Raw genomic sequence first — 179,993 nt, forward strand, 5'->3', positions numbered from 1 at the left:
GCGAGAACTTCCGCCGCGGCGGCTACCTGGCCAAGGACGACCGCTACCTACGCGCCAAGGAGTTCCTCCAGGTCGCGGGCGAGCTCTGGGACTCGTGGCGCGACGACGACATCGTCGCCGACAAGGACACCGGTCAGTTCCTCACGCGGCCCGACGCGGGCGAATTCGCCCACAGCGGCATCCAATTCGACATCGCCGGCCAGTTCTCGACCCCACGGGGGCCACAGGGACGCCCGGTGATCTTCCAGGCCGGCGACTCCGAGGAGGGTCGGGAGTTCGCGGCGGCGCAGGCCGACGCGATCTTCTCCCGGCACTCCACGCTCACCGCCGGCCAGGAGTTCTACGCCGACGTCAAGGGCCGCCTCGCCGCCCACGGCCGACACCGCGACGACCTGCTCATCCTGCCCGCGGCGACCTTCGTCATCGGCGACACCGATGCCGACGCAGCCGAACTGGCGCACGAGGTCCGACTGGCGCAGGTCAGCGGTCAGACCGCGATCAAGTTCCTCGAGCAGATGTGGAACCGCGATCTCTCCGACCACGACCCGGACGGACCGCTGCCGAGCATCGACCCGATCCCGGGCGAGAACACCGTCGCCAAAGGGCGTGCGAGCGTCCGGATCCATCGTGATCCTCGCGACGTGGCGGCCGAGTGGCGCGCTCTCGCGGAGGCCAAGGGGCTCTCGAGCCGAGAGCTGATCATCGAGGTCACCGGCCGGCAGTCGTTCGTCGGCTCACCACAGACGGTCGCCACCACGATCAACGAGTTCGTGCAGTCCGACGCGTCGGACGGGTTCATCCTGGTACCGCACATCACGCCGGGTGGTCTCGATCGTCTCGCCGACGAGGTCGTCCCGCTACTGCAGGAGGCGGGGGTGTACCGCGACGAGTACGAGGGCACCACGCTGCGTGACAATCTCGGGCTGAGCCGCGTCGCCCAGCTGCACTGAGTAGGCGACGCCGCCGTCATATCATCGGCATGGTTGTTGACGAGGTTTACAACCACGGTGAGCGAAAAGCGCTGTCACCCATGGTGACTGCCTACTGGTTAATATCTACCGGTGACAACGACCCGACGCGCCTACCTGGTGCTCGCGACACAACGCAGCGGCAGCACCCTGCTCGTGGAGTCCCTACGCGCAACGGGCATCGCCGGTGAGCCGCAGGAGTTCTTCCAATACCTGCCGCACAGCGGTCTGGCCCCGCAGCCGAGGGAGTGGTTCGCCGATGTGACCGACGAATCCATCCTTTCCCTGCTCGACCCACTCGATCCGGGTACGCCCCGGTCCGAGACAGGTGACGAGTGGGCCGAGCGCATCCGGCGCGAGGGATCCACCGCGAACGGCGTGTGGGGCGGCAAGCTGATGTGGAACCAGACACCGCTGCTGCTGGCCAACGCGTCCGGGCTGCGCAACCGGTCTGGCGACGACCTGCGCAGCGCCATCGACGACCTCCTGGGCCCCGACGTCGTCTTCGTGCACGTCTACCGCACCGATATCGCCGCGCAGGCCGTCTCGATGTGGCGGGCGGTGCAGACGCGGGTGTGGCGCGGCGCCGCGCCCGCCGAGATCGACGAGCGCGCGCAGTATCACGCGGGTGGCATCGCCCATCTGCACGCGATCCTGTCCGAGCAGGAGCGCAGCTGGCGCGCCTGGTTCGACACCGCCGGCGTCGAGCCCATCGAGATCGACTATCGGCACCTCGCCGAGGACACCACAGGTGAGGTCGGGCGCGTTCTGAGTGCTCTGGGACTCGACCCCGCGCTGGCCCCGCCACCGGCGCTGACCCGACAGGGCAACGCACGCTCGGTCGACTGGATCGAGCGATACCGCCGCGACGCGGCACGAGAAGGAGTGACGGTATGACGATCGACAGCGTGGTGGGCGACACCACCCACGTCGACGAACTCCGGGTGTTGGAGGCCGAATCGGTCCACATCATCCGCGAGGTCGTCGCCGAACTGGAGCGGCCGGTCCTGCTGTTCTCCGCAGGCAAGGACTCCATCGTCCTGCTCCGTCTGGCCGAGAAAGCCTTTCGGCCCTCCCCACTCCCCTTCCCCGTGCTCCACGTGGACACCGGCCACAACTTCCCGGAAGTCATCGAGTTCCGGGATCGTCGCCTCGCCGACGCCGGTCACACCCTCCTCGTGGCGTCGGTACAGGAGTCCATCGACTCCGGACGGGCACAGGAGATCGGTGGCCCCAACGCATCCCGCAACCGACTGCAGACGCGGACGCTGCTCGACGCCCTCGAGGCCGGTCGGTACGACGCCGCGTTCGGCGGCGCCCGGCGTGACGAGGAACGCGCCCGCGCCAAAGAACGCGTCCTGAGTTTTCGCGACGAGTTCGGCCAGTGGGACCCACGCGCTCAGCGCCCCGAGCCGTGGTCGCTGTACAACGGCCGCATCCGACGGGGCGAGCAGGTCCGGGTGTTCCCGCTGAGCAACTGGACCGAACTCGACATCTGGCGCTACATCGAACAGGAGGGTCTCGAACTCCCGCCGATCTACTTCGCGCACGAGCGCGAGGTGTTCGAACGCGACGGGATCCTGCTCGCCACATCGGAGTTCACCAGCCCCGCCGACTCCGAGAGCGCGGCCACCGAGTGGGTGCGGTACCGGACCGTGGGCGATCTGACGATCACCGGCGCCGTGCGATCCCACGCCACCGACATCGCCGGGGTGATCGGGGAGATCTCCGCCGCGACGGTGTCCGAACGAGGCGAGACGCGTGCCGATGACCGGACCTCGGTGGCCGCGATGGAAGACCGCAAGCGCGAGGGATACTTCTGATGAGCACTTCGGCCACGGGCACCGCGACCGCCACCACGACCCCGACGCGACAGCTTCTGCGACTCGCCACCGCCGGCTCGGTGGACGACGGCAAGTCGACGCTGATCGGGCGGCTGATGTACGACACCGACAGCCTGCCGCTCGACCACCTCGAGGCGGTGATCAAGGACGGCGTCCCCGACCTCGCGGCGCTGTCCGACGGTCTGCGCGCAGAGCAGGAGCAGGGCATCACCATCGATGTCGCCTACCGGTTCTTCTCCACCGAGCACCGCAACTACATCCTCGCCGACACCCCCGGACACGAGCGCTACACCCGCAACATGTTCACCGGCGCCTCCACCGCGCACGTCGCGATCCTGCTGGTCGACGCGAGCGCCGGCGTTCTTCGGCAGACCCGTCGGCACGCCCGCATCGCGACCCTGCTCAACGTCAAACACCTCGTCGCCGCGGTCAACAAGATCGATCTGATCGACTTCGACGAGGCTCGGTTCCTCGAACTCGAGGTCGAGCTGCGCGCGCTGGCGGACCGCCTCGGTGCCGACGAACTGACGGTGATCCCGTTGGCGGCCAAAGCCGGTGACAACGTGGTCCACCGATCGTCGAACACCCCCTGGTACAGCGGTCCCACCCTGCTCGAGCACCTCGAGTCGATCGAGCTGGTTGCCCCGAACCCGGTGGCGACCGAGTTGCGGTTGCCGGTGCAGTGGGTGTCGCGGCCGGTGGCCGGCGAACGTCGCCGTTACACCGGGCGTGTCTCGGCGGGTGCGTTGCGCGTCGGCGATCAGGTGATCGCCCTGCCGTCGGGTTCACGCAGCACAGTGACCGCACTCGACACACTCGACGACGTGCGCGACGTCGCGGTGGCCCCACTGTCGGTGGCGGTCTCGCTGGCCGACGACATCGACGTGGGCCGTGGCGACGTGATCGTCAGCGGCGCCGACGACGCTCACGCGCCGGTCCTGGCCCGCGAACTCGAGGCCACCGTCTGCTGGTTCGGCGACACCCCGCTGCGTGCAGGCGACCGTCTCGCCCTCAAGCACACCGCGACCACCGTGCGCGCGACGGTGCAGGCACTGTCGTCACGGTTGGATCCGGAGACGCTCGACGAGCAGGACGCACCGGTCGAGTTGTCGCTTAACGACATCGGTGTGGTGACCCTGCGCACGAGCTCGGTGGTCGTCGCCGACCCGTACGCCGGGAACCGGGACGCAGGGGCGTTCATCCTCATCGACGAGGCGTCCAACGACACCGTCGGCGCCGGAACGATCACCACCGCACGCGAGGTCAAGCCGGGCGCCCAGACACGCAACGACGTGAAATGGCATCCGTCGGCGCTGAACCGGGCGCATCGTTGGTCCAAGATCGGGCAGTCCGGTGCCACCGTCTGGCTCACCGGGCTCCCGGCATCGGGCAAGTCCACGGTCGCGGTCGCCCTGGAGCGAGCCTTGGTCGAATCAGGCCGTACCGCATATCTTCTCGACGGCGACAACGTGCGCCACGGGTTGTCCGACGACCTGGGCTTCACCCCGGGCGATCGGGCGGAGAACATCCGTCGCGTCGGCCATCTCACCCGTCTGCTCGCCGACGCCGGGGTGGTCGCGATCGCCTCGTTGGTGTCGCCGCTGGAATCCGATCGAGAGATCGCACGGGCGCTGAACGACGCCGCAGGGTTGCCGTTCATCGAGGTCGCGGTGACCACGCCGTTGGCTGAGTGTGAACGACGCGACCCCAAGGGTCTCTACGCCCGCGCCCGCGCCGGCGAACTGAAGGGGCTCACCGGGATCGACGCCCCCTACGAGACGCCCCGCAACCCGGATCTGTCCATCGACACGACCGACGCCGACATCGACGATCTGGTCCGTCAGGTGCTCGCGGTGCTCGACGCGCACGGGTCCGAGGCCGGTCGCTGAGTCCGCTCAGCGTCCGGTGAACTCGGCGTCGCGACGTTCGACGAACGACTGCACCCCCTCGGCGCCGTCGGCGGTGGCGAACAGACGGGCGACGTCGGGCTGCAGCTGCGCGATCGCCGCGTCGTCGCCCTCCCGCCGTGCGCGATGGGCGCCGGCCAACACCGCGCCGACGCCGAGCGGCGCAGCCTTGTCGGCGATGGTGTGGGCGATCTCGCGGGCCCGGTCGATCGGGGTGTCGGCGAGTTCCTGGACCAGACCGATCCGATGGGCTTCGGTGCCGTCGAACTCGTCTCCGGTGAGCATCCACCGCATCGCGTTGCCCCAGCCGGTCTCGCGCGGGAACCGCAGGGTGGCGCCGCCGAACGGGTAGATCCCGCGCCGGACCTCGAGCTGACTGAAGCGTGCGTCCGGTGTCACCACGCGAATGTCCGCGGCGAGCAGGAGTTCGATCCCCAGGGTGAGCACCCGCCCCTGGGCCGCGGCGACGAGGGGCGTCATCCAGTCGCCGTCCAGACGCCACGGGTCCCGTCCGTCCGACGGGTAGGTGGCCGTACCGGAGGCGATCGCGGGTCCGACGTCGACGAGGTCGAGGCCCGCGGTGAAGTGGTCGCCGTGTGCGAACAGCACGCCGCAGCGCAGATCGGGGTCGGACTCGAGGAGAGCGTAGGCGCGGGAGAGGTCGGCAAGCATCGCCAGGTCGAACGCGTTGCGCTTCTCCGGCCGGTTCAGTCCGATCAGCAAGACGTGCCCGTCGCGTTCGGTCGTGATCGTGTCGCCGGAGGTGGTCTCGGTCATGGCGGTCCTGTCGTCGCGGTATTAGTTATGGCATCATGCATACAACCACAGCATCCACCACGACGGACGGCCGACGATGCCCGCAGAAACGACCACCGACAGCCTCGCGACCGCCGCGGCCACGCTCAACGACCCACTGACGCTGCGATGCGGACAGGTCCTGCCCAATCGGGTGATGAAGGCTGCGCTCAGTGAAGGGTTGGCCACGCCGGAACACGGCCCGGACACCCGACTCGAGCGGCTGTACTCCCAGTGGGGCGCGGGCGGCTACGGGCTGGTGATCACCGGCAACGTGATGGTGGATCGGCTGCACCTGGGCGAGCCCGGCAACATCGTCATCGAGGATGACCGTCACCTCGACGGTCTCACCCGGTGGGCCAAGACCACCCAGGACGGCGGGTCACCGATCTGGATGCAGCTCAATCACCCCGGCCGACAGGCGAACCCGTTGGCGACGCGGTCCCGACCGGTCGCCCCCTCGGCGATCGCGGTGAACATCCCGGGGATCCCCGCGCCGCGAGCGCTCACCGATTCCGAGATCCTCGACATCATCGACCGGTTCGCCGAAGCCGCATCGGTCGCCGAGGCGGCCGGCTTCAACGGGGTGCAGATCCACGGCGCCCACGGTTACCTGGTCTCGCAGTTCCTCTCGCCGCTGGCCAACCGCCGCACCGACCGGTGGGGCGGGAGCCCGGACGCGCGCATGCATTTCGTCCTCGAGGTGGTCCGCGCCATCCGCGGGACGGTGTCCCCCGGGTTCGCGGTGGGGATCAAGCTCAACTCCGCCGATTTCCAGAAGGGTGGGTTCGACGAGGTCGAATCACGCTCGGTCATCGAACATCTGGTCGGCGAGAAGATCGACCTCATCGAGATCAGCGGCGGTAGCTACGAGTCACCGGCCATGATGGGGCGCAGCGACTCGGCCGCCTCGGAGAGCACCCGTCGCCGCGAAGCGTATTTCCTCTCCTACGCCCAGACCGTCCGCGGTGCCGCGGCCGATGTCCCCCTCGCGGTGACCGGCGGTTTCCGCACCGCCACGGCGATGAGCGCGGCCGTGGGCTCGGGTGACTGCGACGTCGTCGGCCTGGGCCGACCGGCCGCGATCTCCCCGACGGCGGCGCGGTCGGTGATCGATGGTCATTCCGAGCGTCTCGACGCACCCGCGATCTCGCTGGGGTTGCCGCCGAAGCTCGCGGCGACCGGCGCGGTGCGGTCGTTGGACGGGGCGTTGGATCTGCAGTGGCACACCGATCAACTCCACCTGATCGGGTCCGGCGGGACGCCCGACCCGGATCGGTCCGCCTGGCGGACCGCGGCGACGATTGTGCGGCGCAACGGATTCGACGCGTTCCGTAGCCGCCGCGGTGGTGCATCGACGGTCCTCGACGAGGCGGCGCTCGCGCGGAAGTTCCGGCGAGAGCGGGCCGTCGGACGCTATGTCGCGAACCCGGCGATGCGCGGGCTGACCGCAGCGGGGATCCGGACGTCGCTCATGACCGACATCGAGACGACCGGCCGCAAGACCGGACTGCAGCGGCAGGTGCCCGTGTCGGCGGCGTTCGACGAGACCGGCGCCTGGATCATCTCGCAGCACGGCACGCGGTCCGGTTGGGGCGCCAACATCGCCGACAACCCGTCGGTGCGGGTCCGTCAGGGCACGCGGTGGCGTACGGCCACCGCGGCGTTCGTCCCCGATGACGATGTCATCGACCGCGCGCGGAGCTTCTCCGACAACCCCCTAATCGGACGGCTGATCGGCTCGACCTTCCGGGCGCTGCAGACCACCCCGGTCTCGGTGCGCATCACCTTCACCGACTGAGGAGCCCTCAGCGCAGTTGGTCGACCGACTGCCTGGCCTGCGCGGCGTGGAGATGAGTGGCGGCGCTGATCTCGAGGTGGGTGAGGTCGTTGGCGATGCACGCGAAGGTGTAGCCCCGGCTCATGCGGTGCGCGGCGGTGAGACCGTCGGGGGCGTGGATGCCGGCCGCAACGCCTGCGGCACGGGCGGCGTCGGCCACCGACCGCAGTGCATGCTCGTACTCGTCGTCGACCGACGGGTCGTAGGGGAACGCCCCGCCCAACGCGATGGACAGATCCGACGGTCCGACGTACACGCCGTCGAGACCGTCGACCGCACAAATGGATTCGATGTTCCGCACCGCCTCCAATGTCTCGATCATCGCGATGACGAGGGTGGAGTCGTTGGCATCGGCCGGACGTGGCCCGATGCGGAGCGCGGAACGGGCGGGTCCGTAGGACCGAACCCCCTGGGGCGCATAGCGGGTGGCGGCGACGGCGTGGGTGGCCTGCTCCGGGGTGTTGATCATCGGGACGATGACGCCGACGGCCCCCGCGTCGAGGGCGCGTTCGATCAGTCGCTCGGAGTTCTCACCCACGCGCACCATGCCGACGGCGGAGCGGCCCGCGTCGATCGCGAGGATGCCGTTGAGGATTCCCGAATAGCCCATCATCCCGTGCTGCTCGTCGAGGCAGACGAAGTCGTAGCCGAGTCGTGCGATCCGTTCGGTCGCGGGCGGCGCGTCGAGCGTCACCCAGTAGCCGATGGAGTCCTCGCGATTGCGAATGCGTCGAGCGAATGTGATGGCGTCCACGGTTGAGACCTCTCTGTTGCCTGGGTCTCACTGTGGCGCCATCAGGGTGCCGCCGTCAACGCGTCGTGACTGAACATAATGAACTCAACGACGACGAGCGCGACGGCGGCACGCTAGGTTTGGGTTGGGCGCGGTGCGCTCACGATCAGCGTTGTCTCACAACGAATGCCAGAACGACATCAGCGCAGTGGCGCCGCGTTCCGGATCTTCCACCATCCACCAGTGCCCGAGTCCGTCGAGCACCTCGGTCCGGGCACCGGCACGGGCCGCTGCGCGCCGCCGGATCTCGTCGGTACCGACGTAGGGGTCGTCGGTGGCGAGCAGACACAGTCCGGGACGAGCGGCCGCGCGCTCGAGATGTCGGCCCGCCTCGGCCAGACCGGGGTGCCGGGCCGACCGGTAGAGCAACAGCAGAGCCCGCCCCATCTCCGGCCCCTGACCGACCGCGACCTTCGCCGCGACGGGCGGCGTCATGCCCAACGCGATCATGTTCTCGGTGCGGTCGGTGACCGTGCCGCCCATCATCGCGTCGACGAGACTTTCGCCGTCTCCGGGCGTCTGCCACACGCGGGCGACGTCGTGCCAGACGTACTCCGGGTCGAAGACTCCGATGATGTCGGTGGCCCAGCTGCGCACGAGTTCGGGCCGACGCATCATCAGGTTCACTACGTGGTTGCCGCCCCAGTCGTGTCCGACGAGATCGACCGGACCGTCGATGATCGCCAGTTCTGCTTCTAGCCAATCCCGGTGGTCTTCGAAGCCGCCCGGCCAACCATCGGGCAGGGGCGCGCCGAACCCCGGCGGCGACAGACGGATCACGTCATCGCGGTCGAGCGCCTCCACCAGCGGATCCCAGACCGCGTCGGTCTCCGGGTTGCCGTGCACGAGAACGACGGTCATCACCGCATCGTGGCACAGACGGATCGCCGGCGGGCGTCACTCCGACGATCCCCCTGTGCACCGGAGAACCGCAGAGGTCAGGAGTCCTCGAGCTTGAACCCGACCTTCAGCGTCACCTGGAAATGGGCGACCTGACCGTTCTCGATGTGTCCCCGCGTCTCGACGACCTCGAACCACTCGAGGTTGCGGACCGTGCTGCTCGCCCGAGTGACGGCACCCTTGATGGCGTCATCGATGCTCGTCGTCGACGATCCGACGATCTCGGTGATGCGGTAAACGCTGTCGCTCATGATGATTCTCCCTGTGTGGCGGGTCGTTACGGTGGCACGAGGTCTCGCGCCGCGCCGGGTTCTGGACGTCGGCAACCGGTCGTACCTGGCGCCCTTTCACCCTAGGTCGGCCCGACGAACAGCCGCAGCATTCTGGTCGGGCTGATCCGATCGCCGCGTGGATCAGCCCGGCTGGTCGCCGGTGGCGGCCGGACGAGTGGAATCGGCCGACCACTGCGACCACGACCCTGGATACAGCGTCGCGTCGATGCCGGCGATGGCGAGCGCGGCGATCTGATGGGCAGCCGTCACCCCGGACCCGCAGTACACGGTGGTCGGGGTGCCCGGCTCGACCCCCAGCGCGGAGAAACGCGCACGCAACTCATCCGGTGATCGAAACCGGCCGTCGCCGTTCAGGTTGTCCGCCGTGGGTGCGCTGAGGGCGCCCGGGATGTGGCCGGCCCGAGGATCGACCGGTTCGCTCTCACCGCGGTAGCGTTCGCCGGCGCGGGCATCGAGCAGGATCCCATCGGCGGTCGCGACCCCGTCCACGTCGACGGTCGGAGCGTGACCGCCCGTGAGTTCCACGGTGCCGTGTGACGACGCCGTCTCCTCACCGGACAGAAGGTCGAGGTCCGCGTCCCGCCACGAGCGCAGCCCACCGTCGAGCAGCATCACGTCGGTCAGCCCCGCCCACCGCAGCAGCCACCAGGCACGTGCCGCCGCCTGATTGCCGTTGTCGTCGTAGGCGACGACGGTGGAGTCGGGGTCGATGCCCCAGCGACGCGCCGCGTCCTGCAGCGCAGCGATGTCCGGCAGCGGGTGCCGGCCGTCGCGCGGCCCGGCCGGTGAGGCGAGGTCGGTGTTCAGGTCGACGTAGATCGCGCCGGGGATGTGGCCGTTGCGATAGTGCTCATGGCCGCGATCGTCGCCGAGTTGCCACCGCACGTCGAGCAGAACCGGCGGGTCGACACCCTCGAGTCGGGCACGGAGTTCGTCGGCGGTGATCGTCACTTCGGTCATCGCGGTGATCCTGCCAGTGCGCCGACGAACCGGCCAGCGGTCACATCGCCCGGCGTCCGCGCGGAAGTTTCCGGCGGCGTTCGACGTTGAACGGCGCTGAGCAGTTTCACGCCCACGAGAGGACGACCGTGACGATCACCCGGGACACCGACACCTTCACCACCGACTGGCAGCGTTGGCACGCCCAACGGGTCGGTGCGGCGAAGGCGGCCTACGGCCTGGCCGCGGTGACCGGAACGCACTGGATCGGTGCGGAGCCCTCCGACTACCCCGGCGTCCCGGGACGGTGGTCGGTGCGCGACGGACGCGTCGTCGGGACCGATGTGGTCGGCGCGCCCCTCGACCTCGAGGTCGGCACGGCGTGGCGTCTGGGCGATACGGACCTCGAGGTGCGGGTGCTCTCGCGGGGCGACGACGTGGCCATCCGTGTCGTCGACCCTGCGGCAGAGACGCGGTCGGAGCTCCTCGACATCGACGCGTTCGAGCCCGATCCGGCCTGGGTGGTTCAGGGTCGGTTCACCGCGGCCGAATCCGACGCGACCATCACCGTCGACCACGCCGATGGCGCGGTCCTCGACGACCCGCTCGCCGGCCACATCGCGGTCGTCCTCGACGGGGAGACGCACTCGCTCGCTGCGTTCCCGGTGGCGGGCGGCGGTCTGCAGGTCTCGTTCAGCGATGCGACCAGCGGTTCGGAGACAGCCCGGTTCCGGTTCGTCACCACCGCCGCGCCCGACGACGAGGGCGGGGTGTCGATCGACTTCAACCGCTCCTACCTACCGCCGAGCACATTCACCGCCTATTATCTGTGCCCGATGCCGCCTGAGCAGAACCGACTGTCGGTCGACATCCGGGCCGGTGAGAAGCTGCCTCGGACCACCGCCGACCACGCGTAGCATCACGCGATGACCGACAAGCGTTCCGAGCACCCGGCCGATCCCGACGACGTCGAGAAGAACCCGCCCGGCCCGGCCGACCACGGGGGCCACGGTGGCATGGCCACTCGTGAGAACAGCGCCTCCGACGACGAGGACTGAGTCGGGACCCGACTTACGACCTGGCACGTTTTAACCCTGTTGCCTGCGCCTGATCTCGGATGGAATCGAGCTCCATCCACGAGAGGGCCGAGGGCTTGGACGTCACAATCGTTTCCGGCGCGTGCATCGGTAGCGGGCAGTGCACGCTGCTGGCGCCGCGCGTGTTCACGCGTCGCGACGACGGGACCGCGGACGTGACCATGGCGAGCCCCCCGAAGAGGCAGGAACGGCGGGCGGCCAAGGCTGCCGAGCACTGCCCGGAACGCGCGATCACCATCATCTGACCGACACGGTGCACACCTGGATCCACCGTGATCGGAATGCGGTCGGGCCGGAATCACCGGTTGCCGCCTGCGGTTGGTCCCCACATGAACCTGGGTGTGGCTCTCAATCCGTCCGGGACCGTGAATGCGGTCGATTCCACCGTGGAACTCGCGCGTGTGGCGGCCGACGCCGGCTTCGGCTCGGCGTGGTTCGGTCAACGTTTCGACTACGACGCCATCACCCTCGCCGGGGTGGTCGGTCGCGAGGTGCCGTCGCTGACCGTCGGTACGTCGGCCGTGCCCATCTTCGGCAGGCACCCTCTGTTGGTCGTCTCGCAGGCGCAGACGGTGCAGGCCGCGACGGGCGGTCGGTTCCAGCTCGGGTTGGCGCTCGGGGCACCGAATCTGGTCGAGGCGGCCTTCGGCATCCCGTACGAGCGGCCGGTTGATCGGGTGCGCGAGTTCCTGACCGTCGCTCGTTCGCTCGTCGAGACCGGGACAGCCGACCATCACGGTGACTTGATCACCGCCGCCCCACCGCTGTCGACGACGGTCGGCGGCGCGGGAACGCACCTGCCGTTGTTGGTCGCGGCCATGGGCCCCAGAGCATTACGCGCCAGCGGTGAACTCGCGGACGGCATCCTGCCGTTCCTGGCCGGTCCGCGCACTCTCGACGAGCAGATCATCCCCACGGTCGATCAGGCCGCCAAGGACGTCGGCCGGCCGTCGGTTCGCGTGATCGCGTTCGTTGCCGCGGTCGTCACCGACGATGTCGAGGCCGGGCGGGCCGCGGCGGCCGCATCGATGTCGTTCTACGACGCCATCCCGTCCTACCGACGAGTCGTGGCCGCCGAGGGTCTCGAGAGCGCCGCCGACCTCGTTCTGGTCGGGTCGGCCGAGCACGTCCGAGCCGGCATCCGGCGCTACTTCGACGCCGGCGCAACCGAAGTGGTCATCACCCAGACCAATTTGTTGGGCTCGGACACACAGCGAGAGACCATCGCCGCGCTGGGTTAGCCTGATGCGTTGCGGGCACCGCGGGTCATGCGTCCTTCACCGTGGGTAGGTGCCACGGTAGGTCTCCCGGTACACCCCATCAGGACCCGCGATGTCCACATAGTCGCCGAAGTCGACATTGGCGATCGACAGGTTCGCCTCGACCGTGGCCATGGCGGACGGAATGAGTCGAAAGGTGTCGCCACGGCGGTAGTTCGTTTCGTTGTCGACCGTGGGCCCGGTGTCCACGGCGAGAATCGGATGCTCGGGATCGGTCATCGTCGCGCGATCAGCGATGTAGACGTAGTAGGGCGGCGGCTCACCGACGAGGGAGAACAGCTGGCCGGGCGTCAGTCCGTCGTAGCGGCGGTCGTCCACGAACTCCACGTCGGCCGTGTACTCGCTCCCCTGGTTGCTCACGACCAGCGGCACGGTGACCTGTTCCTTGATCGCACGCCAGGCGTCGTCGTCGGTGAAATCGGTTCGTATCAGTGGAGAGGTGTTCGCACTGTCCAGGAATACAGGCCGAGCACTGGATCCAGGTGACGCCGGCTCTTGGTTCGTATCGGCAGAACACGCTGTCGACACGAGCACCACCCATGCCGCGGTGGCGGCCGACAGCACCCGCTGATACGACGATCGCGGGCCACGGCTTCTGTTCGTCACGCCTGCACATCGACCGCCGAGCGGTGACTGTTACACGTGAGAATCACTGGCATAGGCCGGCCTCCTGCGGACGGTACGACATTTGTGCACAACTCGCATCGAAGTGCCATCCTTGTCAGTGGGTGCCTGTATTGTGCTTCCGCCGATCTGCGGATTGACTGAAATACATTGCTGTTCAGTAGTATTCGCTAAATTCAACCCTTGCGCTTTGTTCGAACACATGTACTATTGACGTCATGAGTGGGGGAACACTTGCCGACATCGCCAACGCCTTGGCGGACGATTTCGGTTGCAGAGAAACGATTGTCGAAGATGTCGACGACGACATTGTCGGCGCGATACGAGGGGCGGTTGCATTACGTGCCGTCGCCGACGATGTGCTCGCGCGACTGACGGCACAGGCCGAGCGTGTCGGTGTGGCGAAACGGATCGGCATGTCTTTGCGAGAGCTGCTGTGTGTCAACGGCGTCGCACCAGCCGTGGCCTCGCGTCTGATTCGCCTGGGACGTGCGGCGCAGGTTCTGTCCCGCCTGGCGCGGCACGGCCGCGATGGGAGCCTGTCCGCGGAGCATCTCGATGCCGTCGCACGGGGAGTCGAGCACGTGGCCCACCGAACCGGAGAGCCCGTCGACTCCCCGGCGATCGATCAGCTCGAGGGCAGTCTGATCGGACGGGCTGTCGCCGGCATGGCACCCGCGGAGATCGTCGAGCACGCACGTGCGGTTGCCATCGAAAGAACTGCGCAGCAGGACGATCCGGGAAACGACGAGGCCCCCGACCGACTGCCGTCCGCCGAGGACTCGACGATGAACGAGCTGGGGTGGAATCAGACCGGTGACGGCCGTTTGCGCGGCATGTTCGATCTGGACGCACTGACCGGGGAGCGCTTGATAACCGCGCTCGACACTGCATCTCGCCCGCGCCCCGAGCCCGACGGGTCCGACGACCTTCGTCCGATCGGTCGTCGTCGCGCGGACGCCTTCGCCCAGCTGCTCGAGTGCGGGGTCCGAGGTCTGGCGCCGGATGCGTTGTCCGCCCCACCACGCACCGAGGTGATCGTGACCGTTCCGCTGGGCGCGGAGGGTGCCGGCGGTGACGCCGCCCGCCTGCAGTGGATGGGGCCGATCACCGACCGCACCGCGCGATTGGCCGCCTGCGACGCGGGCGTGACGTCAGTCGGCCTCGACATCAACGGGGTGCCACTGGACATGTCGGTCACGAAGCGGTTGTTCACCGGTGCGGTTCGTAAGGCCGTCCACGTCCGCGACCAATGCTGCGTGAAATGCGGCGGGCCCGCGTCGTGGACCGATGTGCACCACATCAAGCGCCACGCCGACGGTGGAGCCACAACACTCGACAACGGCTGCCTGCTCTGCCGGACATGCCATACCGCGGTTCACCACGCGGGATGGGACATCGTCATGGGCTCCGACCGCCATCCCTGGCTCATCCCGCCGGCGAACGTCGACCCGAGACGCCGAGCATTACCCGCTTACAACCGACGAACGATGCGACTCGACGATTCCGTCGCCGCCTGACCCAGACCAACCGAATACATGCGCCCGCCCAGGCGGGACCGCATCAGCACCTTGACAACTCCACAGAGTGAACCGGCCGAACGGTTGCGGAGCCGGGGGTGATCGACCACTGTGTTCCCATGACCTGGGAGACGCATCCGGTCACCCCCGACCGCTTCGATGACTTCGCGGACGTGATCAACCCGAACCGTCGCGCGACCCATTGCTGGTGCCTGTCGCATCGGATCCAGCCGGCGGAGATCGAGGAATTGGGCGACGGGAGTCGGGAACAGGCGATGCGTCGTCTCACCGAACGTGAGCATCCACCCGGGGTCGTCACCTATCGCGACGGTGTCCCGGTCGGCTGGTGCAACATCGGCCCACGCTCGGAGATCCCGCGACTGGTCAAGAGTCGGCTCATCCGCGCCGTCGACGACGTGCCGGTCTGGAGCATCATCTGCGTGGTCGTTCGCAGCGGCCACCGGAGGCAGGGCGTGACCGGCCGACTCATCGAGGGCGCGGTCGAGTTCGCGGCATCGCACGGCGCGCCTGCCGTCGAGACGTATCCGGTCGATCCGCCGGGTCGGATGGACCTCACCATGGCATTCGTGGGCACGCGGTCGATGTTCGAGAACGTCGGCTTCGAGGTCGTCGGTCAGACCGACGCCGTCGCCTCGAAGATGCCGCGACTGATCATGCGACGACAGCTCGTCTGACCGTTGACACCTCAGCCGACAGTCGACGAGCCGCGTCAGTTGCTGTATACGCGCCCCACCCGCACGAGAACGATCGCGCGCCGCTGTTCCGCCATCACCCGGTCGTAGGCATCCCAGTCGTCGTGAGTGCCGCCCGCTGCGGCGAACACCTCGCGCCGCAGGATGCGCAGTCGTTCGTCGTCGAGCCACGGCTGCGGATCGTCGGGGCCCGCGATCTCAGCGAAGCCCTCGACGGTCGCCCACTTCCACCCCTGACGGAACGTCGTGGTGATCTGCGGGCGGGCGCGGAGGTTGGTCAATTTCACGGTCCCGTACGTGACGAACCCGAGCACCGGCTCGGACGTCTCGGGGTGGTCGAGCAGACCGACGTTGACCACCGAGGACTGGATCGTGCCGTCGGCACGCAGAGTCGCGACCACCGCCAGGCCGCTGTCGTCTGAGGCGAGCGCGACCGCGTCGTCGAGGGATGGCGAGTTCGTCATGCCGTGATCCTCGCATCTCCCTGCCTGCGCGGAGGACTCATCGCGGGCGCCACTATCGCAGCCAGCACGGCCACGGCGGCCAGGGCCCACCACGCGTGTTGGAACGCCGGATGCGCCTGCCCGTACCCGACCGGGGTCCCGAGAACGGCGACCAGCAGCGCGACACCGAGCGCGGTACCGATCTGCCTGCTCATGTTGACCACCGCGCTACCGGTCGCGGTCTGCGCAGGCGGCAGGTCGGAGGTGGCCGACGACAGGATGGTCGGCAGCGCGAGACCGATTCCGGCGCCGCCGATGAGCAGGCTGGGCAACAGGTCGGACACGTAGTCGGGCTGAGCGCCGACCTGCAGAGAGACCAACACCGCGCTGCATGCCATGAGAGAGCACCCCGCGGCGACGATCACGCCGACCGGGACCCGTTGCGCAAGTTTGTGTCCCACGATCGTGAACAGCGGGACCATCAACGGTCCCGGCACCACCGCGAACCCCGTCTTGATCGCCGAGTAGTCCCAGACCTGTTGCATCCACAGGATGTTCGTGAGCAGCGACGCCGCGAAGGGTACCGAGAACAGCACCGCGGTGATGTTGGCGAACGAGAACGCCCGCACCCGCATCAGCGCCGGGTCGATGACCGGCGAGGGGTGCCGTCCGGATCGGAGGACGAACCCGATCAGCGCGGCCGCCGTGATGACCCACGACGTGGTGATCCTCGGGTCGGTCCACCCCCACGTGGTGCCCTCGACCAACGCCAGGGTCAACGCCGCAATGGCGATCGCCAGCAGCACCGCGCCCAGCACGTCCGGGATGCGCGTGACCTTCTCGTCGCGGGAACGGGGAACCACCAGGGCGGCCGCGACCAGTGCGGCGATACCGATCGGCACGTTCACCAGGAACACCCAGCGCCACGACGCCTCGACGAGGACCCCGCCCACCGCAGGTCCCATGGCCGCGGCGAGCGCGCCGGTGGCCGCCCAGATCCGTACCGACCTCGCCCGCAGCGCCGGCGGGGCCGCGGCCACGACCAGCCCGAGGCTCGCGGGGGTGAGGATGGCCGCGCCGATCGCCTGCACCGCACGGAAGGCGACCAGCCACCAGATCCCGCCACTGGCCGCACACGCGGCACTCGCGACCACGAACAGCGCCAGACCGAACAGAAAACTCCCCTTGCGCCCGTATCGATCGGCCAGTCGGCCCGCCGGGACCAGCAGTGCGGCGTAGATGATGGTGTAGGCGTTGAGGATCCACGACAGCTCGGACAGTTCGACGCCGTCGAAGTCGCGCCCGATGTCGTCGAACGCGACGTTGACGATGAAGACATCGAGGCTCGCCATGAACGCAGCCAGCGAGAGGACACCCAGGATCACGCCGGGCCGCCGTGTCCGCACGGGGTCCGCCACCACGGTCACCGGTCGCGCATCGATTCGCTCATGCGTGGACGCTATCCACACCACTCCTGTTTTGCAACTGGTTGCGCCACGAGTACGGAATACGTAGTGTGGCGTCGCCATCGCACCGGACCGGTTGGGAGATGAGGTATGGCCACCACCGCGCGCTCCGCGTGCCCGTTGAACATGTCACTCGAACTGGTCGGGGACCGCTGGACGCTGCTGATACTGCGCGACATGATCTTTCGCGACCGTCGACAGTTCCGCGAGCTGCTCGCGAACTCCGCCGAGGGCATCGCGTCCAACGTCCTCGCGACCCGACTCGAGTCCCTCGTCGACGCCGACGTCCTCACCAAGGCACCGCACCTCGGACACAAGCAGAAGATCGTCTACAGCCTCACCGACCGTGGGGTGGACCTGCTGCCAGTGATGATCCAACTCGGGGCGTGGGGCGCGACGCACACCTCGTCACCCGCACCCATCGCACAGTGGTTCCGAATTGCCGCGGCCGCAGGCCCCGAGGTCTGGCAACAACTGACGGACGAACTGCGTGCCCGGCATCGCGATCAGCATCCGGCCGACCCGAGCGTGGAACCGACGTTCACCCGCCTGGCGGCCGAGTTCCGCGCGGCGGCAGCGGCCAAGCGTCCCTCCGCTACTTGACCAACTTCTCGCTCTTCAGCCAGTCCCAGGCGACCGTGGCCGGGTCCTCACCGTCGATGTCGACCCGACCATTGAGGTCCTGCATCAACGAGTCGTTCAGCCGCGTGGAGATCTTGGCGATCAGTGGCGCGATCTCCGGGTACTTCTCGTTGATCGAGGCCCGCAGGACGGCGGTCCCGCTGTAGGGCAGGAAATACTTCTTGTCGTCGTCGAGCACCGTGAGGCTGAGGTTCTTGACCCGGCCGTCGGTGGTGTACACCTCGCCGAAGTTGCAGGGCGCACTCCTGGCCACCGAGGTGTAGATGACGCCTGCGTCCATCCGGGTCACGTTGCCGGCAGGCACCCCGTTGGGGGAGTTGTACGGGATCCCGTACTTCTCGAGCATCGGCAGGAATCCGTCCGAGCGACTGAAGAACTCGTCGTCGACGCAGAACGTGCGGTCGCTGATCGGCAGCTTCGCGACGTCCGACAACGACTTGACGTTGAGCCTCTTGGCTGTCGGCCCCGACGCCGCGAAGGCGTAGGTGTCGTTGAAGTTCGCCGGCGGCAACCAGTCGAGGTCGTGGGTCTTCTTCTCGATGTCACGGACCTTCTGCCACAGCTCCGTCGGATCCGCGATCGTCTCCGTCTGGCCCTGATAGGTGACCCAGCCGGTACCCGTGTACTCCCAGAGGATGTCGGCGTCTCCGTTGAGCTGCGCCTGACGTGAGGAGGCCGAACCGGGTGCACCGGTCAGGTCGGTGACCTCCGCGCCTGCCGAGGCGAGGTAGGAGGCGGTGATCTTGCCCAGCAGGACGCCCTCGGTGAAGCTCTTCGACGTCACCACGATCTTCGCGCCGTCCAGAGGCTTCTGGCCGTCGGCCAACGAGCCCTTGGTGAACGTGCCCGAGGAGCTGACGAGTCCACATCCGGCGACGAGCATCACCGACGCGGCGAGCACCGCGATCGCTGCGGTGGTCCATGAACGACGCGAGGTCATGCCACTCCTCGTGGGGTTGCGACGAGCTCGAAGAGTCGTCCGAGCCAGTCGATCGTCATCGCCAGCAGGCCCACCAGGATGGCGCCGGAGATGAGCAGTTTCGGAAGGAACAACGTCACACCGGTCGTGATCAGGGTGCCGAGGCTCGTCGCGCCGATGAAAGTGCTCAGCGTGGCGGTACCGACGAGGATCACCAGCGCGGTGCGGACGCCGTTGAGGATGACCGGGACGGCCAACGGCAGTTCGACCTGGATCAGGGTGCGAAACGACGAGTAGCCGATACCGCGGGACGCCTCGATGGTGCGTTGGTCGACCTGACGCAGCCCGATGATCGTGTTCTGCAGGATCGGCAGGATCGCGTAGACCACCAGACCCAGTACAGCGGTGCGGAATCCGGTGCCCAGCCAGAACGTGAACAGCACGATGAGGCCGACGGCGGGAGCCGCCTGACCGATGTTGGCGATGTTGACCACGATCGGACTGAGCCACTTGGCCGCCTCCCGCGTGAGCAGGATTCCGAGCGGGATGGCGATCACGACCACGATGACCGTCGAGACCAGGGTCAGCTTGATGTGGTCGAGGATGGTCGACTCCAGGGTTGACCAGGCCAGCGAAGCGTTCTCGGTTGTGGTGAACGTCGTCGAGTTGTACCAGATCGCGTATCCGACACCGATGACGATGATGATCAGCGGTTCGAACCAGACGTCGACCGGAGTGCGGCGCAACCGGTTCATGACGCCGAGATCGGATCGGCCGGATCGCCGGATCCGTCCTGGTAGTTCGCGTACGTGGTCTGCGCCTCGTCGGGGCGGGCGTCGGCGAGCTGACCGCGGATCACGTCCATCACGACGGCGATGGTGAGCGCTCCCTTGACCACTCCACGACCGTCGGTCACCAGCACACCGCCCTGACTGGCGGCCAGCATCGAGTCCAACGCGTCGTTCAGCGTGGCGGACTGGGCCACCGTCGGCAGGCGACTGTCGACGTAGTCGGAGACGACGTCCTTGGTCTGCAGCTCGTCGAGCGACGGCCACGCACGCGGGGTCCCGTCCTCGTTCACGACGACGACCCAGGTGTGGCCCTCGGCGCGGGCCTGGTTGATCACCTCGGTCGAGGACTGGCCCACGCGGGCGGTCAGCACCGGGTTGTGGTTCACGTCCTTCACGCGCGACAGCGTGAGGTGCGCCAGCGTCGCGCCGGAGCCGACAAACTCCTCGACGAACGGCGTCGCCGGGTTGGCCAGGATCTCCTCGGGGGTCGCGAACTGCTCGACGTGGCCACCCTCGGAGAAGATGCACACCTTGTCGCCGAGCTTGGTGGCCTCCTCGAAATCGTGGGTCACGATGGCGATGGTCTTGCCCAGCTCGTGCTGAATCGCGATCAGGCTGTCCTGCAGCCGAACCCGTGTGATCGGGTCGACCGCGCCGAACGGCTCGTCCATCAGCAACACGGGCGGATCTGCGGCGAGGGCCCGCGCCACGCCCACACGCTGCTGCTGTCCGCCGGACATGTCCTTCGGGAGGCGATCGGCGAAGGTCGCGGCGTCGAGACCGACCAGGTCGAGCAGGTACTCGGTCCGGTCGGCGATCTTCTTCTTGTCCCAGCCCAGGACACGGGGAAGCGCGCCTATGTTCTTCGACACCGACCAGTGCGGGAACAGACCACCCGACTGGATGACGTAGCCGATCGACTGCCGCAGCTTGTCGGGGTTCTCCCCCGTCACGTCCCGGTCACCGATGTAGATGCGGCCCTGCGTGGGCTCGATGAGGCGGTTGATCATCTTCAGGGTCGTGGTCTTACCGCAGCCCGACGGTCCGACGAAGGCGACGATGTCACCGGCGTCGATCTGCAGGTCGAGCTTCTTCACGGCTGGTACGTCGGTTCCCTTGTACTGCTTGACCACTCCGTCGAGACGGATCGTCGCGCCGGTGACCGTGCGCTCTGTGGTGCCGGAGCCTCCAGGGGCGTTCGGCGAGGTGCTCGCTGCGGTCATGACAGTCCCTTTGCAATCGTGAGGCGCCCGAGTAGCACCAGCAGTGCGTCGAACACCAAGGCGATGATGACGATGAGAATGGTTCCGGTCAGGGCCATCGCGAGGGCGTTGGCGCCGCCGAGTCGTGAGAGTCCGTTGAAGATGAGTGATCCGAGACCGGGGCCGAGAACGTAGGCGACGATCGCGGCCACACCGACGATCATCTGCGTCGACACCCGGATGCCGGTCAGGATGATTGGCCAGGCGATGGGTAACTCGACGGTGAGCAGGATCCGCCAGCGCGACAACCCGATCCCCTGGGCCGACTCCACCACGGTCGGGGGTACCGACCGCAGGCCGACGATCGCGTTGCCGATCACCGGGAGCGCGGCGAAGAACGCCAACATGATGAACGACGGGACGACGCCCAGACCGAACGGCACGATCAGCAGCGCGAGCAGCGCCAGCGACGGGATCGTCAGTGCGACGCGGCTCGTCGTCAGCGTCAGCGCGGAGGCCAGCGGCAGCCGGTAGACGGCCGCGGCGATGACGACGGCGAGCACCGAGCCGACCACGAGGGTCTGCAATGCAAGCGACGCGTGCTGGTAGGTCAGGAAGGCGAGGAACCCCACCCGCCCGTGTATGTAGCCCCAGAGATCCACTGGTTTCCCGTCATTGGTGCATCATCGAGCGCCGCGGCGGTTTGGACGGCTGACTCGGGACGTGGCAGTTCGAGTTGCGTAAAGATATCCACCAGTCGCATGATCGGTCACTACTTACCGAGGGTCACCATCGCCTCAACCAGCAAGCCCCCCAGCAGGTCCCGCGGCTACCTGCATTGATGTACGGTGCTGCGGACGGTCAATGTTTTCGATCACGCTGATCGCAATGAGGCCTGTAGCGCACATGGATTCGCGTCCGACGGTTCAGGGACCGCGTTCTCGCCGCGCTCAGTCTTCGATGGCCACGAAGTCGGCAACGGCGGCGGCCAGTTCATCCGGCCGCTCCAACGGGATGATGTGACCGCACCCGGGTATCGACGCCCTCGACAGGTTGTCGGCCACTGACACCAACTGGTCGCCGATCGCGTCACCGACGACACCGCCGGCGAGGGCAAGGGTGGGCACGGTGAGTCGCCGCGTCTGCAACGCACACGAGATCTGCTTGGCGTTGCGCTCTGTCGCACGGTAGGCCTCGAATCCAGCCCGCAACGCCGACTTTCCGGAATGGGCGTGAATGAACGCGGACCGTGCCTGGGCACCGATGTCGTGGCGAACGCTCGGTCCCTGCAGAAACCAGCCGAGGTATTCGGCCTCGTGCCCCTCCAGCACGGTCTCGGCAAGTCCCGGCACCGCATGGAATCCGAACCACCACGGCGGGCCCGCGGACAGAAACGCCTCTGCACCCGGCAGTCCAGGCAGAAGTCCCTCCATCACCACGAGCCGCCGGACCCGGTCGGGTGCGGTCAGACCGACGTGGAACGCCGGCGCGACACCGGCATCGATCCCGACCACGCTCGCGGTGGTCACGTCGAGGGCGTCGATGAGACCGGTGACGTCAGCGGCGAGTGTCGCCATGTCGTATCCGGAGCGGGGACGGTCGCCACCACCGATACCGCGTCGGTTCGGCGCGATCACCCGGAATCCGTTCCGGGCGAGGACGCGACCCACCGGTCGCCACACTTCCCAGGTGTGTGGCCATCCGTGCAGCAGCACAAGGGGTGCGCCGTCGAGCGGTCCCGCGAGGGCCACCTCCACCTCGACACCGTTCGTGCCGATCATCCGCGTGGCGAACTCGTCGTGCGATGAGAACATGGCGGTAACTCCTCTTTAGCAGGTATCTATTGGTTACCTGATCGTTCGCGACCGGCCCGGTCGGGACAAGAGGGCACTTCGGAGAAAGGTGGTGAGTCCGTGGTGACCACCTCGCACGGCAGGGGTGATCTGTTCGATCCCGCCTGTCCGACCCGCCGACTCCTCGATCGCATCGGGGACAAGTGGACGTCGATGATCGTCAAGCAACTGGCCGACCGTCACCCTGATGGCGCACGGTTCGCCGAGCTTCGTCGAGCAACCCCCGGCGTCAGCCAGAAGATGCTGTCGCAGACCCTGCAGCGCCTCGTGGCCGACGGCCTGGTCGACCGCGAGGTCACCCCGTCGACGCCGCCTGCCGTCCGGTATCGCCTGACGCCGCTCGGCCTGTCCCTCGACGGTCCACTGTCGGTCGTTCGAGCGTGGGCCGAAGAACACATGCGCGAGGTCGACGACCACCGACAGTCGACGATGGGCTGAGTCGCCGTCAGTCGGTGGTGGCCGTCCCGGTCTTCGCGTCCCCGGTCGACGCCGCGTCCCCGGAGGAAGCCGCGTCAGCGGTCGGGGTGGCATCCTGCGTTGCGTCCGCGCTCGGCGTGGGCGTGGTGATCGTCGGGGCGGTGGTCGCGGGCGGCGTTGTCGTGGGTGTCGCAGTCGTGGGGCCGACGGCACCCGTTGTGGGCGTTGCCACCTCACTTGACGGGGCGCTCGCCGCCCCCGGTGTGGCGACAGTCTCGGTCGGCGTCTGCGTCGCCGGCACCGCGGTGGTCTCGGGAGTCGCGCTCGTCGACGGTGTCGGGTCGCCAGTCGAGGTGGCCGTCCGATCCGCGTCGCCGGTGGCGGTCTCGGCCTGCGTCGCGGCCGTGGTCGGTGCGGCGGTGCTGTTCGCCGCCGTCGTTGCTTGCGGGGTGGCTGGGGCCGACTCTGTTGTCGCCGGATCTGTGGCCGCAGCATCGGTGGCCGTCGCCTGAGTGGCCGTCGCCTGAGTGGTCGGCGCCTGTGCCTGTGCGGCGGCATCAGCCTGATCGGAAGCTTCGGCGGCCGCGGCCGCGATGGCGTCTGAGATCGCCTGCACGTAGTTCTGCATGGCCGTGCCGACGGTCTCGGCGACCGTCTGTGCCGCGGTGTCCATCGCGAGCGCGGGACTCGCTGTCGTGGGGAGCGCCGACTGGTCGGCGACCGCCGTGGCGGCGGCGAGTTTCATCGCCGACGGGGTTCCGTGTTGTGCGATGAAGTCGCTGATCACCTGCGCAGCGAGCTTGGGGGTCCACGTGTCGGTGTACACGCCGAACGTGGCCTCCGGATCGGTGGTGTCGGCGGAGTTGGTGTCCTGCAACGTGTACAGGAAAGCGGGGCCCGCGTACGACAGCGTGTTCCAGTTGTTGAGGAAGTCGCTGATGTAGTCGGCCTGCTGCTGGTCACCCACTATCCCGGTCGGGAGTCCGTACTCCGACGACCAGATCTGCTTGGCACCGTCACCGTTGGCCACCATCAACCGGTGGATGTCGGTGACCTGATTGAGCGGCGAGTTCGCCAGGTTCGCACCCTGCGAGAACTCGGTGGTGTTCTGGTACGGGTGGAACGAGAGCGCGTCGAAGTATCCGGCCGCGCCATCGGCGTACATCTGCTGCACGAAGTCGACCGGGTTGAGCACGTAGTTGCCCCAGGTGATGGTGGACCCGAGCACGCCGCCGATCACGGTCGCCGACGAGTTCGCCGCCTTGACGGCTGGATACGCCGCCTTGAGAAGTGCGGTGTAGCCGGCCGGATCAGGTGCGGGTGAGTATCCGATGTAGGCGTTGGGCTCGTTCCACACCTCGAAGTCCGACATCTTCCCGGCGTACCGAGAGGCGAGGGCACCCATGAAGTCGCCGTAGTCGGCAACGTTCGTCGGCGGCGTGTAGTAGCCGGTGCCCGCGCCTCGCGCCCAGTCCGGCGTGGTGTTGACGACGCCGAGGATCCCCATTCCGCGGGCGTCGGCGGCGTTGACCATGTTGTCGATGGCCGTCCAGTTGTACTGCCCGTTCGCGTACTCGGTGGTGGCCCACGCGATCGGGATCCGGATGTCCTGGACACCGAGCGCCTGCATCTCGTCGAGATGCTTCGCGATGACGGCGGGGTCGGTCGAGGAGAACAGCAGGTTGTTGTCCGAGATGCCCACGGTGTCAGAGCTCGGGTCGACCGCGGCCGCGTTGACGATGGCGTAGTGCGGACTCGACGGCGCGATCAGAGTCGCGGTACCGAACGTTGCAAACATGGACAGAGCCGTCAGCGCGACGACGGAACGTCCGGCGCGACCGCGCATGAAAGTGGTTGATGAGGGGGGCACATTGGTCTCCGTTTCACCCCCCGAGGGTTTCCCGACCGCTATTCCACGGTAAACACAGCCGGGGGTATATCCACAAGAGACGCACACTTAACAAAACAAATTTACGAGAAAACTCGAACTTTCAAACTGTTGCGGCACTATAGATTACGGATCCGAATTTGCTCATGTTAAATGGAAAGAAATTTATCAATTTTGGCGCTTCGTCGGAATTCAACACCGGAATACGTCGTCAAAACAGCAGATGCAGAGTTTCTTTCACAATGCGAATGACAATGCGGTGATTCCCGAGGAAATTCAGCCGAAGATGACGAGGGCCGCATCGACACCGGCCACGACGATCGCGCCGTAGAACGGCGTCCGCCCACGACCGCGCACGGTGGCCGCGATGACGGCGATCACGGCCGCCAGGGCCACCCAGTGCAACCAGGACGGACTCGTCGCGGCGACGCAGACCGCGGTGGCCGCGAGGAGCAGCACGGCGGCCACACCGGGGATACGTCGACGACCCAACCGGTGCGGCAGACCGCGCACCCCGGTGGCCTCGTCGTCATCGAGATCAGGGAAGACGTTGAGAAGGTGGGCCCCGACACCGAGCACTCCCGCGACGACCACCATCCACACGTGCGGGAGTCGGCTGGGGTCAGCGGCCAGCATGACCACGACCGGCAACGACCCGAACGCGACCAGATAGGGCACCGCCGAGAACACCGTCGATTTCACACCGGCGTTGTAGAGCAATCCCGCGCCTACGCCGAGCACCAGATGCACCGAGCCCGCGGCGACCCCGCACGCCAGCGACGCCGCGACGCAGATGACGCCGAACAGCGCGGCGGTCGCGGCGACGGTGCGCGGCGTCAGTTCTCCGCCGGCCAATGGCTTGTCGGTCCGGCCCACCTGGACGTCGCGACCGCGGTCGAACAGATCGTTGGTCCAGCCGACCACGAGTTGCCCGGCCAGCACCGCCACCGCCAGGGCGATCGAGACTCGCGTCGACACACCGTTGGTCAGCGCCAGGGCCACGGTCAGAAGGGTCACGGCGCTACCGGGGACCGGGTGCGATGCGCGCACCAGAGCCATGGTCGTGCGGATCGCGCGCTGGGGGTGGCCTCCCCCGACCGGCATCATCCGACGACCGTATCCGCATTCGCCGACCGACCCCCGTCGCGCGGGGCCCCACCGCCGGTGCCACCGACCGCGGGTTCGACCACACTGGTCTGCAACGGCAGGAGAAATGCGTACATGAGTCATGTGATCGTCATCGGCGCCGGTGTCGGCGGCCTCTCCGCAGCGACCCGTCTGGCCGCGGCGGGCCACCGCGTCACCCTTCTCGAGCAGGCCGCGCAGGTGGGCGGCAAGCTCGGTCGGGACGACATCGACGGATTCCTGTTCGACACCGGGCCGTCCCTGCTGACCCTCCCGCAGGTCCTCGAGGATCTGTTCCGTGCGACCGGCGCGCCTCTGTCCGAGACGTCCATCGACCTCCATCGCCTCGACGTCGCGTGTCGCTACCGGTTCCCCGACGGCGTCACCGTCGACCTGCCCGGCGATGTGGATGCGATCCCCGGCGCGCTCGATGCCGCTCTGGGCGCGGGCCGCGGCGCGCAATGGTCGGCGTTCCTCGCACGGGCCGCCCGCATCTGGGACGTCACCGAGAAGCCCTTCCTGCGCTCCCCCATCGACGTCGGGACGATGGTCCGACTCGCGCGCAGCCTCGCCGACGTGTTCACCGTCGCGCCGTGGCTGTCGCTGCGCGGCCTGGGCGCACGGCACCTGTCCGACCCGCGCCTGCGCATGCTCCTCGACCGCTACGCCACCTACACCGGATCGGACCCGCGTCGTGCGCCGGCGGCACTGGCCACCGTCCCCTACGCCGAACAGGCCTTCGGGTCCTGGTACATCCCCGGCGGGCTCTACGTGATCGCCGAGGAACTCCTGGCCCGGGCGGAGTCGCTCGGGGTCGACGTACGACTCGGGACCGAGGTTGCCGAGGTGCTCACCACGTCCACCGGGGTGCAGGGCGTGCGACTGGCCGACGACACCGTCCTCGCCGCTGATGTCGTCGTCGCCAACGCCGACGCGCAGGTGGTGTACGAGCGACTGCTTCCCGCGCCCGACGCGTCGACCCGGCGCGTGGCCCGTCGCGTGCGGCGTTCGACGCGGTCGTTCTCGGGATTCGTGCTGCTGCTCGCCCTCGACGACGCCCCGACCGATCAGCCTCATCACACCGTGCTGTTCGCCGACGACTACGACGCCGAGTTCGACGCGGTCTTCGGCCGGGGCGGCCCGCCGCGACCCGTGCACCGGCCGACCGTCTACATCAGCGCACCCACCGATCCGGCCGTGGCACCGGACCCCGGCACCGGCGCATGGTTCGTGCTGGTCAACGCCCCACCTCACGACCCGGACGGTGGCACCGACTGGGACGCGCCCGGTCGGCGCGAGAGCTACGCCGATCACATCCTCGAGGTGATGGCCGACCGCGGGGTCGATGTCGCCGGGCGAATCCGACACCGACGCATCATTTCCCCGGCCGATCTCGAGCGCCGGACCCACACGCCGGGCGGGTCGATCTACGGCACTGCCTCCAACGGCGCTTCGGCGGCATTTCTCCGACCGGCGAACCGTTCGCCGGTGCCCGGGCTGTACCTGGTGGGCGGTTCTTCACACCCCGGTGGCGGACTACCTCTGGTGATGATGTCGGCGGAGATCGTGACGACCATGATCGGCCCGGCCACCCCGCCGAACGTGCCGTAATCCCCCGCCGAGCGGGCTCTGACAACCCGTCGAGCGTGCCCTAACTACCCGCCGAGTGGGCCCCAAGTACCCGCCGAGTGGGCCGCAATGACCCGTCGAGCGTGCCGAAAAGCCAAAAGATGCCCGGACGGGACGAGTCACGACGGGGTGCGCTCGCATGCCGGCTGGTTGTTCGCATCGTCTCGAGTCATTCGCACGGTTGTGTGCTGTTCGCATCGCGCCGGGAGCATGCGAACGGCGCATGACGATGCGAACAGCACGACCGGGTGCGAACGATCACCCGGCACGCAAACTCACGTCGCACCAGACTTCGTCCTCAGCATCTTGCCGCCGTCAGGCGTCAGGAGCGGCACGGATGGAGGATGATTTTCGACGGCACGGTCGGCGGGCGGTTTCGGCCCGCTCGGCGGGCAGTTTCGGCACGTTCGACGGGTTGTTTCGGCACGTTCGGCGGGTTGTTTCGGCACGGTCGGTGGATGCCGCGGACGGAGCGGCGTATGGTCGAGTCATGACTACTTCGAACAACAGTTCGACCCCCGAAGACAGCGGCGAGGTTCTCGGAGCCGACGCCGGAAACACCACCGAGAAGGACCCGTCGGACTGGGTGACCGGCGACGAACCGATGACCGGTGCGCAGCGCAGCTACCTCGACACCCTCGCCCGCGACGCCGGCGAGACCATCTCGGCCGACCTGAACAAGGCGGAGGCATCCGAGGAGATCGACCGACTGCAGGGCAAGACCGACCGCGGCTGAATCAGCGTTTGAAGCGACCGGCCAGGCCGCGTAGCGGCAGGTCGGCGCTGGTCAGTATCCCGGGCGGAGCTTCGACGACCGCACGGATCGAGTTGAGGGCCGGCAGGCCGGTGACGGTCATGCCGATGGACGCGAAGTCCTCGGGGTTGTCGAGACGCACGCCGGGTTTCGGGAAGATCATGTGCTTGTTGTAGATGCACGGGTCGCCCTGGATCTGAGTGATGTAGCAGCCCTTGATGTCCCAGCTCGGCTCGGTGTGTGGCGTCATCTGCCATTCGAGGTGCGTCTCGATGCGCGGAACCCCGTCGACCATCCCCTGGTACTTGATGTAGTTCCCGCCCAGTGACCCCTTGGGCATCTGATACCACCCCAGGTCGATGTCCTCGGTGCACGCGCCGAGTTCATAACTGAACGTGACCTCGTCGAGTTCGAGGCCGAAGCAGTCGGCCATCAGCAGCACACTGTCGGCGAACACCCTCGTGTACTTTTCCAGCTTTCCCGGGATGGATGGATCGTCGACCGGCAACCCGTAGCCGACCTCGATCCAGGTGTCGCGCGAGTGGTGACAGGACACGTCGACCGATTCCAGCGTGATGATGTTTTCGATGTCGGCAACGTCGGCCGAACACACCACTCCCAGAATCTGATTGACCCCGGGATTCATGCCGGTCCCGTAGAACGTCGAGCCGCCGCGCTCACACGCGGCCTGCAGCACCTCGGTGACCTTGCGACCCGACGGGTGCGGGTGGTTCTCGTCGCGGTGGTGCCCGGTGATGAAGTCGGCCGTGGTGACGATGTCGATGCCGGCCTCGAGCACCTTCTCGTAGAGGTCCTCGTCGGGGAACACCCCGTGGAACGTCAGCACGTCCGGCTCGGCGGCGATGATCTCGTCGACCGTCCCCGTCGCGACGACCCCGACGGGCTCGATCCCGACGATCTCGCCGGCGTCCCGGCCGATCTTGTCGGCCGAATAGCAGTGCAGGCCCATCAGTTCCAGATCGCGGTGGGCCCCGATCCGTTTGATCATCTCCGATCCGACGTTCCCGGTGGCGACCTGGAAGACACGGATGGGCGTGGTGGACGTGGTCATGGGAAAGCCTCTCAGCGCGCGGCCGCGACGGCCGCGGTCTGATCGAAGTCGGCGGGATAGAACTGCGTGGCCCACGCGCGGATCGCGGTGAACCCCGCGAACTCCGACGGCGACAGCGCCGGTGGATCGGAGTAGCGCTGGTGTTTCCAGATGTGGATGTCGTTGCCGAACTGCTCGATGACCCCGGCGGCGTTCCTGAGGGCGCGGCTGGTGGGGTGGTCGCTGTCGTCCCCGGGCTTGCGTCCGATCCACACCGTGAACCGAACGTCGGAAGTCGTGTCGTCGATCGGCGTCACACAGGTCTGCGTCCGGTTGTCGATCATCCCCCAGCTCTTGGTGCTCGCGACCCCGATCCCACTGTTGATGGCCTGGACCCCGCTGTTGATCTCGTCGGCGGGGACATCGTCGAAAGCGATGGTGAAGTCCACGTAGGACACCGGCTGATCGAAGTCGTGACGAGTGAACTCGGGCACCAGCGGGGTGTTGTGGACGTACTTGAAGTGCGCGAAATCTACGCCGTTCTCCATGACGTACTGCGGGTGGATCTCGACGGACTGTTCGAACAGGGTGCTGTGTCCGAAGGCCGGGTAGTAGTCGGCGGCGCTACGCCCGTCATCGAAACCCGAGAGCGCCTCGGCCACCGGGAAATACGGTTCACGACGGTCGGCGTCGTACCAGATGAAGATCGACTCGCTGTGCTCGGTGACGGGATAGGCCCGGATTCGCCGGCCACGGTTGGGGTTCTTCTCGTACGGGATACACACGTTGCGCCCCTGCCGATTCCACTCCCACCCGTGGAACGGGCATCGCAGGATCTCGCCGTCGACGGTACCGCCGAACCCGAGATGCGCGCCGAGATGTTCGCAGTAGGCGTCCATGACGGTGACCTGCCCAGAAGCCGAGCGCCACGCGATCATCTCGGTCCCGAAGTACGTCATCCGATGGACGTCGTTCACGCCGACCTCGGCGGACCAGGCCACCTGGAACCAGCCGGTGGGTCTCATCGGTAGCGGCGTCCTCGCCATCTCGGCCCTTCCTCGCAACACCGCCCAGACGGCGGTGAAGAGAACGGTAACCGCGTCCCGAACAGAATGAAAGAGGGTTCTACGAATTGATCCGGCTCGGCTAGCATCGGCCCATGACCGACGCGGGCGTCACGGGCCGACGGACCAACCGACGCGGTACCGCCACGCGCGAGAGCATGCTCGACGCCGCCGTGACCTCGCTCGCGTCGGGTGACCCGGGATCGGTGTCGGGCAACCGGATCGCCAAGGACATCGGCGCCACCTGGGGGACGATCAAGTACCAGTTCGGCGACATCGACGGATTCTGGGCCGCGGTGCTCCGGCACACCGCGCTACGCCGGGGCGAGCTGCCCGCGAGCGCCCCGGCCGACGCCGACCTCCACACCCGCGTGTCGACCATCATCGACAACCTCTACGCGGGACTGTCGGGCACCGACTCCCGCGCCATCGAGACGCTGCGGGCCGCGATGCCCCGCGACCGCACCGAGTTCGAGCATCGATTCCCCGCCACCGCAAACGAATTCGCGTCGTGGCGACAGGCCTGGCTCGACACCTGCATGCGCGCGTTCGCCGGACTCGACGTCGATCCCGACCGCGTCGCGGAAGTCGCCGCCTTCATCCCCGGGGCCATGCGCGGCATCACCTCGGAGAGGCAGCTCGGCACCTACACCGATCTCGACCTCGCCCGGCGAGGCATCACCAACGCGATCGTCGCCTACCTCAAACCGACTCCGTGACGCGCTGACACACGCCGACACCCGACGCCGCGTGGTGTGGTCGTCGGGTGTCGGTGTGGGACGCGCGCAGCCTCAGAGCAGTCCGAGCACCTCGAGGTTGGTGGCGTACTTGACGATGATCTGCGGCGTGATGTGCGGGATGTCCTTGTCGGGACCGATCTTCGCGTCCTGCACCGCCGCACGGAACCGATCGGTCGGTGCCATCGCCCCGTTCAGCGGCGGTACCGGCTGCTGATAGTTGTGCAGCAACGGCAGCAGCGACGCGGATCGCTGCTTGGCCGGCAGCGCACGGACCGCGGTCTCGAACCGCTGGAGCCACTCGTCGTACCCGTCGACCCGCTGGATCGAGTAGCCCGCGTCGACCAGCCAGTCGACGAACTCGTCCTGACCGATCCCGTCGTCGTACGGGTTCATCACGTGGTACGTCTCGAACCCGTCGAGCAGCTGGACCGACAGGGTCGAGATCGCCTCGGAGATGAAGTCGACCGGCAGCCCGTCGTAGTGTGCGCGTTGACGATTGCCGTCGGCGTCGAGTTCGTAGAACGACTTCGGCGCGACGCCGGTGGCCACCAGGCTCAGCATCAACCGGGTGAACATGTCCGGCACGTTGAGCTGACCGACGAACTGGGTGTCGGCCAGGATCATGTCGCACCGGAACACCGCCACCGGCAGACCGCACAGGTCGTGGGCCTCCCGCAGCAACACCTCGCCGGCCCACTTGCTCGTGCCGTATCCGTTGGCGTAGCTCTCGTCGACCGCGCGGGTCGCGCTGATCTCGCGGATGTCGGCGGCCTCGACGAACGCCGACGTCGGCTCGATCCCGGCCCCGACACCGATGGTCGAGACGTAGGCGAACTGCTTGAGCTTGCTGGTCAGTGCGATACGGATCAGCTCGGCCGTGCCCAGGGCGTTGGGGCCGAACAGCTGCGCGTACGGCAGGACGTGGTTGACCAACGCGGCCGGGTCGACGATCAGGTCGACGGTGTCGGCGATGCGCTGCCACGTCTGCGCGTCGAGGCCGAGGTCGGCCTCGCTCTTGTCACCGGCGACGACCTGGAGGTAGTCGGCGGCCAGCTTCTCGTAGCGCGCCAACAACTGCGGGTCGCCGCTGTCGAAGGTCGCGTCGAGCCGAGCACGTGCCGCCGCATCGTCCTTGGCGCGCACGATGCAGATCAGTGTGCCGTCGACGAGGTCCATCCGCTCGAGCCATTCCAAGGCGAGGAACCGCCCGAGGAAGCCCGTCGCGCCGGTGAGCAGGACGGTACGGACCTGCTCGCTGGGGCGTGGCAACGTCGGTGCCGCCGCGAGGGTCTCGGCGTCGACGAACTTGTCGAGCGTCAGGTCCTTCGCGTGGACCTCGGTGGCGTCGGCACCGTGCACCGTCGCGAACGTGGGGCGGGTCGCGCCCGAGGTCCGCTCGTTCTCGATGTAGTCCGCGATGGCCGCGAGATCGGCGGCCGGGTTGACGATGACGCCGACCGGGACCTCGATGTCGAAGATCTCACGCAGGAGGTTGGCGAAGGTGACCGCCGACAGCGAGTCACCACCGAGGTCGGTGAAGTGCGCGTCGGCCTGCACGTCCGACGCCGAGGCGCTGAGCAGCGCTGCGGCCGCGCGGCTCACGGACTCGATGACCGGCGCGGTGTTGCCCTCCCGGCGCAGAGCCTGCAGCTCGTTGGTCTGGCCGTCGGCGAGATCGGCGTAGCGCCGTTCGAGCGCCTCGCCGTACTGCTCCTTCAACCGCGGCCGGGCCAACTTGCGGATCCCGGTCAGCAGTCCGTTCTCCAGAGTGAAAGGTGTTGTCTCGACGATGAAGTCGCGGGGGATCTCGTAGGACTGGAGCCCCGCGGCCTTGGCCGAACGCTGCAGCGACTCACCGAGGATCGGCTTGACCGCGTCGACATCGCCGTCGACCTGGGCCAGGGCGTCGTCCGTCGGCACGACGACAGCCAGCAGGAACGCACGCGCGGAGTTGCCGTAGATGTAGATCTGGCCGATGACCGGGCTGTCGGCGAAGACCGCCTCCACCTTCGACACCGTGACGAACTCGCCCTGGGACAGCTTGAGGACGTTGTTGCGGCGATCGAGGTAGACCAACTGATCGGGCCCGGTCTCTGCGACCACGTCACCGGTTCGGTAGTAGCCGTCCTCGTCGAAGACGTCGGCCGTTGCGTCGGGACGGTTGAAGTAGCCGGGGAACATGGTGTCGGACTTGACGAGCAGCTCGCCACGCGGATTGGGACGGTCGGTGTGGAAGTACCCGAGGTCGGGGACGTCGACGAGCTTGTAGTCGATGACCGGCGGACGGCGGACGGCGCCGTCGATGAAAACCATGCCGGCTTCGGTGGATCCGTACCCTTCGACCAGGTGCAGCCCGAGCAGCGACTCGACGAACGCAGTCATCTCGGCGGAGATCGGCGCCGAACCCGTCAGCGCGGCAACGTATCGCCCACCGAGAAGGTTGCCGCGCAGGTCCGCCGAGACCGCCTCGCTCGCTGTGGCCTCGTCCTCCCCCGCGTTCACGCGACGGCTCAGGGCGCTCTGGTGCTCGGTGAAGATCATCTCCCAGATCCGGGGCACGAAGCTGAGCAGCGTCGGCCGCACCAGCGCGAGGTCCTCGAGGAAGGTCGACAGGTCGCTGGTGGCCGCGAAGTAGCTCGTCCCGCCCGACGCGAGCGTCTCGAACAGGATGTGGCGCCCCATCACATGGCTCATCGGCATGAAGCTCAAGGTGATCGACGGACCGGTGGTGCCCTGCGCGCCGACCATGTTGGTCGTCCGACGCCATGCGTTGGTGACCAGGCTCTCCGGGTACATCGCACCCTTCGGCCGTCCGGTGCTGCCGGAGGTATAGATCAGCAGCGACAGCGGATCGCCCTCGCCCACAACCGGAACCGGACCGGACACCGTCGACTCGCCGCGTGCGATGACATCGGTGAGGGTCTCCACGGTCACCGCGTGGTCTCCGTCGGAGAGACGACGCCGCGCATCGGCGACCGCGTCACGATGATCGTCGACCTCGGACAGCAGATCGAACACGACCAGCCGACCGACCGCAGCACCGTTCGCGGTGAGCTCGACCGCGTCATCGAGACGGTCGACGCTCGCGGCGATCAGGGTGGGTTCGGTCTCGTCGACGATGGGCTGCAGCTGGGTCAGTGGCGCACTGGTCTGCAGCGGCACGCACACCGCGCCCAACAGCACGGTCGCCATGTCGATGACCGCGTAGTCGACGCTGGTGAACCCCAGCACCCCGACACGGTCGCCGGGCGACACCGCACCGTCGGCCAGTGACGCGGCGACCGAACACACACGAGCCCACAGCTCGCGGTAGGTGATGGTCTCGAAACGCGGCAGCAGCGTGGTGGTGGTCCGCCCCGAGGTCGGGTCGGTGACGAGGTCCACGGCGCGCGCACCGAGGGCGGGCCGGTCGGCGTAGCCGTCGGCGAGGATGTCCATGATCTGGGCGAGTCGCAGCGACGGCTCGTTGACCGCCTCGGTCACGGCGTCGTCGGGACGGGCCGCGGCGAACTGCGCATCGTCACGGACCAGGTCGGCAATGCGTCGGGCGAGTTGGTCGTCCTGGGTGTCGATCGACATGAGTCGTACTCCTTCGAACTATGGCCGGACGGTGGTGACGAGGAAGACCTCAGAACACCCGTACAGGCGCTTGCATAGCCTAACGATGTAAACGTTAGCAGCGCTTCACACCCACCTGCCACCGTCATGTGGCGAACCAGACAGGTGGCGGCCCGCGGGCCGACCGCTTCGTCGCATTCGCGCGGTCCGAGAACGGCATCAGGGCACTCGCAAGGCTTTTCAGCCCATCCGAAACGAGGGATGAAATCTGATTCTCGACGGGCTTTCGTCACTTCTGTTAGGAGAAGTCATCGAACTCAACATGTGTTGCGACGGCCAGTTGTGGGCGATCACAGTGGATGGGACAACTCCTTCGGTGATGTCCGCCACTCCCCTACGGTTCTGCTCGGACATCAACCGAAAGAGGCGGGGAATTGAGCGTGGGCAAGCTGTCATCCGAAGAGTCACTGCGGCCCTTGTGGCCCCACGCCGACGCGATCATGTCGTCGGAGTGTCGCGGACTGAGGTTCAACGGCAAGTACGCCGACGTCGTCGCGCTCAGCACCGGTGACCCGACCGCGCTTCGCCCGACCATCGATCCGGACACCCGTCGCCGCGTCGCGCTGATGCCCGAGGCACGTCGCGACACCGCTCTGGTCCTCGGAGCCAACGGCTTTCTCGGCGCCCACCTCATCGGACAACTGACCCGGGACCCGTCGATCACCCGCGTGTACGCGATGATCCGACCCACCGCGGATCGCACCGCCGCGCAACGTCTGCAGGACACGCTGGACGGCTACGAGATCTCGGTCAACGCCTCGAAGATCACGTTCGTCGAGGGCAATCCGACCGACCGCCATTTCGGACTGGCCAAGGACGTCTTCTTCGACCTCGCCGAGAACGTCGGACTGATCTTCAACTGCGCCAGCTCGACCGACTACACCTCGACCTACCTTGATCTGCGCAGCGACTGGTTCCTGAGCCTGCTGCGCGCGCTCGAGTTCTCGATCACCACGACCCGCAAGCACCTGACCTACGTCGGCAGCATCGGTGCGCATCTGTACCAGCGGCCAGAGGACTTCCGGCGCCACGACGGCTGGTGGTATTCGGGCTACGCACAGATGAAGTGGGTCAACGCAGCACTTCTGGGCTGGCTGGCCGATTCCGACACCTACTCGATCACGCTCTGCGAGGCCCCGTACATCCTCGGCAGCACCCAGCGCGGACTCGATCCGGGTCGCGCATACAGCTTCTGGCGCATCGTCGAGGTCGCCAAGGCGGTCGGCGCGATCTGGGACGGCCCCGGCATGAACTACGTCCCGGTGGACGTGATCTGCGAGGTGATGGCGCACAACGCGACATCGACCGATCCACTGTCCCGACTGCTCCCCAGCAACCCCGAGGACTACGACCACAGCCTCTACGCCGAGCTACTCGACCTGGACCTCGTGTCCTGGGACGAGTTCTACGTCCGGGTCTCCGACATGGCCGGGGAGAAGTTCGCGCAGACCGTGCTCGGCGACAACATCGACATCCTCATGCGCAAGGTGCACAAGCCCGAGGCCATCCTGCCCGCCGGGCACGACGCCTCGTGGTGCGATCACCGTCGCCTGTTCGAGCTCTACTTCAGCAACGTGGCGCTGAAGGACCTGGCTCCCGCCGTCGCGTCGGCATGACCGCCGGTTCTCGAGTCGAGCCGGCGACCGCCTCGCGGCACGACGTCCGGTTCCTACCGGAGTTCGTCGACTTCGTCTACGCGCTGGGTTTCTATCTGGTGTGCGCGTTCCTGGGGTTGCTGCCGAGCACGATCGGGCGGCCGCTGCTCCTGCGGTACGTGACGTGGGCGGCGGCCATGGACGAGGAACGGGCGCGGTGATCGGTTCCGTGGGCCGGCTGATCGCGGCCGTCGCGGCGGTCGCCGTCGCACTGTTCGCCACCTTCGCCTACTGGCGGTTGCGATTCTTCTTCCGCGACCCCGAACGCACTCCCCCGTCCGACCCGCGCGTGGTCGTCGCACCGGCTGACGGGTTCATCACGTACGTCAAACGGGTGGATCACGGCGAGATCCCGTTCGCGGTGAAGAAGTCCAGGACCATCCCGCTCGAGGAGTTCGGGGTGGCCGCCTCGGCAGCCGGCGACGGTGCGAGCGGCTTCCTGATCGGCGTCTACATGTCCGAGTACTCGGTGCACCGCAACCGGATCCCGGTGGCGGGGACCATCTGCTTCCGCGAACACCGCTCGGCCGCACCGTTCAACAGGTCGATGGCGCGGATGGGCGCGAATCTGCTCGCTCGCCAGACCCCCTACGACGAGGGGTGCGACTACCTGCTCAGCAACGAGCGCCTCACCATCGGCATCGAACACGAATGCGGTGCCATCACCACGGTCACCCAGATCGCCGATCTGTGGGTCAACCGCATCGTGGCGCACGTGGGGATCGGCGACGAGGTCGGTCGCGGCGACCAGTACGGCATGATCCGTTTCGGTTCCCAGTGCGATGTGTTCGTCCCCGACGAGTTGGTGTCGGCGATCACCGTCACGCCCGGCCAGTACGTCTTCGCGGGCAAGACCCCGATCTGCGTGTCGCCGGTGTCGGTGGAACGCGAGCCCGGCGCCGAGACGATGGCGGTCACGGCCGGGACGGGAGCACCGTGATCACGGTCGTGCCGGTCCGGTCATCGCAGGACTGGGACGACTTCGAGTCGGTGTACTCGCACGTCTACGCGGACGACCCCAACGGGCTGCCCGACGAGATCATCGACGTCGGCACGACGTTGCGGTCGCCGCCCGCAACTCTGGCAGCGACGCGTCGGGTGCAGGCATTCGTCGCATTCGACGGTCACCGCCCGGTGGGTCGCGTGGCCGCCATCCATGATCTCGCGTTCACGGAGTACACCGGGGAGTCGTTGGGGTTCTTCGGTTTCTACGAGTCCGTGGACGACCACCCGGTCGCCGAGGCGCTGCTCGACGCGGCGTCGACCTGGCTGACCGGGCAGGGGCTCGCGCGGATGGCGGGGCCGTTCAGTCCGTCGATGTTCTACAGCGCGGGCATCGTCGTCGACCCGGAGCCCACCCTCCCGTTGATCGGCATGCCGCACAACCCCGCTCACTACGCGGAACAGTTCGAGAAGTGGGGCCTCGCCGGGATCAAGGACTTCTACAGCTACCGCTTCGACGAGCCGTACCAGATGTTCTGCAGCGAGAAGTTCGCGCGTCACAAACAGCTCTACGAACGGGTCAGTGCCCGCTCGGAGGTCACCTTCCGGACGATGAAGTACCGCACTCTGCGCAGGGACTCCGAGATCGTGCGCGAGCTGTACAACACCACGTTCAAGGACTTCTGGGGCTTCTCACCGTTGTCCTCCGAGGAGATGTTGTCCCTGCAGAAGATGATGCTGCCGGTCCTCGATCGGCGGCTGACCATCCTCGCCGAGTATCAGGGCAGACCGGTCGGCTTCTTCATGGGTTTCCCCGACGCCAATCAGGCCATCGCGCACGCGGCGCGCTTCCGCCGTCGATGGATCCGTGACGTGGCCACGCTCTGGTACGTCAAGGGCCCCCGTCGCAAGCAGCTGATCGACGGGGTGCGCGTGGACATGATGCTTGTCGACTCGTCCTGCCCGGATCGGTCGGTGGCGTCGCAGATGATCGTCGAGATGTGGCGCCGCATCGAAGAACGTGGCTACTCCCGCATGGAGGGCGCTCCCATCCTCGACGACAGCGAGTGGATGAAGGGATCGGTGCTCGCCCGCGTCGAGATGAGTCCGCACCGGACCTACCGCATCTACAGCTGCGAGTTGACGATTCGGTGATCGGAGTGCGCTGGGGCGAATTCGTCGCCCGACACCGGTACGCCGTCATCGCGATCGGGATCCTGCTGTGCATGGGTGCCGCGATCCTCTACCCCACCCTGCAGTCGAAGCTCGTGGGCGTCGACTTCTCGGTGTCGCAGACGGATTCGAGCCGTTCCGACGAACTCGTCGCCCGGCACTTCACCGACTTCGGATCCGAACAACTCGCGGTGACCTTCTCCTCGGACACCGCGCGTACCGATCAGCCGGGTTTCCGCGCCCGGGTGACCGACGTCGTCGCGGAGTTGCGCGCCTCCCCTGACGTCGTCACGGTCATCGACCCCTATGAGGCACAGGGGTTCTCGCCGCAGATCTCCGCGGACAAGACCGCCGCGCTCGCCCTGGTCGGTGTCCGCGGCGACGCCAGCGAACGCATCGGGGTCGCCGAACGCCTGCAGGACATGCTCTCCGACGCATCACGTGCGGGTGTCACGGTGTCGATGACCGGGTACTCCCCGATGACGGTGGACCTCACCGCAGTCGAATCCCGCGACGCGACCCGTGCGGAGAGCGTCGGCATCCCCATCGCGCTCCTGGTCCTGGTGCTCGCGCTCGGCGGGATCGTCGCAGGCGTGATCCCGCTGATCTCCACCGGTATCGGACTTCTCATCGCGTTCGGCGTCATCACCCTGCTGACCCACGTCATGACCTTCGACATCCTCGTCACCACCGTGGCGTCGATGATCGGACTCGGCCTGGGCATCGACTACTCGTTGTTCATCGTCAGCCGCTTCCGTGAGGAACTCGCCCGGGGATCGGTGCGCAGCCGCGCCGACCGGCGAGCCATCGAACGGGCGACCGGCGTGGCGATGGGCACCGCGGGCCACACCATCGCGATATCCGGCCTGGTGGTGATGATCGCGTTGGCCGCGTTGACGATCGTCGACGTCCCTGCGGTCCGCACCATCTCGTTGGTCGTCGCCCTGACCGTCATCTGCGTTCTGCTGGTGGCGTGGACCATGCTGCCTGCGGCGCTCGCAGTCCTCGGCCCCGACATCGATCGCTGGGGACTGCCCGCCCGATTCCGCCCTCGGGACACCCGCATGGATGCGACCGGGCGCAGCCGGTGGCACCGGTGGGCGCACCACGTGATGCGACGGCCGTGGGTCTACGCCGTCGCCGGCACACTGCTGCTGGCGATCTGCGTCATCCCCATCGGGTCCATCCGCTACGGCGTCGACATCGGCACCGCCGCACTGCGCGATCAGCCGAGCGGCACCGCCAACACCGTGCTCACCGAGAAGTTCGCGGCGGGCACCATCTCTCCGATCACCACGGTGCTGACCGGGTCGGGCGGGGGCGAGATGTCCGACGCGCAGGCCGAACGCGCGGTCGAGTTCGAGTACGGCCTGCGCACCGACGCCCGCGTCGCGTTCACCTCGTCGCAGACCAATGACGGCCGGTCCATGCTCGTGGTCATCCCGGCGGTACCCATCGACTCCACCGACGCCATCGACCTGGTCGAGTCGATCCGAGACAAGGCGTCGGCGATGACCGCCGACGGTGGGCCCCGGGCCTACGTCGGCGGCACCACCGCACTGGTCGTCGACGCATCCGACGAGATCTCGTCGAAGATGCCGTGGGTGGTCGGGCTGATCCTGGGCTTTTCGTTCCTCTACCTCGCGGCGGTGTTCCGCAGCATCGTCATCCCGATCAAGGCCGTCATCATGAACCTGCTGGTGACCGGGGCATCGCTCGGACTCACCGTCGCGGTCTTCCAATGGGGTTGGGGCGCAGGACTGCTCGGGTTCACCAGCGCCGGCTACATCCAGTCGTATCTGCCGGTGACGGTGTTCGCGGTGGTCTTCGGGTTGTCGATGGACTACGAGGTGTTCCTCATCGGCCGGATGCGGGAGGTGTTCGCGAAGACCGGCGACAACGTCTGCGCGGTGGCCGACGGGATCGAGCACACCGCGCGTCCCATCACCGCCGCGGCCGCCATCATGGTGGCGGTGTTCGCGAGCTTCATGTCGGCAGACGTGTTGGAGCTCAAGCAGTTCGGGTTCGCGTTGGCGGTGGCGGTGATCTTCGATGCCATCCTCGTCCGGATGATGCTGGTACCCGCGATGATGAAGCTCTTCGGTGGTCGCAACTGGTGGCCGGGCGGGCGCACCCACGTCGCGGAGAGCGTCGAGGACCGGCTCGAACCGGCACGGTCCTGAGTAGATCGGTCTCACCGTCGGCGGCGGCCGATGGTCCACACAGAAATCGACCGGTCTCACCCCAGGGGAGACCGGTCGATTCATGCGTTCGATCTAGCTCGAACCGAACAATCCTCCGGCCAGCCCCAACAGCAGGTTGTCGACACCGAGACCGCCCAGCAGACCACCGAGCAGAGTTCCCACAGCTCCGAGCAACATGAGATTCCTTTCGCAACACGCGCGTCGCGCGGCCCCGACGACCGCCCGTAGAAATGTCAGATACAGAATTGGAACATTGGGATATTAACGTGGGTGAGCGCATCAGCTCGCGAATTTCCCGAAATCCGCTCTCCTGCCCTGCTGGTGGGGTCGCGGTGGACACCGGCGTCCGCGTCGAGCGAGGTCCGGTGGCGGTGGCCGGCACCGCCGTCCAGCACAATGTGCGCATGCGCGTCGGCACCCACCTCTCCAGGTCGCCACGATGAGACGACCTTTTCTGGCCGCCCTCGCGACGACGGTGGTGATCGTGGTGATCGCATTGATCGCGACGCTCGTACCGTGGTCTGATCTCAGCGAGACCACCTCCGAGAAACCCGCCGCACCAAGCACTCCGACACAACGCGGAACCCCGGCAATCGGGGCACCGAGGTACGTCGCCCTCGGCAGTTCCTACGCATCCGGGCCCGATTCCGACGGCGTGATCGACACCCGCTGCCTGCGGACCGGCGACGACTACCCCCACCAGGTGGCTGCATCGCTACGCCTCGCGCTGACCGACGTCTCGTGCTCGGGGTCGACGATCCCCGACATCCTGCACCGCGCCCAGCCGCACCGCGCCGATGCGCCTCAGATCGATGCGGTCACCGCCGACACCGATCTCGTCACCGTCACCACCGGCGGCAACGACGTCGGGTACATCGGTCGCCTGACCGCGATCAGCTGCGCGAACCAACTCGCGCGCGCCGCGACCAAAGGCGTCGGCGGACACTGCCGCAACGAGCCACCGCGCGCGCCACCGACCGTCGCAGATTTTGCGAACCTCGAACGCGAGATGATCGGCATCGTCGACGCCGTGCACCTGCGCGCCCCGAAAGCGATGGTGGTGATCGTCAACTACCCCCCGATTCTCGATTCTCGGGCAACCACCTGTGCGTCGGTGCCGCTGACGCCGGCCGAGGCAGCGACCACCGTGGCGACCTTCGACGGGCTGCGCCGCGCCACCGACGCCGCGGCTCGGGCCACCGCATCAGTCCTCGTCGACGCCGCCACGTCAGGTGCCGACCACACCGCGTGCTCGGCGTCACCGTGGGTGTACGGATACCGACTCCCCGCGCCGTACCACCCCACCGCAGACGGTCGACAGGCGATGGCACAACTCACGACCGCAGCGATCGAGGCCTCCGGTTTCACCGCGCCCACGATTCCGCGCTGACGTCACAGCCCACTGACGACATCGGGGCTCGCGGCGTAGCGTGGAACGATGAACCCCGAAATTGACAGCGGCCGGTCACATTTCGACGTGATCGTCGTGGGTGGGGGCAACGCGGGTATCGGTGCGGCAGCACATCTACGCCGTCAGGGCATCACCGACGTCGCCGTCATCGAGCCACAGCTCGTGCACACCTACCGTCCGATGCTGTCCTATGTCGGCTCCGGTCAGGCGCCCCTGGCCCACGCGGAACGCACCCAGCGCTCGGTCACGCCGAAGGGCTGCTCCTGGCTTCGCGACACGGTGGTGGCCGTCGACCCCGACGCGAAGAAGGTGCACTGCGCCTCCGGTCGTGTCCACGGCTACAACGACCTGATCCTGGCGACCGGCCTCGTACCCGACCACGACGACCTGCCCGGCATCGACGATGCGCTCGCCTCGGCGAACGTCGCGAGCAACTACCTCGACGCCGCGGAGAAGACCTGGCAACTGGTGCAGCAGACCCCACGCGGCGGGCACGCGGTGTTCACCGTCCCGCGACCGCCGGTGAGCTGCACCGGGACGACCATCAAACCGCTGTTCCTCGCGGCGGGCCAATGGCAACGGGAGCGCCGTCTCTCGGGCATCTCGATGACCCTCGTCGTCGACCGCACCGACCTCACCGGGATCCCGAAGCTCGACGCCGCGCTGCGCACGCAACTCGACGATCTGGGTGTGCGAGTACTCCACCGGACCGCGGTCACCGGCATCGACACCGCGAAGCAGGCGATCGACGTCTCCGGTCCGGGCGGAGCACGAGAGTCCATCGCCTACGACATGCTCCATCTGGTGCCCCCGTTCCGCGGCCCGGAGTGGCTGACCACGTCCGGGCTCGCGGGCGCGTCACCGCACGGTCTGGCCGACATCGACCCCACGACGTTCCGGCACCGCACGCGACAGGCCGTGTGGGCCATCGGGGACGGCGCCGCCGTCGACACCGACCCGTCGGGCGGCGCACTGCGGATACAGGCGAGAACTGTCGCGAAGAACCTGGTCGCGCAACGGTCGGGCGGTTCGATGACGACCTACGACGGTTACACCGTGTCCCCGATCGCGACCGACGCGCATCAACTCATCGCGGCGGAGTTCGACCGCTCGAAGAAGGTCTCGTCGTCGTTGCCGACGTTCTTCGATCCGGTTCGTCCGCGCCGCCGGGCGTGGGTCTTCGACCGCTACGGTCTGCCGGTCCTCTACTGGAACCTGATCCTCAAGGGACTCATCTGACGCTCGGCGCCGACGCGGGTTCGAGGCCGGTGCGAGCAGCGGGAGGAAGGCTCGACTCGGGCGCCGCCGACCACGCGAGCGGGTTCGGCCCGAGCCGGTCGAGTTGCTCGATCTGGTCGCGACACCACGGCGAGATCGGTCGCTCGCCGGCGAGCACCTCGCGGGCGAAATCGTTCCAGGCGACCCATTCGAAGTCGGCGACCTCGCCGGGATCGGGAGTGGGCGCCGGACCGTCGTAGCGAACCGCGTAGACCGGGCAGATCTCGTTCTCGACCAGCCCGTTGTCCATCACCGCGCGGTAGCGGAAAGCTGGCAGGAGCAGTTGCACCGTTCCGCCCGCGATCCCCAACTCGGTGGCGAGCCGACGCAGGATGGCCTCGTCCATCGGCTCGTCGGGTCCGGGGTGCCCACAACAGCTGTTGGTCCAGGTGCCCGGCCAGGTGACCTTCTCGTACGCGCGCTGCGTGACCAGCACGCGCGCGTCGGAATCGAACACGTAACTCGAGAACGCCAGGTGCAGAGGCGTCTCGCGGGTGTGGACCTCGTATTTCGGGTGGACGCCGATCCGGTTACCGGCGTCATCGAGGAGCACTACGTTTTCCATGAGCATCCCACCAACGATCGACTGCAATGTGCGGGCGCCTTCTGCACCGTGTCCGACGCTAGTCGTTCCAGGCGGATCAGGGTGCTCCTCGTGCTTGACTGACCGCGTGATCAACCGGCGCAGTGCTGCTCGCGACCGGGTGGCGGGTCTGGTGCTGATCGCTCTCGCCACGATGCTGCTGAGCGGAACGGTCGCCGTGCTCACCGCGGGACCCGCCAGTGCCTGTTCGTGCGCGACCATCGGAACACCGACCGAAGCCGTCTCGCGGGCCTCGGGAGTGTTCGTCGCGCGCGCCACCGACAAGCTCTCCGACGGGACGAGCGACATCTACGAGTTCTCGGTGTCGACCGTCTACAAGGGTGATGTCGGGACGAGGACGACGGTGCGCACATCCGCAGACGGGGCCAGTTGCGGGGCGGAATACCGGGTCGGTGACGAGTACCTGCTGTTCGTCGGCCGCACACGCGGGATCCACTCCACGTGGGAGGCGTCTCTGTGCAGCCCGGGAGCCGGCGGCGCGTTCGACGTGCGTGCGGTCACCGAACAGGTCTACGGCCCCGGCCATCCCCCGGATGAGTCCGCCCCACGGCGCGAGATCACGCGGTGGACCAGGATGACCGCGGGGATCCCCGACTTCGTCCTGCTGTTCGGCGGGGTCGTCGTCCTGGGTGCCGTGTGGGCCGGGGTCGTCCACCTCCGACGCCGTCGCAGCTGACCCGTCGCCGGCGGACCGGTAGTCCGATCGGTGGACAGCGCCGGAGCCGTTAGCTGTGGTCACATGTCTCGTCGATGCACCCGCCCGGGGCCTCGAGACGACATGAGGGGGACCGCGACGTGCCGTATCTGGGTCTGATCATCCTGGTTCTGATGATCGCCGCGCTGGTGGACATCATCAGCAGCGACGAGGTCTCGGTCCGTGGCCTACCGCGGTGGGGCTGGCTGCTGCTGGTCGTGATCCTGCCGCTCGCGGGATCGGTCGTGTGGTTCGTCGCCGGACGCCCCCTGGACGGTCGGTCGGGGCACCGACCGCGACAGGCAGCCGCACTCGGCTACCCGGAGTACGACCAACCGGGACGGTTCGTACCGCAGGATCCCGAGGCCGACGCCGCGTTCCTGAAGCAGGTCCGCGAGCGCGCCGAACAACAGCGGCGCATGGGCGAGGTAGAGCGTCGTCGGCGCGAGCAGGAGCAGTGAACCGCCGCGCAACGCGCGTCATCTGACGGACCCACCCGAGTCCGTCACGCCACGCACCAACCGTTCATCCCGCCTGGTCGACAACCGTGCGACCATCGCTCCGAGCGACCTGTTGTCCGACGTGATTAAGGTTGGACCTGACGCAGGCAGACGACGACGTCGACAAAACGGAAACTACAGGCGAAGGCGAGACATGAACGCGAAGCAGCCGACCATCATCTACACCCTGACCGACGAGGCGCCGATGCTGGCGACCCACGCGTTCTTGCCCGTTGTTCGCGCTTTCGCCGACGCGGCCGACATCACGGTCGAGTCCAGCGACATCTCGGTCGCCAACCGCATCCTCGCGGAGTTCCCCGACTACCTGCCCGAGGACAAGCGCGTCCCGGACAACCTCGCCGAGTTGGGCAAGCTGACGCAGCTGCCCGAGACCAACATCATCAAGCTCCCGAACATCAGCGCATCGGTTCCCCAGCTCCTTGCGGCCGTCAAGGAGCTGCAGGAGAAGGGCTATGAAATCCCTGACTTCCCGGGGAACCCGAAGACCGACGAGGAGAAGGAGATCCGCGACCGGTACACGAAGTGCCTCGGCAGCGCGGTCAATCCCGTTCTCCGCGAAGGCAACTCCGATCGCCGCGCACCGAAGGCCGTCAAGGAGTTCGCCCGCAAGCATCCACACAGCATGGGCAAGTGGTCGATGGCCTCGCGCACGCACGTCGCGCACATGACCACCGGCGACTTCTACCACGGCGAGAAGTCGATGACCGTGGACGGCGACCGCGAGGTTCGCATGGAGCTGGTCACCGCCGACGGCGAGACCCACGTCCTCAAGGAGAAGGTGTCGCTGGGCGACGGCGACGTCATCGACAGCATGTTCATGTCGAAGAAGGCGCTCATCGAGTTCTACGAGGAGCAGATGCAGGACGCCTACGAGACCGGCGTGATGTTCTCGCTCCACGTGAAGGCGACGATGATGCGGGTCTCGCACCCCATCGTGTTCGGCCACGCGGTGCGCGTGTTCTACAAGGAGGCGTTCGCCAAGCACGGCGAGCTGTTCGACGAGCTCGGCGTCAACGTCAACAACGGCCTCTCCGATCTCTACAGCAAGATCGACTCGCTGCCCGCGACCAAGCGCGAGGAGATCATCGACGATCTTCACAAGTGCCACGAGCACCGTCCCGAGCTGGCCATGGTCGACTCGGCGCGCGGCATCACCAACTTCCACTCCCCCAGCGACGTCATCGTCGATGCGTCGATGCCGGCGATGATCCGCTCCGGCGGCAAGATGTACGGCGCCGACGGCCGCCAGAAGGACACCAAGGCGGTCAACCCGGAGTCGACGTTCTCCCGCATCTACCAGGAGATGGTGAACTTCTGTAAGACCAACGGCCAGTTCGATCCGACCACGATGGGCACCGTCCCCAACGTCGGTCTGATGGCGCAGAAGGCCGAGGAGTACGGCTCGCACGACAAGACCTTCGAGGTACCGCAGGCCGGCGTGGCCAACATCGTCGACAACGCGACCGATGAGGTCCTGCTGACCCAGGACGTCGAAGAGGGCGACATCTGGCGCCTGTGCATCGTCAAGGACGCCCCCATCCGCGACTGGGTGGCACTCGCCGTCCGCCGTACGCGCGAGTCGGGCATGCCGGTGGTCTTCTGGCTCGATCCGTACCGCCCGCACGAGAACGAGCTGATCGCCAAGGTGCGCAAGTACCTCGCCGATCACGACACCGACGGCCTCGACATCCAGATCATGTCGCAGGTCAGGGCCATCCGGTACACGATGGAACGCCTGATCCGAGGACTCGACACCATCTCCGCGACGGGCAACATCCTGCGCGACTACCTCACCGACCTGTTCCCGATCCTGGAGCTGGGCACCAGCGCGAAGATGCTGTCGATCGTGCCGCTGATGGCCGGCGGAGGTCTCTACGAGACCGGCGCGGGCGGTTCGGCCCCCAAGCACGTCAAGCAGTTGCTCGAGGAGAACCACCTGCGCTGGGATTCGCTCGGCGAGTACCTGGCCCTCGCGGTCAGCCTGGAGGACCTCGGCACCAAGACCGGCGACGCGAAGGCGACCATCCTCGCCAAGGCATTGGACTCGGCGACCGGCAAGCTGCTCGAGAACAGCAAGGGTCCGTCACGTTCGACCGGCGAACTCGACAACCGTGGCAGCCAGTACTACCTGGCGCTGTACTGGGCACAGGAGCTCGCCGAGCAGACCGAGGACAAGGGCCTGGCCGAGCACTTCGCCGCGCTGGCGAAGGAGTTGGGCGAGAACGAGGACGTCATCGTCAAGGAGTTCAACGACGCCCAGGGCCAGGCCGTCGACATCGGCGGGTACTACTACCCCGATCAGGAGAAGGCCACCTCGGTCATGCGACCCAGTCAGACGTTCAACGAGACCCTGTTGTCCGCTCGGAAATAGGGTCCGTCGGGCGGAGCACGACGACGGTGGCGAAGGCGGTATCGCTCGCACCGTGCAGGCGCGCTCCGCCGTCGACCACCTGCTGCAGATAGCTCACGGCGTCTGCGGTGATCTCCTCGCCGGGCAGCAGCGTCGGGACCCCGGGTGGGTACGCCGCGATGGCCTCGCAGGAGATGCGGCCGACGGCGTCGGAGATGCTCACGCGCTCCGATGCCCCCAGGAACGCGTCGCGCGGCGACACCGACACCCCGTGTCCGAAGATCCCTGTCCCGGCGGACAGCGGCTCGGTGGTGACGCCCGGGCGGGTCAGGCGGGTGACCGCCTCCTCGATGTCCCCGGCCAGTCGACGCAGTGCGGGTGCCGACTCACCCAGGCCGACGACCAGCACGATGGTCGCCCGCATCGGCAGCTCGACGTGGACGTCGTAGGAGCGTCGGAGCTCGTCGGCGATCTCGTAACCGGTACAACCGGTTCCGCGGACGTCGAGCACGATGCGCAGCGGATCGTATCCGTGCACCCCCATGCGTCCGACGAGTCGCTGGTCCACGAGGTCCACCCCGGGGATGGTCCGCAGCTTCACGTGGGCGAGTTCGATGGCCTCGAGCGTCTCGTGCAGCAGCTGTTCGCCATGCATCGACAGTTGTCGGCGGGCGCTGTCGAGGGAGGCGATCAACAACGACGAGGGGCTGGTGCTGCGGAGGAGCCTGAGCACCCGCGCCAGGGCGTCGGCATCGACGCGACCGGTGCTCCCGACGTGCAGCATCGCGCTCTGGGTGAGCGAACCGGCGATCTTGTGGGTGCTGGTGAGGATGGCGTCGGCGCCCGAGGCGAGCGCGGTGGGCGGCAGAGCCGGATGGAAGCCGAAATGCGGACCCCACGACTGATCGACCACCAGCGGGATGTCGCGGGCGTGGGCGATCTCGGCCAACGCGGCGATGTCGGCGGTCATCCCGAAGTAGGTCGGCGACACCACGAACACCGCGCGCGCCTCCGGGTCCGCGACCAGCGCCGCCTCCAGCGACTCCGGGGTCACGCAGTGCGCGATACCGAGATCCTCGTCGTACTCGGGCGCGACGAACGTCGGGACCCCACCGGAGAGCACCAGGCCGTCGACGATCGATCCGTGCGAATTACGTTGCGCGACAATGTGCACATCGGGTCCGGCGAGAGCGAGACACAGTGCGTGATTTCCCTGGGTCGCCCCGTTGGTAAGGAAGAACGACCGGTCCGCGCCGAACGCGTCGGCGGCGAGCGTCTCCGCCCGTTCATACGCCGACGGCGACTGCCCGATGTCGATGCCGTGGATGTCCTGCGGGACATCCGCGGCCAGAGCGTCGATCCCGATCGCCTTGCGCAGCGCCGGGTCTGCTCCGGGCCCGCCCTTGTGTCCGGGGACGTGGTAGCGCGCCGGCCCACGAAAGGCGTAGGCGACCACCGCGTCGAGGTAGGGAGAGCTGTGCTGCGGTTCGGGAACCATGGCGGGATGGTATCGGTGCGGCCGGAGACGCCGCGCGAGAGCACATGAGACACGCGTTCGCAACCCGATGACCTGCGCGGACCCGTTGTCGCCACCAGTTTGTCGCAGGCGCGGAGATCGATCTACCGTTGCGAGCGAAGCGGTCTGCTTCGAGTGATCCGACACCACGATGGAGGAACGCGTGAGTGACGCGACCGAGGCACACGAACACACATCCGACGAGGCGACGAGCCCGTCGAACTACGCGCGCCGATGGCTGGTGCTGTCGATCATCGCCATCACGCAGCTGATGATCGTGCTGGACGCGACCATCGTGAACATCGCGCTGCCGCAGGCGCAGGCCGACCTGCAGATCAGCGACGGCGCCCGCACCTGGGTGGTCACCGCCTACGCTCTGGCGTTCGGTGCGTTGCTGCTCCTGGGTGGCCGCATCTCCGACTACTGGGGCCGCAAGCGTTCCTTCGTCGTCGGCATGGCCGGATTCGCGATCGCCTCCGCCATCGGCGGTCTCGCGCAGGCGCCGTGGCAGCTGTTCCTCGCCCGCGGTGGCCAGGGCGTCTTCGCCGCACTGCTCGCGCCCGCCGCCCTGGCGATCCTCACCGTCACGTTCACCGACCCGAAGGAGCGTTCCACCGCATTCGGCGTCTTCGGTGCGATCGCCGGTGGTGGCGCCGCGGTCGGTCTGCTGCTCGGTGGCGTGCTGACCGAATACGCCAACTGGCGCTGGTGCCTGCTGGTCAACGTCCCGGTGGTCGCGGTGGCGATCATCGCGGCCCTCGCGTTCGTCAAGGAGAGCAAGGCGCACGGAGACACCCGGTACGACCTACCCGGGGCGATTCTCGTGGCGCTCGGACTGGGTTCGCTCGTCTACGGATTCACCAAGGCCGAGGACGGATGGGGACAGGCGTCGACGGTGTCGTTCATCGTCGCCGGCGTCGTGCTGCTGATCGTGTTCGGATTCGTCGAGTCACGTTCCGCCAATCCCCTGCTGCCACTGCGGATCCTGTTCCATCGCGATCGCGGCCCGGCCTTCTTCGGTTCCGCCGTGGCCGGCACGGTTCTCGTCGGTGCGACGCTGTTCCTGACCTTCTACTTCCAGATCGTGTTGGAGATGAGCCCGGTCATCTCCGGTGTCGCGTCGTTGCCGATCACCGGCGGCATCCTCATCACCGCCGGTGTCGCCTCGGCGCTGGCACCCCGGATCGGACCCAAGCCACTGATGACGACAGGACCGATCGTCTCGGTCATCGGCCTCGTGCTGCTCACCCAGATCGGTGTCGACACGTCCTACTGGTCGCACGTCCTGCCCGGACTGATCCTGCTCGGCCTCGGACTCGGCCTTTTGATCATCCCGCAGCAGAACGTGGCGTTGATCGGCGTCCCCGACCACGACGCCGGAGCGGCCAGCGCTCTGATCAACGCATCACTCCAGATCGGTGGGGCACTCGGCGCGGCCGTGTTCACCACGGTCTACGCGTCGGGGAAGTCGTCGTACCTGGAGGACAACCCGGCGCGGTCGATGTTCAACGCCTTCTCGGCCGAGGTCTCCGGCTACACCAACGTCTTCGCTCTCGCCGCGGTCTTCGTCGCCCTGGTCACGCCTGTGGTGTTCTTCCTCCTGCGGGCCAAGAAGGACGACCTGCCCACCGACGCCGCGGTGCCGGTGGGGTGATCATCGAAATTCGAGTCACCCGAAACTTGTAGTCATTACATAAATCGCTTACGCTGGGCCCATGGACGGGACCATCGGGCTTCGCGAGCGCAAGAAGCTCAAGACCCGGCAACACATCGCCGACGCAGCTGCGCACCTGTTCGGTGAGCACGGCTTCGAACAGGTGGCGGTGGCCGATGTGGCCAGGGCGGCCGAGGTCTCCGAGCAGACCGTCTACAACTACTTCTCCTCCAAGCACGACCTCGTGCTCGACCGCGCCGACGAGATCCGCGAGCAGTTGGTCCGCCTCGTGGCCGAGCGACCGGACGGGCAGAGCCCCGCGGATTCGCTGCGCGACAACGCGCATCGCTACGCGAAGCATCATCGGACGGCATCGACCGCTGAGCTGCGTGGTCAATTGCCGGTGATCTGCGCCGGGAGCCCTGTCATCCGTCGTCTCGTGCTCGAGTCACGTGATCGGACGGCCGACGAGATGGCCGGCGCGATCGTCGACACCACCGCGGGCGTGCATCCCGCCGTGGCGCGGGCCCACGCCGCCGCACTCGTCTCGGTTTTCCAGATGGTGGTCGACCACATCGGTCACCGAACACTCGCCGGGGTGTCCCCAGAGCTGGTCGCCGATGAACTGGGTCCGGCGATAGATGCGGTGATGGACGACCTGGCACGACACTTCGAGACGATGAGAGAGCAGTCATGACCGCTCGCAGTGTCTTGATCTCCGGCGCGAGTATCGCGGGCCCCGCCCTGGCGTACTGGCTGAACGAGTACGGCTTCACGGTCACGGTGGTCGAGAAGGCGCCAGGGATACGGCCGGGTGGCCAACCGGTCGACTTCAAGGGCGAGACGCACCGCACCGTCCTGAGTCGGATGGGCATCCTCGACGACGTGCGTGCGGCCCAGGTGGGATCGACCGATGGGACCATCGTCGACGCCGACGGACGCACGATCGGGCGGGTGCCCGGCGAGTTCAGCGGTGGCGAAATCAACGTCTCGCGTGGTGATCTGGCCGCGATGCTCCATCTCCGCACGGTGCAATCATGCGAGTACATCTTCGGCGACTCGATCACCGCGTTGACCGAGACCGACGACGGCGTCGACGTGGCTTTCGAGAAATCAGCACCCCGCCGGTTCGACCTAGTCGTCGGGGCGGACGGCATCCACTCGAATGTTCGGGGACTGGCCTTCGGCCCGGAGTCCGACTACGTCAGTCACCTGGGGTACCACTACGCCCAGTTCAATGTGGCCGACGACGGTGACGAGATGTACAACGAGCCAGGACGCATGGCCGCCACCAGCAACGGCGAGGACCCGGCGTTCTTCGTCTTCCGGTCCGACCCGATCGCCTACGACCGCGACGACGTCGAACAGCAGAAGCAGATCGTCGTCGACGCGTATCGCGGTGGCAGGTGGAAGGTCCCGGAACTGCTCGACCAGCTAGCCGACACCAGCTTCTTCTGGATGGACTCGATCAGCCGCGTCACCACCGATCGGTACTCCAGCGGACGCGTTGTCCTCGTGGGTGATTCGGCTTACGGCAACGCCCTGGGCGGATTCGGTACCGGGCTGTCCATCGTCGGCGCGTACGTCCTGGCGGGGGAACTGCACTGGGCCGACGGCGATCACGTCGCCGCGTTCGCCGAGTACGAACGCAGGTTCCGCAAGTACGCAGCGGTGTCGGAGAAGGTCAACGCCGGCCGCCTGCTCGCCCCGTCGACCCGGCTCGGGATCCGCGGCCGCAACGCGTTGTTCTCGGTCGCATGGCTTTTCGCACCATTGATGTCGCTGATGGACCGGTTCGCCACGGACATCGACCTCCCGGACTACAGCCGACCGGCCCTCTCGGCCTGACGATCCATCTCCGCCGGCACGTCTCGGCGCCGGTCAGAAGCGGAAGCGGCTCACCTTGTCCGGATGGATCACGAGACGCAGCTGCTTCTCGGACAGGATCGCCGCCAAGTCGTCGGCGCGGGTCGGGTCGTCGAGGTCCCAATACCGCTCGGCCAGGCGCTGAGCGAGTTCGTGGGCTCCGTCGGTCTCGATGGTGACGTGTCCACTGATCGACACCCAGTGCTCGCGCTCGCCCACCGGCGCGGCGACGACCAGGGATGCCCGTGGAGCGCGGCGCAGACGTCGAACCTTGACCGCGTCCGGTTCGGTGAACAACTCGACGGTGCCGCCGTCGGTGGCCTCGAACCACACCGGCCGGGGCTGCGCGGGGCTCGGACCGGCGGCCACCGACAGGAACCCGTGCAGGGGGCGGCGGACGAGCTCGAGGTCCTCGGGGGTCATGGACGTGGCGTTGTCATTGCTCATGCCCCAAGTGAACCCGGTCGTATCGGGCGAATCCACCCCTGGTCGGTCAGTTACCCGAACACACCGCGATGAACGTGAGCCCGTCGTCGCCGGCGCGTAGAAAGCGCTCGGACTCGATCGACACCGAGACGAACTGCCCGGGAGCAACGGGAGCGGACTCCCCGTCGACGACGACCCAGCCGCCGCCCGTGAGGATCGCGTACATGTCCTCGCTGCGATCGTCGAGGTGGTTGTGGCGCACCGTCTCCGCGCCGGGCGGGAGTTCGATCTGGTACACCTCGAACGTGGTCAGCCCGAGGGATTCGCTGATGCGCTTGTCGTAGGGACTCGCCGCGGGATGCGGACCGTTGCCGACCGGGACCGCGGCGGCGTCGACGATGACGTGGGACATGGCCCGAGGCTACGGGTCTCGGTGCTCTCAGGTGTCGGCGTGCAACTCGTCCGATGCGGAGGAGTCGCCCTGTGGGTCGGTTGCCGGCTCGATGACGGTGTGGCGTTGAAGCTCGGCGAGGTCTATCGACAACCCGCTCTGGGGGTCGAAGACGAGTCGGCTCGAGCTGCGTCGTTGCTCACTCACCTCTGCATCATCACGCAATCATCGACAGGTCGTCTAGCACCTCGAAACATCCCAAATCGATACATCGCCACATGTCGGCGCGCGGTGCATTACCTTTGCTAAGAACCTTCCGGCGCTTCGGATGACCCACGCTTTCGAGGGCGGCACGGTTCAGGCGGTAGCGCGGCGGCATCGGTTCGTTCCCTCTGTCGCCGCGCTACCCGCGCTCCAGTGGTAAACCCACGCGACCTCGCTGGTCCGACGCGCTTGTGTGCACATCGTGGCACTATCACAGAGTGGGCGAAGGACTGCGGGGGTGGCGGTGACAATCGAACGGCGCCCCGAACAGACCGAGGTTCTCCGTCGGGTCATAGACACCGTTCCCGCCCTCATCGGTTACTGGGACACCGACCTCCGCAACGTGGCCTCGAACCTGGCCTATGTGGACTACTTCGGCCTGACCCCTGATCAGGTTCGAGGCATGCACATCCGAGATGTACTCGGCCCGTCGGTCTACGAATTGAACAAGCCGTTCATCGACGGCGCGTTGCGTGGCGAACATCAGCAGTTCGACCGCACTCTCATCGACGCCGGCGGGAAGATCCGCTTCACGCAGGCCACCTACATCCCCGACGTCGTCGACGGTGTCGTTCGCGGTTTCGTCGTTCACGTCAGCGATGTCTCCGAACGCGTGCAGGCAGAGAAAGCACGAGACGACGCCGTGACCCTCTTCGAGACCGCGATGAGCAACGCGCCAATCGGACAGGCTGTCGTCGACACCTCGGGCCGGTGGCTGCAGGTGAATCAGGCGATGTGCGACCTGACCGGGTACAGCGCGGACGAACTGCGCGACCTGTCGTTCCGGGACATCACCCACCCCGACGACGTCCCCGCTGCCGACCTGCATCTCGCACAGCTTCTCGAAGGCAGCCGAACCCACATCGAGTCCGAGAAACGGTACATCCGCAAAGACGGGTCGATCGTGTGGGTGCAGCGAAATGCGGTGATCGTCCATGGCGTCGGCGCCGGCGCAGCCGACATCGTCATCGCACAGATCCAGGACATCACCCAGCGTAAGAATGCCGAGGCCGAATTGGCACGTCAGGCGGTGACCGACGCTCTCACCGGGCTCGGCAACCGACATTCTTTGATGGCGCAGATCGACGCACTGCGACATCTGCGGGCGGACGGCGTCGGCTTGCTGTTCCTCGATCTCGACGGGTTCAAGTCCGTGAACGACACCTACGGCCACAGCGCGGGCGACGAACTGCTCGCCGACGTGGCGAGCAGGATCAGGCGGACAATCGACGACGGCGACCTCGCCTGCCGGATCGGTGGCGACGAATTCGTAGTGATCATCTACTCCGCCACGTCGCCAGAGGACATAGAGCGCCACCGCGTGGCGTTGAAACGGGCTGTCGCCGGCGATTATCTTCTCCCATCCCTGACCGAGCCGATCACGATCGGCGCGTCGGTGGGGTCGAGCTGGTCGAACACCGGCGACCACCGCGACCACCGCGACCTGCTCACCGTCGCCGATCAGGACATGTATCGGGACAAAATCGCCACCCGTCACGCAATCGTTGCGACACAACCGATCACACCTCCGGACGATCATTAGCGGATGACGAACTGGCCTTGATGTCGCTTTTGCGCCCTACCCAGCGTTTGCCGGGATAGGGTCGGGATCACAGTCCAGCAGCGGCTCGACCATCCGTAATCTCTCGGAGGTACTCGTGATCATTCTCGGCGTCATCCTGCTCATCATCGGCCTCATCGCCAAGATCTCCATCCTCACCACGATCGGCGCCATCCTCGCCGTCGTCGGAATCGTCCTCGTCGTCCTGGGACGCACCGGCCGCAAGGTCGGCGGCCGCGCACACTACTTCTGATCGGGGATCGATGCGCAAGCTCGACGGAGTCGGAATCTGGAGTTCCCAACTGCGATACGGGGATTCAGGCGAATCAGCTGAATCCGCGGCCGAGCTCGAAGCCCTCGGTTACAGCGCGCTGTGGATCCCCGACGTCGGCGGGCCGGTGTTCGACTCCGTCGGCAACCTCATGGGTGCGACAGAACAGGTCGTCATCGCCACCGGCATCCTGAACCTGTGGATGCACGAACCCGCCGACGTCGCCACCGCGTACCACGCGCTGACCCGCGAGCACGGAGATCGTTTCCTGATGGGTATCGGCGTCAGCCATGCACCGCTGGTGGACGCCGGCGACCCGGGTCGATATCGCAAGCCACTCGCGTCGACGAAGGCGTTCCTCGATGCCATCGACGCGACCGAGCATCCGGTACCCACCGAGTCCCGCGTGTTGGCTGCGTTGGGACCAAAGATGTTGGCGCTGTCGGCCTCCCGTGCCAACGGTTCCCATCCCTATCTGGTGACGCCGGAGTTCACTGCGTCCGCCCGCGAGACTCTTGGCCCCGAACCGCAGCTGCTGCCTGAGCAGACCGCGATCCTGACCACGGACGCCGACGAGGCACGCCGCATCGGCACCGACTGGCTGCGCGCGTACCTGCAGTTGCCGAACTACGCCAACAACCTGTTGCGGTCCGGTTTCACCGAAGAGGATCTGACCTCGGTGAGCGACAGGCTTTTCGACGCGATCATCGCCTGGGGTGACGAGGATGCCATCGTGCGGCGGGTGCACGAGCATCGTGACGCGGGCGCGAATCACGTGTGCGTGCAGGTTCTCGACGCCGATCCGCAGGCCTACCCGCGCGAACAGTGGCGTCGTCTGGCGTCGGCTCTGACCTGAGCTCACGCCGGTTCGAATCAGTGGGCCGCCGGCGAATCGAGCACGTCGCGAACGGTTCTGGGTTCACGGCCCAGGAGGTTGCTCAGCAGCGGGTCGACGTCGGCGAAGTATCCGCCCGCCGCCGCCTGATACATCCCGAGCATGAAACGGGCGACGAACTCCGGTTGCCCTGCGGCGACTTGGACATCAATCCAGTCGTCGGCATCCATCACAACTCGTCGAACGGTTCGGCCGGCCACTTCGGACGCGGTCCTCGCGACGTCCTCGAACGTCGGTGCCGCACCGGCGGTCAGGGTGATCGGTCCGTCGTAGGCGCCGTTGGTCGCGATGATCGCCGCGGCGGCTTCGGCCGCATCCTCTCGCGACGTCCACGACACCGGACCATCAGCCGGGACCGTGATCACACCGGTCTCGCGCCACGGCCCGGCCATCATGACCAGGCTGTGGGCATAGAAGCCGTTGCGCAGGGAGGTCCACGGCACACCCGACTCGTCGAGCAACTGCTCCGTCGCCGCATGGCTCCGGCCGGGTCCGAACGGGGTGTCGCTCGCTGCGCCCTGATGGCTCGTGTACAGAATGCGGCCCACACCTGCGGTCACGGCCGCCTCGACAGCGTTGCGGTGCAGCGCGACCGTGTCCGCCTGCCGATCGTTGGACGACACGAGCAGCAGCTGGTCGGCACCCTCGAAGGCGCCCGGTAGCGAGGCAGGGTCGGCGTAGTCGCCCCGTCGCACGGCGATCCCGAGGTCGGCGAAGCGCTGGGCTCTCGAGACATCTCTGGCCACCACCGATATCTCTGTCGCGGGTACACGTTCGAGCAGATGGTCGACGGTGGCGCCGTTGAGTGCGCCGGTCGCTCCGGTGATGACGATCATGGTCAGGCCTTGTTATCGTTGAAACTGTTTCGGTGTTATCGCTGGAAACACGACGGTATCAGAAAACCGTTATCGTTGGAACGTGACCGATTCGACCAGCACACGAGACGACATCCGGACGCGGATCGTCGGGGTTGCCGCCGCACTGATGCGCGATCACGGCGCCTCTGCGGTAACCACCCGCAGGGTCGCCCAGGATGCCGATGTACAACCGCCGACGATCTACCGCCTGTTCGGCGACAAGGACGGGCTTCTCGAGGCCGTCGCCGAACACGTGCTGGCCGAGCACGTCTCGACGAAGAGAAGGATCACCGCAGCCGCCGAGTCAGATGGTGTCGATCCCCTGGTCGACCTGAGCGAGGGATGGAGAACGCAGGTCGAGTTCGGCGTCGCCAACCCGGAACTGTTCCGTTTGATGTCCGACCCGCAGCGGATGACGCGATCGCGGGCCGCCGAGGCGGGCATGGAGGTCTTTCGAACCCGGATACGCCGGGTCGCCGAGACAGGTCGCCTGCGGGTGAGCGAGACCCGCGCACTCGCACTGGTCCAGGCGGCGGGCGTGGGCGCCATCCAGGTCCTCCTCGCGACCCCACCCCCAGACCGCGACGCCGACCTGTCCGAAGCCATGCTCGACGCCGTCCTCCGGCAGATCCTCACCGACGTCCCGGTACGCGACGAGGACGACCGGACGGCGGCCGCGGTGGCTTTCCGTGCGATCACCCCTTCCCTCGACATGCTCAGCGCCTCGGAACGCGGGCTGCTGGCCGAGTGGCTCGACCGGGTCGTCGCCGGTATCTGAGGGCCACAACTCGGCGCCCACGCGATCGTGTTGTTCCTGCATTGCGTTCCGGAGTGGCCGTCGCCGACACGACCTGGGCGTTTCCACAGTTGGTCGGATCTACTCTCGTGGGATGGGCGATCCCGCAACCGTGAGCAACCGTCTCACCTGGTTACGCAGACGACTGGCCGGGGTTCGGATCCGGCTGACAGTCATCGCCACCCTGCTGCTGGCGGTGGCGCTGGCACTGGCCGCTGCGATCATGCTGTTCGTCCTGCACGAGTCACTGCTCAACGCCGCCGACGGGGCCACATCCGCGCGGGCGGGCCAGATCGCCGAGGCGTTGCAGAGCGATTCCCCGAGCACCATCGACGCCGGCTTGCTGACCCCGTCCAACGACGTCGACGCCATCCAGATCGTGAGCCGGGACGGACGGGTTCTGGCCGGAACACCCAACGCCCGCCAGAACCCGTTGTCGGACAGTCTCGCCCCGGGTGCGCGACGCACTGTCGACGACGCGCGGATGGGTTCGGGCGATGACGAGTACCGCGGGAGCGTTCTCGGCGTGACGACCCCGCGGGGACCGTTCACCGTGATCGTCGGTGCTGCCGAGGGACCGATCAATGATGTGGTGCTGACCGTTGCGGTGCTCTTCTGCGTGGTGTTCCCGATCATCCTTCTCATGCTGGGCGCCGCCGTCCACTACGTCGTCGGGCGCACCCTCCGACCGGTGGAGCAGATCCGCTACCAGGTCGCGTCGATGTCGAGTTCGGACCTGAGCCGTCGCGTGTCGGAACCGGACACCGGCGACGAGATCGCAACGCTCGCATCGACGATGAACCAGATGCTGGACCGCCTGCAGTCCGCTCGCGAACGTCAGCTGCATTTCGTCGGCGACGCCTCCCACGAACTGCGTAGCCCCCTGATGACGATCGTCGGGATGCTCGATCTGGCGCGCACCAGCGGTCGCCCCCTCGACATCGACACGATCGACACGGTGGTCCTGCCGGAGGCGCATCGCCTGCAGACCATGGTCGACGATCTGCTCCTGTTGGCGAGGGCGGACGAGCACGGCGTCCCACTGACCGTGGAGGAGGTCGACCTCGACGACATCGTCGACGCCGAGGCGCGGCGTCTCGAACGGCTCGGACGGGTGCGGGTGCACGCGCACGTCGAGGCGATACGGGTACGAGGCGATCGCGACAAGCTCACCCGCGCCATACGAAACCTCGCCGACAACGCCGAGCGTCATGCCCTCGGTTGTGTCGACATCTCCATGTCCAGGGATTCCGACGCCGGCACCGCATCGGTGATCATCAGCGACGACGGGCCCGGCATTCCCGAACCGGATCGACAGCGGGTGTTCCACCGGTTCGTCCGACTCGACACCGATCGTCAACGGTCAAGCGGCGGTTCGGGCCTGGGGCTCGCGATCGTCGCCGAGATCGTGCACGCGCACGACGGCGACGTACGCGTGGCGGACGCGGTCGGCGGCGGAGCCGCCGTGACGGTGGTCCTCCCGATCCAGGGTGCCGATCACACCGACGAGCCACCATCGGCGGCGAGTCGATAACCCACACCTCGAACGGTCTGAAGCGCAGCTCGTCCGAACGGGGCGTCGATACGGCGCCTGAGATACCCCGCGTACACCTCGACGACGTTCTCGTCGCCGTGATAGTTGCTGTCCCACACCGAACGCAGGATCTCGGCCTTGCTGATCACCGTCCCCTTGTTCCGCATCATGAATTCGAGCATCGCGAATTCCCTGGGGGTCAGATCGATCTCGGTGTCGCCGCGCCAGACCCGGTGAGCGCCTGGATCCAGCGACAGGTCACCGGCACCGAGGGTCACCGGTCGCTGGGGTGCGCCACGACGCACCAGCGCACGCAGACGGGCGACGAGGACCGCGACCGAGAACGGCTTGATGAGGTAGTCGTCGGCGCCGAACTCGAAGGCGTCGACCTGGTCGTAGTCGCCGTCCTTCGCGGTCAGCATCAGCACGGGCGTCCACACCTGCTTCTTCCTCAGCTCCCGGACCACCTCGTACCCGTTCAATCGGGGCATCATGATGTCGACGATCAACACGTCGTAGGTGTCGGTGCTCGCCGCGAAGAGACCGTCCTCGCCGTTGTCCTCGACATCGACGACCCAGCCCTCTGCGACCAGCGTTCGTCGCACCGTCTCCGCGCCGTTGCGGTCGTCCTCGATCACCAGTACCCGCACCGTGTCAGTATCCCCGCTGTAGCCGGATCGCGACTCTCAGCGCCCTCTCAACAACCAGCGCCTACCGTCACGATTCATGGACAGTTTCAACGGCTTGCCCCTGCATCCACTCGTCGTGCACTTCGTGGTGGTGCTGATCCCGTTGGCTGCCCTGTTTGCCGTCCTCGGGGTGGTGTGGCCGGCCGCGCGCCGAAAGCTCGGCGTCATCACACCCATCGTCGCGGCAGTGGCACTGGCGTTCACACCGATCGCCACGAGCGCAGGCGAGTCGCTGGAGAAGAAGACGCCACCGAGCGCGGTGCTGGATCGCCACACCGAGTTGGGTGATCAGATGATCTACTTCGCCGCTCCCCTGTTCGTGTTCGCCTTCCTGTGGTGGGTCTTCTCCAGCGAGTGGTTCCGCGAGAGCACGTGGCTCAACGACCGGGTCCCGGCGTTGACCCACGGCCGGACTCAGGTCGCCATAGCCGGCGTCCTCGGGGTCGTGCTGGTGATCGTGGCGGTGGGCGCGGTGATCTGGGTCTATCGCATCGGTGACGCCGGCGCGCAATCGGTCTGGTCCGGTTAGACCAGCCTGCCCTGCCTTCGTCCACTTTCCCACGCGCACTTGTGATCCGCACTACAGGACGCGAACCCAATTCGCCCGGTTGAGGTTTGGCTGCACTGCCTGGACGCCGAGGGCGTGATGGGCTTACATGGACCGCATGTCATCGACCCCACCCACTCAGCACTCGGCTGAGCCCCATGCCTCGGCGCCCGGCAACAAACTCAACTGGCTGCGCGCCGGTGTTCTGGGAGCGAACGACGGCATCGTGTCCACGGCGGGAATCGTCATCGGTGTCGCGGCCGCATCCGCGGACCGCGGTCACATCTTCACCGCAGGGCTGGCCGGGCTGACCGCGGGAGCCGTGTCCATGGCGCTCGGCGAGTACGTCTCGGTCAGCACCCAACGCGACACCGAGAAAGCACTTCTCGCCAAGGAGAGTGCCGAACTCCGTGAACAACCCGAGGAGGAGCTCGAGGAGCTCGCAGCAATCTACGAGGCGAAAGGGTTGACCGCGGAGACGGCCTGGCAGGTCGCCACCGAACTGACCGAGAACGACGCGTTCGCAGCGCATGTGGACGCCGAACTCGGCATCGACCCCGACGAACTGACCAATCCGTTTCAGGCCGCGATCTCGTCGGCCATCTCCTTCACCGCGGGCGCACTACTCCCGTTTCTCGCGATCATGCTTCTCCCCGCTCATCTTCGGATCCCGATCACCTTCGTCGTCGTCGCCGTCGCGTTGGCGCTGACCGGATTCCTCAGCGCCACCATCGGTGACGCGGGCCGCGGCCGTGCGGTACTGCGGGTGACCGTCGGTGGCGTCATCGCGATGGCCGTGACCTACCTGATCGGCGCCCTCGTGGGGACAGCCGTGGGCTGAGGTCCCAACGGCTCAGCGTCGCCACAGGATCGGACCGTCACAGTGGTCTGATGAAATCTCATCTCACCCGAATCGAGGTCACGCTCGCACTCGTCGCGGTAGTGGTTCTCCTGGGGGTGGCGATCGCGTTCGGCCACAACCCGCTCCGGTCGATCGACGCGGGCGTCCTGAACTGGATGGTCGATCACCGGTCGTCCGGCGTCACATCCGCGGCGACCATGATGACCGACCTGTTCGCCCCGCTGTGGACGGCCATCTGGACGTTCTCCGCGGCTGCAGTCCTCGTCGCGGTGGATCGCACCCTGATCCGCGCGATCGGTCTCCTCGGAACAGTCGCGTTCGCGGGCGCCATGTGCGAGGTCATCAAACTCGCCGTCGACCGGCTTCGCCCACCGGAGTTCGACCAGGTTGCCTCCCCGGAGCTCGCCATGTCGTTCCCCTCTGGCCACGTCACCGGCGCGGCTGCACTGCTGATCGGGCTCGCGGTCATCGCGACGACCACAGCACGGTCGCGTACGCGGCGGTGGGTCGTCAGCGCCGCTGTGATCGTGGCGACATGTGTCGCGCTCACCCGGCTGTATCTCGGGGCGCACTGGTTCTCCGACGTCGCAGCGGCCACAACCCTGGCCGTCGCCGCCGTCGTGGCGGTACCCCCGGCGGTCGCCTTCGGTCTCGGCCGGGCGTCACGGCACGTCCCCATCGGCTGGCATCGACTTCTCGCTCCGCGTCCCGATGCAGAAGACGCCCGCCGCGCCGGGACTGTGCCCTGCCGTCAGGACGGTTGACCAGCCTTTCTCAGCGTCGTCTCAGGACCGGTGGTCCACTGTGAACCGATGTGGAACCCGACGGTCGACGCCACCGTGATCGTGTACCCCGGCAGCGACCTCGAGACATCGGGACGGATCGTCGACGACTTCGGCGAGTTCGATGCCCACGGCGTCGAGGTCAACTCGACACACATCTCCGATCCTGCACGACGGTGGGCGGTTCTGACCGACGACGGTGCACTGGTCTTCGTCGACACGCACCAGCTCGCTGCCGCTCCGGGCCAGTCCGAGTAGCACTCGACCACCGATCCGGATGCCGGCGCACATCTCGCACCGTCATCCCGGATTACAGTCCATGACGTGGAGATCTCCCAGCGAGCGCTCGAGCAGTTCGTTGCGGTCGCCGACGAGGAACACATCGGCCGCGCGGCGGCACGGTTGATGATGACGCAGCCACCGCTCACGCAGGCCATCCAACGACTCGAGCGCGCGGTGGGTGTCGAGTTGCTGGAGCGGTCGAGGCGCGGGGTCCGCCTCACCGCGGCCGGCCGCTCCTTCGCCGATGACGCCCGCCAACTGCTGGTCGCTCAGCGTGCGGCCGTCGAACGCGCTCGACGGATCGCCGACGGCGCCGAGGGGGACCTGCGGGTCGGGCACGTCGCCGGCCTCGCCCACGAGACGGTGCCGCGACTGCTCGGGCTGGTACATCGCGAGATGTCCGGGGTCCGCGTCCACCTGACCCAGCGTTCCTCGGCCGAGCTGGTGGTCGCCGTGCGCGCCGGGAGTCTCGACATCGCGCTGGCACGTTCACCCCTCTCCGACCACAGCGGCGTCGACCTGCGTGCGCTTCCCGACGAACGCCTCGGCGTCGCGGTCCCGGTCGGACATCGCCTGGCCGCAGCGACGTCGGTGACGCTGGCCGAGCTCCGTGACGAACGCTTCGCCCTGCTTCCCAGCACCTGGTCGGAACTCGGTGAGCAGGTGCAATCGGCCTGTCGCCGAGCCGGGTTCGTCCCCACTGCCGCCGCGCGGGCCGACGGACTGCCCGGGCTGCTCGGACATGTGGCGGCCGGAGGGTGCGTGGCGCTCGTGCCGACGTCGGTGGCACCGACGACCGCTCCCGGGGTGGCCGTGATCGCGTTGGCCGACGTCGACGACGACCTGACGTTGCGAACCTGCCTGGTGACCCGCTCCGGCGCCACCGACCCGATGGTCGATCGTGTTGTCGCACTGCTCGGTTCGGAGCGCGTCACCTAATCGGAGCGCATGGGCGGTGTCACCGCCCGACGAAGTGCGGTTCCCGTCGCTCGGTGAACGCGCTCATCGCCTCGGCCGAGTCGGCCGTCGACTGCACAACCGCCTGGTGCGAGGCGATGAGATCCAGGGAGGTGCGGAGATCGCCGTGAGCACCCGCACGGACCGCACGTTTGATCAGTTGGATCGCGACCGGCGGTTGCGCAGCCAGCCGGTGGACCATCGTCTCCAGAGCGGTACGCATCTCGTCGAACGGGTGGACCTCGTCGACCAGGCCCCAGTCCATGGCGGTGGATGCGGATACGAACTCCCCTGTCCACAGCATGCGCAGTGCCCGCGACCGTCCGACGATGGGCGGCAGGTAGTGACATCCGCCGTCGCCGGGGACCAGTCCGACGCGGATGTATCCCTCCGAGAAACGTGCTGTGTCGGCCGCGATGCGATAGTCGCCGGCGAGCGCCATGTCGAGTCCGGCTCCCACCGCCACACCGTTGAGCCCGAACACCAGTGGCTTGGCGAGATTCTCGGCCGCCAGCGCCACCGGTTGGACGTACTCGGTCATCAACTGTCGACTGGCCAGCGGCGAGGTGGCCTTCGCCTGCAGGGCGCCGAGATCGGCACCCGCGCAGAACGCGTCCCCTGACGCCGTCACCGCGATCACGCGCACCTCGAGATCGGTGTCGAAGCGCCGGTAGGCGTCGGCCCACTCGCGCAACATGTCCGGGGTGAAGGCATTCTTCTTCTCCGGCCGGTCCAGTTCGATCCAGCCGACATGGTCACGGACGGTGATGTGGATTCCCTCGGTGCTCACAGTGTCTCCTCGGTGGTTGCGGTGATCATGGTCCAGAGTCCCTCTGCGCCTGCGGCGATCGCGGTCGATCCGAGCTGCGTGGTCCAGTCTGCGGAGTCGATGGCCTCCCGCCACGCCCACAGACGTGTCGTGAACCTGTGCAGCTCACTGAGTTCGGTGAAACCGATCGCGCCGTGCAGCTGATGGGACAACCGCGCGATCTCGCCCGCCGAAGCGCTCGCCTGTACGACTGCGGCCGTCACGGCGCTGCGTGCGGCCGCGCCGAGCGGTGACTCGTCGGCGGCCACGAGGTGCCGGCCCGCGAGGGACGATCCCGCGCGAACCAGGGCGACCTCCTCGAGTAGCAGCGCCAGGTTCTGCTTCACCGCCTGGAAGTGGTCGAGTGTGCGCCCGAACTGTCTGCGTGTGGCGGTGTGTGTCACGGTCATCTCGGCACATCGCTCGGCCGCACCGGAGATGAGCAGCGCGTGGACCGCCGCCATCTGCAGTCGGACATCCTCGGCCGTCCCGCGCCGCACGGGCACGGGATCGGCGACCGACACACCGTCGAAGACGAGCGTGGCCAGCGGGTTGCCCGCGAGGTCGGACTCGGCGTCGATGATCGTGACGTCCGAGGTCGCCTCGAACACCACCGGACCGCCGGGGGTGTCGGTGAGGACCAGAACCGTGCCGGCCGTCGACGCCCACGGCACCCGGGCGATCGATCCGGACACCACCAGGGCCGTGTCGGTGCCCGCGGCACCCGCGGGTCCCACTACGGATTCGCGGTCGACGTCGCGGTATCGAACCACGAGCGACCCTGCCTCGGCGACGGCGACCGCCACCGTGCCATCGGGCACCGGCCGGCCGGCCGCGCGCAGGAGCGGACCGGCGACGAGCAGGGTCGCGCCGATCGGAGTCTCGGCGGCCCAGTACCCGTCGTGACGCACGTCGTCGATGCCGCCGGCGAGTGCGCCGGAAGTGCTGATCGTGGTGTTCATCGTGCGGTGACCTCCTTGGTGATGACGCCGCGCAGGATCTCGTTGGTCCCGCCGCGCAGGGTGTATCCGGGTGTGTGGAGCAGGGCGAAGGCCAGCAGCTCGGCGTGGCCGCCGATCGTGGCCGACCGGTTGGGTGCGATCGGCGAGACGACTCGGACCTGCTCGATCAGATCTCCTTCGAACCGTGTCCCGAGGTCCTTGACGATCGCGGCCTGCACGTCGGGAGAGGCACCCGCCTGGAGCGCCGACGCGACCCCCAACGACATCGCACGCAGGGAGATCAGGCGTGCGACGAGACGTCCCACCACCGATTGCTGATGCTGCGACGTCGACACCGACGCCAATAGACGAACCAGCGACGTCAACACCGGCAGCGTCGACAGGAAACGTTCGGGCCCGCTTCGCTCGAAGGCGAGTTCACCGGTGACCTGCCGCCATCCGTCCCCCTCGATACCGAGGACGCGGTTGTCGGGGACCAGGACGTCGGTGAGGTGGACCGCGTTGAATCGATGCTCGCCGGTCAGCAGGCGGATCGGCTCGACCCGCACCCCCGGGGCACGTAGGTCGACGATGAACTGGGTGAGTCCCTCGTGGCGGTCGTCGTGGTCCGACGACCGGGCGAGCACGATGGCGAAATCGTTGACATGCGCGCCGCCCGTCCACATCTTGGTTCCGTTCAGGCGCCAACCGCTGTCGGTTCGCTCGGCACGGGTCTGCACCGACGCGAGATCTGATCCGCTCTCGCGTTCGCTCATCCCGATCGAGAAGAAGCACCGCCCGGCCGCGATCGCGGGGAGGAAGGCGCGCTTCTGTTCCTCGGTGCCGTGCGACAGGATCGAGACGCCGGCCTGACGATCGGACACCCAGTGCGCGGACACCGGAGCGCCGGCGGCCAGGAGTTCTTCGATGACGACGTACCGCGCGATCGGACCGGCTCCACTGCCGCCGAACTCGGTGGGCAGCGCCATGCCGACCCATCCTCTGGCCGCGAGACGTTCGCTGAATCCGCGGTCCCATCCCGAGAGCCACGAGTCCGGTCGTCCCATGACCGTTCCGTTCGCGCGTTCCTCGGCGATGAAGTCGCGAACCTCGCTGCGCAGTTCTTCTGCGCCGTCGGGCAGTTGCGGGTCCGGAAAGCGGACGAGTTGGCCTACGGCACAGTCTCGAGCATCGGCGGTCATCGGTGGGCTCCGTTCATGTCGGTGGCGGATTCGGACGGTGCGAGCATTGCTGCGCAACCGATCTCGGTGAGCACCTCGGCGGTGTGCTCTCCGATCGACGGACAGTGGCGCATGGTCGGATTGGGGTCGACCGAGTAGTGGACCGGGTTGGCGACGAGGCGGTAGGTCCCTTCCGTCGGATGTTCGGCATCGACCACGAGTCCGCCCGCGTGCGCGTAATCGGTCTCGGTGGCGGCTTTGAGATCGAGTACCGGGCCGGCCGGGATGCTGACCCGGTCGCAAAACTCCTGCCACTGGGCCGAGGTCCGCGACGGCGTCAGTTCGGCGACCAGGCGATACAGGTCGTCGGCGTTGTCGGCACGAGTGGACATCGAACGGAACCGGGGGTCGTCGATGAGTTCGGTGCGGTCGACGAACGTGAAGAAGTCGCGCCAGTTCCGGTCGTTGTAGGGCAGGATGCACATCCAGCCGTCGGCGGTCCGTTGCGCCTTGCGGGTGGTGCTCAGCGCACGTCGATATCCAAACGGCGCCTCCGGATCCAGGGTCGCGGCCGCGAGGTGCTCGACCAGGTTGAACGCAAGCATGGTGTCGACCATCGGCACCTCGATGCTCTGTCCCTCACCGGTGCGGTCGCGGTAGACCAGCGCCGCGAGGACCGACTGCGCGATCTGCATCCCGCAGATCTTGTCGGCCAGGACGGTGGGAACGAAGTACGGTTCGCCGGAGACCTGATGGTTGAGCGACACCAGGCCGGACGCCGCCTGGATGATGTCGTCGTAGGCGGCGCGGTCGCGCAGCGGGCTGTCGCTCCGGAAGCCTTGTCCGCGTGCGTAGATCAACCGGGGGTTGATCTCCCGGAGAACGTCGGCGGTCAGGCCGAGTCGTTCCATCGCGTCGGGACGGACGTTGGTGACGAACACATCGGCGGTGGCGGCCAGGGCCTCGATCGCCTCCCGGCCGTGCGGCGCCTTGGCGTCGATCACCACGCTGCGCTTGTTGCGATTGAGATTCAGCGTTGCGCCGCCCATCCCGGGGTGCCGGTGCGCGCCCATGCCGCGAGTCATGTCACCGCCCGGGGGCTCGATCTTGATGACGTCCGCCCCCAGATCACCGAGTTGCTGGGTTGCGTACGGCGCCATGATCACGCTCGCGAACTCGATGACCCGTATACCTGCGAGCAGCCCGCCGGCACGCGAATCGGATTGAGATACCTGGTCTTTCGTCTCCGTTGTCATGCTTTCATCACACGACAGAACTGGCTGCGCGTCCAATATCAATAATCCGGTTGCTGATATTGCTCACAATATGTGAAACCGCCAGCCCCCGCCTGCGAGAAACCGCCTCGCCGTTGACGATTTATACCCCCGGGGGTATGTTCCAATTCATGAACACAACCGTTGATTGCTACGTGGACCCGGCCTGCCCGTTCGCATGGGCGACGTCGCGGTGGCTCACCGACGTCACCGAACAGCGCGACGACGTGACGTTGACACTCCGCCAGATGAGCCTGGCGACGCTCAATGCCGAGGCGATCGCCGGCGGTGAGATGGACCCGTCGATGGCGCATCACATGGACACGTCGCGGACAGGTGGGCGCCTGCTGGCCTCGGTCGACCCATCGCACTTCGCCGAGATGTATGCCGCGTTGGGTCGTCGCGTCCACCTCGAGCACCTGGACATCACTGCCGATGCCGCACGGGATGCGCTCACCGAATGTGGTCTCGACCCCGGCCAGGCTGCTGCCACTGACGACCCGACGCTCGACGAGCGCGTCGAGGCTGCCCACGCCCACGCTGTGCGCATCTACGGCGAGTCCTCGGGGACGCCGATCGTCGCGATCGATGGCCGTGCGTTCTTCGGCCCGGTGATCACCGAGATCCCCACCGACAGTGCCGCCGCTGACCTGTTCGACGCGGTCGTCGTCCTCGCCCACTCGTCGTCGTTCGCGCAGATGCAGCGACCTCGGTCGGGGCCTCCGACCCTGACGAAAGGCTGAGCCGGATGTGTCACGCAGCGACCTGCCGCATCTGCGGCAAGACCACCTGGGCCGGGTGCGGCCGCCACGTAACCGACGTCAAACGTCGAGTGCCGGAGACGAACTGGTGTCCCGGGCACGCCGACCATCCCGCCCGCTCGATCTTCTCTCGCCTGACAGGACGCAACCGATGACCAGTACCGACACAGCCCGCGACGCGTCCGACTCGACGTCCGAACGGGACTCCCCTCCGGGCCTGCTGGGCCGCATCGGCGGATGGGGCACCGACCATCGCCGGATCCTGTTCGGGACGTGGCTCGCCGCGATCATCGTCCTCGGAGCGTTCGCGCCCTCGGTGTTCTCGTCGCTGGCCGGCGCGGGATGGCAGGCCAACGGGTCGGAATCAGTCCAGGTCCGCGACCTCGCCCAACAGCACTTCGGCGGCAACGCCTCCTCGGCGGTGCAGGTCGTCGTCCACTCCCACACGGCGACCGTCACCGACCCGTCGATGCGGGCGGTGTTCGACCAGATCGGCCGCGATCTGTCCGCCGACGCTCGATTCGGTGAGATCGTCGCACCGCAGCCGGGCATGACGATCAGCCGCGACGGACACACCGGCATCCTCATCGCCGGCGCGAACGCATCAACCGACGAGATGGTCGCCGCAGTCGACGACCACAAATCGGAGTTGACGGCCCTGTCGCGCGACGGCATCGAGGTCTATCCCACCGGGGCGTCAGCGTTGTGGGCCGACTTCAACAAGGCCAACCACGACGCGATGATCAAAGCCGAACTGTTCTCCTGGCCGGTCACCCTTGCGATCATGGTTCTCGCCTTCGGATCACTGGTCGCCGCCGGCTTACCGCTTCTGCTGACCGTTGCCGGTTTGGTGGCATCGGCAGGCGGCCTGGTCCTGCTGAACCAGATCACCCCGATCTCGGTGTGGGCCATGAACTTCGCCATGATGTTCGCCCTCGCACTCGGTATCGACTACGCCCTGTTCATCGTCTCCCGATTCCGAGATGCGTTGAGCAAGCGCGGCGACCGCCGCCGTGCGGTCATCGAGACGATGGACACCGCGGGAAAAGCTGTGTTCCTCTCCGGACTGACGGTTCTGGTGAGCCTGTCGGCAGTCCTGTTGGTCCCGGCTCCGGCGGTGCGCACCATGGCGGTCGGGATCATGCTGGCCGTCGTCTTCGTCCTGGCGGCGACTCTCACACTGTTGCCCACCGTCCTCGGCGCGCTCGGCCCCAAGGTCAACGCCGTCGCACTGCCCTACGCGAAACGGCAGGAGCATCGCTCACCGGTGTTCCACCGGTGGGGCACGCTGCTGCACAAGCACCCATGGCCGTTCGCCGTCGTGTCACTCGGCATCCTGGTGCTGCTCGCGCTACCGGTGTTCGGACTCAAGGTCGCGATGCCATCGATCTCGGTGGTGCCGCAGGACTCGGCTGTTCGGCAGGGCTACGCCCTCGTCCAGGAGCAGTTCGGTCTCGGCGCTCCCGGAGCGCTGCAGGTCGTCGTTCCTCAGGCCGACGCTGCCGCGACCGCATCCGCCGCTGCATCGAGTCCAGGCATCGCGATGGTGACCCCACCGCAGCTGGCCCGTGACGGATCCGACTACGCACTGCTACAGGCAATTCCGTCGGTCGACCCGTCTGATCCGCAGATGGGGTCGATCCTCGACACCCTGCGTGATCGGGTTCCCGCCGACGCACTGGTCGGCGGTGCGCCGGCGGAGAACCTCGACCTGCAGGCCGCACTGAACGACTACCTTCCGATCATCGTCGGCATCATCCTGGTCATGGGATTCCTGCTGCTGCTCGTCGCTTTGCAGGCGCCGCTCATCGCCCTGCTGGGCACGATCGTCAGCCTGCTCTCCACCGGGGCCGCGTTCGGAGTGGCGAAGCTGATCTTCCAAGACGGCCACGGCGCATCGCTGCTCGGCTTCACCCCGCAGGGATTCCTCGACGGGTGGGGGCCGGTGTTCTTCTTCGCCATGATCTTCGCGATCGCGATGGACTACACCGTGTTCCTACTGGCAACCGCGAAGGAGCACTACGAGAAGACCGGCGACCCCCACACCGCGCAGATCGACGGTATGGCCCATTCCGGACGGGTCATCTTCGCCGCTGCGGCGGTGATGGTCGCGGTGTTCTTCAGCTTCGCACTCGCCGATCCACTCCCCCCGAAGGAAATGGGGATCATCCTGGGAGTCGCAGTCCTGCTCGACGCAGTGCTCATCCGACTGATCCTGCTGCCGGTGTTGCTGCGAATCACCGGACACGCCGGATGGTGGTCGCCCACCTGGTTGCGGCGAGCGCTTCCGGCGATCACTTTCTCCCACAACTGAATCACCGCACACCTCTCAGCACCACCAACAAAGGAGACCCGATGAATCTGGGACTGACCACCACACTGACCGACACCGACTTCGCCGACGCCAAACAGCGGGTGACCGACGCACTCGCCGATCAGGGGTTCGGCATCCTCACCGAGATCGATGTCCAGGCGACGCTGAAGAAGAAACTCGACGAGGACATGGAGCCCTACACCATCCTCGGTGCGTGCAACCCGACCCTCGCCCACCAAGCCCTCGGCGTGCAGCCACAGATCGGAATGCTGCTGCCCTGCAACGTCGTGGTCCGCGCTGACACCTCCGACACCACCGGCCGGTCCCTGATCGTCGAGGCGATGAATCCTGACCTGATGGTGTCGGTCACCGGCGAGGCCGGCCTCGAACCAGTCGCGGCCCAGGCGTCGGAACTCCTCGGCAACGCCATCGCCGCACTCGCCGGCAACTGAACCACCGCCGGAACTACTCCCGGGTCCACGTATGCCCCCGGGGGTAGACTCGGCGGACACGAAACGGGAGAAAATCATGACCGGAGACGACGAAACCATCGCGGTGGTACTCAACCGACTACGCCGCGCACACGGACAACTCGGCGGGGTGATCTCGATGATCGAAAACGGCCGCAACTGCAAAGATGTCGTCACCCAACTCGCCGCCGTCTCCCGAGCCCTCGACAAAGCCGGCTTCAAGATCGTCGCCACCGGTCTGCGCGAATGCATCACCGGAGACCCCGACGCCAAAGAGCCCATGACCGAGGAAGAACTCGAGAAGCTCTTTCTGGCGCTGGCGTAGCGCGCCGCTCGGCCGGGCCGTGACGGTCGGCGGGGCAGCCGGATTCTCGCTCTTGTTTTGAGAGCAGGGGTGAGGTTGACTCTGGGTTGAGTTCGCAGCCATCCCCACGTGAAGGACTTCCATGAGCAACCAGCCCGCGTTCGTTCCCACCGCCGTCGGCGTGACCCTGGCCGCGACGGGTGTCGCGCACTTCGTGGCGCCGCAGGCGTTCCAGGCGATCACCGTGCAGGCGTTCCCGAAGGACACCGACGTGTGGATCAAGCGCAACGGCTTCACCGAGACGGTGGTCGGCGCGGCGATCGCGATCCCGGCGACTCGCAAGGCGGGATGGGTCGCACTCGGCGCCTACGTGGCCTTCCTCGGATCGCAGATCGTCCTCGCGAACAGGTGATCTAGGAATTCGGAGGTACGTCGAATTTCGCGGCCCACTCGTTGACCCACCCGACCAGTGGTTCACCGGCCGCGAGAAGTTCGACACCGTCGACGGTGAGCGAATAACCCGCGTCCGTCCGCGTCACGAGATCCACGCCGCGAAGCTCGGCCAGGCGAGTGTTCAGCGTGCTCGCGGCCAGCCCACCGGCACGTTCCTGCAGCGCCCGGAACGACGCGGGTCCGTCGGCGAGAGCCCACAGCACCCCCAGCGCCGCCCGGCGTCCCAACAGGTCGAGCAGAACCATGATCGGGCGCCCGGTGGCCGAACCGCGCACCGGCCGTCCCGGTCGCGGCGTTGCCTTCGCCCTGTCCATGTCGACGATGCTATCGACGACGCCGCGGCCGCGCTCTTGTTTGCAGAGCGCCGCGCGTGCCGGTGCTACCGACTACCCCGCGAGGGATGTGGTGCGCTCGGGCACGATCCCGGTGTGGACGGTGAACATCTCGCGGCTCCACGGGGCGACAACCGGCGACCCGTATTCCATTGCGCGCAGGCGCTTTGCGAGAGCAGGCAGTTCTCGTACGTGCAGCAGTGCGGCCATCTCCGTGTACCACCGGAGTACCTCGATGACCGACATGTCCAACGCGACAGCGACTTCTGCGAGTGTGTGATCCTCGGCAACGAGGTCGGCGATCGATTTGTGGGTACCCACGCGACGGGTGGAACCGGTGTTGTATTCGCTCACGATTCGACACTAGGTCCGGCGGCCGACATCGTGGGCGATCGCGCGGCGATCGGTACGGGAACGTGCCCAGGTCACGAGAAGGTCTCGACGAGGTCGCGCCCGCCGCCGTGGCTGTGCGGTTCTTGCAGAGATCGTCCGACATAGGGGGCGTCGAGGGCAATGTGCCCTGCATGAGCCCTGTATAGGACGATTTCTGCCTCAGCCCTCCGACTCCGCAGGCCCTTCAGCGACGGTGCAGGATCCACCAGGTGAGCACCAGATCATCGGTGCGGTCGAGGTCGAGTCCGGTGAGGGCACCGAAGCGACTGACGCGATTGCGAACGGTGTTGCGGTGAAGGAACAGTGCCGCAGCGGTGTCGTCGACACGCCGGTCATGACGCAGAAACGCAGCAACCGTGTCGATGATCTCTGCACCGACTTCACCACGATCGCGTAGCGGCGCGAGGTGCACGTCGGCGAGATCTCGCGCGGTGTCGTCGTCGAACGCCAGCAACGGCAGCGCGCCGAGCCCAGCGAGATCGACCAGACCCGCGCGGTCGAATCGCGCCGCGATGTCGAGGGTGTGTCGGGCACGACGGTACGACGCCCCGGCGTCGGACGGCAGCGCGGCGGGACCCACCGCCACCAGCGCCCCGAGCTCGAGATCGACGGGCAGCGACGGCAGCAGCGCCACGTAGTAGGAGTCGACGACGGCGTCGACCACCGGGAGATCCCGCGTGCCGCAACGCAGTCGGATGGTCGCTCGAACCTCGGAATCGAAGCGCGGATCGTCGTGGTCGGCACAGACGACCCGGTAGTGATGCTCCGGCTGCACGCCGTGCTCGATCAGACGGGCAGGTAGCGAAGTCGGTGTGAACTCGCCGTCGACCAGCCGACGCACGAAGGTGCTTCGGCGCGCGGCGAGCGATACCGCGTTCTCCTGCAGCACCGCGTTGATGACTGCCGAGTACGACGTGGCCCAGTGCCACATCATGTCCTGCAGGTCGTCGATGACCTCCGGGCTCATGCCTTGTTCCGTCGCGCGGGCCCGGACGATCTTCGCGATCAGGCGAGCGCCCACCTGGATACTGTGTGCGACCAACTCGAGTGGGATCTGTTGGGTTGACCATCGGCGCGCGAGCTCGGTGAGTTCGGTGGTGTTGATCTGCGGGGTGTCGCTGCGTACCTGTCGCAGAACGATCTGAAGGACAGCGCGGGTGTTGCGCTCGATCTCGTCGCGGGCGATCAGATCGTAGACCGGGATGCGCTCACGGTAAAGAGCGGTCAATTCCGCTGCCATGGAATCGATCTCATCCTCGGCGTCGTCGATGAGCGAGGCGATGCGGCCGGCGACCTCGCGCTCTCGCCGCCCTGACGTGTCGTCGTCCATTCGCGTCACCCTCGACCGTTCCGTCATGCGTCCGCGCTGAGCCGCCTGATCTCCGGGGCCACCTCCCGGCTGCGTCGGGTGAACACCGAGGTCTGTAAGGCGGCACGGACGAAGAGCAGGGCCCATCCGACACGAGGGTAGATCATTCGCGACGCCCGCCGCTCGATCGCCGAGACCAGATGCGGGGTGATGGCGTCGACGGTGCTGACGGATCCGAACGGGCCGGGCAGCGCCCGCAGCAGCGCGGCGAATGCGGGTTGGGTCTCGAGCTTCCCGGTCACCATGGCCGTGTCGATCCACCCCGGGTGAAAGGACCCGACATCGACACCGGTCCCCGCCAGCTCCAATCGCAACGAGTCGGCGAACGCCTCGAGGCCGGCCTTCGCCGCGGCGTACGCGCTGTGTCCGGGTTGATGTGCGAACGATGCCCACGAACACGTCATGGCGATGTAGCCCCTGGATGCGAGAACGGCGGGCAGAGCCGCACGCACGATGTTGTGTGCGCCGATGAGATTGACGTCTATGACCCGCTGCCACTCACCTCCGGCGAGGGAGTCGACCGGGCCGAACACCGACACCCCGGCATTGGCCCACACCACGTCGATCCGCCCGTGTGCGGCCACGATCTCACCGACGACCCGGGTGCACGCCGCCGGGTCGGTGACGTCGAGGACGTAGGTGTCGACGTCGGCGGGGATGGTCGACGCGGCGCGGGCCAGTGCGTCCGCATCGCGGTCGAGCAAGACCACCCGAGCTCCGCGCCCGGCGGCCACCCCGGCTGCGGCGGCACCCAATCCCCCGGCGCCCCCGGTGATCACGAGAACCTGTCCCGCCAATGGTGCTGTACTCATCGGGTCTCCTCCGTTCCGGCCGGCAGGTCGATGACCGCAAGCGCCGACTCCGTGACACTGCCCAGGATCAGCTGCGATCCGCGTCGGATCACCGACGTGACCATCGAGTAGTCGACGGTCGACGACTGCAGATCGTGCACCACGTGGCCGTCGCGGTCGACCGCCATCACCCACGTGGTGTCCACCCCGGCGCGCAGCGATTCGGGCAGCGCGTAGACGAGTTGCCGGAGGAAGCCGGGAAGCGTCGCGAGCGTGTCGAATCGCCGGTCACGTGGGTTGGCGAGGGAGATCCAGATGAGATCACCATCGGCCGAGATGTTGTCCGGGAAACCTGGCAGGTTGTCGATGAGGATGTCGCCGCCGCCTCGCTCGCCGTGCAGCCCCAGTCGGAAGCTGCCGGATTCGGCCACCGCGATCTGGCGTTCGTCGTCGTCGACCACGAGGCCGTTGGCGAAGTCGAGTCCATCGACAAGAGTGCGGACGGTCCCGTCGGTGTCGCGCACCAACAGGCGTCCGGTACCGGAGTGTTCGAGCAGATCGGCGAGATAGTCCTCGAACGAGAACCGCCGGGTGGAGGTGGTGAAGTAGATCCTCCCCGACCGGGCACGCACCACGTTCGACGCGAAGGTGACCGGTTCGCCGTCGACCTCGCCGACCAAGATTGTGACCTCGCCGCTGTCGATGTCGACCTGCAGCAGTCCGCGTTCGCTGTCACAGACGAGCAGGGTGCGGTCGTCGACCACCGTAAGGCCAAGCGGTCGTCCGCCGGTGTCGGCGATGGTCTCGACCGTCGCGGGGGCGTCGTCGTGCAGGGTGACTCGCAGGATGCGTCCGTCCTCGACACCGGTGAGGATCCGCCCCGCCGCGTCGATACGCACGTCCTCCGGACCGCGCCCCGGCAGCTCCACACGTCGGAACCCGGTCAGTGGCACCGTGCTCTCGAGCCCGCCGGCCCGCGCGGGTGTCGGTGGTGGCGTCCAGCGTCGGGGCCGCAGCGTCGGGGCCGATCGATGCGGTGCGGTGATCGGTGCACCCGGCATCGCCTCGTCTCGGATGACCGCCGCGACCGCTCCCGCCGACGACCACGGCGCGCCGTGACCCTCATGGGCCAACGGATACGCGCGGCGGCCCGGCCCCGTCGCGGACAGCGCCATGGCAGCAGGGGCGACGCGACGGTCGTCGAGACCGTAGACCACGTCGACGGGACACGACACCGCCGACAGACGGTCGCCGAGCGGTGCGATGTCGACGTAGTGATTGATGGCGCTACTCTCGGCGACGAACTCGCCCAACGAACGCGCCGCGAGATCGTCCACCGCGAACTGCGGGACCCGGTGACTCGGCGCGAAGGCGGTGCCCAGGCCGCGGCGCAGTCGAGCGGGTGGCAGCACAGACCAGATGGCGGTCCCGAGCAGCGGTATCCGCAGTATGCGTTCGGAGCCACTGCTCGCGGTGAGGCGGCTGGCCACGGTCGGCGGGGTGGCGATGACGATCAATCGCTCGACGAGCGCGGGGAACTGTTCGACCAGTGCCGTGGCGACGAGTCCACCCCGGGAGTGCCCGACCACGGTCGCAGGCACTGCACCGTTCGCGCGCATGAGCCGCGCGACGATCAGCGCATCGTCGGCGATGGATGCACCACCCACGAGATGTGGTGTCAGAGTGCTCACCGAGTCCCCCAGCAGCTCCTCGACCCGCGCCCAGGTCGCGGGCGAGCCACCGAGTCCGTGCAGCAGAACGATGTTCGGGCGCGTCATGCCGGTTCGGTCGCCCGCAGTGCCGACACCTCGCGCTCGAGGGCAGGGACCGTCGAGGACGCACGCAGGCCGACCGCAATGTCCCAAAGGCGCCCGGTGAAGACACCGCGGACCTTGTCCACCGCGGCCAACGCGGCGGGAACGTAGATCTTGCGGCTCCGGTTCTCGATGCCCGCCACGAACGCGGCGGCACAGTCGTCGACGTCGGTGACCACGTTGAACGGCCAGGGAAGACGCTGGATGCCCTCGCGGACGGCGTCGATCTTGTCCTGCGCCTCGTACATCGGGGTACGGATCCATGCGGGGTGGGCGACGCCCACCGACACGCCCTTGTGGGCCACCTCCAGTCGTAGTGACCCGCCGAACCATTCGACGCCTGCCTTCGACGCGGCGTAGGCCGATCCGCCGGGGACGTTCTTCAACGCCGCGGCCGAGGACACCAGTAGGAAGTGTCCGCGCTGGTCGATCACGTGCGGCAGCGTCGCGTGGACCGTGCGCATGACGCCGATGAGGTTGACCTCCACGGTCCTCGCCAGTGCGTCGATCGGGGTGACCGCCACGGTTCCCGCCTCCGCGACACCGGCATTGGCGACCACAACGTCGAGGCACCCGTACTCGTCGATCACTGCGGCGACCGCGGCCTCCAGTGACATGCTGTCGGTGACATCGGCGCGCAGGCCGAGGTGTCGATTGCCGTTCGCCTGCGGGAGGGCGTCCGCGGCCTGCGTGCTGTCGGCGCGGTCGAGGATCACCACGTGGGCGCCCTTCGCGGCCAACGCCGCCGCGGTCGCGGCACCGATCCCCGATGCGCCGCCGGTCACGACGGCGACCTTCCCTGCGACCGAGATCCTGCGGGTCATGGGTGTCCTCCTGCTGTTCGTGTCAGATGGTCGTGCACACGGAATGTCGTTGCTCGCCTGCGATATCGGACGATTCCCGACGGCCACAGGTTGCTGTTGCGGCCGGTGGGGTCGAGGTACCAGCTCGTGCAGCCGCCGCTGGTCCACACGGTGCCGTCGGTGAGTTCGTCCACCTCACGGGCGAATTCGGTCTGCGCGGCGTCGGTGGGTTCGACCGTGGCCGCGTCGCGTTCGGCGGTCAGGCGCATCGCGGAGTCGATGTAGCGCAGCTGCGACTCGAACATCATGATCACCGAGGTGTGTCCCAGCCCGATGTTGGGGCCGTGCATCAGGTAGAGGTTCGGGAACCCCGCCACCGACGTCCCCATGTAGGCGCGCGGGCTCTCGCCCCACTGCTCGGACAGCGTGTAGCCCTCGGGGCCGGTGACCGCGTCGGTGAGCGGCAAACGGCTGGTGTGGAATCCGGTTCCGAAGATGATGGCGTCGACCTCGTGCGCGACCCCGTCGGTGTCGACCAGTCCGTGCGCTGTCGCGCGGGCGATACCGATCGTCTGTACGTCGACGTTCGATTGCGCGAGCGCCGGGTAGTAGTTGTCGGAGATGAGAATTCGCTTGCACCCCATGCGGTAGTCGGGGGTGAGCTTCGCGCGCAGGACAGGATCGGACACCGCATGCGCGAGATGCTCGCGTCCCTCCTTCTCCCCGATGGCCATCAGTCGCGGGTGCCGGAACGCCGCCAACTTCACCTCGCGTTGTGCATAGACCTTGGCGCGCCGGAGTTTCTGCACGCCGGGGATCAGACGGGTGGCGGTACGGATGCGCCGCGAGATCGGCGTGTCGTTGCGGGGCATCACCCACGGTGGGGTGCGCTGGAACAGCGTCAACGACGACACCAGCGGCTGGATCTGCGGCACGAACTGGATCGCCGAGGCGCCGGTGCCCACCACGGCGACCCGACGGTTGGTCAGATCGACCGAGTGATCCCACTGCGCGGAGTGGAACACCGGTCCTTCGAACTCGTCGAGGTCGGCGATGTCGGGGATGGCCGGGTCGGCCAGCGCGCCGGTGGCGAGGACCACGTGATCGGCTGTCGAGGTACCGCGTTCGGTCTCCAGGACCCAGCGCGACCGTGCGGTGTCCCAGGTGATCGAGTCCACCGCACATCGTGTGCGCAGCCGCGGCAACAGACCGTGGTCGCGGGCGACGCGTTCGAGGTAGGCGCGGATCTCCGATTGACGCGCAAAGGTGTTGCGCCACCGAGCGCTCGGTGCGAAGGAGAACGAGTACAGGACGCTCTGAACATCGCACGCGGCGCCCGGATAGGTGTTGTCACGCCAGACCCCGCCGAGCGAGTCGGCGCGCTCGAAGATCACCACGCTCCCCTGATGGTGGTGGGCCAGCCGGATCGCGGCGCCGACCCCGGCGAATCCCGAACCCACGATCGCAAGGGTGTAGTGATCGTGGCCGAGGTTCTCGGTGCGTGTCATGCGGGTGTTCCTCTCGACGAGGTCATGGTGCGTGGGTTGGTCGCGGTGTGGGTTCGGATCGCCTCCGACCACTCGCCGACCCAGGCGGGCAGCGACTCTGGGAGCGCCACTTCGACGTCGAGACCCAGGAGTCGATCGGGCAGGACGGATTCACCAGTTCGATCCAGGTAGCGAATGGCGACGACGGCGGTCGCGTGCGTCAGCTCGCCCACGTGAAACTCCTGTTCGTAGTAGGCGTTACGCGCGTCGACGCCGATCAGTGCCGTGCGGACCTGATAGCGCGTACCCAGTGTCAGTGGACGCCGATAGCTGATGGTCTGCGCGACGACCACCGGATGCCACCCTCGGGCGCGCAGGCCACGCCACAGTCCGGTCTCGGACATGTAAGCGATCCGGGCGGCGTCGAGTATCGACAGGTAGCGACCGTTGGTCATGTGCATGAGCAGGTCGAGGTCGGACGGCAGCACGCGGAACGTGGTGTCCAATCGATCCCCCACCCGCACAGCACCACCCGCCGGCCGCGGCCTCATCGCGATCAGCCATCGAACGGCCATCAACACGCCATCACCTCACGCAGCTCGGTTCTCGGACACAAACCAATCGTCGAGGACGGGCGGTGACGTCGACAGGGACGGACCGACACGATCGAACGGTCGATGGTGTGCACATGCACACTGGCGCGCACCGGGATGGGATCCGGCTCCGTGCGCGGGGCGTTCCTACAGACCACCAGCCGCCGGCCGCAGTGGCCTAGACCGAATCGCCGATGATCGTGTCGTCGCCCTGCGTAGCGGTGACCGCGTCTCCCCCGCTGCGTTTCGTCGCGTACAGGACGCCGTCCGCACGCGCGAGCATCGTGCGAACGGCGTCGTCGGACGGCGGCCAGCATTCGAGGACAGTGGTACAGACGCCGATGCTGAGGGTCGGCGACGCGTCACCCGATCGTTCCGCCACCGCGGCTCGAACATCGTGGGCCAGTGCGATCGCGGTGTCGGAGTCGACGTGGGCGATCACCACGAACTCATCCCCACCGAATCGCGCCAGTGCGTCCGCATGACCACCGCAGACGGTCGACAGAATCCGGGCGACGTCGACGAGCAGTCGATCGCCCTGGTGGTGGCCGTGAGAATCGTTGAGCGGTTTGAACTTGTCGATGTCGGCCATCAACAGACTGACCGGGACACCCGACGGGTGCCGCACGACCGAATGCGTGACCGCGGCGTGGAAACCGCGACGGTTCAGCAAGCCCGTCAACGGATCGGTGAACGAGTTGCGGGCATCGTTGCGCAGGAACGTCAGCGCGACCTGACCGCCCACCAGTCCCGCGGTGCACACCGAGAGCTGTACGACCATCAACACCAGAGCCGTCGCGACGTCGGTGTCGGTGGCGGCCAGGACGTAGCCGCCGGTCCCGGCGACCACGGCCAGGACCCACAGGTTGTGGGCGATCAGCACCCGCGGGCTGTGCAAAAACATGAGGTACAACCCTGGCAGCACGTACAGCGACAGCAGGGCCAGCGCGACGGTGCCGTTGGGCGCCGCGGCCGCGAGCGGCAACCCGGCCAGTTCGCCGATGGCCACGAAGCCGAGCGACACCCGCTCGCTGGGCCATGGGAAGGCAGCCCACCACCACAGCGAGATCAACCCGAACGAGACCACCGCGGTCCCGGCGCAGGCGGTGGCCAGAACCCCCTGGTCGCCGCTGATCAGCAGGGTTGCCCCGACCGCGGCCAACATCGCGTAGCCCACCGACACGAGCATCCGATCGAGCCGTAGCCAGGCGTGGGACTCGGCGAACGCGTGGACCCACTCGTACTCGAACGGCTGCTCCAGCCACCATCGCAGGAGTGCTCGCGGCGTTTTGTCGCGCATCGGCGCCGCACCCGGTCCATGGGGAAGCGGAGGCGGCAACAACGGCATAGCGGGGCCCTCACCGGTGTCCACGGGTCGAACCCCGTGAAGGATGACTGATCCGTCCCAGCGTATGGCACAACTCGGGCGGCCCGACGCCTGCACGGTCCTCGAGGACGGCGGGCACATCTGACCGCCGCCGGCGCTGCGTGGATAGTGTCGATGTCATGTCGCTGCTCGACTTGCTGAGGACGTCCCTACCCGCTGATCGCGTCGTGCTCGATCCGGACATCGTGGCGACGTATCACCACGACGAAGCGGAGTGGGCACCGTACGGCGCGCCACTCGTGGTGGTCCGACCGCGAACGGCGGACGAGGTCCAGACGGTGGTCCGTGCCTGCCTCGCCCACGAGACGCCCGTGGTCACCCGCGGCGCCGGCACCGGCTTGTCCGGCGGCGCCAACGCCACCGCCGGGTGCGTCGTGATCGCGCTCGACGGCATGAACGCCATCGTGGAGATCGATCAGCTCGAACGCTATGCCGTGGTCCAGCCGGGCGTCATCAACGACGACCTCCGTGCGGCGTGCGCCGAGCACGGTCTCTGGTACCCGCCGGATCCGGCGAGCTCCCCCTGGTCGACGATCGGCGGCAATGTCGCCACGAACGCCGGTGGTCTGTGCTGCGTCAAGTACGGGGTGACCCGCGACTACGTGCTCGGGATGCAGGTGGTCACCGGTACCGGCGATCTCGTCCGTCTAGGACACAAGACCGCCAAGGGGGTGGCCGGCTACGACCTCGCCGGGCTGATGGTCGGCTCCGAGGGCACGCTGGGCATCATCACCGAGATCACCGTGAAACTGCGACCGCTCCAGGATCCACAGCGCACCGTGGCCGGCTACTTCGATTCCATCGTCGACGCCGGCCGCGCCGTGAGTGCGGTCGCGGCAGCAGGGTTGACTCCGTCGGCGCTCGAACTGATCGATCGGCAGTGCCTCGTCGCCGTCGATGCCTGGAAGAACATGGGCCTGTCGGTCGACGCGAATGTCGTGCTGCTGGGCCGCGTCGACACACCGGGTCTGATCGGCGACCAGGAGGCGGAGAAGATGCATGCCTGCTTCTCCGAAGCCGGTGCTACGTGGGCCGCCGTCTCCACCGACGCCGAGGAGGCCGACGCCCTGTTCGCTGCTCGCCGACTCGCCTATCCGGCGATGGAACGTCTCGGTCCGGTCCTCACCGAGGACGTCTGTGTCCCCAAGAAGCATGTGCCCGAGATGCTCTCGCGGATCGAGCAGATCGGAATCGAGTTCGGGACCACCATCGCCAACATCGCGCACGCCGGCGACGGCAACCTGCACCCGCTGCTCATCACCCCACGCGACGACGACGAGGCCAGGAGGCGGGCTCAGGCGGCGTTCGCGACGATCATCGACGCGGCACTCGAACTCGGTGGCACGGTGACCGGCGAACACGGTGTCGGACTGTTGAAGAAGGACGGCCTGGTGCAGGAACTCGACCCCGTGGTCCTGAACATGCACCGCGCCGTGAAAGCCGCGCTTGATCCACAGGGGATCCTCAACCCGGGCAAGGTTTTCAGCTGAGCCGACACCTCGGCTCGGCGATCCGTCCGGTCACGGGGGTGCCAGACCGATCATCCTGCGGTCCGAGGAGAAGATCCACCCGTCGCCGTAGGCCTCGGCCGCACCACCGGACGAGAACGTATCGGGGTCGGGGTCGAGGGCCGAGAACGGTGCGGTCCATCTCGTGCGGCCGCTTCGGATGTCGAACGCGGTCAGAGCACTCCCGTCGTTGCCCAGGACAACGGTGCCCGCGGAGGCGAGGGGTTGGAAGTGCTCGGTCTTGTCGTTGCGCCACCTGCGTTTTCCGGTTCTCAGGTCGATGCCCGTCTCGCTCATATCGCTGTCGCGCAGGTAGACGGTGTCGGCGGCGATCGCCGTCACCGCGCCGATGTCCTGCCCGGCGACAAGATCTTTGCCGGCCCACAGACGCTTGCCGGTGGAACGGTCATAAGCAGCATCGCCCAGGAGAATCGGCGCGTCCGCATCGTCCTCGTCGTTCTGGTTGCTGACCCGCTGCACGGCCGTGCTCCTCGTACTGGCGAGTATTTTTCCGTCCGGCCCGCGCAGGACCTGCTCCGAGACCTTTCCACCGGTGCTCCCATCAGTGTTCGACTGCACCAGAACACCACCGGGCGCGAGACGCGCATCCTGCACGCGGTAGTCGCTGGTGCGCCACAGTTCGGCGCCCGACCCCGCGGCGAACTGCGCCATCTCCGAACCCGTCCGTATCAGGCCGACGCCATCGATGACGGTGAGGACGTTGTCGGTCTCGTAGATGCCTTCGTAGTCGCCGCCGATGTCAAAACCGTGCGTCCAGTTCGACGACACGTCGGAATACGAACCCGAATGCACTCGCACATCGTTTTCGTCGAGACTTCCCTCTGCGACGTAAAGGGTTTCCGACGTGGTCGTCAGGCCGAACACGTTCTCGGCTATCGGACGGCGAGCCGTCAGGCCGGAGTCGATCTCGTAGGTGACGATCGTACTGCCGGTGCCACCGCCGATCGCGTAGCAGTAAAGCTTTCCGCCGAGCGGTGTCGGGCTGCATTCTTCGATGTCGGCTGCGGGCGCTTTCCAACGCACGCTTCCGTTCGCGGGGTCGATCCCGAGCATGACGGCATCGCCGAGAACGTATTGATCGGTGGGGCTTCCCGCGATCGTCATGAGTGTGTCGCCGGCGAGCAGGAGCCCAGGGTTGCCCGACCGGTAGGACGCTCCCCCGCGTGGGTCAGAGAATTCGCCGAACGAGCGGCCGAGATACGTCGCGGCATCGAGTGACCAGGCGACGCCGGGTGCGTCGGTGTGCGTACCGGCACCCGCTCTGACCGAACTCGATGTCGGCGATGAGCGGTCCATCACCACGACCACCGCCGCGGTGACTGTCAGAACCGCGGCCACCGCAGCAACTATGAGGGCCCAGGTGCTCTTCTCTTGCACTCTCACAGTTCCAATCCCGGAGTGAGCGCGATCTTCTCGAGTGCCGTCGGCGGCAGTGCGGGCGCAAACGACGAGCGAGAGACCACTGCAACCTGATTGCCGCTCGGCCTTGTCACGGTGACGGTCGTGGACATCTCCGACTGTGCGGCTCCCGGATCGTCGATGGGCGCGGTCGAGTAGAAGCTGCGCGACGTCGAGATGACTGTGCCGTCACCGAGTCGTCGAAGCGAGGTCCGCTCCCCTGAGGTCGGATCGGGTCGCTCTTGGGCGGGCGGCGATTGGCCGCCTGCAATCGAGATGTCGAGTCGTGGCAACGAACCCGCCGCCGGGACCGTGGTGCACAGGCCGTTGTTCGTCGAACCGCTGATCTGCAGCGGAGGCGGCCGGCGGTCGCCGAAATCGATGGTGGCGAGGACGCGGTCCAGTCTCGCGGCTTGCTCGCGAGTCACTTCTGGTCCGTCTGCGCCTCCGTAGTACGCAAGGCATTCGTCGCGTGGTGCGGGCGTTCCGGCCGGTACGGCAGTACTGACGCGAAGCCCGGGATCGCCGACCATACGGACCAGATCGTCGATGGCGAGCGGTATCTTGCCGCTGTTCTGCTTCTTGTTGTCACCGTAGGCGTCGTCGGCGATGGCCTGAATCCATGACCCGTCACCCGCGTAGGCGTAGGCCGAACGTCTGTTGGTGCGGACGCCGTTGATCTCCTGCCAGGTGTCATGCACGTCGACCACGGTGGCGTCGGACAGCACGCGACGCGCGTCGAGCTGTCCCGCCACGCAGGGCGGCACCTTCGCGGAGGTTTTCTGCACCACCACCTGCAGGCTCCCCCGGGCGTCACCGTTTGTCACCGACCCGTAGGCGTTCGTCGACCCCATCGGGTCGGGGTCACCGAGGTCAGTGATGGGCTGGAAGACCAAAGACTGCGACGCAGTCGCGAACTGAAGCTCGGCCCCCGCCGGCAGGAGTTGCCTCAGCGCATCCGACATCGCCGTCGCCTTGGGTCCGGTGAACCACGGGAACCGGGGGTTGTCGTACGAGGGCTCGCCGGTGGTGAAGCTCGACGTGATCTTGCCGTCCCCGGTGTCGGGCACCTCGACCGTGTCGCACCCGGGGATCGGCGCCTTGGGGTCGAACGGTTCGTCGACCACCTTGTTCTCGGTGGGGGCGGCAGCACTGGACGGCACATCGCTGGATGACGGCGGGGCGGTCGTCAGTTCCGGCTCCGGTCCGGGTAGCAGCAGGCCGACGATCACCACCGCCACGGCGATCACCGACACTGCGATGAGTCCGTACGTCCACACGCGTTTCGTGCGGGAGGGCGTGGGTTCGTCCGCCGGTTCGTCACGCTCGAGATCGGTCACGGACGCCATGTCGTACATCTGATCAGGAACGTTACTTACCGGGAGTATTTTCCCGGTTCTGGCAATTCGCACGGCGAAAAACCCCAGGATTCCGGAGGCGGGGTACTGCACACTGGCCGAATGCTGTTGACCATCTCCGCCGAGCGATCGCCGAGCCTGCCGGCACCGGCCGATCTCGGATACCTGCTGCACAAGCACCCGGATCGGGTTCAACCGTTCCCCGTCTACGGCGGGACCGCCCACGTGTTCTACCCGGAGGTGAGCGCCGAACGGTGCACGGCGGCCCTGGTGCTCGAGGTCGACCCCGTGGCCCTGGTCCGCGGTCGGTCGGGGTCACGGGACGGGTTCGCACTCGGCCAGTACGTCAACGACCGCCCCTACGTCGCGTCGTCGCTGCTGTCGGTGGCGATGGGCAAGGTCTTCCGCTCAGCGCTGAGCGGGCGCTGCCCGGGGCATGAGGCCCTGGTGGGGTCCGATCTTCAGCTCACCGTCTCCGTTCCCGCAGTACCCGGAGACCCCGAGCTGCTGCAGCGACTGTTCTCTCCCGTCGGCTGGGACGTCCACGCCACCGCCATCGAGTTGGACGCGACCCGACCGGAATGGGGTGCGGCACCGATGGTGTCGTTGACCCTCAACGGGTCCCACCGTCTGTCGACAGCGTTGAGTCATCTCTACGTGCTGCTCCCGGTGCTCGACGATGCGAAGCACTACTGGGTCGGTGACGACGAGGTCGACAAGCTGGTCCGAGCAGGTGGGGCCTGGCTGGCAACACATCCCGCCCGGGATCTGATCACCCACCGTTACCTGGCCCACCAGCGCGGCCTGAAAGACGCTGCGATGGCACGTCTGATCGACCTCGACGACCGGCCCGTGGAAGACTCGCTGGAGGACGAGGACACCGCACCGTCCCGGCCTCTGGTCCGCATCCGCCATGACGCGGTGATGGACGTCGTGCGCGCGTTGCAGCCCGGGTCGGTCGCCGACCTCGGGTGCGGGTCCGGTGCGCTCCTGGTGTCGGTCCTCGAGATGCAGGGCGTCACAAGGGTCATCGGAACCGACGTGTCGGACACATCGCTGCGCAGAGCGGGTAAGCGTCTGCACGTCGAGCAGATGACGGAGCGTCAGTCCGAGAGGCTGTCGTTGCTGCTGTCGTCGCTGCAGTACGAGGACGACCGGCTGACCGGGATCGACGTCGCCATCCTCATGGAGGTCATCGAGCACGTCGACCCGGCTCGCGTGCCGGCGGTGACCGCGAACGTGTTCGGAGCCATGCGACCGGGTCACGTCGTGCTCACCACACCGAACGTCGAGCACAACGTGCGTTATCCGCAATTGTTCGACGGCGGTCTACGACACGCTGACCACCGATTCGAATGGACCCGTGACGAGTTCGCCCGGTGGGCCCGCCGGGTCGGCGACACCCACGGCTACGACGTCCGCCTGGTCCCGGTGGGCGATGACGATGACGACATCGGACCGCCGACGCAGATGGCGGTCTTCAGTCTGCGCAGCGGGTTCAGAGGTGAACGATGACCGACCTCGCGATCCCAGAACTGTCCCTGGTGCTGCTCATCGGGACCAGCGGATCAGGCAAGTCGACCTTCGCCGCCACTCATTTCGCGGCCTCGGAGGTCGTGTCCAGCGACGGCTGCCGAGCCATGGTGTCCGACGACCCGAACGACCAGGGCGCCACCAAGGATGCCTTCGATCTACTGGAGTACATCGCGGCCAAACGCCTGGCCCGCGGACTGCTGACGGTGGTCGACGCGACCAACGTCCAGGCGTCGGCGCGCCGTTCGTTGCTGGCCGTGGCCAAGGACCACGACGTGTTGCCCGTCGCCATCGTCCTGGACCTGCCGACCGACGTTTCTCGAACCCGCAACGCATCTCGACCGGATCGAGATTTCGGGTCGCATGTCATCAAGCGTCAGCACGAGCAGCTGCGCAAGTCGATGCGCGGTCTCAAGCGGGAGGGCTTCCGGACCATCCACGTCCTCGACTCGGTCGAGGCGGTGAGCGGAGCCTCGATCACGCGGACGCGACTGTTCAACGACCGACGCGACGACCACGGGCCGTTCGACGTGATCGGGGACGTCCACGGCTGCCTCACGGAGTTGGAGGACCTCCTCGGCCGGCTCGGCTACGTGATCGGCCGTGATGACCGCGGTCAGGCCATCGACGCCTCGCACCCGAACGAACGGCGGGTGATGTTCGTCGGCGACCTCGTCGACCGCGGCCCCGACACCGTGGGCGTGCTGCGTCTCGCGATGGGCATGGTCGAGAACGACCACGCGCTCTGCGTCTCCGGTAACCACGAGGCGAAACTCGCACGTGCACTGGGTCGCAGGGACGTCACACCGAGCCACGGGCTGCGGGAGACCCTCGACCAACTGGCGGACCAGCCGGACTCCTTCGTGGCCCGGGTCCGGGAATTCTGCGACGGCCTGGTCGCCCACTACCTGCTCGACGACGGCAAACTGGTCGTCGCGCACGCCGGCCTGAAGGAGAAGTACCACGGGCGCGCCTCCGGTCGGGTTCGGGCGTTCGCGCTCTACGGCGACACCAGTGGCGCGACAGACGAGTTCGGACTTCCCGTCCGCTATCCGTGGGCCGACGACTACCGGGGTTCGGCGACCGTGCTCTACGGGCACACGCCGATTCCGGAACCGGAGTGGGTGAACAACACGCTCTGTCTGGACACCGGGTGCGTGTTCGGTGGGAGTCTGACGGCGCTGCGCTACCCGGAACGCGAGCTCGTGTCGGTACCCGCCACCGCTACCCACTACGCGCCGGTCCGACCCCCGGCGCCGCCCGAACGTGATCCGGAGATGCTGAAGCTCTCCGACGTTATCGGCCCGCGTGTCATCGAGACCGAGCACATGGGTCGCATCTCCCTGCGCGAGGAGAACGCGGCGGGCGCCCTGGAGGTGATGAGCAGGTTCGCCGTCGCGCCGGGCGATCTGACCTATCTACCACCGACCATGTCCCCGGTCGACAGCTCGTCACGCGCCGATCTGCTCGAGCACCCGGACGAGGCGTTCGATCACTATGCCAAGCGGGGCGTCGAACGCGTCATCTGCGAGGAGAAGCACATGGGATCACGCGCCATCGTGCGTGTCCGGGCCGACGGGTCGGGCGTGATCCACTCACGTACCGGCCGGGCGTTCTTCTCCGATGGGATGCAGAGTACCGTCCTGGCCCGGGTCGCCGATGCCGTTGCCGCCGCCGGTATCTGGGCGGAGCTGCAGACCACCTCGCTCATGCTCGACACCGAGATCCTGCCGTGGACGGCGAAGGCGGAGGCCATGGTCCGCAGCCAGTACGCGCGGGTCGGGGCCGCTGCGACCACCGCTCTGCCCGCGGTGGTGGATGTGCTCGAGACGGCCGCACGCCGTGGCGCCGACGTCGGCGATCTGCTGGCGCGGACCCGATCGCGGCGCGCCAACGCCGAACTGTTCGTCGACTCCTATCGTCGCTACGTCCGCCCCATCGACACCGATCTCGGAGTGCAGATCGCGCCGTTCCAACTCCTCGCCGCCGACGGTGTCACGTTCGAGAACCGCGACCACGAGTGGCATCTCGCGGTCGCCGATCGGCTCGTCGACGCGGACCCGGAACTGTTCCGGACCACGCGCCGCTGCATCGTCGAGACGGCAGACGAGACATCGCGCATGGCCGGCGCCGACTGGTGGATCGCACTGACCGGCGACGGCGGCGAGGGCATGGTCGTCAAGCCGCTGGCCAACCTGGTGCGCGGACCCAAGGGGCTCAACCAACCCGGCCTGAAGGTTCGTGGACGTGAGTACCTGCGCATCATCTACGGCGCCGACTACACCGATCAAGAGTCACTGACCCGTCTCAAGCAGCGCAATCTGGGCCAGAAGCGATCGATGGCGCTGCGCGAGTACGCATTGGGGCTCGAGTCGCTGCGGAGGTCGGTGTCCGGGGAACCCGTCTGGCGAATCCATCAGTGTGTCTTCGGGATCCTCGCGATGGAATCGGAGCCGGTCGACCCCCGGCTGTGAAGTCAGGTCCAGTAGAGCAACTGTGCCTGCGGCAGAAGGGATTCGAGCTCGTCGACGAACCAGGTCCGCATCTCCGACATCGTCTCGCGCGGGTAGACGTACTTCACCCCGCCGAACTTGTTGCGCTTGGCCGTACGGGAATCCTCGTCCATCTCCAGCTTCGTTCCCGGGTACCAGCTGAGCAGGACGTCCTTGCTGGACGGGGTGAAGCGGTGGGTGATGATCTCGGCGGTGAGGTCGAGGTCGGGGACATCACGCAGGGCCTCGGCGACATCGGCGAGCAGCCGACCGTACTGGTCGCGCCACCCCGGGATCGGCATGATCGGCGCGATGGTCAACCCCACTCGGTACCCGGCGACCGCCAGGCGCCGCAACGCCTCGACCCGGGCCGGCATGCGAGCGGTTCCGCCCTCGAAGCGGTTCGCGATGTCGTCGGCGTTGACCGACAGCCGCACCCGCGTGCGTCGGCCGTGATCGATGGTCAGGAGATCGGTGACGTCGTCGAACTTGGTTGTGAATCGCAGCGACACCTCGTCGCCGTAGGTACCCGCCCCCACCCGCGCGATGGCCTCCGACAGTGATCCGGTGACGTGTTCGATGCCCAGCGGGTCGGTGTAGCAGGACAGTTCGAAGGTGGTGCCCTCGTGGCCGCGCTCCGCGGTACCCGTGGTGATGGTGCCGCGGCCGGCGTGCGTTCCGATGCCGGCGAGGACGTCGTCGATGTTCGCGTAGACGCGGGTGATCGGCGGCCCCGAGAGCGACCCGGCGAGGTAGCAGTACTGGCAGTGCGCGGGGCAGCCCTTGGCCAGGTCGATACGCCAGTCCGCGCTCGGCGGGATCGGCTGCGGTTTCAGCGCACTCGCCGGGGCGACCACGACGGCAAGAGTCTTCTTCGCGAGCGCGTAGGTCTGCCGCTCGGTCTCGCCCCGCAACCCGGTCAGCCGATCCCCCGACAGCACCTCGATATCGGACACCCCGGCCGCTTCGCACCGTCGGATGATCTCCTCGGTGTGCGGGAGTTCAGATGCCGACCGCGTGATCAGGACCCGCGACGGGGTCCAGACACGGGTAGGGGCCACCGGCAATTCGTCCACATGTGTACAACGGCGCACGGCCGACGATGCTTCCCGGACCCCCTCTCCGATCGAGCGGTGGCGCCCGTTGTCACCGCCAGACGCCCGTCATGACCCCCCGGCTCCGACGGGAGTGCCGAACGCACGTCGGGACACCGGCTGCCAGGCACGCCAGGTGTCCAGCCGTTCCCGGTAGAGCGCCTCGATCTCGTCGAACACCCGACCGAGGATCAGTCGGGCCGGGGGCTCCGCGGCATCGACGAGGTCGAGAATCGCGGCTGTGGTGGCGTCGGGGTCTCCGACCACGAAGTCGTTCTCGAGCTGCGCCCGCACCGGCTCATAGGCGTCCGACACGGCGCTCTGGCGCGAGCCACGTGAGAGCCAATCAGTGGCGTACGGCCCCGGCTCGACACACGTCACCCGGATCCCGAACGGCTCCACCTCCTGGTGCAGCGACTCCGAGATCCCCTCGAACGCCCACTTCGACGCGTGGTAGGCGCCGATGCCGGGAAACGCCCGAACCCCACCCTCGCTCGAGATCTGCAGGAGCCGGCCACCCCCCTGGGCGCGCAGGACCGGGAGCACCGCCTGGGTGACCCACACGGCGCCGAAGAAGTTGGTCTCCATCTGCGCGCGTAGTTCTGCCTCGGTCAGTTCCTCCACCATCCCGAAGTGGCCGTATCCGGCGTTGTTGACCACCACGTCGATCCTCCCGAATCGTTCGCGGGCGTCGGCCACCGCGCGAAAGACGGCGTCGCGATCTGTGACATCCAGCCGAAGCGGGTGGACGGCGTCGGGATACTTCTCGACGAGATCATCGAGGGACGAGAGGGTGCGCGCAGTCGCCACGACCCGGTCCCCTCTGTCCAACGCGCCCTCCGCCCAGAGTCGGCCGAAGCCGGTCGATGTTCCGGTGATGAACCAAACCTTGCTCATGTGTGTCTCCTTTCGCAGTCCACTGTCCCGACACCCCGCACCTGCCACAAGCGAATGTCTGGCACAGCAGCCATTCCAGTCCGGCATCATGGCGGCATGGATCTCGACGTTCACCCGCAACTGTTCCGCGCTCTGCGCGCCGTGCTCGACAGCGGATCGTTCACCGCGGCGTCGGAGTATCTCGGTTACACCCAGTCCGCCCTGTCGAAACAGATCGCCGCTCTCGAGGCCGCCGCGGGCACGCAACTGTTCGAGCGCGGCCCTCGTGGAGTGCGTCCGACGCCCGCTGCTCGGGCACTTGGACGTCGTGCGACTGCCGTGCTCGATCAACTCGACGGGGCGAGACGCGACCTCGCCGACCTCACGAACCCGATCTCGGGTCGCGTCAGGATCGACGCATTTCCCACTGCCGCAATGGATCTGATACCACATGCGATCGCGGACGTGGCGTCAAAACATCCCTCACTCGAAATCCTGTTCACCGAATCGTCGACCCCACTGCAGCTCCGAAGGTTGCGCGCCGGGCGCCTCGACCTCGCCCTCATCGCGGGCGGAGAGGGATTGCCGGACTGGGATCTCGCCGGCATCGAGACCGAGCCACTCCCGTCCGGAGAGCTACGGGTGGCCGTCAGCCGAGATCACCCCCTGGCCCACCACGACCGCGTCACGGCTGCCGATCTCGGCGACCAGCGATGGATAGCGGGCCGAGGGCGCGGCGGCGAACCGCAGTTCGGGGCATGGCCATCGCTCACGGACCCTCGGATCGTGGTCGAGCTCGAGAGTTGGTCCGCACGAATCGGTTTTGTTGCCGCAGGGATGGGCATCACCACCATTCCCGCGCTGGCGACGGCCATCGTGCCGGACACCGTCGTCACCGTCGCCGTGGACGACCCTCACGCACTGGGGCGATCAATGCTGCTTGCGCGCATGGTCGGGCCGCTGGACGTCGCCACCGCCTCGGTGCGGGACGCGCTGGTGCGGCAGGCCCGGCGCATCGCTGCTCACTGAGCGCCTGTTCGCGGAACCACACCAATTCCGGCAGGACTTTAGTAGACGACTGGTCTACTAGCGGGTACCGTCGTCCTCATGGCGGTTGCCGAACACACCGAGACGCGAGAAGTGATCATCGCGTGTGCGCAGCAGCTGATGGCTCGAAAGGGCTACACCGCAGTCGGTCTCAGCGAGATCCTGACCACGGCCCACGTTCCGAAGGGGTCGTTCTACTATCACTTCGCCTCCAAGGACGCCCTGGGCGAGGCGATGCTGCGGTCGTACTTCGAGGGCTACCTCGCCGACTTCGACAAGATCCTCGGCCGCGACGACCACACCTGGGCCGAGCGGATCCTCCAGTACTTCGCGTCGTGGATCGAGTCGCAGAGCAGCTTCGACTGTCAGGGCAAGTGCCTGGCGGTGAAGCTCGGCGCGGAGGTCGCCGATCTGTCCGAGTCCATGCGAGTCGCCCTGCTTGACGGGATCGGCGACATCACCGCTCGGATCGAGCTGGCGATCCGCGCCGGAGTCGAGGACGGATCGGTGCCGTCGACGGGAGACCCCGCGGCGACAGCGTCAGCGCTCTACGAGTTGTGGCTCGGAGCGAGCGTGGTCGCCAAGGTGAACCGGTCCGCCACCTCGATGAACAGCGCACTGGACCACACACGCACGGTCCTGGGTATCTGACTTTCACAAAGGAGAAACAGATGAAGATTCTGATGGTTCTGACGTCGCACGACGCGCTGGGTGACACCGGCAAGAAGACCGGGTTCTGGCTCGAGGAACTCGCAGCCCCCTACTTCCGGTTCAAGGACGCGGGTGCCGAGATCGTGCTGGCGTCGCCCGCCGGCGGACAGCCGCCGCTGGATCCGAAGAGCAACGAGCCAGACTTCCAGACCGACGACACCCACCGCTTCGAGGCCGACGGCGCCGCGAAAGCGCAACTCGCCGAGACCGTCGAGCTGAAGTCGGTCAGCCCGAACGACTTCGACGCCGTCTTCTACCCCGGCGGGCACGGACCACTGTGGGATCTCGCGGAGGATCGCGACTCGATCGGCCTCATCGAAACCGCCCTGCGCGCCGACATCCCGGTCGCCCTCGTCTGCCACGCACCCGGCGTCCTGCGGCACGTCACGAGCCCGGACGGACAACCGCTCGTGAAGGGGCGCACAGTCACCGGCTTCACCAACGGTGAGGAAGACGGCGTCGGCCTCACCGACATCGTCCCGTTCCTCGTCGAGGACGAGCTGATCAAGCTCGGCGGCGACTACAGCAAGGGACCGGATTGGGCGTCGTACGTCGTCCGCGACGGCATCCTCATCACCGGCCAGAACCCGAACTCGTCGGCCGAGGCCGCAACCGCGCTCATTGATCTGCTGCAGAAGGCCTGACTTTCAGCCTGTTCCGCCGGGCGGAGGCGACGGAGCGTGTCCGTCGCCTCCGCTCAGCCTTTGCTCATCGCCCCTCGCGCGTCTGATCGAGCAGCATCTCGACGGTTGATCGGGCGACCACCCAGGGCTCCACATCGTCGAGCGATGTCGACAACGCGGCGGCGCCCTCGTAGAGAAGCGCGATCTGGTGTCCGAGCCGGTCCGGATCGTCGACTCCCAGGTCCCGGCACAGGTCGATGATCGCCTCGGCGAAAGCCTTCTTCTGCGTATGGACGAATTCGGCGACTTCGGGCATCACCGACGCAGCCTCCACAGCGGCGTTGTGGAACGGGCATCCACGGAGCCGGCCACCACCGGGTTGCGGGACCTCGAACAACAGCATCAGACGTTCACGCGGCCCGTCGCCCTGCGCGTGTCGTGGATCCACCACCATCTCGCGCAGGTACGCGAGATACTGCTCCACCAGGTTCACCTTGCTGGGGAAGTACTTGTACAACGTCCTCTTGGAGACGTCCGCCTCGGATGCGATCAGCTCCACCCCCGTGGCGTTGATGCCCTCGACGTAGAACAGTCCGGCAGCCGCCGACAGGATGCGGTCCCGCGGGCCCGGCCGGCCCGCGGGCCGACTGGGTTGAGTTCGCGTCGCATTGGCCATTTGGATCACCGCCCACTTCGTTCTCACTGATATCGATGCCAAATTTACACCGATCGGTTTACAAATGCGAGACGACCCCTTATCGTCGTCAGTACACCGATCAGTTTACAGCGTCGAAGAGGTCCGCAATGAGCAGCAACGAGAACGTCACCAACCACGCACGACCGTCGACCGGCGAGCCGAAGGTGTCGTGGGCCAATGTCCCCACGCGCACCGTCCTGGTCGACGGCACCGACTTCGCCTACCGAACCTACGGTCCGGACCGCGGCGTTCCGGTTGTCTTCCTGCACCACCTCACCGCGAACCTCGACAACTGGGACCCGCGTGTGATCGACGGGATCGCCGCACACCACCGGGTCGTCGCGTTCGACAACCGGGGCGTCGGGGCGTCGGGCGGTACCACTCCTGACACCATCGAGGCCATGGCCGCCGACGCGATCGCGTTCATCGACGCCATGGGACTCGAGAAGGTCGACCTGCTCGGCTTCTCGATGGGCGGCTTCATCGCCCAGGTCATCCTCGAGCTCCGGCCCGAGCTGGTCGGCAAGGTCATCCTGGCCGGCACCGGCCCCGCCGGGGGTGTGGGCATCGACAAGGTGACGCGGGTGTCGTACACCGACTCGATCAAAGCCGTTCTCACGGGCAAGGATCCGAAGCAGAATTTGTTCTTCACACGCACCGAGAACGGCAAGGCTCGATCGCGCGAGTTCATCGCACGGTTGAAAGAGCGGACCGAGAACCGTGACGACGCGGTATCGGTAAAGGTGTTCCGGACCCAGTTACGCGCTATTCACACGTGGGCACTGCAGACCCCGGCCGATCTGAGCACGATCACGCACCCGGTGCTGGTGGCCAACGGCGACGACGACCGTATGGTGCCGACGAGCAACTCACACGACCTTGCCCGCCGACTCCCGAATGCGACGCTGCGGATCTATCCGGACGCCGGTCACGGCGGGATCTTCCAGGAGCACCGCCAATTCGTCTCCACCGCATTGGAATTCCTCGCGGGCTGACCGCGTGTGCACCCTTTCCCCACGACTTCGCGCTCCACTTTTGTCGAGACGCTCCACGTGCAAGTGGAGCGTGGTTCGACAAGCGGAGCGCGAATGGGGACCTGCCCGCCCCTGATCTGTTCTACCCGAGAAGAGGATCCGTTGAAAGCGTTCGTCATCGACAAGTACAAGGCCCCCGTCCATGTCGCCGAGATACCCGTCCCCGCAGTGGGCCCACGCGAGGTACTGGTCAGGGTCGCAGCCGCAAGCGTCAACCCGCTGGACACGTTGGTGCGCAGCGGTGAGTTCAAGCAGCTGCTCAAGTACAAGTTCCCGCTCGTCCTGGGCCACGACGTCGCGGGAACCGTGATCGAGGTCGGCAGTGCGGTCACCGGGTTCGCAGTGGGCGACGAGGTGTTCTCCCGGCCCAGGGACCTCCACATCGGAACCTTCGCCGAGTTCATCGCCATCGACGAGGGGGATGTCGCCCGCAAACCGTGGAACCTGTCGTTCACCGAGGCGGCGGCGGTCCCGCTGGTGGCGCTCGCGGCCTGGCAGATCCTGGTCGAGCGCGGCAACGTCGGCCCGGGGTCCAGGGTGCTGGTTCACGCCGGCGCCGGCGGACTCGGTTCGACGGTCGTCCAACTCGCCAAGTACCTCGGTGCGCCTGTGGCCACCACGGCAGGAACCAGCTCGGCCGAGCTCGTCACGGCCCTGGGCGCCGACGTCGTGGTCGACTACCGGAAGGCCGACTTCGCCGAGGTGCTCTCCGACTACGACCTGGCCATCGATGCCGTCGGCGGCGACAACCTCATGAAGACACTGACCGTCCTGAAACCCGGCGGACTCGCTCTCGGGGTCACCGGACCGCCGGATGCGGGTTTCGCGACGCAGCTCAACGCACCCAAGCCGTTCGAGTGGGTGCTGTCGTTGCTCAGCCGGAAGGTACGCGCGGCAGCGAAGAAGAATGGTGTGACGTACTCCTTCTTCTTCATGCGCGCCGATGGTGCCCAACTGGCGACGCTGGCCGCACTGTACGAGTCGGGGCAGCTGCGTCCGGTCATCGACACCACCTTCTCGTTCGATCAGACCCTCGAAGCCATCGCCTACGTCGATGCCGGCAGGGCACGAGGCGGCAAGGTCGTCATCACCCACGACTGATCCGCGGTTGTCACCGGCAATCCCGGTCTCCTCTCCACTTACTCGAAAGGTTCGACATGTCCTCAGTACTCGTCACCGGAGCAGGACGCGGCATCGGTCTCGCGCTCACCAAGCGCATGAGTGCGGCGGGGTGGACGGTGTACGCCACCGCTCGCTCATCCACGGCGCTCGCCGAACTCGACGCTCTCGACAACGTCATCGCCGTTCCGCTCGACGTCACCGATCGTGACGCCATCGCCGCACTCCCCCAGCACCTTCCCGCAAGGCTGGACGGGGTGGTGAACAACGCAGGCATCATCGTGCGCGGGCCTGTTGAAGGTCTCTCGATCGATGAGTTGTCGAAGCAGTTCGACGTCAACGTCGTGTCGCAGATCGCGGTCACCCAGGTGGTCCTACCGGCCCTGCGAGCCGGTCATGGTCGGATCGTGTTCATCTCGTCGGTCAGCGGTCTGATCACGACCCCCCGTACCGGCGCCTACAGCTCGTCGAAGTACGCCGTCGAATCGCTGGCCGACGCCCTGCGGATGGAGTTGCGGCCGTGGAAGATCCCCGTCTCACTCGTCGAGCCCGGCCCCATCAAGACCGACATGTGGGGCGGGATGCTCGACGACCACGACGCGATGACCGCGAGACTGAGCGACGAGATCCGCGACCTCTACGCATCGCATCTGACGGGGAGCCGAAAACTGCTGGGCCGCATGCAGAAACTTGCCGCCGACCCGAAGCGCGTGACCAAGGCCGTCGAGCACGCGCTCACGTCGTCCCGACCCAAGCGCCGCTACGTGCTCGACACGGCCAGTCGTGCACAGAAGCTCGTGGTGGGAATGACACCCACCGCGGTCACCGATCGCGTCCTCGCGGCCGCCACCACCTCACGGCATTCTCGCTGAACCTATATACAGACAGCTTTTGTCCGTAATAGAGTGCGGGATGTGAGACGACTACGCCGTGCCGACGAAATCCCTTCCGTGACCGGCCGCCGGGCGCTCCCATGACCATCGGTGCACGCCTGGCGACGGGCGCTCGAACCGCAGTCGGGGCTTCCCTGGAGGGTGCTCGCGGCGTGTCGGTGCTGGTCAGACGGGGACTCTTCGATCTGCGCCGACCGGACCACGCCCTGCACGCGTATCGATCGGCGGAGAAGTGGGGTCCACTGGCGGGCACCGTCGCGCATCGCGCCTGGCTGTCGCCCGACGCCGTCGCCATCGTCGACGACGACGGACCGGTGACCCACCGCGAACTCGACGGATGTTCGAATGCCCTTGCTCGGGAGCTCGTCGAACACGGCTTGGGCGAAACATCCGTCGTGGCGGTTCTGGCGCGAGATCATCGGGGCCTGGTGATCGCAATGCTCGCCGCGGCCAAGATCGGCGCCCGACTCGTGCTGCTGAACACCGGGACGGCCGGACCTCAACTCGCCGAGGTGGTCAGCCGAGAGGGCGTGGCGATGCTCATCCACGACGTCGACTTCGCAACCGTGACCGACGCCGTGCCTGCCTCGGTGCCCCGGATGCTGACCCATCCCGACCCGAACTCTGCCAACTCACACCCGACAGGGCCGCTGACCCCGCCCTCCGCTCCCGGCGGACTGGTCCTGCTCAGCAGCGGCACCACCGGAACTCCGAAAGGTGCTCCTCGCGAGCGCGTCTCGATCCTGCAGTCGGCGGCGTTCCTCGACCGCGTCCCGCTGCCCGACGACCGACCGATGGTGATGGCCGCGCCGATCTTTCACGGCACGGGGTTGTCCCAGTTCATCCTCGGCCTGGCGCTGGGATGCACCGTCGTGCTGCGACGTCGTTTCGACGCCGAGGCCACCATTGCCGCTGTCGCCGAGCATCGAGCCGCCTCACTGATCCTGGTACCGACGATGCTGCAGCGGATTCTCGACCTCGACCCCGAGATACTCGCCCGCCACGACACGCGCTCGTTGTCGGTGATCCTCTCTGCCGGTTCGGCACTGCCGATTGATCTGAGCCGCCGCGCCGCAGCCGCCTTCGGACCGGTTCTGCACAACCTGTACGGGTCGACCGAGGTCGCCGTCGCATTGGTGGCCACACCCGACGAACTGCAACGCGCTCCCGGAACCGTCGGTCGCCCGCCGGTCGGATGTCGGGTCGCCGTACTCGACGAGGCAGGCACACCGGTCACCGAACCCGGCGTGGTCGGTCGTGTGTTCGCGCGCAGCGCACTCAGCTTCAGCGGATACACCGATGGCCGCCACAAGGAGGTCGCCGACGGCAAACTGTCGACCGGCGACGTCGGACACGTCGACGCCGAGGGATTGTTCTTCATCGACGGCCGGGACGACGACATGATCGTCTCGGGCGGGGAGAACGTCTATCCGCTCGAGGTGGAGAACCTGTTGACCGAACACCCGCACATTCTCGAGGCGGCCGTCGTCGGTGTCGACGACCCCGACTACGGTTCTCGCCTCCGGGCGCACGTGGTCGTTGCGCCAGGTCACGACCTCGACGCAGACGCTGTTCGCGCCCACGTCAGGGACAACCTCGCGCGGTTCAAGGTCCCACGCGACGTCGTGTTCGTCCCTGAACTGCCGCGCAACGCGACCGGAAAGGTGCTGCGAAGAAACCTGACTGACGAGGCGTCATCGGATACGGGCCGCTGATGACCGCAGCCTGGTCGGACCTACGGTCGGTGATCGCGATGTTCGCACCGACGCGTCCGGTGCCACAGCTACCGGCTCCATCGGTGCCCTGGACCGAAAAGACAGTCGTCGACCTCGGCGAGCGCGGTCGACTCACCGTCCGACACACGCCGGGCATCGAGACGTCGCCGACGATGCCCGTCGTGCTTCTCCACGGCATCACGCTCGTGGCAGACGTGAACTTCTTCGCACTGGCGGAACTGTTCGGAACGGACCGACCCGCGATCGTGTTCGACCTCCCGAACCACGGTGCCGGAATCCGGGTCGACACCTTCACCTTCGCGGACGCCGCGGATGACGTCATTGCCGTGCTCGACCATCTCGGTGTCGCGCGGGCGGTGGTGTGCGGATACTCGCTCGGCGGCATCACCGCCATGGTCGTCGGCGATCGTCATCCGCAGCGCATCGCGGGTGTCGTGGTGCAGGCCGCGGCGATGCGGTACGGCGTCGCCGTCCGCGAGCGGGTGTTCCTGCGTTCGGTCGCCGCCGTCCACCGACTCCGGCTCGACCAGGCCACTCGTGCACTGCCGGCACTCTATTGGCGGGCCAGCGGGCGTACCAGCGTCGATGCCGCGGCACGGTGGTCGTGGGTTCGCGGTCAGCTGACGGCAACCGGCAGGGTCCAGCACGCGACCGTGTGGGACGCCGTCCGACGTGCCGATCACCGGAGGTTGAGAGCGCGCGTGCCGACCGCGGTCGTGGCGCTGACAGCGGATCGCGTCTGTCCCCCGCAGCTCCAACGCGAGACCGCGGAGCTGTTGCGGGCCCGACGCTTCGACATCCGGGCGGACCACGACCTACCTGTCGCGGACCCCCGCGCCTACGCATCGATCACCGATGAGGCGTTGGCCTGGGTGTTCGATGCCATTGCTGAGAACGACGCCGCCCGTCGGCGCAACTAGGTCAAGCCAGTCGGCGCACGATCGCGCTCAGCTGCTCAGCCGCCCGCTGAGAATGTCCAGCTCGGCGAGGTGGACCTCACGCAGCGAGCATGCCGTGTGGGTCGATGACGAACTTCCGGGCCACACCGCTGTCGAACTCCTGATAGCCCCGCGGTGCGTCGTCGAGGGTGATGATCGTGGCGTTGACCGCCTTGGCGATCGAGACACGGTCGGCCAGGATCGCATTCATCAACTCGCGGTGGTACGACATCACCGGACACTGTCCCGTGGCGAACGACAGCGACTTGGCCCACCCGGTACCGAGACTGAGTGAGAGCGCGCCACGCTGCGCGGCGTCGTCGACACCCCCGGGGTCACCGGTCACGTAGAGCCCGGGAATACCGATCCCGCCACCGGCGCTCGTGACATCCATCAGCGAGTTCAACACTGTGGCAGGCGCCTCCTGGCCCGAATCGGCTCCGTGCCCCTTTGCCTCGAAACCCACGGCATCGACGGCCGCATCGACTTCGGGGATTCCGAGGATCTGCTCGATCTGGTCCTGTGGTGACCCCTTGCTGACGTCGACCGTCTCACACCCGAAGGACCGCGCCTGGGCGAGTCTGTCCTCGTTCATGTCACCGACGATCACGACGGCCGCGCCCAACAGTTGCGCACCCACCGCTGCTGCGAGACCCACCGGACCCGCGCCGGCGATGTAGACCGTCGAACCGGGCTTGGCGCCTGCAGTGATCGCTCCGTGGAAACCGGTCGGGAAGATGTCCGACAGCATCGTCAGGTCGAGGATCTTCTCCATGGCCTGATCTCGGTCGGGAAACTTGAGAAGGTTGAAATCGGCGTAGGGCGCCATGACGTATTCCGCCTGGCCACCGACCCAGCCGCCCATGTCGACGTAACCGAACGCCGACCCCGGCCGGTCCGGGTTCACGTTCAGGCAGATACCGGTCTTGCGTTCTTTGCAGTTACGGCAGCGACCGCAGGCGATGTTGAACGGGACCGAGCAGAGGTCGCCGACCTTCAGGAACTCGACGTCGCGTCCGACTTCCACGATCTCACCGGTGATCTCGTGGCCGAGTATCAGTCCTTCCGGTGCGGTGGTGCGGCCCCGGACCATGTGCTGGTCGCTGCCGCAGATGTTCGTCGAGACGACCTTGAGGATCACGCCGTGTTCGCACTTTCGCCCCACGTTGGCCGGGTTCACGCCCGGCCCGTCGGCGAGCTCGAGTTTGGGGTAGGCGATGTCGTGAACCTCGACCTTGCCGGCTCCTGCGTAGCTGACTGCTCTGTTTTCTGCCATGTCGGACTCCTTTGTCCGTTAGCCAGAGACCGTTGAGCCATCGGCTCGGTCCCCCGCGAAATGTGTAGCGACATAACGCACCGCGCGATCAGCGCGAGCTTTCAGGAGCCCCTCTGTGACCTGGCTCGAACTGAGCCGCCTCCGAGCGACTGTCCCTCTAGGCACCATAGAACGTTCTCTGGCGTCACATCGCTCGATTCGAATACATGCTGTGTGCGTTGACTTTCGAGAGCCGGTGTCGCTCTCCCCCGTCACCGCGGATCAGAGACAGCCGGCCGGCATGAACACCGCAACAGGCGCTCTGCTCCCTGAGTTCTTCGATCGCGCTCCGCGGAGCGCGATCGTCGAGTCGGTGGTGTCGCGCAGATGATGCGCCCCTCGTTCTAAGGTGTTGTCCAGAACCTCACCGGGTCCAGCCCAGAAAGGAGCGACGGTGACCTCGGCAATCGAGAGATACCTTCGTGATTTCAGCCGGTTCCAAAAACTCACCGGGGCGATGGAACGGTCCGTGACGACGCGGCTCACGGAGTCCTACATCGCGGTTCACGCCGTTCAGTCACGCACCAAGGAGCCTGATTCCGCGGCAGGCAAGTTCGCGCGACTCGACGAGTTCGGGATCTCCATCTTCACGGATCCGCTGCACGAGGTGACCGACCTGGTGGGCGTCCGGGTGATCACCTACCTGACGTCGGACATCGCTCGCGTCGAGGAGGCTCTGATGTCGGCGTTCGAGGTGCGTCAACGGGTCGACAAGACCTCGGTCACGCAGAGCGCCGGCACGTTCGGTTACGCCGGCACGCACCTGATCCTGCGCGCCGACGACGAGTTCCATTTCGAGGTGCAGATCTGCACGGTGCTCCAGCACGCGTGGGCCGAGATCGAGCACGGCATTCGCTACAAGGGTTCGCGCACATCGCCGTCGGCGCCGATCGACCGAGCCTTCACGCTCGCCGCCGGCCTCATCGAACTGGCCGATGCCCAGTTCGCCGAGGTCGACGCGCTGCACAAGAACGACCTGGCGCATGCCCGCGCCACCGAGGAGATCGAGATCGGCACGCTGCAGGAGGTGCTGACCGCCGCACTGCCGGACGTCAACCCTGGACGCGCGAACGCCTACGAATGGCTGATCACGCTGTTGGCCGCGAACGGCGTCACGGTGCGCGACGATCTCGACGAGTTCCTCGCCGCCGCCGATGTCGACGCAGTCATTGCGGCGATGGACTACAAATTCGCGCCCACGCACGTCCGATTGGTCGACGATCTCCTGCTCGCCAGGTTCGGCGAGGACCACATCGAGCGGACGGCCGGCATGGCGTCGGACCGGGATCGCGAGCCCAAACTCCGCTACCGGTTGGGGCGCCTGACTCAGAACGGTCAGCCGAAGTGATGAGACCGCGCTCGTCACAGCGGCCATTCTCCGATCGGAGCACCTCACCGTAGCGGTGGCATGAATGGCTTGATTAGTGCATGTGGCTGCCGCCGTTGATGTCGATGGTCGTGCCGGTCAGATACGCCGCGTCGTCAGATGACAGGAACGTGATGACCGATGCGATCTCACGGGTCGTAGCGGTGCGGCCGAGCGGGATACCTGCCGCAATGGCCTTCTCCTGCTCATCGGTGCTGCCCACGCGAATGTTGGTGTCCACGGCACCGGGGGTGACGGCGTTGATGGTGACGCCGGTGTCCTCCAGTTCGCGAGCAAGGGCTTTCGTGAAGCCCAGAACCGCTGCCTTCGCCGACGAATAAGGCACCTTGCCGAAGACGCCGCCGCCGCGTTGGGCGGAGACCGATGACATGGTGACGATCCGACCCCAGCCCTGGGCGATCATGTCCGGCAGAAACGCCTTCGTGACGAGGTAGGTTCCGGTCGCGTTGACGGCGAACACCTTGTTCCACAGCTCGAGGGTGGTCTCGAGAAACGGTACCGGCGAGGTGATTCCGGCGATGTTGGCCACCGCGCCGATCGGCGGCAACGCTTCGGTTTCCACCTCGTGGCGACAGGCCTCGTAGGCAGCCAACACGGATACCTCGTCGGAGACGTCGACGGCGTGTCCAAACGCGGGCACGTTGTAGGTACCGCCGATCTCGGCCGCCACCTTTGCCGACGTCTCGCCGTCGAGGTCGAGCACGATCACGCCCCAGCCGTCTTCGGCGTAGCGCTCGGCGGTGGCGCGGCCGATCCCCTTCTTCGAGGTGGCTCCGGTGATGACCGCCGTGCGTGTCGTTGAGTTCATCGTTCTCTCCTGTGCAGATCTCGCTGGTCGACCCCACGCTAGGAGTGTTCCGGGTCACTGTCAACAGTCAACTGTTATCTGTTACCTGTTGACTTTTTGGTGAGGCGCAGGTCACAGTAGGACTCACTGTTGACAGTCAACAGAGCCCCGATTCATAGTGAGTTGCCGGAGGAGTTGCCATGAGCGTTGACGCTCTCAAGATGCGAGGTCCCGTCCGAGGGACAAAAGACGCGAAACGCGTCGCCATCGGTTCATCGGTGGGGGCGGTTATCGAGACCTACGACTTCATCGGGTTCGGCACCGCTGCCGCGCTCTACTTCGGGACCGCTTTCTTCCCGGGAAGCAGCTCGGTGGCCGGCACGCTGCTGGCGTTCGCCACCCTCGGGGTCGGCTTCGCCGCACGACCGATCGGCGGCATCATCGGCGGCCACCTCGGCGACCGGGTGGGTCGGAAACCCGTCTTGGTCGCGTCGCTGATCACGATGGGGCTGGCGACCTTCGTCATCGGATTGCTACCGACCTACGCGCAGATCGGTGTCATCGCGCCGATCCTCCTCGTCACCGTCCGGATCATCCAGGGCATCGCCTTCGGCGCCGAGTGGGGTGGGGCGATCATGATCAGCTACGAACACGCCCCATGGAAGAAGAAGGGGCAGTTCACCGGCATCGTCCAGGCCGGCTTCCCCGTGGGCCTACTGCTGGCCAACCTGGTCTTCTTGGTCAGCGTGCACCTGCCCGGCGACTGGGCCTGGCGTGTGCCGTTCCTCGCCAGCATCGTGCTCGTCATCGTCGGCCTCATCATCCGATCCAAGGTTCCCGAGTCACCGGTCTTCGAAGACGTCAAGAACGACGGGGACATCGCGAAATCACCTGTCACCGAGGCGATCAAGCACGACTGGCGCAACATCCTGCGCGGGATCGGCCTTCGAATCGCGGAGACCGCGGGCTACGCAGTGTCGATCACGTACATGATCTCGTACCTTCACACCGAGAACCTCGCGAGCAAATCGGAGACACTGACGGCCCTGTGCATCGCGTCGGGTATCGGCATCGTGGCCACCATGGCCTGGGGCGCACTCACCGACCACATCGGACGCCGCACGCTCTACCTCGCCGTGTGCGCCTTCGCCGTCGTGTTCGGCATCCCGATGTTCCTGCTCGTCAACACAGGCTTCTTCCTCCTCGTGATCGCCACGTTCGTCATCTCGTACGCCGTCTGCCAGAACGCCCTCGCCGGCACCCAGGGCGCCTGGTTCCCCGAGCTGTTCGACGCGGCGCGCCGAGCCTCCGGAGCCTCACTGGCCTACCAGATCTCGGCGATGGTCTCCGGCTTCACACCGTTCATCACCACGCTGCTGTTCCTCTGGATGGGCTGGTGGGGTCCGGCGCTGCTGTTCACCACCTACGCCCTCATCGGACTGGTCGCCGCGATCTCGACCGCAGAGACGTGGGGACCGACCGAGCGCCGACTTGCCGATCGCGCACTGTCCGAGCTGGACGCGGCCGACGAACTCGACTCCCGCCCCGCGCGCATGGACGATGCCACGTTCGCCACCCCCAAGGCGTCGGGCACCTCCGCGCCCCGACCCGTCACCCACTGAGTCAGGAACACCGATGAGCATCATGACAACCCACGAGAATTCACCGGCGACAAAGTTCTTTGCCCGGGTCGCTGCGGTCGAGGAGTTCGCCTACCGAAGCCGACACAACTCGCTCGACATGGGCGAAGAACAGGGACAGGGCTACGTCGGTCAGGCTCTCGGCGCCGCCGACATCTTCGCCACCGTCTACGCCGACCGGCTTCGCTTCCGGCCCTCCGAGCCCGACTGGAAAGAACGGGATCGCTTCCTGCTCTCCACCGGCCATTACGCCATCGGCCTCTACGCCGCACTGGGCGAAGCCGGCATCGTCGATCGCGCCGAGTTGGCGACCTACGGCTCCGACGACTCCCGGTTGCCGATGTCGGGGATGGCGAGTTACACACCGGGCATGGAGATCTCGGGCGGATCGTTGGGGCACGGCCTGACCGTCGCGGTGGGGATCGCCCTTGGTCTGCGGCATCAGAAATCGGCGAGCAAGGTCATCAACTTCCTGTCCGACGGGGAACTCGACGAGGGCTCGACGTGGGAGGCGGCCATGGGTGCCCACCACCATCGTCTCGGCAACCTCACCGCGGTCGTCGACATCAATGCGTTGCAGGCCGACGGCGCCACCTCCACCATCTTGTCCACTGAACCGGTGCACGAGAAGTGGGCGGCGTGCGGTTGGTACGTCGAGCGGATCGACGGCAACGACGTCGCCGCTCTGTTGGCCGCGTTCGACCGAGCCGCTGACCTGTCCGGCGATCGACCCTCGGTGATCCTGTGTGACACCAAGGTGGGCAAAGGTGTTCCACTGCTGGAGAACCGAGAGAAGGCGCACTTCATGCGCATCGAAGAACACGAGTGGCAGATCTGTCGCGACCAACTCACCGCCGGCCACACCTCGAAGGACCTCTGACATGACCACCACCACAGCTCCAAAGCTCAAGACCTCGGCGATGATCGCCTCGTTCGTCGACCCCGGCCAGAAGACCGCCACGGCCCCGTTCGGTCACGCACTGGTCGAGGCGGCTGCGCAGAACGACAAGATAGTCGGCCTCAGTGCCGATCTCGCGAAGTACACCGACATGCACATCTTCGCCGCGGCGTTCCCCGACCGCTTCTTCCAGATGGGCATGGCCGAGCAGCTGCTCTTCGGGGCGGCCGCCGGGATGGCCGAAACCGGCCTGATCCCCTTCGCGTCCACCTACTCGGTGTTCGCAGCGCGGCGAGCGTACGACTTCCTCTGCCTCGACATCGCCGAGCCAGAACTCAACGTCAACATCGTCGGCGGGTTGCCGGGGCTGACCACCGGGTACGGACCGAGCCACCAGGCGACCGAGGACATCGCGATCTTCCGGGGGATGCCGAACCTCACCATCGTCGACCCCTGCGACTCGGTCGACATCAGTCAGGCGGTGCCGCAACTCGCCGCCTCGGAGGGACCGACCTACCTGCGTGTGTTGCGCGGCAAGGTCGCGACCGTTCTCGACGAATACGACTACACCTTTGAGCTCGGCAAAGCCAAGATCCTGCACGGCGGCGCCGATGTGCTCTTCATCAGCAGCGGACTGATGACGATGCGAGCGCTACAGGCTGCCGAGCGTCTCGCAGCCGACAACATCGACGTCGCGGTCCTGCACTCGCCGACGATCAAACCGTTCGACTCACAGACCGTGCTGGCCGAGATGAACACCGACCGTCTCGTCGTCACGCTCGAGAACCACACCGTGATCGGCGGGCTGTTCGAATCTGTTGCTGCCGCAGCGACTCGGGTCGGCCTGGGCAAACGTGTCGTCCCGATCGGCCTACCCGACCAGTTCCTCGACGCGGGCGCGCTGCCGACCCTGCACGAGCGGTACGGGCTCAGCACCGATCGCATCTGCGCCACCGTGCGCGCCGAACTCGGCTGACGCGACCGCGGTGGAGTCGTTGACCGACCTCCGAGACCGTAAGCTGACAGTCGACAATTGTTTGTCGACAGTCATACCGTCGCAGTCTCAGGAGGTCGTCATCGCACCGCAATCGACCGCGCTGTTGGGACTCGCGAAGACAAACCTGCGCGAACAGGCCGTCACGGCTCTACGGGCTGCGATCACCAGCGGCGATCTGCCACCGAGCAGCCCACTGGTCGAGACGGAGTTGTCGGAACTGCTGCAGATCAGCCGCGGAACCCTGCGCGAGGCGCTGCGCCAGCTCCAACAGGAGGGGTTGGTCTCCGCCGGCGCACGGGGACGGCTTTCCGTACGCCACCTCGACTCCAAGGAGATCCGCGACATCTTCGCCGTCCGCGCGGCTCTCGAAGCGCTCGCGGTCCGCGAACTGGCGGAGAACCCCGACCGGGCCGAGCTGGTCGACACCCTCCGTCGGGCTCTGGAGGTGATGGACGCCGCCGGCGACGATCTTGAGGCGCGGATCGAGGCGGACCTCGATTTCCACCGTCACCTCAGCCGATTGACCGGCAACGAGACGCTCGTGCACTCGTGGTCGTCGCTCGAAGGGTCGATCCGGATGTCGATCATGTTCGCCGGACTCGACCGAGCGGTGGGAAACATGGACGTCGGCAAGCACAGCGCCATAGTCGACGCCATCGAGACGGGCGACGCGAATGAAGCTTCGACCGCAATCGAATCGCACATGCGCTGGGCGTCAGCCAATCTGATCGGCTGACCCCGACGTTCCACGCTGCGGTCTGGGCTTTCGCGCCCCGGACCGTCCACCACGATATTCACAAGGACTCGGTCAGAGATGTAACGGATTAACGTTGCTAACCGACGGAACTAGTGCGTACCAGGGACCGAGGTCGGCTCCGTGGGTCGCACATCTGACTGCCGCTCTGAGGAGACCTGAGATGAAATCCTTTTCCCTGATGTTGGCCACCGCTGCCGTCGCGATCGGCACCTCCGTTCTGGGTGCCGGGATCGCGCAGGCCGCGCCCGCTGTCGACCCTGTCCACAGTCTGATCTCCGCGGGCGTGCCTGCCCCGATCGCAGCCGCAGCCGCCACGGCGACGCCGGTCGCCGCCTCCGCCGAAGAAATCAATCTCGCCAACCCGACGGCGGGCAACCCAGGCCAGCGGGTCGATGCGCGTATCGACCACACCCGCAAGACGATCACCGTCATCCAGCGCGGGATCATCGAGAGGTCACAACTGACCGCGGCGTGGGTCAATCTCCGCACCGGCGCAACCGGCGTCACGGGCCTGCCCCAGTCGGTGCCGTCGCCCAACCCGCTGAACTACCCTGACCGCGTCGCCGTGCTACCCACGGGTGCCGGGCCGGTGGTCCTGGTCGTCTACGGCCCCACACCGTCGCAGACAGGTCTCATTCCCCAGCTCAACTACATCCTCCCGCGCGTCCGACTCATCCAGGTCTGATCCGCCTGACGAACGTAGAGGGCGACGTGATGCGAAGACAGAGGCGATAGCATCACTTAGTCTCTAAGTGATGCTATCGTCGGCTTGTGGCATCACCTGACGGGACCGCGGTCGCCTACGAAACGCTGCAGTGGCCGATCCCGGCCGACGCGGGTTACGGCCTGGCGGATCTGCGCGCCGCGCGACGCCAAGGCGGCGACTACCGGGCCGCGATACCGGCGGTCATCGCCGACCTCGAGATCGATCTGCCGGCGCACGTCCTGGCCGATGCCGACGAGGCCAGTCGCGAAGTCGCAAGGTTCGACGCCGAGCTGGGGACCGAGATCGCACCCTTTGCCTCGGTTCTGCTCCGATCGGAATCCGCGGCCAGCTCCACGATCGAGAACCTCACTGCATCCGCCCGCGCCATCGCTGAGGCCGAAGCACTCGGTACCACCGGGCGTCGAAACGCGGCCCTGATCGTCGGAAACACCGATGCGATGAAAGCAGCTGTTGCACTGGCAGATCAGATCGATGATGACGCGATCCTGGCCATGCACTCGGCGTTGATGAGGACCAGCGATCCCGACATGGCCGGCCGGTGGCGCACCGAGCAGGTGTGGATCGGAGGCGGAGCCTTTGGTCCCCGCGGCGCCGACTTCATCGCACCCCACCACGAACGGGTTGCGCCCGCCATCACCGACCTTCTGGCCTTCGCGCGGCGGGAGGACATCCCGACGCTGCCCCAAGTCGCTGTCGCCCACGCACAATTCGAGACAATTCACCCCTTCACCGATGGCAACGGCCGCACCGGTCGCGCCTTGGTGCAGGCGATGCTGCGCAACAAGCGGCTCACCCGCCAGATCACCGTTCCGGTCTCGGCGGGTCTGTTGACCAACACCGACGCCTACTTCGAGGCGCTCGGATCGTACCGAGAGGGGGACCCTGCCCCTATTGTCGAAAAATTCTCCTTCGCAGCAATTCTCGCGGTCATCAACGGCCGACACCTGGTCAGCGACCTCCGCGAGATACGCGCCCGATGGGATTCCCAGATCACGGCGCGCAGCGACTCCGCCGTCCACCGAGTCGCAGATCTGCTCATCAGACAACCGGTGTTCAACGCGGTGACCCTGCGGCGCGAACTCGGCATCACGACCGGCAACGCCCGCAGATACGTCGACCCACTCGTGACGGCCGGTGTCATCGTCGAGTTCACCGACCGCGCGCGAAATCGCGCCTGGCGGGCGCCGGAGGTGCTCGATGCTCTCGATGGATTCGCCGAACGCGCCGGCCGACGCCTTCTCGGGACATGAGCTGAAGCCCTGGCCCCTCTCCGTTGCGCTCCGCGGAGCGCGCTGACACGGCGATCGGCGTCAGTTGGCGTGGCGGATCTGATGCCAGGTCTCTTTGGCAATGAGGTAGATCTCTGAACTCATCCGGCGTACATCGCCCTCGAGCTGCAGATCATTCAAACTGCCACTCCCACCGAAAGAAGTGAAGAGACGCTGCACAGCGTAGGGGTCTCCTACGGCGATGGCCGCCCGGATCTCCCCGATCCGCCGGGCCCAGAAATTCTCACCTGCTGTCTCGAGCGCGAGTTCGAAGCCTTGTAACAACCCCAACAGATGCTCCGGGATGTCCACACCGTCCCCCGCGTCGCTCATCATGAGTGCGAAAGGCGCTCGGCAGAGAGGGGGTGGCGCACTCGCGAACGTGAAGAGCCGGTCGACATCACACGAGACTAGATCGTGGCTGCGGAGGGGACACGCAGAAATAGCGTGTGGCCAGAGTCGGGATCGACCCGGCGACCCTCCACTTCTTTGATAGACACAACATCAGTTGCCACTGGAAGCAGCAAGTCAGACCGATTCAGCGGCAACGCACTTGAGTGCGCACTCCTGCGACGGTGCTTGAACGCAGTTGCGGCGCCGAATCGTGTGTTGGCGGACTACCCCCGAGCGGCCACTGCCTGCTTGGCCGCCGCGAACAGGTGCTCCGCCGCGCGGTTCATCCTCTTCAACTACGCGGAGGTGACGTCCTGATGCGTGTAGGCAGCCTTGTTCTTTAGGTGCAGAAGCGTGTTCAGGTGAACTCGTTCGCCTTGGACATGCGGCCGGAAGTGACCGCGGAGTCGCAGTTGCGTTGTCCCGCCATCAGGGCCTACTCGCCGCCAGACGCAGCTGCGTGGTCAACCAGGCCCGTGTTCCCGCAACGGTCAGACCCTGCGCTGAAACATCCCGAAACAGCGGCTCACCAGCAACCGCCGCGGCGCGAAACTCGTTGTCGGTGTAATCGACAATGCGGCAGTCGTTGCCGGTCCACGCGGTAACCCGGCGGGCGAGTTCGGTTACCCTCCAATCCCACTCAACGTCCCCGAGATCAGCACCGCGTACCAGCAACAGGTCGATGTCGCTGTCGAGCTTCATGCGACCGGTCGCGGCCGACCCGAACACCGCGGCGTAACGCAGCGTGGCGCCCCACTCGCCCAGGTGCTGTTCGAGGCGGTTGAGGAACGTGGAGTTCAGACGCGAGAGCGCCACGATCGACTCGGCCGCGAGATGCTCGGTGTTGAGTCGGTAGGTGTTGGTCCTACCCACCCGGTCGTGCAACACCACCCCCTGCACGGCGAGACGCGCGAGGACCTTGCGGATACCTTCGCCCGACGCCGTGGTCAGAATTCGCTGAATCTGGCTGATCGTGAACATGACGTCCGCGCTTGCCAAGACTGTCAGCACGTCGCCGTCCAGCGTCGGTGTCACCGTGGCGAGCGGCTTGTTCAGCTGCATCATCAACCCCTCTTTCCAACTAAAGTTAGAGTGTTGCAACTATAGTTGCAATGGATCGACATGGCGAACCTAGAGATGGATCCTGGTAAACACGACGTATGCCGACGACCGATGATGTTCATCGACCCACGGATCTCTACGGACGTGTGTGTGCCCAGTACTCCGCGATCGACATCCTTACCATTGGCGGCATGAACCCGGGTGGAGAACCCGAAGAGGGGTGGTGGGTTCAGGTCTGGCGGAGGTCGGTATAGAGCCGACTTTGCACGAACTGGGCCTTCCGGCCGGAACCTACGATGTGACGGTGAGCGCAAACGGGCGCCGGGAGTCGTTCAAGCAGAACCGAAAGATCCTGGTCCAATTGCTACGTCGCCCGCAACGTGGGGTGAGGTGTTGAATTGCGCGTTCAGGCGTTTTCGGGGAGGAGCGAGCAGGCGGGCGTGAACCGCTGAACTGCAGTAATAGTGCGTGGCCAGAGTCGGGATCGAACCGACGACCTTCCGCTTTTCAGGCGGACGCTCGTACCGACTGAGCTACCTGGCCGTACGGCAAACATACCGACCGAAATCGGACTGCGTTGCCGCTTGCGATCTCTCCGAAGAAAGATCAAAGCGACCCTGACGGGACTCGAACCCGCGACCTCCGCCGTGACAGGGCGGCGCGCTAACCAACTGCGCCACAGGGCCTTGCTTGTACAACACGTGCTCCGGCGTATCTCGAGTTGTCACCTCGAACGCCGGGTCAGCGTACCCCCTACGGGATTCGAACCCGCGCTACCGCCTTGAAAGGGCGGCGTCCTAGGCCGCTAAACGAAGGGGGCCAGTATCTCCGTGGGGAGCTAGATGAGCTTAGGACATCCCCCGTTTATTTCTCAAATCAGCGCCCACACGGGCCCGGGGCCGCCTGGTTCGGCGACCCCGGAACCCCCTGTGATCAGGCGTGGACGACGACCGCGTCCTCCGGCGTGGCCGGCAGCTTGCCACTGCGAACCAGCAGCGCCGCGATGACGCCGCCGGCGGCGAAGATGCCTGCGGCCCATCCGAACGCCGTGGTGTAGCTGTGCACGGCGGCCAGCTGGCCGGTGTACTGCGGGTTCGACGCCAGCTGCGACGCATGGTCGGTCAGGTACGACGCAACGGCACTCGAGGCGATCGTGCTGAGCAACGCGGTACCGACGGATCCGCCGACCTGCTGCATCGTGTTGACCGTGGCCGAGGCGACACCGGCGTCCTCCGCGGAGACACCGGAGATGGCGCCCTGCATGGCCGGAGCCATCGACGAACCGATACCGAGGCCCATCACGATCAGGCCGGGCAGGATGTGCGCCGCGTAGGTGCTGGTCTCGGTGAGCTGCGTCAGGTAAAGCATTCCGGCGGCGGCGACGAGCATGCCGACCGTCATCAGCCAGCGGGGACCGAAGCGGGGCAACAGCACCGACGTCGACAGGGTCGCGGTGAGCACCAGGGCACCGATCATCGGCAGGAACGCGAGTCCGGTGCTGATGGGGCTGAAGCCGAGGTTCTGCTGCAAGTAGTAGGTGAGGAACAGGAAGATGCCGAACATCCCGATGCCGGCGATGAACACCACCAGGTACGAACCGCCGCGGGTGCGGTCGAGGACGATGCGCAGCGGCAGCAGGGCGTGTGCGGTGCGTGACTGCAGGTAGACGAATGTCGCGAGGAGCACGGCACCGGCGACCAGCCAGGTGATGGTGGCCCAGTCGGCCCAGCCGTTGGTCTCGGCGTTGGAGAAGCCGTAGACGATCGAGAAGAGCGCGGCCGAGACGGTCACGACGCCGGGCATGTCCAGGCGGGGCCGGACGGCGGCCTTCTGCTTGCCGATGAACAGCAGCGCGCCGACGAGGGCGATCGCGGCGATCGCCAGGTTCACGTAGAGGCACCAGCGCCAGTCGGCCCACTCGGTGAGCATTCCGCCGAGCAGCAGGCCGATGGCACCGCCACCGCCGGCGATGGCGCCGAAGATGCCGAACGCCTTACCGCGCTCCTTGGGGTCGACGAACGTGGTGGTCAGCAGCGACAGGGCGGCCGGTGCGAGCAACGCGCCGAAGACACCCTGGCCGGCGCGAGCGAACACCAGCATCTCGAAGTTCACCGCTGCGCCACCGACGGCGGACATGACGGCGAAGCCGACGAGGCCGACCATCAGCGTCATGCGCCGACCGAAGATGTCGGAGAGGCGACCGCCGAGAAGCAGCAGGCTGCCGAAGGCGAGTGCGTAGGCGGTGACGATCCACTGGCGGTCGGCGTTGTCGAAGCCGAGCGACGCCTGTGCGTGCGGCAGCGCGATGTTCACGATGGTCGCGTCGAGCACGACCATCAGCTGTGCGAGTGCGAGGACGCCGAGGATCACCCAGCGGAGGCGGTGGTGCCGGTCCCCCGCGCTTTCTCCGACGCCCTGCGGGTCGAGCTCTTTGCTCAATGTGGTCATGAGAGTCTCCGTGTTCTGAAATCTAGCGGAGGAACGACCTCCGGTTACGAAGATCACGGTAGCACTAAGTGGAGGTTTGAGCTCCAGTTGATAGGGTGTGAGGATGACCACTACCGATACGACTGCCGGAAAGGCCGCGATCCGGCCTCTGCGCGCAGACGCCGAACGGAACCGCCTGCGCATCATCGCCGCAGCTCGCGAGCTGTTCGCCGACCGCGGACTCGAGGTGACGCTCGACGACGTGGCCGCCCACGCAGGGGTCGGGGTCGGCACCGTCTACCGCCGTTTCGACAACCGCGACCAGCTGATCGAGGGCGTGTTCGTCGAGCATCTGCATGAGGTGGCGTCTCGTCTGACCATCGCCCTCGAGTCGCCGGACACGTGGAACGGCGTGGTCACGCTGTTCACGTACGTGGGTGAGTCGATGGCCGGCGACCGTGGACTGGCGTCGGTGATGATGCGCATCGACCACACCGCACCGGCCATCGAGACCGCCAAGCTCGCGATGACCTCGCTCATCGAACAGGTGCACCGACGCGGCGTCGACGAGGGCATACTCCGACCGGAGATCGAACGCACCGACTTCTTCGCGTTCTTCACCATGCTCTCGGCGATCGCCGACGTCACGCAGTCGACGGCGCCGGGCACGTGGCGTCGCTACCTCGAACTCATGCTCGACAGCATCCGGGCCGACGGACACCGACAGCCGCTGGCGACCCCGGCTCTCACCGACGCCCAGATCCGCCAGGCGCAGGCCGCGCGCTGCCAGACCCGCTGACACTGGAAACGCGACGCGGCCGTCGAGCCGTGTCGGTTGACGACACCGGCGTCTGTAAACTTCTCTGCGATGCCGCGGTCGATCCGTGAGCTCATGCCCCTATAGCTCAGTTGGTAGAGCTACGGACTTTTAATCCGCAGGTCGTAGGTTCGAGCCCTACTGGGGGCACCAGCGTCAGGACTCCGAACGCATCGCCGGCATCGGGTGGTCGGCATCGATGAGTTGCTGAGCGAGTTGGAAGACCGCGACGTTGCTGTCCTGGGAGAGTCTGCGCATCAGTTCCCACGCCTGCAGCGCGTCGATGTCGAAGCGCTCCATGATCATTCCCTTGGCCTGCCCAATGATGTCGCGGCTGGCCAGTGCGCTCGCGAACTGTTCCTCCCGTCGCGCGGCGTAGAGCGCCAGCGCTCCGTGCGTCGCGACCGCCAGGCCCACCTCCTCAGCCTCCTGTGTGAAGGCGTCGGGTTGGCTGCTGTGCACGCTGAGGGCGCCCATCGTGGCGTCGCTGCGGTAGAGCTGGAACGCCACGGTCGACCGGACCGGCGTCTCGGCCAACGCTGCGGAGATGTACTCCGGCCAACGGGCCTCGCTGCGGTAGTCGTCGACGCGAACGATGTGGTCGTTCCATGCGGTCGCCGCCCGAACACCGGGTCCGCCGACCGCCTCCTGCAGCTGGTCGATGCGAGCCGACACCTCGTCGGTCGGCGCCACGGTGGTGATCCCCCGCTTCGTCACCAGGGTGATCCCCGCCCAGTCGGCGCCGGGGATCTGTTCCACGGCTGCAGTCGTCACCGACGCGAGCAGTTCGGTCTCGTCGGCCGGCAACTGTTCGAAGAGTTCGCGAGCCTTGTCGGCCAAAGCGCTGAACCGGGTCGTGACGTCGTTGTTGTCGCTCAAGTTCTGCCTCCACGGGCGCGACATGCTCCGGTGCCGCGCGCTGAACGGGGTGCGCGTCTCGATGTCTCCGCACAGGGCGACCGGGACGCGGCAGCCGGTTGTTTCAGCCGCACACGAGGAGTTTATACAAGGGCGACAACAGCGGGGCGAGGTCTGCGAACGCCGATGACAGTGCCGCATCGACCTGCCCGACAACGCCGCGAGGGCCGCGGGTTCACGAGGGATCGACGTCCAGCCCGGCAAGTGATGCCCGCAGCCGCGGTTCAACAGCCTATGCGGGGTCGGCCAGGTGTTCGGCGCCGAAATCGCCCGTGGTGGGCCGACTTTGCGAACGGTCCTCGATACGGGTCACCAACGCTTCGCCGCCGGACGCGACATCGCTCGGCACCGTGGACCGGAAGCGTCGCTGATACTTGCTCGGCGAGATGCCGAGGCGCGCGACAAACGCCCGACGCAAGGCCTCGCTGCTTCCGTAGCCGGCGGCGGTCGCGGTCTCGGTGACCGACAGTCCCGCGTCGAGCTTGTCGCGGGCGAGCGCGAACCGGACCTGCGCCACGTACTCCGCCGGGGAACTCTCGAGTTCGGCGCGGAACAGTCGCGTGAGATGGCGCGCGCTGACACCGGCGTGCGCCGCCAACGACCGGACCGTGTGCGACTCGGTCGGATCGGCGCAGATGAGATCGGTGAGCTCACGGACGAGGTCGCTGCGCGGCACCGGACCGGTCAACGACGCGGAGAACTGCGACTGACCGCCGGCCCGCTGCATGTAGACCAACAGCGACTGGGCAACGCGTCGTGCGACATGGGGGCCGTGGTCCTCCTCCACCAGCGCCAGCGCGAGATCCATCCCCGCGGCCACGCCGGCCGAGCTGTAGACGTTGCCGTCACGGACGAAGATCGAGTCGGGCTCGACGTCCACGGCCGGGTACAGCCGGGCCAGGTTGTCGGTGAACTTCCAGTGCGTGGTCGCCCGCCGACCGTCGAGGACACCCAACGCCGCGAGCACGAACGCGCCACTGCACACCGACGCGAGTCGTCGGGTGCCCTTGGCGAGGCTCGCCGTGGCCGCCAACACCTCTGGGGTGACGAAGCGGCTCGGCGACATCTCGCTGCCCGGGATGATAACGGTGTCGCACCACCCGGCGTCGGCCGCCGCGGCCGACACCGACATCCGGGCGCCGATCGACGTCATGACGTCACTGCCGTCCGGCGACACCAACACCACGTCGTAATTGTCGACGGTCTGGTTGGCCTCGATGAACACCTCTGCGGGGCCCGCGAAATCCAGCAACTTGACGCCGTCGAAGACCAGGATGCCGATGCGCCGACGAGTCGCGGGGTCGGCTGGGAGATCGAGCAGCGTCATAGTTATGGAATTGTGCCTCCACAATCCTGTTCGCGCCACACATTGCTAGTTTGTTGCCATGGGACGCCCACGCCGCTTCGACGAGGACGCGCTGCTCGACGCCGCCGAGGACCTGTTCTGGTCGCGCGGCTTCGACGGCACGTCGGTCGAGGACGTCTCCGCGGCGACCGGTGTCGGCAACGGCAGCATCTACGCCGCCTACACCAACAAGATGGGCCTGTTCGTCGCGGTTCTCGACCGCTACTGCGATCGGCGCGCGGCGTTCGTGGAGACGACGCTCGACGCCACCTACGGTTCCGCGCAGCACGCGGTTCGCGTCTACTTCGACGCGGTGATCGCCGACTGCGGGTCGCATTCCGACCGCCGCGGGTGCCTGATGTTGAACACGCTGGCGCACATGGGCGATCGAGTGCCGACCGTGACCGGCATCATCAGCACCGCCACCCGACGCATGGAGACCGCCGTGGCGCATCGACTCCGCGGGCCCGAGTTCGACAGTCTCCCCGAAGCCGAGATCTCGGCCCTGAGTGCGCACGTCGTGATGGTGTCGCAGGGCCTGATCCAGCTCAGCAGGCTGGGTACAACTCCACCGCGCCTCGGTGAGATCGCGGCTGTCTCAGCCGATCTGCTGCCCACCGCCTGACCGTCACCTCCTAGTCCGCGTCGAACGTCGCACGGCGGGCGAACACCTCATCCATGTTGGCTTGAGCCCATTGCTTGACACCGCCGATGACCTGGTTCAACGACAGACCCAACTCGGTGAGCTCGTAGGACACCGTCACGGGCACGGTCGGCGTCACCGTTCGGGTGACCAGACCGTCACGTTCCAGCGAGCGCAATGTCTGCGTCAGCATCTTCTGGCTGACGCCGGCGATCAGGCGCGCCAGTTCGGAGTAGCGCATCGCCCGCGGTTCGCCGTCGCACCCGGGTCCGCCGCCACCGAGACCAGCCAGGACCAACACGACCCATTTGTCGGAGATCCGCTCCAGCAGATGGCGACTCGGACATCCGGCCAGGAATGCGTCATAGTCCACTTTGGCCTGCGCTCGCTTCTGGGCCGCCGTCGATGTCGCCATCGAAACCTCTTTTCTGGTCCGGAGAGTTACGCACTCACAGGTGCCTGCTTCCCGTTGGGATGCTACCCGGCGAGAATCGCAAGTGACAGACCACCAGAAACGAAAGGCACACGAATGAGCACGTCCTCACCCCTCCCCGGCGGAAGCTGGCCGTTGGGCGAGGTGACCGTCACCCGGTTCGGGTACGGCGCCATGCAACTCGCCGGCCCCGGGGTGATGGGACCACCCACCGACCCCGACGCGGCGATCTCCACCCTGCGCGAGGTCGTCGATCTGGGTATCACCCACATCGACACCGCAGACGCGTACGGACCGCGCATCACCAACGAACTGATCCGGACAGCGCTGCATCCCTACCCGGAATCCCTGCACATCGTGACGAAGGTCGGCGCGAGCCGGGACGAACACGGCGGATGGCCACCGGCGCGCGGGCGGGAGGATGTCCGCCGCGCGGTGCAGGACAACCTGGAGGTACTCGGCCTCGATGTCCTCGACGTGGTCAACCTTCGCCTCGGTGATGCCACCGGGCCGCAGGACGGTTCGCTACTCGAGCCGTTCGAGACGCTGGTCGAACTGCAGCAGCAGGGCCTCATCCGTCATCTGGGCGTGAGCAATGCGACGGCTACGCAGGTCGCCGAGGCCCGGTCCATCGCCCCCATCGTCTGCGTCCAGAACATGTACAACCTCGCCCATCGGCAGGACGACGATCTGATCGACGACCTCGCCGCCGCCGGCGTCGCCTACGTGCCGTTCTTTCCGCTCGGCGGGTTCAGCCCGCTGCAGTCCTCGGAACTCTCGGCCGTCGCCGATCGACTGGGGTCGACGTCGATGTCGGTGGCCCTGGCCTGGTTGCTCCAGAGGTCGCCGAACGTCCTGCTGATCCCGGGCACCTCGTCGTCGACGCATCTGCGCGAGAACGTGATCGGCGCAGGGCTGGTGCTGTCCGAAGACGATCTCGCCGCACTCGATCGGATCGGTCGACCGGTGGGCTGACCCGCTGACATGACGGAACCGACCGGTGCCGCGCGCGGGGTCGCGGGCACCGGTCGGTGGGGGGATGGGAAGGAGTGAGAGGTCAGCGTCCGCCGAGGAGCTGGGACGCTGCGTTGGTGAGCACGGTGCCCGTTTGGACCTGGGCGTTCGTGCCCGCCGATCCCAGCTGCGACTGCGCGTTGCTACCCGCGGTCCCCAGCTGCGACTGCGCGTTGCTACCCGCGGTCCCCAACTGCGACTGCGCGTTGCTACCCGCGGTCCCCAACTGCGACTGCGCGTTGCTACCGGCCGTGCCGAGCTGCGACGAGCCGTTGGTCAGGGCGGTGCCGAGTTGCTGCGACCCGTTCGACAATGCGGTTCCGAGCGGACCGGCCGAGGCCGGTCCTGCGGCGAGGACGGTGGCGAATGCGGCGGCGGCCACGACCGATCCGGCGAGGGTTCCGATGCGCTTCGCGAGTGCGATGTTGTTTGTCATGAGTGAGATAGAACACGGCGTTTCGCGGGTCCGGTAGTGCTTTGACCAGGGTTTTTGAAGTATGGGGCTGATCCCCCAGCCCCCTATCGAGGGTGCTCGGACAATCCCCGCACCCCCTACCCCGGCCCCCTATGGAGCCGATTCGACACCGGGAAGTCGGTATTCCTGTTTCGGTCGCCCGGTGCTGCCGTATCGCAGTTTCATCACCAGTTGCCCGTCGGCCACGAGCGATGCCAGGTAGCGGCGAGCGGTGGGTGGGGAGATGCCCACGACGGAGGAGAGTTCGTCGGCGAACATCGGTCGCGCCTGGTCGGCGAAGGCCCCGAGGATCGATTTCTCGGTCTGCGAGCTCTCGTCGCCGCGAGCCTGCGGGACGCGGTCGCCCCGCATGGTCGCCACGGCCGAATCCACTTGTGCCTGACCGAGAGTGGTGGTGTCGACGATGCGTCGGTACTGGGCGTAACCGGCAAGCCTGCGCGCCAGTTCGGTGTTCTCGAACGGCTTGATGAGGTACGCCAGCGCCCCGGCGGTGAAGGCGTGGCGGACGGCCGTCGCGCTCTCCTCTGCGGTGACAACAAAAGCGTCGCAACGCATCTCGCGGATCAGCTCGATTCCGGAGCCGTCGGGCAGATGGACGTCGACGAGCGCCAGATCGATGTCGGGATGGTCGACGAGGGCGGTGCGCGCCTCGGCGATGCCGCCGACCCGGGCCTCGGTGCGGAACCCGATCATCGCGTCGGCGATCGAGGCGTGGAGCGCTGCCACGCGGAAGTCATCGTCGACAACCAGCAGCGACAGCTCACTCCTGCTCATCGGACACCCCCCTCACGAAGCACCTGGGGGATCCGCGCGATCATGATCGCGCCGCCCAGCGGATTCTCGTCCCCGATGGTCTCACCCTTGTCGGCGCCAGCGGCCGAGCCGGGGTCGCCGATCGTCACATCGCCGCCGTGGCCCCGTGCCGATTGCCTCGACAACGCGAGGCCCATGCCGCGGCCACCGGGCACCGCGGAGTCGGCGTGCGTCGTCACGCCCTCGGTGAACACGTCGTCAGGGTCGGCGACGGTGATCCCGTCTCCCTCGCCGAAGGCGATCCCGTCTCCACTGCCGAAGGCGATCCCGTCTCCACTGTCGGCGACGGTCACGAGGAGATCTGCATCCTCCATGACGAGTTCCACTTCCACCACACGTGGTTCCCTGCCGCCGGTGCGTGCGGCGTCGATGGCGTTGTCGACCAGGTTGCCGACGATCGTGATCACGTCGACCGGCGACACCAACTCGCCGTCGACCCAGGTCTGCGGGCCGAGTGTGAGCACGACACCACTCTCCCTCGCGCCGGCCGCCTTCGCGTCGAGGAAGGCGTGCAGGTGGGGTTCGGCGACGTTGTCGAGGCCCGGGACCTCGATCGCGTAGCGACCGGTGCCGGTCACCTCGTCGAGGTAGTCCAGTGCCGCGGCGGCGTCGCCCTGTCGGATCAGGCCGGCGACCACGTGGATCCGGTTCGCCGACTCGTGTCGCTGAGCGCGCAACGCGTCACTGATGGCCTTGATGGAAGCGACCTCTCGGGTGAGTCCCTCGACGTCGGTGCGGTCGACCACCGAGACCACGATGCCGAGGTCGCGACCGTCCTGCCGGACCCGACGGGAGCTGACCAGCACGATCCGGTCACCGACGGCCGCGGCACGCGGGACCTCGACCGGGTCGTGGGCCACCTCGAGCACACGGGGCGTCAGACCGATGCTCTCGATTCGCTGCCCCACGTCGCCGGTCAGCGCCAGCAGGTCACGGGCACGGTCGTTGATGACCCGCACCACCCCGCCGGCGTCGACCGCGACGACGCCATCACCGATCGAGTGCAGCACCGCCTGCTGCTCACGGACGAGTTCGGTCAGCTGATCGGGCTCGAGCCCCAGCGTGAGCCGACGCCAGCGACGGGCCAGGGCGATGGACCCGATGATGCCGATCGCCAACGCCACCAACGCGATTGCCGAGGTCGTGAACAGATCGTCCCGGACGTCTCCGCCGATCTTCTCCGTCGAGATGCCGACGCTGACGAGTCCGACGATGGCGCCGGAACGGGCGAAGATCGGGACCTTCGCGCGCACCGACTCCCCGAGTGTCCCCCGGTCGGTGTTGACGTCCTCGTCGCCGGCGAGCGCCCGTGTGGGATCGGTGCTCAACGGCTTGCCGAGTTCGTCGGTCTCCGGGTGCGCCAACCGGATACCGCGGTCGTTGGCGATCACGACGAACAATGCCCCGGTGCGGGCGGCGACCGCACGTGCCTGGTTCTCCAACGGCCCGTCGGTCAACGAGGCGCCGGCCGGCGACACCGCGCCACCGGTCGACGAGTACCGGGCGACCTCGTCGCGCACCTGTTGATCGCTGGCCACCGACCGCGCGATCGCAAGCGCGCGCTGGGCGTACTCGTCACGCAGACGATCACCGGAACCGGCGATCAGGACACCGAATCCGACCGCGAGGCTGATCGCGATGACGACGATCTGCAGGACCAGGACCTGGGTGCGCAGCTTCATGGGTCGCCCGCGCAACACCTCACCGACCCGGGTCATCAGACCAGGGTAGGCACCCGTCGGATGACGGGTGCCCACCTTGGTGGAGATCGGAGAACCGGCGATCAGAGGGGGATCGAGCCTCAGAAGGGGCTCGCGCTCACAAAGGGATCTGACCGACGAGGACCCCGACGGCCAGCATCGTCAACGAGACGACCGCGGCACGCCACAGCACCTTCTTGTGATGGTCGGCCAACGACACCCCGGCGAGCGCGATCAGCAGCAGGATCGCGGGGACCAACGGGCTCTGCATGTGGAACGGCTGCCCGGTGATGGAGGCGCGAGCCACCTCGGAGGGGTCGATGCCGTACTTGCCCGCGGTCTCCGAGAGCACCGGCAGCACACCGAAGTAGAAGGCGTCGTTGGACATGAAGAACGTGAACGGGATCGACAGGACGCCGATGACGATGGCCATGTGCGGTCCGAGGAACTCGGGCAGGATCGAGGTCAGCCACTGTGCGATGTCCTCGACCATCCCGGTCCCGGACATGACGCCGGTGAGCACCGCGGCCGCGAGCACCATGGCGACCACGGCGACGATCGACGACGAGTGCCGCGTGATCGCGGCCTGCTGCTCGGCGACGCGGGGGAAGTTGATGACCAGCGCGATACCGGCGGCGATCATGAACAGCACCGGGATGGCGATGATGTCCATGCCGAGCACGGCGAGGAGTGCGACGGTCAGGCCGGCGTTGACCCACAACAGCTTCGGGCGCAGCGTCTCGCGGTTCTCGTCGAGCGCTCCCCCGGCGAAGCCGGAGTTCTTGGTGTCACCGGCGAAACCGGAGTTCGAAGAACCGGAGTCGGCCGGGGCGTCCTCGGTGTCGTCGGGTCCGTCGCCGGTGCCCATCGACGGGCGGGGCGGGACACCGTTGCCGGGTCCGTCGAGCACGGCGACCGAGGAGTCACCACCGGAACCCGAACGGGCGAGCACGGATTCGCGGATCTCGATCTTGCCGATGCGCCGACGCTCCATGATCCCGAGGTGGTAGCTGAACAGCAGGACAACGAGCAGACCGACCACGAGTGACGGGATCATCGGGACGAACACGTCTGACGGTGAGACGCCGAGCGCGGCAGCGGCGCGGGTGGTCGGGCCACCCCACGGGAGGATGTTCATCGTCCCGTTGGCCAGGCCGGCGACGACGGTGAGGACCACCGGGCTGACGCCGAGCTTGAGGTACAGCGGGAGCAGGGCGGAGGTCGTGATGATGAAGGTGGTCGAGCCGTCACCGTCGAGGGAGACGATCATCGCCAAGACCGCGGTTCCCAGAACGAGTTTCGCAGGATCGTCGCGGACCAGCTTGACCACGAGGCGCACGACCGGGTCGAAGAGTCCGACGTCGATCATGATGCCGAAGAACACGATCGCGAAGAACAGCATCGCCGCGGTCGGCGCGAGGTCCTTGATGCCGTCGGTGATCATGTCGCTGATACCCAGCCCGGCGCCGGCGAACAGACCGAACGCGACGGGCACCAGCATCAGTGCGACCACCGGTGTCGAGCGCTTGGTGATGATGAGGAACATGAACGTGGCCACCATCAGTAGGCCGAGAGCTACAAGCATGTTGGGTACCGCTTCCTTGCGAGGCATGCATTCGGGGCGAAGTGATCTTCGCTACATCTGGAGTCTCGGGGTCGCGTGGATCACAGTCACGGTTGAGCGCGTAAGACTCGTTTTGCGCGTTTTGCTCAGACTTTTGCTCGTGGCGCCGACCGGCGTCGCGACGTTTCCCCTCACCACCGTCGGCGGCAGTGCCATGCTGAACGGATGATGGATGTGGTCCGCCCCAAGATCGAGGGGTCCGTTGCCGTGGGCGAGGGTCGCCGGATCGGCTTCGCCGAGTTCGGTTCACCCCACGGACGTGCGGTTTTCTGGCTGCACGGCACGCCGGGCGCTCGTCGCCAGATCCCGCTCGAGGCACGCCGTTGGGCCGATGCGGAGAACATCCGGATCATCGGACTCGACCGTCCCGGCGTCGGCTCCTCGACGCCCTACCGGTACCCGTCGGTGCTCGGATTCGCCGACGACCTGCGCACCGTCGCCGACACCCTCGGCGTCGACCAGATGGCGGTGATCGGCCTCTCCGGGGGCGGGCCCTATGCCCTCGGCGTAGCCGCCGCGATGCCCGAGCGCGTCGTCGTGGCCGGGATCCTGGGAGGCGTCGCCCCGACCGTCGGCCCGGACGCCGTCTCCGGCGGAGCCATGGAACTCGGTCGTCACGCGGCGGGCATCCTGCAGGTCGCAGGCGCCCCCATCGGCCGGACGGTGAGTTCGTTCATCCGCGTCGCCCGCCCGATCGCGAGCCCGGCCATCGGGATCTACGGCCTGCTCTCCCCCAAGGCCGATCGTCAGTTGCTCGCGCGCCCGGAGTTCAAGGCGATGTTCCTCGACGACCTCCTGAACGGGGGTCGGCATCGGATGGAGGCGCCGTTCGCGGATGTGGTTGTGTTCTCCCGCGATTGGGGTTTCCGCGTCGGCGACGTCACCGTCCCGGTGCGCTGGTGGCACGGCGATCGCGACCACATCATCCCGCACCGCCACGGCGAGCACATGGTGGATCTGCTGCCCGACGCGACACTGTTCACCATGTCCGGCGACAGCCACCTCGGCGGTCTCGGAATGGCCACAGACATCCTCGCCGAGTTGATGTCGGTGTGGGACAACAGCGGTCGGTGAGGGCGCCCGCGTTCCTCCTGATCGCGGTACTGGCGCTGACGGCGTGCTCGACCTCTGGCGACGACCCCACACAGACCACGTCGTCGCCTGCGGGTGCGGTCGCCGGGGTCACACTGCCCCCGACCACCGGTGGCTTCGACTACCAACTCGGCGGGGCCTACCCGCCGGCTGCCGGCGTCACCGTCGTCGAGCGCGACAGCACCGCTGATCCGGCGCCCGGCGTCTACTCGGTCTGTTACATCAACGGCTTCCAGACGCAGCCCGGAGTCACGTGGCCCGACGAATTGCTCGTCCACCGCAGCGACGGTTCGCTCCTCGTCGACCCGGGATGGCCCGACGAGCATCTGATCGACCTGTCGACAGCGGACCACCGAGCGTCGGCAGCCGACCGCCACCAGGCGACCATCGACCTGTGCGCCCGAAAGGGGTTCCGGTCTGTCGAGTTCGACAACCTCGACTCGTATTCGCGGTCGCACGGGGCATTCGGTGTCGACGACGCCGGCGAATTCGCCCGGATGCTCACCGACCGGGCACATCGCGCCGGGATGGCGGTGGCCCAGAAGAACGCCACCGATCTTCTCGGACGCGGGCGCACCGAGATCGGGTTCGACTTCGCCGTGTCCGAGGAGTGCGACCGCTACGACGAGTGCGCGGAGTTCACGAATGCATATGGCGACCACGTCTACGACATCGAGTACACCGACGACCTGCGCGGCGGTTTCACCGATGTGTGCGAGCGGCCCGACACCCCGCGAATGACGATCCTTCGTGACCGCGATCTGGTGGCGCCGAACAACCCGGCCCACCGCTATGAGCACTGCTGACCACCCGCCAGTGCCCGGGGGTTTTCGGCACGGTCGGCGGAAAGTTCCGCGCGGTCAGCGAGCAATGGTGCACTGACCCAGCGCTGTGCTGCTTGGATGAGGCATGACCTTCAGATCGCACGCGCTGCGTAGATCGATCACGCTCCCGCTGCTGATCCTGACGATGCTGCTGGCCGTGATCGCGGGCTCCACCGCAGTGGCTTCGCGTGCCGACGCCGCACCGGCGTTCCCGACCGTCGAGCCGGGCGTCCTCACCGTCGGGACCGAAGGGACGTATTCGCCCTTCACCTACCACGACGACACCGGCAAGCTCACCGGCTTCGACGTCGACGTCATCACAGACATCGCCGATCGACTCGGTCTGAAGATCAAGTTCGTCGAGTCCCCCTTCGACAGCTTGTTCCCCGCGCTCGAGGCAGGTCGCTTCGACGTCATCGCGAATCAGATCTCCTACAGCGACGAGCGCGCCGCGAAGTACGACCTGTCCGACCCCTACGTCGAGTCAGCAGGCGTCATCGTCGCCAAGACCGACGACGATTCGATCAAGTCGGTCGCCGACCTCCGGGGCAAGACATCGGCACAGTCGCTGACGAGCAACTACGCCGAGATCGCCAAGGCTGCAGGCGCGAACGTCGTGTCGGTCGACGGTTTCACGACGGCCATCAACCTGCTCGATCAGGGCCGCGTACAGGCGACGGTCAACGACGAGTTGACCGTCAAGGACTACCTGCGAACCAGCAAGAACACGAGCCTTCACGTCGCGGCCACGACGCCGGACGTGAGCAGGCAGGTGTTCGCCGCTCGCAAGGGTTCGCAGATGATGCCGGCGATCAACGAGCAGATCACCGCTCTTCGCTCTGACGGCACCCTCGACAAGACCTACGCGAAGTACTTCAACGCAACTGCGTCATCGTCGTCGACGTGGGACGTGGTGCGCCGCAATCTGGTCCCCATGCTCAAGGCAGCGATCACAGGAACGATCCCGCTGACGGCGATCAGCTTCGTCATCGGCCTCGCCATCGCGCTCGGCGTGGCCATCGCACGGATGTCGAATCGGCGGGTCGTCAGCAGCATCGCCGCGCTGTACATCTCCATCATTCGCGGCACGCCGTTGCTGGTGCAGCTGTTCATCATCTTCTACGCACTGCCCGAGTTGAACATCGTGGTGAGTCCGTTCCCAGCCGCGGTCGTTGCATTCAGCCTCAACGTCGGTGGCTATGCGGCCGAGATCATCCGTGCCGCGATCGAGTCCATCAACAAGGGCCAGTGGGAGGCCGCGGCCACCATCGGCATGAACTACCGGACAACGCTGCGCCGCATCATCCTCCCGCAGGCGGCGCGGACTGCGGTGCCGCCGCTGTCGAACACGCTGATCTCACTGGTCAAGGACACGTCGTTGGCGTCGACGATCCTGGTTCTGGAGCTCTTCCGGCGTACTCAGGAGGCGGCGGCACCGACGTTCGACTACCTGCCCCTTTACGCCGCCGCCGCGGTGTACTACCTGGTGATCTGCCTGGTGTTGTCCTTCGGTCAATCCAATCTCGAGACCCGGCTCAGAAAGTTTGTGGCGACATGACCGAACCGAAGACCCTTCATGGCACCGACGTCGTCGAGGTCACCGGCCTGACGAAGTCGTTCGACGGTCCCAAAGGCGAGCCCATCCAGGTGCTGCGCGACAACGACTTCTCCGTCGCCCCCGGATCGGTCACCGTGATCATCGGTCCGTCCGGGTCGGGCAAGACCACGATGCTCCGGTCGCTCAACGCACTGGACATCCCCGACGCGGGCGTGATCCGCATCGGCGAGGTGAGTGTCGACTTCGCCGCCCTGGGGAAGCCGCGCAAGGGCCTCGGATCCGGACGCAAGCTCACCCGGGCCGACAACGCGCTGCTCGCGCGGTACCGACTGCAGAGCGGCATGGTGTTCCAGTCGCACAATCTCTTCCCCAACAAGACGGTGCTGCAGAACGTCACCGAGGGGCCGGTCATCGTGCAGAAACGCGACGCAGAGGAGGCCCGCGGTGATGCCCACGCGCTGCTCGAGCGGGTCGGGCTGGCCGCGCAGGCCGAGCAACTCCCCCATCAACTGTCCGGCGGTCAGCAGCAGCGCGTCGGCATCGCGCGCGCACTGGCGATGAAACCCACCGTGGTGCTGTTCGACGAGCCCACCTCCGCGCTCGACCCGGAACTGGTCGGTGACGTCCTCGGTGTCATCAAGGACCTCGCCGTCGAGGGCACGACGATGGTGATCGTCACCCACGAGATCCGGTTCGCCCAACAGGTCAGCAACCAGGTGCTGTTCATCGATGGCGGCGCCATCGTCGAGCGCGGAACCCCCGCCGATGTCATCGGGGCACCGCGCAACGAGCGCACCAAGACCTTCCTCAAGCGGATCCTCGACCCGGCATAGAACTCGACCAAGCGAGCGCTTGATCGCCTAGTGTGCGGGTCATGACTCCCCGCTTCGACACCGATGAGTTGACCGCTGCTTTCCAGGAATTCGAGCAGACCACCGAGCGGTGCGCCGCGGCCGGTGAATGGGACCCGTGGGCCGAGCAGTTCACCGCCGACGCCGATTACATCGAGCACGCGATGGGGACGATGAAGGGCCGCGAGCAGATCCGCCCGTGGATCAAGAAGACGATGGGCAGCTTCCCTGGTAACCACATGGTCGCGTTCCCGTCGCTGTGGCACGTCACCGATCCGGCCACGGCGCGCGTCATCTGCGAGATCGACAACCCGTTGCGCGACCCGGGCGACGGTTCGGTGATCACCGCGACGAACATCACCATCCTCACGTACGCCGGCGACGGCCTGTGGTCGTGCGAGGAGGACGTATACAACCCCATGAAATTCGGTCGCGCCGCCATGACCTGGTGTGTCCGGGCGAAGGAACTCGGAACCCTCACCGACGAGGCCCGGGCCTGGATGTCGACCACGGGTTCCTACTTCGCCTGAGCGTCGTTGGTATTCGTCACGACACCGTTGCGAAAAGTTGGGTCACCCAGGTCGGTCCCGTAGTCTTGATCCTTGATCACGCACGTTGTCGAAGGGGTTGAAGTACATGGCACGCGATCTCACCCAGCTCGAGCTCTTGCAGCAGCTGTCACCGGTTGCCGAGGAGAACGTGAATCGCCACCTGGCCGTGGCCAAGGACTGGAACCCGCACGACTACGTGCCGTGGGACGAGGGCAAGAACTTCGCCGCCCTCGGTGGCGTCGACTACTCCGACGACCAGTCCGAACTCGGTGACGTCGCCAAGGCGGCCATGATCACCAACCTGCTGACCGAGGACAACCTGCCCTCGTACCACCGGGAGATCGCCAACAACTTCTCCACCGACGACGCCTGGGGCCACTGGGTGGGCCGGTGGACCGCCGAGGAGAACCGCCACGGTCTCGCCATGCGCGACTATCTGGTGGTCACCCGAGGTGTCGACCCCGTCGCGCTCGAAGAGGCGCGGATGATCCACATGACCAACAGCTTCACCTCGGTCGGAGTCGGCGGCGACCGCGCCGACGAGGTCGAGGCCCACGGCGGCGAGCTCGGCCTGCTGCACACCGTCGCCTACGTGACGTTCCAGGAGCTCGCGACCCGCGTCTCGCACCGCAACACCGGCCGCGCCTGCAACGACCCCATCGCCGACAGGATGCTGCAGCGCATCGCGGCCGACGAGAACCTGCACATGATCTTCTACCGCAACATCGTCGCGGCGGCGATGGATCTCGCGCCGGATCAGACCATGCGCGCGGTCACCGACGTCATCTGCAACTTCCAGATGCCCGGCGCGGGCATGCCCAATTTCCGTCGCCACGGCGTGCTGATGGCCAAGCACGGCATCTACGACCTCCGTCAGCACCACGAAGAGGTCGTCCTGCCCATCCTGCGCAAGCTCAACGTCTTCGACCGCGACGACTTCGGCGCACAGGGCCAGGCCGACCAGGAGCGCCTCGGCGCCTTCGTCGAGAAGCTCGGCGAGGACACCCTCAAGTTCGAAGAGATGCGTGATCGCGCGTTGGCCCGTGAGGCCGCGAAGCGCGAGGCACGGGCTTCGTGAGGTCGTCCTGACCACGCTGATCGACACCCCGACCGCCGCACCGGAGACCTCCGACGCGGCGGTCTCGGCGTCGGTGCGTCCAGGATTGTCGATCGGTCCGTTCGATCTCCAGAGCCCGGTGGTGCTGGCGCCGATGGCCGGTGTCACCAACGTCGCGTTCCGCTCGCTGTGCCGCGAACTCGAGCTCGCGCGCACCGGCACCGTCTCGGGCCTCTACGTCTGCGAGATGGTGACCGCCCGAGCGCTCGTCGAGCGGCATCCGACCACGATGCACATGACGACGTTCGCCCCCGACGAGAACCCGCGGTCGATGCAGCTCTACACCGTCGATCCCGAGTACACCTACGCCGCGGCCAAGATGATCGTCGACGAGGACCTCGCCGACCACATCGACATGAACTTCGGTTGCCCGGTCCCCAAGGTCACCCGCAAAGGCGGCGGGTCCGCGATCCCGTACAAGCGCAAGCTGTTCCAGAACATCGTCGCCGCAGCGGTCCGTGCCGTCGAGGGCACGAACGTCCCGGTCACGGTGAAGTTCCGCATCGGTATCGACGACGAGCACCACACCCACCTCGACGCCGGTCGCATCGCGGCCGCCGAGGGCGTGAAAGCAGTTGCGCTGCACGCCCGTACCGCGTCGCAACGGTACTCCGGGCGCGCGGACTGGGACGAGATCTCCCGGCTCAAAGACCACGTGACCGACGTACCGGTGCTCGGCAACGGCGACATCTTCGAGGCGCCGGACGCCGTCGCGATGATGGAGCAGACCGGATGTGACGGCGTCGTCATCGGTCGCGGGTGCCTCGGTCGTCCGTGGCTGTTCGCCGAACTGAGCGCCGAACTCAACGGATTGCCCTGTCCCACACCGCCGAACCTCGGTGAGGTCGGCGAGATCATCGTCCGACACGGCCGCCTGCTCGCCGATCACCACGGCGAGGACAAGGGCATGCGGGAGATCCGCAAGCACGTCGCCTGGTACCTCCGCGGTTTCCCGGTCGGCTCCGACATACGTCGCGACCTCGCGCTCGTGACCACGGTGAACCAGCTGATCGATCTGGTCGGCACCCTGCCCGCCGACGCACCCTTCCCCCTCGACGGGCACGGTCCGCGTGGACGGCAGGGATCACCCGCCGCGGTCGCGCTCCCGCACGGGTGGCTCGACGATCCCGACGACGACGCGGTCCCCGCCGGCGCCGAGATCATGCACTCGGGCGGTTAGTGCAGCCCCGCCGGAAACCGCTCCCACTCGGTCATACCGCCTCCTGCCCGTACCATTGGCGAGACATTGACAGCGGAGGAGTTCGGTGAGCGACGACCACACTCCCGAATCCAAGGATTCGGGTGAACCTCCGCGTCCCCCCAGGGACAGCAACCGCCCGTCGGACGCGCGCCCGGACGGCTCCACGCCCGACAACATCCGCGACGACATACGACGCCGCCTCGACCGACCATCCGACGATGTCCTGCGGGAACCCGCCGGTCGCGTGGGGGTCCCGAGAGGACGCACCCAGCGTCTGACCGTCGCCGAGTTGCTCCGCCAGATGGAGCAGTCCGGACAGTCCTCGGCGGGCCGGCCCGCGGCCGGCTCCGCGGACTCGGGCGCCACACCGTCGGCGCCTGCGACACCTACCCCGCCCAGGTCACGGCCGTCCACCCCCCGTCCCGCCGACATCGACGACGACGCGACGCAGACGATCGCGCCGGTCCCGGCCGCTCCGGCGCCGTCGGACACCGACACCCGGGCGAGCGGTCACCGTCGCCGTCGCAACGCCGGCCCGGCCGTGCTGCCGCCCAGTGACGACCGGCTCGCCGAGGCCGCCAAACGCCAACACCGCCGCCACGCCGCGACCACTGCCGGTCGGGTCCTCGTCGCGGTGGGCTGCGTGCTGGCGCTCGTCGGCACCGGCACCGTGTGGGGTTACCTGCGTGCCACGAACGGCGAGTTCCGCACCATCGAGGCCGTCAACGCCAACGACAAGAACATCCGCAACAAGGACGCGCAGTACGGCGACCAGACCTATCTGATCGTCGGTACCGACACCCGCGTCGGCAAGAACGGCAAGGTCGGAGCGGGTACCACCGCCGACGCCGAGGGTGCCCGCTCGGACACCGTGATCCTGGTGAACATCCCGGCCAACCGCAGCCGCGTGGTCGCGGTGTCGTTCCCCCGAGACCTGCAGATCGACCGCCCGCAGTGCGCAGGCTGGGACAACAACACCGGCACCTACACGAGCGATGTGGTCCCCGCCGAGACCGGAGCGAAGCTCAACACCGCCTACGGCGACGGCGGCCCGAAGTGCGCCGTCGAGGTCATCCAGCAGCTGTCGGGTCTCAACATCAACCACTTCATCGCCATGGACTTCTTCGGCTTCGAGCAGGTCGTCAACAAGCTCGGTGGGGTGCAGGTGTGCTCCCCCACCCCGCTCTACGACTACGAACTCGGACAGATCCTGTCGAAGCCGGGTACGCAGAAGGTCACCGGAAAGCGTGCGCTGAACTATGTGCGTGCGCGCACCGTCGACACCGAGGGCAACGGTGACTACGGCCGCATCAAACGCCAGCAGCTGTTCCTGTCGTCGCTGCTCCGCGGAATGCTGTCGGGCCAGGTGCTGTCCAACCCGGTCAAGCTCAACGGCATCATCAACACGTTCATCAAGAACAGCTTCGTCGACCAGGTGAACACGCAGGACCTGATCAACCTCGGGCAGTCGCTGCAGGGTCTGCAGGCCGGTCGCGTCACCTTCCTCACGACGCCGACGTCGGGTACGACGACCGACGGGTCGAACAACGAGATCCCGCGCACCGAGGACATCAACGCGATCTTCGACGCGATCATCAACGACGAGCAGCTGCCCGGCGAGCAGAAGGCCGCCGCTCCCAAGTCGTCCTCGCCGTCGTCGTCCTCCAGCTCGAGCAGTGCGACCGCACCCACGTCCACCACTCCCGAGGCCCCGACGCAGGCGACCGCATCGGCTGCGTCCCCGGGCAATGTCGGGGTGCGGGTGCTTAACGGCACCGGAACCCCCGGCCTCGCATCGCGGGTGTCCGACAGCCTGTCGCAACTCGGCTTCGACGTCCGCGGTGTCGCCGACGCGTCAGAGAACCAGACCGCCACGGTCGTGCGCTACGGACCGGGTCAGCAGGCCGCCGCGGCGACCGTCGCGTCAATGATCACCGGAGCGGTCATCCAGCCCGACCGCACGGTCAAGTCCGGCGTCGAGGTGCTCCTCGGCAGCGACTACCCGGGCGAGTTGCGGCCGGTTCCCGACGCGGGAACGCGGCTGACGGTGACCGAGAATCCCCAGTCGTCCGAGGCGATCGACCTGCCCAGCGACCTCAGCGTCACCAACGGGGCGGACACCTCCTGTAGCGGCTGATCGGGCTGCGGATGGGTCGGATCGCAGGTATCCGCACCCCGTTCACCACGCGTTCACCGGGATAGAACCGTTCGCTTCGCCGTCACCAGTACCCTTGGCACATGCGTACCGCGTACCACGAGCAGATGGCTGACCTGAACCGCATCCTGGGACACATGTCCCAGCTTGCCGGTGTCGCCATGGAGCGCTCCACACAGGCACTTCTCCAGGCCGACCTCGCCGTAGCCGAGGGCGTCATATCCGATCACGAGCAGATCGTCCGTCTCTCGGCGCAGGCCGAGGAGCAGGCATTCGCCCTTCTCGCGTTGCAGGCACCGGTCGCCGGCGACCTCCGCGCGATCGTCAGCGGCTTCCAGATCGTCGCCGACGTCGACCGGATGGGTGCGCTCGCGCTGCACGTCTCCAAGGTCGCCCGTCGCCGGCACCCGGCCAAGGCGCTGCCCGAGGAGGTCAACGGCTACTTCGCCGAGATGGGTCGTCTCGCCGTGGCACTGGCGATGAACGCCCGCGAGGTTCTCAACAGCCAGGACCCGTCCGACGCCCTCCGACTGCAGGCCGACGACGACGCGATGGACGACCTGCACCGGCACCTGTTCACCGTCCTGATGGACCGTGAGTGGCGCCACGGCGTCGCCGCGGCCGTCGACGTCACACTGTTGGGCCGGTACTACGAGCGCTTCGCCGACCACGCCGTCCTCATCGGTCGGCGCGTGGTGTTCCAGTCCACCGGCAAGACCCCCGAGCAGTTCCTCGAGGGGCAGCAGCAGGCCCAGGCCTGATCTGCCCGCCAGGGCCTCACACGAACGAACACAAAGCCCCGGTCCTCCTGGAGGACCGGGGCTTTGTGTTCGTTGCGGGTCTAGCCGAAGCGGCCGGAGATGTAGTCTTCCGTGGCGCGCTGCTCGGGGTTGGAGAACATCGTCTCGGTGTCGTTGACCTCGATGAGCTGGCCCGGCTTGCCCGTAGCGGCAAGGTTGAAGAACGCCGTCTGGTCACTCACGCGTGCAGCCTGCTGCATGTTGTGGGTGACGATGACGATCGTGTAGTCCTTCTTGAGCTCGGTGATCAGGTCCTCGATGGCCAGGGTCGAGATCGGATCGAGCGCCGAACACGGCTCGTCCATGAGCAGGACCTCGGGTGAGACCGCGATCGCGCGGGCGATGCACAGCCGCTGCTGCTGTCCACCGGACAGGCCGCCACCGGGCTTGCCCAGACGGTCCTTGACCTCTTCCCAGAGGTTCGCGCCACGCAGGCTGCGCTCGGCGACCTCGTCGAGCTCCTTCTTGTTGCGCAGCCCCTGCAGCTTCAGGCCGGCCACGACGTTGTCGCGGATCGACATGGTGGGGAACGGGTTCGGGCGCTGGAACACCATGCCGATGGTGGAGCGGACGCTCACCGGGTCGACGGCGCGGCCGTAGATGTCCTCACCGTCGAGCAGCACCTTGCCCTCCACACGGGCACCGGGGGTGACCTCGTGCATGCGGTTCAGCGTGCGCAGGACCGTCGACTTGCCGCAGCCCGACGGGCCGATGAAGGCGGTGATGGAGCGCGGCGGGACATCAAGGCTGACGTCCTTCACGGCGTGGAACGCGCTGTAGTAGATGTTCAGGTCTTTGAGGTCGAGACGCTTTGCCATGGTGTCGCTTTCGTTCGAGTCGTTCGAATGTCTGTGGGGCCGATAGGCCGTCGGAGAGGCGTCAGGCCTTCTTGGGGGCGAACAGGCGGGACACGAGCTTGGCGCCGAAGTAGATCACCGCGACGATGAGCACGAGGGTCAACGCCGCGCCCCAGACCTTGTCGAGAGCGTCGGGACCGTTGTTGTACTGCTGCACCATCATCAGGGGGAGCGACTGCTGGTTGCCCTCGAACGGGTTGTTGTTGACCGCTCGGGTGGAGCCCACCAGGATCAACACCGGCGCGGACTCACCCATGACTCTCGCAACCGAGAGCATCACACCCGTCACGATTCCCGAGAGCGCCGTCGGCAGGACGATGCTGACGATGGTGCGCCACTTGGGCACACCCAGCGCGTAGGACGCCTCGCGCAGATCCTGCGGGACGATCTTGAGCATCTCCTCCGTGGAGCGCACCACGATCGGGATCATCAGCAACACCAGGGCCAGCGCCACGACGAAACCGGAACGCGGCAGGCCGAGGGTGGTGCGCCACACGGCGTAGATGAACAGCGCGGCGACGATCGACGGGACACCGGAGAGGATGTCGACCATGAAGGTGGTGAATCGCGCCAGCAGCGACTTGTTGCCGTATTCGACGAGGTAGATGGCGACGAAGATGCCCACCGGGATCGAGATGACCGCCGCGAGCAGCGTCTGCTGGAGGGTGCCGACGATCGCGTTGAACGCGCCGCCGTGCAGCTCGTCGAACTGCCACCAGTCGGCGGACAGGATCGGGCTGATGCCCCGGACGACGAGGGTGACGAGCAACCAGACCAGCGGCGCGAGCGCGATCAGCAGCGCCGCCGAGACGAGCACGAGGGCGGTCCGGTCGGTGACCTTACGTCGGCCGTTGACCTTGGTGAAGCCGGATGCGTCCCGCTTCACCGGGCCCAGGCTGGGGCTCTCGAGGGTGGCAGTCATGACTTCGCCTTTCCGGCGACGACCGAGCGGGCCGCGGCATTGACGATGAAGGTCAGTACGAACAGGGTCAGGCCGGCGGAGATGTAGGCGCCGGTCTTGATCGGCGAGTCGAACTCGGCGGCGTTGTTGGCGATCTTGGTCGCGAACGTCTCACCGCTCTCCATCAGGTTGAAGTCCAGCGGACCCGCAGTGGAAATGATGAGCAGCAGCGCCATCGTCTCGCCGAGGGCGCGGCCCAGGCCGAGCATCGAGCCGCTGATGTAGCCGGAGAAACCGAAGGGCAGCACCGAGACCCGGACGACCTCCCACTTGGTCGCGCCGAGGGCGAGTGCGGCCTCGCGCTGCGCGGTGGGGGTCTGCACGAAGACCTCGCGGGTGACCGCGGTGATGATCGGCAGGATCATTACGGCGAGGACGATTCCCGCGGTGAGCAGGGTGCCACCAGTGGAGAGGTTGGCGATCTGCGTCGGTTCCTGGAAGAACGGCAGGAACGAGAGGTTGTCGACCAGCCACTGGTCCAGGGGCACGAGCGCCGGCCCGAGAACCAGGATGCCCCAGAGGCCGTAGACGATCGAGGGCACTGCGGCGAGCAGATCGACCAGGTAGGTGATCGGTCCGATGAGGCGCCTCGGCGCGTACTGGGTGAGGAAGATCGAGATCCCGAGCGCGATGGGCATGGCGAGGACCAGCGCGATCACCGACACGACCAGTGTCGCGTAGAAGAGGTTGGCGATACCGAACTGGAGTTCGTCACCCGAGGTGACCCAGTCACCGGTGTAGGTGAAGAAGTTCTCGGAGTTCTTCAGCAGCGCCGGAACGGCCTGGATGACCAGGAAGATCGCGATCAACGCGATCAGGACCGAGATGACGATGCCCGAGCCGACCGACAGGGTCCGGAAGATGCGGTCGCCGAGTCGGATGACCGACCCCTTGCCCGCGGCGTCGGGCTTGTCGGCGCTGTCCCCGGTCGGGGCGGGGCCGGGTGCGACGCCGGCCATCGGGTCCGGGCCGCTGATCGATGACGTCATGGATCCTTCTGAGTCAGCCGTCTGGCCGGCGCGCAAGTTGCCACCGTGCACTTCGGTCATGAGCAATGTCCCCCAAGTCTCTCAACTGCGTCCGCGGGGCCGCAATGTGTGCGGCCCCGCGGGCGTCAGATGTCGTTCTCGATCTGGCCCGGAAGTCCGGGTCAGCTCAGTGCGTCGACGGTTCCCTGCAGGGTCGTCTTGTAGCTCTCCGGCAGGGCGACGTAGCCCTCGTCGGCCAGGCCTTCCTGGCCGCTGTTCAGGATGGTCGTGAAGGCGGACTTCAGGACCGCGCCCTTGTTGCCGGTGTAGCCCTTGGAGCACACGATCTCGTAGGTCGTGAGCAGCAGCGGGTACGCGCCGGCGGTGTTGGTGGCGAAGAGCTTGTCGGTGTCGACCTGCAGATCCTTCGAGCCGGGGGTCTTGAACGACACGTTCTCCAGCGCCTTGCCCGCGGTCTCCGAGGTCAGCTCGGTTGCGCCCGAACCGAAGTCGACCTTCGACAGGCTGAGCTTGTTCTGCTCGGCGAAGCCCCACTCGACGTAGGTGATCGAGCCGGGGGTCTTCTTCACGGTGTCACCGACGCCGGTCGACTTCGAGGCGGCCGAGCCACCCTGGCCCTTGAACGCCTTGTCGTGCTCGTACGGCCAGTCCGCCTTGGCGGTGTCCTGCAGGAAGCGCTGGAAGTTGTCGGTGGTGCCCGAGCTGTCGCTGCGGTGGACCGGGACGATCTTCTCCGACGGCAGGGTCTTGCCCTGGTTCAGCGCAGCGATGGCCGGGTCGTTCCAGGTGGTGATCTTCGAGTCGAAGATCTTGGCGAGAACGCTGGGGTTGAGGACCAGGTCGTCGACGCCGTCGAGGTTGTAGGCGATGGCGACCGGGCCCGCGACGAGCGGGATGTGCCATGCGTCGTTGCCCGCGCAGCGGGTCTTGGCGGTGGCGGCCTCGTCGGTCTTGAGCGCCGAGTCCGAGCCGGCGAAGTCGACGTCGCTGCTCAGGAACTTCTTGACGCCGTCGCCCGAGCCGCTACCGGTGTAGTTGAGGACGATGCCACCGTTGCTGGCGAGAACGTCCTGGAACTTCTCCACGGCCTTCTGCTGGGCGGTGGAACCCTCGCCGCTGACGGCCTGGCCGCTGAAGCTGTTGTCGCTGCTGGCGTCGCCGGAATCGCTTCCGCCACCGCCGCTGCAGGCCGACAAGGTGAGTGCGGCCGCGACCACGATGCTCGCGGCGACTCCGCCGCTGCGGGCAGCCGAGCTCAGGTTGAGTTTCACGCCAAGGTCCTCCGTTGTGTGCTGGTGCTTGCTCTTGGAGTGAAAGTTAGGGCGCGGTGGTGGACGGACCGCCGACTGAAGGTGAACGAGCGGTGAATAGATCGGCGATCAACGTGGTCGGTCGGCCAACACCCGGCACACACCATTGGTCCAGGTGAGGACCGTTTACAGAGGCAACGAAATCGGGTGAGCAAGGACACACCCGCGGCCGACCGGGAACGCGCGGGTTCCCGGTCTCTCAGCCGTAGGCGACGTCGATGGAGTGCTGTGTGAAGCCGAGCCGCGCGTAGGTGTGCAGCGCGGCGGCGTTGTCGCCCTCGACGTACAACTCGACCTCACCGAGGCCGGTGTCCTCGAGGTACCGGATACCCGCGAGGGTCAGGATCCGCCCGAGGCCGCGACCCTGCGTGCCGGTGTCGACGCCGACGATGTAGACCTCGCCCAGTGCCGGCTCGTCGTCCCCATCCGGGTTCGTCACCGCGGGGTGCACCTTCGTCCAGTGGAAGCCCAGCAGTGTTTTCGGGTCGGTGCGGTCGAAGACCAGGAACAAGCCCTCGGGGTCGAACCAGTCTGACCCCGTTCGCGCGGTGATCTCGTCTTTTCCCCAGCCACCCTGCTCGGGATGCCAGTCGAACGCGGCGTTGTTCACTCGGAGGATCTCGGCGTCGTCGCCACTGCCCTCGTATGTCCGCAACACCAGGTCGTCGGGGATGTCCAACGGCGGCAACGGGTTGTCGGGATCGCCGAGGGGACGGCGCAGTGAGAGGAGCTCGCGCAGGGCGATGAGGTCCAGCGTCGCGGCCAGCGCCTTCGCGCCGGGCAGGTCGCCGTGCGCCCAGATGCGCGCGGGGTCGGGGGCGGTGTCGAACGCGGATCGGACGAGCGCGAGGCCGTGGCCGCGGCGTCGGTGATCGGGATCGACGGCCGCCTCGATCATCGGTGGCTCGTCGTCGCGCCCCGGGGTGATGTTGGCGTAGCCGGCCAGCGAGCCGTCGTCGGGCGAGCGCCGCACGAGATGGGTGACACCGCCGGAATCGATTGCCGCGCGGGCCTGTTCGGACAAACCGTCCACGCCGTCGATTCTGGCGACACGGGCGACGAGATCACGGGCCGCCGATGCGGTCGAGGGATCGAGGTCGTCGAGAATCTCGACGTCCGACCCGGCGGACTCAGTTGCCATTGCTGATCGGGCTCAGGACGGTGTCGTCGAAATCGGTGTCGGTCGACTCGTCGTCGGGGTCCGGCTCGTCCGGGGTCGGGCCCTCGGGGGACTCGCCGCGACCGCGGCTCGGGCGGACCGCCTTGTAACCGACGTTGCGGACGGTGCCGATGAGCGCCTCGTGCTCGGGGCCCAGCTTCGCGCGCAGGCGTCGGACGTGGACGTCGACCGTGCGGGTGCCACCGAAGAAGTCGTACCCCCACACCTCCTGCAGCAGCTGTGCGCGGGTGAAGACCCGACCGGCGTTCTGCGCCAGGTACTTCAGGAGCTCGAACTCCTTGTAGGTGAGGTCGAGGGGACGACCACGCAACCGCGCGGTGTAAGTGCCCTCGTCGATGACCAGGTCACCCAGGGAGACCTTGCCGCTCGACTCCTCGGCGGCCACTCCCCTGGTGCGCACCACCAGCAGACGCAGACGGGTGTCGAGTTCGGCCGGGCCGGTGTTCGGCAGCAGGAACTCGTCGAGCCCCCACTCCGCGTTGACCGCGACCAACCCGCCCTCGGTGAGGACGGCGACCACCGGCACCGACGACCCGGTGCTGCCGAGCAGCCGGCACAGGCCACGGGCGGCGGCCAGATCGGTCCGGGCATCGACGATAGCCACATCGGCGTTGCCCGCCTCCATGAGCGAAGACACCTCGGTGGGAACGACGCGAACTGTGTGAGCCAGCAGTGACAACGACGGCAAGACGGACTCAGGGGTGGGATCGGCTGTCAGTAACAAGAGATCCACAAACCACTCCGATCTCAGTTGATCGCCATATGTACTCAGATTTACCAACGTGTGTGAGACAGGTGTCAGAATAACCGCAATATCGCTCCAGCCTGTTACCAGCCGTTGATGCGGCACTGTCGAACGGAGGGTTTTCGAGTGCGCAGAACCCTCACGCTCCTCGCCCTGGGGCTTGTCGTCGTGGTCGTCGCGCTACTCGGAATCGACACCGGGTTCGCGATCAATGCCGAGCGCAGCTTCGCGCGCGCATTCGTGCACCCGACGAATGGCAATCGCGGGCTCCCCTTCGAACCCGAGGTCACGATCTCGGGCTTCCCCGCATTCCGCTCGGTGTCCGACGGTCGATACTCGTCCATCGGCATCACGGCGCGTGCCGTGCCCGTTTACCGCGGCGGCACCTGCACCGTCGGGGACCCTTGCCATGCCGATCTGCGTACTCGACTCCGCGACGTTCGCGTCGACAGGGCGTCGATCACGAACCCGTTCCCCCAGGGCGCCGTGTTCATGGAGGTCGGATCCGCCACGGCGTCGACGACGCTCGACTCCGTCGCGATGGGGCGCCTGCTCGAGATCGACGACCTCACGGTGAACACGCCCGCTCCCGAGGGCAGAGCAGGCGGTGGCGGTCCCCAGGACGGATTGCTCAGCCGGACATCGGGCGTGCTGCTCACGGGCAGCGTGTCGCCCAGGCCCGGACGACCCGACGTGAAGGTGAGCGTGACCGTCGATCTCTCGGCGGTCGGGGGTGCGCTCCGCCTCGTTGCCACCGACTTCTACGACGGACCCGAGGAGCACTCCGAGACGACGGTCGCCGAGGCGGACAGGCGAGCCGTGCTCGACCGGTTCTCCGCGACCATCGCCGACCTCCCGATGGCGTGGGGCGCGACGGCAACGTCCGCCCGGAGCAGCGGCAGCGACATCATGATCGAGGGCACACCGCGAACCCAGACCTGGGACCCCGGACTCTTCCTGACCGCGCAGGACACCGAGATCTACATGATGTACACCTGCCTCTCCGATGGCCAGCTGCACCGACCACCATGCTGAGCCGCCGGTCAGATGCCCGCGCGGCCTTTGTTACCCTCGACCCCATGCTGACGCGCCGTGAGCTCTTGCTCACCCGCCGCCGGGCGATCGACTTCTGTCGTTTCGCCACCTGCTGCTGTCGCTAGTCGGGTCTCTCGCGGTATCACCGCCACCCGGCCACATCCGTTCCATCCGCGGCGTATCTCGCTGCGCGCATCCCACCGAACAATTCTTCGGGCAAACATCACGTACGTCCCTACGAAAGGAACACCATGGCTCGCTCCGATGTCCTGGTCAGCGCCGACTGGGCTGAGCAGAACCTGAACACCGACAAGGTCGTGCTCGTCGAGGTCGACGAGGACACCACCGCCTACGACGGCGGCCACATCGCCGGCGCGATCAAGCTCGACTGGAAGGCCGACCTGCAGGACCAGGTCCGTCGCGACTTCCTCAACCAGGAGCAGTTCTCCGATCTTCTGTCGGCACGCGGCGTCGCCAACGACGACACCGTGATCCTCTACGGCGGCAACAACAACTGGTTCGCCGCGTACGCCTACTGGTACTTCAAGCTGTACGGCCACAAGGACGTCCGCCTGCTCGACGGTGGACGCAAGAAGTGGGAGCTCGACGGCCGCCCGCTGTCGACCGACGCCGTGTCGCGCCAGGCCACCTCGTACAAGGCGGAGGCCCCCGACCTGTCGATCCGCGCGTTCCGCGACGAGGTCATCGACGCCATCGGTACCAAGAACCTGCTCGACATCCGTTCGCCCGACGAGTACTCGGGCAAGATCCTGGCGCCTGCGCACCTCCCGCAGGAGCAGAGCCAGCGTCCCGGCCACATCCCCGGCGCGGTCAACGTGCCGTGGAGCAAGGCCGCGAACGAGGACGGCACCTTCAAGTCCGACGAAGAGCTCAAGGAGCTCTACGACGGTGTCGGTATCGACCCCGCCAAGGGCACCATCGCCTACTGCCGCATCGGCGAGCGCTCGTCGCACAGCTGGTTCGCACTGACCCAGCTGCTCGGCTACGACAACGTCAAGAACTACGACGGCAGCTGGACCGAATACGGCTCTCTGGTCGGCGCCCCCATCGAGCTCGGAGAATAGACATGTGTGCAGCACCGAAACAGGGGCAGAAACTGCCCGCCGGAGTCGACGTCGAGAAGGAGACCGTCCTGACCGGTCAGGTTCTCGACGCTGACGGATCGCCCGTGGCGGGCGCGTTCGTCCGCCTGCTCGACGGGACCCGCGAGTTCACCGCCGAGGTCGTCGCGAGCGGAACCGGCGACTTCCGGTTCTTCGCGGCGCCCGGCACGTGGACCATCCGCGCGCTCTCGTCGCGGGGCAACGGTGAGACCACCGTGACCCCGGACGGAACCGGCGTGTTCGAACACGACGTGACGGTCGCCCCGGCCTGACCCACGTCATCTCGACAACGAGTCGCCCTCATCGCATCGCGGTGGGGGCGACTCGTTTCTTCGTGTGTGACTACCGCGGGTCGACGAATGTGTAGAGCGCGGTGAACCTGCCCGCCCGGACGTGTGCGACGTCCATCCCGCTCACCACCGCGGGCGCGCCCGCAGGCCCCAGCGCCCAGGAGATCCTGCCGAGGTCGTCGATGACGGCGGGCTCGACGCTGACGGTGAACGTCAGCCCCGGTGCGTCGAGCTGCAGCGTTCGGATCTTCGCGTCGATCGCGTCGTGCCCGGACACCGATCCCTCGGCGTCGTAGAAGTCCGCGTCGGGGTCGTAGAGAGCCTCGATCAGCTCGCGCCGGGCGGAGTCGTCAGTGGTGTTGAACACCTCGAGGACGTTGCGGCGCATGACATCTGCGATTGCATCGGACGGATTCGCGCTGGTGGGATTCGTCACGGGAACCTCTATGGTGATGATCGGAGGGCGATCGTCGCCCGGATGATCGGTGACCCGAAAGTACATGACATGTCACGTAAAGGCCAGCCGCGGGGCACCCCGTGGCTGACGCCTGCGCAGCAGCAGACGTGGCGCTCGTACATGGGGCTCTCATTGCAGATGACCTACGAGATGAACCGCCAGCTCTCCGAGGACGCCGATCTCTCCCTCGCCGACTACTCGGTGCTCGTCGCCCTGGCCGACAGCGAGGACGGACGACGCGGGCTCACCGAACTAGCGACCGAGATCGGATGGGAACGCAGTCGGCTGTCGCATCACCTGAAGCGGATGTGCAGCCGCGGGCTGACCGAGCGACATCCGTCGCGAACCGACGGTCGGGCCACCGATGCGACTCTGACGTCGGCCGGCCGCGTCGCCCTGGAGTCCGCGTCCGCCGGTCACGTGGACCTGGTGCAGCGCCTGTTCTTCGCGCCCCTCGACGAGACGGACGTCGTGTCACTCGGCGAGGTTCTCGACCGGCTGCGGACACACGTGCGCGACGCGGGCACCCTGTGACCCCTCGATGAGTACCGGCGTGACGCGGTCTCGACGTTTCGTCGTAGAATCGGGGACGTGGTCATCTTCTTCGAAGTCCTGCTGGTCATTGCGACGCTCGCGATCGTCTGGTTCGGCCTGTACACGCTGTACCGGTTGATCAACGACGAGTCGTGATCCGCACCCCCGCTGCGCTCACACCCCACGGGGACACACATGCCGACCGATGACGAGTCCGGCGCGGAACCGACGCCGCCCGTCATCGCGGGCAATGACGCGATCGCGGCCGCCGAGGAGCGCGCCGCGCACACCGCCGACGCCAACATCCCGAATCTCGCCGGGCTCCCGTTGCCCGACGACACCGCCAACCTACGCCAGGGCCCGGATCTGCATCCGGGTCTCCTCGGCCTTCTGCCCCTGGTCGGTGTCTGGCGCGGTCTGGGCGAGGGTAACGACCCGGCTTCGGGCGCCTACCACTTCGGGCAGCAGATCGTCATCAGTCACGACGGACAGAACTACCTGAGCTGGGAGTCGCGCTCCTGGGTGATCGACGACGACGCCCAGTACGTCGGCCCCAGCCTGCGCGAGTCGGGATTCTGGCGGATCAGCGGTCCCGACAGCGACGAGACGATCGAGTTCCTCCTGACGCACGCCGAGGGGTGGATCGAGCTGTTCTACGGCTCGCCGTTGAACCAGACGTCCTGGGAACTCGTGACCGATGTGGTGATCACGTCGGCGTCCGGCACGGCCGACGGTCGTCAGATCGGTGGCGCCAAGCGTCTTTACGGTCTCGTGGAGGACGGTGACCTCGCCTACGTGGAAGAACGTGTCGACGCCGACGGCGACCTCGTCCCCCGCCTCTCCGCCAAGTTGCAACGTCACATCGGCTGACGTCCCGTCAGTGAAGTAGCACTACTGAGGTGTGTCGGATACTGGACTAAGGGTTGATGCGCGCAATGCCCTGTTGGTGAGAAGCTGACAGGATGATGATTGCGAGCGCGAATGTGCCGGGCGAACGCGAGACGCTGATCGAGATCTACGGAGATCAGCGCAAGGCACTCCTCGTCACTCTCGATGGACTCTCCGAGGACGACGCGCGCAAGGCATCCACCGTCAGCGAGCTGACCCTCGGCGGTCTCGTGAAGCACCTGACAAATGTCGAGAAGTACTGGATCACCACGATCGCCGAGGCCGATCCCGACGCCGAGTTCGACGTGGCCGGCGCCGAGAACGCCTACACGCTGATCGACGGCGAGACGTTCGCGGACTGGCTGGCCGAGTACCGCGATCAGGCGCAGCGCACCGACGAGTTCATCGCGACCGTGCCCGACCTGGACCTGTTGATCCCCGTCCCGACGGCGCCGTGGGCGCCGGTCCGCCAGCACCACACGGTGCGGCGCATCCTGCTGCACCTCTTCCGCGAGACCGCGCAGCACAGCGGTCATGCCGACCTGATCCGTGAGGCGATCGACGGACAGAGCACCACCATGACGATGGCGTCGGACGCCAACCGGAGCTCCGACCGGGCCTGACCGGGCCAGGCCTGCCCTCAGGGGCTGACCCGACCCCGGACATGGGACGACCCCCGCACCGCTCCCTTGGGGAGCCGAGCCTGTCAGGACATGACAGGGATGCGGGGGCCGGGCGACCACCGGGGATTCGCAGGGTGACGGCGCCGCTGTCACGTCAACCGTGACGGGCGGTTTCGCACCGGGGAACCCGGGCAACACGCCACCTAACTGATGGTCACCTCACGTGTCCATATGTTTTTCAACTGCAGACCACCTCCTTCCTCGTGTACGCACGACGCTACGCGCGCTCCGACCGGTCGGCAACGGATTAATCGATTCGGGATTTACGCGGCCCGCGAACGCGACCGCGCCTGTCGGCGTTGACAACCGAGATCCACCACGCGAGCCGTACCGGTGTCCGACGGCAGTCGGTGGGTCACCAGGACGACGGTGCGATCCGGTGCGATCAACCCGCTGTCGGGGTCGAGCAGCGCGCGGTGCAGTCGGTCGGACTCGGTGCGGTCGAGATGCTCGCACGGCTCGTCGAGTAGCAGCACGGGTGCCGGGTTTATCACCGCACGCGCGAGCAGCAGACGTCGGCGTTGCCCCGCGCTCATCGCGTCGGCGCCGCTGTCGAGGACGGTGTCGAGGCCGTCGGGCAGGCCGACCACCCAGCGGTGCAGGCCGACCGAGCCGAGAACCTGGTGCAGCAGTTCGTCGGCGGCGTCACCCCGGGACACGAGGAGGTTCTCCCGCACCGTCGTCGCGAAGACGTGGCCGTCCTCCCCGAAGTAGCGCACCGCGTCGTCGGGCGTCGAGCCCGGCGTGTGCACCGCACCGGCAACGGGGTCGAGCAGACCGGCGAGCGTGAGCAGCAGGGTCGTCTTGCCGCACCCGCTCGGCCCGACGATCGCGACGCGGTCGCCGGGTTCGATGGAGTCGAGGTCGGTGTCGGGGCCGAACACAGTGGTGCCCGTGTGACCCCACCGCAGGCCGTCGGTCCGCACAGTCGGAGTCACATCGGGCGGGATCGGTCGGGACAGGGTCGGCCGGGGCAGGGTCGGTCGGGGTACGGGCGAGAGGTCGGTGACCGGGCCGGCGCCGTCGACGAGGTCCATCACCCGCGCCGAGGCGAGGCGGCTGCGGTGGAGCTGCCGACCGGCATCGATGAGCGAACCGGCGGTCTCGAAAGCGCTTAGCGGTAACAGGATCAGCACACCGATGGTCGTGGCGTTCGACGTCGAGCTCATCCCCAGGGCGATAAGGGATGCGGTCACCGTCGTGAGCGCGAGGGCGGCGGGCAGTACCGCGGCCGCGAGGGATTCGGTGCGTCGACCTCGGTCATGGGCCTCGAGCGCCCGACGTTCGGCGTCCTCGGCTCGGCTCAGCAGCCGGTCCCGACGGCCGGCCACGACGAGCTCCGGTGCGTGCCACAGCAGCGTGGTGGTGATCTCGGCGACCTCGTCGCGCGCGGTGTGGGCGTCGCGTTCCGAGCGGGCGGCGCCCGCGGCGGCCGCGATCGGGGCCACGACTCCGGCGAGAACCCACGCGGCGGCCATCGCGACGCCTGCCCACGGCGATATCCACGCCATGACCGCGACGGCGGCGATCGCGGTGACCGCTGCGGATCCGATGGGGATGAGTCCTCGGATGAGGGCGTTGCCCACCTCGTCGATGTCGTCGCCGCTGCGCGAGACGATCTCGGCGCGACGCAACGTCACCGAGTACGACGGCGACCCGCCCGCCAGCGCGCGGTAGAGCCGCGCACGGGCGGTGGCCATCGCGTCGAGCGCGAGATCGTGCGTGGCCAGGCGTTCGAGATACCGCAGCAGGGCTCGCGAGATACCCAGTGCACGAACGGCGGTGACCGCCACCGACAACGCCAGCACCGGCGGCATCTGCCACGCCCGGGTGATCAACCACGCCGACAACCCGGCCAGCGCGAGTGCGCTCATCGCGGCCGCGGCGCCGAGCAGCAGGGACTTGGCGACCGGTCCGGCGCGGAGTCCGAGCAGTCGCAGCGCGCGTATCAGCGGATCAGACACGGACCGCACCCATCTCGATCACGCGCTCGGCGCACGCGAGCACAGCCGGGCGGTGACTGACGACGATCACCGTGTCGCCCGCGGCGGCGCGGGCGCGCAGGGCGTCCATCACCCGGGCCTCGGACTCGTCGTCGAGGTGTGCGGTGGGCTCGTCGAGGAGCAGCAGCCGCGCGGGCGACGCCAGCACCCGGGTGAGCGCAAGGCGTTGTCGCTGGCCGGCCGAGATGCCCACCCCACCGGTGCCGATCAGGGTGTCGATGCCGTCGGGTAGTTCCCGCACGACGGTGTCGAAACCGACGGCACGCGCGGCGGTGTCGATCGACGAGCGGTCGGCGTCGAAGAGCGAGAGGTTGTCGGCGACGCTGCCGGGTAACACCACCGGCGGCTCGGCCAGCCAGGCGATGTCGCCGACGGCTGGCCCGGACACGGGGGTGTCGCCGATCAACACGACGCCCTCGTCGGGGCGGATCAGGCCGGCGATGGCCTGCAGGGTGGTGCTCTTCCCGGTGCCGTTGTCGCCGGTGATGACGGTGATCGCGCCGCGTTCGCACCGTGCGGTGAGGCCGCGCGGGGCCCACCCGTCGCGGTCCACGATCCCCACGCCCACGAACTCCACCCCCGTCGACTGGGCGGTTACGGACGTCGACTGGGCACGTACGGACGTTGGTTGGGCACTTACCGACGTTGGTTGGGCACTCGACGCGTGTAGGTGCCCAACTGATGGGTGTACGTGCCCAACTGGCGGGTCGAGGATCGCGAGGACATCGTCGGCGGCGACGCGACCGGCCTCGGAGTTGTGGAACTGCGTGCCCACCGACCGCAGCGGCAGGTAGACCTCCGGGGCCAGGATCAAAGCGAGGATGCCCGCGTAGAGGCCCATGTCGCCGTACACCAGCCGCAACCCGATTCCCACGGCCACGACGGCGACGCACAGCGTCGCCAACAGCTCGAGGACCGCGCCGGAGAGGAACGCGATCCGGAGCGCGCCCATCGTCGAACGCCGGTTCGCCTGACCCAACGCACTGACACGATCGGCGGGCTCGTCGGCACGGTGCAGCGCACGCAGGGTGGGAATGCCGGCCACGAGATCGAGCAGCTGGGCGGCCTGTCGGTTCATCGCGTCGAGGCGTGCACGGGTCCGGTGCCGGGTCATCAGACCGATGAGGACCATGAACACCGGGATCAGCGGCAGCGTCACGACGACGATCACCGCGGACGTGAGGTCGGTGAAGGCCATCACGACGATCACCGCCGGCGTGACGGTCACCGACAGCACCAGCGATGGCACGAACGACGTCAGGTACGGACCCAGTCCCTCGAGTCCCCGGGTCAGGACGGTCACCAGATCGCCGCGCCTGCGCTGTAGGTCGCGCGGGCTCGTGTGTGCCGGGTCGGTGAGTGTCCGCAGCGCCGCGCCCCGGAGTTCGGCGATCACCGCCGCCGACGCACGATGGGCGTATCGGTCCTGGAACAGGGTCGCGACCACCCGGACGACGAATGCCACCGCCAGCATCACCAGGTGCGCCTGCTGCGCGTCCACCGACCTCGCGCCGGGGTCGGTGACCAACTCGGAGAGGATCGCGGCGATGGCCACCGCGCCGACGATGACCGCCGCCGCCGTGACCACCCCCATGACGCTGGTGAGCACGACGTAGCGGCGTGCGCTCGGGGACCGCCGCAGCAGTCGGGGGTCGATCGGCGGTCGCGGTGTCGTGCTCATCGCGACCGATCCTCGGCAACCGTGTCGGTGGGCGCGCGCATCGACAGCCCGATCGACGACGGGATGTCGCGGGTCGAGATCCGTTGCCGGAAGACCCAGTACGTCCACGCCTGATAGCCGACGACCACCGGGACCATCACGATCGATGCCCAGCTGATCACGGTGAGTGTGTAGTGGCTCGAGGCGGCACCCGCGATGGCCAGGTCGAAGGCGGGATCGATGGTCGAGGGGATCAGCGCCTGCCACAGTGTGCCGAAGACGATCACCGCCACCGCCGCGATGGTCAGGCTCGTGGCCGCGAACGCCGATGCCTCACGTCGCGCCGTCGTGGCCACCGCGGTCAGGACGGCCGCGACCGCGGCAACCGCGAGAGCGATTGCGGTGACGTCGGTTCCGTGCTCCGCCTGGTTCCACAGCCCGAAGGCAAGCACCACCACGGCAGCGGGAACGGCGAGGCGACGGGCTACGGTCATCGACGCGACACGCATCTCGTCCGCGGTCTTCAGCGAGAGGAACACCGCTCCGTGCGTGAGGAACAGGATGGTCGTCGCAGCACCGCCGAGCAGGGCGTAGGGATGGACGAGATCGCCGACGCCGCCGACGAACTGGTGGCCGGAATCGATGGGCAACCCACGCATGAGGTTCGCGAACGCGACTCCCCACAGAAAGGCCGGCAACCACGAGCCCAGTCCGATGCCGACATCGCACCACCGTCGCCAGCGGGGGTCGTCGATCTTGCCCCGCCACTCGATGGCCACCACCCGCGCGATGAGTCCCACGAGAATCAGCAGCAGCGGCAGGTACAGCGCACTGAACATCGTTGCGTACCAACCGGGGAACGCCGCGAACATCGCGCCCGCCCCGGTGATGACCCACACCTCGTTGCCGTCCCACACCGGGCCGATGGTGTTGATCAGTACGCGCCGTCGGACATCGCCCTCCTCCGACGTCTCGCCGCGTCGTCGTCCGACGAACGGCATCAACATGCCTACCCCGAAGTCGAACCCCTCGAGCAGGAAGTAGCCGGCGAACAGCACGGCCACCACCACGAACCAGATCTCCGGAAGACTCATCGGAACCGACCTCTCACCTAGTAGGCAAACGAAAGCTTCTCGGACGCCACATCGTCTGCGTCGTCGCCGTCGGGCGGCGAGTCGTCGGTCGGCGGGTGGGCGTCGTGGGCCAGCGGCCCCTCGACCGCGTAACGGCGGATCAGTGAGAACCAGACCACTGCCAACACGCCGTATACCAGCGTGAACGTGATCAGCGACACCAGCACGGTCGCGCTCGAGTTGTTCGAGACCCCCTGCTGCACGGTCAGGTGGATGTTCGGGTCGCCCGTCGGGTTGGGCACCACCATCCAGGGCTGACGGCCCATCTCGGTGAACACCCAGCCGGAACTGTTGGCCAGGAACGGGGTCGGGATGGCCGCGATCGCCAGGCGCCCCAGCCACTTCGAGTCGGGCACCCGCCCCTTGCGGGTGAACCACAGTCCCGCCAGTGCCAGCAGCGCGGAGCCCGCGGCCCAGCCGATCATCGCGCGGAATGCCCAGTACGTGACGAAGAGGTTGGGTCGGTAGTCACCCGGTCCGACGGTCTCGTTGTAGTGCTGCTGCATCTCGGCGACGCCGGGCAGCGTCGCGTCGAAGGTGTTGGTCGCCAGGAACGATGTGAGATTCGGCAGCTGGATGACCCGGGTGATCGAGTCACAGTTGTTGTGCGTGCCGATCGTCAACAATGAGAAGGACGCACCGGTCTCGGTGTGACACAGCGACTCCGCCGACGCCATCTTCATCGGCTGCTGCTCGAACATCAACTTGCCCTGCACATCTCCGGTGATTGCGAGCGCAACACCGGAGACGACGATCACCCACAGTGCGAACCGCGTCACCGGTCGGTACAGGGTGCGGGCGTCGGTACGCAGCGTCGACGCCAGTTCGACGTCGACGGTCCGCTTCGCCCGCCGTGAGTTTCGGATCATCCACCACAGGCCGATGCCGGCGACGAAGGTACCCGCGGTGAGGAACGATCCGGCGACCGCATGTGGGAACGCCGACAGTGCGGTGTTGTTGGTCATCACGGCCCAGAAGTCCACGAGTTCAGCTCGTTTGGTCTCAGGGTTGAAGCGCGCCCCGACCGGGTGCTGCATCCAGGAGTTGGCCGCGATGATGAAGTAGGCGGAGGCGTTGACACCGATCGCGACGAGCCAGATGCAGGCGAGATGCACCTTCTTCGGCAGTCGCGCCCACCCGAAGATCCAAAGACCCAGAAAGGTGGACTCGAGGAAGAACGCGACGAGACCCTCGAGAGCCAGCGGCGCACCGAAGACGTCGCCGACGAAGCGGCTGTACTCGCTCCAGTTCATCCCGAACTGGAACTCCTGCACGATCCCGGTGGCGACACCGAGTGCGAAGTTGATCAGGAACAATTTCCCGAAGAACTTGGTGGCGCGGTACCACTGCTCGTTCCCGGTGATGGTCCACACGGTCTGCATCACCGCGACCATCGGCGCCAGACCGATCGTCAGCGGCACCAGGATGAAGTGGTAGACCGTCGTGATCCCGAATTGCCATCGCGAGATGTCGAGCGCGTTCATCACGGGACCTCACTGTCCGAGTGGTGCTACTACCGTCCGTAGTACTACAGCCGACCGTAGACCTGGGCAGCACTGATCGCCAGAGGTCAGGGGTGTCTCGTGCACCACAGGACGGGCGCCGAGGACGTTCACGCAACGGTCGGCCGGAGGCCGAACGGCGACGTCAGGTGGAGATGGCCCGATCGACCAGCAGACCGAACTCCTCGGCTCGGGCCGGGACGGGCATGGTGTACCCGTTGAGCTCGGTCACCCGGGCGGCGAGAGTGATGCTGGAGAGCAGCCAGACCCCGTCGGCGGCAATGAGATCCGCGGTCCGGAGACGTCGGGTCTCGGTCCGGAAACCCTCTTTCTCGGCCAGCGCGAACAGAGCCTGCTGCGCCGTCCCGTGCAGGATCCCATTCTTCGCCGGCGGCGTCAGCAACGCGTCACCGTTGAGAACCACGACCGTCGCCCGGGGACTCTCGAGCACATCGCCCTCGCTGCTGGTGTAGATCACGTCGTCGACGCCCTGCCCGGATGCGTATCGCAATGCGGCCATGTTCGTCGCGTAGCTCAGAGTCTTCGCGCCGATCAGCTGCCACGGTGCGTCGGCCGCGTGATCGATGGAATAGCCGCGCGGCAGCGTGATGACCTTCACGCCGTCGGCGCGCGAGGTCGCGACCCGTGCGGGCACGGGACCAACGGTCAGGTAGGCCGTCGCCTCGTTGGATTCACGCGTGATGCCGGTCTCGGCGTGGTCGCGTTCGACCACCGCGCCGGCGGGCGCACTCTCCCGACCACGGGAGTAGACGAGCCGCATCATGCCCTCGGTCGACTTGCCGTTCTTGTCGGCCCAGACCCGCTGACCGGTGTCGATCGCCGACCGCCAGGCCTCGATGTCAGGCTTCGGCAGATCCAGCGCGGCGGCGCTGCGGCCGAGCCGCTTGAGATGCAGACCCACGCATCGGGCGGTGCCCTCACGCACCAGAAGGGTCTCGAAGATGCCGTCGCCACGCACCGCCGCGAGGTCGTCGGCATGCAGAAAAGGCACGTCAGGGTCGAGAACGGCACCGTCGATGGTCACGAGGATCGGTTGCGACATGGGCGTCAGCCTAGCGGGTGCTCGTACGATGGATGAGTGACCGACTCGCTCGGCGGCCCCACCGCCACCCCCTCTCCCCTCCTAGTCGCGCAGCGGTCCGCCGGCGCGGTCGGTGGACCCGATGAATCACCCGATTCCGGAGTCGCCTGGCACTTCGGAGATCCACTGGCGGAGCAGCGTTCGGCCGAACGCTCCGCCGTCGTGATCGACCGTTCACACCGCGGGATCATCGAGATCAGCGGCGACGAGCGACTGAGCTGGCTGCACACGATCTCCAGTCAGTTCGTCAGCAACCTCGCCGACCGCACCTCGGCGGAGAACCTCAGCCTCGACCTCAACGGTCGGGTGGAAGATCATTTCGTCGTCACCGACATCGACGAGCTCACCTTCCTCGACACCGAGCGCGAGCGCCTCGACCCGCTGCTCGGCTTCCTGCAGAAGATGGTCTTCTGGGCCAAGGCCGAACCCGTGCTGCGTGACGACCTCGCGATCCTGACGCTGCTGGGTCCCGACACCGTCACCGGACCGATCGCCGATCTCCTCGAGATCCCCGCGCATGCCTCGACCTATCAGGCCGGTCGCTTCCCCGAGCAGCGCCACGACGACGAGCCGTCGGGCTTCTGGCGCATCATGCCGCCGTTCGGCGATCCCGACTCGATCGGCGTCCGGACGATGCCGCGCGTCGACGTGATGGTGCCCGCGACCCAGCTCACCGAGTGGTGGCAACGGCTCACCGAGGCCGGCGCCAAGCCCGCGGGCATGTGGACCTACGAGGCCCTGCGGGTCGCGGCCGGGTTCCCGCGCCTGGGTCTCGACACCGACGACCGGACCATCCCGCACGAGGTCGAGTGGATCGGCGGACCCGACGAGTTCGGCGCCGTGCACCTCGAGAAGGGGTGCTACCGCGGACAGGAGACCGTTGCGCGCGTGCACAACCTGGGCAAGCCGCCCCGGCGGTTGGTCCTGCTGCAGCTCGACGGCAGCGCCGACACGCGGCCGTCCACCGGCGATCCGGTCACCGCCGAGGGCCGTGCGATCGGTCGCGTCGGAACGGTCATCGACCACTACGAGTACGGCCCGATCGCGCTGGCGCTGATCAAGCGGTCGGTCCCCGTCGACACCCCGCTCGTCGCGGGTGGCGCCGACGCGACCATCGACCCGACCTCGCTGCGGGCCGACGACCGCATCCAGGCCGGTCGAGCTGCGATCGAAGGGCTGCGGTCGCGATGAGCGCACCTCTCGCGCAGGGCACCGTGCTGGCCGTGTGTGCCGCGCACGCCCCGGTCCACCTCGAGCGCATCGGCGACAGCGGGATCGCGAAATCCCCGATCACCGGGCCGGTGACGGTCTCGGCCGAAGGGGTCGACGGCGACCTGATCTGTGACACCAAACACCACGGTGGCGTGGATCAGGCGGTTTACGCCTACAGCGAGACCGAGGCGAGTCGGTGGGCCGGGGATCTCGACCGTGACCTGCCCGCGGGCTGGTTCGGTGAGAACCTCCGCATCGACGGGATCGAGGTGACCGACGCGATCGTCGGCGAGCGCTGGCGCATCGGCGACACCGTCGAGGTCGAGTGCACCATCCCGCGGACCCCGTGTCGCACCTTCGCCCAGTGGGCCGAGGAGACGCGGTGGGTCGCGCGCTTCGCCGAACGCGCCGACACCGGCGCCTACCTGCGGGTTGTCGTGGGTGGACAGATCCAGGCAGGCGACGCGGTGACGGTGCTGTCCCGTCCGGAACACGGCGTCCGCGTCCGGTCGCTGTTCGTCGGAGATGCACCCGATTCCGGACTCGAGGTGTTGACCACCGACTCCCGCTACGAGGGCAAGGTGCACCGCGAGGCGTCGAGGTGGGTGCGCAAGCGTGTTCGCGAGTCGGAGCGCGCGCAGTCCTGAACGCGCCGGTCCATTACGCCACCTGCCGTGTCGAGGGCGGAGATCAGATCGTTCGCCGGTCGAACAGCCTCCCGTCAATCACACAGGTGTACAGCTCACGAGGCCGCGGGTCTCCGGCAGCCGCCGCGACAGGCGCGGCAATCGCCTGGCGAGGCTGGTCCGCAAGGTGGCCTCGGGCGCGCTAGACTGTTTCTCACGACAAGGTTTATAAACTCAGAATGGGGCCGCCAGTCTTGATTGGCCGCCCCGTCATTGTGCGAGGGGGTCCCCCTATGGGCCGCGGCAGAGCAAAAGCAAAGCAGACGAAGGTCGCTCGGGAGCTGAAGTACAGCTCTCCGAACATGGACCTGACGAGCCTGCAGCGAGAGCTGGCGAACGAACCAGAACGCCCCTCCGATCGCCCGGACCCCGCAGAGGCCTGGGCCGACGAAGACGAGTGGCGCCGAGCCTGAATCTCGGCTGGACGGCCGACCGATCACTGATCGGTCGGCTGATCGTCGTGTCCGCACGGCGTCAGAACCGCGGGTGTTCCCCGTTCAGTCCCGCAGCACCGGCCTGATCCTTGCCGTCGTGTGACTTCTTGATCGACCCCAACACCCAGCAGTCCAGGTGCCGCGCGGTCAGCACCGCGAGCGCCCGGTCGGTGTCCTCGGGGGCCACGATCGCGACCATCCCGACGCCCATGTTGAAGGTGCGTTCCATCTCCGCGCGCTCGACCCGACCGCGTTGGGCGATCATGGCGAAGATCGGTGCCGGCGTCCACGTCCCGCGGTCGAGTTCCGCCGCGAGCCCCGCCGGGATGACACGGGCCAGGTTCTCGGCGAGCCCGCCGCCGGTGACGTGCGAGAACGTCCGGACATCGGCCTCGGCGGCCAGGGCCAGGCAGTCCTTGGCGTAGATGCGGGTGGGTTCGAGCATCTCCTCGCCCAACGTCCGCCCGAACTCCTCGACGTGTCCACCGAGGTCCATGTGTCCCCATTCGAGCAGGACCTTGCGGGCGAGTGAGTAACCGTTGGAGTGCAGTCCCGACGAGCCCATCGCGATGACCACGTCACCGGGTCGGACGCGATCCGGTGAGAGGACCGAGTCGGCCTCGACCACGCCGACGCCGGTCGCGGACAGGTCGTAGTCGGAGTTCTCCATCAGACCGGGGTGCTCGGCGGTCTCGCCACCGAGTAGTGCGCATCCGGCCTCGACGCAGCCGTCGGCGATGCCCTTGACCAGTTCGGCGACGGTCTCCGGGATCACCTTGCCGACGGCGATGTAGTCCTGCAGGAACAGCGGTTCGGCGCCGCAGACGACGAGGTCGTCGACGACCATGGCGACGAGGTCGCGGCCCACGGTGTCGTGTTTGCCCATTGCCTGCGCGACCGCCAGCTTCGTGCCGACACCGTCGGTCGACGCCGCGAGCACGGGTTCCCGGTAGGTGCCCTTGAGGGCGAAGAGTCCGGCGAAGCCGCCGAGTCCCCCGAGAACCTCGGGGCGGGAGGCGCGCTTGGCGTGTGGAGCGAAGAGTTTGACGGCGCGATCACCGGCGTCGATGTCGACACCCGCCTCGGCGTAGGAAGCCCCCCGCGAAGTGGATGTCGGCTCACCTGCGGGATCAGCGTCCTGTTGTGTCACGGGCTACACGGTACCGGAGGGGAGGACGACCCATCGCCCCTGCTCCCGCCTGCGGCGCCACGTCGAACCGACCGTCATCGCACATTCACGAACCACTTCCCCCCATAATCTGTGCACAGCACCGTTGGTCGACGAGGAGGACTCGATGTCCGTTGTGAGCAGTACCCGGGGTAGCGCCGTACGCGAGTTGACCCTGCGCGGTGTCGTGCTCGGCGGGCTCATCACCCTGGTCTTCACCGCCGCCAACGTCTACCTCGGCCTCAAGGTCGGACTGACCTTCGCGACTTCCATTCCGGCCGCGGTGATCTCGATGAGCGTTCTGCGCTACTTCGCGAATCACTCAATCGTCGAGAACAACATCGTCCAGACCATCGCCTCGGCCGCCGGAACGCTCTCGGCGATCATCTTCGTGCTCCCCGGGCTGATCATCGTCGGCTACTGGAGCGGCTTCCCGTACTGGGTCACCGCCGCGGTGTGTGCCACCGGCGGCATCCTGGGTGTCGCGTTCTCCATCCCGTTGCGCCGGGCGTTGGTGACCGGAACCGATCTGCCGTTCCCCGAGGGGGTGGCCGGGGCCGAGGTGCTCAAGGTGGGCACGTCGGACTCGGCGCAGGCCGCCGCGGACAACAAGACCGGTTTGCGGATGTTGTCGGTGGCCGCCCTGGTCGCGGCAGGCTTCTCGCTGGTGTCGTCGCTGAAGGTGATCAGCAACGCGGTGTCGACGTCGTTCAAGGTCGGTTCCGGCGGCACCATGGTCGGCGCGAGCCTGTCCATGGCGCTGATCGGCGTCGGACACCTGGTGGGCCTCACCGTCGCGATCGCGATGGTGGTGGGCCTGGTCATCTCCTACGGCATCCTGTTGCCGATCCTCACGTCGGGCAAGCTCTCCGGGTCCGAGGCCCTCGCCGACACGGTCTCGGCGACCTTCTCCTCCGATGTGCGGTTCATCGGCGCGGGTGCGATCGCGGTCGCCGCGGTGTGGACGCTGGTCACCATCATCCGGCCGATCGTCACCGGCATCATCGAGTCGGCTCGCTCGGCACGGCTCCGACGCGGCGGCACCGAGGTCGACGTCGTCGAACGCGACATCCCCATCCAGATCGTCGCCGGCGTCGCGGTGTTCATGCTCATCCCCATCGGCTTCCTGCTGTGGGACTTCACCAGCGACACCGCGCTCAACGGCGGCGCCGCCGGGATCATCACCGTCAGCCTGGTCTACCTGCTCGTCTTCGGCCTGGTCATCGCCGCCGTCTGCGGTTACATGGCCGGACTCATCGGCTCCTCGAACAGCCCACTGTCCGGTGTCGGCATCCTGGTCGCGATCAGCGCCGCCCTGCTCATCAAGGTCACGTTCGGCGACTCCGGCGACACGCAGACCACCGCACTCATCGCCTACACGCTGTTCACCACGGCCGTGGTGTTCGGTGTCGCGACCATCTCCAACGACAACCTGCAGGACCTCAAGACCGGTCAGCTCGTCGGCTCGACGCCGTGGAAGCAGCAGGTGGCGTTGGTCATCGGCGTCCTCTTCGGTTCCGCCGTCATCCCGCCGATCCTGCAGCTCATGCAGACCGCGTTCGGGTTCGCCGGCGCGCCGGGAGCGGGCGACGACGCGCTCGCCGCACCGCAGGCATCGCTGATCTCCTCACTCGTCAGCGGCGTGTTCGGCGACTCGCTGGACTGGAACCTCATCGGACTCGGCGCCCTGATCGGCGCAGCCGTGATCGCCATCGACGAGACGATGAGCCGCACGACCCGATTCCGCCTGCCGCCGCTGGCCGTGGGACTCGGAATGTACCTGCCGATCTCGCTGACGCTGGTCATCCCGATCGGCGCGGTGCTCGGGTTCTTCTACAACCGCTGGGCCGACCGCAACGCGACGAACGTCGAACGCACCAAACGACTCGGCGTGCTCCTCGCGTGCGGACTCATCGTGGGCGAGAGCCTGTTCGGCGTGGTGTTCGCCGGGATCGTCGCCGCATCCGGGGACGACGACCCGCTGCGGATCGTCGGCGAGGGCTTCGACAACTGGGCCCAGGTGGTCGGGATCGTGGCCTTCGTCCTGGTGCTCGGCTGGCTCTACAAGCGCACTCAGAAGGTGTCGGAAACGGCGGCCGCGAAGCCGGACGCCGTGTGACCGCTATTTCACCGCCACGTCGGTGATCAGCCACTGGCCACGCACGCGTTGCAACGTCAGGTCGGCGTCGCTGACCCTGCTGTCCCGCGTCCCGGCTCTGACGTCGACAAGGGCGATGCTCACTGACGCCTCCGCCGTTTCAGACGTGATCGGGAGCTTCGGAGTCACCTCGATCGGGGTGCACGTGGTCTTGTCGCCGAGGTCGCAAGGACAACACACCCGAGCGCGAGTGGCACGATCCCTCGTGCACCCGTCGAGCGCACCGGTCAGGGCCTACGCAGCGCGCTGACGTTGTCGTTGGACGCGAGCGGTTCAGCGCCGACGGCATTCGACAGCATCGTCTCCAGAACGGCCTTGCCCATGGAGGTCTCGGTGGGCAGGTCGATCGGGTACTTCCCGTCGAAACAGGCCGCGCAGAGCGCATCCTGCGGCTGCTCGGTGGCCGCGATCATCTCGTCGATGCTGATGTAGGCGAGGGTGTCGGCGCCGATGGCCTGGCGGACACCCTCGACCATGCCCTGCTCGGACTCCATGCCGTTGGCGATGAGTTCGGCCGGGGACGCGAAGTCGATGCCGTAGAAGCACGGCCACCGGACGGGGCTCGACGCGATGCGCACATGGATCTCGGCGGCACCGGCCTCGCGGAGCATCCGGATCAGCGCGCGCTGGGTGTTGCCGCGCACGATCGAATCGTCCACCACCACGAGGCGTTTGCCACGGATGACCTCCTTGAGCGGGTTGAGCTTGAGGCGGATACCGAGCTGCCGGATGGTCTGCGACGGCTGGATGAAGGTGCGGCCCACGTAGGCGTTCTTCATCAGACCCTGGCCGTAGGGGATGCCCGATTCCTGGGCGAACCCGGTGGCCGCCGGCGTCCCGGACTCGGGCACCGGGATGACGAGATCACCCTCGGCGGGGAACTCTCGGGCCAGGCGACGGCCGATCTCGACACGCGAGGAGTGCACCGAGCGGCCGTTGATGACGCTGTCGGGGCGGGCGAGGTAGACGTACTCGAAGACGCAGGCCTTCGGGGTGGGCTTGGCGAAGCGGGAACTGCGCACGCCGTCGGCGTCGATGGCCAGCAGTTCACCGGGCTCGATGTCGCGGACGAACGAGGCGCCGACGATGTCGAGTGCAGCGGTCTCGGAGGCGACGACCCAGCCGCGATCGAGCCGGCCGAGGCACAGCGGGCGGACGCCATGCGGATCGCGCGCGGCGTAGAGGGTGTGCTCGTCCATGAAGGTGAGGCAGAACGCGCCCTTGAGGGTGGGCAGCAGCTCCATCGCGGCCTGCTCGATCGTGCGGTCGGCGGCCCCGTGTGCGAGCAATGCACCGACGACATCGGAATCCGAGGTGGCCCCGCCGTTGAGCCGCGACTCCATCAGACCTGCGGCGCGCGCGGTGCTGGCGAGATCGGAGGTGTTGACCAGGTTGCCGTTGTGCCCGAGCGCGACACCGGTACCGGCGGCGGTCGTGCGGAAGATGGGCTGGGAGTTCTCCCAGGTGGTCGACCCGGTGGTGCTGTAGCGGCAGTGTCCGATGGCGACGTGGCCCGGCATCGAGGCCAGGGTCTGCTCGTCGAACACCTGGCTGACCAGTCCGAGGTCCTTGAACACCAGCACCTGCGAGCCGTCACCGACGGCGATTCCGGCGGCTTCCTGACCTCGGTGCTGCAGCGCGTACAGGCCGTAGTAACTGAGCTTGGCGACGTCCTCCCCCGGCGCCCAGACTCCGAAGACACCGCACTCTTCTCGGGGTTCGTTCTCGTCGACGTCCAGCTCAGCGCTGGGTTTGAGGTCGGCGAGAAGGTTCGGGCTGTGGATCGACAGCTCGGTCACGTGCGCTCCCGGGGTGGTGGGCATTACAGCAGGACTGGGGTGAAGTCTACGGGCCAACCCCTGAGCTGGGCGAATCCGACGAGTGTGAGTCTGTCCCTCCTGCACCACACCTCACCGATACTGAGACCTGGGTCACCGCGGTAGTGGGTTCGCGGACTCAGATCCGGACGATCGGCAACCAACTCGCGACCTCGGCCGCCCGACTCCCCGATGCGGTCACCCGGCCGTCGCCCACGGCGTGCGCGAGGTCGTCGAGGCCGGCTGCGAGCAACAACCACGTCCGCGGGTCCATCTCCACGACATTCGGAGGTGTTCCGCGGGTGTGGCGCGGGCCCTGGATGCACTGCACCGCGACGAACGGCGGCACCCGTACCTCGACCGAGGCGCCGGGGGCGATCTGGGCGAGGATGCGGGCGCTCATCCGGACCGCCGCGGCGAGCTCGGCGCGAGCGGGGGCATCGACGGTGTCGTCGCGCAGCCAGTCACCGATGACGAGCATCGCCGATCGCATCTCGGCCGGGTCGACTGCTTTTCCGGGTGCCACACGGCCGATCATCGCAGTAGATGACGACCACGCGGTTCGGGGCGTCAATCGCCACCCCGGGATCAGACATCGGTGACACGATGGGGTGATGGGCGCCGAGGTCTCCAAGCGGGAGTTCACACGGGAGGACCGCCGCCGTTTTCGTGAGCAGGTGGGTCGCGGTACCGAGGCCATCGCGCGGATGCTGGCCGAGGGGTTGTTCAGCGACACCGACGCCGACGGATCGGCACCCGACCCGTTGCTGGGCATGGAGGTCGAACTCAACCTGATCGACCGCGCGATGAACCCGGCGATGTCGAATGCGACTGTGCTGCAGTCGATCGCTGACCCGGACTTCCAGACCGAGCTCGGCCAGTTCAACATCGAGATCAACGTCGCCCCACGTCCGTTGACCGACGACAACACCATCGCACTCGAGCAGGCCCTGCGCGGATCGCTCAACCGCGCCGAGGCGCGCGCCGCCGCCACCGACAACCACATCGTGATGATCGGGATGTTGCCGACGCTGCGCACCGATCACCTGATGCATCAGTGGATCTCGGCCAACCCGCGCTACGACCTGCTCAACCAGCAGATCTTCGCCGCCCGCGGCGAGGACATCGCTCTCGACATCGACGGCGTCCCCCTCGGGGCCGAACGCGTGGGCGAGCGGTTGGTCGCCACCACCGACTCGATCCTGCCCGAGGCGGCGTGCACCTCGGTGCAGCTCCATCTGCGCGTGGCTCCCGAGGATTTCGCCGCGCACTGGAACGCGGCGCAATCCATCGCCGGTGTGCAGGTCGCGCTCGCGGGCAACTCCCCCTTCTTCGCGGGCAAGGCGCTGTGGCACGAGAGCCGGATCCCGGTGTTCGAGCAGGCCACCGACACCCGGCCGCTCGAGCTGAAGAACCAGGGCGTGCGGCCGCGCGTGTGGTTCGGCGAACGCTGGATCACCACCATCTTCGATCTCTTCGAGGAGAACACCCGCTACTTCCCCGCCCTGCTGCCGGTATGTGCCGACGAGGATCCGCTCGAGACGCTCGACGCGGGCCGGATACCGGAGCTGTCGGAACTCAAGCTGCACAACGGGACCGTCTACCGCTGGAACCGTCCGATCTACGACGTCGTCGACGGGCACGCACACCTGCGCATCGAGAACCGCGTCCTGCCCGCGGGGCCGACCGTGCTGGACACCATGGCCGACTCGGCGTTCTACTACGGCGTGCTGCGCGGTCTGGTCGACGCCGACCGACCGCTGTGGTCGCAGATGTCGTTCGACGCGGCCACCGAGAACCTGCACGCCGGTGCGCGTGACGGGCTCGACGCCCAGCTGTATTGGCCGACCGTCGGATGGATCCGGCCGGACGAGCTGGTGTTGCGTCGGCTGTTACCGCTGGCCGACACCGGGTTGGCCGCGTACGGGGTGTCGCCACGCGCGCGACGCAGATACCTGTCGGTGATCGAGGGTCGCTGCCTGAGCCGACAGACCGGCGCGGTCTGGCAACGGGAGTCGGTGGCGGCGCGCGAGGCGGCCGGCGACTCTCGCGCCCAGGCGTTGTCGGGGATGCTGCGCGAGTACGTCGACCGCATGCACGAGGGCGAGGCCGTGCACACCTGGGACCTGTAGACCCTCGGACCGAGTTCGCGCTCCACTTCTGTTGCGGCGCTCCGCTTGCATGTGGAGCGTGGCTCCAGAAGTGGAGCGCGAATCGGAATCAGGTGCCCTTGACGTTGAGCACCTGCCGCAGCACGTGGTCGATCGACACGAGCCGCTCGGCGTCGGCCATCACGACGTCTATGTCCTTGTACGCCTGCGGGATCTCGTCGATCCACTCCGCGCCGTGCCGGTACTCGATGCCGGTCATCGCCGTCGCGAGGTCGGCCTCGGTATAGCGACGCTTGGCCTCGGTCCGCGAGAACCGACGTCCCGCACCGTGCGGCGCGGAGCAGAGGCCACCACCGTGACCCTTGCCGGTCACGATGTAGGACCGGGTGCCCATCGATCCCGGGATGATGCCTTGGACACCCTCGTGGGCATCGATGGCACCCTTCCTGGTCAGCCACACATCCTTGCCGCCGTGGTGTTCACGGACGGTGTAGTTGTGGTGGCAGTTGATCCTCTCGGTCTCGAGACCGGCCGGGTCACCGTCGTGGCCGACCCAGTGCGCGAACGCCTGCCGGAACCGGTCCATCATCTCCGCGCGGTTCTCGAGTGCGAACCGCTGCGCCCACGCCAGATCACGCAGGTACACATCGAGTTCCGACGTCCCGTGCGGGAGGTACGCGAGGTCGGCGTTGGGCAGCGGGATGTGCCACTGCCGACACAACCTCTGCGCGATCTTGATGTGTCGCTGCGCGATCCGGTTGCCGACGCCGCGTGAGCCCGAGTGCAGGAACATCCACACCCGATCCTCCTCGTCGAGGCACAGTTCGATGAAGTGGTTACCACCGCCGAGCGAACCGAGCTGCTCACGCCATTTCGGCGAATGCGACAGCTCGACCCCGTCGGCCGCGGCCAGCTCCTCCAACACCGCGATACGCCCGGCGGTGAACGGGTAGCGGTCCACCGCGCGGTTGTAGTTGCCCGGCGAGAGCGGAATCGCGGACTCGATGGACGTCCGCAGCTCGGCACGGTCGAAGTTCTCGATCGCATCGGCGTCGAAAGTCGTTCGCACCGCGATCATCCCGCAGCCGATGTCGACTCCCACCGCCGCCGGGATCACGGCGTCCACGGTCGGGATGACGGTACCGACCGCCGAGCCCTTGCCGTAGTGGGCGTCGGGCATCAACGCCACGTGCGGGTGCACGAAAGGCAGGGCTGCGGTCTCCTTGGCCTGTTCGATCGTCTTGTCGTCGATCTCGGAGGCGAAGCTGAGCAGCTTGAGGTTGCCGATGCGGGTGGTCACTGGATTCTCCTTCGTGGTCGAGGAGAAGTGTCCAGCACAAGACCGCTGAGCGCGAACGATTTACGGTCGTCCGTTCAGGCGTGGGCGACCGCCGATGCGGGGATGAGACCGCGGCCGGTGACGAGCGGGAGCTCGAGCGCGGTGACGAGGCCGGGCTCGGCGGCGACCACCGCCTCCACGGCGTTGACCAGTCGCATGGCGGTGACGATCATGCCCGAGACGTTGTGGTCGCCGTGCTCACCGTGATGACTGAAATCCACGGTCATCATCGGCTCGCCGGTGATCTCGATGCGGTAGCACCCGTCGCCGGAGTTCGGGGTCGGCCAGTCGGGGCGCTGCGCCGGGTGCGTACGGGTGATGTGGTCGAGCACAACGCGTTCGACGCCGTCGACCTTGCCGATCACCTGGAATCGCACCGCGGCCATGGTGCCCGTGGCGATGTCGCACGACACCGTGGAGATGTCCTCCTCGGCGGCGTAGCGCTCGACCTTCTCCTCCAACGGCTCGTCGAGGGTCAGGCCGAGACCGGCGGCGATCTGACGGACGACACTCCCCCACGCCATCGACAGCACGCCCGGCGTGAACAGCATCGGCGTCTCGTCGAGTGACTTGCCGAAGCCGAAGATGTCGCTCATCACGACGGGTTGGTAGTACGTCGAATAGTCGGCGATCTCGTAGCAGCGCACCTGGTCGATACGCTGCGACAGGCTCGTCATCGCCAGGGGTAGAACGTCGTTGGCGAAACCGGGGTCGATGCCGTTGACGTGCAGGCTGGCATTGCCCTTGACGCCCGCCGCCTGCACACGGTCGACGAGGTCGTCGGGGACGACGCCCTTCGGGAACTGCAGCAGCACCGGACCGGACGACACCACGTTGATCCCGGATTCCAGGAAGAAGATGAGGTCCTCGAGTGCCTCGAAGATGCGGTCGTCGACCATCGCGGTGTGCACGATGCAATCGGGCGCCAAGGCGATGAGCGCGTCGCGGTCGTTGGTGGCGACCACCCCGAGGTCACGGCCGAGACCGGCCAACTCGCCTGCGTCTTTACCGACCTTGTCGGGGTTCGACACCCACACCCCGACCAGTTCGAGTTCGGGCCGTGCGTCGATCCCCGCGATCGCGTGCCGCCCCACCGTTCCGGTCGACCATTCCACCACTCTGAGCGCCACCGCAGACCTCCGTGTCCGATTCCGAGTCAGAACCCAGGGTAGAACACGTTCTAGTTCCGGCGCGGTGGATTCGCGATCGTCAGGCGGACCTCAACCATCGCGTGGTGGCCGAGTTGAGCACGAGCACCGCGGTCACGATGGGGAAGGCCAACCCGATGGTCGTTCCGACGCCGGACCCGATGGCGGCTGGACCGCCGTTCACCGACGCCCCCTGGACGATGGCCAACGCGACGATCGACGTCAGGATGGTGAGACCGCACCCGACGAGGACCAACGTCCTACCCAGCACGCGGCGTCGGAGCAACAACACGCCGCCCGCGACGAGCACCACCAACCGCGCGACAGCGACCAACCCCTCGGTGGCGGCGTACCCGACGAACCACCCCGGGACATCGATGTCGGAGATCGAGACGATGGCGATGTCGCCGATGATCGCGACGACCGCGGCCAGGGCACCGAGGAAGGCCAGCACCGCGGCGATCGTGGGGACGGTCGACGAGGGCTGGGCGACATAGCCCTGCTGCGGCCCGTAGCCGGGCTGTCCCCATACCGGGGGCTGACCGTAACCCTGCTGCTGCCCGTACCCCGGCTGGGGTCCATAGCCCTGCGGCGCCCCGTAGCCCTGTGGCGGTTGGCCGTATCCCTGCTGCTGCTCGTACCCGGGAGGCGGTCCGTAGTACGGCTGCTGCTGCTCGTACCCGGGTGGCGGTCCATAGCCTTGCGGCGGTCCGTACCCGGGTGGTGGGCCGTACCCCTGCGGCGGACCGTAGGGGTACTGCGGCCCCGACTGCGAGGGGTCGTGCTCACCCGGCGAAGGGTTGTTCGTGGTCATCTCTGGGGCCTCCGTGGTCGGGGGTGAGCTCAGCCGAACAGTGCGGGCAGTGTCGCCTCGTGAGCGGTGCGCAACTCGGTCAGCGGAACCGAGAAGTGGTCCTGGACCTCGACCGAGTCACTGCCCTGATCGACCACACCGATACGCGTCCAGGGCATCTCGCGTGCGGTGAGCATCGCGCAGAACCGGGTCTCCTCGGTACGCGGGACCGCCACGAGTACGCGTCCCGCCGACTCGGAGAACAACCACACGAACGGGTCGGCGTTCTCGGGCAGGATGATGCGGCAACCGGTCTCACCCGCGAGCGCCGACTCGACGACGGTCTGGATGAGCCCGCCCTCGGAGAGGTCGTGTGCCGCGGAGATCAAGCCGTCGCGCGACGCCGCGGTGAGGATCGCCCCGAGCAGCCGCTCGCGCTCGAGGTCGACCTCCGGCGGGACCCCACCGAGGTGGTCGTGGGTGACCTGCGCCCAGATCGATCCGTCGAGTTCGTCTTTCGTGTCGCCCATGAGGATCAACGTCTCACCGGGCTCGGTTCCGAAGCCGGTCGGGATGCGCCGGTGGACGTCGTCGATGACCCCGAGGACACCGACGACCGGCGTCGGCAGGATGGGGGTCGATCCGGTCTGGTTGTAGAAGCTGACGTTGCCGCCGCACACCGGGATGCCCAGTTGCGCACAGCCGTCGGCCAATCCCTTGACCGCCTCGGAGAACTGCCACATGACCGCCGGGTCCTCGGGCGAACCGAAGTTGAGGCAGTTGGTGACGGCCTTGGGCGTCGCGCCGGCGACCACCACGTTGCGGTACGCCTCGGCCAGGGCGAGCTGCGCACCGCGGTACGGATCGAGGTAGGTGTACCGACCCGACGCGTCGGTCGCGAGAGCGATTCCGCGGCCGGTGGATTCGTCGATCCGGATGACTCCGGAGTCGGCGTTCTCGGCCAGCACGGTGTTGCCGCGGACGTAGCGGTCGTACTGCTCGGTGATGAACTTGCGGCTGCACAGGGCCGGTGAGGCCAGCATCGTCAGCAGCGTGGAGCGCAGTTCGTCGTCGGACGACGGGCGATCCAGGGTCTTCGAGCTCGACGAGATGACCTCGTCCTGCCACTCCGGGCGCTCGACGGGACGCTGGTAGACCGGCCCCTCGTGGGCGACGGTCCGCGGCGGCACGTCGACGACGGTCTCACCGTGCCAGGTGATCTCGAGGTGCTCGCCGTCGGTGACCTCACCGATGACGGTCGCGAGCACATCCCACTTGCGGCACACGGCGAGGAACGCTTCGACGTTCTCCGGCGTCACCACCGCGCACATGCGCTCCTGGGACTCGCTGGAGAGGACCTCGGCCGGGGTCATGCCCTCGGCGCGCATGGGGACGGTCTCGAGCTGGATGCTCATGCCGCCGTCACCTGCGGACGCGAGCTCGGATGTGGCGCAGGACAACCCGGCACCGCCGAGATCCTGGATGCCGACGACGAGTCCTGCGTGGTAGAGCTCGAGGCAGCACTCGATGAGCACCTTCTCGGTGAACGGGTCGCCGACCTGGACGGCCGGGAGCTTCTTGCGGTTCGGGCCGGATTCGCCGGTGTCGTCGAAGGTCTCCGATGCGAGCACCGACACGCCGCCGATGCCGTCGAGGCCGGTCCGTGCACCGAACAGGATGATCTTGTTGCCCGCGCCGGAGGCGAAGGCGAGCTGCAGGTCCTCGACCCGCAGCACACCCGCACACAGCGCGTTGACCAGCGGGTTGCCCGCGTAGCTGGCGTCGAAGACGGTCTCGCCGCCGACGTTGGGCAGGCCGAGTGAGTTGCCGTATCCGCCCACGCCGCGCACGACACCGTCGACGACGCGGCGGGTGTCGGGGGCGTCGGCCGCACCGAAGCGCAGCTGGTCCATCACGGCGATCGGACGGGCGCCCATTGCCATGATGTCGCGGACGATGCCGCCGACACCGGTGGCTGCGCCCTGGTACGGCTCGACGTAGGACGGGTGGTTGTGCGACTCGACCTTGAAGGTCACCGCCCAGCCGTCGCCGATGTCGACGACGCCCGCGTTCTCGCCGATACCGGCCAGCATCGACGAGCGCATCTCGTCGGTGGTGGTCTCACCGAAGTACTTGAGGTGGACCTTCGACGACTTGTAGCTGCAGTGCTCCGACCACATCACCGAGTACATGGCCAGCTCGGCGTCGGTGGGGCGGCGGCCGAGGATCTCGCGGATCCGCGCGTACTCGTCGTCCTTCAGTCCTAGCTCGCGGAAGGGTTGTGGATCATCGGGCGTCTGCGCTGCATGGCTGACGGTGTCGACGGACAAGGCGTCTCCGGTCCTCGAGGTGGGCGGCGTGCCGATGGATCGGCTCGGGGGAGATTGTATCCGCGCACCTCGACGGTCGCTTCCGGGTGCCGACCCGTGCGGCGGCGGCTTGACCGCGCGATACCCTGAGCGCCGTAACCGTAGATCTGTGCGGCCGATGTGCCGTACGTCGCGAGACACGCTGGGGGTCGTGGAAGTGGGCGATATTCGTCAGGCACGCCAACTGTTCGACTTGGCGGTGTTGTCGCTCGGCATCCCCGTCGACGGCCAGGAGGCCGCTCGCGATCCTGCTCAGGCGGCGCTGGCCTTCCAGCGCGCGAGCGAGCAGGCCCCGGAGATGTGCGACGCCTGGCTGGGGCGGATCGCCTGCGGCGACAACTCGCCGTACATCCTGCACAACCTCTATCAGACGCGCAGGTCCCTGAACGGCGAGCTCCGTCGGCTCGGTCTGCCCCCGCGCACGCTGGTCGGGAGGTTCGCGACCGGGCTGTACATCGATTACCCCGTCAGCGACATCGTCGAGGTCATCTCGGCGTACGCGGCGTCGCTCATCGAGGGCCAGGACTACACCGGCGCCGAACAGGTGCTCGACGAGATCCCCGCGGAGGCGGTCACGCCGATCGCGACCTACGTCCGCGCGATGCTGCACTACTTCACGCAACGCTGGCCCGACGTGCTCACGACGCTGGCGGCGTCGGCGCGCTGGGAGGACCCGTACATGCTGGCCGCGGCGAACGTGATGGCCGGCGCGGCGTGTGCGCAGCTGGGCATGTTCACCGAGGCCAACCGTCGCCTCGAGGAGGCCGAGTCGGGGCCGATCCCCGGCGCGGCCACCGCGGCGATGTACACCCACGGACTGGTGCAGCGTGAGGAAGGCCACGAGGACAAGGCTGTCGCGTTGTTCGAGCAGGTCTATGCCCGTGACCCCGGTTTCGGCGGCGTCAGCGACGCGATGCGCAACCCGAAGTTCCGGCTCCTGGTCGTCGATCCCGAGCGCATCGCGCGCCGGACCGACAAGTGGGACCCGAAGTCGGTGCCCGAGGACAAGCCACTGGCCTCGCAGCCGGCGTCGGCTGCGCAGAACGATCAGTTGGCCGCAGCCAAGACCGAACTCGAACGCCAGGTCGGACTCGCGTCCGTCAAAGACCAGGTCGCGAAGCTGACGTCGTCGGTGGCGCTGGCGAAGGTCCGCGCCGACAAGGGACTCGCCTCCACGTCGCGCAGCCTGCACCTCGCGTTCACCGGTCCTCCCGGTACCGGCAAGACGACCATCGCGCGCATCATCGCGAAGACCTATTGCGGGCTGGGGCTGCTCAAGACCGACACCATCGTCGAGGCCAGCCGGCGCGACATGGTCGGTGAGCACCTCGGCAGCACCGCACCCAAGACGTCGGCGCTCATCGACCGCGCTCTCGACGGTGTGTTGTTCATCGACGAGGCCTACACGCTGATCCAGACCGGGCTGTCCGGTGGCGACGCGTTCGGTCGCGAGGCCGTCGACACCCTGCTGGCCCGCATGGAGGACAACCGGGACCGACTCGTGGTGATCATCGCCGGCTACGACGGCGAGATCGACCGTCTGCTGTCGTCGAACGACGGTCTCGCGTCGCGTTTCGCGCGTCGCATCCGGTTCGAGTCCTACCGGCCCGAGGAGCTGTCCGAGATCGGTGAGGTCATGTCCCAGGCGCGCGACTCGGTGCTCCCCGCGCAGTCGGTGCAGATCCTGCAGGACGCGTGCCGCCCGCTCTACGACACCGTCGTCACCGACCAGAACGGTGGGCAGGTGCGTCTCATCGACCTCGCGGGCAACGGTCGTTTCGTGCGCAACGTGATCGAGGCCGCCGAGGAGGAACGCGAATACCGTCTGTCCTCCGGCGACATCGACATCACCGACCTCGACGCCGACGCCCTGATGCGTATCGAACCCGACGACATCCGAACCGCTGTCGACAACATCGTCGCGTCCATGAACCTGGGTGCGCGGCTGCGCTAGCCCGTGCGACCCAGGTCCCGGTTACTCCTGCGGAGCCGACCAGGCGACCTGGATCAGCCGCTCGCCGCTGCGCTGGACCAGCACACCCCGGCCCGGCGGGCGCGGTGCACTCTTTGTGGTACCCAACAGGATTCCCTCGTCCTTGGGCGCACTCATCGCGAGTCCGTCGACCGAGAGGTCCTTGAGACGGCTGATGATCGGGTCGTACATCGATCGCGCGGCACCACCGCTGCGGCGCACCAGAATCAGGTGCAGACCGATGTCGCGCGCCTGCGGCAGCAGGTCGACCAACGGTGCCAACGGGTTGCCGGACCCGACGGCCACCATGTCGTAATCGTCGACCACGACGTAGATCTCGGGTCCCTCCCACCACGAGCGGTTGCGCAACTGTGCGGCCGTCACGTCCGGGCCCGGCTGCCGCTTGAGCAGGTAGTCGGCCAGCTCGACGAGGTACGGCTCGGCCTGCTGCGCGGTGGTGGCGTAACCGAGCAGGTGGTTGCCCTCCACCTCGCCCAACAGGCTGCGCCGGTAGTCGACGAGCAGGATCTTGGTGTCCGCGGGCCTCCCGTTGGCGACCAGCCCACGCAGGATCGTGCGCAGCAGCGTCGTCTTGCCGCTCTCAACGTCGGCGAACGCCAGGAAGTGCGACTGCGCCGCGAAATCCAATGTCACCGGCGCGAGCTCGGCCTCGTCGATACCGATGGTCACGCGCATCGGACTGCGCGGGACCACCGCCTCGGCGCGGGCGACGACACCCTCGCGGTCGACCCGGTCGGGCAGCATACGGACATCCGACGCCGTGCGATCGGGATAGAACGCCGCCACCTGCGCGACCGCGGACGACACCGCCGTCGACATGTCGTCGGTCGCCGAGGAGTTGTCGAGGCGCGGGAGACCGATCAGCATGTGCAGCCGGTCCGGGCTCAGACCGCGCCCCGGACGTCCGAGCGGAACCGTCGCGGCGAGCTTGCGATCGACCTCGGAGTCGGCGGAGTCGCCGAGCCGGAGTTCGATGCGCGTACCCAGCAGGTCCTTGACGACCGGACGGATCTCCATCCACCTCGACGCCGCGATGATCAGGTGCACACCGAACGAGAGGCCCTGCGCCGCAATCGCACTGATCGCGTCCTCGATGACCTCGAACTCCGTCCGGACGGTCGCCCACCCGTCGATGACGAGGAACAGGTCACCGAAGTTGTCGACGTCGAGTCGCTCGTCGCCGGCGGCGCGGCGGCGCCGGAACTCCGCCATCGAGTCGATGCCGAGTTCACGGAAGCGCGCCTCACGCTGGCGGAGCACGGAGATGACCTCGGCCACCGTGCGTCGGACCCGGTCCTCCTCGAGGCGGGTGGCGACCGAGCCGACGTGCGGCAGCCCGGCCAGACCGGTGAGAGTGCCGCCACCGAAGTCGAGGCAGTAGAACTGCACCTGCTCGGGTGTGTGGGTGATGGCCGCGGACATGATCAGGGTGCGCAGCGTCGTGGACTTGCCCGACTGCGGCCCACCGACGACGACCGCATGCCCCTGCGCGCCCGACAGATCGAGTTGCAGGACATCGCGACGCTGGTCGTAGGGACGGTCGACGATACCGATCGGGAACCGGAGACCGGCCAGACTGTCCGACGCGGCGGCACGCCAGTCGCGTGCGCGCAGCAGCCTGGTGACCGGCGGCGAGTCCTCCAACGGCGGCAACCACACCTCGTGGGCCGGGCGGCCGTGACCGACCAGCTGCGACACCACCATGTCGAGCTCGGTGACCGTCTTGCCCTCACGCAGGATCGGACCGGCGTTGTCGGCGTCGGCGACGGGTTGCTCGATGATCAGCGGCTCGGGCATCCGCATCTCGGGGACGTGAGCGGCCGTGAATACCCGGATCGGGACACTCGGGCCGGACCGCGCACCGGAGTCACCACGGCGCGTGACGCTGCGCGTCGCCAGGTACGGACCCGACACGTACGAGGCGTTGAACCGCACCGGCTCCGACGAGTCGCACTTGAGGTAGGCCGAGCCGGGGACCGCGGGCAGGTGGTAGGCGTCGGGGACACCGAGGACGGCACGGGATTCGCTGGCCGAGAACGTCTTCAGACCGATGCGGTAGGAGAGGTGCGAGTCGAGACCACGCAGCTTGCCCTCCTCGAGGCGCTGCGAGGCGAGGAGCAGGTGCATCTGCAGCGACCGGCCCAGGCGGCCGATCATGACGAACAGCTCGGCGAAATCCGGCTTCTGCGAAAGCAGTTCGGAGAACTCGTCGACCACGATGAACAGCGCGGGCAACGGGTCAAGGGGGGCGCCGTTGAGTCGCGCCTTCTCGTAGTCGGCGACGTTGGCGAAGTTGCCCGCCGAGCGCAGCAGTTCCTGGCGGCGGTTCATCTCGCCGGCGAGGGCGTCGCGCATGCGGTCGACCATCGCCAACTCGTCCTCGAGGTTGGTGATGACGGCCGCGACGTGCGGCAGCTCGTCGAGCCCGAGGAACGTCGCGCCGCCCTTGAAGTCGACGAGGATGAGGTTCAACGACTCCGGCGCATGGGTCGTCACCATCGACAACACCAGTGTGCGTAGGAATTCCGACTTACCCGAACCGGTCGCGCCGATGCACAGCCCGTGCGGGCCCATCCCGTGTTCGGCGGCCTCCTTGATGTCGATCTCCAGCGGCTGGCCGCTCTCGGTCACGCCGACGGGAACACGCAGCCGGTCACGCGGGGTCCGTGGACGCCACACGCGGTCGGGGTCGATCGCCGAGGCGTCGGCGACACCGATGAGACGCATCAGACCAGGATCCCGTGGGCCGGTGTCGGCGTCGAGGTTGATCAGCTGCGCGGCGGTGGCCAGCGAGTACCGCGCCATCCGCCGGGCGACCGCCTCGGCCGTCGCCACGGGCATGTCGTCGGGGACCGCGAAGTTCTCGACGCCGAACGCCGAGCGCGCGCCCAGCGTCGTGCCGTCCACCACGAGCTGCGTTCCCCGGCGGGCCGCGAGCACCAGCGGGGTCTCGCCGAGTCCGATGACGGTCACCGAGTCGAGTCCGCCGTCGTTGGTGCTGCGCTCGTCACCGGCGACGAAACCGCCGGCGAGGATCACCATCCACTGGATGCGGCCGTCGACCGGCGATGCGTTACGGGAGAACCGTGGTCGTTCGGTCAGCTCCGGGTCGTGGTCCTCCTCGAACTCACGCAGCGACTGATAGAGCATCCGCGCCGGGCCGGCACCGTCACGCCGTTCCGGGTGCGCGACGTGCGGTAGCCATTTCGCCCAGGACCACTCGGCGTTCTCCGGGTCGGAGCAGACGATCGCCACGCGCACGAGGTCGGGGCCGTGGAATGCGCACAGCTGCAGCACCATCGACCGGGCCAGAGAGTTGACCGATGCGACCGTGCCCTCGATGGAGATCGCCGGGAACGCCCGCAGCGACACCGCCGTGGGGAGACCGCGGACCACTGCGTGCATGCGGATGAATCGACGCAGCGCCATCACCGACACCGGTTCGAGGTCCTCGAGCGGTCCGGTCTCGGGGCGCGCGAGTCGGGTGGCGAGACGCTGTGCACCGATGCCGAGACGCACGTGGCAGAAGTCGGCGTCGTCGGTGCGTCGCTCCCACATGCGTCGGGAGCCGACGGCCGGCAGCAGCGATCCGGGCGAGGGATGTGACCAGACGAGGGCCTTGAGCTGGGACTGGGCGGTGTCGTCGACGTCCTTGCGGATGCGGCCGAGGTAGCGCAGGTAGTCCTTACGCTCCTCGTTGAGCTCGGCTGCCTTCGGTCCGCCGCCGCGGCCACCGCTGGCGAACATGCCGACCATCGACATGACCATCATCATCGGGAACAGCAGCGTGACCGGGTTCTTCAGAGCCGACGAGCCTGCGGTGAAGAACAGCCCCATCATGCCGACCATCGCCACGATCATGACCACCGGCAGCAGTCGGGAGACGATGCCTGCGGGCACATTCCGAGGGACCTCGGGGGGTGGCTGGATGGACATCTCGCCGCCGGGCAGACGCGGCCGCGGGGGCCGTGCGCGGCGTACGAAACCCTCAGTCGTCATCTGACCTCCCCGAGCCATAGATCGTTGCGTCGGCTATCGTACGGTTCGCACAGTTGACAGGGAGGCACTGGATACAGATGACGTCGCACCAGCCTGGATCCACGTCCTCTGGACCGGGGTCGGTCGTTGCCGCCAGCCCGTTCGCCGGACCCGCCGCATTCGCCGGTCCGAACCAGTCCTCCGCACCCGCCCGCGTCGACCCCGAGCTCTGCCGGGTGTCGGTGCTCTCGGGCCGCACCCAGGTCGATGTTGCGCTTCCCGCCGATGTCCCGGTCGCCTCGCTGATCCCGGAGTTGGCCGGGTTGTTGATGCGTAACCAGTTCGGCGAGCCCGAGCGCGTTCCCGACGACCTGTCCCTGCACTGGACCCTCGGCAAGGTCGGCCAGAAGATCCTCGACGAGACGCGGACCCTCATCGAGGCGGGGATCGTCGACGGCGATCTGCTCGTCCTGCGTTCCGAGGCCACCACCGAACTGCCGACCGTCTACGACGACGTCATCGACGCCGTCGCGGGCATCACCCGCCGTGAGTTCCAGTCGTGGTCACCGGCCGCGGCCCGCTGGGTGGGGGTCATCGCCTTCCTGGGGATGATTGCCGTCACCGGGACCCTGGCGTTGATCGCGTCGTGGTCGGAGCACCGCTACGACCTCGGGGCATTGGCGTTCGTCGCCGCGGTGGTGTTCTTCGTCGGCGATCTGGTCGCGCGCAACAACGGCGGCGACCGGGTGGTCGGCGCCGCCCTGTCCGTCGCGACGTGCTTCTCGGTGTTCGTGGCGTGCTTCGCCGTCCTGTCCGCCGCCGATCACGCCGCCAACGTCCTTCTCGGTGCCGGTGTCTCGATCCTCGTCGCGGTCATCGCGTTGCGCATGACCGCAGGCGAGCCGTTCACCCACCTCGCGCTGATCACCGTGTCGACGCTGGTCGCACTCGGCGCGGCCGGACAGCTCCTGTTCACCGCGCCGGTGCAGCACACCGCCGCCGTTCTCGGCGTGATCGCGCTGCTGGTCGCCCTGATCGCCCCGCGGCTGACGATCCTGATGGTGCGCCTGCCCGTCCCGACCGTGCCGTCGGCCGGCGCCTCGCTCGACGACATCGACCCGCCCAACCAGCAGAACGTCAACCCCGGGGTCGCGGCCATCGGTGCCGTCGCGTTGCCGGAGACCGCGGCGCTGGAACTGCGCGCGAAGGCCGCCAACGCGCACATGTCGGGTCTGATGCTCGGCGCGGCCGCCGTGGCCGCGGTGTGCGCGGTGATCACCGCCGTGCCCGCGCCGGACGTCGACTGGAAGGCCACCCTGCTCGGCACCCTGATCGCCCTGGCCACCGTCCTGCGCGGACGGTCGCACTCCGACCTCGTCCAGGCGTCCGGGATGATCGGCCTCGGTGCTGTCGCCCTGCTCGGTGTGATCGGGGCGCAGTTCTTCGCCGGTGGCGTGTGGGTTGTGCTCGCGGTGGGGATCCTGCTGCTGCTGTCCGCGGCGGCGTTCTACTTCGGTGTCATCACGCCGAACATGGAGTTCTCCCCCGTGCTGCGTCGTATCGGCGAGATCCTCGAGTATCTGGTGATCGCCGCGACCGTGCCGATCGCGGCGTGGGTCATCGGCGTGTACTCCCTCGCTCGCGGGTTATGACCGCCCGGCCGTCGCCTCGGTCCTCGTCGTCCGGACGGGGTCGTCTCGCGCTGGTCACCCGGGTGGGTCTGGTCGCCGTGATCGGGATCGGCGCCACCTCCGCGATGCCCATGACGGCCGTCGCCGTGCCGGGCGTCAGCCGCACGATCTCGCCGCCGCAGATCTCGGGTCCGGTGCCGTCGGAGAACCCGGTCGGCCCGTCGATTCCCACTAAGCGTGCTGTGGCGCAGTGCATCGAGACCATCGCGTCGAAGGGCGACTACATCTCGCCGCCTGCTTCGTTCGCTCTCCTGGGCGTCGAGAAGGCGTGGGAGTTCTCGCGCGGCGCCGGCCAGCGCGTGGCCGTGATCGACACCGGCGTCTTCCGGCATCCGCGATTGTCGGTGACCGGCGGCGGCGATTACGTGTCGTCCGGTGACGGCACGCAGGACTGTGACGGTCACGGGACCGCGGTCGCCGGCCTGATCGCGGCGAAAGACTCGTCGAACGACGGATTCGCGGGCATCGCACCGGATGCGTCGATCATCGCGATCCGCCAGACCTCGGCCGCATATGAACCGGCCGACACGCAGCGGGAGTCCAACGACACGAAGATCAAGCCCGACGGCTATGGCGACGTGGCCACGCTCGCCCGGGCCGTGGTGCGCGCGGTCAATCTGCGGGCCACGGTCATCAACATCTCCGAGGGCGCGTGCCGGCCGGCGGGGACCGATCTGAACGATCGCGCCCTGGGTGCCGCCGTCAAGTACGCGTACGACCGCAACGTGGTCGTGGTCGCTGCCGCGAACAACGTCGGGCAGAGGAACGAGGGATGCGGCACCCAGAACTCGGCTGCGCTGGGCGGCACCGACGTCGACCCGTGGGCCAACGTGGTGACGAAGTCGTCGCCGGCGTACTTCTCCCCCTACGTCGTCGCCGTCGGGTCGGTAGAGAACGACGGCCGCCCGTCGTCGTATTCGTTGGCCGGTCCGTGGGTCACGGTGGCCGCGCCCGGGTCGGACCTGGTGTCGCTCAACATCGCTGCAAAACCACCGATCATCGACGCTTTCCGGGCAGACCAGGGCTCCAGCCCCCTCACCGGCACCAGCTTCGCCACGCCCTACGTCTCGGGGCTGGCTGCGCTGATCCGGGCGCGGTTCCCGCGGCTGACCGCCCGTCAGGTGATCGACCGCATCACCCGCACCGCGCACCATCCCTCCGACGGACGCGACGGTGCGGTCGGTTACGGGCTGATCGATCCCGTCGCCGCTCTGACCACCACCACTCCGGACGTCGCACCCGCCGGTGCCGACCCCGCCGATCCCCGGACCGGTGACACCCGTGACGTGTACGCCGCCGAGCCGGTGCGTCCGCAGGTGAACCCCGCGCAGCCCAGTTCGGTGCCCCGCTACGTCGCGCTGGGTGTGAGTGCCGGGGCCGTCCTGCTCGCGTTGGCCGCGTGGATGCTGTTGCGACGACGCAACGGAGACCGCGACCAACTGCGCGAAGGGATCGACTACTGATGTCGGCGGACGCGTGGACGCTGAGCACCCACGAGTTCCGGTTGTTGTGGGAGGAGTTCGACGCGGGCGACTATCCGATCGAGTTTGCCTACACCGGCCAGGACGACGTCGACCGTGGTCCCGATGCGGCGCAAGCTCCGTCGATACGGCTCGAGCAGCTGACCGCGCCGCAGCGCGCGGCGCTGTCGGCTTTGTGCCGTCCGTCCATCACCATCGCGGTGACGGGGATAGACGCGGCTCGTCCGTTCGAAAACCCCAGCCATCACCTGCGGCTGCTCTCGGCGACCGATGACAACGAGCACGTCTACATCGCCCGCCAACGGCTGGGTTCGTCGGTCAGCCTCGGTGCGTCGGTGTCGATCACGCGCCACGCGTTCAGTTCGTGGACGCGCGATCTGGTCGCGATTATTCCTCCCGGAACCGGGGTCGGTTCGCTTCCCGGCGACACCGCCGTCGGCTTCCACACGATCCCGAGCGTGGAGTCGATGACCATTCCCGTTGTCGTCGCACCGGTGACGCCGACCGCGGCCACCGCCTTCACCCATCCGAAACCCGGGGTGTGCGGATCCATCCGTCTGCAGGTGGGCACGCTCGCCAACGGCGGTCGACCCACATCGCTGGAAGTTCGATACCGCGACATCCCCGACGACGGTCGCTACCTGTTGATAGTCGACTCCCCCGGTGCTGCGCTCCCCGTCGACGCCACCAGGTTCGCTAAAACCCTCAACCGGGTGATCAACACCATCCGTGCACGTCACGACACCGCGAGAGGTGCGGCCAGCTGATGCGCTCCTCGATCACAGGTCGGGTACGCATGTACAGTTCCATTGCCCCGAAAGGCCCGGCATGTCCGACCGCCGCAAGAACAATGGCTTACCATCTCCAGCAAACCGTTCGACTAGGTAAAGAGGCAACCCTGTGACGCTCCGGCGCAACACCCGACTGTCGATCGCCGTCATGGCCGCGGTCATGGTCGCCACCACTGCGTGCACCTCAGGAACCACAGGTGAGCCCTCCCCGAGCACCGACAACGCATCCGCCGAGGCCTCGCCCGCGTTCCCGTCCGAATCGGTTCCGCCCGGTGTTGAGAAAGACTCAGTTCTCGACCTCAACTCCACCAAAGACATGACCGGCGTGGTCACGACAGTCAGTTTCGCTGATAGCCCTTACGCCGCGCACCTTCCCGACATCTGCACGTTCATTCCTCAGAAGACAATGCAGCAGCTTGGAGTCGAGACCAAAAAGCGCGGATTCCGCGGCACGCAATTAGTTTCACAGGCGTGCACAATGTTCAAGTTCGACGAGGCTGGCAACATTTCTTATAGCGTAACGATCAACTTCTTCACCAACAATATAACGGAGCTGACCGAACCTGGCTCAGTGGTTCTCCAAAATAGAGATGTCCGATTAACTGACAAGATTAGCGCCACCGTTTCGAAGCTGCCGGCGACCAGCCCCGGCGACCCAACCTTTCGTGAGTCTTGCCAGACCTCATGGGGCACCTTCTTTGGTTCGATTAATGTCGATTTCCGAACTTCCTCGCCTGAACGGCTGGATCCATGCTCCCAATCTGTCGAGGCCGCCACAAAGATCGTCAGTTTAATGCCGAAAAGTCCCTCACAGATGCGGCCTGCGCCTTGACCGATTTTGAGTTTAACCCTGCAACTGCGGAGTCGGTGGCTGCGGCCTCAATAGGCCTGACTCGCGGAGTGAACGAACTTGCGAAACTCGTCGCTACTCTGAGATCAACAGGTGGATGTGGGACTTTTCCTTCGGGATCGCGAATTGAGGAAAGTCTGGCAGAACTGGGCGTCACCGCGAACGAGATGACCAACAGACTCTCCGCAGCCATCGATGAATACAAGGGTACGGTCGTTGGCGCCGGTCGATTAATTACCCGGCAAGAATTCGAAAACGAACACAATGTTAGAACAGCGGAGAACGGATCATCAGACGCGCCGTCCCCGTTTGGCATTCTGCCCGGCCAGACCAAACCCTCCATCGTCCCAAACGGTCCCAGCCTCGCAGACCAGCTTCAGGCCAGCACCAACACAAATGTCCTTGATGTTCCATGTGTACCCGGCAATACCGCAGGTACTTTCACCTGCTCAGCGGCGCCGGAAGACGTAAGCGGACTGACACTAGACCAATGCGTGCAACATTTGACGCCCGCGGTAGCCGCCAAATTAACCATGCTTGCCCAACAATGGGAACAACTGGGTGCCGACCTCACGAATGCAATTAACATCTTTCATCGGATTGTGCAGACTAAAATGCTGGGCGGGACTTGGACAGGTAAGTCAGGCCCAGCCGTAGCCACTGCCGCCGACAAGCTCACTCAGACTACTGTCCAAATATCTGCCCAGGCTTCTGCCAATGGTGCTGCGATTCTCGCTTGGGCAGGTTCGCTCGGCGACACAAAAAGTCGAATCGAACAATCGGCCAGCGCTCGCACATCCGCTATGGCTGCGTCTCCACCGGAATCTCGTGCTGCCGTGCAAAATCAGGCAGACGTGGCTGCGCGACTCACGATGATGATGACCTACAACCCAGCAGTCACTGCCATCGCCACCGGACTGTCGAACCTCACAGATCCGTCGAGTCCGGTGACAGGTGTACCTCTGGTGATCGGCGGGCCTCCAGGGTCAGGCCCAGGTGGATCCGGCTCCGGCGGGTCGGGAACCTCTGGCGCCACGTCAGGTGGCGGAGGTGGCGGGGGCGGTACAGGCGGTGGCGCGTCGACCGCACCAGCGAACAAGTCCGCAACTGACGCCGCCAAAACTTTGACGCGCCAGGGCACTGGCGATCCGGCCGCAGCAGCGTCCAACGCCTCGAAGAACGCGGCCGCGCAGTCCGGTCAGGGCAACCCGGCGTCTGCGGCGCAATCGGCGATGTCGAAAGCCGGCGACACCGCGAAGGGGCTGGGCGGCAAGAGTGGGGC

At 67.1% G+C, this 179,993-nt stretch carries 167 protein-coding genes and 4 tRNA genes (1 of these 171 running past the window's edge); 93 read left to right on the forward strand and 78 right to left on the reverse strand.

Annotation, left to right across the window (positions count from 1 at the left end):
* The 4 genes from IEV93_RS17660 to cysC all read left to right on the forward strand — a co-directional run.
* A protein-coding gene (locus IEV93_RS17660) for an NtaA/DmoA family FMN-dependent monooxygenase (RefSeq protein WP_188491251.1) crosses the window boundary here: on the forward strand, positions 1–950 show its 3' portion. The gene continues 412 nt to the left of window position 1, outside the view; only the last 950 of its 1,362 coding nucleotides appear in the window; its start codon lies off the left edge, out of view; it ends in the stop codon at positions 948–950.
* A gap of 111 nt (positions 951–1,061) precedes the next feature.
* Positions 1,062–1,865 carry a trehalose 2-sulfotransferase gene (stf0, locus tag IEV93_RS17665; protein WP_188491253.1) on the forward strand — a complete coding sequence of 268 codons (804 nt, stop codon included), beginning with the start codon at positions 1,062–1,064 and terminating at the stop codon, positions 1,863–1,865.
* The gene (gene cysD / locus IEV93_RS17670; RefSeq protein ID WP_188491255.1) at positions 1,862–2,791 is read left to right on the forward strand and encodes a sulfate adenylyltransferase subunit CysD; all 930 of its coding nucleotides are present in this window, start codon (positions 1,862–1,864) and stop codon (positions 2,789–2,791) included. Before stf0 ends, cysD begins: the two co-directional genes overlap by 4 nt.
* Positions 2,791–4,701: an adenylyl-sulfate kinase gene (cysC, locus tag IEV93_RS17675; protein ID WP_188491257.1), complete on the forward strand. Its 1,911-nt coding sequence runs from the start codon at positions 2,791–2,793 to the stop codon at positions 4,699–4,701. The genes cysD and cysC overlap by 1 nt, the downstream gene beginning before the upstream one ends.
* A gap of 6 nt (positions 4,702–4,707) precedes the next feature.
* On the opposite strand, the gene IEV93_RS17680 is transcribed toward cysC, so the two are convergent.
* Positions 4,708–5,496 carry a crotonase/enoyl-CoA hydratase family protein gene (locus IEV93_RS17680; protein ID WP_188491259.1) on the reverse strand — a complete coding sequence of 263 codons (789 nt, stop codon included), beginning with the start codon at positions 5,494–5,496 and terminating at the stop codon, positions 4,708–4,710.
* 76 nt (positions 5,497–5,572) lie between these two features.
* Here IEV93_RS17680 and IEV93_RS17685 point away from each other — a divergent pair, with 76 nt between their 5' ends.
* Entirely contained in the window at positions 5,573–7,315 is a 1,743-nt protein-coding gene (locus IEV93_RS17685; protein ID WP_188491261.1) for a nitroreductase family deazaflavin-dependent oxidoreductase, read from the forward strand.
* Between the two features lie 7 nt (positions 7,316–7,322).
* Here IEV93_RS17685 and IEV93_RS17690 read toward each other — a convergent pair whose 3' ends face one another.
* From IEV93_RS17690 to IEV93_RS17705, 4 genes are all read right to left on the reverse strand, one after another.
* Positions 7,323–8,108 carry an HpcH/HpaI aldolase family protein gene (locus tag IEV93_RS17690; RefSeq protein WP_188491263.1) on the reverse strand — a complete coding sequence of 262 codons (786 nt, stop codon included), beginning with the start codon at positions 8,106–8,108 and terminating at the stop codon, positions 7,323–7,325.
* Between the two features lie 156 nt (positions 8,109–8,264).
* A complete protein-coding gene (locus IEV93_RS17695) occupies positions 8,265–9,008 on the reverse strand; it encodes an alpha/beta fold hydrolase (RefSeq protein ID WP_188491265.1) in 744 nt (247 codons plus the stop codon).
* 77 nt (positions 9,009–9,085) lie between these two features.
* Positions 9,086–9,298, reverse strand: a complete 213-nt coding sequence (locus tag IEV93_RS17700) for a dodecin (RefSeq protein ID WP_188491267.1) — start codon at positions 9,296–9,298, stop codon at positions 9,086–9,088.
* Positions 9,299–9,460: 162 nt separating this feature from the next.
* Entirely contained in the window at positions 9,461–10,300 is an 840-nt protein-coding gene (locus IEV93_RS17705) for a sulfurtransferase (RefSeq protein ID WP_188491269.1), read from the reverse strand.
* Positions 10,301–10,428: 128 nt separating this feature from the next.
* On the opposite strand from IEV93_RS17705, the gene IEV93_RS17710 reads away from it, so the two are divergent.
* From IEV93_RS17710 to IEV93_RS17720, 4 genes are all read left to right on the forward strand, one after another.
* Positions 10,429–11,196 (forward strand): DUF1684 domain-containing protein, encoded by a 768-nt coding sequence (locus tag IEV93_RS17710; protein ID WP_188491271.1) that lies wholly within the window; start codon positions 10,429–10,431, stop codon positions 11,194–11,196.
* Positions 11,197–11,205: 9 nt separating this feature from the next.
* Entirely contained in the window at positions 11,206–11,337 is a 132-nt protein-coding gene (locus IEV93_RS22620; RefSeq protein ID WP_268237508.1) for a hypothetical protein, read from the forward strand.
* Positions 11,338–11,432: 95 nt separating this feature from the next.
* A complete protein-coding gene (locus tag IEV93_RS17715; protein WP_188491273.1) occupies positions 11,433–11,621 on the forward strand; it encodes a ferredoxin in 189 nt (62 codons plus the stop codon).
* An 84-nt stretch (positions 11,622–11,705) separates the two neighbouring features.
* Complete coding sequence (locus IEV93_RS17720; protein ID WP_188491275.1) at positions 11,706–12,617, forward strand: TIGR03564 family F420-dependent LLM class oxidoreductase; 912 nt, start codon at positions 11,706–11,708, stop codon at positions 12,615–12,617.
* Positions 12,618–12,653: 36 nt separating this feature from the next.
* Here IEV93_RS17720 and IEV93_RS17725 read toward each other — a convergent pair whose 3' ends face one another.
* Positions 12,654–13,220 carry a DUF6924 domain-containing protein gene (locus IEV93_RS17725; protein WP_229705275.1) on the reverse strand — a complete coding sequence of 189 codons (567 nt, stop codon included), beginning with the start codon at positions 13,218–13,220 and terminating at the stop codon, positions 12,654–12,656.
* Between the two features lie 278 nt (positions 13,221–13,498).
* Here IEV93_RS17725 and IEV93_RS17730 point away from each other — a divergent pair, with 278 nt between their 5' ends.
* On the forward strand, positions 13,499–14,800 hold the full coding sequence (locus tag IEV93_RS17730) for an HNH endonuclease (protein WP_188491279.1): 1,302 nt from the start codon (positions 13,499–13,501) through the stop codon (positions 14,798–14,800).
* A 119-nt stretch (positions 14,801–14,919) separates the two neighbouring features.
* Positions 14,920–15,495, forward strand: coding sequence for a GNAT family N-acetyltransferase (locus tag IEV93_RS17735; protein WP_188491281.1), 576 nt, complete (start codon positions 14,920–14,922; stop codon positions 15,493–15,495).
* 35 nt (positions 15,496–15,530) lie between these two features.
* Here IEV93_RS17735 and IEV93_RS17740 read toward each other — a convergent pair whose 3' ends face one another.
* Both IEV93_RS17740 and IEV93_RS17745 read right to left on the reverse strand, forming a co-directional pair.
* The gene (locus tag IEV93_RS17740; RefSeq protein ID WP_188491283.1) at positions 15,531–15,977 is read right to left on the reverse strand and encodes a TIGR03618 family F420-dependent PPOX class oxidoreductase; all 447 of its coding nucleotides are present in this window, start codon (positions 15,975–15,977) and stop codon (positions 15,531–15,533) included.
* On the reverse strand, positions 15,974–17,383 hold the full coding sequence (locus IEV93_RS17745) for an MFS transporter (protein WP_229705277.1): 1,410 nt from the start codon (positions 17,381–17,383) through the stop codon (positions 15,974–15,976). The genes IEV93_RS17740 and IEV93_RS17745 overlap by 4 nt, the downstream gene beginning before the upstream one ends.
* A gap of 129 nt (positions 17,384–17,512) precedes the next feature.
* On the opposite strand from IEV93_RS17745, the gene IEV93_RS17750 reads away from it, so the two are divergent.
* Positions 17,513–18,025 (forward strand): winged helix-turn-helix transcriptional regulator, encoded by a 513-nt coding sequence (locus tag IEV93_RS17750; RefSeq protein ID WP_188491287.1) that lies wholly within the window; start codon positions 17,513–17,515, stop codon positions 18,023–18,025.
* On the opposite strand, the gene IEV93_RS17755 is transcribed toward IEV93_RS17750, so the two are convergent.
* The 5 genes from IEV93_RS17755 to IEV93_RS17775 all read right to left on the reverse strand — a co-directional run bounded on the left by IEV93_RS17755 (position 18,018) and on the right by IEV93_RS17775 (position 22,790).
* Complete coding sequence (locus IEV93_RS17755; protein ID WP_188491289.1) at positions 18,018–19,004, reverse strand: glycine betaine ABC transporter substrate-binding protein; 987 nt, start codon at positions 19,002–19,004, stop codon at positions 18,018–18,020. The genes IEV93_RS17750 and IEV93_RS17755 overlap by 8 nt on opposite strands.
* Positions 19,001–19,738, reverse strand: coding sequence for an ABC transporter permease (locus IEV93_RS17760; protein ID WP_188491291.1), 738 nt, complete (start codon positions 19,736–19,738; stop codon positions 19,001–19,003). The genes IEV93_RS17755 and IEV93_RS17760 overlap by 4 nt, the downstream gene beginning before the upstream one ends.
* A complete protein-coding gene (locus IEV93_RS17765; protein WP_188491293.1) occupies positions 19,735–20,997 on the reverse strand; it encodes an ABC transporter ATP-binding protein in 1,263 nt (420 codons plus the stop codon). The genes IEV93_RS17760 and IEV93_RS17765 overlap by 4 nt, the downstream gene beginning before the upstream one ends.
* Positions 20,994–21,638, reverse strand: a complete 645-nt coding sequence (locus tag IEV93_RS17770; RefSeq protein ID WP_188491295.1) for an ABC transporter permease — start codon at positions 21,636–21,638, stop codon at positions 20,994–20,996. The genes IEV93_RS17765 and IEV93_RS17770 overlap by 4 nt, the downstream gene beginning before the upstream one ends.
* 288 nt (positions 21,639–21,926) lie before the next feature.
* Positions 21,927–22,790 (reverse strand): alpha/beta fold hydrolase, encoded by an 864-nt coding sequence (locus IEV93_RS17775; RefSeq protein ID WP_188491297.1) that lies wholly within the window; start codon positions 22,788–22,790, stop codon positions 21,927–21,929.
* Between the two features lie 102 nt (positions 22,791–22,892).
* Between IEV93_RS17775 and IEV93_RS17780 the strand changes: the two genes are divergently transcribed.
* Positions 22,893–23,267, forward strand: a complete 375-nt coding sequence (locus IEV93_RS17780) for a winged helix-turn-helix transcriptional regulator (RefSeq protein ID WP_229705278.1) — start codon at positions 22,893–22,895, stop codon at positions 23,265–23,267.
* Positions 23,268–23,274: 7 nt separating this feature from the next.
* Here IEV93_RS17780 and IEV93_RS17785 read toward each other — a convergent pair whose 3' ends face one another.
* Both IEV93_RS17785 and IEV93_RS17790 read right to left on the reverse strand, forming a co-directional pair.
* On the reverse strand, positions 23,275–25,044 hold the full coding sequence (locus IEV93_RS17785; RefSeq protein WP_188491299.1) for a glycoside hydrolase family protein: 1,770 nt from the start codon (positions 25,042–25,044) through the stop codon (positions 23,275–23,277).
* Positions 25,045–25,410: 366 nt separating this feature from the next.
* Positions 25,411–26,241, reverse strand: coding sequence for a UbiA family prenyltransferase (locus IEV93_RS17790; RefSeq protein ID WP_229705280.1), 831 nt, complete (start codon positions 26,239–26,241; stop codon positions 25,411–25,413).
* Positions 26,242–26,355: 114 nt separating this feature from the next.
* Between IEV93_RS17790 and IEV93_RS17795 the strand changes: the two genes are divergently transcribed.
* Positions 26,356–27,870, forward strand: coding sequence for a phytoene desaturase family protein (locus IEV93_RS17795; RefSeq protein WP_188491301.1), 1,515 nt, complete (start codon positions 26,356–26,358; stop codon positions 27,868–27,870).
* A gap of 508 nt (positions 27,871–28,378) precedes the next feature.
* Complete coding sequence (locus IEV93_RS17800; protein WP_188491303.1) at positions 28,379–28,624, forward strand: DUF3072 domain-containing protein; 246 nt, start codon at positions 28,379–28,381, stop codon at positions 28,622–28,624.
* A 1-nt stretch (position 28,625) separates the two neighbouring features.
* Here the strand turns inward: IEV93_RS17800 and IEV93_RS17805 are convergent, their stop codons facing one another.
* Together IEV93_RS17805 and IEV93_RS17810 are read right to left on the reverse strand one after the other, a co-directional pair.
* Positions 28,626–29,714 (reverse strand): NAD(P)H-dependent amine dehydrogenase family protein, encoded by a 1,089-nt coding sequence (locus IEV93_RS17805; protein ID WP_188491305.1) that lies wholly within the window; start codon positions 29,712–29,714, stop codon positions 28,626–28,628.
* A gap of 11 nt (positions 29,715–29,725) precedes the next feature.
* Positions 29,726–30,739: a Rieske 2Fe-2S domain-containing protein gene (locus IEV93_RS17810; RefSeq protein WP_188491307.1), complete on the reverse strand. Its 1,014-nt coding sequence runs from the start codon at positions 30,737–30,739 to the stop codon at positions 29,726–29,728.
* Between the two features lie 113 nt (positions 30,740–30,852).
* Between IEV93_RS17810 and IEV93_RS17815 the strand changes: the two genes are divergently transcribed.
* Positions 30,853–31,476: a TetR/AcrR family transcriptional regulator gene (locus IEV93_RS17815; RefSeq protein WP_188491309.1), complete on the forward strand. Its 624-nt coding sequence runs from the start codon at positions 30,853–30,855 to the stop codon at positions 31,474–31,476.
* A 72-nt stretch (positions 31,477–31,548) separates the two neighbouring features.
* On the opposite strand, the gene car is transcribed toward IEV93_RS17815, so the two are convergent.
* The gene (car, locus tag IEV93_RS17820; protein ID WP_188491311.1) at positions 31,549–35,076 is read right to left on the reverse strand and encodes a carboxylic acid reductase; all 3,528 of its coding nucleotides are present in this window, start codon (positions 35,074–35,076) and stop codon (positions 31,549–31,551) included.
* 419 nt (positions 35,077–35,495) lie between these two features.
* Here car and IEV93_RS17825 point away from each other — a divergent pair, with 419 nt between their 5' ends.
* The 7 genes from IEV93_RS17825 (at position 35,496) to IEV93_RS17855 (ending at position 43,739) form a co-directional block, all read left to right on the forward strand.
* On the forward strand, positions 35,496–36,731 hold the full coding sequence (locus IEV93_RS17825) for an SDR family oxidoreductase (protein WP_229705282.1): 1,236 nt from the start codon (positions 35,496–35,498) through the stop codon (positions 36,729–36,731).
* Positions 36,728–36,931 (forward strand): hypothetical protein, encoded by a 204-nt coding sequence (locus tag IEV93_RS17830; RefSeq protein WP_188491312.1) that lies wholly within the window; start codon positions 36,728–36,730, stop codon positions 36,929–36,931. Before IEV93_RS17825 ends, IEV93_RS17830 begins: the two co-directional genes overlap by 4 nt.
* Positions 36,928–37,710, forward strand: a complete 783-nt coding sequence (locus IEV93_RS17835; RefSeq protein ID WP_229705283.1) for a phosphatidylserine decarboxylase — start codon at positions 36,928–36,930, stop codon at positions 37,708–37,710. The genes IEV93_RS17830 and IEV93_RS17835 overlap by 4 nt, the downstream gene beginning before the upstream one ends.
* Positions 37,707–38,867 (forward strand): hypothetical protein, encoded by a 1,161-nt coding sequence (locus tag IEV93_RS17840; protein ID WP_188491314.1) that lies wholly within the window; start codon positions 37,707–37,709, stop codon positions 38,865–38,867. Before IEV93_RS17835 ends, IEV93_RS17840 begins: the two co-directional genes overlap by 4 nt.
* The gene (locus tag IEV93_RS17845; RefSeq protein ID WP_229705284.1) at positions 38,864–41,068 is read left to right on the forward strand and encodes an MMPL family transporter; all 2,205 of its coding nucleotides are present in this window, start codon (positions 38,864–38,866) and stop codon (positions 41,066–41,068) included. Before IEV93_RS17840 ends, IEV93_RS17845 begins: the two co-directional genes overlap by 4 nt.
* A 460-nt stretch (positions 41,069–41,528) precedes the next feature.
* On the forward strand, positions 41,529–42,479 hold the full coding sequence (locus IEV93_RS17850; RefSeq protein WP_188491317.1) for an SGNH/GDSL hydrolase family protein: 951 nt from the start codon (positions 41,529–41,531) through the stop codon (positions 42,477–42,479).
* Between the two features lie 48 nt (positions 42,480–42,527).
* A complete protein-coding gene (locus IEV93_RS17855) occupies positions 42,528–43,739 on the forward strand; it encodes an NAD(P)/FAD-dependent oxidoreductase (RefSeq protein ID WP_188491319.1) in 1,212 nt (403 codons plus the stop codon).
* Here the strand turns inward: IEV93_RS17855 and idi are convergent.
* Entirely contained in the window at positions 43,732–44,343 is a 612-nt protein-coding gene (gene idi / locus IEV93_RS17860) for an isopentenyl-diphosphate Delta-isomerase (protein WP_188491320.1), read from the reverse strand. The two genes, IEV93_RS17855 and idi, sit on opposite strands and share 8 nt — an antisense overlap.
* Before the next feature lie 94 nt (positions 44,344–44,437).
* Here idi and IEV93_RS17865 point away from each other — a divergent pair, with 94 nt between their 5' ends.
* From IEV93_RS17865 to IEV93_RS17875, 3 genes are all read left to right on the forward strand, one after another.
* A complete protein-coding gene (locus tag IEV93_RS17865; RefSeq protein WP_188491322.1) occupies positions 44,438–45,058 on the forward strand; it encodes a hypothetical protein in 621 nt (206 codons plus the stop codon).
* A gap of 119 nt (positions 45,059–45,177) precedes the next feature.
* Positions 45,178–45,537 (forward strand): PLD nuclease N-terminal domain-containing protein, encoded by a 360-nt coding sequence (locus IEV93_RS17870; RefSeq protein WP_188491324.1) that lies wholly within the window; start codon positions 45,178–45,180, stop codon positions 45,535–45,537.
* A 193-nt stretch (positions 45,538–45,730) separates the two neighbouring features.
* Positions 45,731–47,968, forward strand: coding sequence for an NADP-dependent isocitrate dehydrogenase (locus tag IEV93_RS17875; protein ID WP_188491326.1), 2,238 nt, complete (start codon positions 45,731–45,733; stop codon positions 47,966–47,968).
* Here the strand turns inward: IEV93_RS17875 and IEV93_RS17880 are convergent.
* Positions 47,937–49,445 (reverse strand): aminotransferase class I/II-fold pyridoxal phosphate-dependent enzyme, encoded by a 1,509-nt coding sequence (locus IEV93_RS17880; protein ID WP_188491328.1) that lies wholly within the window; start codon positions 49,443–49,445, stop codon positions 47,937–47,939. The genes IEV93_RS17875 and IEV93_RS17880 overlap by 32 nt on opposite strands.
* Positions 49,446–49,626: 181 nt before the next feature.
* Here IEV93_RS17880 and IEV93_RS17885 point away from each other — a divergent pair, with 181 nt between their 5' ends.
* From IEV93_RS17885 to IEV93_RS17895, 3 genes are all read left to right on the forward strand, one after another.
* Positions 49,627–51,117 (forward strand): MFS transporter, encoded by a 1,491-nt coding sequence (locus IEV93_RS17885; RefSeq protein WP_229705286.1) that lies wholly within the window; start codon positions 49,627–49,629, stop codon positions 51,115–51,117.
* A 61-nt stretch (positions 51,118–51,178) separates the two neighbouring features.
* On the forward strand, positions 51,179–51,814 hold the full coding sequence (locus IEV93_RS17890; RefSeq protein ID WP_188491333.1) for a TetR/AcrR family transcriptional regulator: 636 nt from the start codon (positions 51,179–51,181) through the stop codon (positions 51,812–51,814).
* Positions 51,811–52,965, forward strand: coding sequence for an FAD-dependent monooxygenase (locus IEV93_RS17895; protein WP_188491335.1), 1,155 nt, complete (start codon positions 51,811–51,813; stop codon positions 52,963–52,965). Before IEV93_RS17890 ends, IEV93_RS17895 begins: the two co-directional genes overlap by 4 nt.
* Positions 52,966–52,998: 33 nt before the next feature.
* Here the strand turns inward: IEV93_RS17895 and IEV93_RS17900 are convergent, their stop codons facing one another.
* The 3 genes from IEV93_RS17900 to IEV93_RS17910 are packed head-to-tail and all read right to left on the reverse strand — an operon-like array spanning position 52,999 to position 54,007.
* Positions 52,999–53,430, reverse strand: coding sequence for a pyridoxamine 5'-phosphate oxidase family protein (locus IEV93_RS17900; RefSeq protein ID WP_188491337.1), 432 nt, complete (start codon positions 53,428–53,430; stop codon positions 52,999–53,001).
* A 46-nt stretch (positions 53,431–53,476) separates the two neighbouring features.
* On the reverse strand, positions 53,477–53,821 hold the full coding sequence (locus tag IEV93_RS17905) for a cupin domain-containing protein (protein WP_188491339.1): 345 nt from the start codon (positions 53,819–53,821) through the stop codon (positions 53,477–53,479).
* 27 nt (positions 53,822–53,848) lie between these two features.
* On the reverse strand, positions 53,849–54,007 hold the full coding sequence (locus IEV93_RS17910) for a hypothetical protein (RefSeq protein WP_188491341.1): 159 nt from the start codon (positions 54,005–54,007) through the stop codon (positions 53,849–53,851).
* A gap of 301 nt (positions 54,008–54,308) precedes the next feature.
* Here IEV93_RS17910 and IEV93_RS17915 point away from each other — a divergent pair, with 301 nt between their 5' ends.
* The 3 genes from IEV93_RS17915 to IEV93_RS17925 all read left to right on the forward strand — a co-directional run bounded on the left by IEV93_RS17915 (position 54,309) and on the right by IEV93_RS17925 (position 56,752).
* Positions 54,309–55,607, forward strand: a complete 1,299-nt coding sequence (locus tag IEV93_RS17915) for a PAS domain S-box protein (protein ID WP_188491343.1) — start codon at positions 54,309–54,311, stop codon at positions 55,605–55,607.
* A gap of 115 nt (positions 55,608–55,722) precedes the next feature.
* Entirely contained in the window at positions 55,723–55,878 is a 156-nt protein-coding gene (locus tag IEV93_RS17920) for a DUF6131 family protein (RefSeq protein ID WP_188491345.1), read from the forward strand.
* 10 nt (positions 55,879–55,888) lie between these two features.
* A complete protein-coding gene (locus IEV93_RS17925; RefSeq protein WP_188491347.1) occupies positions 55,889–56,752 on the forward strand; it encodes an LLM class F420-dependent oxidoreductase in 864 nt (287 codons plus the stop codon).
* 17 nt (positions 56,753–56,769) lie between these two features.
* Here the strand turns inward: IEV93_RS17925 and IEV93_RS17930 are convergent, their stop codons facing one another.
* Positions 56,770–57,627, reverse strand: a complete 858-nt coding sequence (locus IEV93_RS17930; protein ID WP_188491349.1) for an SDR family oxidoreductase — start codon at positions 57,625–57,627, stop codon at positions 56,770–56,772.
* An 82-nt stretch (positions 57,628–57,709) separates the two neighbouring features.
* Between IEV93_RS17930 and IEV93_RS17935 the strand changes: the two genes are divergently transcribed.
* Positions 57,710–58,426 carry a TetR/AcrR family transcriptional regulator gene (locus tag IEV93_RS17935; protein WP_188491351.1) on the forward strand — a complete coding sequence of 239 codons (717 nt, stop codon included), beginning with the start codon at positions 57,710–57,712 and terminating at the stop codon, positions 58,424–58,426.
* A gap of 112 nt (positions 58,427–58,538) precedes the next feature.
* On the forward strand, positions 58,539–59,978 hold the full coding sequence (locus tag IEV93_RS17940; protein ID WP_188491353.1) for a sensor histidine kinase: 1,440 nt from the start codon (positions 58,539–58,541) through the stop codon (positions 59,976–59,978).
* On the opposite strand, the gene IEV93_RS17945 is transcribed toward IEV93_RS17940, so the two are convergent.
* Positions 59,942–60,628 carry a response regulator transcription factor gene (locus tag IEV93_RS17945; RefSeq protein WP_188491355.1) on the reverse strand — a complete coding sequence of 229 codons (687 nt, stop codon included), beginning with the start codon at positions 60,626–60,628 and terminating at the stop codon, positions 59,942–59,944. The two genes, IEV93_RS17940 and IEV93_RS17945, sit on opposite strands and share 37 nt — an antisense overlap.
* 76 nt (positions 60,629–60,704) lie before the next feature.
* Here IEV93_RS17945 and IEV93_RS17950 point away from each other — a divergent pair, with 76 nt between their 5' ends.
* The 5 genes from IEV93_RS17950 to IEV93_RS17970 all read left to right on the forward strand — a co-directional run bounded on the left by IEV93_RS17950 (position 60,705) and on the right by IEV93_RS17970 (position 64,079).
* Positions 60,705–61,196 carry a DUF2231 domain-containing protein gene (locus IEV93_RS17950; RefSeq protein WP_188491357.1) on the forward strand — a complete coding sequence of 164 codons (492 nt, stop codon included), beginning with the start codon at positions 60,705–60,707 and terminating at the stop codon, positions 61,194–61,196.
* Positions 61,197–61,332: 136 nt separating this feature from the next.
* The gene (locus IEV93_RS17955) at positions 61,333–62,055 is read left to right on the forward strand and encodes a VIT1/CCC1 transporter family protein (RefSeq protein ID WP_188491359.1); all 723 of its coding nucleotides are present in this window, start codon (positions 61,333–61,335) and stop codon (positions 62,053–62,055) included.
* Between the two features lie 50 nt (positions 62,056–62,105).
* A complete protein-coding gene (locus IEV93_RS17960; protein ID WP_188491361.1) occupies positions 62,106–62,840 on the forward strand; it encodes a phosphatase PAP2 family protein in 735 nt (244 codons plus the stop codon).
* Positions 62,841–62,888: 48 nt separating this feature from the next.
* On the forward strand, positions 62,889–63,116 hold the full coding sequence (locus IEV93_RS17965) for a hypothetical protein (RefSeq protein WP_188491363.1): 228 nt from the start codon (positions 62,889–62,891) through the stop codon (positions 63,114–63,116).
* A gap of 66 nt (positions 63,117–63,182) precedes the next feature.
* Positions 63,183–64,079 carry a LysR substrate-binding domain-containing protein gene (locus IEV93_RS17970; protein WP_188491365.1) on the forward strand — a complete coding sequence of 299 codons (897 nt, stop codon included), beginning with the start codon at positions 63,183–63,185 and terminating at the stop codon, positions 64,077–64,079.
* Between the two features lie 19 nt (positions 64,080–64,098).
* On the opposite strand, the gene IEV93_RS17975 is transcribed toward IEV93_RS17970, so the two are convergent.
* From IEV93_RS17975 to IEV93_RS17990, 4 genes are read right to left on the reverse strand one after another with little or no spacing between them, the layout of a single operon-like run.
* The gene (locus IEV93_RS17975) at positions 64,099–64,887 is read right to left on the reverse strand and encodes an enoyl-CoA hydratase/isomerase family protein (protein ID WP_188491367.1); all 789 of its coding nucleotides are present in this window, start codon (positions 64,885–64,887) and stop codon (positions 64,099–64,101) included.
* Positions 64,884–65,867: an acyl-CoA dehydrogenase family protein gene (locus IEV93_RS17980; RefSeq protein ID WP_188491369.1), complete on the reverse strand. Its 984-nt coding sequence runs from the start codon at positions 65,865–65,867 to the stop codon at positions 64,884–64,886. The genes IEV93_RS17975 and IEV93_RS17980 overlap by 4 nt, the downstream gene beginning before the upstream one ends.
* Positions 65,864–67,048: an acyl-CoA dehydrogenase family protein gene (locus IEV93_RS17985; protein WP_188491371.1), complete on the reverse strand. Its 1,185-nt coding sequence runs from the start codon at positions 67,046–67,048 to the stop codon at positions 65,864–65,866. The genes IEV93_RS17980 and IEV93_RS17985 overlap by 4 nt, the downstream gene beginning before the upstream one ends.
* Positions 67,045–68,283, reverse strand: a complete 1,239-nt coding sequence (locus IEV93_RS17990) for a CaiB/BaiF CoA transferase family protein (RefSeq protein WP_188491373.1) — start codon at positions 68,281–68,283, stop codon at positions 67,045–67,047. Before IEV93_RS17990 ends, IEV93_RS17985 begins: the two co-directional genes overlap by 4 nt.
* Positions 68,284–68,432: 149 nt before the next feature.
* Here IEV93_RS17990 and IEV93_RS17995 point away from each other — a divergent pair, with 149 nt between their 5' ends.
* From IEV93_RS17995 to IEV93_RS18015, 6 genes are all read left to right on the forward strand, one after another.
* Complete coding sequence (locus tag IEV93_RS17995) at positions 68,433–69,044, forward strand: mycothiol-dependent nitroreductase Rv2466c family protein (protein WP_188491375.1); 612 nt, start codon at positions 68,433–68,435, stop codon at positions 69,042–69,044.
* 5 nt (positions 69,045–69,049) lie between these two features.
* The gene (locus tag IEV93_RS22760; RefSeq protein WP_503827355.1) at positions 69,050–69,217 is read left to right on the forward strand and encodes a DUF8730 family Cys-rich protein; all 168 of its coding nucleotides are present in this window, start codon (positions 69,050–69,052) and stop codon (positions 69,215–69,217) included.
* Complete coding sequence (locus tag IEV93_RS18000; RefSeq protein ID WP_188491377.1) at positions 69,214–71,376, forward strand: MMPL family transporter; 2,163 nt, start codon at positions 69,214–69,216, stop codon at positions 71,374–71,376. The genes IEV93_RS22760 and IEV93_RS18000 overlap by 4 nt, the downstream gene beginning before the upstream one ends.
* A 41-nt stretch (positions 71,377–71,417) precedes the next feature.
* On the forward strand, positions 71,418–71,828 hold the full coding sequence (locus IEV93_RS18005; protein WP_188491379.1) for a DUF302 domain-containing protein: 411 nt from the start codon (positions 71,418–71,420) through the stop codon (positions 71,826–71,828).
* 76 nt (positions 71,829–71,904) lie between these two features.
* Positions 71,905–72,171 carry a metal-sensitive transcriptional regulator gene (locus IEV93_RS18010; protein WP_045821406.1) on the forward strand — a complete coding sequence of 89 codons (267 nt, stop codon included), beginning with the start codon at positions 71,905–71,907 and terminating at the stop codon, positions 72,169–72,171.
* A 121-nt stretch (positions 72,172–72,292) separates the two neighbouring features.
* Positions 72,293–72,562 carry a DoxX-related protein gene (locus tag IEV93_RS18015; RefSeq protein ID WP_188491381.1) on the forward strand — a complete coding sequence of 90 codons (270 nt, stop codon included), beginning with the start codon at positions 72,293–72,295 and terminating at the stop codon, positions 72,560–72,562.
* A 1-nt stretch (position 72,563) separates the two neighbouring features.
* Here IEV93_RS18015 and IEV93_RS18020 read toward each other — a convergent pair whose 3' ends face one another.
* From IEV93_RS18020 to IEV93_RS18060, 9 genes are all read right to left on the reverse strand, one after another.
* A complete protein-coding gene (locus IEV93_RS18020) occupies positions 72,564–72,917 on the reverse strand; it encodes a winged helix-turn-helix transcriptional regulator (RefSeq protein WP_188491383.1) in 354 nt (117 codons plus the stop codon).
* Between the two features lie 72 nt (positions 72,918–72,989).
* Complete coding sequence (locus IEV93_RS18025; RefSeq protein WP_188491385.1) at positions 72,990–73,289, reverse strand: hypothetical protein; 300 nt, start codon at positions 73,287–73,289, stop codon at positions 72,990–72,992.
* Between the two features lie 223 nt (positions 73,290–73,512).
* On the reverse strand, positions 73,513–74,658 hold the full coding sequence (locus IEV93_RS18030; protein ID WP_188491387.1) for a PucR family transcriptional regulator: 1,146 nt from the start codon (positions 74,656–74,658) through the stop codon (positions 73,513–73,515).
* 23 nt (positions 74,659–74,681) lie between these two features.
* Entirely contained in the window at positions 74,682–75,509 is an 828-nt protein-coding gene (locus tag IEV93_RS18035) for an SDR family NAD(P)-dependent oxidoreductase (protein WP_188491389.1), read from the reverse strand.
* Positions 75,506–77,266 carry an alpha/beta fold hydrolase gene (locus IEV93_RS18040; RefSeq protein WP_188491391.1) on the reverse strand — a complete coding sequence of 587 codons (1,761 nt, stop codon included), beginning with the start codon at positions 77,264–77,266 and terminating at the stop codon, positions 75,506–75,508. The genes IEV93_RS18035 and IEV93_RS18040 overlap by 4 nt, the downstream gene beginning before the upstream one ends.
* Positions 77,263–78,126, reverse strand: a complete 864-nt coding sequence (locus IEV93_RS18045) for a short-chain dehydrogenase/reductase (protein WP_188491393.1) — start codon at positions 78,124–78,126, stop codon at positions 77,263–77,265. Before IEV93_RS18045 ends, IEV93_RS18040 begins: the two co-directional genes overlap by 4 nt.
* Entirely contained in the window at positions 78,123–79,613 is a 1,491-nt protein-coding gene (locus tag IEV93_RS18050; RefSeq protein WP_188491395.1) for a flavin-containing monooxygenase, read from the reverse strand. Before IEV93_RS18050 ends, IEV93_RS18045 begins: the two co-directional genes overlap by 4 nt.
* Positions 79,610–80,110, reverse strand: a complete 501-nt coding sequence (locus IEV93_RS18055; RefSeq protein WP_188491397.1) for an acyl-CoA thioesterase — start codon at positions 80,108–80,110, stop codon at positions 79,610–79,612. The genes IEV93_RS18050 and IEV93_RS18055 overlap by 4 nt, the downstream gene beginning before the upstream one ends.
* A 253-nt stretch (positions 80,111–80,363) precedes the next feature.
* On the reverse strand, positions 80,364–81,485 hold the full coding sequence (locus IEV93_RS18060) for a GGDEF domain-containing protein (protein ID WP_188491399.1): 1,122 nt from the start codon (positions 81,483–81,485) through the stop codon (positions 80,364–80,366).
* Positions 81,486–81,691: 206 nt separating this feature from the next.
* Here IEV93_RS18060 and IEV93_RS18065 point away from each other — a divergent pair, with 206 nt between their 5' ends.
* Positions 81,692–83,062 (forward strand): FAD-binding oxidoreductase, encoded by a 1,371-nt coding sequence (locus IEV93_RS18065; protein ID WP_188491401.1) that lies wholly within the window; start codon positions 81,692–81,694, stop codon positions 83,060–83,062.
* A 30-nt stretch (positions 83,063–83,092) separates the two neighbouring features.
* Here IEV93_RS18065 and IEV93_RS18070 read toward each other — a convergent pair whose 3' ends face one another.
* Both IEV93_RS18070 and IEV93_RS18075 read right to left on the reverse strand, forming a co-directional pair.
* Positions 83,093–84,439, reverse strand: a complete 1,347-nt coding sequence (locus IEV93_RS18070; protein ID WP_229705287.1) for an outer membrane protein assembly factor BamB family protein — start codon at positions 84,437–84,439, stop codon at positions 83,093–83,095.
* A gap of 41 nt (positions 84,440–84,480) precedes the next feature.
* Positions 84,481–85,848 carry a hypothetical protein gene (locus tag IEV93_RS18075; RefSeq protein ID WP_188491403.1) on the reverse strand — a complete coding sequence of 456 codons (1,368 nt, stop codon included), beginning with the start codon at positions 85,846–85,848 and terminating at the stop codon, positions 84,481–84,483.
* 111 nt (positions 85,849–85,959) lie between these two features.
* Here IEV93_RS18075 and IEV93_RS18080 point away from each other — a divergent pair, with 111 nt between their 5' ends.
* On the forward strand, positions 85,960–87,372 hold the full coding sequence (locus IEV93_RS18080; protein ID WP_188491405.1) for a 3' terminal RNA ribose 2'-O-methyltransferase Hen1: 1,413 nt from the start codon (positions 85,960–85,962) through the stop codon (positions 87,370–87,372).
* On the forward strand, positions 87,369–89,864 hold the full coding sequence (locus tag IEV93_RS18085; protein ID WP_188491408.1) for a polynucleotide kinase-phosphatase: 2,496 nt from the start codon (positions 87,369–87,371) through the stop codon (positions 89,862–89,864). The genes IEV93_RS18080 and IEV93_RS18085 overlap by 4 nt, the downstream gene beginning before the upstream one ends.
* 2 nt (positions 89,865–89,866) lie before the next feature.
* Here IEV93_RS18085 and IEV93_RS18090 read toward each other — a convergent pair whose 3' ends face one another.
* Both IEV93_RS18090 and IEV93_RS18095 read right to left on the reverse strand, forming a co-directional pair.
* Positions 89,867–90,943 (reverse strand): spore photoproduct lyase family protein, encoded by a 1,077-nt coding sequence (locus IEV93_RS18090; RefSeq protein WP_229705289.1) that lies wholly within the window; start codon positions 90,941–90,943, stop codon positions 89,867–89,869.
* Between the two features lie 102 nt (positions 90,944–91,045).
* Positions 91,046–91,873, reverse strand: a complete 828-nt coding sequence (locus tag IEV93_RS18095; RefSeq protein ID WP_188491412.1) for an SDR family NAD(P)-dependent oxidoreductase — start codon at positions 91,871–91,873, stop codon at positions 91,046–91,048.
* Between the two features lie 96 nt (positions 91,874–91,969).
* Here IEV93_RS18095 and IEV93_RS18100 point away from each other — a divergent pair, with 96 nt between their 5' ends.
* The 3 genes from IEV93_RS18100 (at position 91,970) to IEV93_RS18110 (ending at position 94,254) form a co-directional block, all read left to right on the forward strand.
* Entirely contained in the window at positions 91,970–92,881 is a 912-nt protein-coding gene (locus IEV93_RS18100; RefSeq protein WP_188491415.1) for a LysR family transcriptional regulator, read from the forward strand.
* A 78-nt stretch (positions 92,882–92,959) separates the two neighbouring features.
* Positions 92,960–93,550 carry a TetR/AcrR family transcriptional regulator gene (locus tag IEV93_RS18105; protein ID WP_188491417.1) on the forward strand — a complete coding sequence of 197 codons (591 nt, stop codon included), beginning with the start codon at positions 92,960–92,962 and terminating at the stop codon, positions 93,548–93,550.
* Between the two features lie 20 nt (positions 93,551–93,570).
* On the forward strand, positions 93,571–94,254 hold the full coding sequence (locus IEV93_RS18110) for a type 1 glutamine amidotransferase domain-containing protein (protein WP_188491419.1): 684 nt from the start codon (positions 93,571–93,573) through the stop codon (positions 94,252–94,254).
* Between the two features lie 64 nt (positions 94,255–94,318).
* Here the strand turns inward: IEV93_RS18110 and IEV93_RS18115 are convergent, their stop codons facing one another.
* Positions 94,319–94,909: a TetR/AcrR family transcriptional regulator gene (locus IEV93_RS18115; RefSeq protein ID WP_188491421.1), complete on the reverse strand. Its 591-nt coding sequence runs from the start codon at positions 94,907–94,909 to the stop codon at positions 94,319–94,321.
* A 128-nt stretch (positions 94,910–95,037) separates the two neighbouring features.
* Between IEV93_RS18115 and IEV93_RS18120 the strand changes: the two genes are divergently transcribed.
* From IEV93_RS18120 to IEV93_RS18140, 5 genes are all read left to right on the forward strand, one after another.
* Complete coding sequence (locus IEV93_RS18120) at positions 95,038–95,925, forward strand: alpha/beta fold hydrolase (protein WP_188491423.1); 888 nt, start codon at positions 95,038–95,040, stop codon at positions 95,923–95,925.
* A 141-nt stretch (positions 95,926–96,066) separates the two neighbouring features.
* A complete protein-coding gene (locus tag IEV93_RS18125) occupies positions 96,067–97,065 on the forward strand; it encodes an NADP-dependent oxidoreductase (protein ID WP_188491425.1) in 999 nt (332 codons plus the stop codon).
* 56 nt (positions 97,066–97,121) lie between these two features.
* Entirely contained in the window at positions 97,122–97,955 is an 834-nt protein-coding gene (locus tag IEV93_RS18130; RefSeq protein ID WP_188491427.1) for an SDR family oxidoreductase, read from the forward strand.
* A 101-nt stretch (positions 97,956–98,056) separates the two neighbouring features.
* The gene (locus IEV93_RS18135) at positions 98,057–99,691 is read left to right on the forward strand and encodes an AMP-binding protein (RefSeq protein WP_188491430.1); all 1,635 of its coding nucleotides are present in this window, start codon (positions 98,057–98,059) and stop codon (positions 99,689–99,691) included.
* Positions 99,691–100,632 carry an alpha/beta fold hydrolase gene (locus IEV93_RS18140; RefSeq protein ID WP_188491432.1) on the forward strand — a complete coding sequence of 314 codons (942 nt, stop codon included), beginning with the start codon at positions 99,691–99,693 and terminating at the stop codon, positions 100,630–100,632. The genes IEV93_RS18135 and IEV93_RS18140 overlap by 1 nt, the downstream gene beginning before the upstream one ends.
* A 76-nt stretch (positions 100,633–100,708) precedes the next feature.
* Here the strand turns inward: IEV93_RS18140 and fdhA are convergent, their stop codons facing one another.
* Positions 100,709–101,926: a formaldehyde dehydrogenase, glutathione-independent gene (gene fdhA / locus IEV93_RS18145; protein WP_188491434.1), complete on the reverse strand. Its 1,218-nt coding sequence runs from the start codon at positions 101,924–101,926 to the stop codon at positions 100,709–100,711.
* Between the two features lie 433 nt (positions 101,927–102,359).
* On the opposite strand from fdhA, the gene IEV93_RS18150 reads away from it, so the two are divergent.
* Positions 102,360–103,313, forward strand: coding sequence for a GTP pyrophosphokinase (locus IEV93_RS18150; RefSeq protein ID WP_188491436.1), 954 nt, complete (start codon positions 102,360–102,362; stop codon positions 103,311–103,313).
* Positions 103,314–103,386: 73 nt separating this feature from the next.
* Here IEV93_RS18150 and IEV93_RS18155 read toward each other — a convergent pair whose 3' ends face one another.
* Positions 103,387–104,160: an SDR family NAD(P)-dependent oxidoreductase gene (locus IEV93_RS18155; RefSeq protein WP_188491437.1), complete on the reverse strand. Its 774-nt coding sequence runs from the start codon at positions 104,158–104,160 to the stop codon at positions 103,387–103,389.
* A gap of 179 nt (positions 104,161–104,339) precedes the next feature.
* On the opposite strand from IEV93_RS18155, the gene IEV93_RS18160 reads away from it, so the two are divergent.
* From IEV93_RS18160 to IEV93_RS18185, 6 genes are all read left to right on the forward strand, one after another.
* A complete protein-coding gene (locus IEV93_RS18160; RefSeq protein WP_188491439.1) occupies positions 104,340–105,761 on the forward strand; it encodes an MFS transporter in 1,422 nt (473 codons plus the stop codon).
* Positions 105,762–105,774: 13 nt separating this feature from the next.
* The gene (locus tag IEV93_RS18165) at positions 105,775–106,659 is read left to right on the forward strand and encodes a transketolase (RefSeq protein WP_371873859.1); all 885 of its coding nucleotides are present in this window, start codon (positions 105,775–105,777) and stop codon (positions 106,657–106,659) included.
* A 1-nt stretch (position 106,660) separates the two neighbouring features.
* Positions 106,661–107,653: a transketolase family protein gene (locus IEV93_RS18170; protein WP_188491441.1), complete on the forward strand. Its 993-nt coding sequence runs from the start codon at positions 106,661–106,663 to the stop codon at positions 107,651–107,653.
* A gap of 100 nt (positions 107,654–107,753) precedes the next feature.
* Positions 107,754–108,410, forward strand: coding sequence for a GntR family transcriptional regulator (locus IEV93_RS18175; RefSeq protein ID WP_188491769.1), 657 nt, complete (start codon positions 107,754–107,756; stop codon positions 108,408–108,410).
* Between the two features lie 181 nt (positions 108,411–108,591).
* On the forward strand, positions 108,592–109,116 hold the full coding sequence (locus tag IEV93_RS18180) for a hypothetical protein (protein WP_188491443.1): 525 nt from the start codon (positions 108,592–108,594) through the stop codon (positions 109,114–109,116).
* An 86-nt stretch (positions 109,117–109,202) separates the two neighbouring features.
* Complete coding sequence (locus IEV93_RS18185) at positions 109,203–110,408, forward strand: Fic family protein (protein WP_229705290.1); 1,206 nt, start codon at positions 109,203–109,205, stop codon at positions 110,406–110,408.
* 60 nt (positions 110,409–110,468) lie between these two features.
* On the opposite strand, the gene IEV93_RS18190 is transcribed toward IEV93_RS18185, so the two are convergent.
* From IEV93_RS18190 to IEV93_RS18215, 6 genes are all read right to left on the reverse strand, one after another.
* Positions 110,469–110,759 (reverse strand): DUF6966 domain-containing protein, encoded by a 291-nt coding sequence (locus IEV93_RS18190; protein WP_229705292.1) that lies wholly within the window; start codon positions 110,757–110,759, stop codon positions 110,469–110,471.
* Positions 110,760–111,248: 489 nt separating this feature from the next.
* Complete coding sequence (locus tag IEV93_RS18195) at positions 111,249–111,881, reverse strand: nucleotidyltransferase domain-containing protein (protein WP_188491773.1); 633 nt, start codon at positions 111,879–111,881, stop codon at positions 111,249–111,251.
* Between the two features lie 469 nt (positions 111,882–112,350).
* A tRNA-Phe gene (locus tag IEV93_RS18200) sits at positions 112,351–112,424 on the reverse strand.
* A 69-nt stretch (positions 112,425–112,493) separates the two neighbouring features.
* A tRNA-Asp gene (locus IEV93_RS18205) sits at positions 112,494–112,567 on the reverse strand.
* Between the two features lie 61 nt (positions 112,568–112,628).
* A tRNA-Glu gene (locus tag IEV93_RS18210) sits at positions 112,629–112,701 on the reverse strand.
* A gap of 113 nt (positions 112,702–112,814) precedes the next feature.
* Positions 112,815–114,329, reverse strand: coding sequence for a DHA2 family efflux MFS transporter permease subunit (locus tag IEV93_RS18215; RefSeq protein WP_188491447.1), 1,515 nt, complete (start codon positions 114,327–114,329; stop codon positions 112,815–112,817).
* A 103-nt stretch (positions 114,330–114,432) separates the two neighbouring features.
* Between IEV93_RS18215 and IEV93_RS18220 the strand changes: the two genes are divergently transcribed.
* Complete coding sequence (locus IEV93_RS18220) at positions 114,433–115,107, forward strand: TetR/AcrR family transcriptional regulator (RefSeq protein WP_188491449.1); 675 nt, start codon at positions 114,433–114,435, stop codon at positions 115,105–115,107.
* A 95-nt stretch (positions 115,108–115,202) separates the two neighbouring features.
* Positions 115,203–115,278 (forward strand) — tRNA-Lys (locus tag IEV93_RS18225).
* A 3-nt stretch (positions 115,279–115,281) separates the two neighbouring features.
* Here IEV93_RS18225 and IEV93_RS18230 read toward each other — a convergent pair.
* Together IEV93_RS18230 and IEV93_RS18235 are read right to left on the reverse strand one after the other, a co-directional pair.
* Positions 115,282–116,004 carry a GAF and ANTAR domain-containing protein gene (locus IEV93_RS18230; RefSeq protein WP_188491452.1) on the reverse strand — a complete coding sequence of 241 codons (723 nt, stop codon included), beginning with the start codon at positions 116,002–116,004 and terminating at the stop codon, positions 115,282–115,284.
* Between the two features lie 271 nt (positions 116,005–116,275).
* Entirely contained in the window at positions 116,276–117,370 is a 1,095-nt protein-coding gene (locus tag IEV93_RS18235; RefSeq protein WP_188491454.1) for a GlxA family transcriptional regulator, read from the reverse strand.
* A 58-nt stretch (positions 117,371–117,428) separates the two neighbouring features.
* On the opposite strand from IEV93_RS18235, the gene IEV93_RS18240 reads away from it, so the two are divergent.
* Positions 117,429–118,013: a TetR/AcrR family transcriptional regulator gene (locus IEV93_RS18240; RefSeq protein WP_188491456.1), complete on the forward strand. Its 585-nt coding sequence runs from the start codon at positions 117,429–117,431 to the stop codon at positions 118,011–118,013.
* A 10-nt stretch (positions 118,014–118,023) separates the two neighbouring features.
* Here IEV93_RS18240 and IEV93_RS18245 read toward each other — a convergent pair whose 3' ends face one another.
* Entirely contained in the window at positions 118,024–118,446 is a 423-nt protein-coding gene (locus tag IEV93_RS18245; RefSeq protein WP_188491458.1) for a winged helix-turn-helix transcriptional regulator, read from the reverse strand.
* 114 nt (positions 118,447–118,560) lie between these two features.
* Between IEV93_RS18245 and IEV93_RS18250 the strand changes: the two genes are divergently transcribed.
* The gene (locus IEV93_RS18250; RefSeq protein ID WP_188491460.1) at positions 118,561–119,439 is read left to right on the forward strand and encodes an oxidoreductase; all 879 of its coding nucleotides are present in this window, start codon (positions 118,561–118,563) and stop codon (positions 119,437–119,439) included.
* A gap of 82 nt (positions 119,440–119,521) precedes the next feature.
* On the opposite strand, the gene IEV93_RS18255 is transcribed toward IEV93_RS18250, so the two are convergent.
* From IEV93_RS18255 to IEV93_RS18270, 4 genes are all read right to left on the reverse strand, one after another.
* Positions 119,522–119,914, reverse strand: a complete 393-nt coding sequence (locus IEV93_RS18255; RefSeq protein WP_188491462.1) for a hypothetical protein — start codon at positions 119,912–119,914, stop codon at positions 119,522–119,524.
* Between the two features lie 129 nt (positions 119,915–120,043).
* Positions 120,044–120,727, reverse strand: a complete 684-nt coding sequence (locus IEV93_RS18260; RefSeq protein ID WP_188491464.1) for a response regulator — start codon at positions 120,725–120,727, stop codon at positions 120,044–120,046.
* Positions 120,724–122,448, reverse strand: a complete 1,725-nt coding sequence (locus IEV93_RS18265; protein WP_188491775.1) for a sensor histidine kinase — start codon at positions 122,446–122,448, stop codon at positions 120,724–120,726. The genes IEV93_RS18260 and IEV93_RS18265 overlap by 4 nt, the downstream gene beginning before the upstream one ends.
* Positions 122,449–122,584: 136 nt before the next feature.
* Positions 122,585–124,051, reverse strand: coding sequence for a CitMHS family transporter (locus IEV93_RS18270; protein ID WP_188491466.1), 1,467 nt, complete (start codon positions 124,049–124,051; stop codon positions 122,585–122,587).
* Positions 124,052–124,255: 204 nt separating this feature from the next.
* On the opposite strand from IEV93_RS18270, the gene IEV93_RS18275 reads away from it, so the two are divergent.
* The 9 genes from IEV93_RS18275 (at position 124,256) to phoU (ending at position 134,200) form a co-directional block, all read left to right on the forward strand.
* On the forward strand, positions 124,256–125,164 hold the full coding sequence (locus tag IEV93_RS18275; RefSeq protein ID WP_188491468.1) for an alpha/beta fold hydrolase: 909 nt from the start codon (positions 124,256–124,258) through the stop codon (positions 125,162–125,164).
* Positions 125,161–125,988 carry an endo alpha-1,4 polygalactosaminidase gene (locus IEV93_RS18280; protein ID WP_229705294.1) on the forward strand — a complete coding sequence of 276 codons (828 nt, stop codon included), beginning with the start codon at positions 125,161–125,163 and terminating at the stop codon, positions 125,986–125,988. Before IEV93_RS18275 ends, IEV93_RS18280 begins: the two co-directional genes overlap by 4 nt.
* A gap of 103 nt (positions 125,989–126,091) precedes the next feature.
* Positions 126,092–127,564, forward strand: a complete 1,473-nt coding sequence (locus tag IEV93_RS18285; protein WP_229705296.1) for an ABC transporter permease subunit — start codon at positions 126,092–126,094, stop codon at positions 127,562–127,564.
* Entirely contained in the window at positions 127,561–128,397 is an 837-nt protein-coding gene (locus IEV93_RS18290) for an amino acid ABC transporter ATP-binding protein (protein WP_188491472.1), read from the forward strand. Before IEV93_RS18285 ends, IEV93_RS18290 begins: the two co-directional genes overlap by 4 nt.
* A gap of 41 nt (positions 128,398–128,438) precedes the next feature.
* Complete coding sequence (locus IEV93_RS18295; protein ID WP_188491474.1) at positions 128,439–128,945, forward strand: nuclear transport factor 2 family protein; 507 nt, start codon at positions 128,439–128,441, stop codon at positions 128,943–128,945.
* Positions 128,946–129,051: 106 nt separating this feature from the next.
* Complete coding sequence (locus tag IEV93_RS18300) at positions 129,052–130,044, forward strand: acyl-ACP desaturase (RefSeq protein WP_188491476.1); 993 nt, start codon at positions 129,052–129,054, stop codon at positions 130,042–130,044.
* A gap of 133 nt (positions 130,045–130,177) precedes the next feature.
* On the forward strand, positions 130,178–131,263 hold the full coding sequence (gene dusB / locus IEV93_RS18305; protein ID WP_229705325.1) for a tRNA dihydrouridine synthase DusB: 1,086 nt from the start codon (positions 130,178–130,180) through the stop codon (positions 131,261–131,263).
* 85 nt (positions 131,264–131,348) lie between these two features.
* Positions 131,349–133,421, forward strand: coding sequence for an LCP family protein (locus tag IEV93_RS18310; RefSeq protein ID WP_229705297.1), 2,073 nt, complete (start codon positions 131,349–131,351; stop codon positions 133,419–133,421).
* Positions 133,422–133,522: 101 nt separating this feature from the next.
* Positions 133,523–134,200 (forward strand): phosphate signaling complex protein PhoU, encoded by a 678-nt coding sequence (gene phoU / locus IEV93_RS18315; protein WP_188491478.1) that lies wholly within the window; start codon positions 133,523–133,525, stop codon positions 134,198–134,200.
* A gap of 80 nt (positions 134,201–134,280) precedes the next feature.
* Here phoU and pstB read toward each other — a convergent pair whose 3' ends face one another.
* From pstB to IEV93_RS18345, 6 genes are all read right to left on the reverse strand, one after another.
* Positions 134,281–135,057, reverse strand: coding sequence for a phosphate ABC transporter ATP-binding protein PstB (gene pstB, locus IEV93_RS18320; protein ID WP_188491480.1), 777 nt, complete (start codon positions 135,055–135,057; stop codon positions 134,281–134,283).
* A gap of 61 nt (positions 135,058–135,118) precedes the next feature.
* Positions 135,119–136,018, reverse strand: coding sequence for a phosphate ABC transporter permease PstA (gene pstA, locus IEV93_RS18325; protein ID WP_188491482.1), 900 nt, complete (start codon positions 136,016–136,018; stop codon positions 135,119–135,121).
* Complete coding sequence (pstC, locus tag IEV93_RS18330; protein ID WP_188491484.1) at positions 136,015–137,046, reverse strand: phosphate ABC transporter permease subunit PstC; 1,032 nt, start codon at positions 137,044–137,046, stop codon at positions 136,015–136,017. Before pstC ends, pstA begins: the two co-directional genes overlap by 4 nt.
* Positions 137,047–137,207: 161 nt before the next feature.
* Positions 137,208–138,317, reverse strand: a complete 1,110-nt coding sequence (gene pstS, locus IEV93_RS18335; protein WP_229705298.1) for a phosphate ABC transporter substrate-binding protein PstS — start codon at positions 138,315–138,317, stop codon at positions 137,208–137,210.
* 238 nt (positions 138,318–138,555) lie between these two features.
* Positions 138,556–139,497 carry a mycothiol synthase gene (gene mshD, locus IEV93_RS18340; protein WP_188491486.1) on the reverse strand — a complete coding sequence of 314 codons (942 nt, stop codon included), beginning with the start codon at positions 139,495–139,497 and terminating at the stop codon, positions 138,556–138,558.
* Positions 139,487–140,269: a winged helix-turn-helix transcriptional regulator gene (locus tag IEV93_RS18345; protein ID WP_188491488.1), complete on the reverse strand. Its 783-nt coding sequence runs from the start codon at positions 140,267–140,269 to the stop codon at positions 139,487–139,489. Before IEV93_RS18345 ends, mshD begins: the two co-directional genes overlap by 11 nt.
* Positions 140,270–140,407: 138 nt before the next feature.
* On the opposite strand from IEV93_RS18345, the gene IEV93_RS18350 reads away from it, so the two are divergent.
* The 3 genes from IEV93_RS18350 (at position 140,408) to IEV93_RS18360 (ending at position 142,712) form a co-directional block, all read left to right on the forward strand.
* A complete protein-coding gene (locus IEV93_RS18350; protein WP_229705300.1) occupies positions 140,408–141,316 on the forward strand; it encodes an LmeA family phospholipid-binding protein in 909 nt (302 codons plus the stop codon).
* 251 nt (positions 141,317–141,567) lie between these two features.
* The gene (locus tag IEV93_RS18355; protein WP_188491492.1) at positions 141,568–142,401 is read left to right on the forward strand and encodes a sulfurtransferase; all 834 of its coding nucleotides are present in this window, start codon (positions 141,568–141,570) and stop codon (positions 142,399–142,401) included.
* 2 nt (positions 142,402–142,403) lie between these two features.
* Positions 142,404–142,712, forward strand: a complete 309-nt coding sequence (locus IEV93_RS18360) for a DUF1416 domain-containing protein (RefSeq protein ID WP_188491494.1) — start codon at positions 142,404–142,406, stop codon at positions 142,710–142,712.
* 70 nt (positions 142,713–142,782) lie between these two features.
* On the opposite strand, the gene IEV93_RS18365 is transcribed toward IEV93_RS18360, so the two are convergent.
* Entirely contained in the window at positions 142,783–143,166 is a 384-nt protein-coding gene (locus IEV93_RS18365) for a nuclear transport factor 2 family protein (RefSeq protein WP_188491496.1), read from the reverse strand.
* 69 nt (positions 143,167–143,235) lie between these two features.
* Here IEV93_RS18365 and IEV93_RS18370 point away from each other — a divergent pair, with 69 nt between their 5' ends.
* The 3 genes from IEV93_RS18370 to IEV93_RS18380 all read left to right on the forward strand — a co-directional run bounded on the left by IEV93_RS18370 (position 143,236) and on the right by IEV93_RS18380 (position 145,232).
* Entirely contained in the window at positions 143,236–143,721 is a 486-nt protein-coding gene (locus tag IEV93_RS18370; protein ID WP_188491498.1) for a MarR family winged helix-turn-helix transcriptional regulator, read from the forward strand.
* Positions 143,722–143,916: 195 nt separating this feature from the next.
* Positions 143,917–144,591, forward strand: coding sequence for a heme-binding beta-barrel domain-containing protein (locus IEV93_RS18375; protein ID WP_188491500.1), 675 nt, complete (start codon positions 143,917–143,919; stop codon positions 144,589–144,591).
* A 92-nt stretch (positions 144,592–144,683) separates the two neighbouring features.
* A complete protein-coding gene (locus IEV93_RS18380) occupies positions 144,684–145,232 on the forward strand; it encodes a DinB family protein (protein ID WP_188491502.1) in 549 nt (182 codons plus the stop codon).
* 323 nt (positions 145,233–145,555) lie between these two features.
* Here the strand turns inward: IEV93_RS18380 and cydC are convergent, their stop codons facing one another.
* The 5 genes from cydC to IEV93_RS18405 form a co-directional block, all read right to left on the reverse strand.
* A complete protein-coding gene (gene cydC / locus IEV93_RS18385; protein ID WP_188491504.1) occupies positions 145,556–147,256 on the reverse strand; it encodes a thiol reductant ABC exporter subunit CydC in 1,701 nt (566 codons plus the stop codon).
* Positions 147,249–148,976, reverse strand: a complete 1,728-nt coding sequence (cydD, locus tag IEV93_RS18390) for a thiol reductant ABC exporter subunit CydD (protein ID WP_188491507.1) — start codon at positions 148,974–148,976, stop codon at positions 147,249–147,251. Before cydD ends, cydC begins: the two co-directional genes overlap by 8 nt.
* Complete coding sequence (gene cydB / locus IEV93_RS18395) at positions 148,973–150,049, reverse strand: cytochrome d ubiquinol oxidase subunit II (RefSeq protein ID WP_188491509.1); 1,077 nt, start codon at positions 150,047–150,049, stop codon at positions 148,973–148,975. The genes cydD and cydB overlap by 4 nt, the downstream gene beginning before the upstream one ends.
* Positions 150,050–150,066: 17 nt before the next feature.
* Positions 150,067–151,572, reverse strand: coding sequence for a cytochrome ubiquinol oxidase subunit I (locus IEV93_RS18400; RefSeq protein ID WP_188491511.1), 1,506 nt, complete (start codon positions 151,570–151,572; stop codon positions 150,067–150,069).
* 163 nt (positions 151,573–151,735) lie between these two features.
* Entirely contained in the window at positions 151,736–152,653 is a 918-nt protein-coding gene (locus IEV93_RS18405) for an aminodeoxychorismate lyase (protein ID WP_188491513.1), read from the reverse strand.
* A gap of 36 nt (positions 152,654–152,689) precedes the next feature.
* Here IEV93_RS18405 and ygfZ point away from each other — a divergent pair, with 36 nt between their 5' ends.
* From ygfZ to IEV93_RS18420, 3 genes are all read left to right on the forward strand, one after another.
* Positions 152,690–153,883 carry a CAF17-like 4Fe-4S cluster assembly/insertion protein YgfZ gene (ygfZ, locus tag IEV93_RS18410; protein ID WP_188491515.1) on the forward strand — a complete coding sequence of 398 codons (1,194 nt, stop codon included), beginning with the start codon at positions 152,690–152,692 and terminating at the stop codon, positions 153,881–153,883.
* Entirely contained in the window at positions 153,880–154,551 is a 672-nt protein-coding gene (locus tag IEV93_RS18415) for an MOSC domain-containing protein (protein ID WP_188491517.1), read from the forward strand. The genes ygfZ and IEV93_RS18415 overlap by 4 nt, the downstream gene beginning before the upstream one ends.
* 272 nt (positions 154,552–154,823) lie before the next feature.
* The gene (locus IEV93_RS18420; protein ID WP_188491518.1) at positions 154,824–155,003 is read left to right on the forward strand and encodes a DUF3073 domain-containing protein; all 180 of its coding nucleotides are present in this window, start codon (positions 154,824–154,826) and stop codon (positions 155,001–155,003) included.
* Positions 155,004–155,064: 61 nt separating this feature from the next.
* Here IEV93_RS18420 and purM read toward each other — a convergent pair whose 3' ends face one another.
* Complete coding sequence (gene purM / locus IEV93_RS18425; protein ID WP_188491520.1) at positions 155,065–156,174, reverse strand: phosphoribosylformylglycinamidine cyclo-ligase; 1,110 nt, start codon at positions 156,172–156,174, stop codon at positions 155,065–155,067.
* Positions 156,175–156,319: 145 nt separating this feature from the next.
* Between purM and IEV93_RS18430 the strand changes: the two genes are divergently transcribed.
* The gene (locus IEV93_RS18430) at positions 156,320–158,311 is read left to right on the forward strand and encodes an OPT family oligopeptide transporter (protein WP_188491522.1); all 1,992 of its coding nucleotides are present in this window, start codon (positions 156,320–156,322) and stop codon (positions 158,309–158,311) included.
* A gap of 266 nt (positions 158,312–158,577) precedes the next feature.
* Here IEV93_RS18430 and purF read toward each other — a convergent pair whose 3' ends face one another.
* Positions 158,578–160,149, reverse strand: coding sequence for an amidophosphoribosyltransferase (gene purF, locus IEV93_RS18435; RefSeq protein ID WP_188491524.1), 1,572 nt, complete (start codon positions 160,147–160,149; stop codon positions 158,578–158,580).
* Between the two features lie 157 nt (positions 160,150–160,306).
* Positions 160,307–160,693 (reverse strand): sterol carrier family protein, encoded by a 387-nt coding sequence (locus IEV93_RS18440; RefSeq protein ID WP_188491785.1) that lies wholly within the window; start codon positions 160,691–160,693, stop codon positions 160,307–160,309.
* An 88-nt stretch (positions 160,694–160,781) separates the two neighbouring features.
* Here IEV93_RS18440 and IEV93_RS18445 point away from each other — a divergent pair, with 88 nt between their 5' ends.
* Entirely contained in the window at positions 160,782–162,299 is a 1,518-nt protein-coding gene (locus IEV93_RS18445; RefSeq protein WP_188491526.1) for a glutamate-cysteine ligase family protein, read from the forward strand.
* Between the two features lie 88 nt (positions 162,300–162,387).
* Here IEV93_RS18445 and IEV93_RS18450 read toward each other — a convergent pair whose 3' ends face one another.
* The 4 genes from IEV93_RS18450 to purL form a co-directional block, all read right to left on the reverse strand.
* Complete coding sequence (locus IEV93_RS18450; protein WP_229705302.1) at positions 162,388–163,578, reverse strand: RtcB family protein; 1,191 nt, start codon at positions 163,576–163,578, stop codon at positions 162,388–162,390.
* Between the two features lie 74 nt (positions 163,579–163,652).
* Positions 163,653–164,747 carry an NAD(P)H-dependent amine dehydrogenase family protein gene (locus tag IEV93_RS18455; RefSeq protein WP_188491528.1) on the reverse strand — a complete coding sequence of 365 codons (1,095 nt, stop codon included), beginning with the start codon at positions 164,745–164,747 and terminating at the stop codon, positions 163,653–163,655.
* Positions 164,748–164,826: 79 nt separating this feature from the next.
* Positions 164,827–165,579, reverse strand: coding sequence for a hypothetical protein (locus IEV93_RS18460; protein WP_188491530.1), 753 nt, complete (start codon positions 165,577–165,579; stop codon positions 164,827–164,829).
* 29 nt (positions 165,580–165,608) lie between these two features.
* Positions 165,609–167,888 carry a phosphoribosylformylglycinamidine synthase subunit PurL gene (gene purL / locus IEV93_RS18465; protein ID WP_188491533.1) on the reverse strand — a complete coding sequence of 760 codons (2,280 nt, stop codon included), beginning with the start codon at positions 167,886–167,888 and terminating at the stop codon, positions 165,609–165,611.
* Positions 167,889–168,084: 196 nt separating this feature from the next.
* Between purL and eccA the strand changes: the two genes are divergently transcribed.
* Positions 168,085–169,881 carry a type VII secretion AAA-ATPase EccA gene (gene eccA / locus IEV93_RS18470; RefSeq protein ID WP_188491535.1) on the forward strand — a complete coding sequence of 599 codons (1,797 nt, stop codon included), beginning with the start codon at positions 168,085–168,087 and terminating at the stop codon, positions 169,879–169,881.
* Positions 169,882–169,902: 21 nt separating this feature from the next.
* Here eccA and eccCa read toward each other — a convergent pair whose 3' ends face one another.
* Complete coding sequence (gene eccCa / locus IEV93_RS18475) at positions 169,903–173,919, reverse strand: type VII secretion protein EccCa (protein ID WP_188491537.1); 4,017 nt, start codon at positions 173,917–173,919, stop codon at positions 169,903–169,905.
* A 77-nt stretch (positions 173,920–173,996) separates the two neighbouring features.
* Here eccCa and eccD point away from each other — a divergent pair, with 77 nt between their 5' ends.
* From eccD to IEV93_RS18500, 5 genes are all read left to right on the forward strand, one after another.
* A complete protein-coding gene (eccD, locus tag IEV93_RS18480) occupies positions 173,997–175,550 on the forward strand; it encodes a type VII secretion integral membrane protein EccD (protein WP_188491539.1) in 1,554 nt (517 codons plus the stop codon).
* Positions 175,547–177,052, forward strand: a complete 1,506-nt coding sequence (gene mycP, locus IEV93_RS18485; protein WP_229705305.1) for a type VII secretion-associated serine protease mycosin — start codon at positions 175,547–175,549, stop codon at positions 177,050–177,052. Before eccD ends, mycP begins: the two co-directional genes overlap by 4 nt.
* Positions 177,052–177,837, forward strand: coding sequence for a hypothetical protein (locus tag IEV93_RS18490; RefSeq protein ID WP_188491541.1), 786 nt, complete (start codon positions 177,052–177,054; stop codon positions 177,835–177,837). The genes mycP and IEV93_RS18490 overlap by 1 nt, the downstream gene beginning before the upstream one ends.
* A gap of 133 nt (positions 177,838–177,970) precedes the next feature.
* Positions 177,971–178,693, forward strand: coding sequence for a DUF3558 domain-containing protein (locus IEV93_RS18495; RefSeq protein WP_188491543.1), 723 nt, complete (start codon positions 177,971–177,973; stop codon positions 178,691–178,693).
* Between the two features lie 68 nt (positions 178,694–178,761).
* Positions 178,762–179,993, forward strand: a 1,232-nt coding sequence (locus tag IEV93_RS18500) for a hypothetical protein (protein WP_188491546.1), incomplete at its 3' end; no start/stop codon positions are given.

This window comes from Williamsia phyllosphaerae, from assembly GCF_014635305.1.
Taxonomy (GTDB): Bacteria; Actinomycetota; Actinomycetes; order Mycobacteriales; family Mycobacteriaceae; genus Williamsia_A; species Williamsia_A phyllosphaerae.

Bases quoted from the DNA above. Each gene is read 5' to 3' on its own strand.
- IEV93_RS17965 (WP_188491363.1), top strand. From the start codon at position 62,889: ATGTGGAACCCGACGGTCGACGCCACCGTGATCGTGTACCCCGGCAGC.
- pstB (WP_188491480.1), bottom strand. From the start codon at position 135,057: ATGGCAAAGCGTCTCGACCTCAAAGACCTGAACATCTACTACAGCGCG.
- IEV93_RS18015 (WP_188491381.1), top strand. From the start codon at position 72,293: ATGAGCAACCAGCCCGCGTTCGTTCCCACCGCCGTCGGCGTGACCCTG.
- IEV93_RS18250 (WP_188491460.1), top strand. From the start codon at position 118,561: ATGAGCACGTCCTCACCCCTCCCCGGCGGAAGCTGGCCGTTGGGCGAG.
- IEV93_RS17790 (WP_229705280.1), bottom strand. From the start codon at position 26,241: ATGATGCCGGTCGGGGGAGGCCACCCCCAGCGCGCGATCCGCACGACC.
- IEV93_RS18360 (WP_188491494.1), top strand. From the start codon at position 142,404: ATGTGTGCAGCACCGAAACAGGGGCAGAAACTGCCCGCCGGAGTCGAC.
- IEV93_RS18290 (WP_188491472.1), top strand. From the start codon at position 127,561: ATGACCGAACCGAAGACCCTTCATGGCACCGACGTCGTCGAGGTCACC.
- IEV93_RS18130 (WP_188491427.1), top strand. From the start codon at position 97,122: ATGTCCTCAGTACTCGTCACCGGAGCAGGACGCGGCATCGGTCTCGCG.
- IEV93_RS22760 (WP_503827355.1), top strand. From the start codon at position 69,050: ATGTGTCACGCAGCGACCTGCCGCATCTGCGGCAAGACCACCTGGGCC.
- eccCa (WP_188491537.1), bottom strand. From the start codon at position 173,919: ATGACGACTGAGGGTTTCGTACGCCGCGCACGGCCCCCGCGGCCGCGT.
- IEV93_RS17720 (WP_188491275.1), top strand. From the start codon at position 11,706: ATGAACCTGGGTGTGGCTCTCAATCCGTCCGGGACCGTGAATGCGGTC.
- IEV93_RS18460 (WP_188491530.1), bottom strand. From the start codon at position 165,579: ATGACCACGAACAACCCTTCGCCGGGTGAGCACGACCCCTCGCAGTCG.
- IEV93_RS18295 (WP_188491474.1), top strand. From the start codon at position 128,439: ATGACTCCCCGCTTCGACACCGATGAGTTGACCGCTGCTTTCCAGGAA.
- IEV93_RS18050 (WP_188491395.1), bottom strand. From the start codon at position 79,613: ATGACACGCACCGAGAACCTCGGCCACGATCACTACACCCTTGCGATC.
- IEV93_RS17900 (WP_188491337.1), bottom strand. From the start codon at position 53,430: ATGAGCAATGACAACGCCACGTCCATGACCCCCGAGGACCTCGAGCTC.
- IEV93_RS17785 (WP_188491299.1), bottom strand. From the start codon at position 25,044: ATGTTTGCAACGTTCGGTACCGCGACTCTGATCGCGCCGTCGAGTCCG.
- pstA (WP_188491482.1), bottom strand. From the start codon at position 136,018: ATGACTGCCACCCTCGAGAGCCCCAGCCTGGGCCCGGTGAAGCGGGAC.
- IEV93_RS17980 (WP_188491369.1), bottom strand. From the start codon at position 65,867: ATGAACACCACGATCAGCACTTCCGGCGCACTCGCCGGCGGCATCGAC.
- IEV93_RS17815 (WP_188491309.1), top strand. From the start codon at position 30,853: ATGACCGACGCGGGCGTCACGGGCCGACGGACCAACCGACGCGGTACC.
- IEV93_RS17850 (WP_188491317.1), top strand. From the start codon at position 41,529: ATGAGACGACCTTTTCTGGCCGCCCTCGCGACGACGGTGGTGATCGTG.
- IEV93_RS18415 (WP_188491517.1), top strand. From the start codon at position 153,880: ATGAGCGCACCTCTCGCGCAGGGCACCGTGCTGGCCGTGTGTGCCGCG.
- IEV93_RS18110 (WP_188491419.1), top strand. From the start codon at position 93,571: ATGAAGATTCTGATGGTTCTGACGTCGCACGACGCGCTGGGTGACACC.
- IEV93_RS17955 (WP_188491359.1), top strand. From the start codon at position 61,333: ATGTCATCGACCCCACCCACTCAGCACTCGGCTGAGCCCCATGCCTCG.
- IEV93_RS17755 (WP_188491289.1), bottom strand. From the start codon at position 19,004: ATGACCTCGCGTCGTTCATGGACCACCGCAGCGATCGCGGTGCTCGCC.
- IEV93_RS18095 (WP_188491412.1), bottom strand. From the start codon at position 91,873: ATGAGCAAGGTTTGGTTCATCACCGGAACATCGACCGGCTTCGGCCGA.
- IEV93_RS18080 (WP_188491405.1), top strand. From the start codon at position 85,960: ATGCTGTTGACCATCTCCGCCGAGCGATCGCCGAGCCTGCCGGCACCG.
- pstC (WP_188491484.1), bottom strand. From the start codon at position 137,046: ATGACGTCATCGATCAGCGGCCCGGACCCGATGGCCGGCGTCGCACCC.
- IEV93_RS17995 (WP_188491375.1), top strand. From the start codon at position 68,433: ATGAACACAACCGTTGATTGCTACGTGGACCCGGCCTGCCCGTTCGCA.
- IEV93_RS18260 (WP_188491464.1), bottom strand. From the start codon at position 120,727: ATGAGCAGGAGTGAGCTGTCGCTGCTGGTTGTCGACGATGACTTCCGC.
- IEV93_RS18115 (WP_188491421.1), bottom strand. From the start codon at position 94,909: ATGGCCAATGCGACGCGAACTCAACCCAGTCGGCCCGCGGGCCGGCCG.
- IEV93_RS17800 (WP_188491303.1), top strand. From the start codon at position 28,379: ATGACTACTTCGAACAACAGTTCGACCCCCGAAGACAGCGGCGAGGTT.
- IEV93_RS18105 (WP_188491417.1), top strand. From the start codon at position 92,960: ATGGCGGTTGCCGAACACACCGAGACGCGAGAAGTGATCATCGCGTGT.
- IEV93_RS18065 (WP_188491401.1), top strand. From the start codon at position 81,692: ATGTCGCTGCTCGACTTGCTGAGGACGTCCCTACCCGCTGATCGCGTC.
- IEV93_RS17750 (WP_188491287.1), top strand. From the start codon at position 17,513: ATGGCCACCACCGCGCGCTCCGCGTGCCCGTTGAACATGTCACTCGAA.
- IEV93_RS17875 (WP_188491326.1), top strand. From the start codon at position 45,731: ATGAACGCGAAGCAGCCGACCATCATCTACACCCTGACCGACGAGGCG.
- cydB (WP_188491509.1), bottom strand. From the start codon at position 150,049: ATGAGTCTTCCGGAGATCTGGTTCGTGGTGGTGGCCGTGCTGTTCGCC.
- IEV93_RS18180 (WP_188491443.1), top strand. From the start codon at position 108,592: ATGAAATCCTTTTCCCTGATGTTGGCCACCGCTGCCGTCGCGATCGGC.
- IEV93_RS18300 (WP_188491476.1), top strand. From the start codon at position 129,052: ATGGCACGCGATCTCACCCAGCTCGAGCTCTTGCAGCAGCTGTCACCG.
- IEV93_RS17805 (WP_188491305.1), bottom strand. From the start codon at position 29,714: ATGACCACGTCCACCACGCCCATCCGTGTCTTCCAGGTCGCCACCGGG.
- IEV93_RS18060 (WP_188491399.1), bottom strand. From the start codon at position 81,485: ATGCGCGACAAAACGCCGCGAGCACTCCTGCGATGGTGGCTGGAGCAG.
- IEV93_RS17760 (WP_188491291.1), bottom strand. From the start codon at position 19,738: ATGAACCGGTTGCGCCGCACTCCGGTCGACGTCTGGTTCGAACCGCTG.
- eccD (WP_188491539.1), top strand. From the start codon at position 173,997: ATGACGTCGCACCAGCCTGGATCCACGTCCTCTGGACCGGGGTCGGTC.
- IEV93_RS18030 (WP_188491387.1), bottom strand. From the start codon at position 74,658: ATGGACGACGACACGTCAGGGCGGCGAGAGCGCGAGGTCGCCGGCCGC.
- IEV93_RS17930 (WP_188491349.1), bottom strand. From the start codon at position 57,627: ATGATCGTCATCACCGGAGCGACCGGCGCACTCAACGGCGCCACCGTC.
- IEV93_RS18445 (WP_188491526.1), top strand. From the start codon at position 160,782: ATGGGCGCCGAGGTCTCCAAGCGGGAGTTCACACGGGAGGACCGCCGC.
- IEV93_RS18400 (WP_188491511.1), bottom strand. From the start codon at position 151,572: ATGAACGCGCTCGACATCTCGCGATGGCAATTCGGGATCACGACGGTC.
- IEV93_RS18270 (WP_188491466.1), bottom strand. From the start codon at position 124,051: ATGCTTGTAGCTCTCGGCCTACTGATGGTGGCCACGTTCATGTTCCTC.
- IEV93_RS18380 (WP_188491502.1), top strand. From the start codon at position 144,684: ATGATGATTGCGAGCGCGAATGTGCCGGGCGAACGCGAGACGCTGATC.
- IEV93_RS18140 (WP_188491432.1), top strand. From the start codon at position 99,691: ATGACCGCAGCCTGGTCGGACCTACGGTCGGTGATCGCGATGTTCGCA.
- IEV93_RS17795 (WP_188491301.1), top strand. From the start codon at position 26,356: ATGAGTCATGTGATCGTCATCGGCGCCGGTGTCGGCGGCCTCTCCGCA.
- IEV93_RS17810 (WP_188491307.1), bottom strand. From the start codon at position 30,739: ATGGCGAGGACGCCGCTACCGATGAGACCCACCGGCTGGTTCCAGGTG.
- IEV93_RS18275 (WP_188491468.1), top strand. From the start codon at position 124,256: ATGATGGATGTGGTCCGCCCCAAGATCGAGGGGTCCGTTGCCGTGGGC.
- IEV93_RS17940 (WP_188491353.1), top strand. From the start codon at position 58,539: ATGGGCGATCCCGCAACCGTGAGCAACCGTCTCACCTGGTTACGCAGA.
- cydD (WP_188491507.1), bottom strand. From the start codon at position 148,976: ATGAGCACGACACCGCGACCGCCGATCGACCCCCGACTGCTGCGGCGG.
- IEV93_RS18035 (WP_188491389.1), bottom strand. From the start codon at position 75,509: ATGAGTACAGCACCATTGGCGGGACAGGTTCTCGTGATCACCGGGGGC.
- IEV93_RS18085 (WP_188491408.1), top strand. From the start codon at position 87,369: ATGACCGACCTCGCGATCCCAGAACTGTCCCTGGTGCTGCTCATCGGG.
- IEV93_RS17960 (WP_188491361.1), top strand. From the start codon at position 62,106: ATGAAATCTCATCTCACCCGAATCGAGGTCACGCTCGCACTCGTCGCG.
- IEV93_RS18075 (WP_188491403.1), bottom strand. From the start codon at position 85,848: ATGGCGTCCGTGACCGATCTCGAGCGTGACGAACCGGCGGACGAACCC.
- IEV93_RS22620 (WP_268237508.1), top strand. From the start codon at position 11,206: ATGACCGACAAGCGTTCCGAGCACCCGGCCGATCCCGACGACGTCGAG.
- IEV93_RS17830 (WP_188491312.1), top strand. From the start codon at position 36,728: ATGACCGCCGGTTCTCGAGTCGAGCCGGCGACCGCCTCGCGGCACGAC.
- IEV93_RS18190 (WP_229705292.1), bottom strand. From the start codon at position 110,759: ATGAGCGACGCGGGGGACGGTGTGGACATCCCGGAGCATCTGTTGGGG.
- IEV93_RS18255 (WP_188491462.1), bottom strand. From the start codon at position 119,914: ATGACAAACAACATCGCACTCGCGAAGCGCATCGGAACCCTCGCCGGA.
- IEV93_RS17895 (WP_188491335.1), top strand. From the start codon at position 51,811: ATGACCGCTCGCAGTGTCTTGATCTCCGGCGCGAGTATCGCGGGCCCC.
- IEV93_RS18355 (WP_188491492.1), top strand. From the start codon at position 141,568: ATGGCTCGCTCCGATGTCCTGGTCAGCGCCGACTGGGCTGAGCAGAAC.
- IEV93_RS18165 (WP_371873859.1), top strand. From the start codon at position 105,775: ATGAGCATCATGACAACCCACGAGAATTCACCGGCGACAAAGTTCTTT.
- IEV93_RS17730 (WP_188491279.1), top strand. From the start codon at position 13,499: ATGAGTGGGGGAACACTTGCCGACATCGCCAACGCCTTGGCGGACGAT.
- IEV93_RS17685 (WP_188491261.1), top strand. From the start codon at position 5,573: ATGCCCGCAGAAACGACCACCGACAGCCTCGCGACCGCCGCGGCCACG.
- IEV93_RS18215 (WP_188491447.1), bottom strand. From the start codon at position 114,329: ATGACCACATTGAGCAAAGAGCTCGACCCGCAGGGCGTCGGAGAAAGC.
- IEV93_RS17680 (WP_188491259.1), bottom strand. From the start codon at position 5,496: ATGACCGAGACCACCTCCGGCGACACGATCACGACCGAACGCGACGGG.
- phoU (WP_188491478.1), top strand. From the start codon at position 133,523: ATGCGTACCGCGTACCACGAGCAGATGGCTGACCTGAACCGCATCCTG.
- IEV93_RS18000 (WP_188491377.1), top strand. From the start codon at position 69,214: ATGACCAGTACCGACACAGCCCGCGACGCGTCCGACTCGACGTCCGAA.
- IEV93_RS18010 (WP_045821406.1), top strand. From the start codon at position 71,905: ATGACCGGAGACGACGAAACCATCGCGGTGGTACTCAACCGACTACGC.
- IEV93_RS17990 (WP_188491373.1), bottom strand. From the start codon at position 68,283: ATGACAACGGAGACGAAAGACCAGGTATCTCAATCCGATTCGCGTGCC.
- IEV93_RS17880 (WP_188491328.1), bottom strand. From the start codon at position 49,445: ATGGTTCCCGAACCGCAGCACAGCTCTCCCTACCTCGACGCGGTGGTC.
- IEV93_RS18220 (WP_188491449.1), top strand. From the start codon at position 114,433: ATGACCACTACCGATACGACTGCCGGAAAGGCCGCGATCCGGCCTCTG.
- IEV93_RS18135 (WP_188491430.1), top strand. From the start codon at position 98,057: ATGACCATCGGTGCACGCCTGGCGACGGGCGCTCGAACCGCAGTCGGG.
- IEV93_RS18490 (WP_188491541.1), top strand. From the start codon at position 177,052: ATGTCGGCGGACGCGTGGACGCTGAGCACCCACGAGTTCCGGTTGTTG.
- IEV93_RS17765 (WP_188491293.1), bottom strand. From the start codon at position 20,997: ATGACCGCAGCGAGCACCTCGCCGAACGCCCCTGGAGGCTCCGGCACC.
- IEV93_RS18170 (WP_188491441.1), top strand. From the start codon at position 106,661: ATGACCACCACCACAGCTCCAAAGCTCAAGACCTCGGCGATGATCGCC.
- IEV93_RS17740 (WP_188491283.1), bottom strand. From the start codon at position 15,977: ATGACGAACTCGCCATCCCTCGACGACGCGGTCGCGCTCGCCTCAGAC.
- IEV93_RS18195 (WP_188491773.1), bottom strand. From the start codon at position 111,881: ATGCAGCTGAACAAGCCGCTCGCCACGGTGACACCGACGCTGGACGGC.
- IEV93_RS17735 (WP_188491281.1), top strand. From the start codon at position 14,920: ATGACCTGGGAGACGCATCCGGTCACCCCCGACCGCTTCGATGACTTC.
- IEV93_RS17925 (WP_188491347.1), top strand. From the start codon at position 55,889: ATGCGCAAGCTCGACGGAGTCGGAATCTGGAGTTCCCAACTGCGATAC.
- IEV93_RS18245 (WP_188491458.1), bottom strand. From the start codon at position 118,446: ATGGCGACATCGACGGCGGCCCAGAAGCGAGCGCAGGCCAAAGTGGAC.
- IEV93_RS18020 (WP_188491383.1), bottom strand. From the start codon at position 72,917: ATGGACAGGGCGAAGGCAACGCCGCGACCGGGACGGCCGGTGCGCGGT.
- IEV93_RS18405 (WP_188491513.1), bottom strand. From the start codon at position 152,653: ATGTCGCAACCGATCCTCGTGACCATCGACGGTGCCGTTCTCGACCCT.
- IEV93_RS17950 (WP_188491357.1), top strand. From the start codon at position 60,705: ATGGACAGTTTCAACGGCTTGCCCCTGCATCCACTCGTCGTGCACTTC.
- mycP (WP_229705305.1), top strand. From the start codon at position 175,547: ATGACCGCCCGGCCGTCGCCTCGGTCCTCGTCGTCCGGACGGGGTCGT.
- IEV93_RS18265 (WP_188491775.1), bottom strand. From the start codon at position 122,448: ATGAAGCTGCGCACCCAGGTCCTGGTCCTGCAGATCGTCGTCATCGCG.
- IEV93_RS18100 (WP_188491415.1), top strand. From the start codon at position 91,970: ATGGATCTCGACGTTCACCCGCAACTGTTCCGCGCTCTGCGCGCCGTG.
- IEV93_RS17700 (WP_188491267.1), bottom strand. From the start codon at position 9,298: ATGAGCGACAGCGTTTACCGCATCACCGAGATCGTCGGATCGTCGACG.
- IEV93_RS17855 (WP_188491319.1), top strand. From the start codon at position 42,528: ATGAACCCCGAAATTGACAGCGGCCGGTCACATTTCGACGTGATCGTC.
- IEV93_RS17905 (WP_188491339.1), bottom strand. From the start codon at position 53,821: ATGTCCCACGTCATCGTCGACGCCGCCGCGGTCCCGGTCGGCAACGGT.
- IEV93_RS18120 (WP_188491423.1), top strand. From the start codon at position 95,038: ATGAGCAGCAACGAGAACGTCACCAACCACGCACGACCGTCGACCGGC.
- fdhA (WP_188491434.1), bottom strand. From the start codon at position 101,926: ATGGCAGAAAACAGAGCAGTCAGCTACGCAGGAGCCGGCAAGGTCGAG.
- IEV93_RS18155 (WP_188491437.1), bottom strand. From the start codon at position 104,160: ATGAACTCAACGACACGCACGGCGGTCATCACCGGAGCCACCTCGAAG.
- IEV93_RS17695 (WP_188491265.1), bottom strand. From the start codon at position 9,008: ATGACCGTCGTTCTCGTGCACGGCAACCCGGAGACCGACGCGGTCTGG.
- mshD (WP_188491486.1), bottom strand. From the start codon at position 139,497: ATGGCAACTGAGTCCGCCGGGTCGGACGTCGAGATTCTCGACGACCTC.
- cysD (WP_188491255.1), top strand. From the start codon at position 1,862: ATGACGATCGACAGCGTGGTGGGCGACACCACCCACGTCGACGAACTC.
- IEV93_RS18430 (WP_188491522.1), top strand. From the start codon at position 156,320: ATGTCCGTTGTGAGCAGTACCCGGGGTAGCGCCGTACGCGAGTTGACC.
- IEV93_RS18045 (WP_188491393.1), bottom strand. From the start codon at position 78,126: ATGACCCGCAGGATCTCGGTCGCAGGGAAGGTCGCCGTCGTGACCGGC.
- IEV93_RS17985 (WP_188491371.1), bottom strand. From the start codon at position 67,048: ATGACCGCCGATGCTCGAGACTGTGCCGTAGGCCAACTCGTCCGCTTT.
- IEV93_RS17775 (WP_188491297.1), bottom strand. From the start codon at position 22,790: ATGTTCTCATCGCACGACGAGTTCGCCACGCGGATGATCGGCACGAAC.
- IEV93_RS18005 (WP_188491379.1), top strand. From the start codon at position 71,418: ATGAATCTGGGACTGACCACCACACTGACCGACACCGACTTCGCCGAC.
- dusB (WP_229705325.1), top strand. From the start codon at position 130,178: ATGGCCGGTGTCACCAACGTCGCGTTCCGCTCGCTGTGCCGCGAACTC.
- IEV93_RS17890 (WP_188491333.1), top strand. From the start codon at position 51,179: ATGGACGGGACCATCGGGCTTCGCGAGCGCAAGAAGCTCAAGACCCGG.
- car (WP_188491311.1), bottom strand. From the start codon at position 35,076: ATGTCGATCGACACCCAGGACGACCAACTCGCCCGACGCATTGCCGAC.
- IEV93_RS18420 (WP_188491518.1), top strand. From the start codon at position 154,824: ATGGGCCGCGGCAGAGCAAAAGCAAAGCAGACGAAGGTCGCTCGGGAG.
- IEV93_RS18285 (WP_229705296.1), top strand. From the start codon at position 126,092: ATGACCTTCAGATCGCACGCGCTGCGTAGATCGATCACGCTCCCGCTG.
- cysC (WP_188491257.1), top strand. From the start codon at position 2,791: ATGAGCACTTCGGCCACGGGCACCGCGACCGCCACCACGACCCCGACG.
- IEV93_RS18160 (WP_188491439.1), top strand. From the start codon at position 104,340: ATGAGCGTTGACGCTCTCAAGATGCGAGGTCCCGTCCGAGGGACAAAA.
- IEV93_RS18240 (WP_188491456.1), top strand. From the start codon at position 117,429: ATGGGACGCCCACGCCGCTTCGACGAGGACGCGCTGCTCGACGCCGCC.
- IEV93_RS18370 (WP_188491498.1), top strand. From the start codon at position 143,236: ATGTCACGTAAAGGCCAGCCGCGGGGCACCCCGTGGCTGACGCCTGCG.
- IEV93_RS18235 (WP_188491454.1), bottom strand. From the start codon at position 117,370: ATGACGCTGCTCGATCTCCCAGCCGACCCCGCGACTCGTCGGCGCATC.
- idi (WP_188491320.1), bottom strand. From the start codon at position 44,343: ATGGAAAACGTAGTGCTCCTCGATGACGCCGGTAACCGGATCGGCGTC.
- IEV93_RS17705 (WP_188491269.1), bottom strand. From the start codon at position 10,300: ATGACCGAAGTGACGATCACCGCCGACGAACTCCGTGCCCGACTCGAG.
- IEV93_RS18375 (WP_188491500.1), top strand. From the start codon at position 143,917: ATGCCGACCGATGACGAGTCCGGCGCGGAACCGACGCCGCCCGTCATC.
- IEV93_RS18040 (WP_188491391.1), bottom strand. From the start codon at position 77,266: ATGACGCGCCCGAACATCGTTCTGCTGCACGGACTCGGTGGCTCGCCC.